At 60.8% G+C, this 222123-nt stretch carries 187 protein-coding genes and 2 pseudogenes; 88 read left to right on the top strand and 101 right to left on the bottom strand.

Translation table 11 applies throughout. From position 1 onward, the window contains the following. Positions 1-487 precede the first annotated feature (487 nt). On the top strand, positions 488-1984 hold the full coding sequence (locus tag MF6394_RS06025; protein WP_069557949.1) for a YifB family Mg chelatase-like AAA ATPase: 1497 nt from the start codon (positions 488-490) through the stop codon (positions 1982-1984). A 122-nt stretch (positions 1985-2106) separates the two neighbouring features. Here MF6394_RS06025 and MF6394_RS35130 read toward each other — a convergent pair whose 3' ends face one another. The 3 genes and pseudogenes from MF6394_RS35130 to MF6394_RS06015 form a co-directional block, all read right to left on the bottom strand. Further along, complete coding sequence (locus MF6394_RS35130; RefSeq protein ID WP_438942947.1) at positions 2107-2829, bottom strand: methyl-accepting chemotaxis protein; 723 nt, start codon at positions 2827-2829, stop codon at positions 2107-2109. A gap of 180 nt (positions 2830-3009) precedes the next feature. Beyond that, positions 3010-4083: pseudogene (locus MF6394_RS35125) on the bottom strand (Cache 3/Cache 2 fusion domain-containing protein); the annotation flags it as partial. A 176-nt stretch (positions 4084-4259) separates the two neighbouring features. Beyond that, positions 4260-5180 carry a LysR substrate-binding domain-containing protein gene (locus tag MF6394_RS06015; RefSeq protein ID WP_003195439.1) on the bottom strand — a complete coding sequence of 307 codons (921 nt, stop codon included), beginning with the start codon at positions 5178-5180 and terminating at the stop codon, positions 4260-4262. A gap of 152 nt (positions 5181-5332) precedes the next feature. On the opposite strand from MF6394_RS06015, the gene MF6394_RS06010 reads away from it, so the two are divergent. Further along, a complete protein-coding gene (locus MF6394_RS06010) occupies positions 5333-6736 on the top strand; it encodes a NorM family multidrug efflux MATE transporter (RefSeq protein ID WP_044269818.1) in 1404 nt (467 codons plus the stop codon). A 558-nt stretch (positions 6737-7294) separates the two neighbouring features. Here the strand turns inward: MF6394_RS06010 and MF6394_RS05995 are convergent. Then, the gene (locus tag MF6394_RS05995; RefSeq protein ID WP_078466327.1) at positions 7295-8959 is read right to left on the bottom strand and encodes a putative bifunctional diguanylate cyclase/phosphodiesterase; all 1665 of its coding nucleotides are present in this window, start codon (positions 8957-8959) and stop codon (positions 7295-7297) included. 267 nt (positions 8960-9226) lie between these two features. Between MF6394_RS05995 and rep the strand changes: the two genes are divergently transcribed. Further along, positions 9227-11236, top strand: coding sequence for a DNA helicase Rep (rep, locus tag MF6394_RS05990; RefSeq protein ID WP_003195444.1), 2010 nt, complete (start codon positions 9227-9229; stop codon positions 11234-11236). A 58-nt stretch (positions 11237-11294) separates the two neighbouring features. After that, the gene (locus MF6394_RS05985; protein WP_003195447.1) at positions 11295-11867 is read left to right on the top strand and encodes a xanthine phosphoribosyltransferase; all 573 of its coding nucleotides are present in this window, start codon (positions 11295-11297) and stop codon (positions 11865-11867) included. Between the two features lie 122 nt (positions 11868-11989). Here MF6394_RS05985 and MF6394_RS05980 read toward each other — a convergent pair whose 3' ends face one another. The 6 genes from MF6394_RS05980 to dadA all read right to left on the bottom strand — a co-directional run bounded on the left by MF6394_RS05980 (position 11990) and on the right by dadA (position 18086). Continuing rightward, positions 11990-13912, bottom strand: a complete 1923-nt coding sequence (locus MF6394_RS05980) for an acetyl-CoA hydrolase/transferase C-terminal domain-containing protein (protein ID WP_078466326.1) — start codon at positions 13910-13912, stop codon at positions 11990-11992. Positions 13913-14050: 138 nt separating this feature from the next. Next, positions 14051-14461, bottom strand: a complete 411-nt coding sequence (locus MF6394_RS05975; protein ID WP_003195451.1) for a c-type cytochrome — start codon at positions 14459-14461, stop codon at positions 14051-14053. Between the two features lie 182 nt (positions 14462-14643). Then, on the bottom strand, positions 14644-15192 hold the full coding sequence (locus MF6394_RS05970; protein WP_044269825.1) for a cupin domain-containing protein: 549 nt from the start codon (positions 15190-15192) through the stop codon (positions 14644-14646). Positions 15193-15308: 116 nt separating this feature from the next. Continuing rightward, a complete protein-coding gene (gene alr, locus MF6394_RS05965; RefSeq protein ID WP_032894547.1) occupies positions 15309-16382 on the bottom strand; it encodes an alanine racemase in 1074 nt (357 codons plus the stop codon). Positions 16383-16459: 77 nt separating this feature from the next. Continuing rightward, entirely contained in the window at positions 16460-16813 is a 354-nt protein-coding gene (locus tag MF6394_RS05960) for a RidA family protein (RefSeq protein ID WP_044269829.1), read from the bottom strand. After that, positions 16785-18086 carry a D-amino acid dehydrogenase gene (dadA, locus tag MF6394_RS05955; protein ID WP_003195458.1) on the bottom strand — a complete coding sequence of 434 codons (1302 nt, stop codon included), beginning with the start codon at positions 18084-18086 and terminating at the stop codon, positions 16785-16787. The genes MF6394_RS05960 and dadA overlap by 29 nt, the downstream gene beginning before the upstream one ends. A gap of 156 nt (positions 18087-18242) precedes the next feature. On the opposite strand from dadA, the gene MF6394_RS05950 reads away from it, so the two are divergent. Next, positions 18243-18731 (top strand): Lrp/AsnC ligand binding domain-containing protein, encoded by a 489-nt coding sequence (locus MF6394_RS05950; RefSeq protein ID WP_003176896.1) that lies wholly within the window; start codon positions 18243-18245, stop codon positions 18729-18731. 121 nt (positions 18732-18852) lie between these two features. Here MF6394_RS05950 and MF6394_RS05945 read toward each other — a convergent pair whose 3' ends face one another. Beyond that, on the bottom strand, positions 18853-19206 hold the full coding sequence (locus MF6394_RS05945) for a YkgJ family cysteine cluster protein (RefSeq protein WP_003195461.1): 354 nt from the start codon (positions 19204-19206) through the stop codon (positions 18853-18855). A gap of 115 nt (positions 19207-19321) precedes the next feature. Between MF6394_RS05945 and MF6394_RS05940 the strand changes: the two genes are divergently transcribed. Beyond that, positions 19322-20614 (top strand): NAD(P)/FAD-dependent oxidoreductase, encoded by a 1293-nt coding sequence (locus MF6394_RS05940; protein WP_078466325.1) that lies wholly within the window; start codon positions 19322-19324, stop codon positions 20612-20614. On the opposite strand, the gene MF6394_RS05935 is transcribed toward MF6394_RS05940, so the two are convergent. Beyond that, a complete protein-coding gene (locus MF6394_RS05935; RefSeq protein WP_069557953.1) occupies positions 20615-20839 on the bottom strand; it encodes a DUF1127 domain-containing protein in 225 nt (74 codons plus the stop codon). A gap of 165 nt (positions 20840-21004) precedes the next feature. Here MF6394_RS05935 and MF6394_RS05930 point away from each other — a divergent pair, with 165 nt between their 5' ends. Then, positions 21005-22423, top strand: a complete 1419-nt coding sequence (locus MF6394_RS05930; protein ID WP_044269838.1) for an aminotransferase-like domain-containing protein — start codon at positions 21005-21007, stop codon at positions 22421-22423. Positions 22424-22425: 2 nt separating this feature from the next. Here the strand turns inward: MF6394_RS05930 and MF6394_RS05925 are convergent, their stop codons facing one another. From MF6394_RS05925 to MF6394_RS05910, 4 genes are all read right to left on the bottom strand, one after another. Continuing rightward, positions 22426-22959: a hypothetical protein gene (locus tag MF6394_RS05925; RefSeq protein ID WP_153046002.1), complete on the bottom strand. Its 534-nt coding sequence runs from the start codon at positions 22957-22959 to the stop codon at positions 22426-22428. Then, complete coding sequence (locus MF6394_RS05920) at positions 22956-25403, bottom strand: fimbria/pilus outer membrane usher protein (protein WP_238597275.1); 2448 nt, start codon at positions 25401-25403, stop codon at positions 22956-22958. Before MF6394_RS05920 ends, MF6394_RS05925 begins: the two co-directional genes overlap by 4 nt. Continuing rightward, positions 25403-26110: a fimbria/pilus chaperone family protein gene (locus MF6394_RS05915; RefSeq protein WP_069557955.1), complete on the bottom strand. Its 708-nt coding sequence runs from the start codon at positions 26108-26110 to the stop codon at positions 25403-25405. Before MF6394_RS05915 ends, MF6394_RS05920 begins: the two co-directional genes overlap by 1 nt. Before the next feature lie 141 nt (positions 26111-26251). Next, positions 26252-26902: a DUF1120 domain-containing protein gene (locus MF6394_RS05910; RefSeq protein ID WP_047712273.1), complete on the bottom strand. Its 651-nt coding sequence runs from the start codon at positions 26900-26902 to the stop codon at positions 26252-26254. A gap of 316 nt (positions 26903-27218) precedes the next feature. On the opposite strand from MF6394_RS05910, the gene MF6394_RS05905 reads away from it, so the two are divergent. Next, positions 27219-28715, top strand: coding sequence for a phospholipase D family protein (locus MF6394_RS05905; RefSeq protein ID WP_228391054.1), 1497 nt, complete (start codon positions 27219-27221; stop codon positions 28713-28715). 123 nt (positions 28716-28838) lie between these two features. On the opposite strand, the gene MF6394_RS05900 is transcribed toward MF6394_RS05905, so the two are convergent. Further along, entirely contained in the window at positions 28839-29981 is a 1143-nt protein-coding gene (locus tag MF6394_RS05900; RefSeq protein WP_069557957.1) for an MFS transporter, read from the bottom strand. Positions 29982-30140: 159 nt separating this feature from the next. Next, on the bottom strand, positions 30141-31634 hold the full coding sequence (locus tag MF6394_RS05895) for an aldehyde dehydrogenase (protein WP_003195472.1): 1494 nt from the start codon (positions 31632-31634) through the stop codon (positions 30141-30143). Between the two features lie 230 nt (positions 31635-31864). Between MF6394_RS05895 and MF6394_RS05890 the strand changes: the two genes are divergently transcribed. Further along, positions 31865-32227: a cupin domain-containing protein gene (locus tag MF6394_RS05890; protein WP_014720478.1), complete on the top strand. Its 363-nt coding sequence runs from the start codon at positions 31865-31867 to the stop codon at positions 32225-32227. A 71-nt stretch (positions 32228-32298) separates the two neighbouring features. On the opposite strand, the gene rpmG is transcribed toward MF6394_RS05890, so the two are convergent. Together rpmG and rpmB are read right to left on the bottom strand one after the other, a co-directional pair. Next, a complete protein-coding gene (rpmG, locus tag MF6394_RS05885; protein WP_003176906.1) occupies positions 32299-32454 on the bottom strand; it encodes a 50S ribosomal protein L33 in 156 nt (51 codons plus the stop codon). Positions 32455-32465: 11 nt separating this feature from the next. Then, on the bottom strand, positions 32466-32699 hold the full coding sequence (gene rpmB / locus MF6394_RS05880; RefSeq protein ID WP_003176907.1) for a 50S ribosomal protein L28: 234 nt from the start codon (positions 32697-32699) through the stop codon (positions 32466-32468). A 457-nt stretch (positions 32700-33156) separates the two neighbouring features. Between rpmB and MF6394_RS05875 the strand changes: the two genes are divergently transcribed. Beyond that, positions 33157-34749 carry an ABC transporter substrate-binding protein gene (locus tag MF6394_RS05875; RefSeq protein ID WP_044269851.1) on the top strand — a complete coding sequence of 531 codons (1593 nt, stop codon included), beginning with the start codon at positions 33157-33159 and terminating at the stop codon, positions 34747-34749. A 127-nt stretch (positions 34750-34876) separates the two neighbouring features. On the opposite strand, the gene radC is transcribed toward MF6394_RS05875, so the two are convergent. Continuing rightward, on the bottom strand, positions 34877-35551 hold the full coding sequence (gene radC / locus MF6394_RS05870; protein ID WP_047712074.1) for a RadC family protein: 675 nt from the start codon (positions 35549-35551) through the stop codon (positions 34877-34879). Positions 35552-35693: 142 nt separating this feature from the next. Here radC and coaBC point away from each other — a divergent pair, with 142 nt between their 5' ends. The 4 genes and pseudogenes from coaBC (at position 35694) to argB (ending at position 39949) form a co-directional block, all read left to right on the top strand. Further along, a complete protein-coding gene (gene coaBC / locus MF6394_RS05865) occupies positions 35694-36902 on the top strand; it encodes a bifunctional phosphopantothenoylcysteine decarboxylase/phosphopantothenate--cysteine ligase CoaBC (protein ID WP_003195481.1) in 1209 nt (402 codons plus the stop codon). A gap of 5 nt (positions 36903-36907) precedes the next feature. Then, entirely contained in the window at positions 36908-37363 is a 456-nt protein-coding gene (gene dut, locus MF6394_RS05860; RefSeq protein WP_003195482.1) for a dUTP diphosphatase, read from the top strand. A 254-nt stretch (positions 37364-37617) separates the two neighbouring features. Then, a pseudogene (locus MF6394_RS05850) lies at positions 37618-39024 on the top strand (phosphomannomutase/phosphoglucomutase); the annotation flags it as partial. A gap of 19 nt (positions 39025-39043) precedes the next feature. After that, complete coding sequence (gene argB, locus MF6394_RS05845; protein ID WP_032894535.1) at positions 39044-39949, top strand: acetylglutamate kinase; 906 nt, start codon at positions 39044-39046, stop codon at positions 39947-39949. Between the two features lie 197 nt (positions 39950-40146). Here argB and pyrE read toward each other — a convergent pair whose 3' ends face one another. Continuing rightward, positions 40147-40791, bottom strand: coding sequence for an orotate phosphoribosyltransferase (gene pyrE, locus MF6394_RS05840; RefSeq protein ID WP_003195489.1), 645 nt, complete (start codon positions 40789-40791; stop codon positions 40147-40149). Positions 40792-40873: 82 nt separating this feature from the next. Here pyrE and MF6394_RS05835 point away from each other — a divergent pair, with 82 nt between their 5' ends. Beyond that, positions 40874-41653, top strand: coding sequence for an exodeoxyribonuclease III (locus tag MF6394_RS05835; protein WP_003195493.1), 780 nt, complete (start codon positions 40874-40876; stop codon positions 41651-41653). Positions 41654-41712: 59 nt separating this feature from the next. Here the strand turns inward: MF6394_RS05835 and MF6394_RS05830 are convergent, their stop codons facing one another. After that, positions 41713-42081: a DUF4870 domain-containing protein gene (locus tag MF6394_RS05830; RefSeq protein ID WP_044269858.1), complete on the bottom strand. Its 369-nt coding sequence runs from the start codon at positions 42079-42081 to the stop codon at positions 41713-41715. A gap of 22 nt (positions 42082-42103) precedes the next feature. Continuing rightward, a complete protein-coding gene (rph, locus tag MF6394_RS05825) occupies positions 42104-42826 on the bottom strand; it encodes a ribonuclease PH (protein WP_078466322.1) in 723 nt (240 codons plus the stop codon). A 287-nt stretch (positions 42827-43113) separates the two neighbouring features. On the opposite strand from rph, the gene MF6394_RS05820 reads away from it, so the two are divergent. The 6 genes from MF6394_RS05820 (at position 43114) to MF6394_RS05795 (ending at position 48407) form a co-directional block, all read left to right on the top strand. Continuing rightward, positions 43114-43977, top strand: coding sequence for a YicC/YloC family endoribonuclease (locus MF6394_RS05820; protein ID WP_003195504.1), 864 nt, complete (start codon positions 43114-43116; stop codon positions 43975-43977). Positions 43978-43987: 10 nt separating this feature from the next. Beyond that, a complete protein-coding gene (gene gmk / locus MF6394_RS05815; protein ID WP_003195506.1) occupies positions 43988-44608 on the top strand; it encodes a guanylate kinase in 621 nt (206 codons plus the stop codon). Between the two features lie 167 nt (positions 44609-44775). Beyond that, on the top strand, positions 44776-45039 hold the full coding sequence (rpoZ, locus tag MF6394_RS05810) for a DNA-directed RNA polymerase subunit omega (protein WP_003195508.1): 264 nt from the start codon (positions 44776-44778) through the stop codon (positions 45037-45039). A 60-nt stretch (positions 45040-45099) separates the two neighbouring features. Then, on the top strand, positions 45100-47205 hold the full coding sequence (spoT, locus tag MF6394_RS05805; protein ID WP_003195510.1) for a bifunctional GTP diphosphokinase/guanosine-3',5'-bis pyrophosphate 3'-pyrophosphohydrolase: 2106 nt from the start codon (positions 45100-45102) through the stop codon (positions 47203-47205). Positions 47206-47229: 24 nt separating this feature from the next. Then, entirely contained in the window at positions 47230-47610 is a 381-nt protein-coding gene (locus MF6394_RS05800; RefSeq protein ID WP_003176922.1) for a RidA family protein, read from the top strand. A 56-nt stretch (positions 47611-47666) separates the two neighbouring features. Continuing rightward, positions 47667-48407, top strand: coding sequence for a hypothetical protein (locus MF6394_RS05795; protein WP_047712077.1), 741 nt, complete (start codon positions 47667-47669; stop codon positions 48405-48407). A gap of 483 nt (positions 48408-48890) precedes the next feature. Here the strand turns inward: MF6394_RS05795 and MF6394_RS05785 are convergent, their stop codons facing one another. Beyond that, positions 48891-49742, bottom strand: a complete 852-nt coding sequence (locus tag MF6394_RS05785; protein WP_078466320.1) for an SDR family oxidoreductase — start codon at positions 49740-49742, stop codon at positions 48891-48893. Positions 49743-49929: 187 nt separating this feature from the next. Here MF6394_RS05785 and exbB point away from each other — a divergent pair, with 187 nt between their 5' ends. From exbB to MF6394_RS05755, 6 genes are all read left to right on the top strand, one after another. Continuing rightward, entirely contained in the window at positions 49930-50913 is a 984-nt protein-coding gene (exbB, locus tag MF6394_RS05780; protein WP_078466319.1) for a tonB-system energizer ExbB, read from the top strand. 6 nt (positions 50914-50919) lie between these two features. After that, positions 50920-51345 (top strand): TonB system transport protein ExbD, encoded by a 426-nt coding sequence (exbD, locus tag MF6394_RS05775; protein WP_003195519.1) that lies wholly within the window; start codon positions 50920-50922, stop codon positions 51343-51345. Beyond that, positions 51342-52088, top strand: a complete 747-nt coding sequence (locus MF6394_RS05770; RefSeq protein WP_003195521.1) for an energy transducer TonB family protein — start codon at positions 51342-51344, stop codon at positions 52086-52088. Before exbD ends, MF6394_RS05770 begins: the two co-directional genes overlap by 4 nt. Before the next feature lie 156 nt (positions 52089-52244). Next, entirely contained in the window at positions 52245-53165 is a 921-nt protein-coding gene (locus MF6394_RS05765) for a hydrogen peroxide-inducible genes activator (RefSeq protein ID WP_003195523.1), read from the top strand. 8 nt (positions 53166-53173) lie between these two features. Then, complete coding sequence (gene recG / locus MF6394_RS05760) at positions 53174-55249, top strand: ATP-dependent DNA helicase RecG (protein WP_003195525.1); 2076 nt, start codon at positions 53174-53176, stop codon at positions 55247-55249. Between the two features lie 213 nt (positions 55250-55462). Next, positions 55463-56863 carry an aminoacyl-tRNA deacylase and HDOD domain-containing protein gene (locus MF6394_RS05755; protein WP_044269895.1) on the top strand — a complete coding sequence of 467 codons (1401 nt, stop codon included), beginning with the start codon at positions 55463-55465 and terminating at the stop codon, positions 56861-56863. A gap of 240 nt (positions 56864-57103) precedes the next feature. Here the strand turns inward: MF6394_RS05755 and MF6394_RS05745 are convergent, their stop codons facing one another. From MF6394_RS05745 to tagH, 13 genes are all read right to left on the bottom strand, one after another. Beyond that, the gene (locus tag MF6394_RS05745; RefSeq protein WP_078466317.1) at positions 57104-57478 is read right to left on the bottom strand and encodes a helicase; all 375 of its coding nucleotides are present in this window, start codon (positions 57476-57478) and stop codon (positions 57104-57106) included. A 124-nt stretch (positions 57479-57602) separates the two neighbouring features. Then, the gene (tagQ, locus tag MF6394_RS05740; protein ID WP_044269897.1) at positions 57603-58526 is read right to left on the bottom strand and encodes a type VI secretion system-associated lipoprotein TagQ; all 924 of its coding nucleotides are present in this window, start codon (positions 58524-58526) and stop codon (positions 57603-57605) included. Between the two features lie 84 nt (positions 58527-58610). Continuing rightward, positions 58611-60323: a formylglycine-generating enzyme family protein gene (locus tag MF6394_RS05735; RefSeq protein ID WP_078466316.1), complete on the bottom strand. Its 1713-nt coding sequence runs from the start codon at positions 60321-60323 to the stop codon at positions 58611-58613. Next, positions 60316-61500, bottom strand: coding sequence for an FtsX-like permease family protein (locus MF6394_RS05730; protein WP_078466315.1), 1185 nt, complete (start codon positions 61498-61500; stop codon positions 60316-60318). Before MF6394_RS05730 ends, MF6394_RS05735 begins: the two co-directional genes overlap by 8 nt. Further along, positions 61500-62204, bottom strand: a complete 705-nt coding sequence (locus MF6394_RS05725) for an ABC transporter ATP-binding protein (RefSeq protein WP_078466314.1) — start codon at positions 62202-62204, stop codon at positions 61500-61502. Before MF6394_RS05725 ends, MF6394_RS05730 begins: the two co-directional genes overlap by 1 nt. Beyond that, positions 62204-65182 carry a serine/threonine-protein kinase gene (locus tag MF6394_RS05720; RefSeq protein WP_044269905.1) on the bottom strand — a complete coding sequence of 993 codons (2979 nt, stop codon included), beginning with the start codon at positions 65180-65182 and terminating at the stop codon, positions 62204-62206. The genes MF6394_RS05725 and MF6394_RS05720 overlap by 1 nt, the downstream gene beginning before the upstream one ends. Beyond that, positions 65179-65898: a PP2C family protein-serine/threonine phosphatase gene (locus MF6394_RS05715; RefSeq protein ID WP_078466313.1), complete on the bottom strand. Its 720-nt coding sequence runs from the start codon at positions 65896-65898 to the stop codon at positions 65179-65181. Before MF6394_RS05715 ends, MF6394_RS05720 begins: the two co-directional genes overlap by 4 nt. Then, entirely contained in the window at positions 65899-66552 is a 654-nt protein-coding gene (gene tagF, locus MF6394_RS05710; protein WP_047712083.1) for a type VI secretion system-associated protein TagF, read from the bottom strand. It lies immediately after the preceding gene. Next, a complete protein-coding gene (gene tssM / locus MF6394_RS05705) occupies positions 66549-70049 on the bottom strand; it encodes a type VI secretion system membrane subunit TssM (protein ID WP_078466312.1) in 3501 nt (1166 codons plus the stop codon). Before tssM ends, tagF begins: the two co-directional genes overlap by 4 nt. Continuing rightward, complete coding sequence (locus tag MF6394_RS05700; protein ID WP_078466311.1) at positions 70046-71335, bottom strand: DotU family type VI secretion system protein; 1290 nt, start codon at positions 71333-71335, stop codon at positions 70046-70048. The genes tssM and MF6394_RS05700 overlap by 4 nt, the downstream gene beginning before the upstream one ends. A gap of 6 nt (positions 71336-71341) precedes the next feature. Continuing rightward, a complete protein-coding gene (gene tssK / locus MF6394_RS05695) occupies positions 71342-72676 on the bottom strand; it encodes a type VI secretion system baseplate subunit TssK (protein WP_078466310.1) in 1335 nt (444 codons plus the stop codon). 18 nt (positions 72677-72694) lie between these two features. Then, a complete protein-coding gene (gene tssJ / locus MF6394_RS05690) occupies positions 72695-73204 on the bottom strand; it encodes a type VI secretion system lipoprotein TssJ (protein WP_003195552.1) in 510 nt (169 codons plus the stop codon). Positions 73205-73261: 57 nt separating this feature from the next. Continuing rightward, positions 73262-74590: a type VI secretion system-associated FHA domain protein TagH gene (gene tagH / locus MF6394_RS05685; protein WP_078466309.1), complete on the bottom strand. Its 1329-nt coding sequence runs from the start codon at positions 74588-74590 to the stop codon at positions 73262-73264. A gap of 393 nt (positions 74591-74983) precedes the next feature. Here tagH and tssA point away from each other — a divergent pair, with 393 nt between their 5' ends. The 12 genes from tssA to MF6394_RS05625 all read left to right on the top strand — a co-directional run bounded on the left by tssA (position 74984) and on the right by MF6394_RS05625 (position 92138). Then, positions 74984-76003, top strand: coding sequence for a type VI secretion system protein TssA (tssA, locus tag MF6394_RS05680; RefSeq protein ID WP_078466308.1), 1020 nt, complete (start codon positions 74984-74986; stop codon positions 76001-76003). Positions 76004-76057: 54 nt separating this feature from the next. After that, positions 76058-76564, top strand: coding sequence for a type VI secretion system contractile sheath small subunit (gene tssB / locus MF6394_RS05675; protein ID WP_003195557.1), 507 nt, complete (start codon positions 76058-76060; stop codon positions 76562-76564). Between the two features lie 2 nt (positions 76565-76566). Continuing rightward, positions 76567-78063 carry a type VI secretion system contractile sheath large subunit gene (gene tssC / locus MF6394_RS05670; protein WP_003195559.1) on the top strand — a complete coding sequence of 499 codons (1497 nt, stop codon included), beginning with the start codon at positions 76567-76569 and terminating at the stop codon, positions 78061-78063. A 173-nt stretch (positions 78064-78236) separates the two neighbouring features. Beyond that, on the top strand, positions 78237-78725 hold the full coding sequence (locus MF6394_RS05665) for an Hcp family type VI secretion system effector (protein ID WP_003195562.1): 489 nt from the start codon (positions 78237-78239) through the stop codon (positions 78723-78725). Positions 78726-78797: 72 nt separating this feature from the next. Further along, the gene (tssE, locus tag MF6394_RS05660; protein WP_003195563.1) at positions 78798-79313 is read left to right on the top strand and encodes a type VI secretion system baseplate subunit TssE; all 516 of its coding nucleotides are present in this window, start codon (positions 78798-78800) and stop codon (positions 79311-79313) included. Next, positions 79310-81169, top strand: coding sequence for a type VI secretion system baseplate subunit TssF (gene tssF, locus MF6394_RS05655; protein ID WP_032894507.1), 1860 nt, complete (start codon positions 79310-79312; stop codon positions 81167-81169). Before tssE ends, tssF begins: the two co-directional genes overlap by 4 nt. Beyond that, positions 81133-82176 carry a type VI secretion system baseplate subunit TssG gene (gene tssG, locus MF6394_RS05650; RefSeq protein ID WP_078466307.1) on the top strand — a complete coding sequence of 348 codons (1044 nt, stop codon included), beginning with the start codon at positions 81133-81135 and terminating at the stop codon, positions 82174-82176. Before tssF ends, tssG begins: the two co-directional genes overlap by 37 nt. Further along, a complete protein-coding gene (tssH, locus tag MF6394_RS05645) occupies positions 82169-84829 on the top strand; it encodes a type VI secretion system ATPase TssH (RefSeq protein WP_078466306.1) in 2661 nt (886 codons plus the stop codon). Before tssG ends, tssH begins: the two co-directional genes overlap by 8 nt. A gap of 142 nt (positions 84830-84971) precedes the next feature. Next, positions 84972-86918, top strand: coding sequence for a type VI secretion system Vgr family protein (locus MF6394_RS05640; RefSeq protein WP_078466305.1), 1947 nt, complete (start codon positions 84972-84974; stop codon positions 86916-86918). 15 nt (positions 86919-86933) lie between these two features. After that, entirely contained in the window at positions 86934-87368 is a 435-nt protein-coding gene (locus MF6394_RS05635; RefSeq protein ID WP_003195571.1) for a DcrB-related protein, read from the top strand. Positions 87369-87382: 14 nt separating this feature from the next. Then, on the top strand, positions 87383-91753 hold the full coding sequence (locus tag MF6394_RS05630; RefSeq protein ID WP_078466304.1) for an RHS repeat-associated core domain-containing protein: 4371 nt from the start codon (positions 87383-87385) through the stop codon (positions 91751-91753). A gap of 10 nt (positions 91754-91763) precedes the next feature. Then, positions 91764-92138 (top strand): DUF4259 domain-containing protein, encoded by a 375-nt coding sequence (locus tag MF6394_RS05625; protein ID WP_078466303.1) that lies wholly within the window; start codon positions 91764-91766, stop codon positions 92136-92138. Positions 92139-92241: 103 nt separating this feature from the next. On the opposite strand, the gene MF6394_RS05620 is transcribed toward MF6394_RS05625, so the two are convergent. The 3 genes from MF6394_RS05620 to MF6394_RS05610 form a co-directional block, all read right to left on the bottom strand. Continuing rightward, entirely contained in the window at positions 92242-92517 is a 276-nt protein-coding gene (locus MF6394_RS05620; RefSeq protein WP_003213368.1) for an HU family DNA-binding protein, read from the bottom strand. Positions 92518-92707: 190 nt separating this feature from the next. Continuing rightward, positions 92708-93856 carry an NAD(P)/FAD-dependent oxidoreductase gene (locus MF6394_RS05615; RefSeq protein ID WP_003195591.1) on the bottom strand — a complete coding sequence of 383 codons (1149 nt, stop codon included), beginning with the start codon at positions 93854-93856 and terminating at the stop codon, positions 92708-92710. A 36-nt stretch (positions 93857-93892) separates the two neighbouring features. Beyond that, positions 93893-94060, bottom strand: coding sequence for a rubredoxin (locus MF6394_RS05610; RefSeq protein WP_002555879.1), 168 nt, complete (start codon positions 94058-94060; stop codon positions 93893-93895). 195 nt (positions 94061-94255) lie between these two features. Here MF6394_RS05610 and MF6394_RS05605 point away from each other — a divergent pair, with 195 nt between their 5' ends. Both MF6394_RS05605 and ubiA read left to right on the top strand, forming a co-directional pair. Next, positions 94256-94819 carry a chorismate--pyruvate lyase family protein gene (locus tag MF6394_RS05605; protein WP_078466302.1) on the top strand — a complete coding sequence of 188 codons (564 nt, stop codon included), beginning with the start codon at positions 94256-94258 and terminating at the stop codon, positions 94817-94819. After that, the gene (gene ubiA, locus MF6394_RS05600) at positions 94819-95709 is read left to right on the top strand and encodes a 4-hydroxybenzoate octaprenyltransferase (protein WP_044269935.1); all 891 of its coding nucleotides are present in this window, start codon (positions 94819-94821) and stop codon (positions 95707-95709) included. The genes MF6394_RS05605 and ubiA overlap by 1 nt, the downstream gene beginning before the upstream one ends. A 111-nt stretch (positions 95710-95820) precedes the next feature. On the opposite strand, the gene MF6394_RS05595 is transcribed toward ubiA, so the two are convergent. Beyond that, positions 95821-96198: a COG4315 family predicted lipoprotein gene (locus MF6394_RS05595; protein WP_047712092.1), complete on the bottom strand. Its 378-nt coding sequence runs from the start codon at positions 96196-96198 to the stop codon at positions 95821-95823. A gap of 154 nt (positions 96199-96352) precedes the next feature. Between MF6394_RS05595 and phoB the strand changes: the two genes are divergently transcribed. The 3 genes from phoB to MF6394_RS05580 all read left to right on the top strand — a co-directional run bounded on the left by phoB (position 96353) and on the right by MF6394_RS05580 (position 100034). Continuing rightward, the gene (gene phoB / locus MF6394_RS05590) at positions 96353-97042 is read left to right on the top strand and encodes a phosphate regulon transcriptional regulator PhoB (RefSeq protein ID WP_003195617.1); all 690 of its coding nucleotides are present in this window, start codon (positions 96353-96355) and stop codon (positions 97040-97042) included. A 95-nt stretch (positions 97043-97137) separates the two neighbouring features. Beyond that, positions 97138-98424 (top strand): phosphate regulon sensor histidine kinase PhoR, encoded by a 1287-nt coding sequence (phoR, locus tag MF6394_RS05585; protein ID WP_238597276.1) that lies wholly within the window; start codon positions 97138-97140, stop codon positions 98422-98424. A 269-nt stretch (positions 98425-98693) separates the two neighbouring features. Then, positions 98694-100034: a hemolysin family protein gene (locus tag MF6394_RS05580; protein WP_003195620.1), complete on the top strand. Its 1341-nt coding sequence runs from the start codon at positions 98694-98696 to the stop codon at positions 100032-100034. A gap of 140 nt (positions 100035-100174) precedes the next feature. Here the strand turns inward: MF6394_RS05580 and MF6394_RS05575 are convergent, their stop codons facing one another. The 7 genes from MF6394_RS05575 to MF6394_RS05545 all read right to left on the bottom strand — a co-directional run bounded on the left by MF6394_RS05575 (position 100175) and on the right by MF6394_RS05545 (position 109634). Continuing rightward, entirely contained in the window at positions 100175-101074 is a 900-nt protein-coding gene (locus MF6394_RS05575) for a response regulator (protein WP_014720514.1), read from the bottom strand. A 163-nt stretch (positions 101075-101237) separates the two neighbouring features. After that, a complete protein-coding gene (phoU, locus tag MF6394_RS05570) occupies positions 101238-101999 on the bottom strand; it encodes a phosphate signaling complex protein PhoU (protein ID WP_003195624.1) in 762 nt (253 codons plus the stop codon). Positions 102000-102069: 70 nt separating this feature from the next. Further along, complete coding sequence (gene pstB / locus MF6394_RS05565) at positions 102070-102903, bottom strand: phosphate ABC transporter ATP-binding protein PstB (protein ID WP_003195626.1); 834 nt, start codon at positions 102901-102903, stop codon at positions 102070-102072. Between the two features lie 140 nt (positions 102904-103043). After that, the gene (pstA, locus tag MF6394_RS05560) at positions 103044-104714 is read right to left on the bottom strand and encodes a phosphate ABC transporter permease PstA (RefSeq protein WP_078466300.1); all 1671 of its coding nucleotides are present in this window, start codon (positions 104712-104714) and stop codon (positions 103044-103046) included. 15 nt (positions 104715-104729) lie between these two features. Then, positions 104730-106763: an ABC transporter permease subunit gene (locus MF6394_RS05555; RefSeq protein ID WP_177345128.1), complete on the bottom strand. Its 2034-nt coding sequence runs from the start codon at positions 106761-106763 to the stop codon at positions 104730-104732. A 484-nt stretch (positions 106764-107247) separates the two neighbouring features. Beyond that, on the bottom strand, positions 107248-108234 hold the full coding sequence (locus MF6394_RS05550; RefSeq protein ID WP_003195633.1) for a phosphate ABC transporter substrate-binding protein PstS: 987 nt from the start codon (positions 108232-108234) through the stop codon (positions 107248-107250). Between the two features lie 119 nt (positions 108235-108353). After that, complete coding sequence (locus tag MF6394_RS05545; RefSeq protein WP_177345127.1) at positions 108354-109634, bottom strand: MFS transporter; 1281 nt, start codon at positions 109632-109634, stop codon at positions 108354-108356. 561 nt (positions 109635-110195) lie between these two features. On the opposite strand from MF6394_RS05545, the gene MF6394_RS05535 reads away from it, so the two are divergent. Continuing rightward, a complete protein-coding gene (locus tag MF6394_RS05535) occupies positions 110196-110600 on the top strand; it encodes an acyl-CoA thioesterase (protein WP_003176975.1) in 405 nt (134 codons plus the stop codon). 58 nt (positions 110601-110658) lie between these two features. Then, positions 110659-111558 (top strand): D-hexose-6-phosphate mutarotase, encoded by a 900-nt coding sequence (locus MF6394_RS05530; RefSeq protein WP_044269945.1) that lies wholly within the window; start codon positions 110659-110661, stop codon positions 111556-111558. 143 nt (positions 111559-111701) lie between these two features. Here the strand turns inward: MF6394_RS05530 and MF6394_RS05525 are convergent, their stop codons facing one another. From MF6394_RS05525 to MF6394_RS05505, 5 genes are all read right to left on the bottom strand, one after another. Next, positions 111702-112238 carry a DUF3299 domain-containing protein gene (locus MF6394_RS05525; RefSeq protein WP_003195640.1) on the bottom strand — a complete coding sequence of 179 codons (537 nt, stop codon included), beginning with the start codon at positions 112236-112238 and terminating at the stop codon, positions 111702-111704. Between the two features lie 75 nt (positions 112239-112313). Beyond that, the gene (locus MF6394_RS05520) at positions 112314-112559 is read right to left on the bottom strand and encodes a GlsB/YeaQ/YmgE family stress response membrane protein (RefSeq protein ID WP_003195642.1); all 246 of its coding nucleotides are present in this window, start codon (positions 112557-112559) and stop codon (positions 112314-112316) included. A 105-nt stretch (positions 112560-112664) separates the two neighbouring features. Then, positions 112665-113750 carry a 5-(carboxyamino)imidazole ribonucleotide synthase gene (locus MF6394_RS05515; protein ID WP_044269947.1) on the bottom strand — a complete coding sequence of 362 codons (1086 nt, stop codon included), beginning with the start codon at positions 113748-113750 and terminating at the stop codon, positions 112665-112667. Positions 113751-113761: 11 nt separating this feature from the next. Further along, on the bottom strand, positions 113762-114253 hold the full coding sequence (purE, locus tag MF6394_RS05510; RefSeq protein ID WP_003195648.1) for a 5-(carboxyamino)imidazole ribonucleotide mutase: 492 nt from the start codon (positions 114251-114253) through the stop codon (positions 113762-113764). 331 nt (positions 114254-114584) lie between these two features. After that, positions 114585-115493, bottom strand: a complete 909-nt coding sequence (locus MF6394_RS05505; protein ID WP_014720521.1) for a LysR substrate-binding domain-containing protein — start codon at positions 115491-115493, stop codon at positions 114585-114587. 181 nt (positions 115494-115674) lie between these two features. On the opposite strand from MF6394_RS05505, the gene aspA reads away from it, so the two are divergent. The 8 genes from aspA (at position 115675) to MF6394_RS05465 (ending at position 132837) form a co-directional block, all read left to right on the top strand. After that, entirely contained in the window at positions 115675-117099 is a 1425-nt protein-coding gene (gene aspA, locus MF6394_RS05500) for an aspartate ammonia-lyase (RefSeq protein WP_003195657.1), read from the top strand. A gap of 392 nt (positions 117100-117491) precedes the next feature. Next, positions 117492-118937, top strand: a complete 1446-nt coding sequence (locus tag MF6394_RS05495; RefSeq protein WP_034129133.1) for an alanine/glycine:cation symporter family protein — start codon at positions 117492-117494, stop codon at positions 118935-118937. Between the two features lie 76 nt (positions 118938-119013). Further along, entirely contained in the window at positions 119014-119991 is a 978-nt protein-coding gene (locus tag MF6394_RS05490; protein ID WP_078466297.1) for an asparaginase, read from the top strand. A gap of 114 nt (positions 119992-120105) precedes the next feature. Beyond that, on the top strand, positions 120106-124743 hold the full coding sequence (locus MF6394_RS05485; RefSeq protein WP_078466296.1) for a hypothetical protein: 4638 nt from the start codon (positions 120106-120108) through the stop codon (positions 124741-124743). 63 nt (positions 124744-124806) lie between these two features. Further along, positions 124807-125799 carry an AraC family transcriptional regulator gene (locus MF6394_RS05480; protein WP_078466295.1) on the top strand — a complete coding sequence of 331 codons (993 nt, stop codon included), beginning with the start codon at positions 124807-124809 and terminating at the stop codon, positions 125797-125799. A 127-nt stretch (positions 125800-125926) separates the two neighbouring features. After that, positions 125927-126961 (top strand): histone deacetylase family protein, encoded by a 1035-nt coding sequence (locus MF6394_RS05475; protein ID WP_044269965.1) that lies wholly within the window; start codon positions 125927-125929, stop codon positions 126959-126961. Further along, positions 126958-128049, top strand: coding sequence for a polyamine ABC transporter substrate-binding protein (locus MF6394_RS05470; RefSeq protein ID WP_078466294.1), 1092 nt, complete (start codon positions 126958-126960; stop codon positions 128047-128049). The genes MF6394_RS05475 and MF6394_RS05470 overlap by 4 nt, the downstream gene beginning before the upstream one ends. Positions 128050-128226: 177 nt before the next feature. Then, positions 128227-132837 (top strand): dermonecrotic toxin domain-containing protein, encoded by a 4611-nt coding sequence (locus MF6394_RS05465; RefSeq protein WP_078466293.1) that lies wholly within the window; start codon positions 128227-128229, stop codon positions 132835-132837. A 6-nt stretch (positions 132838-132843) separates the two neighbouring features. Here the strand turns inward: MF6394_RS05465 and pdxR are convergent, their stop codons facing one another. Beyond that, positions 132844-134382, bottom strand: coding sequence for a MocR-like pyridoxine biosynthesis transcription factor PdxR (pdxR, locus tag MF6394_RS05460; RefSeq protein WP_078466292.1), 1539 nt, complete (start codon positions 134380-134382; stop codon positions 132844-132846). Between the two features lie 87 nt (positions 134383-134469). On the opposite strand from pdxR, the gene MF6394_RS05455 reads away from it, so the two are divergent. Genes MF6394_RS05455 through MF6394_RS05445 form a run of 3 tightly spaced genes read left to right on the top strand, consistent with a single transcriptional unit; the run spans position 134470 to position 136233 of the window. Further along, the gene (locus tag MF6394_RS05455; RefSeq protein WP_044269972.1) at positions 134470-135108 is read left to right on the top strand and encodes an FMN-binding negative transcriptional regulator; all 639 of its coding nucleotides are present in this window, start codon (positions 134470-134472) and stop codon (positions 135106-135108) included. Next, entirely contained in the window at positions 135105-135551 is a 447-nt protein-coding gene (locus MF6394_RS05450) for a GNAT family N-acetyltransferase (RefSeq protein ID WP_078466291.1), read from the top strand. The genes MF6394_RS05455 and MF6394_RS05450 overlap by 4 nt, the downstream gene beginning before the upstream one ends. 10 nt (positions 135552-135561) lie before the next feature. After that, on the top strand, positions 135562-136233 hold the full coding sequence (locus MF6394_RS05445; protein ID WP_047712113.1) for a GNAT family N-acetyltransferase: 672 nt from the start codon (positions 135562-135564) through the stop codon (positions 136231-136233). A gap of 124 nt (positions 136234-136357) precedes the next feature. On the opposite strand, the gene MF6394_RS05440 is transcribed toward MF6394_RS05445, so the two are convergent. Continuing rightward, the gene (locus tag MF6394_RS05440; RefSeq protein WP_078466290.1) at positions 136358-137260 is read right to left on the bottom strand and encodes a homocysteine S-methyltransferase family protein; all 903 of its coding nucleotides are present in this window, start codon (positions 137258-137260) and stop codon (positions 136358-136360) included. A 114-nt stretch (positions 137261-137374) separates the two neighbouring features. Here MF6394_RS05440 and MF6394_RS05435 point away from each other — a divergent pair, with 114 nt between their 5' ends. Beyond that, a complete protein-coding gene (locus MF6394_RS05435; RefSeq protein WP_034134100.1) occupies positions 137375-138196 on the top strand; it encodes an ABC transporter substrate-binding protein in 822 nt (273 codons plus the stop codon). Next, complete coding sequence (locus MF6394_RS05430) at positions 138193-138963, top strand: amino acid ABC transporter permease (protein ID WP_014720547.1); 771 nt, start codon at positions 138193-138195, stop codon at positions 138961-138963. The genes MF6394_RS05435 and MF6394_RS05430 overlap by 4 nt, the downstream gene beginning before the upstream one ends. Before the next feature lie 3 nt (positions 138964-138966). Here the strand turns inward: MF6394_RS05430 and MF6394_RS05425 are convergent, their stop codons facing one another. Both MF6394_RS05425 and MF6394_RS05420 read right to left on the bottom strand, forming a co-directional pair. Further along, positions 138967-139245 carry a helix-turn-helix domain-containing protein gene (locus tag MF6394_RS05425; protein ID WP_044269982.1) on the bottom strand — a complete coding sequence of 93 codons (279 nt, stop codon included), beginning with the start codon at positions 139243-139245 and terminating at the stop codon, positions 138967-138969. Further along, the gene (locus MF6394_RS05420; RefSeq protein ID WP_078466289.1) at positions 139242-140582 is read right to left on the bottom strand and encodes a type II toxin-antitoxin system HipA family toxin; all 1341 of its coding nucleotides are present in this window, start codon (positions 140580-140582) and stop codon (positions 139242-139244) included. Before MF6394_RS05420 ends, MF6394_RS05425 begins: the two co-directional genes overlap by 4 nt. A gap of 223 nt (positions 140583-140805) precedes the next feature. Here MF6394_RS05420 and MF6394_RS05415 point away from each other — a divergent pair, with 223 nt between their 5' ends. Together MF6394_RS05415 and MF6394_RS05410 are read left to right on the top strand one after the other, a co-directional pair. Beyond that, complete coding sequence (locus tag MF6394_RS05415; RefSeq protein WP_078466288.1) at positions 140806-143772, top strand: autotransporter outer membrane beta-barrel domain-containing protein; 2967 nt, start codon at positions 140806-140808, stop codon at positions 143770-143772. Between the two features lie 109 nt (positions 143773-143881). Beyond that, positions 143882-145183, top strand: a complete 1302-nt coding sequence (locus MF6394_RS05410) for an autotransporter outer membrane beta-barrel domain-containing protein (RefSeq protein ID WP_078466287.1) — start codon at positions 143882-143884, stop codon at positions 145181-145183. 84 nt (positions 145184-145267) lie between these two features. On the opposite strand, the gene oadA is transcribed toward MF6394_RS05410, so the two are convergent. Then, on the bottom strand, positions 145268-147076 hold the full coding sequence (oadA, locus tag MF6394_RS05405; protein ID WP_003195730.1) for a sodium-extruding oxaloacetate decarboxylase subunit alpha: 1809 nt from the start codon (positions 147074-147076) through the stop codon (positions 145268-145270). A gap of 11 nt (positions 147077-147087) precedes the next feature. After that, a complete protein-coding gene (locus MF6394_RS05400) occupies positions 147088-148503 on the bottom strand; it encodes an acetyl-CoA carboxylase biotin carboxylase subunit (protein ID WP_003195732.1) in 1416 nt (471 codons plus the stop codon). Positions 148504-148697: 194 nt separating this feature from the next. On the opposite strand from MF6394_RS05400, the gene MF6394_RS05395 reads away from it, so the two are divergent. Next, positions 148698-149672 (top strand): LysR family transcriptional regulator, encoded by a 975-nt coding sequence (locus tag MF6394_RS05395; protein WP_032894431.1) that lies wholly within the window; start codon positions 148698-148700, stop codon positions 149670-149672. Here the strand turns inward: MF6394_RS05395 and MF6394_RS05390 are convergent. The 3 genes from MF6394_RS05390 to MF6394_RS05370 all read right to left on the bottom strand — a co-directional run bounded on the left by MF6394_RS05390 (position 149602) and on the right by MF6394_RS05370 (position 154472). Then, positions 149602-149799 (bottom strand): PA3496 family putative envelope integrity protein, encoded by a 198-nt coding sequence (locus MF6394_RS05390; protein ID WP_073526287.1) that lies wholly within the window; start codon positions 149797-149799, stop codon positions 149602-149604. The two genes, MF6394_RS05395 and MF6394_RS05390, sit on opposite strands and share 71 nt — an antisense overlap. Before the next feature lie 770 nt (positions 149800-150569). After that, complete coding sequence (gene hexR, locus MF6394_RS05375; RefSeq protein WP_003177007.1) at positions 150570-151436, bottom strand: transcriptional regulator HexR; 867 nt, start codon at positions 151434-151436, stop codon at positions 150570-150572. Between the two features lie 162 nt (positions 151437-151598). Further along, on the bottom strand, positions 151599-154472 hold the full coding sequence (locus MF6394_RS05370) for an EAL domain-containing protein (protein ID WP_078466285.1): 2874 nt from the start codon (positions 154470-154472) through the stop codon (positions 151599-151601). Positions 154473-154751: 279 nt separating this feature from the next. Between MF6394_RS05370 and uvrD the strand changes: the two genes are divergently transcribed. From uvrD to MF6394_RS05355, 3 genes are all read left to right on the top strand, one after another. Then, on the top strand, positions 154752-156935 hold the full coding sequence (gene uvrD / locus MF6394_RS05365) for a DNA helicase II (RefSeq protein ID WP_044270067.1): 2184 nt from the start codon (positions 154752-154754) through the stop codon (positions 156933-156935). Between the two features lie 284 nt (positions 156936-157219). Next, positions 157220-158092 (top strand): Tim44 domain-containing protein, encoded by an 873-nt coding sequence (locus MF6394_RS05360; RefSeq protein ID WP_078466284.1) that lies wholly within the window; start codon positions 157220-157222, stop codon positions 158090-158092. Positions 158093-158227: 135 nt separating this feature from the next. Next, entirely contained in the window at positions 158228-158635 is a 408-nt protein-coding gene (locus tag MF6394_RS05355; protein ID WP_044270070.1) for an SMI1/KNR4 family protein, read from the top strand. 102 nt (positions 158636-158737) lie between these two features. Here MF6394_RS05355 and MF6394_RS05350 read toward each other — a convergent pair whose 3' ends face one another. Next, on the bottom strand, positions 158738-160495 hold the full coding sequence (locus MF6394_RS05350) for a cation:proton antiporter (protein WP_047712760.1): 1758 nt from the start codon (positions 160493-160495) through the stop codon (positions 158738-158740). Positions 160496-160778: 283 nt separating this feature from the next. Here MF6394_RS05350 and MF6394_RS05345 point away from each other — a divergent pair, with 283 nt between their 5' ends. Beyond that, positions 160779-161264 carry an acyl-CoA thioesterase gene (locus tag MF6394_RS05345; protein WP_003195747.1) on the top strand — a complete coding sequence of 162 codons (486 nt, stop codon included), beginning with the start codon at positions 160779-160781 and terminating at the stop codon, positions 161262-161264. 33 nt (positions 161265-161297) lie between these two features. Here MF6394_RS05345 and pdxY read toward each other — a convergent pair whose 3' ends face one another. Continuing rightward, a complete protein-coding gene (pdxY, locus tag MF6394_RS05340) occupies positions 161298-162170 on the bottom strand; it encodes a pyridoxal kinase PdxY (protein ID WP_003195749.1) in 873 nt (290 codons plus the stop codon). Between the two features lie 117 nt (positions 162171-162287). Here pdxY and MF6394_RS05335 point away from each other — a divergent pair, with 117 nt between their 5' ends. Next, positions 162288-162683, top strand: a complete 396-nt coding sequence (locus MF6394_RS05335) for a DUF3301 domain-containing protein (protein WP_044270074.1) — start codon at positions 162288-162290, stop codon at positions 162681-162683. Here MF6394_RS05335 and MF6394_RS05330 read toward each other — a convergent pair. From MF6394_RS05330 to dksA, 4 genes are read right to left on the bottom strand one after another with little or no spacing between them, the layout of a single operon-like run. After that, entirely contained in the window at positions 162677-163639 is a 963-nt protein-coding gene (locus MF6394_RS05330; RefSeq protein ID WP_078466283.1) for a CobW family GTP-binding protein, read from the bottom strand. The genes MF6394_RS05335 and MF6394_RS05330 overlap by 7 nt on opposite strands. A 44-nt stretch (positions 163640-163683) precedes the next feature. Then, the gene (locus tag MF6394_RS05325) at positions 163684-164328 is read right to left on the bottom strand and encodes a DUF1826 domain-containing protein (protein ID WP_078466282.1); all 645 of its coding nucleotides are present in this window, start codon (positions 164326-164328) and stop codon (positions 163684-163686) included. Then, the gene (zigA, locus tag MF6394_RS05320; RefSeq protein ID WP_044270079.1) at positions 164328-165533 is read right to left on the bottom strand and encodes a zinc metallochaperone GTPase ZigA; all 1206 of its coding nucleotides are present in this window, start codon (positions 165531-165533) and stop codon (positions 164328-164330) included. Before zigA ends, MF6394_RS05325 begins: the two co-directional genes overlap by 1 nt. Before the next feature lie 27 nt (positions 165534-165560). Continuing rightward, complete coding sequence (gene dksA / locus MF6394_RS05315) at positions 165561-165965, bottom strand: RNA polymerase-binding protein DksA (RefSeq protein ID WP_078466281.1); 405 nt, start codon at positions 165963-165965, stop codon at positions 165561-165563. Between the two features lie 126 nt (positions 165966-166091). Between dksA and MF6394_RS05310 the strand changes: the two genes are divergently transcribed. Further along, the gene (locus tag MF6394_RS05310; protein ID WP_047712764.1) at positions 166092-166460 is read left to right on the top strand and encodes a hypothetical protein; all 369 of its coding nucleotides are present in this window, start codon (positions 166092-166094) and stop codon (positions 166458-166460) included. On the opposite strand, the gene MF6394_RS05305 is transcribed toward MF6394_RS05310, so the two are convergent. Next, a complete protein-coding gene (locus MF6394_RS05305; RefSeq protein ID WP_047712765.1) occupies positions 166457-167668 on the bottom strand; it encodes an N-acetylmuramoyl-L-alanine amidase in 1212 nt (403 codons plus the stop codon). The two genes, MF6394_RS05310 and MF6394_RS05305, sit on opposite strands and share 4 nt — an antisense overlap. A 128-nt stretch (positions 167669-167796) precedes the next feature. Between MF6394_RS05305 and folE2 the strand changes: the two genes are divergently transcribed. Genes folE2 through MF6394_RS05275 form a run of 6 tightly spaced genes read left to right on the top strand, consistent with a single transcriptional unit; the run spans position 167797 to position 173007 of the window. After that, on the top strand, positions 167797-168687 hold the full coding sequence (gene folE2, locus MF6394_RS05300) for a GTP cyclohydrolase FolE2 (RefSeq protein ID WP_078466280.1): 891 nt from the start codon (positions 167797-167799) through the stop codon (positions 168685-168687). Then, positions 168684-169352, top strand: coding sequence for a metal ABC transporter ATP-binding protein (locus MF6394_RS05295; protein ID WP_078466279.1), 669 nt, complete (start codon positions 168684-168686; stop codon positions 169350-169352). Before folE2 ends, MF6394_RS05295 begins: the two co-directional genes overlap by 4 nt. Beyond that, positions 169353-170219 carry a metal ABC transporter permease gene (locus tag MF6394_RS05290; protein ID WP_003195772.1) on the top strand — a complete coding sequence of 289 codons (867 nt, stop codon included), beginning with the start codon at positions 169353-169355 and terminating at the stop codon, positions 170217-170219. An 11-nt stretch (positions 170220-170230) separates the two neighbouring features. Beyond that, positions 170231-171109, top strand: coding sequence for a metal ABC transporter substrate-binding protein (locus MF6394_RS05285; RefSeq protein WP_034134111.1), 879 nt, complete (start codon positions 170231-170233; stop codon positions 171107-171109). Then, a complete protein-coding gene (locus tag MF6394_RS05280; RefSeq protein ID WP_005792581.1) occupies positions 171106-171666 on the top strand; it encodes a gamma carbonic anhydrase family protein in 561 nt (186 codons plus the stop codon). The genes MF6394_RS05285 and MF6394_RS05280 overlap by 4 nt, the downstream gene beginning before the upstream one ends. Before the next feature lie 3 nt (positions 171667-171669). Continuing rightward, on the top strand, positions 171670-173007 hold the full coding sequence (locus MF6394_RS05275; protein ID WP_047712768.1) for a dihydroorotase: 1338 nt from the start codon (positions 171670-171672) through the stop codon (positions 173005-173007). Here MF6394_RS05275 and MF6394_RS05270 read toward each other — a convergent pair. Next, a complete protein-coding gene (locus MF6394_RS05270; protein ID WP_078466278.1) occupies positions 173004-173525 on the bottom strand; it encodes a DUF3617 domain-containing protein in 522 nt (173 codons plus the stop codon). The genes MF6394_RS05275 and MF6394_RS05270 overlap by 4 nt on opposite strands. Before the next feature lie 130 nt (positions 173526-173655). Between MF6394_RS05270 and cls the strand changes: the two genes are divergently transcribed. After that, the gene (cls, locus tag MF6394_RS05265; protein WP_078466277.1) at positions 173656-175095 is read left to right on the top strand and encodes a cardiolipin synthase; all 1440 of its coding nucleotides are present in this window, start codon (positions 173656-173658) and stop codon (positions 175093-175095) included. 131 nt (positions 175096-175226) lie between these two features. Here the strand turns inward: cls and cfaB are convergent, their stop codons facing one another. From cfaB to hflK (MF6394_RS05225), 8 genes are all read right to left on the bottom strand, one after another. Further along, a complete protein-coding gene (cfaB, locus tag MF6394_RS05260) occupies positions 175227-176411 on the bottom strand; it encodes a C17 cyclopropane fatty acid synthase CfaB (RefSeq protein ID WP_044270096.1) in 1185 nt (394 codons plus the stop codon). An 87-nt stretch (positions 176412-176498) separates the two neighbouring features. Then, the gene (locus MF6394_RS05255; protein ID WP_047712770.1) at positions 176499-177287 is read right to left on the bottom strand and encodes an HvfC/BufC N-terminal domain-containing protein; all 789 of its coding nucleotides are present in this window, start codon (positions 177285-177287) and stop codon (positions 176499-176501) included. After that, a complete protein-coding gene (bufB, locus tag MF6394_RS05250; RefSeq protein WP_034134115.1) occupies positions 177278-178123 on the bottom strand; it encodes an MNIO family bufferin maturase in 846 nt (281 codons plus the stop codon). Before bufB ends, MF6394_RS05255 begins: the two co-directional genes overlap by 10 nt. Before the next feature lie 67 nt (positions 178124-178190). After that, on the bottom strand, positions 178191-178442 hold the full coding sequence (bufA2, locus tag MF6394_RS05245) for a BufA2 family periplasmic bufferin-type metallophore (protein ID WP_003195792.1): 252 nt from the start codon (positions 178440-178442) through the stop codon (positions 178191-178193). Positions 178443-178558: 116 nt separating this feature from the next. Then, positions 178559-180445 (bottom strand): cation-translocating P-type ATPase, encoded by a 1887-nt coding sequence (locus MF6394_RS05240; protein ID WP_078466276.1) that lies wholly within the window; start codon positions 180443-180445, stop codon positions 178559-178561. Next, positions 180442-181476, bottom strand: a complete 1035-nt coding sequence (hflK, locus tag MF6394_RS05235) for a protease modulator HflK (protein ID WP_014720575.1) — start codon at positions 181474-181476, stop codon at positions 180442-180444. The genes MF6394_RS05240 and hflK (MF6394_RS05235) overlap by 4 nt, the downstream gene beginning before the upstream one ends. Continuing rightward, positions 181473-182471, bottom strand: a complete 999-nt coding sequence (gene hflC / locus MF6394_RS05230; protein WP_078466275.1) for a protease modulator HflC — start codon at positions 182469-182471, stop codon at positions 181473-181475. Before hflC ends, hflK (MF6394_RS05235) begins: the two co-directional genes overlap by 4 nt. 12 nt (positions 182472-182483) lie before the next feature. Beyond that, positions 182484-184409: a protease modulator HflK gene (hflK, locus tag MF6394_RS05225; RefSeq protein WP_078466329.1), complete on the bottom strand. Its 1926-nt coding sequence runs from the start codon at positions 184407-184409 to the stop codon at positions 182484-182486. A gap of 300 nt (positions 184410-184709) precedes the next feature. On the opposite strand from hflK (MF6394_RS05225), the gene MF6394_RS05220 reads away from it, so the two are divergent. From MF6394_RS05220 to MF6394_RS05195, 6 genes are read left to right on the top strand one after another with little or no spacing between them, the layout of a single operon-like run. Continuing rightward, a complete protein-coding gene (locus MF6394_RS05220; protein ID WP_078466274.1) occupies positions 184710-185330 on the top strand; it encodes a CDP-alcohol phosphatidyltransferase family protein in 621 nt (206 codons plus the stop codon). 10 nt (positions 185331-185340) lie between these two features. Further along, positions 185341-187089 (top strand): bifunctional alpha/beta hydrolase/class I SAM-dependent methyltransferase, encoded by a 1749-nt coding sequence (locus MF6394_RS05215; protein WP_078466273.1) that lies wholly within the window; start codon positions 185341-185343, stop codon positions 187087-187089. Between the two features lie 2 nt (positions 187090-187091). Further along, positions 187092-188390, top strand: coding sequence for a phosphatase PAP2/dual specificity phosphatase family protein (locus MF6394_RS05210; protein WP_044270108.1), 1299 nt, complete (start codon positions 187092-187094; stop codon positions 188388-188390). Then, on the top strand, positions 188380-188823 hold the full coding sequence (locus tag MF6394_RS05205) for a hypothetical protein (RefSeq protein WP_044270111.1): 444 nt from the start codon (positions 188380-188382) through the stop codon (positions 188821-188823). The genes MF6394_RS05210 and MF6394_RS05205 overlap by 11 nt, the downstream gene beginning before the upstream one ends. Positions 188824-188832: 9 nt before the next feature. Beyond that, complete coding sequence (locus tag MF6394_RS05200; protein WP_003195812.1) at positions 188833-189453, top strand: lysophospholipid acyltransferase family protein; 621 nt, start codon at positions 188833-188835, stop codon at positions 189451-189453. A gap of 1 nt (position 189454) precedes the next feature. Next, on the top strand, positions 189455-190387 hold the full coding sequence (locus tag MF6394_RS05195) for a phosphatidate cytidylyltransferase (RefSeq protein WP_014720583.1): 933 nt from the start codon (positions 189455-189457) through the stop codon (positions 190385-190387). 158 nt (positions 190388-190545) lie between these two features. Here MF6394_RS05195 and MF6394_RS05190 read toward each other — a convergent pair whose 3' ends face one another. The 17 genes from MF6394_RS05190 to mnmG all read right to left on the bottom strand — a co-directional run bounded on the left by MF6394_RS05190 (position 190546) and on the right by mnmG (position 206813). Next, a complete protein-coding gene (locus MF6394_RS05190; protein ID WP_044270113.1) occupies positions 190546-190920 on the bottom strand; it encodes a hypothetical protein in 375 nt (124 codons plus the stop codon). An 83-nt stretch (positions 190921-191003) separates the two neighbouring features. Then, entirely contained in the window at positions 191004-192836 is a 1833-nt protein-coding gene (glmS, locus tag MF6394_RS05185; protein WP_032894388.1) for a glutamine--fructose-6-phosphate transaminase (isomerizing), read from the bottom strand. Positions 192837-192846: 10 nt separating this feature from the next. Further along, positions 192847-193614, bottom strand: a complete 768-nt coding sequence (locus MF6394_RS05180) for a DeoR/GlpR family DNA-binding transcription regulator (protein WP_032894387.1) — start codon at positions 193612-193614, stop codon at positions 192847-192849. Positions 193615-193839: 225 nt separating this feature from the next. Further along, positions 193840-195207 (bottom strand): bifunctional UDP-N-acetylglucosamine diphosphorylase/glucosamine-1-phosphate N-acetyltransferase GlmU, encoded by a 1368-nt coding sequence (gene glmU, locus MF6394_RS05175; protein ID WP_078466272.1) that lies wholly within the window; start codon positions 195205-195207, stop codon positions 193840-193842. 123 nt (positions 195208-195330) lie between these two features. Next, complete coding sequence (locus MF6394_RS05170; RefSeq protein ID WP_003177061.1) at positions 195331-195747, bottom strand: F0F1 ATP synthase subunit epsilon; 417 nt, start codon at positions 195745-195747, stop codon at positions 195331-195333. A gap of 44 nt (positions 195748-195791) precedes the next feature. Further along, entirely contained in the window at positions 195792-197168 is a 1377-nt protein-coding gene (gene atpD, locus MF6394_RS05165) for a F0F1 ATP synthase subunit beta (protein ID WP_003195827.1), read from the bottom strand. 27 nt (positions 197169-197195) lie between these two features. Then, positions 197196-198056 carry a F0F1 ATP synthase subunit gamma gene (atpG, locus tag MF6394_RS05160; RefSeq protein ID WP_003233565.1) on the bottom strand — a complete coding sequence of 287 codons (861 nt, stop codon included), beginning with the start codon at positions 198054-198056 and terminating at the stop codon, positions 197196-197198. Positions 198057-198106: 50 nt separating this feature from the next. Further along, the gene (gene atpA, locus MF6394_RS05155; protein ID WP_003195831.1) at positions 198107-199651 is read right to left on the bottom strand and encodes a F0F1 ATP synthase subunit alpha; all 1545 of its coding nucleotides are present in this window, start codon (positions 199649-199651) and stop codon (positions 198107-198109) included. 21 nt (positions 199652-199672) lie between these two features. After that, complete coding sequence (locus MF6394_RS05150) at positions 199673-200209, bottom strand: F0F1 ATP synthase subunit delta (RefSeq protein ID WP_003195833.1); 537 nt, start codon at positions 200207-200209, stop codon at positions 199673-199675. Between the two features lie 12 nt (positions 200210-200221). Further along, positions 200222-200692: a F0F1 ATP synthase subunit B gene (locus MF6394_RS05145; protein WP_003195835.1), complete on the bottom strand. Its 471-nt coding sequence runs from the start codon at positions 200690-200692 to the stop codon at positions 200222-200224. 56 nt (positions 200693-200748) lie between these two features. Continuing rightward, the gene (atpE, locus tag MF6394_RS05140) at positions 200749-201006 is read right to left on the bottom strand and encodes a F0F1 ATP synthase subunit C (RefSeq protein ID WP_002555987.1); all 258 of its coding nucleotides are present in this window, start codon (positions 201004-201006) and stop codon (positions 200749-200751) included. A 133-nt stretch (positions 201007-201139) separates the two neighbouring features. Next, on the bottom strand, positions 201140-202009 hold the full coding sequence (gene atpB, locus MF6394_RS05135; protein ID WP_003195886.1) for a F0F1 ATP synthase subunit A: 870 nt from the start codon (positions 202007-202009) through the stop codon (positions 201140-201142). Positions 202010-202025: 16 nt separating this feature from the next. Then, a complete protein-coding gene (locus MF6394_RS05130; RefSeq protein ID WP_010565865.1) occupies positions 202026-202433 on the bottom strand; it encodes a F0F1 ATP synthase subunit I in 408 nt (135 codons plus the stop codon). Positions 202434-202581: 148 nt separating this feature from the next. Then, positions 202582-203454, bottom strand: a complete 873-nt coding sequence (locus MF6394_RS05125; RefSeq protein ID WP_003195890.1) for a ParB/RepB/Spo0J family partition protein — start codon at positions 203452-203454, stop codon at positions 202582-202584. Positions 203455-203463: 9 nt separating this feature from the next. Further along, the gene (locus MF6394_RS05120) at positions 203464-204261 is read right to left on the bottom strand and encodes a ParA family protein (protein ID WP_003195891.1); all 798 of its coding nucleotides are present in this window, start codon (positions 204259-204261) and stop codon (positions 203464-203466) included. 18 nt (positions 204262-204279) lie between these two features. Next, complete coding sequence (rsmG, locus tag MF6394_RS05115; RefSeq protein ID WP_044270133.1) at positions 204280-204924, bottom strand: 16S rRNA (guanine(527)-N(7))-methyltransferase RsmG; 645 nt, start codon at positions 204922-204924, stop codon at positions 204280-204282. Further along, positions 204921-206813 (bottom strand): tRNA uridine-5-carboxymethylaminomethyl(34) synthesis enzyme MnmG, encoded by a 1893-nt coding sequence (mnmG, locus tag MF6394_RS05110; RefSeq protein ID WP_025854394.1) that lies wholly within the window; start codon positions 206811-206813, stop codon positions 204921-204923. Before mnmG ends, rsmG begins: the two co-directional genes overlap by 4 nt. 541 nt (positions 206814-207354) lie before the next feature. Between mnmG and MF6394_RS05105 the strand changes: the two genes are divergently transcribed. The 3 genes from MF6394_RS05105 to MF6394_RS05095 all read left to right on the top strand — a co-directional run bounded on the left by MF6394_RS05105 (position 207355) and on the right by MF6394_RS05095 (position 211329). Further along, positions 207355-207861 carry a sigma-70 family RNA polymerase sigma factor gene (locus MF6394_RS05105; RefSeq protein WP_044270135.1) on the top strand — a complete coding sequence of 169 codons (507 nt, stop codon included), beginning with the start codon at positions 207355-207357 and terminating at the stop codon, positions 207859-207861. Beyond that, complete coding sequence (locus tag MF6394_RS05100; protein WP_069556945.1) at positions 207861-208802, top strand: FecR domain-containing protein; 942 nt, start codon at positions 207861-207863, stop codon at positions 208800-208802. Before MF6394_RS05105 ends, MF6394_RS05100 begins: the two co-directional genes overlap by 1 nt. Positions 208803-208938: 136 nt before the next feature. Continuing rightward, a complete protein-coding gene (locus tag MF6394_RS05095) occupies positions 208939-211329 on the top strand; it encodes a TonB-dependent siderophore receptor (RefSeq protein WP_171905455.1) in 2391 nt (796 codons plus the stop codon). Positions 211330-211347: 18 nt separating this feature from the next. Here the strand turns inward: MF6394_RS05095 and mnmE are convergent, their stop codons facing one another. The 5 genes from mnmE to rpmH form a co-directional block, all read right to left on the bottom strand. Continuing rightward, positions 211348-212718 (bottom strand): tRNA uridine-5-carboxymethylaminomethyl(34) synthesis GTPase MnmE, encoded by a 1371-nt coding sequence (mnmE, locus tag MF6394_RS05090; RefSeq protein WP_047712780.1) that lies wholly within the window; start codon positions 212716-212718, stop codon positions 211348-211350. Positions 212719-212797: 79 nt separating this feature from the next. Then, on the bottom strand, positions 212798-214480 hold the full coding sequence (yidC, locus tag MF6394_RS05085; protein ID WP_003195904.1) for a membrane protein insertase YidC: 1683 nt from the start codon (positions 214478-214480) through the stop codon (positions 212798-212800). Between the two features lie 2 nt (positions 214481-214482). Continuing rightward, entirely contained in the window at positions 214483-214728 is a 246-nt protein-coding gene (gene yidD / locus MF6394_RS05080) for a membrane protein insertion efficiency factor YidD (RefSeq protein WP_019816912.1), read from the bottom strand. Next, entirely contained in the window at positions 214721-215128 is a 408-nt protein-coding gene (gene rnpA, locus MF6394_RS05075) for a ribonuclease P protein component (RefSeq protein ID WP_020302575.1), read from the bottom strand. Before rnpA ends, yidD begins: the two co-directional genes overlap by 8 nt. Before the next feature lie 13 nt (positions 215129-215141). Further along, on the bottom strand, positions 215142-215276 hold the full coding sequence (rpmH, locus tag MF6394_RS05070) for a 50S ribosomal protein L34 (RefSeq protein WP_003213577.1): 135 nt from the start codon (positions 215274-215276) through the stop codon (positions 215142-215144). Positions 215277-215861: 585 nt separating this feature from the next. Between rpmH and dnaA the strand changes: the two genes are divergently transcribed. Genes dnaA through gyrB form a run of 4 tightly spaced genes read left to right on the top strand, consistent with a single transcriptional unit; the run spans position 215862 to position 222067 of the window. Then, entirely contained in the window at positions 215862-217379 is a 1518-nt protein-coding gene (dnaA, locus tag MF6394_RS05065) for a chromosomal replication initiator protein DnaA (protein WP_044270145.1), read from the top strand. 38 nt (positions 217380-217417) lie between these two features. Then, positions 217418-218521 (top strand): DNA polymerase III subunit beta, encoded by a 1104-nt coding sequence (dnaN, locus tag MF6394_RS05060; protein ID WP_003187250.1) that lies wholly within the window; start codon positions 217418-217420, stop codon positions 218519-218521. 20 nt (positions 218522-218541) lie between these two features. Beyond that, the gene (gene recF / locus MF6394_RS05055; protein WP_003187251.1) at positions 218542-219645 is read left to right on the top strand and encodes a DNA replication/repair protein RecF; all 1104 of its coding nucleotides are present in this window, start codon (positions 218542-218544) and stop codon (positions 219643-219645) included. Positions 219646-219649: 4 nt separating this feature from the next. Continuing rightward, a complete protein-coding gene (gyrB, locus tag MF6394_RS05050; RefSeq protein WP_003187253.1) occupies positions 219650-222067 on the top strand; it encodes a DNA topoisomerase (ATP-hydrolyzing) subunit B in 2418 nt (805 codons plus the stop codon). The last annotated feature ends 56 nt before the right edge of the window (positions 222068-222123 follow it).

Here is a 222123-nt window from a genome sequence, read left to right as displayed (position 1 = left end):
GCGGCTCACTTTTGAACAGCGCAAAAGTAAGCAAAACGCTCTTGCCCCACCACTCGGCACCTCGCTTAGGCTCGGTGTGCCCGTAATCCGCCAGTGATTTGGGGGGCCGCCGCCACGCGCCATCCATGGCGCGGGGCGGCTAAACCGGCATCCCTGCCGGTTTACCCCCCAAATCCCTGTCGAATTCCGGCCAGCGTGGTTTAACGGGGCGCCTAAGATCAAAAGCAGATCAAGAGCGACTCGCTTCGCATCGTGGTTACCTTGCTGCGACAGCCTACAAAGTTGTGTAGATACCTAAGCTGCGATGGCGGTGCATCAGCGGATGATTCTTTGCTGACACACCGCCATCGCAGGCAAGCCCGCTCCCACATTTTTTTTGCATTGCCGCCCGGATACGTTCTGTAAAACCTCCCCCGCCCCGCTCCATCTCCCCTCGTCTACCCTTGAAAAAACCGCAGGAAGCGGCCCTCCCATTCAAGGAACGAGCATGTCCCTCGCCATCGTCCACAGCCGCGCCCAGGTCGGTGTAGAAGCCCCCGCCGTCACCGTCGAAGTGCATATGGCCAATGGCCTGCCGTCTCTCACCCTGGTGGGCTTGCCCGAAACCGCAGTGAAGGAAAGCAAAGACCGCGTGCGCAGTGCCATCCTCAATTCGGCGCTGCAATATCCGGCCCGCCGCATCACACTCAACCTCGCGCCCGCCGACCTGCCCAAGGACGGCGGGCGTTTTGATCTGGCGATTGCCCTGGGCATCCTAGCGGCCAGTGTGCAGGTGCCGGCCTTGACGCTCGATGACGTGGAGTGTCTTGGGGAACTGGCGTTGTCCGGCGAGGTGCGCGCGGTGAAAGGGGTATTGCCGGCCGCGCTGGCAGCGCGCAAGGCCGGGCGCACCGTGATAGTGCCGCGTGCCAATGCCGAGGAGGCGTGCCTGGCGTCGGGGTTGAAGGTGATTGCGGTGGATCACTTGCTGCAAGTGGTGGCGCACTTGAATGGGCATGTGCCGATTGAGCCCTATAGGTCCGACGGCTTGCTGTACTTGAACAAGCCTTACCCGGACCTGAGTGAAGTACAGGGCCAACTCGCGGCCAAGCGCGCATTGCTGATCGCGGCGGCGGGCGCGCATAACCTGCTGTTCAGCGGGCCACCGGGTACCGGCAAGACCTTATTGGCCAGCCGGCTACCGGGCTTGCTGCCGCCATTGAGCGAGCAGGAAGCGCTGGAAGTGGCCGCAATCCAATCCGTGGTCAGCCTGGCCCCTCTGAGCCATTGGCCCAACCGCCCGTTCCGTCAGCCACACCACTCGGCATCCGGGCCGGCGCTGGTGGGTGGCGGCTCGAAGCCACAACCGGGGGAAATCACCCTGGCCCATCACGGAGTGTTGTTCCTGGATGAGCTGCCAGAGTTCGATCGCAAGGTGCTGGAGGTGCTGCGTGAGCCCTTGGAATCGGGGCATATCGTGATCTCCCGGGCCCGAGACCGCGTGAGCTTCCCGGCGCGCTTTCAACTGGTCGCGGCGATGAACCCCTGCCCTTGCGGCTACATGGGCGAGCCCAGCGGGCGTTGTCGGTGTACACCGGAGCAGATCCAGCGCTATCGCAACAAGCTCTCCGGGCCGTTGCTGGACCGGATTGATTTGCACCTGACCGTCGCGCGGGAGGCCACTGCCCTGAGCCCCACACAACAGGCGGGCGATACCACGGCCGATGCCTCGGTGCGGGTAGCGCAAGCACGCGAGCGTCAGCAGCGACGCCAGGGGTGTGCCAATGCTTTTCTGGACCTGCCGGGGCTGCGCCAGCACTGCAAGCTGCCAAAGGTCGACGAGGGTTGGCTGGAGACCGCCTGCGAGCGACTGACACTGTCACTGCGGGCGGCCCATCGACTGCTGAAGGTGGCGCGCACCCTGGCGGACCTGGACCAGATGGACGCCATCACCCGTGACCATTTGAAGGAAGCCCTGCAGTACCGCCCCACATCCGTGACTTGAGCCTTACGCAATATCAATGTGGGAGCGGGCTTGCTCGCGAATGCGGAGTGTCAGTCACCCATTTGCTACTGATTTACCGCATTCGCGAGCAAGCCCGCTCCCACAATTTGTTTGGCGGTGCGTCAGCGAAACCGATCCACCTCATGGCGCAAGCCTGCTGCCAAGGTCTCCAGTTCCTTGGCGGTAACCGCCAGGTTCGACACCACTTCGCGCTGCTCGCTGTTGGCCAGCGCAATGCTCTGAAGGTTGGCGCTGAGCAAGGTCGCGGTGCTGCTCTGCTCCTGGGTGGCGGTGGTGATAGCAGCAAATTGCTGGCCGGCCGAGCGGCTTTGCTCGTCGATACGCGCCAGGGCCGAGGCCACGTCGGCGTTGCGCGACAGGCCTTCCTGCATCAGCGCATTACCATGCTCCATGGTGCTGATGGCGTTGCCGGTTTCCTGCTGGATGCTCTGGATCATGCCGGAAATTTCATCGGTGGCCTGGCGGGTGCGCGAAGCCAGGTTGCGCACTTCGTCGGCGACCACGGCAAAACCACGGCCTTGCTCACCGGCACGGGCGGCTTCGATGGCGGCGTTGAGCGCCAGCAGATTGGTCTGTTCAGCGATGGCGGTAATTACGCCGACGATCCCGCCGATTTCCTGGGAACGCTGGCCCAGGGTGTTGATCACGGCAGCGGTGCTGTTCAGCGCGGTGGCGATATGCTCCAGGGACGATGAAGCCTCTTGCATCGAGGTACGGCCGATACGGGTTTGCTGGGCATTCTCTTGAGCCAGGCGCTCGGTGTTGCCCATGTTGTCGGCAATGTTCAGCGAGGTAGCACTGAACTCTTCCACCGCACCGGCCATGCTGGTGATCTCGCCGGACTGTTGCTCCATGCCTTCGTAGGCACCGCCGGACAAGCCCGACAGCGCCTGGGCGCGGCTGTTGACCTGTTCGGCGGCGGTACGGATATGCGACACCATGGTCGACAGCGCCTCACCCATCTGGTTGAAACTACGCGCCAACTGGCCGATTTCGTCATGGCTGGACACATTGAGCCGCGCACTCAAATCCCCCGCACCCAGGGCCTGAGCCTGGCGTACCAGCTCGCTCAATGGCGCCAGCTTGCTGCGCAACAGCCACACCGTGGCGCCCACTGCCAGCAACATCGCCAACACGCTGCCGATCACCAGGCGGATGCCGACTTCCCAGGTCACGGCGCGAATCTCAGCCTTGGGCATGCTCGCTACCACCGCCCAAGGGCCGCCTTCGAACGGCACCGAGACGCTATAGAAATCTTCGTTCTTGTCGCTCCAGAAACGCCCTGCACCCGGCTTTTTCGCCAGGTCGAGCATCACGGCAACCGCCTGATCCGGCGCTTGCACGCCAGCCGGCGGCACCAGCCAGTGCTTTTGCTCATCGAGCAGCGCGAGGGAGCCGGTCTGGCCAATGCGGAAGCGCTTGAGGTTTTCAAACTGGGCGTTCTGGGCATCGGTGTAATCGAAACCGATGAACAGCACGGCAATGACCTGGCCACTGCTGTCACGCACGGGGCTGTATTGGGTCATGTAGGAACGGTCGAACAACACGGCACGGCCGATGTAGGTCTGGCCGCTCACAACGCGCTGGTAGGCCGCGCCCTGACGGTCAAGCACGGTGCCAATGGCGCGATTGCCATCCTGCTTGGTCAGGGAGGTGCTGACGCGGACAAAGTCGTCGCCGCTGCGCACGAACACCGTGGCCACGCCACCGGACATCTGCTTGAACTCATCCACTTCTTCGAAGTTGTTGTTCAGCACCTCGTTGCCCAGGTAGAGGCTCGGCGTCTGCACGCCGGCCACGGCCACGGGCTGGTCCGCACGCACACTCAAGCCGGCACCGAAGCGCTTTTCAAACAGCCCGCTCAAACGCTGGGTGCTTTCGCGCAAGGTGCTGTGGAAGGTGTTGAGTTGGTCGGCGAGCAAGCGCGCCTCGCTGGCCAGGTGTTCCTCGCGGGTGGCGAGGTTGGCGGAGTCGAGGGTACGCAAGGCAAAGACCGTACTGCCGCTGATGACGACAGCGAGAATCACGGCGAGTGCGAGGCCTAACTGGGAGGCAATCCGGGCACGGGGTTGAGACATGACAGCTCCTGGCCGAGGCCAGGATCATCCTGATCTCATAGCGCTGCTCGGCAAATTATCTAGTGGGAAACGTTGATGCACGATGGTTCCAACCCCCTTCTTCGGCGGCATCTGGCAATACTTGAGCGAATCACAGGGGTATCCCGCAAACGATTGCACTAACAACTCGCCGCCACTCAATCGAGGCGTTCGACCTGGGGCAATTCCATCGCCTTGACTTCCCCCTGAAGAAATTCCGCCAGCCGTCGCAAGCGCTCCCCACCCGGACGAGTTTTCGGCCATACCAGGTAGTAGCTTTCTCCGCTGGCGACCGCCGTCGGCCAAGGCAGGCTCAAGCGCCCCTGTGCTACATCTTCGGCCACCATCAGCAAATCACCCATGGACACGCCATAGCCTCGGGCGGCGGCGATCATGCCCAGCTCAAGCGTGTCGAACACCTGCCCACCCTTGAGTGAAACCTGAGACGACAGCCCCATGCGCTGCAGCCAGTAACGCCAGTCTCGGCGGTCCGGGGTCGGGTGCAGCAGTTCGGCGGTTGCCAACCGCGTCACGTCCCAGGGACCGTCGTCCAGCAGATTGGGCGCTCCCACCGGGATGAGCATTTCCGCAAACAGATAACTGGCCTCCCAGTCCGCCGGAAAGTGCCCGTTGCTGAGCAACACCGCGCAGTCGAACGGTTCTTGGTTGAAGTCCACTTCATCGATGCTCATCCACGCACTGGTGAGCTGCACCTCATTGCCTGGCTGCAAGGCGCGGAAGCGACTCAGCCGCGCCAGCAGCCAGCGCATGGTCAAGGTGGACGGCGCCTTCATGCGCAGGATGTCATCTTCGGCATTCAAGGTATGGCAAGCACGCTCGAGGGCAGCGAAGCCTTCCCGTACGCCAGGCAGCAACAAACGCGCCGCTTCCGTGAGCTGCAACGTGCGACCGCTGCGCTGGAACAACCGGCAGGCGAAATAATCTTCGAGCGTGCGGATATGCCGGCTGATAGCACTTTGGGTAATCGACAATTCTTCAGCCGCACGGGTAAACGAGTGGTGGCGGGAGGCGGCCTCAAATGCCCGCAAGGCGTAAAGAGGAGGAAGACGACGGGACATGCTGAAAGCTCCGACTGCGCAATCTGGAAACCCTACCAGAATCGCTCAAGTATGAGTTTTAATCATGCCAACGATCGTTTTTATCCTTTTGTGCAATGCGCTGAATGCGCCGAGAATCAACCCTTCCCCACTGTCCTGACTATTCGAGTGTGATGATCATGCAACATCCGGCACGTACCGAACTCTGGGCCATTCTGCGGCTATCGGGGCCGTTGATTGCCTCACAGTTGGCGCACATGCTGATGGTGCTGACCGACACCCTGATGATGGCGCGCCTGAGCCCCGAGGCCCTGGCCGGCGGAGGCCTGGGCGCGGCGAGCTATTCGTTCGTGGCGATCTTCTGCATCGGCGTGATTGCAGCCGTGGGCACCCTCGTCGCCATTCGCCATGGCGCCGGCGATATCGACGGCGCCACTCGCCTGACCCAGGCCGGGCTGTGGCTGGCGTGGTTGATGGCCCTGGCGGCGGCGCTGCTGCTATGGAACTTGAAGCCGGTGCTGTTGATGTTCGGCCAGACTGAAACCAACGTGCAGGCAGCCGGGCAGTTCCTGACGATCCTGCCCTTTGCCCTGCCCGGCTACCTGAGCTTCATGGCCCTGCGCGGCTTTACCAGCGCCATCGGCAAGGCCACCCCGGTGATGGTGATCAGCCTGTGCGGCACCGTGGTCAACTACCTGCTCAACCATGCGCTGATCGAAGGCATGTTCGGCCTGCCGAAACTGGGCCTGATGGGCATTGGCCTGGTGACCGCCATCGTCGCCAATGGCATGGCGCTGGCATTGATGTGGTACATCCGCAGCAACCGCGCCTACGCCGCTTACCCGCTGGGCACCGGCCTGCTGCGTCTGAATACCCACTACCTGCGCGAACTGTGGCGCCTGGGCCTGCCGATTGGCGGCACCTATGCGGTAGAGGTCGGGTTATTTGCCTTTGCGGCGTTGTGCATGGGCACCATGGGCAGCACGCAGTTGGCGTCGCACCAGATCGCCCTGCAGATTGTGTCGGTGGCCTTCATGGTACCGGCGGGGATGTCGTACGCGGTGACCATGCGCATCGGTCAGCACTACGGCGCCGGGCAGTTGCTGCAAGCACGCTTGGCCGGGCGGGTCGGCATAGGGTTCGGCGCCATGGTGATGTTGGGATTTGCCGCGGTGCTGTGGCTGTTTTCCGACCCGCTGATCGGACTGTTCCTCGACCATGACGACCCGGCATTCCATGACGTCATCGTCCTGGCGGTAAGCCTGCTGGCCGTCGCCGCCTGGTTTGAATTGTTCGACGGTGTGCAGACCATCGCCATGGGTTGTATCCGTGGCTTGAAGGACGCCAAGACCACCTTCCTGGTGGGGTTGGGTTGCTATTGGCTGATTGGTGCACCGTCGGCCTGGTTGATGGCGTTCACCCTGGGCTGGGGACCAACCGGCGTCTGGTGGGGCCTGGCACTGGGCCTGGCGTGTGCGGCGGTGAGCCTGACCTGGGCGTTTGAGGCGAAGATGAAACGGATGATTCGGCAGGAGCCGGATGCTCCTGTTGGATTCCAAGCGGCACTGCCTGACTAGCGAATGCACGCGGTCCATGTGGGAGCTGGCTTGCCTGCGATAGCGGTAGTGAATCCAACACCGCCATCGCAGCATAGGATCTATACAACTTTGTGGGTTGTAACAGCAGACGGTAACCACGATGCGAAGCGAGTCGCTCTTGATCTGCTTTTGATCTCAGGCGCCCCGTTAAACCACGCTGGCCGAACGCAGGCTTGAATTCGTGGGTAACCCGGCAGGACGCCGGGTTAGCCGCCCCGCGCCATGGATGGCGCGTGGCGGCGGCCCACGAATTCAAGCCTGTGTTCGGGCACACCGAGCCTAAGCGAGGTGCCGAGTGGTGGGGCAAGAGCGTTTTGCTTACTTTTGCGCTGTTCAAAAGTGAGCCGCCGTCAGGGCGGAACCCTAAGTAGCCGTTACCGCAGCAATGGATATGTACACAATCCAACTGTGCTGACTGCCAGGCCGCCTTCGCGAGCAAGCCCGCAGTTTGATTGTGGGGTGTCAGGTGGATGGGCGTCGGCTGCCAGGCCGCTATCGCAGGCAAGCCCGCTCCCACATTTGAACCACTTTAAAGGCTTAACCCAACAGCGCCTGCTGGCTTTGCCCGAACAGCAGGTATTCCACCAGTTCTGGCAAGGGCAACGGCTTGCTGATCAGGTAACCCTGGACCTGGTCGCACCCAAACAAACGCAAAAGCTCAAGCTGCTCGGGGGTTTCCACGCCTTCGGCCACCACTTCCAGGTTGAGGTTGTGGGCCAGGTTGATCATGGCGTGCACCAGCTTGCGGTTTTCTTCGCGTTCTTCCATGCCGCCGACAAAACTCTTGTCGATCTTCAACAAGGCAATCGGCAGGCTGTTGAGGTGCACAAACGATGAAAAACCGGTGCCGAAGTCATCCAGGGAAAACCGCACACCCAACCGGCCAAGGGCATCCATGGTCTGTTTGACCAGGTCGCTGCGGCGCATCACGGCGGTTTCGGTCAGTTCGAACTCCAGCCATTGCGCTTCCACGCCGCGCTCGGCAATCAGGCGGCTGAGGGTGGACAGCAACTGGCTGTCCTGAAACTGGCGAAACGACAGGTTGACCGCCATGTGCAGTGGCGGCAGGCCGCGTTCACGCAGGTCTTGCATGTCGCGCAGGGCGCGGGAGATCACCCAGTAACCCAATGGGACGATCAGGCCACTCTGTTCGGCCAGCGGTACGAATTCGCTGGGCGGCAACAAGCCACGCTCGCCGTGGCGCCAGCGCACCAGGGCTTCGAGGCCAACGATATGGCCGTCGTCCAGGTCCAGGCGCGGCTGGTAATGCAGCTCCAACTCATCACGACGCAAGGCCCGGCGCAGTTCGCTTTCCAGGTCGGCAAGGCTGCGGGCGTTGCGGTTGATGCGTTCATTGAAGATATGAAAGGTACAGCCCTGGGTGCTTTTGGCCTGCTGCATGGCGATATGGGCGTGCCACATCAACGGGTCGGCGCCAGCACGGGCGCGCGCATGGGCCATGCCCAGGCTGCAACCGATCAACAGGCTTTCGCCATCTACCCAATAGGGTTCGGCCATCACTTCAGTGATGCGCTCGGCCATCCATTCGGCGCGCTGGGGCGCCCGGCGGGTATCAATCAACAAGGCAAACTCATCGCTGCCCAGGCGCGCCAGTTGGTCCCCGGCTTCGAGCTGGCTCTTGAGCCGCGACACCACTTGCAGGATCAACCGGTCGCCCGCCTGATGGCCGAGGGCATCGTTGGCGTGACGAAAATTGTCCAGGTCCAGATGACCGAGGGCCAGGCCGCGGCCGTCGTTGTCCGCCAAGCGCGCGGCCAGCAAGGTCTGGAAGCCCTGGCGGTTGGCAATACCGGTGAGCGGGTCCTGCTCGGCCAGGCGCTGCAAGGTGTTCTCCAGCACGCCGCGCTCGCGCACATGCCGCAGACAGCGGCGCAATGTGTCGGCGTCCAATGCCTCCAGCACCAACCAATCGCTGACACCCAGCGGCGACACCAGTGGCTCCTGCTCCAGCAGCAATACACACGGCAGGCTGCACCGGCCGGGGGCGGGCTGCAGGCTGGGCGTGGTCAATAACACAGCACCCTGGTCGTCATCGAACAGGCGGCTCACCGAGTCCCAGTTGGGCGCACTGATCAGCACAGCCCCTTCGCCCATCGGCGCCAGGCACTCGCGCAACAACGCCGCCCACTCGGGCTCATCGGCCAGCAGCAGCAAACGCAAGGGTTCGACAGGCGTAGACACGCTAACTCCCTAGACTCTGCAAAATTTCATTAGCGGTGCCATTATGACGTGCGGCCTGACAATGACAAAGGATGACAAATGATAGGTGTTATCAAACACGTAGACTGTAAATATTAGTCTCGAATAATCCTTAACATCCTGCGGCAAAGTAGCAAAACCGGCAAATTTAGATCGAGTGGTACGTCACACCGTCGTTCTATGGCAGCAGAATCTTTCCAGCCTGTTAAAATGCCCGCCCTTTTGAACAACGACCCCTAAAAATTCCGTATGTCCCGACTCAATCCCCGGCAGCAAGAAGCCGTGAACTACGTCGGCGGCCCTCTATTGGTGCTCGCCGGTGCAGGCTCCGGCAAGACCAGCGTGATCACCCGCAAGATCGCGCACTTGATCCAGAACTGCGGCATCCGCGCCCAGTACATCGTCGCCATGACCTTCACCAACAAGGCGGCGCGGGAAATGAAAGAGCGCGTCGGCACCCTGCTCAAGGGTGGCGAAGGCCGTGGCCTCACCGTGTGTACCTTCCACAACCTGGGCCTGAACATCATCCGCAAGGAGCATGTGCGGCTGGGCTATAAGCCGGGCTTCTCGATCTTCGACGAGACCGACGTCAAGGCCTTGATGACCGACATCATGCAGAAGGAATACGCAGGCGACGACGGCGTTGACGAGATCAAGAACATGATCGGCGCCTGGAAAAACGACCTGATCCTGCCCGCCGAAGCCCTGGAAGCCGCACGCAACCCCAAGGAACAGACCGCCGCCATCGTCTACACCCACTACCAGCGCACGCTCAAGGCGTTCAACGCGGTGGACTTCGACGACCTGATCCTGCTACCGGTCAAGCTGTTCCAGGAGCACAAGGACATCCTGGAAAAGTGGCAAAACAAGGTGCGCTACCTGCTGGTGGACGAGTACCAGGACACCAACGCCAGCCAATACCTGCTGGTGAAGTTGCTGATCGGCACGCGCAACCAGTTCACCGTGGTAGGCGACGACGACCAGTCGATCTACGCCTGGCGCGGCGCCCGCCCGGAAAACCTGATGCTGCTCAAGGAAGACTACCCCTCCTTGAAAGTGGTGATGCTGGAGCAGAACTACCGCTCCACCAGCCGCATCCTGCGCTGCGCCAACGTGCTGATCTCCAACAACCCCCACGAGTTTGAAAAACAACTGTGGAGCGAGATGGGCCATGGCGACGAGATCCGTGTGATCCGCTGCCGCAACGAAGACGCCGAAGCCGAGCGCGTGGCCGTGGAAATCCTCAGCCTGCACTTGCGCACCGACAGGCCCTACAGCGACTTTGCGATCCTGTATCGCGGCAACTACCAGGCCAAGCTGATCGAGCTGAAATTGCAGCACCACCAGGTGCCGTATCGCCTTTCAGGCGGCAACAGCTTTTTCGGACGCCAGGAAGTCAAAGACCTGATGGCCTACTTCCGGTTGATCGTGAACCCGGACGACGACAACGCCTTCCTGCGCGTGATCAACGTGCCGCGCCGGGAAATCGGCTCCACCACCCTGGAAAAGCTCGGTAACTACGCCACCGAACGCAAGATCTCGATGTACGCCGCCACCGACGAAATCGGCCTGGGCGAACACCTGGACACGCGCTTCACCGATCGCCTGTCACGCTTCAAGCGCTTCATGGACAAGGTGCGCGAACAGTGCGCCGGCGAAGACCCGATCAGCGCCCTGCGCAGCATGGTCATGGACATCGACTATGAAAACTGGCTGCGCACCAACAGTTCCAGCGACAAGGCCGCCGATTACCGCATGGGCAACGTCTGGTTCCTGATCGAGGCGTTGAAGAACACCCTGGAAAAAGACGAAGACGGCGAGATGACCGTCGAGGACGCCATCGGCAAACTGGTGTTGCGCGACATGCTCGAGCGCCAGCAAGAAGAGGAAGACGGCGCCGAAGGCGTGCAGATGATGACCTTGCATGCGTCCAAGGGCCTGGAATTCCCCTACGTGTTCATCATGGGCATGGAAGAGGAAATCCTTCCGCACCGCTCCAGTATCGAAGCCGACACTATCGAAGAAGAACGCCGCCTGGCCTACGTGGGCATTACCCGCGCACGTCAGACCCTGGCCTTCACCTTTGCCGCCAAGCGCAAGCAATACGGTGAAATCATCGATTGTGCCCCCAGCCGGTTCCTGGATGAACTGCCGCCGGACGACCTGGCCTGGGAAGGCAATGACGACACGCCCACCGAGGTGAAGGCCGTTCGCGGCAACACTGCCTTGGCGGATATACGCGCGATGCTAAAGCGCTAGAATCGACTAATTTTTAATCTACTTTCGGCGCACAACGCGCCATTAGAGGAAGCTTTCCGTGGAAGCACTGCACAAGAAAATTCGCGAAGAAGGCATCGTGCTTTCCGATCAGGTCCTCAAGGTTGACGCCTTTTTGAACCACCAGATCGACCCGGCGCTGATGAAACTGATCGGCGACGAATTCGCCGCGCTGTTCAAGGATTCGGGCATCACCAAGATCGTCACCATCGAAGCCTCGGGCATTGCACCGGCGATCATGACCGGGCTGAACCTGGGCGTGCCGGTGATCTTCGCCCGCAAGCAGCAATCCTTGACCCTCACGGAAAACCTGCTGTCGGCCACGGTGTATTCCTTCACCAAGAAAACCGAAAGCACCGTGGCGATCTCCCCGCGCCACCTGACCAGCAGCGACCGCGTGCTGGTGATCGATGACTTTTTGGCCAACGGCAAGGCGTCCCAGGCACTGATCTCGATCATCAAGCAGGCCGGCGCGACCGTAGCCGGCCTGGGCATTGTGATCGAGAAGTCGTTCCAGGGTGGGCGTGCGGAACTGGATGCTCAGGGTTATCGGGTTGAGTCGCTGGCGCGGGTGAAGTCGCTGGCCGGTGGTGTCGTGACCTTTATCGAGTAGTCACTAACTAAATGTGGGAGCTGGCTTGCCTGCGATAGCGGTGTATCAGGCGACAGAGGTGTCGACTGAAAGCCCCTCATCGCAGGCAAGCCAGCTCCCACATTGGGTTTTGCGTTGGCCTATCAGTGGGCGGTGGCCTGCAGGCCAGCCAGCAGCAAGCGTTGGTACAGGTCTTCCTTGATGCCCTCCGGCTTAGCCAAGCGCATGCGCTGCAAATGCTTGGGAAAGGCCTCCGGCTCCGGCGCGTCGAGTGCCGCCTTGCCCAACTCCAGAATCTCGGTGAGCTTGAATTTGCTCTTGAGCCAGTTCAGCGCCCGCAACAAATCCCGCTCCTCATCCGTGAAGTCGCTGCCCAAGGGGTATTCCGGGAACAGGCGACGATGCCTGGCCTGAATCGCCTGAAGCCGCTCTGGCGTGTTGTCGGCAAAACGCGGATCCAGTTGGAAATCCTTGGGCAATTTGCCGGCCTTTTGCGCCTGTTCAATCAAGTCGCGCTGGAACCTGGAGTCGGTGATGTTCAGCAGCGCTTCGATCACCTTGGCATCCGTCTGGCCGCGCAAGTCGGCAATGCCGTATTCGGTAATGACAATATCCCGCAGGTGCCGGGGAATGGTGCAGTGCCCGTACTCCCAGACAATATTGGAACTGACCTCTCCCGCCGACTCACGCCAGCTGCGCAAAATCAGGATTGAGCGTGCGCCTTCCAGCGCATGCCCCTGGGCTACGAAATTGTATTGCCCGCCGACGCCACTGAGCACTCGACCGTCTTCCAACTGATCGGCCACGCCAGCGCCGAGCAAGGTGACCATGATCGCGCTGTTGATAAACCGCGCATCCAGGCGCTGCAGGCGCTTGAGTTCTTCCTGACCGTACAGCTCGTTGATGTAGCTGATGCGGGTCATGTTGAATGCCTGGCGCTTGGCGTGGGGCATCTCCTGCAAGCGCTGGTAAAAACTGCGCGGCCCCAGGAAGAAACCGCCATGGATCGCCACGCCGTCGGGTTGCGCGGCGTCGTCCAGGGTGCCCGCGTTGGCCTGCGTCTGGGTCGCCACATCCGGGTAGACCTTGCGCCGCACAATACCGGCATCGGCCAATACCAGCAGGCCGTTGACGAACATCTCGCTGCAACCGTAAAGGCCACGGGCAAACGGCTCGACACCGCCTTCGCGGCTGATCAACGGCGCCCACTGGTACACATCCAGGTCGGTGAGCAACAGGCGATAGGCCTCGTTGTCGGCCTGGCGCGCCAGCAAGGCAGCGGTCAGCGCATCGCCCATGGAGCCGATACCAATCTGCAACGTACCGCCATCACGCACCAGGGTACTGGCATGCAGGCCGATAAAATGGTCCTGAAAGCCCACCGGCATATTCGGCGTGGAGAACAACGTGGTGCTGTCTTTTTCATCCAGCAGGTAGTCGAACTCATCCATGCCCAGCTCGGCATCACCGGGCATGTAGGGCAAGTCGCTATGGACCTGGCCAACGACCAGGATGGTCTCCCCGGCCGCGCGGCGCTTGGCGATCATGGGCATCAGGTCGAGGGTGATATCCGGGTTGCAGCTCAGGCTCAGGCGGTCGGGATGCTCGCTGCTACTGGCAACCAGTTGCGCCACCAGGTTCAGGCCGGCGGCATTGATGTCGCGCGCCGCATGGCTGTAGTTGCTGCTGACGTAATCCTGCTGCGCCGCGGCGCTGTGGAGCAGGCTGCCAGGCTGCATGAAGAATTGCTGCACACGGATGTTCTTCGGCAGGCTGCCCTTGTGCAGGTCGGCGAGAAAGTCTAGTTCGGGGTAGTCGCCAAACACCCGTTCGATAAAGGGTTCGAGAAAGCGTTTCTGCAAGCCATCCCCCATGGTCGGGCGACCCAGGCTCAACGCGGTGTAGATAGTCAGCGCCCGCTCCGGCAACTTGGCGATGCGCCGGTACAGCGCGTTTACGAACAAATTGGGCTTGCCCAGGCCCAAGGGCATGCCCATGTGGATATGCGCCGGCAGGCGCTCCAGTACGTCGTCAACTGCTTGCTCGATTGAACACAACTGCACCATCCGACTGCTCCCGAACATTCCATGAATTGGAGTTGGACCGAGCTTGCCGGGTCTTTGCTGCAATGAACAGCCTCAATACATAAATCGCAGGCACAAAAAAGCCGCTCGTAAGCGGCATTTTTGGCGAAGATCGGCCGATTACAGCCCGGACATCTTCTTGATCGCACCCTTGAGGTCGTCATCCGAGCAATCAGCGCAGGTGCCTTTAGGCGGCATGGCGTTGATACCGGTGATGGCCTTGGCCAGGATGCCATCAAGGCCACCTTGATGGTCGGCGCGTTCTTTCCATGCGGCGGTGTCGCCAATTTTCGGCGCACCCAACAAGCCCGTGCTGTGGCAGGCATTACAGTGCTTGGCGATGATCTCGTCCGGGGTTTTCGCGCCACCGCCGCCCGCTGCCACGGCGACTTCCATGCCCTTGCATTCCTGGCCCTGGACGCAAACCTGGCCCACAGGCTCCAGGCGCTTGGCAATGTCGTCGTTGGTCGCAGCTTGAGCGCTGACAGCCCATAGGGCCAGTACGGTTGCTGGTGCAGCCAGCATTTTCATAATTAGGTTCACGCGTTCACCCTCAATGGTGGCTATTCACGCCTGCGGCCACGGTTTCGCAGGCGGCGAAAGTATAACGGTTAGCCCGCTTGGCCGAAACAACCCTATTAAATAAAGGGAGATTCGGCCTCACGGTGTACAACTGCGGGAACCTCTGCAACGCTGGCAGGGCGCCTCTATTCTTAAAAGTTCGCGGGGGTGGCTGCGCTGATTAGTCGCGCCGGCACGTCGAACGGATTGCGAAAACGATGGGGCTTGGTACTTTCAAAGTAGTAGCTATCGCCCGCCTCGAGCACAAAAGTTTCAAGACCGACCACCAATTCCAGGCGACCTTCCACCAGAATCCCGGTTTCTTCGCCTTCATGGGTGAGCATTTCTTCGCCCGTGTCGGCACCTGGCGGGTAGATCTCGGTGAGAAACGCGATGGCCCGGCTCGGGCGCGCCCGGCCCACCAGTTTCATGGTGACGGCACCGTCAGAGATGTCGATCAGCTCATTGGCTTTATAGACGATCTGCGTCGGTATTTCCTGGAGGACTTCCTCGGAGAAGAACTCGACCATGGACATGGGGATACCGCCCAGCACCTTGCGCAGGGAGCTGATCGAGGGGCTGACGCTGTTTTTCTCGATCATCGAAATGGTGCTGTTGGTGACACCCGCACGCTTGGCGAGCTCACGCTGGGAAAGACCTTTGAGTTTACGGATGGATTGCAGTCGTTCGCCGACGTCCAATGCAGGAGCCTCCTAGGATTCAGGCTTTGTTGTAATTGAGCGTTATCATGGCGACAGCGTTCAGTATTTACAACACTTGGGCCTAAATCCCGGCCTGCTCGGTTCGTTGCCGGCGGCTAAGCGCCGCAATAGAGCCTTGGCACTCGGCGCAGGTTGCAAAAAATCTGATAGGGGATGGTCTCGGCGGCGACGGCAACGTCACTGGCGAGGATGTGCTTGCCCCACAGTTCCACAGTGGAACCGAGGCCCGCTTGGGGCAAGTCGGTGAGGTCGACACACAGCATGTCCATGGACACGCGCCCCAGCAACCGGCTGCGCTGGCCAGCCACCAGCACCGGTGTGCCGGTCGGCGCATGGCGCGGGTAACCATCGGCATAGCCCATGGCAACCACACCGACGCGCATCGGCTTGGGCGTGACGAACCTGGCGCCGTAGCCCACCGGCTCACCGGCTGGCAATTCGCGCACGCAGATCACTTTGGACTCCAGGGTCATCACCGGCTGCAAGCGCGCGGCGAGGGCCTGGTCTTCGCCAAAGGGCGTTGCGCCGTACAGCATGATGCCGGGGCGCACCCAGTCACTGGACACGCTCGGCCAGCCCAATACAGAGGGTGAGTTGCGCAGGCTGACTTCAGCCGCCAGCCCCTGACGCGCCGCCTCGAAGACCGTTACTTGTTCGTTGCTGCTGACGCAATCGAGCTCATCGGCGCGGGCAAAATGGCTCATCAACACAATTTTCGCCACTTTGCCGCTGGCCAGCAGGCGCTGATAGGCCTCCTGGTAATCCTTGGGGTGCAGGCCCACACGGTGCATGCCCGAATCCAGCTTCAGCCACACTGTGAGCGGTTTGCTCAGGCGCGCCTGTTCGATGGCCTCCAACTGCCACAACGAATGCACCACGCACCACAAATCCTGCTCGATGATCAGCGGCAACTCGTCGGCTTCGAAAAAACCTTCCAGCAGCAACACCGGCGCACGAATGCCGGCGGCTCGCAGTTCCAGCGCTTCCTCGATGCACGCCACGGCAAACCCGTCAGCTTCGGCTTCCAGCGCCTGGGCCACGGGCACCGCACCATGGCCGTAGGCATCGGCCTTGATCACGGCAAGGGCCTTGGCCCCGGTGACTTCTCGGGCCAGTTGGTAGTTATGGCGCAGGGCTTGGAGGTCGATCAGGGCACGGGCTGGACGCATGGCGGCAGGCTTCTAGGCAGCAAAGTAAAAAAAACCGGTGCCGACCAACAACCTCGGCACCGGGAGAGGGATCGTTGTTAAGGCAGCGCAGCCACGACAGACAGCTCTACCAGAATCTCGGGTTCGCACAGCTTGGCTTGCACGGTGGCGCGGGCCGGGGCGACGCCTTTGGGCAGCCATTTGTCCCATACCGCGTTCATCAGGGCGAAGTCGGCGTCAATATCCTTCAGATAGATCGTCACCGACAGCAACTTGGTCTTGTCGGTACCGGCAAGGTCCAGCAAGCGCTCGATATTGGCCAGGGTTTCACCGGTCTGTTGTTCAATCCCGGCGCTCATATCGTCGCCGACTTGCCCTGCCAGATACACGGTACCGCTGTGGACAACGATCTGGCTCATGCGCTCATTGGTGAGCTGGCGCTGGATTGACATGTTGTGCGGACTCCTGGTGGTTGCCATAACGGGAAATATCGAGGCCTGCGGCGCTGATCTGCGGCGTTTTTTTCGCCATCAGGTCGGCCAGCAAGCGACCGGAACCACAAGCCATGGTCCAACCGAGGGTACCGTGGCCTGTGTTCAAGAACAGGTTCTTGAACGGCGTGGCACCCACAATCGGTGTGCCGTCCGGGGTGGTCGGGCGCAGGCCGGTCCAGAAACTGGCTTGGGCCAGATCGCCGCCCTGAGGATAAAGGTCGTTGACGATCATCTCCAGGGTTTCGCGTCGCCGCGGGTTCAGCGACAGGTCAAAACCGGCTATTTCAGCCATGCCACCGACGCGAATGCGGTTGTCGAAACGGGTGATCGCGACTTTGTAGGTCTCATCGAGAATGGTCGAGGTCGGCGCCATTGCCGGGTTGGTGATCGGCACAGTCAGCGAATAACCCTTGAGCGGGTACACCGGCGCCTTGATCCCGAGTGGCTTGAGCAGCTTGGGCGAGTAACTGCCGAGGGCCAGGACATAGCGGTCGGCGGTTTCCAGCTTGCCGTCGATCAGCACACCGTTGATGCGGTCGCCTGCGTAGTCCAGGCGCTGGATGTCTTGTTCGAAGCGGAATTCCACGCCCAATTGTTTGCACATGTCGACCAGGCGCGTGGTGAACATCTGGCAATCGCCCGTCTGATCGTTGGGCAGGCGCAGGGCCCCGGCGAGGATATCGGTGACGCTGGCCAGCGCCGGTTCAACCCGCGCAATGCCGGCACGGTCGAGCAATTCGAACGGCACACCGGACTCTTTCAGCACGGCGATGTCCTTGGCGGCGCCATCGAGCTGGGCCTGGGTGCGGAACAATTGTGTGGTCCCGAGGCTGCGGCCTTCGTAGGCAATGCCGGTCTCGGCGCGCAGTTCGTCGAGGCAGTCGCGGCTGTACTCGGACAGGCGCACCATTCGCTCCTTGTTCACCGCATAGCGGCTGGCCGTGCAGTTGCGCAGCATCTGCGCCATCCACAAGTATTGATCGATATCGGCAGTGGCCTTGATCGCCAGCGGCGCGTGGCGCTGAAGCAGCCATTTGATGGCCTTGAGCGGCACACCCGGCGCGGCCCATGGCGAGGCGTAGCCAGGGGACACCTGGCCGGCGTTGGCGAAACTGGTTTCCATGGCAGCGGCAGGCTGACGATCAACCACCACAACGTCGAAGCCGGCCCGCGCCAAATAGTAGGCACTGGTCACCCCAATGACGCCGCTACCCAAGACCAGAACGCGCATTTTTATATCCTCATCGCGGGCTTGGCCGCTGACGTGTGTTATTCGAGCAATGATGGGCGCAGTGTAAAAAACAATCGGCAGTGCATTTCACTATATAAATGCCTATATTTGGCGACAATTCTTGGCAAAAACCCTTTTGACAGAGGCGTATCCCCTATGCGTACCAACACCCAGACCAAGCGGGAGCTGGACAAGATCGACCGCAATATCCTGCGCATCCTGCAAACCGACGGGCGTATCTCGTTCACGGAGCTGGGGGAAAAGGTCGGGCTGTCCACCACGCCCTGCACCGAGCGCGTGCGGCGCCTGGAGCGCGAAGGGATCATCATGGGCTACAACGCACGGCTCAATCCCCAGCATTTGAAGGGAAGTTTGCTGGTATTTGTCGAGATCAGCCTGGATTACAAGTCGGGTGACACCTTTGAAGAATTTCGTCGCGCGGTGCTGAAACTACCCCATGTGCTTGAGTGCCACCTGGTGTCGGGGGATTTCGACTACCTGGTGAAAGCGCGTATTTCCGAGATGGCGTCGTACCGCAAATTGCTGGGCGATATCCTGCTCAAGCTCCCTCATGTGCGCGAATCCAAGAGCTATATCGTGATGGAAGAGGTGAAAGAGAGCCTGAACCTGCCGATTCCGGACTGAATTCAACCCCTGTAGGAGCGAGCTTGCTCGCGAAAAACCCGAGGGCGCCACGTTAAACCAGAGGCGCTGCGTTACCGTTGACGGCCTTCGCGAGCAAGCTCGCTCCTACAAGATGATCGCGTCAGACCAGCACCTGCCGGGTACTCGCCATGTACTCGTGAATCTGCTTCTCCACCCGCGGATGAATCAGCTCCACCGGCCGGCGGCCATTAGGGCACGGCAAGGTCTTGGTGGTGCCGAACAGGCGACAGATCAGCGGCCGCTCGTCATACACCGTGCAGCCCTTGGGCCCCAGGTGCACGCAGTTCAGCTCGTCCATCGCCGCCTCTTGCTCCGCGGCGGTCTTGCGCGGCAGGCGCGACATTTCCTCGGGCGAGGTGGTCACCGGCCCACAGCAGTCGTGGCAACCCGGGACGCACTCAAACGAAGGAATCTGGCGACGCAGCGCGCTGATTTTCTGACTGTTGCAACTCATCGAAACCCATACCGAACGGCGAATAGACGTGGATTCTGACGCAAAACGCCCCGCGCAGACAGCGTCGTGCGACCACTGTATCCTGCGTCAAATTTTCCAGACAGGGAGGTTCCCCATGACCGCCAGCGCCCGGCACACCGCTTCCTACTACGCTGCCAGCAGCGTGCCGCAACCGGATTACCCGACGCTGACGGGTGAGGTGAACGCCGATGTCTGTGTGATCGGCGGAGGGTTCTCCGGGCTCAACACCGCCCTGGAATTGGCCGAGCGCGGCTTTCGCGTGGTGTTGCTGGAGGCGCGCAAGATCGGCTGGGGCGCCAGCGGGCGCAATGGCGGCCAGTTGATTCGCGGTGTCGGCCACGGGCTGGATCAGTTCACCCGGGTGAGCGGCAGCGACGGCGTGCGCCAGATGAAGCTGATGGGCCTGGAAGCCGTGGAGATCGTGCGCGAGCGTGTCGAGCGCTTCCAGATCCCCTGCGACCTGACCTGGGGCTACTGCGACCTGGCCAACAAACCCCGCGACCTGCAGGGCTTGGCCGAGGATGCCGAAGAGCTTCGCAGCCTGGGTTACCGCCACGACGTGCGCCTGTTGCAAGCCAGCGAGATGGGCACGGTAATCGGCTCTGATCGCTATGTAGGCGGCATGATCGACATGGGTTCCGGCCACCTGCACCCGCTGAACCTGGCACTGGGTGAGGCTGCCGTCGCCCAGCAGTTGGGCGTGGCGCTGTACGAGCAATCCCAAGTGACCCGCATCGACTATGGCCCTGAGGTCAAGGTGCATACCGCCCAAGGCACTGTGCGCGCCAAAACCCTGGTACTGGCCTGCAACGCCTACCTGAACGGGCTCAACCCGCAACTGAGCGGCAAGGTGCTGCCCGCCGGCAGTTACATCATTGCCACCGAGCCCTTGAGCCAAGCGCAGGCCACCAGCCTGTTACCGCAGAACATGGCCGTGTGTGACCAGCGCGTGACGGTGGATTACTTCCGCCTGTCCGCCGACCGTCGTCTGTTGTTCGGCGGCGCCTGCCACTACTCCGGTCGAGACCCCAAGGATATCGGCGCCTACATGCGGCCGAAGATGCTGCAGGTATTCCCCCAATTGGCTGACGTGAAAATCGACTACCAATGGGGCGGCATGATCGGCATCGGCGCCAACCGCCTGCCGCAAATTGGCCGCCTGGCCGATCAACCCAACGTGTATTACGCCCAGGCCTATGCCGGCCATGGCCTCAACGCCACGCACCTGGCGGGCAAGCTGTTGGCCGAGGCCATCAGCGGCGAGCAACAGGGGCGCTTCGATCTGTTCGCCCAAGTGCCTCACATCACCTTTCCCGGCGGCAAACACCTGCGTTCGCCGCTGCTGGCCCTGGGGATGCTCTGGCACCGTCTCAAAGAACTGCTCTGATCAATCGCGCCAGAAGGGTTTCAAACCCTCACGGCGCGCCTGCTCGGCGGTCAGCCCGATGTCGCGTAACTGCTCGCGGCTCAGGTCCAGCAGGGCCTTGCGCGTATGACGACGGCGCCAGAACAGACTCCAGCGGCCAGGCGCAGGGGCAGTGATCACCTGTTCCTGCGCCATTTCCAGTTCCTGACTGCGTAACGCCAGCCGTACATCGCTCATGCCGCTCATTTGACTGCCCCTCATTGGCCTGTTGCCTTGAGTGACCAGCATGCGCGGGCGGCCAGAACCATGACAGATTCAGCAAACTTTTATTAAACCCATACAGATACTCCCTCTGCGCGGCTGAATCCTGTATTTTGCCTCTATCTGTACTGGTCCTCGGGAGTGAGCACCATGACCCTTTACGTCAACCTCGCCGAATTGCTCGGCACCCGCATCGAACAGGGCTTCTATCGGCCGGGCGATCGGCTGCCTTCAGTGCGGGCTTTGAGCGTGGAGCATGGGGTGAGCCTGAGCACCGTGCAGCAGGCGTATCGGTTGCTCGAAGACAACGGTTTGGCGACGCCCAAGCCCAAGTCGGGCTATTTTGTGCCGGTGGGCCGTGAACTGCCGGCGCTGCCCGAAATAGGCCGCCCGGCCCAACGGCCAGTGGAGATCTCCCAGTGGGACCTGGTGCTGGAACTGATTCGTGCGGTGCCGCGCAAAGACGTCATACAGATGGGTCGGGGCATGCCGGATGTACTGTCGCCTACCTTGAAGCCGCTGCTGCGTAGCCTCGCCCGTGTCAGCCGCCGCCAAGACCTGCCGGGGCTGTATTACGACAACATCCTCGGCTGTATGGAACTGCGTGAGCAAATTGCCCGGCTGTCATTAGATTCTGGCTGCCAACTGAGCGCCGAAGACATCGTGATCACCACCGGTTGCCACGAAGCCCTCTCCGCCAGCATTCACGCGATTTGTGAGCCCGGCGATATCGTTGCGGTGGATTCGCCCAGCTTCCACGGCGCCATGCAGACCCTCAAGGGCCTGGGCATGAAAGCCCTGGAAATCCCCACCGACCCGCTCACCGGCATCAGCCTCGAAGCCCTGGAACTGGCGCTGGAACAGTGGCCGATCAAAGTCATCCAGCTCACCCCAAACTGCAACAACCCCTTGGGCTACATCATGCCGGAAGCGCGCAAACGCGCCTTGCTGACCCTGGCACAGCGCTTTGACGTGGCGATTATTGAAGACGATGTGTATGGCGAACTGGCCTACAGCTACCCGCGCCCGCGCACCATCAAATCCTTCGATGAAGACGGCCGTGTGCTGCTGTGCAGCTCCTTCTCCAAAACCCTGGCGCCCGGCCTGCGCATTGGTTGGGTCGCACCGGGACGCTACCTGGAACGGGTGCTGCACATGAAATACATCAGCACCGGTTCTACGGCCACACAGCCGCAGATCGCCATTGCCGAATTCCTCAAAGGCGGGCATTTCGAGCCGCATTTACGCAGGATGCGCGCCCAATACCAGCGTAATCGCGACTTGATGCTTGATTGGGTCAGCCGTTATTTCCCCGCTGGCACGCGCGCCAGCCGGCCCCAGGGCAGCTTCATGCTGTGGATCGAACTGCCTGAAGGGTTCGACACCTTGAAGCTCAACCGCGTGCTGTTGGAACAAGGCGTACAGGTGGCGGTGGGCAGTATCTTCTCCGCCTCCGGCAAGTACCGTAACTGCTTGCGCATGAACTACGCTGCCAAGCCAACGGCGCAGATTGAAGAGGCCGTGCGCAAGGTGGGTGCAGCCGCTGCGGCATTGCTTGCAGAAGCTTGAGCCTATTCAAGCCGGAAGCTGCCCAGGGCCTGGAACTGGCTCAAATCAGTAATACTCACGGCCTGCCGTTTGACGATAGGCTCAACGATCATCTCAACCTGCCATTGCTGACCCTGGGTCAACGCTGCGTTTAGCCCTGGCCGAAGACGGTCGCCCGGCCGCAACAGTGAAGCGTTACGCACGCCGCCAGGCTCCCGTGACCATTCGATCATTCTCCCATCGAGCCGAGCAGAGACCACTCGCAACTGCAACTCACCCGGACCAAACCGATAAGTATCCCGACTTGCCGCCGGCGCATCGAAGCGCACTTCGAGCGCCTGCATGCGCGGGCAGTCCACACTCAATCTCACGCGCCGCTCGCCGAAACTCAACGCTGCGCCATGCCCGGAAACTTGCAGCATATTGAGCGTGCGTGCCTCATAACTCACTGAGGAGGGACTGAGCGCCAGCGTGCAATCGCCGTTCGCGTTCGCAGCGCTGGCACACACCAGCGTGGTCAGTAAAAAAATTCTTTTCATGGCTATCCTGTCGGTCAAAGGTCAATCACCCGACAACTGGCATCAGCCGTCTGGTAGGGCGCATTGGTTTGCGCAGGCTGGCGCGTGTCCAATTCGACAATACAGCGGCGCTCACCAGGTAATGGCAGGTGCAATACGACAATGGGCTCAGGCGCATCGTCCAGGTACACCACACCGGTATCAACCACCGTGGTCAAGTAGCGACCATTGCGGTCGTACACCCCCCCTCCCTTGGGTACCCACTCTCCGGTGTCGGTACGCACATTCAACATCAGCGGTCGGTGATTGCTGACGGCAAAATCGAGCCTTGGCACTGCGCCACGTCCTGCTTCAACTTGCTGAAAACCGTTGAGGACCTGCGTTTTGCTCCCTAGGCTGGCATGGTCAACTTCCAGCCGGCTCAGTTGGTAGGCCGGCAGGCTAGGTGCAACAGCGCGTCCGGCACGGTCTGTCCAGACCGGCCCTTGAGGCGTACGGACCTTGACGCCAGCGGCATCTCCGACCTTGATCAGACCAAAAGTGTCCTGCAGCGCATAAGGCGATGCAGTCACACCCTGGTCATGAATAGCCAAACCGCCTTCCACGGTCAGATCATAACTACGGTTGCCTCTACTGCTACGGGAATGCCCGACATCGACACTGGCGTAGCGCGGCACCAGGCCGAGCCGCGCATTGAAGTCCGCCTGGCCAGTCTCGGTGCGGTCGGTGGCAAGGCTGTACCGCGCGGTGTCGCTGAGTTGCTCACTGTAGCGAGCCCCCGTGCGAGCTCCGCGATGGTCATCGCGGCGAGCGTAGACACTCAAGTTGCGACTCTGCCCCAACGGCACGCTCAACGTCGCGTAAACCCCAAGGCCCCGCGCATTGGCGCCGCTGTCGCGGTCCATGCTCAATGACAGATTTACCCCCTGGAACGAGCGCGACCAACCCGCCCCCACTCTCGATATACCGCCTGCGCTGCCGCCGTCGTAACGCGAAAACGAACTGCTCAGTGCGCCCCAATAAGGGTCTGCGTAGCTCAACGAGGCACTCCACTGGCGTTCTGTCCGGGCGAAGGGGTTATCGATCGGGACGTCGGCGTCGGTGTCGTCCAAGGTTCTGAATTGCTTGCTGCGGCGAATCGCCGTGAGGTTGGCGGAAAGCTTAGGCCCGACAGAAACATTCAAACCAACCTGAGTGCTTTGACCTATTCCAGTCGACGCAGCGGAAGAACTCAATTGTTGAACATTACCCCTCAAATAGCGCGTCAACGCATGCTCCAACCCTAGGCCCAGCACGTGATAATCGGTGGCCGCCATCGCTCCGGCAGTGAACAATGTCGCCGTGTCCCACTGCCACTCCTTAGTCCCGGCAACGAAATTCGGACGATCACGCTTATCGTTGGAAAACCTGCGCACTTGCCCCCCCGCCAAAGCGAATCCTGGTGTGTTCACTACACCCGCCGGACGCAAATTGGCCGCAGGCACCCAGAATTTACGCGGCTCGGCGCCTTCCTCGATGATCGTCACTTCAAGGTCCAGCTGCAGGCTCAAAAGTGGCAAATCACGCAAGGTAAAGGGGCCGCTGGGCACCAACGTGGTGTAAATCAACGCACCATTCTGTCGCAGCTCAATACGCGACGGCCCATACGCCACCCCTTCCACAGCGGATCCCGAGCCAAGCAACCCGCCGTTCCTGGACGTAAGCCCGGTATCAGGCAGCACTTGAACCCCGCTGAAGGCACCGCCCCCAAATAACGAAGAACGCAAAGTGAGCTGCCCCAATTGCACATTGGCCTGATAACGCTCCCACGTCCTCGATGCCTGGGTGTAGACGTTTTCAAACCGGGAGTGGTTATCCGACTGGGTGTAATTCTGTCGACTGCGCAATACCCAATCGCCAGCGTTCAAACCGACTTCCGTATTGATGTGGCGATACTGGTTTGACGTTGAAGGGCCAGATACCGCAACCGCTAATGCGCTGTAATTCAAGACCCCGGCTACACCACCACGGGACCAGGTGCGCTGTAATGGCGAGGACTTGGTCAGCCAATCTACAGGCACCAGCAATGAGACCTGCTGCGTGCCAGGATCTGGACGCACCAACACATCAGTAAAATGCTGGGCCAAACGCGGACACCGAGCCTTGCCCAATGCCCCAGGCACTGCCGATACCGGAGCCTCGATGCCGGCTTGTTGAAGCAACTGCGCATCGAGACATAGATGCCCCTCGTCATCAAAAAGGGCCAATACCTGCCCGACGGAAGCACCATTGACTATCAACTCCACCTGATTTGGCCCGGCGTCGAACCGTGGTGCTGCCCGAAAGTACTCGGCCACTTGTGGACTTAGCCCCCGCGCTTCAAGCACTGCCGAATCAAAATTGATCCATTCCTGACCCCAAGCGTTTCCAGCGACAGTCATCTGTGCGGTCACGCCCACGCGTAAAGCGCAGCGAATAATGAGCTGACTCACCCCCTTGAGCATTAATGACGGCTCAGTGGGGCGTCGTAACTGCCGACGGCAAATCCGTAGGCACTTGCGGGGGAAAGCCTTACATGCGTCCCCAGCAACGAGCTTGCTTCAAGCACCAAGCGCTCATCGGGCAAGATATAGGTGCGGCCCAGGTCCAGGACAGCGCCGCCGGGGAGCAAGGTCACGGACTTGGCCAGACGGACCACATACGGGCTGGGGTTACTGACCTCCACCTTGTCGCCCACGACGCTCCAGACCAACCGCCTCCAAGGTGTGCGATCAACCGCCAGATTGGCTGGACGCACAATGAGCGGAATATTCTGTCTGACCCCAAGGCTGATACGCGCGCCCGTGCCGTCCTGGCTCGGCTTGATGCCCTCGAACACCACACGCTTGAGCCGCTCTGTTTTGAGTGGCGCAGTAGCGCGCATGATAAATCTGACCTGCTGGCTCTTGCCCGGCTCGACCCTTGCAACAGGAGGAGCCAGCAGCACCAACGGTTCGCTATCCTCGGCAATATGTTCGAGGGTGCTATAAAGCAAGGCGGGTTGATCGTCGCTGTTTTTCACATTCAACGTGGCTTCTCCCAAGCCCTCGTCGACAATCACAATGGGTGTTTCCGGCACCATGCCAACAGCGCACGCGCTAGAGCTGGTAACAAAAGCCAGGCACGACAACGTCATGGCGACGAGTGCGCGTAAAGAAATAAGACAGTGCATGCCACTCTCCGAGAGGGCCTCGTCCGCCGTGTGCAAACTCACGCCGGACGACGCCCAGTGATGCGTTGATCACGAGCCGAGAACCTCCGTGCGAGGCATCCCGGTCAAATCAGAATCTAAAGCTCCACGCAGTACGTGGGCTCACAGATACTTCATTTCGAAGGTGACCGAACCGTCGAGCTTGTACTCGTCAGTAACGGCTGGTAGCTGGGAGGTGGGACGGATAACTGCCGCCACTCTCATTTCCAGTGCGTGCTGGGTTACTGCGACGGGGCCTTGTGTAGCGTTCACACCCCACGAATAGGAGAGTGGAGCCCCCAGCACCAAACCATTGCTTGCAACCCCCCACACGGGATTAAGCGAGCTACGCACGAGGAGTTCATGCGGGTAGCCACCGGCATAAGCCCTGTTGGCCAGTAGGGCAAAACCACCAATGCCCACGCCTTGAACGTTACCCAACCCATAATAATTGGCATCAGACGTCTGATTATTGAAGATCAGCCCTGGTGCTTTGGTGGCAAAGCGGTTATCCACCACCGACACTTCAACCGCAGCCGGGGCGTCACACTGGATCCTCAGCGTGACGTTACGTGTCGGCAGATTATTTTGTGCAGTCGGGCTCAAAGCCGCGGAATGAATACGCCCCAGGTCAACGGTCGAACCACCGTTGAATGACGGAACGCAGGAAGTCGGAATAACCGTGCCGGTCACGAGCAGATCAACGCTTGCCGCCTGTGCTGCAAAGGGTGTCATGGCAGCGAGCAGCGTGACGCTCAGGAGTTGCTTTTTCATAGAAATACCAAAGTGAAAGTGGTTGAAATACACAAGATCAAAAGCGTCTCCCTACGGATCCAGTGCACACCGATCATTTCGAATCTTGAAAGAGCAACACACAGGAATAATCCAACCGAAGCGTAGGAAGCGTCACCCTTCCTAGTAATCGGCTCCACAAATCGCATGTGGGATCTTTCGAGCTTGCTGTGGTCCGATTCCGTACCATGCAGCAACGTCCCCCCACCCGAGGCACCGCACTTTGAGACTTAGCCTGCCCCTTCTACTGGCTTTGGTACTTGCGCTGCCTCTGGTCGGCTGCGCCAACGTTGAATCCATGCGCCAACCAAGCCAGGCTCTGCCGGCCGCGCAATCGTCGTTCGGTCGCTCGATCCAGGCCCAGGCCGCCCCCTACCAAGGGCGCTCGGGCTTTCGCTTGCTGCCCAACAGCAGTGAGGCCTTCATGGCGCGCGCCGAGTTGATCCGCAACGCCCAGACCAGCCTCGACTTGCAGTACTACATCGTGCACGACGGCATCAGCACACGCATGCTCGTGGACGAACTGCTCAAAGCCGCCGACCGCGGCGTGCGCGTGCGCATTCTGTTGGACGACACCACCAGCGATGGCCTCGACCAGATCATTGCCACCCTCGCCGCCCACCCCAAGGTGCAGATACGCCTGTTCAACCCGCTGCACCTAGGGCGCAGCACCGGCGTTACACGCGCCATGGGCCGGGTATTCAACCTGTCACTGCAACACCGGCGCATGCATAACAAACTGTGGCTGGCCGATAACAGCGTGGCCATCGTGGGCGGGCGCAACCTGGGCGACGAGTATTTCGACGCCGAACCCAATCTGAATTTCACCGACATCGACATGCTCAGCGTCGGGCCGGTGGCCGAGCAATTGGGTCACAGCTTCGACCAGTACTGGAACAGCGCCCTGAGCAAGCCGATCGATGACTTTGTCTCGAACAAACCCTCCAAGGTCGACCTCGCCGTCGCCCGCGGGCGCCTTGAGGCCTCCCTCGCCCAATCCCGTCAGCAGAACCACGCGCTGTATAACCGCCTGCGCACGTACCAGACCCAACCCCGCATGGACATCTGGCGCCGCGAGTTGATCTGGGCCTGGAACCAGGCGCTGTGGGACGCACCGAGCAAGGTACTGGCCAAGGCCGACCCCGACCCACGACTGCTGCTGACCACTCAGCTGGCGCCAGAGCTTGCGGGGGTCAGCCATGAACTGATCATGATTTCGGCTTACTTCGTGCCGGGCCAACCTGGGCTGGTCTACCTTACAGGGCGCGCCGATGCGGGTGTTTCGGTGCGCCTGCTGACCAACGCCCTCGAAGCCACCGACGTGCCGGCCGTGCATGGTGGTTACGCACCGTATCGCAAGGCGTTGCTGGAGCACGGGGTGAAGCTCTATGAACTGCGCAGGCAACCCGGCGACCCCAGCGCAAGCAGCGGCCCGCGCCTGTTTCGGCATGGCAGCTGGCGCGGCTCGGACTCCAGCCTGCACAGCAAGGCGATGATTTTTGATCGAGAAAAGTCGTTTATCGGCTCATTCAATTTCGACCCGCGCTCAGTGCTGTGGAACACCGAAGTCGGCGTACTGGTGGACAGCCCCGAGCTGGCCGAACACGTACGCAACCTCGCGCTGCAAGGTATGGCGCCAGCGTTGAGCTATGAGGCCAAACTGCAGGACGGCCAGTTGGTGTGGGTGACAGAAGACAACGGCCAGATGCACACCCTGACCCGCGAACCGGGCAGTTGGTGGCGGCGGTTCAACGCCTGGTTCGCCACCAGTGTTGGCCTGGAACGCATGCTCTAAAAACCCTGTAGGAGCGAGCTTGCTCGCGAAAACGCCAACGATAACGCAGCGCATCTGGTTTAACGCGGCGCCCTCCGGTTTTTCGCGAGCAAGCTCGCTCCTACAATGGGTTGCATTTCGAGGTCAGGCCGGCTGCGCGGCACCGAATGCACCTTGGCGCAGCAACAGCACCACCAACCCCAACGCCCCAGCCGCCATCAGCAGCGGCAGCGCATGCCCGCTGATCCACTGGCTGCCCGCTCCCGCCACTAGCGGCCCGATCAGGCAGCCAATGCCCCACAGCTGCGCCACGTGAGCGTTAGCACGCACCAACGCATCGTCGCGGTAGCGCTCGCCAATCAAAATCAGCGACAAGGTAAACAACCCACCGGCACTCGCACCGAACACCACCCACACCGGCCAGATCAGCAACGTGTGCATCAATACCGGCACCGCCAGGCTCGACGCCAGCAACAGCAGCGCACAGGCCAGGAACAGGGTCCGTCGCGGCAGGTAGTCGGCCAGTGCGCCAATGGGCAATTGCAGCAACGCATCGCCCACCACCACCGTACTGACCATCGCCAAGGCGATCTCGGCGGTAAAACCCTGTTGCAGGCAGTACACCGGCAACAACGTCAGAATCATCGCTTCGAAGGCAGCGAACAACGCCACGGCCCAGGCAATCGCTGGCAGGCCCAGGCAAAAGCGCCACAGGTCGCCAAACGTCACGCTGAACGAATCCGCCGTCGGCGCCCCGGTGCGTCCCAGCAACAGCAGCGGCGCCACCACCAAAAGGCCCGCGCCGACCCAGAAGCCGTAGTCATGGTCGGTGCCAATCAGGCCCAGCAGCAACGGTCCCGACAGCTGGCTCAAGGCATAACTGCAGCCATACAGCGCCACCAGCCGGCCACGCCACTGTTCGACCACCAGTTGGTTGATCCAGCTTTCGCCAAGGATGAATACGATGGTCAGGATCACCCCGATCATCAGCCTGAGCACCAGCCACACCGGGTAGCTGGGCAGGATCGCCAGCAAGCCGATGGACACCGCACCAGCCCACAGGCACAGGCGCATCAGGTTGGCAGTGCCGAGCCAGGACGCCATGCGGCTGGAGATCTTGGCCCCCAGCAGCACGCCGAACGCCGGCATCGCCGCCATCACGCCAATGGCGAAACTGCCATAACCCCAGCCTTCCAGGCGCAGGGATACCAACGGCATACTGACCCCCAGGGCCAGGCCAACGCTGAGTACCGAGGCCAGCACGGCGAAATAAGTCGCCCAACGCATTGCCACGCTCCTGTGGATAATTCTGGTTTGCAAAACGAACTGTAGGAGCGAGCTTGCTCGCGAAAAACGTTAACGATGACGCGTTCATGCTGGATAAACGCGGCGCCTTCAGGTTCTTCGCGAGCAAGCTCGCTCCTACAGGGGGATCAGCGGTGTTGCTTAGAGCTTGATCCAGGTCGCTTTCAGTTCGGTGTACTTGTCGAACGCATGCAGCGACTTGTCGCGGCCATTACCCGACTGCTTGAAACCACCGAACGGTGCGGTCATGTCGCCGCCGTCGTACTGGTTAACCCACACGCTACCGGCACGCAGAGCCTTGGCCGTCAGGTGTGCCTTGGAGATATCCGCCGTCCACACCGCTGCGGCCAGGCCGTATTGGGTGTCGTTGGCGATGGCGATGGCCTCTTCGGCGCTGTCGAAAGTGATCACCGACAGGACTGGGCCAAAGATCTCTTCCTGGGCGATCTTCATGGCATTGGTCACGCCGTCGAAAATCGTCGGCTCGACGTAGGTGCCGCCGGACTCTTCCAGGGTGCGCTTGCCACCTGCGACCAGCTTGGCGCCGTCGGCGTGGCCGGCTTCAATGTACGACAGCACGGTGTTCATCTGCTGCGTATCCACCAAGGCACCGACCGTGGTGGCTGGGTCGAGCGGGTTGCCAGGCTTCCAGCCCTTGAGGGCCTCGATCACCAGCGGCAGGAAGGTGTCCTTGATCGAACGCTCGACCAGCAGGCGCGAGCCAGCGGTGCAGACTTCGCCCTGGTTGAAGGCAATGGCGCTGGCGGCGGATTCGGCGGCCGCTTGCAGGTTCGGCGCATCGGCAAACACGATGTTCGGGCTCTTGCCACCGGCTTCCAGCCAGACACGCTTCATGTTCGACTCGCCGGAGCGGATCAACAGTTGCTTGGCGATCTTGGTGGAGCCCGTGAACACCAGGGTGTCGACGTCCATATGCACCGCCAGGGCGTTACCCACGGTGTGGCCATAGCCAGGCAGCACGTTGAACACGCCTTTTGGAATACCAGCCTCAACGGCCAACGCGGCAATGCGGATGGCAGTCAGCGGGGATTTTTCGGACGGCTTCAGGATGACAGAGTTACCGGTGGACAGCGCCGGGCCGAGCTTCCAGCAGGCCATCATCAACGGGAAGTTCCACGGCACGATGGCGCCAACGACGCCGACGGGCTCGCGGGTCACCAGGCCCAGTTGATCGTGAGGCGTGGCGGCGACTTCGTCGTAGATCTTGTCGATCGCCTCGCCGCTCCAGCTCAGGGCTTGCGCCGCGCCGGGGACGTCGATGTTCAGGGAGTCGCTGATGGGCTTGCCCATGTCCAGGGTTTCGAGCAGCGCCAGCTCTTCGGCGTTGGCCTTGAGCAGCGCGGCGAAACGGATCATGACGGACTTGCGCTTGGCCGGCGCCAGGCGCGACCACACGCCGGAATTGAAAGTGGCACGCGCATTTTCTACGGCGCGCTGGGCGTCGCTGGCATCACAGCTGGCGACAGTGGCCAGCAAGCGTCCATCCACCGGGCTGATGCATTCGAAGGTGTCGCCGGAAACGGCGGCGGTGTATTCGCCATTGATATAGGCGCGGCCTTCGATCTTCAGAGCCTTGGCGCGTTGTTCCCAGTCGGCACGGGTCAGGGTGGTCATGCGAGTGTCCTCCTCTTATTGAATACAAGGGCCTGGGAGGTTTATCCCGGCGCCATCACGAATGCTTGCCCGACCAGCCTGCGGTTCGGCTCAAGGCAGCTGCCACCCTAAACCAGCGGCTGGGGATGTTTCAATATATTTGACATAACGGTGGCAAACGCCCTTGCGATGTTCATTTTAATAAACATAGACTTTGGGCTCTCCAACCGCAGGCCAGACGGGAAATGCACATGAGCATCCAGGACATCGTCGATTTCAGCCAAGCCAACACCGCCCCCGAACGTTACCGCCCTGCCGCCGAGAAAATCCTCAAGGGCGATCCCGAGCAGACACTCTACAACCACTACAACAGCCCATGCGGCCAGATGAACGCCGGCGTCTGGGAAGGTGAAGTGGGCCAGTGGAAAGTCAACTACACCGAGCATGAGTACTGCGAGATCGTGCAAGGCGTGTCGGTGTTGCGCGATGCCGAGGGGAATGCCAAGACCCTGCGGGCCGGCGACCGCTTTGTGATCCCTGCCGGTTTCAGCGGTACCTGGGAAGTGCTGGAAGCGTGCCGCAAGATCTACGTGGTGTTCGAAGAGAAAGCCTGATCACCAAACTCCAGGCAAAAAAAAGCCCGCATCGTGAGATACGGGCTTTTTTTCACAAGGAAGAAAATCAATTACTTGATTTTGCCTTCTTTGTAGATCACGTGCTTGCGAACGCGCGGGTCGAACATTTTCTTTTCGAGCTTGTCCGGGGTAGTACGCTTGTTCTTGTCGGTAGTGTAGAAGTGACCAGTACCGGCGCTAGAGATCATTCGAATCAATTCACGCATGATAGAGCTCCTTAGATCTTGCCAGCGGCACGGATTTCGGCCAGCACGACAGTGATGCCACGCTTGTCGATAATACGCATGCCTTTAGCAGATACACGCAGGCGAACAAAACGTTTCTCTTCTTCAACCCAGAAGCGGTGATGCTGCAGGTTCGGCAGGAAACGACGACGGGTTTTGTTATTTGCGTGGGAAATGTTATTCCCAGTCACCGGACCCTTACCGGTAACTTGACAGACTCTCGACATGCCTCAGCCCTCTAAAACCACATGCCCAACCCGGCATGGGTTGGCCGCTTAATCTCTCAGTCATTTGGCGCCAGGCGCCGCGTTTCTTTAGGGTCTTACCGGCTACACCTACAGTGAAGGAACCGGGCCCCTAGAAAAGAGCGCTGCTTTATACCAGAAAGACCCCAGTGCAACAACAACCTGTGTACTTTTAGCAGCGTAAATCGTGACCACAAGCGCCTGAACCGCTGCCAGGATGGGCCGCTGTAACAGCCGACCGCTCGTCGCACAGAATGATTTACAACGCCTGCGGTCACAGGGAAGTGCACGGCGCAACACGCGCAGGCGCCATCAAAACAGCATTTTGGCCAAAAGCACAGGCAAAAATGGGCTAGTCATTTATCAATCAGACCTCTACGGTAGGCTTTTTCCAGACTGCACTCGCAGATGGGCCTTCGATCTGCACAGGAAACCGAATATGCGCCTCGCTGCCCTACCGCTATTGCTTGCCCCTCTCTTTATTGCGCCAGTGGCCGTTGCCGCCACCAATTTGAGCGTTTGCACCGAGGCCAGCCCCGAAGGGTTCGATGTGGTGCAGTACAATTCGCTGACCACCACCAACGCCTCGGCCGATGTGCTGATGAACCGCCTGGTGGAATTCGACGCGGCCAGTGGCAAGTTGGTACCCAGCCTTGCAGACAGCTGGGAAGTGTCGCCCGATGGGCTCACGTACACCTTCAAGCTGCACCCCGATGTGAAATTTCATCGCACCAGCTATTTCAGCCCTAGCCGCACCTTGACCGCCGAAGACGTGCGTTTCAGCTTCGAGCGCATGCTCGACCCGGCCAACCCGTGGCACAAGATCGCCCAGAGCGGTTTTCCTCACGCCCAATCCCTGCAATTGCCCACACTGGTCAAGAAAATCGACGCCCTTGACCCGCTGACCGTGCGCTTCACCCTCGACCACGCCGACTCCACCTTCCTGCCGGCACTGAGCATGGGCTTTGCCTCGATCTACCCGGCCGAATATGCCGACAAATTGCTCAAGGCCGGCACACCCGAGAAGCTCAACAGCCAGCCCATCGGTACCGGCCCGTTTGTGTTCGTGCGTTTCCAGAAAGACGCCGTGGTGCGTTACAAGGCCAACCCGGACTACTTCGCCGGCAAACCGGCGGTGGATAACCTGATTTTCGCCATCACCCCGGACGCCAACGTACGCCTGCAGAAGCTGCACCGCGATGAGTGCCAGATCGCCCTGTCGCCCAAGCCCCTGGATGTGGGCGAAGCGGAAAAGGACCCGGCACTGAAAGTCGAGAAAACCGCTGCGTTCATGACCGCATTCGTCGCCATCAACAGCCAGCACCCGCCGCTGGACAAGCCCGAAGTACGCCAGGCAATCAACCTGGCCTTTGATAAGGGCAGCTACCTCAAGGCCGTGTTCGAAGGCACCGCCGAAGCGGCCAACGGTGTCTACCCGCCGAACACCTGGAGCTATGCCAAAGAGTTGCCAGGCTACCCGCAGGACCTCACCAAAGCCAAGGCGCTGCTGGGCCGCGCCGGGCTCAAGGACGGCTTCAAGACTACGATATGGACACGCCCTACCGGCAGCCTGCTCAACCCCAACCCGAACCTCGGCGCCCAACTGTTGCAGGCCGACCTGGCCAAGGTTGGCATCCAGGCCGAGATTCGCGTGATCGAATGGGGCGAGTTGATCCGCCGCGCCAAGGCCGGCGAGCACGACTTGCTGTTCATGGGCTGGGCCGGCGACAACGGCGACCCGGATAACTTCCTGACGCCGCAGTTCTCCTGCGCTGCGGTGAAGTCCGGTACCAACTTCGCCCGCTATTGCGACCCCACCCTGGATAAGTTGATCAGTGCCGGCAAAACCACCAGCGAGCAAGGTGTGCGCAGCAAGCTGTATCAACAGGCCCAGGCGCAGATCCAGCAACAAGCGCTGTGGTTACCGCTGGCGCACCCAACGGCGTTTGCCTTGACCCGCAAGAACATCGATGGGTACCAGGTAAGCCCGTTCGGCCGCCAGGACTACTCGAAGGTCAGCCTCAAGCCCTAAGCCCCACCACCTGTAGGAGCGAGCTTGCTCGCGAAAATCGACAACGATGACGCGGCAAGCCTGACGCCCCGCGGGGTTCTCAAGTTTTTCGCGAGCAAGCTCGCTCCTACAGACAGAGGCGGGGTTATTACAGCCAACCGTATTCAGCCATCGACAACGGATCACCATCGCCCACGATGATGTGGTCCAGCACACGCACATCCACCACATCCAGCGCCTTTTGCAGCAATTTGGTCAATTTTCGATCAGCCGCGCTGGGCTCCGCGCTCCCCGACGGGTGGTTGTGACACAGGATCAACGCCGCCGCGTTGTACGCCAAGGCGCGCTTGACCACTTGTCGCGGATAGACAATCGCAGCGTCGATGGTGCCCTGGGACATGACCTCGAACCCCAGCACCCGATGCTTTGAGTCCAGGAACAGGCAGCCGAAGATCTCATGGGGCTCATGGCGCAGCAGCGCCTTGAGGTACTCGCGCACGGCCAACGGGCTCTCCAGCACCGAGTCAGCCCGCAAGCGCTCGGCCAGGTGGCGCCGGGACATTTCCAGCACCGCCTGCAGTTGAGCGAACTTCGCCGGCCCCAGCCCCAGATGCTGGCTGAACAGCGTCTGGCTGGCCTCCAATAACGGGCGCAGGCCACCGAATTGCGCCAACAGATGGCGCGCCAAGTCGACTGCACTTCGGCCGGCAACTCCCGTACGCAGGAAGATCGCCAACAGCTCGGCATCGGACAGGCTCGCCGCGCCACCGTCCAATAACTTCTCCCGCGGACGCTCCGCCACGGGCCAATCACGAATACTCATCCCACCTCCCTGTATCTGCTCCGCTGTTGCCCGGCGGGCGCTGTGTTATCGTAGGGCCCTCTTTTTTGCCGGCGATTTCACCTGGGGAGGGGTCATCGCAGGCGTCACTGAACTGGCATCACTGAACTGGAAAGGCAAACCAATGCAGCGTCTGTATCGGAAACGCATCGTTCTCGGCGTCGGCGGCGGCATTGCCGCCTACAAGAGCGCAGAGTTGGTTCGCAGGCTCCTGGACCAGGGCGCCGAAGTGCGCGTGGTCATGACCCGTGGTGGTAGCGAGTTCATCACCCCGCTGACCATGCAGGCCCTGTCCGGCCACCCGGTTCACCTCGACCTGCTGGACCCGGCAGCAGAAGCCGCCATGGGCCATATCGAACTGGCCAAATGGGCCGACCTGGTGCTGATCGCCCCGGCCACCGCCGACCTGATCGCCCGTCTGGCCCAGGGCATTGCCGATGACCTGCTCACCACCCTGGTATTGGCCACCGACGCCACCGTCGCTATCGCACCGGCCATGAACCAGGCCATGTGGCGCGACCCGGCCACCCAGGCCAATACCCAACTCCTGCAAACCCGCGGCCTCAAGGTGTTCGGCCCGGCGTCCGGCAGCCAGGCCTGCGGCGACGTCGGCCTGGGCCGCATGCTCGAAGCCACCGACCTCGCGCAATGCGCCGCCGAGTGCTTCCAGCACCTGGCCCTGACCGGCAAGCACGTGCTGATCACCGCCGGCCCAACCCAGGAAAACATCGACCCGGTGCGCTACATCACCAACCATAGCTCAGGAAAAATGGGCTTTGCGTTGGCAGAAGCCGCGGTCGAGGCAGGCGCACGGGTCACGCTGATCACAGGCCCCGTGCATTTGCCAACCCCTGATCGCGTCACGCGAATCGACGTAGTCAGCGCCCGGGACATGTTGGCGGCCTGCGAAGCTGCCATTCCCTGCGACCTGTTTATCGCCTCGGCAGCGGTTGCGGATTACCGCCCGGAAGTCGTCGCCCCGCAGAAGCTCAAGAAAGACCCTACGAGCGGCGACGGCCTGCTCCTGCAAATGGTGCGTAATCCAGACATCCTGGCCACCATCGCTACCCGTCCAGACCGTCCGTTCAGCGTCGGCTTCGCTGCCGAGACCGAGCACCTGCTGGACTACGCCGCACGCAAACTGAAAGACAAAAACCTCGACCTGATCGTTGCCAATGATGTCGCCAACCCGAGCATCGGCTTCAACAGCGAGGAAAATGCGTGCAGCGTGATCGACCGCGAACTGCACGCCACCCTTTTCGCCCAGACCAGCAAGGGCAAGATTGCCCGCCAACTGATCTCTTTTATCGCCCAACGGCTGAACCAGGTTTAATCTCCATGCACGCTTTGCAAGCCAAGATCCTCGATCCACGCCTCGGCAACGAATTCCCCCTGCCGGCCTACGCAACACCCGGCTCCGCCGGCCTGGACCTGCGCGCCATGCTCAAGGAGGACACCGTCCTTGAGCCGGGCCAGACCATCTTGATTCCTACTGGCCTGTCGATCTATGTCGGCGATCCAGGCTTGGCGGCGTTGATCCTGCCGCGCTCCGGCCTGGGCCACAAACATGGCATCGTGCTCGGCAACCTGGTCGGCCTGATCGATTCGGACTACCAGGGCGAGTTGATGGTGTCGTGCTGGAACCGTGGCCAGACTGCTTTCAACATCGCCATCGGCGAGCGCATCGCCCAACTGGTTCTGGTGCCGGTGGTGCAGGCGCATTTTGAATTGGTGCAGGAATTTGACGAAACCCAACGCGGCGCAGGCGGTTTTGGGCATTCCGGCAGTCACTGACTAAGCTGAACGTGGCCGGACGCCATCGTCCGGCCACGCGCCACCGCCCGGCTTTTCAGGATGAAGAATGCGCGGAAATAATCATCGAGATTTCTCTAATGAAATCAAAGGACTACGTAAAAATAATGCTAAAGCCAGAGCGCCGATGGCATTTTTACACCACGAACTCTCTGCCGAAAACGCCGTCATACCCTTCAGTTTGAGCCTGCCGGCCAGCCACATCAGGCCAGCCTTGCCCCCTTTCAGATGGAGTTTCCCCCGCGATGAGTACCGCAGCCCGCGTAGCCCCGACCTTTCCCGACAGCATTTTTCGCGCCTATGACATCCGTGGCGTGGTCCCCAAGACCTTGACCGCCGAAACCGCCTACTGGATCGGCCGCGCCATCGGCTCCCAGAGCCTGGCCCAGGGCGAACCCAACGTTTCGGTAGGCCGTGACGGCCGCTTGTCCGGCCCGGAGTTGGTCGAGCAACTGATCCAGGGCCTGGCTGACAGCGGCTGCCACGTCAGCGACGTCGGCCTGGTCCCAACCCCCGCGCTGTACTACGCCGCCAACGTACTGGCGGGCAAATCCGGGGTCATGCTCACCGGCAGCCACAACCCGTCGGACTACAACGGCTTCAAGATCGTCATCGCTGGCGACACCCTGGCCAATGAACAGATCCAGGCCCTGCACACCCGCCTGAAGACCAACGACCTGACCAGTGGCACCGGCAGCATCACTAAGGTCGATATCCTCCAGCGCTACTCCGATGAAATCACCCGTGACGTCAAGCTCGCGCGCCGCCTGAAAGTCGTGGTGGACTGCGGCAACGGCGCAGCCGGCGTGATTGCCCCGCAACTGCTCGAAGCCCTGAACTGCGAAGTGATCCCACTGTTCGGCGAAGTGGACGGCAACTTCCCCAATCATCACCCAGACCCAGGCAAGCCGGAAAACCTGGTGGACCTGATCGCCAAGGTCAAGGAAGTGGGCGCCGACGTCGGCCTGGCCTTCGATGGCGACGGCGACCGTGTAGGCGTGGTGACCGAAACCGGCGAGATCGTGTTCCCGGACCGCCTGCTGATGCTGTTCGCCCGTGACGTAGTGGCGCGCAACCCCAACGCCGAGATCATCTTCGACGTGAAATGCACGCGTCGCCTCACGCCATTGATCAAGGAATACGGCGGTCGCCCGCTAATGTGGAAGACCGGTCACTCGTTGATCAAAAAGAAAATGAAGGAAACCGGCGCGCTGTTGGCCGGTGAAATGAGCGGCCACGTCTTCTTCAAGGAGCGCTGGTTCGGGTTTGACGACGGTATTTACAGCGCCGCTCGTCTGCTGGAGATCCTCAGCAAGGAGAAATCCACGGCGCAAGAGCTGTTTCAGACCTTCCCGAATGATATTTCTACGCCTGAGATCAATATCCATGTGACCGAGGAGAGCAAATTCAGCATCATTGACGCATTGCACGATGCGCAATGGGGTGAAGGCGCCAACCTGACCACCATTGATGGTGTGCGAGTCGATTACGCCAAAGGCTGGGGCCTGGTTCGCGCGTCCAACACCACACCGGTGCTGGTCCTGCGTTTCGAGGCGGATACCGAAGCGGAGTTGCAGCGCATCAAGGACGTGTTCCACGCCCAGTTGAAACGTGTTGCCCCTGATCTCCAATTACCGTTCTGATTTTTGCCCGGAGCCCTGAATGACCCTCGAACGCGAAGCCGCTGCCAACACCGCCAAGGTCCTGTCCGAAGCGTTGCCTTATATTCGACGCTACGTCGGCAAGACGCTGGTGATCAAGTACGGCGGCAATGCCATGGAAAGCGATGAGCTGAAAACCGGCTTTGCCCGCGACATCGTGCTGATGAAGGCCGTGGGGATCAACCCCGTGGTCGTCCACGGCGGCGGCCCGCAAATCGGCGACCTGCTCAAGCGTTTGTCGATCGAGAGTCACTTCATCGATGGCATGCGCGTCACTGACGCGCAAACCATGGACGTGGTGGAAATGGTCCTCGGTGGCCAGGTCAACAAAGACATCGTCAACCTGATCAACCGCCACGGCGGCAGCGCCATCGGCCTGACCGGCAAGGATGCGGAGCTGATCCGTGCGAAAAAGCTCACCGTTACCCGCAAGACACCTGAAATGACCCAGCCGGAAATCATCGATATCGGCCAGGTGGGTGAAGTGGTGGGCGTGAACACCGACCTGCTCAACCTGCTGGTCAAGGGTGACTTCATCCCGGTGATCGCGCCGATCGGCGTGGGCGCCAATGGCGAGTCGTACAACATCAACGCCGACCTGGTGGCGGGCAAAGTGGCGGAAGCGTTGAAAGCTGAAAAGCTGATGCTGCTGACCAACATCGCCGGCCTGATGGACAAGGAAGGCAAGGTACTGACCGGCTTGACCACCCAACAGGTGGACGACCTGATCGCCGACGGCACCATCTACGGCGGCATGCTGCCCAAGATCCGCTGCGCGCTGGAAGCGGTGCAGGGCGGCGTCGGCAGCTCGCTGATCATCGATGGCCGCGTGCCGAATGCGGTACTGCTGGAAATCTTCACGGATACCGGTATGGGCACGCTGATCAGTAACCGCAAGCGGCCTTAATCGCTGCAAACAAAAAAGCCCCGCTCAATTGAATTGAGCGGGGCTTTTTTGCATAGAGCGTGAGGACAATGGAGATCCACTGTGGGAGCGGGCTTGCTCGCGAATGCGCAGTGTCAGTCACTGATTAGGTTGCTGACCCACCGTATTCGCGAGCAAGCCCGCTCCCACACAAGCTCGCTCCTACAGGGAGAGCGGCGTCAGACGCCGAACTGCTCGCGGTATGCACGCACAGCTGGCAAATGCTGCTTGAGCTGCGGGTCATCTTCCAGGAACTGCAACACCTGGTTCAACGACACGATGCTCACCACCGGAATGCCGAAATCGCGCTCCACTTCCTGGATGGCCGACAACTCACCGTTGCCGCGCTCCTGGCGGTTCAGGGCGATCAGCACGCCGGCAGCCTTGGCGCCGTCTTGGGAAGCGATAATCTGCATCACTTCACGGATCGCGGTGCCGGCGGTGATCACGTCATCGATGATCAGCACATCGCCGGTCAATGGCGCGCCGACCAGGCTGCCGCCTTCACCATGGGCCTTGGCTTCCTTACGGTTGAAACACCACGGCAGGTCCTGCCCGTGATGCTCCGCCAGAGCGACCGCCGTCGCCGCAGCCAGGGGAATACCCTTGTAGGCCGGGCCAAAGAGTACGTCGAAGGAAATACCGCTCTCAACGATGGCTGCCGCATAGAAACGGCCCAGCTGAGCCAGGGCCGAACCTGAATTGAACAGGCCCGCATTGAAGAAGTACGGGCTGGTGCGCCCGGACTTGAGGGTGAACTCACCGAAGCGTAAAACGCCGCGATCGATGGCAAAACGAATGAAATCGCGCTGATACGCCTGCATGAAAAAAGCCTCAGATACCACGGATTTAGCTAATTGGGTGGACGGCGTGTATCATACACGCACGCGATTTTTGGGGCCATTTATGCGGATCATCAGTGTGAACGTTAATGGTATTCAGGCTGCAGTCGAGCGTGGTTTGCTCAGTTGGCTGCAAGCACAGAATGCCGACGTCATCTGCCTGCAGGACACCCGTGCCTCCGCCTTTGAACTGGACGACCCAGCCTTCCAACTGGATGGCTACTTCCTTTATGCCTGCGATGCCGAAGTGCCCACCCAAGGTGGCGTGGCTTTGTACTCGCGGTTGCAACCCAAGGCGGTCATCAGCGGCCTCGGCTTCGAGACAGCCGACCGCTACGGGCGTTACCTGCAAGCCGATTTCGACAAGGTCAGCATCGCGACCTTGCTGCTTCCTTCCGGGCAGAACGGCGATGAAGACTTGAACCAGAAATTCAAGCTAATGGACGATTTCGCCCGTTACTTGGATAAACAGCGACGCAAACGTCGCGAGTACATTTATTGTGGCTCGCTGTACGTGGCGCAACAGAAGCTGGATATCAAGAACTGGCGCGACAGCCAGCAATCCCCAGGCTTCCTGGCGCCGGAACGCGCCTGGATGGACGAGATTGTCGGCAACATGGGCTATGTCGATGCCCTGCGCGAAGTCAGCCGCGAAGGCGACCAGTACAGCTGGTGGCCGGATAACGAACAGGCCGAGATGCTCAACCTTGGCTGGCGTTTCGACTACCAGCTACTGACCCCTGGCCTGCGCCGGTTCGTACGTAGCGCACGCCTGCCGCGCCAGCCGCGCTTCTCGCAGCACGCGCCGCTGATCGTGGACTACGATTGGACATTGACCATCTGAGGTCATTCTCCAGGCACAAAAAAACCGACAGTGATGTCGGTTTTTTTGTGGCCGCTCGGTTACTTGACCAGGCGCCAGGTCCACGGATAGCGATAGGCAATGCCTTTGTTGGCCTTGATACCGGCGATGATCGTCAGAATCAACGCACCCATCACCAGCACGGTCATCAGCAAGAAGCCGACCACCACAAAGCCCAACAACAGGCACACCAGCCAGGCGATCGCCACGGTGATCTGGAAATTCAGCGCTTCCTTGCCCTGGTCATCGACGAGCGGGTCCATGTCCTTCTTGAACTGCCACAGGATCAACGGCCCCAGCAGGCTGCCGAAGGGAAATACCAACCCCAGGAATGCCGCGAAATGACACAACATTGCCCACTGGCGTACTTCCTTGGACGGTGCCGGAACTGGCAACTGGCTGTCATTCATGGTGCTTCTCCTTGGGGCCGGCTCAGTCAGCCAGCGCGGCGTTCTGCAATTCAAAGATTTCGGTCATGCCCTTCTGGGCCAAGGCCAGCATGGCGTTCAGCTCAGCCGGCTGGAATGGCGCGCCTTCGGCAGTGCCCTGCACTTCGATGAAACCACCGGTGCTGGTCATGACCACATTGAGATCGGTCTCGGCAGCCGAGTCTTCCAGGTAGTCCAGGTCCAGCACAGGCTCGCCCTGGTACATACCGACCGATACAGCGGCGATCATCTGCTTGAGCGGGTCACCCGCTTTCAGGCCACCGCGTTTTTTGATCACTTTCAGCGCGTCGACCAGGGCCACCATGGCGCCGGTGATGGACGCCGTGCGGGTGCCGCCATCTGCCTGGATCACGTCGCAATCGACGCAGAGGGTGACGTCACCCAGCTTGGACATATCCAGAGCGGCACGTAGGGAACGGCCGATCAGGCGCTGGATTTCCAGGGTGCGCCCGCCTTGCTTGCCACGGCTGGCTTCACGCTGGTTACGCTCACCAGTGGCGCGCGGCAGCATGCCGTATTCAGCGGTCAACCAACCCTGGCCCTGGCCCTTGAGGAAGCGCGGCACGCCGTTTTCGACGCTGACCGTGCAGATGACCTTGGTATCGCCAAACTCGACCAGTACAGATCCCTCGGCGTGTTTGGTGTAGTTGCGGGTGATGCGGATCGAGCGGAGCTGATCGGCAGCGCGACCACTTGGACGTTTCATAGGGGATACCTGTACTGAGGACGAAAAACTGCCGAGCATTATAGAGCCGCGAACCGGTTCGGGGCACTTCTAAAAAATCCGGTTACCAATGCCCGGGTTTGGGCGACCCCCTCCCACTGCGCTACAATCCTGCGCCTCCAGACGGTAGGAGCGAGCCTGCTCGCGAAAAACGTCAACGATTACGGGGCCTTCCTGATTCAACGCGGTGCCCTTGCGTTCTTCGCCAGCCAGCTCGCTCCTACAGGTCGGCCTGGTCACTTTCTATTTATCCAACGCGAGGTACCTCCATGGTGCACAGCATGACCGCCTTCGCCCGTGTCGAAAAAGCCGGGGCCCAAGGCACCCTCAGCTGGGAACTGCGCTCGGTCAACAGCCGTTACCTGGAGCCGCACCTGCGCCTGCCAGAGTCGTTCCGCGACCTCGAAGGAGCGGTGCGTGAAGCGCTGCGCCAGGGCATCTCCCGTGGCAAGCTGGAATGCACCTTGCGCTTTACCGAAGAAACCACCGGCAAGCCGCTGCAGGTTGACCGCGACCGCGCCGCCCAACTGGTGGCCGCGGCCGAAACCATCGCTGGCCTGATCAAGCAGCCGGCCGCATTGAACCCTCTGGAAGTATTGGCCTGGCCCGGCGTGCTGGTGGCCGACGCGGCCGACCCGCAGGCCCTGAATGCCGAAGCCCTCGCCCTGTTCAACCAGGGCCTTAAGGAACTCAAGGCCGGCCGCGAGCGCGAAGGCGCCGAGCTGGCGCGCCTGATCAACGAGCGGCTGACGTCGATCGAAGCCGACGTGGTGACCCTGCGCGAACTGGTACCGCAGATGCTCGCCACCCAGCGCCAGAAGGTCCTCGACCGCTTTACCGACATGAAAGCCGACCTCGACCCGACGCGCCTGGAACAGGAAATGGTCCTGCTCGCGCAGAAGAGCGACGTGGCCGAAGAACTCGACCGCCTGAGCACCCATATCCTTGAAGTGCGCCGCGTACTCAAGTCGGGCGGTGCCGCCGGTCGGCGCCTGGACTTCCTGATGCAGGAACTCAACCGCGAAGCCAATACACTGGGCTCCAAGGCGTTCGACCCGCGCAGCACCACGGCGGCGGTCAACCTCAAAGTGTTGATCGAGCAAATGCGCGAACAAGTACAGAACATTGAGTAAGGCACCCTCCATGACCCACAGCACCGGCACCCTTTACATCATTTCCGCCCCTTCGGGCGCGGGCAAAAGCAGCCTGGTCAAGGCTTTGACCGACGCCGACGAGCAGATCCGCATTTCGGTCTCCCACACCACCCGCGCCATGCGCCCGGGCGAAGTGGACGGCGTGCACTATCACTTCGTAGAGCGTACCGAGTTCGTCAAGATGATCGAGCATGGTGACTTCCTGGAGCGCGCCGAAGTGTTCGGCAACCTCTATGGCACCTCGCAAAGCCACCTGCAACAGACCCTGGACGAAGGCCACGACCTGATCCTGGAAATCGACTGGCAGGGCGCCGAGCAAGTGCGCCAGCTGATGCCCAAGGCGCGCTCCATCTTCATCCTGCCGCCCTCGCTCCAAGCCCTGCACCAGCGCCTGACCAACCGCGGCCAGGACAGCGATGAGATCATCGAGGGCCGCATGCGTGAGGCCGTCAGCGAAATGAGCCACTACGTCGACTACGACTACCTGATCATCAATGACGACTTTGCCCACGCACTGGACGATTTGAAGGCGATTTTCCGCGCCAACCAACTGCAGCAAAAGCGCCAACAGCAACGTTTCGGCAAATTACTCGCCGAATTGCTCGGCTGATTGGCTCTTCCCAAAACGGCTGCAAGGGCCTTACATTGGCACTTGTAGCGGTTTTGCGAAGGCCTGCGAAAAATCAGCGCTTCCCTAAACGCTGGTGATTTTTTAAACTGCTCAGTCCGCTCGCCCAACCGGGCAGCGCGCATCTTGCATTCGCTCCGAGGAATACCATGGCCCGCGTAACCGTTGAAGACTGCCTAGAACACGTGGATAACCGCTTTGAGCTGGTCATGCTCTCTACCAAGCGTGCCCGTCAACTGGCCACTGGCGGCAAAGAGCCCCTGGTCCAGTGGGAAAACGACAAGCCTACCGTTGTAGCCCTGCGTGAAATCGCTGAAGGCCTGATGAGCTACGAGTTCATCGCCAACGCCGAAATCGTTGAAGACGAACCGCTGTTTGCAGCGTTCGAAGGCGAGTCCAACGAGGACGTCTAAGCCTATGCCTGGTCGACGTAGCACGGCGCGGGGTCACAGCCATCGGCAGGAGTTCACACTTTGCCGAGCATAGACGCCCTCGCCGATCGCTTATCGGCCTACCTCGGCGCCGACCAGGTCAACCTGGTTCGCCGAGCGTATTTCTACGCCGAACAAGCCCACGACGGCCAACGCCGCCGTAGCGGTGAGGCGTATGTCACCCATCCTCTTGCGGTGGCCAATATTCTTGCCGACATGCACATGGACCATCAGAGCCTGATGGCCGCGATGCTGCATGACGTGATCGAAGACACCGGCATTGCCAAGGAAGCGCTCAGTGCGCAATTTGGCGAAACCGTGGCCGAACTGGTCGATGGGGTCAGCAAGCTGACCCAGATGAACTTCGAGACCAAGGCCGAAGCCCAGGCGGAAAACTTCCAGAAGATGGCCATGGCCATGGCCCGAGACATTCGGGTGATCCTGGTCAAGCTGGCCGACCGGCTGCACAACATGCGCACGCTGGAAGTGCTGTCCGGCGAAAAACGCCGGCGCATCGCCAAGGAAACCCTGGAAATCTATGCGCCCATCGCCAACCGGCTGGGCATGCACGCCATTCGTATCGAATTCGAAGACCTTGGCTTTAAAGCCATGCACCCCATGCGCTCGGCGCGCATCTACCAGGCGGTCAAGCGCGCACGGGGCAACCGCAAGGAAATCGTCAACAAGATCGAAGAGTCCCTGAGCCATTGCCTGGCGATCGACGAGATCGAGGGCGAGGTCAGCGGACGGCAGAAGCACATCTACGGCATCTACAAGAAGATGCGCGGCAAGCGTCGGGCCTTCAACGAGATCATGGACGTGTATGCGTTCCGGATCATCGTCGACAAGGTCGATACCTGCTACCGCGTGCTGGGCGCTGTACATAATTTGTACAAGCCGCTGCCGGGCCGCTTCAAGGACTACATCGCAATTCCCAAGGCCAACGGCTACCAGTCGCTGCATACCACCCTGTTTGGCATGCACGGGGTGCCGATCGAGATCCAGATCCGCACCCGCGAAATGGAAGAGATGGCCAACAACGGCATCGCCGCCCATTGGCTGTACAAGTCCAGCGGCGACGAACAGCCCAAAGGCACCCATGCCCGTGCACGCCAATGGGTCAAGGGCGTGCTGGAAATGCAGCAACGTGCCGGTAACTCCCTGGAATTTATCGAAAGCGTGAAGATCGACCTGTTCCCGGACGAGGTCTACGTGTTCACGCCCAAAGGCCGGATCATGGAGCTGCCCAAAGGCTCCACGGCGGTCGACTTTGCCTACGCGGTGCACACCGATGTCGGTAACAGTTGCATCGCCTGTCGCATCAACCGGCGCCTGGCCCCGCTGTCCGAACCGCTGCAAAGCGGCTCCACGGTGGAGATCGTCAGCGCACCGGGCGCTCGCCCGAACCCGGCCTGGCTCAACTTCGTGGTCACCGGCAAGGCGCGTACGCATATTCGCCACGCCCTCAAATTGCAGCGCCGCTCCGAGTCCATCAGCCTGGGCGAACGCCTGCTGAACAAGGTACTCAACGGCTTCGACAGCGCCCTGGACAAGATCCCGCAAGAGCGCGTGCAAGCGATGCTCCACGAGTACCGCCAGGAAACCATCGAAGACCTGCTGGAAGATATCGGCCTGGGCAACCGCATGGCCTACGTGGTTGCGCGCCGCCTGCTGGGCGAAGGCGAACAGCTGCCGAGCCCTGAAGGCCCGCTGGCGATTCGCGGCACCGAGGGCCTGGTACTCAGCTACGCCAAATGTTGCACGCCGATCCCGGGCGACCCGATTGTCGGCCACTTGTCTGCAGGCAAAGGCATGGTGGTGCACCTGGACAACTGCCGCAACATCACCGAAATCCGCCACAACCCGGAAAAATGCATCCAGCTCTCGTGGGCCAAGGATGTCACCGGCGAATTCAATGTCGAGCTGCGGGTGGAGTTGGAACACCAGCGCGGCCTGATCGCCCTGCTGGCCAGCAGCGTCAACGCCGCCGACGGCAATATCGAGAAAATCAGCATGGACGAACGCGATGGTCGCATCAGCGTGGTCCAACTGGTGGTCAGCGTGCACGACCGCGTGCACCTGGCCCGCGTGATCAAAAAACTGCGCGCCTTGACCGGTGTGATCCGCATCACCCGCATGCGTGCATAACCGATCCATTACAAGGAGTCATTCATGACCAAGACAGTTATCACCAGCGATAAAGCTCCAGCTGCCATCGGCACTTATTCCCAGGCGATCAAGGCGGGCAACACCGTCTACATGTCCGGCCAGATCCCGCTGGACCCAAAGACCATGGAACTGGTTGAAGGCTTCGAAGCCCAGACCGTACAGGTCTTTGAAAACCTCAAGTCCGTGGCTGAAGCTGCCGGTGGTTCGTTCAAGGACATCGTCAAGCTGAACATCTTCCTCACCGACCTCAGCCACTTCGCCAAGGTCAACGAGATCATGGGCAAGTACTTCGAACAACCTTACCCAGCCCGCGCCGCCATCGGCGTTGCCGCCTTGCCAAAGGGCGCACAGGTTGAGATGGACGCCATTCTGGTCATCGAGTAAAACACCCGGCGCAGCTCCAACAGGCTGCGCCGACTTCGTTTCAGAAGGATTTCGTAATGCGCAAAGCGCTTGTAGCCTCCTCGTTGCTCGCCCTGCTGCTCGGCGGCTGTGCCAGCAACCCCGCCGACCTGGATGTGAGCGGCACCTGGATCAACCAGGCCGCCATCGACGCGGCAGCCAAAGGCGGCCCTTTGCGTGAAGCCCTGCAGTCCTATGGCCCCAACCTTGAGTGGGAGGTCAACACCAAGGCCTTGCAGGCGCGCTACTACAACGGTTTTGAAGTAGCGGAAGGCAAGTTGTCGGGTGAAAAACCCGGCGCGTGGAACGTGGACTTCTATGGCAGCTCTGCCACCGAACTCAAGCGCAAAGGCAAGCAACTGCTGCAAGTGGCCAACGACAATGAGCCCGAGCAGCTGTTTGCCCGCGCCAAAGACCCGGCCCCAGAAGGCGCGCCACTGGGCGCCAACTTCGAACGCGCACTGTACGCGGCCTACATGGGCGGCGACTGGAAGATCAGCGACGGCACCGGCAGCGGCGCCACGGTGCAGTTCCAGGCAGACGGCAAGGTCGCCGGCCTGCCGGGAGTTGATCGCTATTCACTCTGCCTGGCAGGCGACTGCGCCTCCATGAGCGGCGGCTATGACAGCATCTGGCTGCAACTGAACGGCCAGGGCAACCCTTGGATCTTCGCGCGCAAGGGTGAGCAACTGGAGATCTTCCAGGCGATCAATACTGCGCAGGCCGATGAAGTGCCCCAGTTCACGCCTGGCCCTCGCCAATGGTTGCTTGAAAAGTAAGAAAAGCCTCACTTGATCAAAATGTGGGAGCTGGCTTGCCTGCGAAGACGGCCTGACAGCCGACCAGGATGTTGGATTCGACCGCGTACATATCCGTTATTTAGGTAACAGCCACTTAGGGTTCCGCCCTGACGGCGGCTCACTTTTGAAAAGCGCAAAAGTAAGCAAAACGCTCTTGCCCCACCACTCGGCACCTCGCTTAGGCTCGGGTGTGCCCGTAATCCGCCAGTGATTTGGGGGGCCGCCGCCACGCGCCATCCATGGCGCGGGGCGGCTAAACCGGCATCCCTGCCGGTTTACCCCCCAAATCCCTGTCGAATTACGGCCAGCGTGGTTTAACGGGGCGCCTAAGATCAAAAGCAGATCAAGAGCAAGAGCGACTCGCTTCGCATCGTGGTTACCGGTGGCTGCAGCGAACTGCACAGTTGTATAGATACCTATGGCCATCGCAGGCAAGCCAGCTCCCACAGTTTTGAACGTGTTTCAGCCTTTCAGGATCGCCGCATAGCCTTCCCGGTAGGTCGGGTATGTCGGCACCCAGCCCAACGCCTTGATACGCGCATTACTGCATTGTTTGCTGCCAGCACGGCGCACACTGGCGTCCTCGGCCCACTCAGTCACACCCAGGTACTCGCGCAACCAGGCCACCACCTCGGCCAGCGGTGCCGGCGCATCGTCAACGCCGATATAGACCTTGTCCAGCGAGCCGCCCTTTTCCACATGCCGCAGCAAAAAGGCGAGCAGGCCCGCGGCGTCATCGGCGTGGATACGGTTGCCATACAACGGCGGATCAACCGCTACGCGGTAGCCTTGACGCACCTGGGTCAGCAGCCATTCACGGCCAGGGCCGTAGATGCCGGTCAAGCGCACGATGGTGGATGGAATACCGCTATTGAGCGCCACTTGCTCAGCTTCCAGCATCACCTGCCCGGAATAGCCCTTCGCTTGCGTCTCGGACGTTTCGTCGACCCACTCGCCGGTCTGCTGCCCATACACACTGCTGCTGGAAACAAACAGCAAATGCTTGGGCGTCTGGCCGTAGTCTTCCAGCCACTCCAACACATGCAGCAACCCTTGCACGTAGGCGGCGCGATAGCCGGCTTCGTCGTGGTCAGTGGCAGCGGCGCAGTACACCAGATAATCCACCCCGCCGATGGGCCAGGTATCAGGGCAGTCCTTTTTGAACAGGTCGCCGGCGATGCCGATCACCCCGTCGGGCAGGCGTGAAATATCGCGGCGCAGGCCGTGGACCTCCCATTCCGAGGCCAGCAATTGGCTAGCCAGCCGACTACCCACATCACCGCAACCGGCAATCACAACAGAAGGCGCAGACATTACAAAACTCCATTCTTAAAGGCGCAGATTAGCCGCCAGAGATGACCAACGGCCAGAAAAAGCACAAATAAAGTTACTGTATTACTTCTGTTAACAAGAATTACTTGCAATAATGACCGCCCATTTGTCCTCGACCCTTTGGGTCTGGAAGGACGATCACCCATTTTTTTTCTCAGGTCCGGCCAGCATGACACGTCATACAACCCCCGCTTCGCCAACCAAGCTTCACAGTCCCTCCCGCGCCTGGCGTGCGATTGCTGCGATGCTGTTCAGCGTACTGCTGGCACCGACCGCCGCATTCGCTGACGCCACCGCTCCCGCCGCTCCAGCAGCCGCCGAGCAAAATGCCGCGACCCCGGCAGCGCCTGCCGTCGCGCCAGTGGCCACCGACCCGGCCCAGGCCGCCGGCGCTGCCGCACCTGCCGACGAAACCGGCGTGGTGCTGGAAGAAGACAACACCCTGGGCATGGCCCACGACTTGTCGCCATGGGGCATGTACCAGAATGCTGACGTGGTGGTGAAAGCCGTCATGATCGGCCTGGCCATTGCCTCGATCATTACCTGGGCCATCTGGATTGCCAAAGGCTTCGAGCTGTTGGGCGCCAAGCGTCGTCTGCGTGCTGAAATCGTCCACCTGAAAAAAGCCACCACCCTCAAGGAAGCGAGCGAAACCGCGACCAAGAAGGGCACCCTGGCCAACCTGCTGGTGCACGACGCGCTGGAAGAAATGCGCCTGTCGGCCAACACCCGCGAAAAAGAAGGCATCAAGGAACGCGTCAGCTTCCGCCTGGAGCGCCTGGTTGCCGCCTGTGGCCGTAACATGAGCAGCGGCACCGGCGTACTCGCCACCATCGGTTCCACCGCGCCCTTCGTCGGCTTGTTCGGTACCGTGTGGGGCATCATGAACAGCTTCATCGGCATCGCCAAAACCCAGACCACCAACCTCGCCGTCGTTGCCCCCGGCATCGCCGAAGCCCTGCTGGCGACCGCCCTAGGCCTGGTTGCCGCGATTCCTGCGGTGGTCATCTACAACGTCTTCGCCCGTTCGATTGCCGGCTACAAGGCCCAGGTATCGGATGCGTCGGCAGAAGTCCTGCTGCTGGTCAGCCGTGACCTCGATCACCTGCCTACCGAGCGCAGCTCGCAACCGCACATGGTGAAAGTGGGGTAATCGGCCATGGGCCTGCATTTGAATCAAGGCGACGACGAACTCGTCGAGAACCACGAAATCAACGTCACGCCGTTTATCGACGTGATGCTGGTGCTGCTGATCATCTTCATGGTGGCCGCACCGCTGGCGACCGTGGACATCAAAGTGGACCTGCCTGCGTCCAGCGCCAAGCCGGCGCCGCGGCCAGAGAAACCGATCTTCCTCAGCGTCAAGGCGGACCAACGCCTGTTCCTGGGCGAAGAAGAAGTCAAGGCTGAGACCCTGGGGCCGGTGCTGGATGCCAAGACCCAAGGCAAGAAAGACACGACAATCTTCTTCCAGGCCGACAAAGGCGTGGACTACGGCGACCTGATGAGCGTGATGGATGCCCTGCGGGCAGCCGGCTACCTCAAGGTAGGCCTGGTCGGACTTGAGACGGCAGCCAAGAAATGATCACGACGCGCCACAAACTGACGCGTTATGGCACCAGCCTCGCCGTCGTGCTGGGCGTGCATGCCGTCGCGATCATCATCGCGCTCCAATGGTCCGCGCCGCAGGCGATCCAGCTGCCACCCGCCGCCATGGTCATCGACCTGGCGCCGCTGCCAGCGCCACCGCCGCCTCCAGCACCGCCCAAGGTCGTTGCGCCGCCGCCACCACCGGTCGAAGAGCTGCCCCTGCCAAAGCTGGCCGAGGCGCCCAAGCCAACGATCCAGGTGCCCAAGCCGGTCAAGCCCAAGCCTAAGCCACAACCGCCAAAGCCGGTGGAGAAGAAGCCCGAGCCGCCCAAGGAGAAACCTTCCGAGGAGCCACCGAGCGAAACGCCGCCGAGCAACGCACCTGCGCAGAAGTCCGCACAACCTACGCCGGGCCCATCGGCACAGCAGCTGGCCGCCCAGGCTTCCTGGCAAAGCACGTTGCTGGCGCATCTGCAGAAGTACAAGAAGTACCCGCCTGGCGCCCAACGCAGTGGCAAGGAAGGTATGAACCGCTTGCGCTTCGTGGTCGATGGCGAAGGCAATGTGCTGTCCTACGAGCTGGAAGGCCGCTCCGGCAACGCCGACCTGGACCGTGCGACCCTTGAGATGATCCGCAAGGCTCAGCCGTTGCCCAAGCCGCCGGCCGACCTGTTGAAAAACGGCAGCGTCGAACTGGTCGCACCGTTTGTTTACAACATCGACAAGCGTCGCCGCTGACAGAGCACTGTGGGAGGGACTTGCTCCCTCCCGCATGTGCTTTATTACCTCAGCAAAATTCCGACATTCCCCACTCAATCCACAGCAAAGTTCTGATAACGTGCGTCTATCGATTGCAGCCGGTATGCTTGGCCCGCAACCTCATGGACGCCCGCTATGACTCTTACAGAATTACGCTACATCGTGACCCTCGCCCAAGAACAACACTTCGGCCATGCAGCCGAACGTTGCCACGTCAGCCAGCCGACGCTGTCGGTGGGTGTGAAAAAGCTTGAAGACGAACTCGGTGTGCTGATTTTCGAGCGCAGCAAAAGCGCCGTGCGCCTCACCCCGGTGGGCGAAGGCATCGTTGCCCAGGCCCAGAAGGTCCTGGAACAAGCGCAAAGCATTCGCGAACTGGCCCAGGCCGGCAAGAACCAGCTGACCGCACCGCTCAAGGTTGGCGCGATCTACACAGTCGGCCCCTACCTGTTCCCGCACCTGATTCCGCAACTGCACCGCGTCGCGCCGCAGATGCCGCTGTATATCGAAGAAAACTTCACCCACGTGCTGCGCGATAAACTGCGCAACGGCGAGCTGGACGCGATCATCATCGCCCTGCCCTTCAACGAGGCGGACGTGCTGACCCTGCCGCTCTACGACGAGCCGTTCTACGTGCTGATGCCGGCCTCCCACCCGTGGACCAAGAAGGACACCATCGACGCCGGCCTGCTCAATGACAAGAGCCTGCTGCTGCTCGGTGAAGGCCACTGCTTCCGCGACCAGGTGCTGGAAGCCTGCCCGACCCTGACCAAGGGCAACGACGGCGCCAAGCACACCACGGTGGAATCCAGCTCGCTGGAAACCATTCGCCATATGGTCGCGTCCGGCCTGGGCATCTCGATCCTGCCGCTGTCTGCGGTAGACAGCCATCACTACGCCCAGGGCGTGATCGAAGTGCGCCCACTCACGCCGCCGGTGCCGTTCCGTACCGTGGCGATTGCCTGGCGCGCCAGCTTCCCGCGCCCCAAAGCGATTGAGATCCTCGCGGACTCGATCCGTCTGTGTTCGGTGGCCAAGCCGCCCGTTGCGAGCTAAGCCACGGTATGACTGAGCTGTCGCAGGTGTCGGTGACGGCACTCAAGGGTGTCGGGGAGGCCATGGCCGAGAAGCTGGCCAAGGTCGGCCTGGAGAACCTTCAGGACGTGCTGTTCCACCTGCCCCTGCGCTACCAGGACCGCACCCGCGTGGTGCCTATCGGCCATTTGCGCCCTGGGCAGGACGCGGTGATCGAAGGCACCGTCAGCGGCGCCGACGTGGTGATGGGCAAGCGCCGCAGCCTGGTGGTGCGTCTGCAGGATGGTACCGGTGGCTTGAGCCTGCGCTTCTACCACTTCAGCAACGCACAGAAGGAAGGCCTCAAGCGTGGCACCCGCGTGCGCTGTTACGGCGAGGCACGCCCAGGCGCCTCTGGCCTGGAAATCTACCACCCGGAATACCGCGCCATTACCGGCGATGAGCCGCCACCGGTGGACACCACGCTCACGCCGATCTACCCGCTGACCGAGGGCCTGACCCAGCAACGTCTGCGCCAGTTGTGCATGCAGACCCTGACCATGCTCGGCCCGCAAAGCCTGCCCGATTGGCTGCCCCTGGAGCTGGCCCGCGACTATCAATTGGCGCCCCTGGCCGATGCGATTCGGTATTTGCATCACCCGCCCGCCGATGCCGATGTGGACGAACTCGCCCTCGGCCATCATTGGGCCCAGCATCGACTGGCCTTTGAAGAACTGCTCACGCATCAGCTGTCCCAGCAACGCCTGCGCGAAAGCATGCGTTCCCTGCGCGCCCCGGCGATGCCCAAGGCCACGCGGCTGCCTGCGCAATACCTGGCCAACCTCGGCTTTGCACCCACCGGCGCGCAACAGCGCGTGGGCAATGAAATCGCCTACGACCTCAGCCAGCAAGAACCGATGCTGCGGTTGATCCAGGGTGACGTAGGCGCCGGCAAGACCGTGGTGGCCGCCCTCGCCGCCCTGCAAGCCCTGGAAGCTGGCTATCAGGTGGCGCTGATGGCACCCACGGAAATCCTCGCCGAACAACACTTCATCACCTTCAAGCGCTGGCTCGAACCCCTGGGTCTGGAAGTGGCGTGGCTGGCTGGCAAGCTCAAAGGCAAGAACCGCGTGGCCGCCCTGGAACAGATCGCTGCCGGCGCACCGATGGTGGTGGGCACCCATGCACTGTTCCAGGACGAAGTGCAGTTCAAGAACCTCGCGCTGGTGATCATTGACGAACAGCACCGCTTTGGCGTGCAACAACGCCTGGCCCTGCGCCAGAAAGGCGTGGGCGGGCGCATGAACCCGCACCAGTTGATCATGACCGCCACGCCGATCCCACGCACCCTGGCCATGAGCGCCTACGCCGACCTCGACACCTCGATCCTCGACGAACTGCCGCCAGGGCGAACGCCGGTCAACACCGTGCTGGTCACCGACACGCGGCGGGTCGAAGTGATCGAGCGCGTGCGCGGTGCCTGCGCCGAAGGCCGCCAGGCGTACTGGGTGTGCACACTGATCGAAGAGTCCGAAGAACTGACCTGCCAGGCCGCCGAAACTACCTATGAAGACCTCACCAGCGCCTTGGGTGAGCTCAAGGTCGGGTTGATCCATGGCCGTATGAAGCCGGCGGAAAAAGCCGCGGTGATGGCCGAGTTCAAGGCCGGCAACCTGCAATTACTGGTGGCTACCACCGTGATTGAAGTGGGCGTGGACGTCCCCAACGCCAGCCTGATGATCATCGAAAACCCCGAGCGCCTGGGCCTGGCGCAACTGCACCAGCTGCGCGGGCGGGTTGGTCGGGGCAGCGCCGCCAGCCACTGCGTGCTGCTCTATCACCCGCCGCTGTCGCAGATCGGTCGCCAGCGCCTGGGCATCATGCGCGAAACCAACGACGGTTTTGTCATCGCCGAAAAAGACCTGGAACTGCGCGGCCCAGGTGAAATGCTCGGCACGCGCCAGACCGGCCTGCTGCAATTCAAGGTTGCCGACCTGATGCGCGATGCCGACCTGCTGCCCGCCGTACGCGATGCTGCGCAAGCCTTGCTTGAGCGTTGGCCCGATCACGTCAGCCCCTTGCTCAACCGCTGGCTGCGCCACGGCCAGCAATACGGCCAAGTCTGACCCGCACCCTGTAGGAGCGAGCTTGCTCGCGAAGAACGCCAACGATAACGCGGACATTCTGGGTGATCGCGCTGTCAGGAAGCTCTTCGCGAGCAAGCTCGCTCCTACAGCGGGATCGGCGCACAGCCAACCTCGTCACAAAGAACACTTATCCGACCAACACCCGTATCAAGCTGGTTATACTCCAATGAATGTAAGAAATTGGATCAGGCCATGTCAGAAGTTGCCCTCGCCACAGCCCCACTGACCGCCCCGCCGGTCATTCGGGCGCTGCTCGCAAAGCTCGCCATCCCCTACACGGAAGTCATGGAACAGCCTGGCCTGAACCCTGCCCGAAAGGTCCAGGCGGTGTTGCTTGAGGATGCGGTTGGCGCGCTCATGGTGCTGTTCCCCCAAAGCCAGTTGCTGGACCTCAACCGCCTCGCCGAACTCACCGGTCGCCGCCTCACGGCCGTGGCCCCCGAGCGTGTCGAGCGCATGTTGGGCAAGCATGACCTGAGCCTGCTGCCAGGCTTGCCGCCCCTGACCAGTTCGCCGTGCCTGTACGAAGGCCGCTTGCTCAATGAACCCAGCCTGCTGGTGCATTCGGGCGAAGCCGGGCTGTTGCTGGAAATTCCCACCGACGCCTTCAAGAGCCTGCTCACCAAGGCCAGCGCCGCGCAGTTTGGCGAACCCTTGAGCAACATCCGCCCGAACCTCGACCGCCCCAATGATGACCGCGAGGAAATCACCCAGGCGATGCAAGCGTTCACTGCGCGCCGTATCCAGCAACGCCTGGAAGCGACCATCGAGATTCCGCCGCTGGCCGACACCGCGCAGAAGATCATCAAGCTGCGTGTCGACCCCAACGCCACCATCGACGACATCACTGGCGTGGTGGAAACCGACCCAGCCCTTGCCGCCCAGGTCGTCAGTTGGGCCGCGTCGCCCTACTACGCCTCGCCGGGCAAGATCCGCTCAGTGGAAGACGCCATCGTGCGCGTGTTGGGCTTTGATCTTGTGATCAACCTAGCGCTGGGCCTGGCCTTGGGCAAAACCCTGAGCCTGCCCAAGGACCGCCCGCACCTGTCCACGCCGTACTGGCACCAGTCGATCTACACCGCCGCCGTCATCGAGGGCCTGACCCGCGCCATGCCCCGTGCCCAGCGCCCGGAAGCTGGCCTGACCTACCTGGCAGGTTTGCTGCACAACTTCGGTTACCTGCTGCTGGCCCACGTGTTTCCGCCGCACTTCTCGCTGATCTGCCGGCACCTGGAGGTCAACCCGCACCTGTGCCACAGCTATGTCGAGCAACACTTGCTGGGCATCAGCCGCGAACAGATCGGCGCCTGGCTGATGCGCTACTGGGACATGCCGGACGAACTGTGCACCGCCCTGCGCTTCCAGCACGACCCCACGTATGACGGGCAATACGCCGAATACCCGAACCTGGTGTGCCTGGCGGTGCGCCTGTTGCGCAGCCGGGGGATTGGCTCCGGGCCGGATGAATCCATTCCGGACGCGTTGCTGGAGCGCCTGGGCCTGAGCCGCGAGAAGGCGGAAGATGTGGTGGGTAAAGTGCTGGATGCCGAAGTGCTGTTGCGCGAATTGGCTTCGCAGTTCAGCCAGGGGTAAATCTGGCGCCTGTGACACCGCTATCGCAGGCAAGCCAGCTCCCCCAATTGACCGTATTTCCAAGTTGGAACGCGGTCACTGTGGGAGCTGGCTTGCCTGCGATGAATCCAACTCGGTCTACCTGACCCCCCCTCAATGTAGGAGCGAGCTTGCTCGCGAAAAACCTGAGAACACCGCAGGGCGCCAGGCACCCCGCGTCATCGTTGACGTTTTTCGCGAGCAAGCTCGCTCCTACAGGTGTTACTTCTTTTTCTTCGGCTGCAGATACTTGGTCAGCCCCTGGAACCAGATCACCAGTGCCGGGTTGCCCTTGATCTGGATCGACTTGTCCTGAATCCCCGTCATGAACGCCAGTTGCTTGTTCTTCGCCTGCATCGTGGCGAAGCCGTAGGCGGCATCCTTGAAGGCAATCGCGAAAGCCGGCGCCGGGTGGACACCTGAGCGGCTGGTGATGCGCTGGTCTTTGACGATGAAGTGACGGGCAACCTTGCCGTCGAGGGTCTGCAGCTGGAAGGCCAGGTCTTTGTCACCCAGTTGCTGCTGGAAGGCGGGGTTGGTGCGGCTGGCTTTGCCCATCATCAGGCCAAGCACCCACAGTAGAAGACGAAATTTCATGCACACGGCCTCGGTGTATTTATTGGAGTGGCCGCAGCAGTGTAACGATTTGCAAAAAGAACGCCACCGATCTCGCGCTTTAGGCGCAGATCGGTTGGCGTTTAACGCTTATAGCAACAAGTACTTAAACGTTAGGGCAAGGCACTGGCGCCCAGTCGGCCAGGTTTGGATTGCGGCAGGTTGCTTCGATCTGGGTTTTGCCCGCAGTGGCGACCTGCTTGCTTTCAGCTTGCTTGGCCTGCACGGTCTGGATGCTGCGCTCGGTGGTTACCGCTTCTTTTGGCACTGTTGGCAGCACTGGCTTCTTGGCAGGCTTGACGGCTTTTTTACCCTTGGCCGGAGCGACCACTGGCGTGGTATCGGCGGTGGCCACGGTCACCACATCGCTGCGCTGTACGCCGACCTGTTGCAGATCTTTCTCGTACGCCTGGGTGTAGTTGTTCAGGTCTTCGCTGGCTTTGCCGTTGACCGTCACGATCAGGTCATTGGATTCCTTCAGGCCCGCGACGATTTCCGCCAGGCGCTTGCGGCCTTCGGTGTCGTTGACGGTCTTGGCCTTGCGATCAGCCACCAGCTTGGTGAATGCGCTCTGGTAGCACTGCTGCGAGGCCTTGGCATAGGCGGTGCTGCGGTCGATGTCCGAGGCGCTTTTGTTGAAGTCGGTGGAGTAAGACGCGATGCGCTGGTTGTCATCGGTGATCTGCTTCTGGCGCTCGGTGTAGTAACCCGCCGCGCCGCCAGCCAGGGCGCCGCCTGCGGCACCGATTGCGGCATTGCGGCCACGGCTGTCCTTGTCGCCGGTCAGGGCGCCCAGCAGGGCACCGCCAGCCGCGCCGAGGGCTGCACCGGTGACGACCGACTTGGTCATGTCCGAATCGGTGGCGCGCAGGTGCTGCACCGGCTCGTAGCAGTTGGGGTAGTACTCGACCTTGGTGCTCGACGCTACCTTGGACGCAGGCGACGTAGCGCAACCAGTCAACACGGTGCTGAAACCAGCTGCGATCAGCAGCAGGTGACGCTTGGAAACCGCCTTACGGGAAAAAAGCATAGATGTGATCTCTGTTAAGTTTGACTTGCCCAGCACGGCCCACCGCCGCCTGAGTCCCTTCCAAGCTCGCTAGACAGCCAACGATCAAGACCGCTGACCGCTCGCTGCGAGCAATTCCTTCAAGATCGTTGCCGGGTCGGCCCGCTGTTGCTTGCGGTAGTTGCCGACATGGCGAACGAACAGTGTCGCGCGCGTCACCAGGCTCTTGCCGAGCACTGGCTTGCGATCCAACTCTTCCTTGACCCGTTGAAACTGCGCCTGGATCACCGCATCGGTGTAGCGCGTGCCGGTGGCCAGGTTGTCGATGTAAATCGCCACCGCGCCGTCCAACGCGCTGCGTCCATTGGTGATGGCCATGTCGAACAGCTGCGTGCTGGCCTCGTCCTTGCTGTCCACCGCCTGCTGGCGACTCTTCTGCAGGTTGGCCAGGCGGATGTTGTAGTTGCTGATGGTCTCGGCCACCAACGCCGCCGACTGGATCAAATTGCCCGCCGCTTCTTCGCGTTGCTGGGCGATCAGCGACACGTTGCGCTTGAGCTCTTCGTTGACCAGGCCCAGTTCGGCTTGCAGCTTGGGATCGACACTGGCGGCGATGATGCTGTCCAGGCGTTTGGTCGGGTCCTGGGCGTCGTCGATGGCGTCGGTCAGGGAGGCCAGGCGGCCTTCCTTCTGCCATTGGGCGAACAATTCCTTGTAACGCGAGCGCGGCGCCGACAACGCGCCAATCGCCACGCGAAAACCGGTGGTCTCGTTGCTTTGCTCGGTGCCATCAGCGGCAAACAGCGGGTATTCGCGGCGCATGCCGGTGAACAACGTGCCCTCGCCTTCCAGGTAATTGCCGCCCTTGACCACAAAACCGCCGTAGGTGCCCTGGCGGCGGCCGGCGTGGACCAACTGGAAGGATTCCTGGACCATTTCCGCAGCATTGCCGATCACGTCGAACATGCCGATAGGGTTAGGCAATTTGGTGCCGATGGGCATCAACCGCGCCGCCTGGCCGGTGCCGCCGGCCACCTGGTTGAACACCGCGTAATCGGCCAGCGGGCCATCGCTTTCACTGCCCTCGGCGCGCCGTGGATACAGGCGGCCTTCGAGGTCCTGGCGGCTCACCGCCTGGCCACCGCGTGCGGCGTACTCCCACTCCACTTCGGTGGGCAGGCGCACAAAGCCCAGGCCGCCGTCTTCGGCCGACGCACCGCGCCCGCTCACAGGCAGCAGTTCGCGGTGGTATTTCATCAGCCAGGCGCTGTACACCGCCGAAAAACGCTCGGCTTCAAAGCGCGACAATTTCACCTTGGGCAAACGCCCGGCCATGCCAGTGGGTGCGTCACACGCCGGCGCCGGTTCACCGCTGGCCAAGGATTGCGCCTGGGCCATCACCTGGGCGTATTGGCGGGCGGTCACTTCGTACTTGCCGATGAAGTACAGCATCGGCTTGAGCGGAGTTTTTGCGTCGGTCTTCGGCATCTGCGGCGCGATGACCTTGCTCCAGTCTTTGGGCAAGTCCTTGAGCGTGAACTGGCCGTTGATGAAGTCGCGGCGGTAGCCGGAAATAAACGACTGCTGATAACCCGCCTCGCCTTCGGCAAAGGGGTAGCCCAGGTTGATTTCACGGTCATCCAGGGTGCCCTGGGCCAGGATGTAGGCGTAGCGGAACACCATGTTGCCTTCGCAGGGCAGCGGCAGGCTTACGTCGTCCGGCAACGGCTTGGGGTTGTCGAGCTTGTCACTTGCCTCATCGGCCCAGGCCAGCGAGGCCAGGCTCAGCGCCACGCAGGCGCCCAGTAATTTATACATCTCTGATTCCTTCAGAAGCCTGGATACGTGCCACCCGCCAACCACCACAGGCGGCCGCCACGGCACTGACGCCGAGCACCGCCACCAGGGCCAGGCCGTAATGGCGCGCCAACAGGTGGCTGGCGTACTCGCCCGGCACCTGCACAAAAAGCTTGTTCAACGCGGCCTCGGCCAGGCCATACAGCCCAACGCTGAGCACAGCGGCAAAACCCGCGCTGTAGAGCGCTTGCAGCAGCACAAACAGCAACAACGCGGCGGTGGAAAACCCCAGCAGGCGCAACACCGAGAGTTCCCGATGCTTGCGCGCCACCGCCGCCAGGGTGCCCGCGAAGATCGCCGCAAACGCCCCGGCCAACGCCAGCCCGGCGATGATCCAGAACACAATCGACAGGTTGCGGCTCAACGATTGCACTTGAGCGATGGTGTGCGCCTGGGTTGAAACCAACAGGTTCTGCCCGGCGAAATACACCCGCAACGGTTCCACATCACTGAGGCTGCGCGCATACAGGCGAAACGCCGGGTAGATACGCTGTTCGCTCACGCTCGCCGCGTCACCGGCCCAACTCAATGCCGGCACGGCACGGCCATCGCGGTAATCTTCTGCCGCTTCCAGCAGCGCCAGATCGGCAAACAGGCCCTCGCGAGCGAAGGCTTCCAGCGGCAACACCGCCAGCACCTGCAACCGCGTGCGCTGGGTCTCGACGCGCCCCGCCACCTGCCGCGCAAAGCGGGTTTCCAGCCAGTCCCCGGGCCTTGCCGCGAGCTTTTCGGCGGCGGTATGGCTGAGCACGATCTGGTCCAGGCCGTGGGGCAGCGGCAAGCCTGCCAACAACGGGTCGCCTGCGGCAGTCGGCAGCATTTCCAGGGTCAAGGTGCCCACCTGCGCCGTGGCCGCAATCTGCCGTGTGCGCGGCACAGCAAAGGCCACATCGCTGCGCTCACCCAGTTGCGCGATAAACGCCGCGCTGAATCGACCACCGCCCAACGGGATGATTTCACGGCTGGCGGGGTCGGTCTCCAAGCGTTCGGTCAAACTGCTAACCAGTCCAAATTTCAGCCCGAATAACACCAGCAATGGCGCGATAACCGCTACCAGTGCCAACACCGAGCAGGCCGACAGCCACCCATCGTTGCGGTAGTCCTGCCAGGCGAGCGAGGCAACCAGGCCGATGCGCATCAGCACGCCTCCCCGAGGGTTGCGGTGACGCCGCCGTCTGGGTCGCGCTGGCAACGGATACGCCGCACCTGCAAGCCACTGGCGCGAGCCAGCGGTTCATCATGGGTGGCGATCACACAGGCCGCACGGTGTTCGCGGGCCTGGGCCAGCAACGCCTGCATCACGCGCTCGGCGTTGAGCGGGTCCAGGGACGCCGTCGGCTCATCAGCCAGCACCAGTTGCGGCCCATGGGCCAGGGCCCGCGCGCAGCTGACCCGCTGGCGTTGGCCCACCGACAACGCCGCCGGGCGCTTGGCCAACTGATCGCTGATCTGCAACTGCTCAGCCAGGCGCGCCACGTGGCCGTCGTCCTGCAAGCCCAGCAGTTGGCGCGACAGCGCGATATTGCCGCGCACATCCAGAAACCCCAGCAAGCCTCCGGTCTGCGGCACATAGCCCAGGTGCTGACTGCGCAACGCGGCGAGCGCCGATTGCCGGTCAGCACACCACAGCGCGCCGATGTCCTGTTGGTTGAACGCAAACTGCCCCACCTGATCCGGCGCCAACACCAGCGCCAGCACGTCCAGCAAAGTGCTCTTGCCGCAACCACTGGGGCCGACAATCGCCAGTTGTTCACCCGCACCCAGCTGCAATGCCGGGATCACCAGGCTGTAGCGCTGGCTACCGACGCCCCGGCTCTTGTGCACCGCGCTCAGGTTCAGCATTACGGCAGCGTCGACAGTGGCACGCGGTACAACGCATCGCCCGGTTCGGCATCACCGAACCGGACCCAGTTGGCCACGTCGTTATGGAAGGTTTCATACAGGCGGATTTTCGAATCCAGCTCGTCGATAAAGTCTTCCTGCTCGGCCACGCTCAACGACAACCACAGGTCCTGGGTCATGTTCAGCGACTTGCTGCGGTACGGCAGGCCCTCCAGGTATTCACCGAGCAGGCCGCCGTCAGCCAGGTTGCCGCCCTTGCGCAGGGCCTGCGGGTCACGGCTCATATAGGCCGAGGCACTGGCGATTTCCTGGAAGAAATCCTTGGGCGAGCTTTGGGTTTTGCGCGCCGCATCCACGATCAACTTCAGCGATTGCTGCAGATCGTTGAGTTGCAGCTTGGTCAGCATCACGCACACCTGGAACGCTGGCAGCGCCGGGTTGGTCAGGTCACGATCAGCGGTCCAGGCGCTGACCAGTTGCGGCGCCTGGCTCGCGGTTTTGCGCCCGAGAAAGTCCATGTGCATGGCATAGCCGACGGCGGCTGACTTGTCCGCCAGACTCGGCGCGGCACTGAGCAACGGCACGGGCTGCGGCGTGTTGCTGCGCACCTGATGCACCAGGTTGGCGAACACCGTGCCGATCTCATCGACACGCTCACCCAGCTTGCGCACATCGCCGCCTGGCACTGGCGTGTACAGGTCGCCGATCTGCGGGTTGGCGTCGGCGGTGAGGACGCGATACTGGCTCTCGGCGCCGGCATGGGTTTTCTTGCCGGCGTCGGTGCGCAGGTGCAGCGCGTAGATTTTGATCTGCTTGCCCAGCGCCGCCTGGCGCACTTCGGCTTCGTTCATCTGGGTGGCGGCGAACGGGTCGTTCTTGCGCAGCGCGCCGGCATCGGAGACCAGCAGGATGATGCGCCCGCCGTAGCCGGACCAATCCATGCCGTCCACCGCCTGCATCACCCCGGCAAACGCATCTTCGTTGAACGAGTGGCTGGACACCGTCGACGCTTTGACCTGGCGCGCCATATCCAGAAAGCGTTGCGGATCGCGGCCTTGGTCGAGACTGATCAGGGTCTTGGCGACATACTCAAGGCCCGGGGTTTTCTGGATGCTGCTGCGAAAGCCGACCATGCCGAAGCTGACGCTGTCCAGTTCGCCACGCTCGGCAATGCGGGTTTGCAGCTCGTGCACCACGTCGCGAATCTGGTCAATGTAGGGCTGCATCGACACAGTGGTGTCCACCACCAGCACCACCGCCGTGCGGAACGCATCGGCATGGGCGCTGAGCGTCGGGCTGGCAGGTTTGGCAGCGGCGCTGCTGCCTGGGTCGATGGAGGCCACGTTGAGCAACTGCACCGGCTGGCCGTTGTCGTCGAAGCTTTCTTTGGAGTCGAAAATCGGCAACAGGTAGAACTGGTTTTGCGGCACCGCGCTGGCGGTGGGTTCCAGGGCCAGGACTTGCTGGTTGTTCTCACGGTTGCTCTGCGCCTTGGCCAACACGCTTTTCGCAGCGGCAGGGTCGGCCAGCAGTTTTTCCACCTCTGCGGGCTGGCGCAGGAACATTACGGGCGCCCGCCCCGAGCGCTCGGTGAACTTGAGCACCAGGCTTTGTTTCCAGTCGCTGACCTGGGAGGCTGGCAGCCAACCGTCGCTGCGACCATCGGTGGCGGCGCCGACGCGTACCCACGGGCTGCCGTCGACGTCTTTGCGCTGGTACACGTAGAGCACGGAAAACGCCGGCAGCGCTTTACCCGGCGAGCTCCCTGCGTCCGCTGAAAGCTGGGCGCCGGGTTTGCTGAGTACGCGCTGGAACAAGGTTTTCTTGCCTGCCATCAGCAACGGGCGTTGACCGCCATCCACTTCAGCGACAGCCACCGGTGGCGTCACCTTGGGCACCACGGCGGCTGGCGGCTGGGCCGGTTCATCGCCGTCGCTCAACCACCAGTAGCTGGCGCCACCAATGGCCAACGCGACGGCGACCGCCACGGCGGCCAAGGCCAATACCGGCCCACGGCGCTGCTCGGACGGGGCATTGTGCTGCGTCGGCGTGACCACCGGTTGACGCACTATTGGCTGCGGCTGCGGTTTATCCGTCGGAATGTCGATGGTGACAGGGGTCATGCCCGCCAGATCAAAACTCAATGGAATCGGCAGCGGCCGCACCAGCGTGGCATCCGAATCATCAGCCGGCAGTTGATCCAGCGCCAACAACAACGCTGCCGCATCCGGATAACGGTCCGCTGGGTCCTTGGCCAGCAACTTGCGCAGCACGCCCTGATAGCGCCCATGGTGCACCGGCAATTCCGGCAAGGGTTCGGTCAGGTGCGCCAGCGCCGTGGAAAGCGCATCGGTGCCGTTATAAGGCAGCTTGCCGACGAGGATTTCATACAGCACCACGCCCAGCGCGTAGAGGTCGGCGCGGCCATCGATCTCCTGGCCCCGCGCCTGCTCCGGGCTCATGTAGCTCGGCGTGCCCACGGCAAACCCGGCCTGGGTGAATTGGGTGCGATCGTCCAGCGACTTGGCAATCCCGAAGTCCGACAGCACGGCCGTGCCATCGGCACGAAACAGAATGTTCGCCGGCTTGACGTCGCGGTGCACCAGCCCTTGGGCATGGGCATAGCCCAGGGCCGAGGCAATCTGGCGGATCAGCGTCACGCCCTGCTCCGGGGTCAGCCCGGCGGCAATGCGCTCCTTGAGCGTGCCGTTGGGCAGGTATTCCATGGCCATGTAATACAGCTCACCGACGTTGCCGATGTCATGGATGGTCACCGTGTGCGGGTGCGACAAGCGCGCCAGGGTCTTGCCCTCGCGCAGGAAGCGTTCGCAGAAACTCGGGTCGGCTGCCAGCGCCGCCGCCATCACCTTCAGCGCCACCTTGCGCTCCAACGAGCGCTGGGTCGCCAGGTACACGCTGGCCATGGCGCCTTCGCCAATCTCGCCTTCGATGTCATAACCCGGGATGACGATGTTCATGACGAGACCTTCACGACGAGGGTGGTGATGTTGTCGGGTGCGCCGCGATTGAGCCCCAGGTGCACCAGGCTGCGCACGATTTCATCCGGCGCGTTATGGCTGAGCACGTCGCGGATTTCGTGGTCTTCGACGGTTTTGTTGAGGCCATCGCTGCACAGCAAATAGCTGTCGCCGGGCGCGATCAACAGGTCCACTGAAGCGACATCCAACTGGGCCTCCACGCCGATGGCACGGGTGACGATATTGGAGCGCGGGTGGGTGCGGGCGTCGGCTTCGCTGAGCAGGCCGCTGTCTTGCAGGTCTTGCACGTAGCTGTGGTCGCGGGAAATGCTCTCCAGCACGCCGTCGCGCAGGCGGTACAGGCGGCTGTCGCCGGCCCACAGGCACACCCCGCGCAAACCGCGCGCGGCAAATACCACCACGGTGCTGCCCATCATGGTCACGCCACGGTTGGCGGTTTCTTCGCGCACAGCCGCGTTGATGCGCAGCAGGTCGTTGCGCAGCGCCGCCGAGTATTCGTCCAGGGAACGGCCCAGCGGCACATGGCGCAGGCTGTCGACGATCAAGCTGCTGACATAGTCCCCCGCCGCGTGCCCGCCCATGCCATCGGCCACCACCCACAGGCGGTTTTCCGGCAGGTCCAGAAAGGCATCTTCGTTGACTTGGCGAACCATGCCCACATGGCTTTTGCTCGCGGATTCGTACGTCACGCCCATCTACACCACACCTTCTTGTCCGAGCAAAAACTGCGCAAAATCGCTGGCGGCAGGCAAGCCCTGGCACCGTAATAAACCGGGAGAGATACGCTGCGAACCTCGCCCCCACCACAGGCTTGCGCCCTCGCACGCCTGTTCGGCCAGCGCGGTCATACGCTGGTGCGGCACGGTGGCTGCCACCCTTTGCAGGCCGGCGAAACGGCTGTCCACCGCTCGCGGTTCGCTGGCCGGCACACCCAGCTCGTCGAGCCCGGCATTGAAGCCTTCGAAGGTCGCGCCACTGTCCAGGGTGCTAAGCAACAAGGTTTCAGCCTGCTCGAACCAGGCGTCCGAACCGCCCACCAGCGACGCCGGGTTGGTGTCGTGATCCAGCAAAGTCACCACCGCCAGCGGAAAGTACCGCCCGACCCGGTCAATGCTCGGCATCACCACGCCTGCCGCCGCATCCGGCCCGCACACGCCCGGCGCCAGCACAAAGCGCCACAACGGGCTGACCAGGTACGCATTCAGCCAGTCAGCGCCGAGGCTGTTCTGGCTGGCGAGCAAACCCGCCGCCAGCCAGCTGTCCCACGGGCCAATAAAACTCTGGGGCAAGGCGCGGCTGACAAAGTCGCCGCGGCTGGCCAACTTGCCGTAAAAACCCAGAGTCGTCATAGCCGCTCCGGCAGGCTGAAGCCGCTGAGCACGCGGCTCTTGAACGGGTTGAAGGCACTGTTGGCGCGCAACTCGTAGGCGATGCTCGCGCCATCGACCCGCAGGCGCAGGTTGAAACGGTCCGGCGAGTTGCCTGCGGTGAGGTCCGACTGCTCCAGCAGGCGGAACCAGGCCCACGGGCCGTCCAGGGTGATGCCGGAGCGACCACTGGCCGCCGGCGGCATGATGGAGATACGCACCACGCCAATGCTGCCGGGGTTCGGCCATTGCATCGCCACCGGGCGGCTCGGGCCGTGGTCGTAGCTCAATTGCTGGCCGTCCAGGTCGAGCAGGAATTGGGTGATGGTGGGGTCCATCGACACCGGCTTGAGCTCGAAACGCACGATGGGCTGGGTGCCACCGGAGCGGAAGAACGCGTCCCGAATCGTCGCCGCACGCTGGAAGGTTTGCAGCACGCCAGGGGCAATCCCCAGCTTCTGCGCCGCCCCCGGTTGCCAGCGCCAGGTCTGTGCCGACGTGTCCACATAGGGTTGCAGGTATTTGCGGAAGTAGTTGTCCATCACCCCGCCCACGCCGAAGAACTGGCCGAAGTCATCCAGGGTGGCGTCCCGCGCACTGCCCGGCGACATCGGGTAACGCCCGGCCAATGACTGGCGATACACGTTGACCACTTCACTGACCCAGGCGGCGTTCAGCTGATTACGTACCCCGCCCATCATGCTGTTGGTGGTGGAATTGACCACCGACTTGACCATGCCCTGCACCAGCGGCGGCTGGCGCTCGGCGTTCAGGCTGACCCGCGTGGCCGCAGCCGCCGCCTGGTTCTTGGCCTCGCCGAGCAAGGCATCGCCGCTGGCACCGACCATGGCGCTGACCTGCACATACAGTGCATTCATGTCCGACAGCAGGCCGTCGATGGCTGCCGGTTCGCCTTCGTTTTTACTCACGATGCTGTTGAGTTCGGCAAAGTGCGCAGTCACTGGATCATCCGCCGGCGCCGGGGCATTCGCCGTCGGTTGCGCCTCGCCCAGCAAGCTGCCGAGGCGCTCCTTGAGCTTGTCCACGCCGCCTTCCACCGGCACGCCTTTGGCGGCCAATTGGCGCTCTTCGGCTTGCAGGTCGGTTTCCCTGGCGACCGCCACCAGTAGTTTTTTCAGCGGCGAAGTCGGCCCGGAAATCACCCGCAGCACATCGGCGGCCTGGGCCACGCTGGTGATCGGCACAAAGTCGATGTCAGCGAGCAACGCGTCCCACTGGCGCTGGTAATCCTGGAAGTACAAGCGGCGCACGTCAGCGGCCAGGCTCACCACGTTCTGCTGGTCGGCCTGTTCATGGCCCAGCACCCATTGCTCTTCGGCCAGGGTGCCGGTCTGGTTCAGGCTGCTGAGCAAGAACGCCTGGCGATAGCCCTTGGCGGTGAAGAAGCCACTCAACGGTTCGCCCAACGGCTTGCCGCTCTTGCGGCTGAACACCAGCGCGGCATCGCGACCGGCGGCGTCGTTGAGGCGAAAGTCCGGAATACCTTCGGGCAGTTTCTGGCGCTTGACCCGGTCGTACACGCGCTGGGCCACCGGCAGTTGCTGCAACTGCCGACGCAGGTCGTCGATCAGGCGCGGGTCCAGGCGTGCGCTCGGCGGGTGGCGTTCGAACAGCGCCTGCAAGTGCCCGGCCAGGGCCTGGCGCTGGTCGGCCGGCAGGTCGCGGGGCAGGTTGCGGTCCCAGTCCAGGGCGATCCAGGCCTTGATGAAGTCCGGGTCGTAATGCTCGGTGTCGGCGAGCATCAGGTAAGCCTTGAGGCCCTCGTAGAGAAAGTCCGAGTTGCCGCCGCCGTGCAGTTGCTCTTCGATGCGCGTCACCAGGCGTGGCGCGAACACGGCGATCAACAGTTTGCGGTACACGCTGGCGGACTCGGCTTCGAGCATATCGCCCTGGTACAGCCCCAGCCCTTCGGACCAGCTCGGCGAATCCCCCGCCAGGTTCTTCACGGCGTTGAGCAACGGCAGCACGGCGAGCACTTCCCGCTGTGCCGGGCTCAGGTTCTGGACGGTCTGGCCCAGGGGCGCGACCTTCTGATCGACCTGGGCGATATACGCCTGGTTGGCGCGATAGCTCACCCACCACAGGCTGCTGACCACCACCACCAGCGCGACGGTGGCCGCCAAAACGCCACGGGCGATCCACTTGCGGCGCCGCTCGACTTTCGGGTTCACCCCCACCAGGCCGCGCTCTGCAAAGGCCACGGCGGTGAAGAGTTTTTCGATGAAGTAACTGCGCCCGGTGCCGCTCTGGCGCGCCAGGTGCTGGCGGTCCAGGTTCATGCTCTGGGCCATGGCACCGATCAGGCGGTCAATCGGGCTGCCTTCCTGGGTGCCGCTGGTGAAGTACACGCCACGCAGCAACACGCGTTCTTCAAAGGCATTGGGTTTGAACACGCCTTCCAGGAAGCTTTGCAGGCAATCTTTCAACGCGCCGAACTGCTGCGGGAAGCCGTAGATCAGGTCGCGCCGTGCCGGGTCGCGTTCCTGTTGCAAGCGCTCGACCAGGCGTTCGTTGAGGCGCTGCTCCAGGCCGGCGAATTCGCTTTGCAGGTGCGCCAGCGGGCTGTCGCTGTTTTTGCCGTCGTCCAGGGCAAAGGTCATGCCCCACACCTGGGCGCGCTCTTCCTTGCTCAGGTTGTCGAAGAACTCCATGAAGCCTGGCACCAGGTCGAGCTTGGTGAGCATCAGGTAGATGGGGAAACGCACGCCCAGCTGCGTATACAGCTCCTGGATGCGCAAGCGAATCGCGGCGGCATGGGCAGCGCGCTCGGCGTCGGTGCCCAGCAGCAGATCCGAGAGGCTGATGGCGATAAACGCACCGTCGATAGGCCGGCGCGCACGCTGCTTTTTCAGCAGGTCGAGAAAGCCCAGCCAGGCGGCTTTATCCACCGTGGAGTTGCTGTCCTGTGTGGTATAGCGGCCCGCGGTGTCGAGCAATACGGCCTGGTCGGTAAACCACCAGTCGCAGTTGCGCGTGCCCCCCACACCCCGCACCGCACCGGCGCCCAATTGCGCCGCCAGCGGGAAATGCAGCCCGGAATTGACCAGCGCGGTGGTCTTGCCCGAACCCGGTGGGCCGATGATCACGTACCACGGCAACTCATAGAGGTTGCGGCGCTCGTCGCCGCCCAGCTTGGCTTTTTTCAGCAGTGCCAAGGCTTCGTCCATGCGCTGGCGCAGGGTGGACAGCTCTTCGGCGGTCGCGACGCTGTTGGGGTCGACCGGGGTTTCTGCGGCCAGGCTGCGCATCACTTCGGCGGCCTGGCGACGGGCCTGGATGATGCGGAACACGCGGTAGGCCACCCACAGCGCAAACACCAGCACGATCAGCGCCCAACGGCGCCCTTCGGGCACCAGCACGTCCAGCAGCGGGCCAACAAACCAGATGATCAGGCTCAGGGCAATCAGGCCCAGCACGGGGATCACCCAGCGAATCATGAAACTGAAAAACGCCTTCACTCGACGCCCTCCGCCAATACGGTGATTTCAACCCGACCATTGCGGGCACGGCCTTCGGCAGTACTGTTGGTGGCCAGCGGCTCGGTGTCGCTGCGGCCTTCGGCACTGAAGCGCTCGGCCTGGCCGGTCTTGGCCGCCAGAATTTCCAGCACCGACTTGGCCCGGGCTTCGGACAACGCCCAGTTGGACGGGAAGCGCAACGTGGCAATCGGGCGATTGTCGCTGTGCCCGGTGACACGCACCTGGCCCTTGACCTTGCGGATGGCATCAGCGATGCGCAGCATCAGCGGCTGGTAGTCATCGACGATGCTGGAGCTGGCCGAGGCGAACAGCTCATCGCCACGGATGGTCACGACAGAGCGGTCAACCTTGTCTTCCACCGCCACGCGGCCGGCCTTGATGTCGTCGGCCAGGAACCCAGCCAGGCGCGGGCGGTCGATCACTTTGGGCTGAACCACCGGACGGTCGATGGCCTGCACCGGGATCTCGCCCAGGGCATGGATGTTCTTGAACACCGGCTCGGCGTCCGAGGCCAGCTTCAGGCGCAGACCGAACAGCAACGCCAACAGCAGCGCCAAGCCAATCGCCACGGCGATCCACGGCGGCATGAATTGCGCCAGGCGATCACGGGCCACGGTCACACCGCGCCAGTGCGGTGACAGCTCACGCTCGTGTTCGCCACGGGCGCTGCGAATCGCCGCGGCGGTGCGCTCGCGCAAGGTTTCCAACTGGCTGCGCCCGTCAGTCATCACGCGGTAACGCCCTTCAAAACCCAGGCACATGCACAGGTACAACAGCTCCAGCAGGTACAGACGCTCCCGTGGGCTTTGCAGGCAGTGGTCAAGCAACTGGAAAACCTTTTCGCCACCCCAGGCTTCGTTGTGCACGGTGATCAGCAGGCTCTGTTTACCCCAATCGCTGGTGCTGCCCCACGGCGTGCTCAGCACCGCTTCATCCAAGGCGGTGCACAGCGCGTAACGGGCCAACAGCACTTCATTGCGTGCCACACCGGCGGCTTCGGCGCGTTCTTCGAACTGGCGCAGGTACGCCAGCAACTGCGCACGCAGGCTGGCCGGCGCGGGGTGGGCGATGGTGTTGCGCAGCCGCGTCAACAACGCCAGCAACGGGCCGGCGGCGCTTTCCAGCGGGTTGAGGCCCTGGCTCTTGCCGGTGAGGATCGGCGCAGCCGGCATCGACAGCGGCGCAGGTTCGGCACGCGAGGGTGCAGGCTCTCGGCCACCCGGGCGCGGCATGAACTGGGTGCGGTCATCATCATTGGGATGCATCGCCAATTATCCTCGGATCGCCCAGAAGGCCAGGTTCAAGCCCGGGAACTGCCCGGCGATATGGAAGGCGAAACCGCCGGAATTATTCAGCTGCTGCCAGTACTCGCTGCCACGGTCCAGCTCGTAGTAGGTGCTGCCGGCGTGGTAAGGCAATTGGCGTGGCGCCACCGGCAATGGCAGCAGGCCGATGCCCGGCAGTTGCAGGTTGACCATGTCGCGGATGTGCTCCACCGAGCCAACCTTGCTCTGCTGGCCGAAACGCGCACGCAGGGTTTCGCCGGGCACATCGGCGCGCACCACGAGGATGAAACTGGCGTTGTCGAGCAGGGTCTTGTCGGCCAGCATCGCCACATGGATGCCGTAGGCTTTCTCCACGATCGGGATCGGCGTGGCCTTGCTGTCGATCAGCATCGACAGCGCTTCACGCAGAGCCGCCATCACCGGCATAAAGCTCAGGGCCAGGTCGTCGTGCTGGTACTGCGGGTATTCGTGGGGACGGCGGCCGGAGGTTGAGAAGGTGGAAAATTCACCGGCCAGACTGACCAGTTCGCTAAAAAAGCGCTCCGGGTGCAACGGGCTCAACTGGCTGAAGTGCTGGATCAGCGGCTGGGCGCGGTTGACCAGTTGCAGCAGCATGAAGTCGGCGATCTCCGAGGCACCACCGGCACCCGAAGCCACCACGCGACCGGCCAGCGCTTCGCCACGCTGGTGCAACAGGCCCAGCAGTTCGCTGCGAAAGGCCGTCAGCGGTTTGCTCGCAGCCACGTCCAGCACCGGCGGGATGTAGGTGTCATCGAGCACCAATGCGCGGTCGGCGCGTTTTTCCTTGATGCGTACCAGGCCGATGGCGGCGTAGTCGCTGATGCCATCCTGCGCTGTCAGCAGGCGCAATGCCCGCGACCCCACTGCCACCGGTGCACGGTTTTCGAACAGGGCGTTGTCGTCGCGCACTTCGCGCACCTGGCTCACGTAGCGCGCCGCTTCCAGGGCTTCACCCTCGTCCACCGTGTCACGGGCACCGGCGCGCTTGAGCGGCAGGGCCAGGTACACCAGGCCGTCGCGCAGGTTGTCGTCGATGTTCAACGGGCTCGGCGCCAGGTCGTCCTGGGGAATATTGAACGGCGTGCCATCGGGCAACAGGCCGCGGGCCGACACAATCGCCAGCTTGCCCTGGGCCAGCAGGCCTTGGTCGATCAACAGCTCGGAGAAACCCCAGGCACCCGCCGATAACGGGCGGCTGCGGGCGTCGATCAGGTTTTCCAGGTAACGGTCATGCTGCTGGAAGTGCTGCGTTCCGATGAACATGCCTTCCGACCAGACCACGCGATTGTTCCAGGACATGGGGGCTCCGATTGCTTGTTATTGGGCTGGGCTGGATGGGGAAGCCACGACGTCGGCGCGCACGGCATGCACGTCGAGGCTGATCTGGTATTCGCTGTATTGGCGCGGCGGCACGTTGATGACCGTGCGCCATTGCGCACGGTCCAACTCGCGGTAGCCCACCAGCAGGCCGATCTGGCGCGTGGACGGGTCGAGGTCGCGCTGCACGCTCAGTTGTTGGCCGGGCTGCACCATCACTTCGTCCTGGTCCAGCAGGTCCAGGCCCAGGGTGGATTGCGCCCGGTCCGCCAGGGCGAAGTAATCGGAGCGTGAAAAGGTAGCGGCGTTTTTCAATTCGAAAATGCGCACCCGCACCGGCGCGGCCTGGCCGTTGGCACCGGGGTTAAGCCCGGCAATCGCGTGAAAGTGCAATTCGACGGCGGCCGTGTCGGCTTCGGCCTCGGCAGCCGCCTGGGGTTTGACCGCGTCGTTGGCACACGCCGTCAGCAGCAGCGCGGTAGCGGCGGCGAGTAAAAACCTGGGAATCATCCTGCGTCCTCAATGACGTATTTAGCTATCCGTTTTATCCATTAGTGCGAGGCGTTTTCAGCCTCGCTGTCGTGCACTGTGTTCTTCGTAGGCCCGGCTGAATTCGCGACCGAACAGGTCCTGGAAATCGTCCTGGGCCTCGCGGGAAATGTTGCTGTAGAGCTCGGTAAACTGCTGCCAGTACTGGGCCTGACGCGAACCGTTGAACAGACTGGAGAGGCCGCCGGGCTTGCCCATGCGCTCCTCCAATTGCGCCGGTTCAAAGCGCGTGAGCAGGTGTTTGATCGCCGCTTCCACGCCAGCCATCACGGCCAACTGGTGGGCGCGAAGGTCGTCGAAACTGTCACGTACGGCGAGGTCCGGCGCCATGAACGCCTGGTTGCCATGACGCAGCAACAGCAGTAACGCTTCATCGGCATTCGGGGCGAATTTCAACGGGTTGTTTTCGGCGGGGCGGATCATCGTCTGCTGCATGCGGAACTCGCCCTTGAGGCTGGCACGGGCACGCAATACGTCGATCAAGCCCTCGACCATCAACCGGTAGCTGCGGCCGATGCTTTCCATCTGCGCGCAGGCGTCGGCTTTGTCCAGGCGCAACTGGTCCAGGCCCGCACCCCGTAGGAAGGCTTGCAGGAGGTCCGGTTGTGGCTCGGCATTGGCCACGGGGAGCGCAACAGGCTCGACCACAGGTGGCGGCGGGATGATCGGGTCTGGGGCGGGCGCAGCATTGACCACGGGCGCGGGCGCGTCGCCGAACAGGTCCCAGTCTTCGGGAATCACCGAGCCTTGCACCGCCGGCCTTTCGGGTGCCGGTACGGCCACCGGAGCCGGGGGGCGAAAATCGTGTTGCTCGGACGGCACATGGTCCGCCACGGTGGGCGGCGGCACGGCGGTGGGGCTGAGGAAGTCGAACAGGTCGGGCAGGGTTTCCATGGCCGAGGCGCCCTGGAATTGCGGGGCGATCATCGGCGTGGGCGCAGGCTGGCTCACCACGGCGCCCATCAGCGCTTCAAAGCTGTTGGGTGAGTCACCGGCAAATGGCTGGCTGTCGATGGCCTGCACGTTGAAATCGATACGCGCCTGGATTTCGTAATCACCGATGCGGATCAACTCACCGTCTTGCAACGGCTCGCTGTTACCGCGACGCATACGAATACCCGCCTTGACCAATTCCACACCATTGGTGCTGTTATCGGTTAAGTAGTAACGGCCATCTTTGTATTGAATAACGCAATGTTGCGAAGAGACGAGACGCTCGGGGTCGGGCAATACCCAGTCATTCTCAGAACTGCGGCCAATAGCCATCACGCCCTGATCCATGGACTTTTCGGGGCATTGCCCAGGGGTGATCTTGTGATAACTAGTGATAGTCAAACACAGCGACATCTTGCCTCCTTGCTGATACATCGCGCGCAGTCTACCCAGGAGGCAGTGCCACCCTGGAGAGTCCCGTCCTGTCGTACAAACGACCGCCAAAATCTGCTTTTACCAGCATGATCGCTGATCTTAACTGGCTTCCATGACAAAAATCCGCTCTGGGCGCGCCTTTCGACCCGCCAGTCGCGCAGGTTGTTAAACACCGCACATCTGTCACAGAGGGCGAATAGCTTACCTTGACAAGCCATAACTACTACACCAAAAATGCACAACTTCTTGAACATCAGTGATGGCGCAGTAGTGGCACGCTGAGTATATGACCAAGAAAACATGCAAAGTTCATTACGCAACTAGTGCATGCATTGCCCGCCGTCCAGCGGGCCGATAAGGAGATCGAATTCAGTGGATGTGCCGTTGCTGCTCACCGCCGTTTCCGCGACGTCGCCCTGTGGCGAGGACATGGAATATGACGCGCAATTTCTGCAGTTGGAACGTGATGCCAAGGGCCAACCCGAACGCAGCATGGGCGACTCGATCCTGCCCGCTGAGCCGCCCGAGTGGCGCAGCATCCAGCAGCAAAGCCTCGACCTGTTGCAGCGCAGCAAAGACCTGCGCATCACCCACTTTCTGCTGCAAAGCACCCTCGCCCTCCAAGGTGTGGCCGGGCTGGCCGAAGTCCTCACGCTGATCGACGCCTTGTTGCGCCAATACTGGGCCGAGCTGCACCCGCGCCTGGATGCCGACGATGACAACGACCCCACCGTGCGCATCAACGCCCTTACCGGCCTGACCTGCGAGACCAATATCCGTCTGCTGCGCGAAAGCATCCTCACACGCTCGCGCACCTTCGGGCCCGTGACCCTGCGCGCAGCGCTCAACGCCAGCGGCCTGCAAAGTTTTGCCGATGAGCAGTTGGGCAACCAGCAACTCAATGCCGCGTTCCTGGACAGCGACCCCGAACAACTGCAAGCCACCCGTGACGCCTTGAGCGCGGCGCGTGCGGCGTGCGAGGCCATTGAGCAACAGGTCAATGACCAAGTCGGTTCCGCCCAGGGCGTGGACCTCAGCGCCTTGAAGCAGCCGCTCAAACAGGCCCTGCAACTGCTCAACCAAGCGGTGCCAGGCACCGACAGCAGCAGCGATCCCGAGGCCGTCAGTGAAGACAATGCCCCCTCGGTCGATAACGCCGCCGCGCCCGCAGCCCCTCGCCCTTCTGGCGACATCGCCACCCGCGACGATGTGCTGCGCAGCCTCGACAAAATCCTCGCGTACTACACCCGCCACGAGCCTTCGAGCCCGCTGCCGGTGTTGTTGAACCGAGCCAAGAATCTGGTGCATGCCGACTTTGCGGCCATCGTGCGCAATCTGATTCCCGATGGCATGTCCCAATTTGAAAACCTGCGCGGCCCCGACAGCGAGTAAGCCGCCGGACCGTGCAGTAACAACACCGTCGCTCAAGCGACCAGGAGCAGCAACGTGGCGAAGCAAAGTTCTCAGAAATTCATCGCGCGCAACCGTGCGCCTCGAGTGCAGATCGAGTACGACGTCGAGCTTTACGGCGCCGAGAAAAAGGTCCAGCTGCCCTTCGTAATGGGCGTGATGGCCGACCTCGCCGGCAAGCCTGCCGAGCCGCTGGCACCCGTGGCCGACCGCAAGTTCCTTGAGGTGGACGTCGACAACTTCGACTCGCGCCTCAAGGCCATGCAGCCACGCGTCGCGTTCCACGTACCCAATGAGCTGACCGGCGAAGGCAACCTGAGCCTGGACATCACCTTCGAAAGCATGGACGACTTCAGCCCGGCCGCTGTGGCGCGCAAGGTCGATTCCCTGAACCAGCTGCTCGAAGCCCGCACCCAATTGGCCAACCTGCTGACCTACATGGACGGCAAGACTGGCGCTGAAGAAATCATCATGAAGGCGATCAAGGACCCGGCATTGCTTCAGGCACTTGCCAGTGCGCCCAAGCCTGCAGGGGAGCAGTAATCATGACGGACAATACCGCCCGCGAAGGCAGCCAGATCCTGGGTACCACCGAAGAAGCCAGCGAGTTCGCGAACCTGCTGCTGCAAGAATTCAAACCCAAGACCGAGCGTGCCCGCGAAGCCGTTGAAACCGCGGTGCGCACCCTGGCTGAACAGGCCCTGGCGCAAACCGACCTGGTGTCCAACGACGCGATCAAGTCGATCGAATCAATCATCGCCGCCATCGACGCCAAGCTCACCGCCCAGGTCAACCAGATCATCCACCACCAGGATTTCCAACAACTGGAAAGCGCCTGGCGTGGCCTGCATTACCTGGTCAATAACACCGAGAGCGATGAGCAACTGAAGATTCGCGTGCTCAACATCTCCAAGCCAGACCTGCACAAGACCCTGAAGAAATTCAAGGGCACTGCATGGGACCAGAGCCCGATCTTCAAGAAGATGTACGAAGAAGAATACGGCCAGTTCGGTGGCGAGCCTTACGGCTGCCTGGTGGGTGACTACTACTTCGACCAGTCGCCGCCCGATGTGGAACTGCTGGGCGAGCTGTCGAAAGTCTGCGCCGCCATGCACTCGCCGTTCATCGCTGCGGCCTCGCCGACTGTGATGGGCATGGGCTCGTGGCAGGAACTGTCGAACCCACGCGACCTGACCAAGATCTTCACCACCCCGGAATACGCCGGCTGGCGCTCGCTGCGTGAATCGGAAGACTCGCGCTACATCGGCCTGACCATGCCGCGCTTCCTGGCACGCCTGCCGTACGGCGCCAAGACCGATCCGGTGGAAGCCTTCGCTTTCGAAGAAAACACCGACGGCGCCGACAGCTCCAAGTACACCTGGGCCAACGCCGCCTACGCCATGGCGGTGAACATTAACCGTTCGTTCAAGCACTACGGCTGGTGCTCGCGTATCCGTGGCATCGAGTCTGGCGGTGAAGTGGAAAACCTGCCGGCCCACACGTTCCCTACCGATGACGGTGGCGTGGACATGAAGTGCCCGACCGAAATCGCCATCAGCGACCGCCGTGAAGCGGAACTGGCGAAGAACGGTTTCATGCCGCTGCTGCACAAGAAAAACACCGACTTCGCCGCGTTCATTGGCGCCCAGTCGCTGCAGAAACCTGCCGAATACGACGACCCGGACGCCACCGCCAACGCCAACCTGGCCGCGCGCCTGCCGTACCTGTTCGCCACGTGCCGTTTCGCTCACTACTTGAAGTGCATCGTGCGCGACAAGGTCGGCTCCTTCAAAGAGAAGGACGAAATGCAGCGCTGGTTGCAGGACTGGATCCTCAACTACGTCGACGGCGACCCGGCACACTCCACCGAAACCACCAAGGCCCAGCACCCGTTGGCAGCCGCCGAAGTGATCGTGGAAGAAGTCGAAGGCAACCCGGGGTATTACAACTCCAAGTTCTACCTGCGCCCGCACTATCAGCTTGAAGGGCTGACGGTGTCGTTGCGTTTGGTATCGAAGCTGCCTTCGGCAAAAAGCGCCTAATTAACCGGACCGGCTCGCTTCCTGTAGGAGCGAGCTTGCTCGCGAAAAACTTAAAGACGCCGCGCTCATTCAGGATGCCAGCGTCATCGTTAACGACCTTCGCGAGCAAGCTCGCTCCTACAGGGGTCGGGGACGTCAACACATTCGTGGCCTGAGCCACACAGGGAGAAAACATGGCTGTTGATATTTTCATCAAGATCGGCGACATCAAGGGCGAGTCCATGGACAAGGCCCACAAGGACGAAATCGATGTGTTGAACTGGAGCTGGGGCATGTCCCAGTCCGGCAACATGCACGTCGGCGGTGGCGGTGGTGCGGGCAAGGTGAATATCCAGGACCTGTCGCTGACCAAATACGTCGACAAGGCTTCGCCCAACCTGATGATGCACTGCGCCAGCGGCAAGCACATCGACAAGGTCAAGCTGACCGTGCGCAAGGCCGGTGGCGAGAGCCAGGTCGAGTACATGGTGATCAACCTGGAAGAAGTGCTGGTCACCTCCTTGAGCACCGGCGGTTCGGGCAGCGATGATCGCCTGACCGAAAACGTCACCCTGAACTTCGCCCAAGTGATGGTCGACTACCAGCCGCAGAAAGCCGACGGCACCAAAGACGGCGGCGCGATCAAGTTCGGCTGGAACATCCGTTCCAACACCAAACGCTGATAGCCCTTGTGGCCGTGGCCCGGTGCCACGGCCATTGTGTCCCTCTCGCAACTTGTCCGTGGAGCTGCTTTGGTGGTAACTGAAATCGCTTCCCGCGACCGTCTGCAACCGTCCCTGTTGGACCGGTTGACCGACGACGACCCGACCAACCCCAAGGAAAGCGCCGACAAACGCGTGCTGTCCCTGACCCAATTGAAGGCCTCGGTGCTGCGTGACCTGGCGTGGTTGCTTAACACCACCTCGTTACTCGATACCGATGCCACGCTGCACACCCCGGCCGGTACGTCGGTGGTCAATTACGGCCTGCCGGCACTGGCGGGCAACAGCGCTTCGAGCGTTGATATCAAAGCCCTGGAAGCCTTGATTTACCAGGCCATCGCCACTTTCGAGCCGCGTATTTTGCGCCACACATTGCGGGTCAAGGCGCGCATGGGCCATGGCGAGATGAACCACAACGCCCTGAGTTTCGAGATTGAAGGCGACCTGTGGGCACAGCCGGTGCCGTTGCGTTTGCTGTTGCAGACCGACGTGGACCTGGAGTCCGGCCATGTGCGCGTGCTCAATGCCGACCAGCGGAGACGCCCATGAACCCGCGCCTGCTGGAGCTGTACAACCAGGAACTGCACCACGTGCGCGAAAGCGCCGCCGAGTTCGCCAAGGAATACCCGAAGATCGCCAGTCGGCTGACCCTGTCCGGTATGGACTGCGCCGACCCGTACGTCGAACGCTTGCTTGAAGGCTTCGCCTATCTCACCGCCCGCGTGCAGCTCAAGCTCGACGCCGAGTACCCGACCTTCACCCATAACCTGTTGGAAATCGCCTACCCGCACTACCTGGCGCCGACGCCGTCGATGACCGTGGTGCAATTGCAGACCGACCCCGATGAAGGCTCCTTGGCCGGCGGTTTCCCGTTGCCCCGTGACACGGTGCTGCGGGCCGCCCTGGGCCGTGAAACCCAGACCTGCTGCGAGTACCGCACCGCGCACCCGGTGACGCTGTGGCCGTTGCAGGTCAGCAACGCCGAATATTTCGGCAACCCCGCCGCCGTGCTCGGCCGCCTGGCCGCCAGCGAGCCAAAAGCCAAGGCCGGTCTGCGCCTGACCCTGCGCACCGGTGCCGAGCTGCCGTTCAACAGCCTCGACCTGGACACCTTGCCGCTGTACCTGAGCGGCGCCGATGAACAACCGTTTCGCCTCTACGAACAACTGCTGGGCAATGCCTGCGCGGTGTTTGCGCGCCAGCCCGGTGGCGATTGGGTCGAGCGCCTGCCCCAGGGCGCGTTGCGCTCGCGGGGCTTCGACGATGCCGATGCCGCCATGCCGGTGGTGGCGCGGGCGTTCCAGGGCTATCGCCTGTTGCAGGAGTACTTTGCCCTGCCCCATCGCTTCCTGTTCGTTGAATTTGCCGAGTTGAGCCGTGCGGTCAAACGCTGTGACGCCCAGGAGCTGGAACTGATCGTGCTGTTTGACCGCCACGAGCCGAGCCTGGAAGGCAGTGTCGGCGCGGCGCAGTTCTTGCCGTTCTGCACGCCCGCCATCAACCTGTTCCCCAAGCGCGTGGACCGTATCCACTTGTCCGACCGGGTCAATGAACACCACGTGATCGCCGACCGTACCCGGCCAATGGATTTCGAGATTCATTCCTTGAGCGGCATCACTGGCCATGGCACCGGGCCGGAGCAGCCGTTCTTGCCGTTCTATGCCGTGCGCGATCCGTCGCGCTATGGCCGCGACCAGGCCTATTACAGCGTGCGCCGCGAGCCGCGGGTGCTGTCCAGCGACCAACGCCGCAATGGCCCGCGCTCCACGTATGTGGGCAGTGAAACCTTCGTCAGCCTGGTGGACAGCCGCCAGGCACCGTATCGCCATGACCTGCGCCAACTGGGCGTGACGGCGCTGTGCACCAACCGCGACCTGCCGCTGTTCATGAGCGTGGGCAACGGCAAGACCGACTTCACCCTGGCCGACAGTGCGCCGGTACTGGCCGTGCGGTGCGTCGCCGGGCCAAGTCGCCCGCGTGCCAGCCATGCGCATGACGCCAAGGCCTGGCGCCTGATCAGCCAGTTGTCGCTCAACTACCTGTCCTTGAGCGAACAGGGCCAGGGCGCCGGCGCCTTGCGCGAACTGCTGCGCCTGTACGGCGACAGCAATGACGCCGCCCTGCAATTGCAGATCGAAGGCCTGCGCGAAGTCAGCAGCAAGGCGGTGACTCGACGCCTGCCGATGCCGGGCCCGATTGTGTTTGGCCGCGGCCTGGAAATCACCCTGGAGTTCGATGAAAACGCGTTTCGCGGCACCGGCGTGTTCCTGCTCGGTGCGGTGCTGGAGCGCTTCCTGGCACGCTACGTGTCGATCAACAGCTTTACCGAGACGGTGATCCGTACCACCGAACGCGGTGAGATCATGCGATGGAAAGCCAAGCCCGGACGGCGTCCGACCCTGTGAGAACCCTGGACGCGATGCACCAGGAGCCCTGGGAATATGACTTCTTCCAGGCATTGCGGCTCATCGAGTGCGAAACGCCCGAGCTGCCACGCCTGGGCCATTCCCTGCGCCTGGCCGATGATCCGCTGCGCCTGGGGCAGCAGGCCGATTGCACCTTCGCACCCGCCACCCTTGCCTCGGTCGAGCCAGGAGGCGATGGCAAGCCGGCGCGGTTGGAGCAGTTCTTCTTCGGCCTCGGCGGCCCCAACGGCCCGCTGCCGCTGCACATCACCGAGTACGTGCGCGAGCGCCAGCGCAACAACGCCGACAGCACCAGCAAGCAGTTCCTGGATGTGTTCCACCATCGCCTGCTGACTCTGTTCTATCGGGCCTGGGCCGAGGCGCGGCCTACCGTCAGCCATGACCGCCCGGACGATGACTACTGGTCCGCCCGCCTCGCCGCCCTGAGTGGCCGCGGAATGCCGAGCCTGCTCAATCAAGGGCTGATCCCCGATACCGCAAAGCTGCATTACAGCGGCCATCTGTCGGCGCAAACCCGCTACCCGGATGGCTTGAAAGCGATCCTGGGCGAGTACTTCGGCCTGCCGGTAGAGATTGAAGAGTATGTCGGCCAATGGCTTGAACTGCCCGAACGCAGCCGGGTGGGGGTCAGCGCCAACCAATTGGGCGTGGACTTCTGCCTGGGCAGCCACGTGTGGGACCGCCAGCACAAATTCCGCATCCGCCTGGGCCCGCTCACGCTGGATGACTACATGGGCATGCTGCCCGGCCAACAGCCGTTCAACGAGCTGGTGGCGTGGGTGGCCGAGTACCTGGGCCATGAATTGGACTGGGACTTGAACCTGGTTTTGCAACAACCCGAAGTACCGGCGCTGCAACTCAACGGCCAGTTCCGCCTGGGCTTCAACACCTGGCTCGGCCAACCTGCGCATGACGCCAACGACCTAATCCTGGCCCGGCATTACGCCGACCACGCCACCACCTCAAGGAATCCAGAGCATGGGTGAAATCAGTCGCGCCGCACTGTTCGGCAAACTCAACAGCGTGGCCTACAAGGCCATCGAAGCCGCCACCGTGTTCTGCAAATTGCGGGGCAATCCGTATGTGGAACTGGCCCACTGGTTTCACCAGTTGTTGCAACTGCAGGACTCGGACCTGCACCGCATCATCCGCCAGTTCAATGTGGAACCAGCACGCCTGGCCCGCGACCTCACCGAAGCCCTGGATCGCCTGCCGCGCGGTTCCACGTCGATCACCGACCTGTCCTCCCATGTGGAAGAGGCCGTAGAACGCGGCTGGGTGTATGGCAGCCTGATGTTTGGCGAAAGCCAGGTGCGCACCGGTTATCTGGTGCTGGGCATCTTGAAGACGCCGAGCCTGCGCCATGCGCTGCTGGGCTTGTCCGGCGAGTTCGACAAAATCAAGGCCGAAGCCTTGAGCGAACGTTTTGATGAATACGTCGGTGACTCGCCGGAAAATGCCTTGAGCGCCAGCGATGGCTTCAATGCCGGTGTCCCTGGCGAGGCCAGCGGGGCCATGGCGCCCAGCGCGATGGGCAAGCAGGAAGCGCTCAAGCGTTTCACTGTAGACCTGACCGAACAGGCCCGCAGCGGCAAGCTCGACCCCATCGTGGGCCGTGACGAGGAGATTCGCCAACTGGTGGATATCCTCATGCGTCGGCGCCAGAACAACCCGATCCTCACCGGTGAGGCCGGGGTGGGCAAGACCGCCGTGGTCGAAGGTTTCGCCCTGCGCATCGTTGCCGGTGACGTACCGCCTGCGCTCAAGGACGTGGAGCTGCGCAGCCTCGACGTGGGCCTGTTGCAAGCCGGCGCCAGCATGAAAGGCGAGTTCGAACAGCGCCTGCGCCAGGTCATCGAAGACGTGCAGGCCTCGCCCAAGCCGATCATCCTGTTTATCGACGAAGCCCATACCCTGGTGGGTGCCGGTGGCGCTGCCGGCACCGGTGACGCGGCCAACCTGCTCAAGCCTGCCCTGGCCCGTGGCACCTTGCGTACCGTAGCTGCCACTACCTGGGCCGAATACAAAAAGCACATCGAGAAAGACCCGGCCCTGACCCGCCGCTTCCAGGTGGTGCAGGTTGCCGAACCGTCGGAAGACAAGGCATTGCTGATGATGCGCGGCGTGGCTTCCACCATGGAAAAACACCACCAGGTGCAGATCCTCGACGAAGCCCTGGAAGCCTCGGTGAAGCTCTCCCACCGCTACATTCCGGCGCGTCAGTTGCCGGACAAATCCGTGAGCCTGCTGGACACCGCCTGTGCCCGCGTCGCTATCAGCCTGCACGCGGTGCCAGCGGAAGTGGACGACAGCCGTCGCCGTATCGAGGCCCTGGAAACCGAGCTGCAAATCATCGCCCGTGAGCATGCGATCGGCATCGCCACGGGTACGCGCCAGAGCAACAGCGAAGCCTTGTTGAGCGCCGAGCGCGAGCGCCTGGCGACCCTGGAAAGCCGTTGGGCTGAAGAAAAAGCCTTGGTGGATGAACTGCTCGCCACCCGTGCCACCTTGCGCGAAAAAGCCGGCGTGGTGGACAGCGGCAACGATGCATTGCGTGCGCAATTGGTCGACCTGCAACAACGCCTCACCATCCTGCAAGGCGAAACCCCGTTGATCCTGCCGACCGTGGATTACCAGGCCGTGGCCTCAGTGGTCGCCGACTGGACTGGCATCCCGGTGGGCCGCATGGCGCGCAATGAACTGGAGACTGTGCTCAACCTCGACCAGCACTTGAAGAAACGCATCATAGGCCAGGACCATGCCCTGCAGATGATCGCCAAGCGCATCCAGACCTCCCGCGCCGGCCTCGACAACCCGAGCAAGCCGATTGGCGTGTTCATGCTGGCCGGCACCTCGGGTGTGGGCAAGACCGAAACCGCCCTGGCTCTGGCCGAAGCCATGTACGGCGGCGAGCAGAACGTCATCACCATCAACATGAGCGAGTTCCAGGAAGCCCACACCGTGTCCACGCTCAAGGGCGCACCTCCGGGCTATATCGGCTACGGCGAAGGCGGTGTGCTGACCGAAGCGGTACGGCGCAAACCCTACAGCGTGGTGCTGCTGGATGAGGTGGAGAAAGCCCACCCGGACGTGCACGAGATTTTCTTCCAGGTGTTCGACAAGGGCGTGATGGAAGACGGCGAAGGCCGGGTGATCGACTTCAAGAACACCCTGATCCTGCTGACCACCAATGCCGGTACCGAGCTGATCTCACACGTCTGCAAGGATCCTGCGAACATCCCCGAGCCCGAGGAAATCGCCAAGGCCCTGCGCCAGCCGCTGCTGGAGATTTTCCCACCGGCCTTGCTCGGCCGCCTGGTGACCATCCCGTACTACCCGCTGAGCGACGAGATGCTCAAGGCGATCACGCGCCTGCAACTGAACCGCATCAAGAAGCGTGTGGAGAACACCCATAAAGTCGCGTTCGAGTATGACGACGCCGTGGTCGACCTGATCGTCTCGCGCTGCACCGAGACTGAAAGCGGCGGACGCATGATCGATACCATCCTCACCAACAGCCTGCTGCCGGACATGAGCCGCGAGTTCCTCACGCGCATGTTGGAAGGCAAGGCATTGGCGGGAGTGCGGATCAGCAGTCGGGATAATGAATTGCACTACGACTTCAGCGACGCGGCATAAACGCCGCAATGCCTGACACCTGTAGGAGCGAGCTCGCTCGCGAAGAACCCGAGGTCGCCGCGTTCACTCTGAATGCCCGCGTCATCGTTGACGACCTTCGCGAGCAAGCTCGCTCCTACCGTTGAAACTGACGGATGAAATGATGCTATTCAACCAAGCCTCACGCCTGGCCAAGATCACCAGCCCCCTCGGGCCGGATGTGCTGCTGCTCAATGAAATGGGCGGCGGTGAAGAGCTGGGCCGGCTGTTCAACTATGAGCTGCAACTGACGTCCCTGGACGCCAACATCGACCTCAACCAGTTGCTGGGCAAACCGATGAGCGTCGGCCTGCAACTGGCCGACGGTGGCGAACGGTACTTTCATGGCATCGTCGCGCGCTGCAGCCAGAACATCGACCAAGGCCAGTTCGCCAGTTATCAGGCCACCCTGCGCCCATGGCTGTGGTTGCTCAGCCGAACCTCCGACTGCCGCATCTTCCAGAACCTGAGCATCCCGCAGATCATCAAGCAGGTGTTCCGTGACCTGGGTTTTTCCGACTTCGAAGACGCCCTCAGCCGGCCGTATCGCGAGTGGGAATACTGCGTGCAGTACCGCGAGACCAGCTTCGATTTCGTCAGCCGGCTGATGGAACAGGAAGGCATCTACTACTTCTTCCGCCATGAACAGGACCGCCATGTGCTGGTGCTGGCCGACGCCTATGGCGCCCACACCAGCGTGCCCGGCTATGCGTCGATCCCTTACTACCCCAAGGACGAGCAACAGCGTGAACGCGACCATATGCACAACTGGCACCTGGCGCAGGAGGTGCAGCCGGGCTCGCTGGAGCTGAACGACTACGACTTCCAGCGCCCCAGCGCGAGCATCGATGTGCGCTCGGCCATGCCGCGCCCGCACACCGCCGGTGACTATCCGCTGTACGACTACCCCGGCACGTACGTGCAAAGCGCCGACGGCGAACACTATGCGCGCACCCGCATCGAAGCCCTGCAAACCCTGCATGAACAGATCGAGTTCAGCGGCAACGCGCGCGGCCTGGGCTCGGGCCATCTGTTCAGCCTCACCGGCTTCAGCCGCCAGGACCAGAACCGCGAATACCTGATCGTCGGTTGCCGCTACTTCATCGTGCAGGAAAGCCTGGAAAGCGGTGGCGGTTCAGGCTCGGCGCAGTTTGAAAGCAGCCTGACCTGCATCGACGCCCAACAGAGTTTCCGCCCACTGGCCAACACCCACCGCCCCATCGTCAAAGGCCCGCAGACCGCGGTGGTGGTGGGCCCCAAGGGCGAGGAAATCTGGACCGACCAGTATGGCCGCGTGAAGGTGCACTTCTACTGGGACCGCCACGACCAATCCAACGAGAACAGCTCGTGCTGGATTCGTGTGTCGCAATCCTGGGCCGGCAAGAACTGGGGTTCGATGCAGATTCCACGCATCGGCCAGGAAGTGATCGTCAGCTTCCTCGAAGGCGACCCCGACCGGCCGATCATCACCGGCCGCGTCTACAACGCAGAGCAGACGGTGCCCTACGATTTGCCAGAGAACGCCACCCAGAGCGGCATGAAAAGCCGCTCCAGCAAAGGCGGCTCGCCGGCCAACTTCAATGAAATCCGCATGGAGGACAAGAAGGGGTTGGAGCAGTTGTATATCCATGCCGAGCGTAACCAGGACATCGTGGTGGAGGTGGATGAGAGCCACTCGGTGGGGCATGACCGCAATAAAAGCATTGGCCATAACGAGACGGTGACCATTGGCAGTAACCGTCTGCGAGTCGTGCGCAACAACGACACGGTGATCGTGGGCGGTGCCAAGTCCGACAGCGCCGCCACGAGTTACACCATCGAGGCCGGCGAGAGTATTCGCCTGGTGTGCGGTGACAGCGTGATCGAGCTCAAAGCAGGCGGCGACATCAACATGACCTGTGGCTCGTTCAACCTGTTTTCCAGCGGCAGCAGCAAGATCCAGACGAAGGGCAAATTGGACATCAACCTGGGCAGTGATAAGGGCACATCGCCCGGTGCCCAAGGCGTGCAAAGCACGATCAAGTCCGCCGTCGAATCAAAATTTCCCGGTAAGCCCGGTGCTGGTCAATAACGAGATTTCGCCACCATGAACTACCTGATCAACGAAGCCCAATTCACCCTGCCCGATGTCGAGGTACAGGACACTTCGATCAATATCCTAAAGTTCGCCAAGCTGGGCACCACCTTGGTGGTGAGCCGCAGCCCCTTGGCCGATGGCGAGAGCCTGCAAAGCAATTTCGAAGGCCAGCTGAAAAAGCTTGAACAGCAGGTCCAGGACCTTCGCTATTCCCCGGCGCAAGCGGTCAAGGTCGGCCCGGCGCAGGACATCGACGCGTTTGAAGTGCAGAACCACTTCAGCAAAGGCAGCGACAACATTTACCAATATCAGCTGGCCATGCAGATACCGGGCACGCGTCGCTTGATCGCCCTCAGTTACGTCAAGGCCCAGCCCCTGGGCCCGGCCGAGGCGGCGCACTGGGCAACGCTGAAAAGCACACTCAACTTTCTCGCCACGCCTTGAGTCGAGCCTGAGCAATGAGTGAGGATCTTTGGGCCGCCCGCGAAGGCGACGCACTGCTGCACACCTCGGTCATGGCCGACATTCTCGGTGGTGTGCTGGAAGTGGCCGCCTATGCGGCGCTCACCACCGTGGGCTGCCTGGCCGTTGCCGGGGCGGTGTTCCTCGCGACTGGTGCAACCATCGCCACCGGTGGCGTTGCCCTGGTGTTGGTGGTGGGCGCGGTCGTCGGTATTACCGCTGGCCTCACGGGGGCGGACTTGAAGATATCCAGTTGGTGCGAGTCCGCCGCCAACTGGGTGTTCCCGCCGGTGATCGATGCATTCATCACCAGCGGCTCGCACAACGTGTTTATCAATGGCAAAAAAGCTGCCCGTGCAGCCGGCAAGATGACCGCCGTGCCGGTCGCGCCCAGCGAGCCGCCGGCACCCAGCTTCCTGGACATGGCCGGGGAGTTTTTCTCGCAGATGTGGCGCCCAACCGTCGCCTCGCCCGCCCCCGGCACCGAGCCGTGCCCGCTGGACACCGTAGCATGCAACAAGCATCCGCCTATGCCGCTGCAGTTCATTGCCGAGGGTTCCAGTTCGGTGTTCATCAACGGGCAGCCTGCGGCACGCAGCGGGGATCGCAGTACCTGTGACGCCAAGATCGGGACCGCCAAGGGCCTGATTTCGCCGGATGTGCGCATTGGTGGCGAGACCATTGTGGTGCAGGAGATTCGTAGCGGGAAAACGCCGGGGGTGGGGCTGGCGATTGCCGTGGTGATGGCGTTGCGCGGCAACCTGAAATGTTTCTGGACCAAGCTGCCGTGCCTGGTCGGTGGTTTGCTGGTGGGGGGCGCCGTCTCTTACGCAACCAGCAAGGTCACCTCCGCGCTCAAGAGCGCCATGAATGGCTCGCCCAATCCAGTGCACAGCGCGACGGGAGCCAAGATCCTGGGCGGGGATGAGGAACTGGACTTCACGTTACAGGGATTGCTCCCGATAGATTGGCAGCGCTTTTACAGCAGCCTCGACACACGCCGGGACGGCCTATTTGGCGCTGGCTGGAGCGTCGCGTATGAGGTGTCGATCGAGATAGAAGCGGACGAAAACCTGGTCTACATCGACGAGCAAGGACGCCGCCTGGAGATCGGTTACATCCCGTTGTCCGGCGGAGCGTTCGATCCGGGCCAAGGCCTTGCAGTCAGGCGCAGTGGCGACGGCGCGGTATTGATCGAGAGCATCGACGGCCTGTATCGCCTGTTCGAGCCCGACCCGCTGAATAACTCGCGGATGCGCTTGCATCTGCTGGGTGATCGCAATGAGGGGCGGATCTTCCTCGACTACGACAGTCAGGGCCGACTGTATCGCCTGCGCGACACCCACGACTTGATGCATGTAGAACTGAACTACTCGGCTGAACACCCTAGGCGTGTGAGCTACATCGAGCGGCGTTACCTGCGCCAGGACCATTTCGATGCGCGCAGCGATGTGCTCGTCAGTTATCGCTACGACAGCATGGGCGATCTGGCTGAAGTGCTGGACGAGCAAGGTACAACCCTTCGACGCTTTGCCTACGACAATGACCGGCGAATGGTCGAACACCAATTGCCGAGTGGCCTGCGCTGCTTCTACCAATGGGCTGAAGTACCTGGGCCAGGCGGCCCGGAATGGCGCGTCAGCCGCCACTGGACAGATGCGCGTGATGAATACAGCTTCCATTACGACCTGGACGCCGGCATTACCCGCGTGACCGACGGCCTGATGCGGGTCAGCATCCGGCATTGGAACCCGCAGTTCCAGATCACTCGCTACGTCGATAACCTGGGTCATACGTGGCAGTTTGAGTGGAACGATGATCGCCAGTTGCTCGGTGCGATTGATCCGCAAAAAGGCCTGTGGCGTTTCAACTATGACGCGTCCGGCAACCTGAGCGCCGTCATCGATCCGCTGTCCAGAACCAGTAGCACGCAATGGCTGGCGCACTGGGCATTGCCCCAAGTGGAAACCGATCCGGCAGGCAACAGTTGGCATTATCGGTACGACCAGCGTGGCAATTGCGTCGAGGAAATCAACCCACTGGGAAACCGTACGCGCTATGTGTATGACGGGTTCGGTCAGCCGGTGCAAATCATCGACGCCACTGAAAAAACCAAGACACTGCATTGGAACGAATGGAACCAGTTGGTCGAGGCGGTAGATTGCTCGGGTTACCCCACCCGTTATCAATACGATGCGTTCGGCAATCTGGTGGTGCAGACCAATGCGGAAGGCGAGTCGGTGCGCTACCGGTACGGACCTCGAGGGCTATTGCTGGAGTGCCAGCTTCCGGATGGTCGCGTGGAACAGTTCCAGCGCAGCGCCACTGGTTATCTGCTTGCTCACATCGATCCCGGCGGCGCCGTCACACGCTATGCCTATAATAGTCGCGGCTTGGTCAACCAACGGTGGGATGCGCATAACCGCAGCGTGATGTTCGACCATGACGACTATGGGCGACTGCGCAAACTGACCAATGAGAACGGAGAGAGCTATCACTTTGAATGGGACGCAGCGGACCGCATGGTACAGCAGCAGGACCTTGACCAGAGCCGGCGCCGCTACACCTATGATCCGCTGGCTGATGTCGTCGCCGTGGATTACCTGCCGGGGACGGAAGGCCAACCCGTGGCTCCATTGTCGCACCAGTTTCAGCGAGATCCGGTTGGACGCCTGGTCAGCAAAATAACTGCGGACGGTACTACCAGCTACGTCCACGACCTGAGCGACCAACTGATCGGTGTCACTTTCACAGCGCCTGATGGGAGTGAGCAATCACTCGGTTTCAGCTATGACGCCATGGGGCTGCTCCTAGAGGAACAAAGCTCGGCCGGTTCTGTGCAGCATCGTTACGACGAACTGGGAAACCTGATTCAAACCGGCTTGCCCGATGGTCGGTGGCTCAATCGCTTGTACTATGGCAGTGGCCACCTGCATCAGTTGAATCTCGATGGTAAGGTCATTAGCGACTTCGAGCGGGATCGTTTGCACCGCGAAGTGCAACGCACTCAGGGCCAACTCAAAACGAGTACCGCCTATGATCGAAGTGGACGGGTTCGCTCGCGACAGCGTCGTAGTATTGACCAACCGTGGCAATTGCCACCGTTGGTTGAGACTGAATACTGCTACGACCCAAGCGATAACCTGATCGGGCGTCGTCGTACTGACCGTCAAGAGCTTCTGGGCTACGACAGTACGGGACGTATCCTCGTCAACCACCAAGCAGGACGCAGCGAAACCTACGCCTATGATGCTGCCGCCAATTTGCTCGACGGCCCGACCCAAGGCGGCCTGGTAAGGCATAACCGCCTGCTCATCTATCAAGACAAACGTTACAAGTACGACACCCTTGGACGGATGATCGAGAAAAGCAGCACGGCGCGCGGGTTGCAACGGTTTACTTACGATGCCGAGCATCGCCTGATCAAAGTGCATAGCCAGAAAGGCGCGCTGAACACGATTGTGAGGATGGTGTACGACCCTCTGGGGCGGCGTGTTGGCAAAACCGAACACGATGCCAATGGGCTCTGCCTGGGAGAAACACGCTTCGACTGGGATGGCTTGCGTCTTTTACAGGAACATCGGCATAGCCAGACCAGCCTCTATCTATATGACAATTACAGCTATGACCCGCTAGCTCGAGTGGACGGTACGGGGAAACACCAGTGTGTACGGTATTACCACAATGACCTGAACGGACTGCCAGAGTACCTCACTGAGACTGATGGGCTCATAGTTTGGCAAGCGCGCTACGAAGCATGGGGCGCGCCCCTTGAAGAAGTGCGAGAAGCGTACTTCATCGAGGAGCAAAACCTGCGATTCCAGGGTCAGTATCTTGATCGAGAAACCGGTTTGCATTTCAATACCTTGCGGTATTACGACCCCGACGTTGGCCGTTTTACGACACCTGACCCTATAGGTCTGGCAGGTGGTTTGAATCTTTACGCTTATGCCTCGAACCCGCTGACTTGGATCGATCCTCTTGGACTGAACCCAGCGCTCCTGGAGGCGCTTGGCTCGGATGCAAAATCAGTCGGTGTTTATCGATTTACTGACAAAAATGGCAAGCTCTACGTAGGTTCCACTACTGATCAAACCTTCGGCTCAAGACTGAGTCAGCATGTCGCCTCTGGAAAACTGCCGGCTGACAAAATCAGCTCGGTACAGTTACACAGTATGAACGGGGCCACCGCCCAGGAAATCTACAAGGTCGAAGCCAGTGAAATTGTGCGAAATGGCGGCAGGAGCGTAGACGGCGGGAAAACCTCCAACCTTCGAGCGCCTGCCGGTACACGTGAGCTATTCAAAAACCCCAACTGGGTCGCAACAGAAAAATCTAAACCATCACGTTTCGGAAAATGTGGCTAAGGAGTCAAAAATGGGCGCCTGGAATTACAACCCTTGGGAAAACGATGAAGCCGCGGACTGGTTTCAGGAGTTCTGGAAACAACAAAATTTTGCGGTCTTGATCAACGAAATCAGCCAGTTTGATCCCGCTGAAGAACGTTATGACGCCTTTAGGGCTGCCTGTTATCTATTACAAACCCTAGGCAACCCCTATATATGGCCAACTGAATATCTGGCACAACTCAAACCCCTGATCGAGCAGGCTATTTCAATACTGACCCAACTGATTGATCCGCCCAATGACGAATGGGGGTTTCTTGATATGTGGGGCGACAGCGCCGATGTTATCAACGCAGTGGAGGAACAAATCGACGCTCTGAAAATGCGATTAGGCGAGCTGGCTTAATCTGGCATACGCATCAGCACCCAACAAAAAATGGGCACCCGACCCCGTCGGCGTGCCCATCTTTTTTACCGCCCCGCCTCCCTTCGAGACGGTACCGCTTAACTTACGGGTTGACGCTGTCTTTGAGCGACTTGCCCGGCTTGAACGCTACGGTGTTGCTCGCCTTGATTTTCACTGGCTCACCGGTTTGCGGGTTTTTGCCGGTGCGGGCGCCACGGTGGCGTTGCAGGAAAGTGCCGAAGCCGACCAGGGTGACGCTGTCTTTGCGGTGCAGGGCGCCGGTGATTTCTTCGAGGACGGCGTTGAGGACGCGGTTGGCCTGTTCTTTGGTGAGATCGGCTTTTTCAGCGATGGCGGCTGCGAGTTCTGGTTTACGCATATGTGAAGCCTCTTTGACGGTTTTTTGTTGTTATGTCCGTGCTGCTCTCTGGTGGAGCAGCGCCAAGGCGCCGCAGGCTCTACTCTGCGGCAGACGGGAGTGAGGATGGCATGCCCTCGGGCGCCGCGCCAGTCTCGCGGGGGCCTTTCTCCGGGTAAGAACGTGATGTTTGCGACAGAACGGGTGGTATTTACGCCAGCAGCGGCGGAAGTTCTTTGTTCAGCGCCAGTTTTTCCATGACGGCGCTGCCGGTCAACGCATAACCCAGCAGGCGGCCGCTGGCATCGCGGCACAGGGCCTTGATGTCGGCACCCTGCCCTTCGACGCTCCACACGCCTTCCGTGCCCCGTGGCGCAGGTGATACCACGAGCGGGCACACCGGGGTTTTCACGGTGATGGGCATCGGCCCATAGCTCACCGCCGTGGCATTGCCGGCCAGGGTTTGCGCCAGGGCGCGGGCGCAGCTCATCAGTGGCATTACGTACAACAGGTTCAGGCCATCGACCTCGGCGCAGTCGCCCAGGGCATAGATATTGGCGTGGGAGGTCTTGAGGTGGCGGTCCACCATGATCCCGCGGTTGATTTGCAGGCCGGCCGCTGCGGCCAGGTCTACGCGAGGGCGCAGGCCAATGGCGGACACCACCAGGTCACAGTGGATCACTTCGCCGTCCGACAGGTGCGCTTCAAGGCCATCAGCCGTGCGTTGCAGGCGATTGAGCACCGGGCCCAGGTGGAAGCGCGCGCCGATGCCTTCCAGCCCGGCTTGCACCGCTGCGGCTGCCGCCGGGTGCAGAAGGGTCGGCATGACTTGCTCACAGGGCGCGACCAGGTCGATTTCATAGCCGCCCAGGATCAGATCATTGGCAAACTCACAGCCGATCAGGCCGGCGCCGAGCAGCAGCACGCGCCGTTTGCCGGCAGCGGCAGCGCGAAAGCGCGCGTAGTCTTCCAGGTCGTTGATCGGGAAAATCAGCTCAGCCGCATCGCCTTCGACCGGTACGCGCACGGTTTCTGCGCCCCAGGCCAGAACCAGGTCGCGGTAGGTCACTGCTTCCTCGCCGATCCACAGACGCTTGTGGCCTGGGTCGATGCCGCTGATGCGCGTATGGGTGCGCACTTGGGCCTTGAGTTGCTCGGCCATCGCGCCAGGCTCGGCCATGCTCAGGCCATCGGCTTCCTTGTTCTTGCCAAAGCCGGTGGAGAGCATGGGCTTGGAGTAGGAGCGTCCGTCATCGGCAGTGATCAGCAGCAACGGGGTCTCGCTGTCGAGCTTGCGAAACTCCCGGGCGACGTTGTAACCGGCCAATCCTGTGCCGATGATCACGACAGGTGCGTTCATTCCCTTCTCCTTGCAGTACGTTTCTTAATTCGTTGATTAGCCGATTTCGATCATTTCGAAATCCATTTTGCCCACACCGCAGTCCGGGCACAGCCAGTCTTCCGGGACGTCCTGCCACAGAGTGCCTGGTGCAATACCGTCATCCGGCCAGCCGTCCGCTTCGTTGTAAATAAGGCCACAGACGATACATTGCCACTTCTTCATTACGTGCTTCCTCAGGTTCAGGCGTGTTGGCCGGCGGTCGATGGATCCAGCGTTGCCGCGCGGCTCAGGGCGTTTTGTACTGATCGGAGCCTGCAGATGCAAGCATGTTCGGCGCAAACGAGGGGTTTGGCACGGCAAAAGCCCAGGGTGCCATGATAAGCTCGCCGCCTCTTTTGCTGCCAATACTGACTCACCGTGCCGCACTCAATCGCCCTTCCCGACGCTTGCCGATGGCTGACCCAGAGCCTTCTGAGCCCCTTGCCCACGCCCTTGACCCTCAATTGGCTGTTTGACGAAGGCTCGCTGACGCGACGACTGACGTGGCTGTCCAACGAGGGTTTCAGCGTGACGCCGCTGTTCGAAGGCTGGCAACCGTTGCGCGACGACGAATGTGCCGCGCTGGACCTGCCGCCGGCCAGTATCGGTTGGGTACGCGAGGTGTATTTGCGCGGGCACGGCCAGCCTTGGGTGTTCGCCCGCAGCGTGGCGGCCCGCAGTGCCTTGCAGGGCGATGGGCTGCACATGGACGCGCTGGGCAGCCGCTCGCTGGGCGAGTTGCTGTTCTGCGACCGCGCCTTTACCCGCCAGGCCATTGAAGTGTGTCACTACCCTCGTGCCTGGCTGCCGACAGCGGACCAGGCCGATAATCTGTGGGCGCGCCGCTCGCGCTTCGACCGCGGGACGCTGAGCGTGCTGGTGGCGGAAGTCTTCCTGCCGAGTTTCTGGCACGCGTTGCACGACCATCCGGAGAACTGCTGATGTACCAACGTCTGCTCAAGTCCCTGAACCGCCTGAACCCCAGGGCCTGGGATTTCATTCAGTTGACGCGCATGGACAAGCCCATCGGCATCTACCTGCTGCTGTGGCCGACACTGTGGGCCCTGTGGATTGCCGGCAAGGGTTCGCCGTCGCTGATCAATATCGTGATTTTCGTGCTGGGCGTGATACTCACCCGGGCCGGCGGCTGCGTGATCAATGACTGGGCCGACCGCAAGGTCGATGGCCATGTGAAACGCACCGAGCAACGCCCGCTGGTGAGCGGCAAGATCAGCTCGAAAGAAGCGCTGGTGTTTTTTGCCGTGCTGATGGGCATCAGTTTCCTGCTGGTGCTGCTGACCAACGCCAGCACCATCCTGCTGTCCCTGGGCGGCCTGGCACTGGCGGCGAGCTACCCGTTCATGAAGCGCTACACCTATTACCCCCAAGTGGTGCTGGGCGCGGCGTTTTCCTGGGGCATGCCGATGGCGTTTACCGCCGAGACCGGCCATTTGCCTGCCACGGCGTGGCTGCTGTACATCGCCAACCTGTTGTGGACGGTGGGCTACGACACCTATTACGCCATGACCGACCGCGATGACGACTTGAAGATCGGGGTGAAATCCACCGCGATTCTATTTGGCGATGCCGACCGCGTGATCATCCTCACCCTGCAAGGCCTGGCGCTGGCGTGCCTGTTGCTGGCCGGCGCACGGTTCGAGCTGGGCGGGTGGTTCCACCTGGGGTTGCTGGCGGCAGCGGGCTGTTTTGTCTGGGAGTTCTGGTACACGCGGGACAGGGACCGCATGAAGTGCTTCAAGGCGTTCTTGCATAATCACTGGGCGGGGTTGGCGATTTTTGTCGGGATCGTGGTGGATTACGCGGTTCGCTGAGGATTCTGTGGTGATGCCTTCGCGAGCAAGCCCGCTCCCACTTTTTGATTTGCGAATACAGTCAAAAGTGGGAGCAGGCTTGCTCGCGAAGGCCTCAAAGCCGCCGCTTAGTCAGGGTTTGATGATGTGCCAAACGCTACCCTTGCCATCACCAGCCTTGTCACCGGCTTTCTTGTCGTCCTTGTAGGTGTAGACAGGCTTGCCTTTGTACGCCCACTGGCTGGTCTGGTCGTCGCGGGTGATCACCGTCCAATCGCCGGTCTTGGTGTCGGTAGACTCTGCCTTCAGCGGTGGCCAGTTGGTCGCGCACTGGTCCTTGCACACTGATTTGCCATCAGCGTCCTTGTCGAAGGTGTAGAGCGTCATCCCTTTGTGATCCACCAACATCCCGTCTTTAGTCATCGCCGGCTCTGCCGCAAACGCCAGGCCTGGCAGCGTCAACACCGCAGATACCAGCAGGGCTTTCCAGGAAACAGTGCTGTAAGTCATCGGAACCTTCCTTTTGTGGTTGTCAGGATTCGGACCCAAAGGGTAGTCCAGAGTGCCGTTAATTGCCCAAGCGACTAAATTACTGTCACACGACTGCAATAATTCCGTTATCTAATGCGGCGCAAGACAGTTAAATGACAAGAGGATTTTGAGCATGGTTGGCAGGAGCATTCTGATTGTTGACGACGAAGCGCCCATTCGCGAGATGATCGCCGTTGCGTTGGAAATGGCCGGCTATGACTGCCTGGAGGCGGAAAACTCCCAACAGGCCCACGCCATTATCGTCGACCGCAAGCCGGACCTGATCTTGCTCGACTGGATGCTGCCCGGCACCTCGGGTATCGAATTGGCCCGCCGTCTCAAGCGTGACGAGCTGACCGGGGATATTCCGATCATCATGCTCACCGCCAAGGGCGAAGAGGACAACAAGATCCAGGGCCTGGAAGTCGGCGCCGATGACTACATCACCAAGCCGTTTTCCCCCAGGGAGCTGGTGGCGCGCCTCAAAGCCGTGCTGCGCCGCGCCGGCCCGACCGATGGCGAAGCGCCTATTGAAGTCGACGGCTTGATTCTGGACCCGATCAGCCACCGCGTGACCATCGACGGCAAGCCTGCTGAGATGGGACCGACCGAATATCGCCTGCTGCAATTCTTCATGACCCACCAGGAGCGCGCCTACACCCGTGGCCAACTGCTCGACCAGGTGTGGGGCGGCAACGTCTATGTGGAAGAGCGCACGGTGGATGTGCATATCCGCCGCCTGCGCAAAGCCTTGGGCGATGCGTACGAGAATCTGGTACAAACCGTGCGCGGCACCGGCTATCGGTTTTCTACCAAAGGCTAAGCCAGCTGCTTCGTGACTTAATCGCCTGACTTAAACAGCTGACAAGGACGCATGTTCAAGTGAACCAAAACTGGCATGGCACCCTGATCCGCCACATGCTCTTGCTGGTCACCGGCTGCCTGTTGGTGGGGCTGGTCAGCGGCTACTACGGCTGGAGCCTGGCTGCGGGCATTGCCTTGTACCTGGGCTGGACCCTCAAGCAGTTGCTGCGCTTGCATGAATGGCTGCGCCAGCATAAACCCGATGAAGCACCGCCCGATGGCTACGGCCTGTGGGGCGAAGTGTTCGACAGCATCTACCACCTGCAACGCCGCGACCAACGGGTACGCGGGCGCCTGCAAGCGGTGATCGACCGGGTGCAGGAGTCCACCGCCGCGCTCAAGGACGCGGTGATCATGCTCGACAGCGACGGCAACCTGGAATGGTGGAACCGTGCCGCCGAGACCCTGCTGGGCCTCAAGACGCCCCAGGACAGCGGCCAGCCGGTGACCAACCTGGTGCGTCACCCGCGCTTCAAAGAGTACTTCGAGCAGGACAACTACGAAGAAGCCCTGGAAATCCCTTCCCCCACCAACGACCGCGTGCGCATCCAGCTGTACCTGACCCGCTACGGCAACAACGAGCACTTGATGCTGGTGCGTGACGTGACCCGTATCCACCAGCTGGAACAGATGCGCAAAGACTTCGTCGCCAACGTCTCCCACGAGCTGCGCACGCCATTGACGGTGATCTGCGGCTACCTGGAGACGTTGCTCGACAACGTCGACGAGATCAACCCGCGCTGGAGCCGCGCCCTGCAACAGATGCAGCAGCAAGGCTCACGCATGCAGACCCTGCTCAACGACCTGCTGTTGCTGGCCAAGCTTGAGGCCACGGACTACCCCTCGGACAACCACCCCGTGGCGGTACACAGCCTGTTGCAGACGATCAAGAACGATGCCCAGGCCCTCTCGGGCGAACGCGGCCAGCAGATCACGCTGGAGGCCGACCCAAGCGTATTGCTCAAGGGCAGCGAGGGCGAACTGCGCAGCGCATTCTCCAACCTGGTGTTCAACGCGGTGAAGTACACCCAGGACAAGGGCAATATCCGCATTCGCTGGTGGGCCGACGAGCACGGTGCGCACCTGAGTGTGCAGGACTCGGGTATCGGTATCGACGCCAAGCACCTGCCGCGTCTGACCGAACGCTTCTACCGGGTCGACTCCAGCCGCAACTCCAACACCGGCGGCACCGGGCTGGGCCTGGCCATCGTCAAGCATGTGCTGCTGCGCCATCGGGCCCGCCTGGAAATCAGCAGCGTGCTGGGGCATGGCAGTACCTTTACCTGCCATTTTCCGCCGGCGCAGGTAACGCGTTCGCAGGCACTCGAAGAAGATAAATAATCTCGAAACACATCAGGGCTAAATGTGGGAGCGGGCTTGGTCGCGAATGCGGTGTATCAGTGGATGAATAAACTGACGGACCCGCCGCATTCGCGAGCAAGCCCGCTCCCACACTGGATTTGTGTTGTTTCAAAGCAAGCATTGCAGCCCCGCCCGGCAGCGGGCACTAGGCAAGCGCCCCGTCAGCCGCTACATTGGCCGACTTGTGCCTGCCTTTCAGGCCCACCTGTCACCCCTTATTGAACACACGGAACCTGCAAAACCCCATCATGGACCCTTCCCCTGGCATTACCCTCGCTACACTCTTCGCCGATTTCGGCATGATTCTTTTTGCACTGATCCTGGTACTGCTCAACGGTTTCTTCGTTGCGGCGGAATTTGCCATGGTCAAATTGCGCGCTACCCGCGTCGAGGCCATTGCCCATAAGAACGGCTGGCGCGGGCAGATCCTGCGTACCGTGCACAGCCAGCTCGACGCCTACCTGTCGGCTTGCCAGTTGGGTATCACCCTGGCGTCCCTGGGCTTGGGCTGGGTCGGTGAACCGGCCTTTGCGCACATCCTCGAGCCGATGCTGGGCGCGGTCGGTGTGCAGTCGCCGGAAGTGATCAAGGGCGTGTCGTTCTTTGCCGCCTTCTTCGTGATTTCCTACCTGCACATCGTGGTCGGTGAGTTGGCCCCCAAATCCTGGGCGATCCGCAAACCCGAACTGCTGTCGCTGTGGACGGCCGTGCCGCTGTACCTGTTCTACTGGGCGATGTACCCGGCCATCTACCTGCTCAACGCCAGTGCCAACGCCATTCTGCGCATCGCTGGCCAAGGCGAGCCTGGCCCGCACCATGAGCACCATTACAGCCGCGAAGAACTCAAGCTGATCCTGCACTCCAGCCGTGGCCAGGACCCCAGCGACCAAGGCATGCGCGTACTGGCCTCCGCTGTGGAAATGGGCGAGTTGGAAGTGGTGGACTGGGCCAACTCCCGGGAAGACCTGGTGACCCTGGACTTCAACGCCCCGCTCAAGGAAATCCTCGCGCTGTTCCGTCGTCACAAATTCAGCCGTTACCCGGTGTATGACGCGGTGCGCAACGAGTTTGTCGGCTTGCTGCACATCAAGGATTTGCTGCTGGAGCTGGCGGCCCTGGACCATATCCCCGAATCGTTCAACCTGGCCGAATTGACCCGCCCGCTGGAACGCGTATCGCGGCATATGCCGTTGTCGCAACTGCTGGAGCAGTTCCGCAAAGGCGGCGCGCACTTCGCCCTGGTGGAAGAGGCCGATGGCAAGATCATCGGCTACCTGACCATGGAAGACGTGCTGGAAGTACTGGTGGGCGATATCCAGGACGAACACCGCAAGGCCGAGCGCGGCATCCTCGCCTACCAGCCCGGCAAACTGCTGGTACGTGGCGACACGCCGTTGTTCAAGGTGGAACGCCTGTTGGGCGTCGACCTGGACCACATCGAAGCCGAAACCCTGGCCGGCCTGATCTACGACACGCTCAAGCGCGTGCCGGAAGAGGAAGAAGTGCTGGAAGTTGAAGGCTTGCGGATCATCATCAAGAAGATGAAAGGGCCGAAGATCGTATTGGCCAAGGTGCTGCTGCTGGACTGACTGTAGACCAGTCGCCCTCTGTAGGAGCGAGCTTGCTCGCGAAAAACTCACAGGCGCCGCGTTTATTCAGGAAGCACGCGTTATCGTTGGCGTTTTTCGCGAGCAAGCTCGCTCCTACAGGGGATAGGCGTCGCGGTGCTTCATGCACCCGGCACGAAATGCTTCTGCGCCGTGCCACGGGCGATCAGGCGGGAAATGTAGTCCAGCTTCTGCGCATCCTGGTCGATAAAGCGGAAGGTCAGTTGCAACCAGTCGCTGTCGGGCTTGGGCTCGTAGGCGACGATGGCGTGCAGGTAGCCGTTGAGCCGCGCGACTTCGGCGTTGTCGCCCTGCTCAAGGTCGAGCACGGCGCTTTCCAGCACCTGAGGCAGGACCTCGCCACGCTTCACCACCAGCAACGCTTCCTTGATGCTCAGGGCCTTGATCACGCATTGCTGGGTGCCGCTTGCGAGGCGCAACTGGCCCTGACCGCGACTGCCAGCCGGGGCCGCTGCTGCGGGGGCCTTCACGGGTGGGGTGTTGAGCAGGCCTTTGCTGGGCGCCGCCACCGGGGCCGGCTTGACCGCTTCGGGCTTGCCGCCGGTCAGGGCGCTCAGGGAGTCGTTGCCGAAGGCTGAGTTCATCTTGGTCGGCGCGCTGGCAATCAGCGCATCGAGGCGACCGATCTTGTGCAGGGCCTGCTTGACCTTGTTCAGCAACTGTTCGTTGGTGAACGGCTTGCTCACATAGCCGGAAACGCCGGCCTGAATCGCCTGCACCACGTTTTCCTTGTCGCCACGGCTGGTCACCATCACGAACGGCATGGCCTTCAGGTGCGCTTGCTCGCGGCACCAGGTCAACAGCTCAATACCGGACATTTCCGGCATTTCCCAGTCACACAGCACCAGGTCGAAGGTTTCGCGCATGAGGATGGATTGCGCCTTTTTGCCGTTCACCGCATCTTCGATCTTGATTCCGGGGAAGTAATTGCGCAGGCACTTCTTCACCAGGTCGCGAATAAACGAGGCGTCATCCACCACCAACACACTGACTTTACTCATCGACCCTTCATCCTATAAAAACGTCTGCAAAACGCCTGACTGATGGCATTTTGCCAAAACTCGCGGGTCACAGAAGGACTTTATGGCGCCTGCTGTGCAAAAATTCAGATGCCACAAACGAAAACGCCCGGCCAGAGGCCGGGCGTTAATTTCTCGGGCAACCTTACTTATCGTCAGATTCGCCCGAAACATTAGGGATTAGATCAGCAGTGCCTTCAACTTCGGCCTTCATGCGCTTGAGGCCCATGTGCCGCACGTCGGTGCCGCGCACCAGATAAATCACCAATTCCGAGATATTGCGCGCGTGGTCGCCGATGCGCTCCAGGGAACGCAGCACCCAGATAATGTTCAAGACCCGCGAGATCGAGCGCGGGTCTTCCATCATGTAAGTGGCCAGCTCGCGCAGCGCGGTCTTGTATTCGCGGTCAATGATCTTGTCGTACTGGGCCACCGACAACGCCAGTTCGGCGTCAAAGCGGGCGAAGGCGTCGAGGGCATCACGCACCATGTTGCGCACCTGATCACCGATATGGCGCACTTCCACGTAGCCACGGGGCGCCTCACCCTCTTCGCACAGCTGGATGGCGCGGCGGGCAATCTTGGTGGCTTCGTCACCGATGCGCTCCAGGTCGATCACCGACTTGGAAATACTGATGATCAAACGCAGGTCCGAGGCCGCCGGCTGGCGGCGGGCAAGAATGCGCAGGCACTCTTCGTCGATATTGCGTTCCATCTGGTTGATCTGCTCGTCAATCTCACGCACCTGCTGGGCCAGGCCCGAGTCGGCCTCGATCAGCGCGGTGACCGCATCGTTGACTTGCTTCTCCACCAGCCCGCCCATCGCCAGGAGGTGGCTGCGCACTTCCTCAAGCTCGGCATTGAACTGCGCGGAGATGTGGTGGGTAAGGCCTTCTTTGCTAATCATGTTGGCGTCCTTGGAGCGTCCGGTAAGGTGCGGAGAACCGCAGCGTCAGTACAATCAGAACCACAGCTTCCTAGCCGTAGCGACCGGTGATGTAGTCTTCGGTCTGCTTCTTCGCCGGATTGGTGAACAGGGTGTCGGTATCGCCGAACTCCACCAGCTTGCCCATGTACATGAACGCGGTGTAGTCGGAAACCCGCGCCGCCTGTTGCATGTTGTGGGTCACGATGACGATGGTGAATTTGGACTTGAGCTCGTAGATCAGCTCTTCGACTTTCAACGTGGAGATCGGGTCGAGGGCCGAGCACGGTTCGTCGAGCAGCAACACTTCCGGCTCTACGGCGATGGTACGGGCGATCACCAGACGCTGCTGCTGGCCGCCGGACAAGCCGAGTGCCGATTCGTGCAGGCGGTCCTTGACCTCGTCCCACAATGCCGCACCCTTGAGCGCCCACTCAACCGCTTCGTCGAGGATGCGTTTCTTGTTGATGCCCTGGATACGCAGGCCGTAGACCACGTTTTCGTAGATAGTCTTGGGGAACGGGTTTGGCTTTTGGAACACCATGCCCACGCGGCGACGCAGCTCGGCCACGTCTTCGCCCTTGCGGTAAATATTGGTGCCGTAGAGGTTGATCGCACCTTCCACGCGGCAACCGTCCACCAGGTCATTCATGCGGTTGAAGGTACGCAGCAACGTGGACTTACCGCAGCCCGACGGGCCGATGAAGGCGGTCACGCGTTGCTTGGGGATGTTCATGCTGACGTCGAACAGCGCTTGTTTATCGCCGTAGTAGAGGCTCAGGCCCGGTACTTCGATGGCCACGGTTTCCTGGGCCAGGCTCAGGCTCTGCTTGTCGCGACCCAGGGCAGACATGTTGATGCCGTGGGATTGGGTTTCGTGTTGCATGGGATGCTCCCTGTGCTACCAATTCATTGTGTGGGAGCGGGCTTGCTCGCGAAGGCGTCGTATCAGTCGCCAGGTGTGCTGAATGACACACCGCTTTCGCGAGCAAGCCCGCTCCCACATTTAATTCGCGTTCACTTCAATTAACTGTCCAACGCCTTGTACTTCTCGCGCAGGTGGTTACGAATCCATACCGCCGACAGGTTGAGCGTGGCGATCACCAGTACCAGCAGCAAGGCAGTGGCGTACACCAACGGCCGTGCGGCTTCGACGTTGGGGCTCTGGAAGCCGACGTCATAAATATGGAAACCCAGGTGCATAATCTTCTGGTCCAGGTGCAGGTACGGATAGTTACCGTCCAGCGGCAGCGACGGCGCCAGCTTTACTACACCCACCAACATCAGTGGTGCCACCTCACCGGCGGCACGCGCCACGGCGAGGATCATGCCGGTCATCATTGCCGGGCTGGCCATCGGCAGCACGATCTTCCACAGCGTTTCCGCCTTGGTCGCGCCGAGTGCCAGGGAGCCTTCACGCACGGTGCGGGGAATGCGCGCCAAGCCTTCTTCGGTGGCCACGATCACCACCGGCACCGCCAGCAGGGCCAGGGTCAGCGAGGCCCAGAGCAGCCCCGGCGTACCGAAGGTCGGCGCCGGCAGGGCTTCAGCGAAGAACAGACGGTCGACCGAGCCCCCCAATACATACACGAAGAAGCCCAGGCCGAAAACGCCGTAGACGATAGCCGGTACACCGGCCAGGTTGTTCACGGCGATGCGGATGATGCGGGTCAAGGTGTTCTGCTTGGCGTACTCACGCAGGTACACCGCGGCCAGTACGCCAAACGGGGTCACGATCATTGCCATGATCAGGGTCATCATCACGGTGCCGAAGATGGCCGGGAAGATCCCGCCTTCGGTGTTGGCTTCCCGTGGGTCATCGCTGAGGAATTCCCAGACCTTGCTGAAGTAGAAGCCGATTTTGGTCATGGTGCCCATGGCGTTCGGCTGGTAGGCGTGCACCACTTTGCCGATGCCGATTTCCACTTCCTTACCGTTGCCGTCACGTGCGGTGAGGGCGTCGCGGTTGAACTGTGCGTGCAGGTCGGCCAGGCGCGCTTCGATGTCCTGGTAGCGGGCGTTCAGCTCGGCGCGGTCGGCATCCATGTCGGCCTGGGCGGCTGCGTCGAGCTTGCCTTCCAGCTCCAGTTTGCGACCGTGCAAGCGGATGCGCTCCAGTCCTGCGTTGATCGCGCCGATATCGGATTTTTCCAAGGTCTTGAGCTGAGCGGCGAGCTTGTTCACGCGGTCCACGCGGGCTTGCAGCTCCGGCCACGCGGCCTCGCCTTCGGCAATCACCTTGCCGTCCTGCTTGACGTTGACCAGGGTGCCGTAGAAGTTGCCCCACTCACGACGCTCGATGGCCATCAGGTTCGCAGGCTTGGTCTGGTCCTTCAGCCACTCGCCGACGATCCAGGTGAAGTCGTTTCCATTCAGGTCGCGGTTGCCGACCTTGATCAGCTCACGGGTCATGAATTCCGGGCCTTGGTCCGGCACCGGCAGGCCCGCGCTTTTCAGGCGTTCACGCGGCACTTCTTCTTTCTGCACCACTTCGCCGATCACGATGTGGTTGGCCTGGCCTGGCACGTTGTAGTTGGCTTGGATCAGGTCGGCCGGCCAGAAATGGCCCAGGCCCCGCACCGCAATCACCGCCAGCAAACCAATGGTCATGATGACCGCGATGGACACCGCGCCACCGCTGATCCAGACGCCGGGGGCGCCGCTCTTGAACCATCCATTCAGGGAGTTCTGTTTCACAGACTTCTACCTTTCTTAAAGCGACGAGTATTTCTTGCGCAGACGCTGACGAATCAGCTCGGCGAGGGTGTTCATGATGAAGGTGAACAACAGCAGCACCAGCGCCGAGAGGAACAGCACGCGGTAATGGCTGCCGCCCACTTCCGACTCGGGCATCTCCACCGCAACGTTGGCCGCCAGGGTGCGCAGGCCCTCGAACAGGTTCATCTCCATCACCGGAGTGTTGCCGGTGGCCATCAGCACGATCATGGTCTCGCCCACGGCGCGGCCCATACCGATCATCAGCGCCGAGAAGATGCCCGGGCTGGCAGTGAGGATGACCACGCGGGTCATGGTCTGCCACGGCGTGGCGCCCAGGGCCAGGGAGCCCAGGGTCAGGCCGCGTGGCACGCTGAACACGGCGTCTTCGGCGATGGAGTAGATGTTCGGGATCACCGCAAAACCCATGGCCAGGCCGACCACCAACGCGTTGCGCTGGTCGTAGGTAATGCCCAGATCGTGGGAGATCCACATGCGCATGTCACCGCCGAAGAACCAGGTTTCCAGGTACGGGCTCATGTACAGCGAGAGCCAGCCCACGAACAGGATCACCGGGATCAGGATCGCGCTTTCCCACCCATCGGGAACGCGCAGGCGGATCGACTCAGGCAAGCGGCTGAAGACAAACCCTGCGACCAGGATGCCAATCGGCAACAGCATCAACAGGCTGAAAATGCCCGGCAGGTGCCCTTCCACATACGGCGCCAGGAACAGGCCGGCGAAGAAGCCGAGGATCACCGTCGGCATGGCTTCCATCAGCTCGATCACCGGCTTGACCTTGCGGCGCAGGCTCGGTGCCATGAAGTAAGCGGTGTAGATCGCTGCGGCAACCGCCAGTGGCGCCGCCAGCAGCATGGCGTAGAACGCAGCCTTCAAGGTACCGAAGGTCAGCGGGGCCAGGCTCATCTTGGGTTCGAAGTCGGTGTTGGCAGCTGTGGATTGCCAGACGTATTTAGGTTCGTCGTAGTTTTCGTACCAGACCTTGCTCCACAACGCACTCCACGACACTTCCGGGTGCGGATTATCGAGCAACAGCGGTTGCAGCTTGCCACCCGCCTCGACGATCACACGGTTGGCCCGTGGCGACATGCCGAACAAGCCCTGGCCGTCGACCACCGGGTCCACCAGCAAGGTGCGGTGGGCGGTGCTGTGGAACACGCCGAACTGGCCAGCAGCATCCAGGGCGGTGAAGCCTTTGCGGCGCTCTTCAGCGCTGATTTCGACGATGGGCGCAGTGCCCATCTGGAAGGTGCGGATCTGTTTCAGGCGCTGTTCGCCATCCGGGTCACGGGCCATGAACCACTGGGCCAGGCCGCCTTTGGAGTTACCCAGGATCAGCGAGATGCCGCCAACCAACTGGGTGCTGGCGGTGATTTCCGTGTCGGCGTCTTCCAGCAGTTTGTAGCGACCGTTGAGGCTCTTGTCGCGCAGGCTGAACACGTCGGCCAGGGCACGGCCGTTGATCACGTACAGCCACTGCTGGCGTGGGTCGATGAAGATCGCTTTCACCGGCTCGGTCATCTGCGGCAGTTCGACACGCTTCTGCTCGCTGGTGACTTCACCGGTCATCATGTTTTCTTCGCGGCTCAGGGTCAGCACGTTCAAGTGCGAACCAGCGGAACCTGCCACCACCAGCGAGGTGTCGGTGGCGTTGAGCGCGACGTGTTCCAGCGCGCGACCGGCGTCATCCAGCACGATGGGCGTTTCGCCGTAGGGGTATTCGATTGCCGGGGTGATGGTTTTCTTGCCGTCCGGGTACGACACCTTATAGGTGTGGCGGAACACCAGGGACTGGCCATTGGACAAGCCGAGGATCACCAGCGGGCTGCCCGGCTGGTCTTCACCAATGGAAGCAACGCTGGTACCGGCGGGAATCGGCAGGTCGACACGCTTGAGCTCGGCACCGGTGTCCACGGCAAAGAACAACGCCTGGCCCTTGTCGGAGACCCGCATGGCGACTTGGTTCTGTTCTTCGAGGGAGATCATCAACGGCTTGCCGGCGTCCTGCATCCAGGCGGGCGTCAACGCGTCTTCCTTGGTCAACGAGGCGCCCTGGAACAGCGGCGCAACCACGTAGGCGAGGAAGAAGAAGATCAGGGTAATGGCAGCCAGCACGGCGAGGCCGCCGACCAGCACATACCAACGGGTGAAGCGATCCTTGAGCGCGCGGATGCGGCGCTTGCGTTGCAGCTCAGGCGTATTGAAATCAATGCGCTTGGGAGGGGAAGTCGTCGTCATGGTGGAATTGGCCAGATCATTCATGCGCACACCCTAGCGATCCTGTATGACAGAAAGATGACAGTGCAGTGACGCAACAAATCCGCCGCGAAGCAGGGCTGGCAGCGGATAAAAAATTCGGGATGCAGACTGCTTATGTGGGAGCGGGCTTGCCCGCGATGGCATCAACACGATTTCAACGCTAAACCGCGTCGCCAGCATCGCGGGCAAGCCCGCTCCCACAGAAAAGCATGCGTCTACATCAGGTATCGCAGGCTTAGTTGCCTTCTTTCAAACCCAGGTCAGCCAGGGCCTTGGCGGCGACTTTGGCTGGCAGTGGGATGTAGCCGTCTTTGACCACGACTTCCTGGCCCTGCTTGGACAGCACCAGTTTCACGAACTCAGCTTCCAGCGGCGCCAGTGGCTTGTTCGGGGCTTTGTTGACGTACACGTAGAGGAAACGCGACAGCGGATACTTGCCGTTCAGGGCGTTTTCTTCGGAGTCTTCGATGTAGTCAGTGCTGCCTTTCTTGGCCAGTGGCACGGTCTTCACGCTGGCGGTCTTGTAGCCGATGCCCGAGTAACCGATGCCGTTCAGCGAGGAGCTGATCGACTGCACAACCGAAGCCGAGCCCGGTTGTTCGTTCACGTTTGGCTTGTAGTCGCCTTTGCACAGGGCTTCTTCCTTGAAGTAGCCGTAGGTGCCGGATACCGAGTTACGCCCGAACAGTTGCACTGGCTTGTTGGCCAGGTCGCCGGTCACGCCCAGGTCGCCCCAGGTTTTCACATCGGCCTTGGCGCCGCACAGACGCGTCGAGGAGAAGATCGCATCGACCTGTTCCATGGTCAGGTGCTGGATCGGGTTGTCCTTGTGCACAAATACCGCCAGGGCATCCACCGCAACCGGGATTGCCGTTGGCTTGTAGCCGTACTTCTGCTCGAAGGCCGCCAGTTCGGTGTCCTTCATCTTGCGGCTCATCGGGCCCAGGTTGGAGGTGCCTTCAGTCAACGCAGGTGGCGCAGTGGCAGAGCCGGCAGCTTGAATCTGGATGTTGACGTTCGGGTATTCCTTTTTGTAACCCTCGGCCCACAGGGTCATCAGGTTAGCCAGGGTATCGGAGCCGACGCTGGACAGGTTGCCCGACACACCAGTGGTCTTGACGTAAGCCGGGATTGCCGGATCAACACCAGCGGCCACCGCGTTGGCGGTCGCAACGCCAGCAGCGACAAAAGTCATTGCCGCCATCAAACGTTTCAGTTTCATGCCTTGCTCCTAGCAGATAGGGATAATTGGATCGGGGCCAAGTATCGGCAGGCCGTGTGAACACTCTATGTCTGAAATATGACAATTAGATGAAAGGCCACTATCTGAATGTGCAGGCTTCAGCGACCGCGTTTCCATAAATACCCGCCTACCAGCATCCCCATCACGCATAGCACGGCTACGTAATAAGCCGGGCCCATGGGGCTCTCCTTCATCAGCAGCGACACCGCCAAGGGCGTCAACCCGCCGAACACGGCATAAGCAACGTTGTAGGAGAACGATAGACCGCTGAAGCGCACCACCGGCGGGAAAGCTTTGACCATCACGTAGGGCACCACACCGATGGTGCCGACAAACAGGCCAGTCAAGGCATACAACGGGAACAGCCAGTCCGGGTGGGCCATCAGGCTGTGATACAGCGTCCAGGAAGTCGCCAGCAGCAGTGCGCAACCGGTTACCAGCACGCGGCCGGCGCCAAAACGGTCGGCCAGGGCACCCGAGGCGATGCAGCCCAGGCTCAGGGTCACGATGGCCAGGCTGTTGGCTTGCAGCGCAACCGTAGGGCTGAAGTGGTAGATAGTTTGCAGCACGGTCGGGGTCATCAGGATGACTACCACCACGCCGGCCGACAGCAGCCAGGTCAGCAGCATCGACAACACAATGGCGCCACGGTGATCGCGCAACACGGCGCGCAACGGCAGTTCAGCGGCCAGGCTTTTGCGTTGCTGCATCTCGGCGAAGATCGGGGTTTCATGCAGCCAGCGACGCAGGTACACCGACAGCAGGCCGAATACGCCGCCGAGCAGAAAAGGAATCCGCCAGGCGTAATCAGAGACCTGTTCCGGTGTATAGGCGCTATTGATGGCGGTAGCCACCAACGAGCCCAGCAGAATACCGGCGGTGAGGCCGCTGGTCAGGGTGCCGCAGGCATAGCCGATGTAGCGGGGCGGGACGTGTTCGGAGACGAACACCCAGGCACCCGGCACCTCGCCGCCAATCGCTGCGCCCTGGATCACGCGCATCAACAGCAGCAGCAGCGGTGCCCACAGGCCGATCTGTGCGTAGGTCGGCAGCAGGCCCATGATCAGGGTCGGCACGGCCATCATGAAGATGCTCAGGGTGAACATCTTCTTGCGGCCCAGCAGGTCACCGAAGTGCGCCATGATGATGCCGCCCAGGGGACGCGCCAGGTAGCCGGCCGCGAAGATGCCGAAGGTCTGCATCATGCGCAGCCATTCGGGCATGTCGACAGGGAAGAACAGTTTTCCGACCACGGTCGCGAAAAACACGAAGATGATGAAGTCGTAGAACTCCAGCGCCCCACCCAGGGCAGACAGCGACAGGGTTTTGTAGTCGTTGCGGTTAAGCGGTCGTGCGGGCGGCGCAATGCTTGAAGGCACTGTGGTCATGGCAAGGCTTCTCTTATTAGTCAGATCAGGAATCCGCAACAGCGTGGGTTTGCGCCTGGCAGGTCCGGCACGATAGCAAATTGCCCGGAAAAGCACAGTCCAAACCCTTGCGCCGCATCAGCGCCACCTCGCAAGCATCCCCACTTGCGAAGCGACTTATTCCCTTCCCGAATTATTATGGGGGGCCGAAAACGCCATCAAATACTGACGGCCAGCGCTAAAAAGAAACAATGGTCAAACCCCTCAACTTGAATGACCGTTTTGGCCAATTTTTTGACGCCTGGAAACTCGTCTATATAGATGCACAAAATCAGGAGCAGATGGTCGTCGCGCAGGCTATCGACCGATATACTCCCAGCCCTGCACCTGTCTATTGCGTGGAAGTTGCGCGAAACCGTCGTTGGCACCGGCCAGCCGATTTCGCAGAGTTTCCCTCAAGGCGCCTTTCGAAAAACGTGACGAACGTAGTATGTTCGGGGCTGAATCGTTTTTCCAAGACGGCTATTCACCGATTACATAGTCCAAGAGTCACGGGTCAGAGGCACCCCCGGCATGATCGAACTCGAACAAGAAGATCCTATCCCGCAAGGCGATCTCGCCCTGCAAATCACCGCGCTTCCGCGTGAAACCAACGGCTTTGGCGATATCTTCGGCGGCTGGTTGGTCGCGCAGATGGACCTGGCGGGCACGGCAATGGCCAGCAAGGTCGCCGGTGGGCGCGTGGCCACCGTGGCCATTGATCGCATGGCGTTCCTGGTGCCGGTGGCCGTGGGTGCGCAGCTTTCCTTCTATACCCAGGCCCTGGAAATCGGCCGCAGCTCGATCCAGATGATGGTCGAAGTGTGGAGCGACGATCCGTTGTCCAGCGAATGGCGCAAGGTGACCGAAGCCGTATTTGTGTTCGTCGCCATCGATGGCAGCGGCCGCACGCGCTCGGTACCGTCACGGGCGCGTTAAACCTCGCCGGGTTTTAACGGTCAATTGCCCCATTGCCTGCCATTAAGAGAGCTTTGTCATGCCTACGCCCCACGTTGAGACGGTAAAAATCGACGAGCTGGACTGCTGGCGCATCCGCCACAACGGTGCCGAGCTGATGGTGGCCCAACAGGGTGCGCATATCTTCAGTTACCAGCGCGAGGGCGAACAGCCGCTGATCTGGCCGAACCCTGAGGCCGTGTTCAAGCAGGGCAAAGGCATTCGTACCGGCGTACCGGTGTGCTGGCCGTGGTTTGGGGTGTTCGACCGCAACCCGCAAAGCGTCAAAGCCATGCGCCAGAGCGATCAGCCTGCCGGCGCCCACGGTTTTGTGCGCACCGCGCGTTGGGAGCTGGCCACCACCGAACTCGACGGCCAGACGCTGCGAGTGGACCTGGTATTGCCGGTGCCGGCGGGCGGCTTTCCAGGCTGGCCCCATCAGGTAGACCTGACGCTGAGCCTGCTGCTGGACGATCACCTGCATATCCGCCTGACCAGTCACAACCGTGGCACCGACACCGTGACCCTCAGCCAGGCATTGCACACCTACTTCGCCGTGAGCGATGTGCGCAAGGTGCAGGTCGAGGGCCTGGATGGCGTGGATTACATCGATACCGCCGATGGGTGGGCCGAGAAGCAGCAAGCCGGGCTGCTGCACTTTCGCGCCGAGACAGACCGCATTTACCTGAATACGCCTGCACAGTTGAATATCGTTGATAGCGACTGGCAGCGCCGTATCCAGCTCACCAGCGAAGGCTCCAAATCCACCGTGGTCTGGAACCCCTGGACCGAACGCGCCAAGGCTTTCGACGATATGGCCGATGACGGCTGGCAGGGTATGTTGTGCATCGAGACAGCGAATGTGCTGGATGATGTGGTGAACCTGGCGCCCGGCGAAAGCCACACTCTGGGCGTAAGCATCACCGCGATCACCCTGTAGTAAATTGTAGGAGCGAGCTTGCTCGCGAAAAACCCACAGACGCCGCGTTTATTCAGGAAACACGCGTTATCGTTGACGTTTTTCGCGAGCAAGCTCGCTCCTACAGAGTTCAGGACCCTCCCACATTGGTTATGTATTGGGCTTTAGAGATCAGATTCCTTTACTACCCGCACCTTCCCCGCCTCCAGCGCATACGCGGCATCCGCCAAGTCATTATTGACCTTCTCCACCTTCAACGTGCCCGTGACCCACAGCGGCGTGTAGATATCATCGAGCTTCAGCCCCTTGGGATAGCGCACCAGCACCAGTTGGTTAGGCGGCGGTGGCGGCACATGGATGCAGGCGCCCGGATACGGGACCAGAAAGAACAACGTGCTGCGGCCTTTTGCGTCGGTTTCCAACGGCACCGGATACCCACCAATGCGGATATTCTTGCCGTTCATGGCCGCCACGGTCTTGGTGGAATACATCACCGCAGGCAGGCCCTTGCTCTGCTTCAAGCCACCCTTTTCGGTGAACGTGCCTTGGGCTTCGGGGGAGTTGTGGTCGATCTCGGGCATGGCCTCGAGGGCTTTCTGATCCGACAGCGGCATCAGGTCGAGCCAGTCGGTTTCCGGCAGTTCGCCAGCGTGCGCCAGGCCAGAGCCCAGCAGAAGAAGCGTTAACAGAAGACGGCGCATGGAGAGGCTCGGCAAATAAGTGCCGAGCATTCTAGCCCTCTGCGCCTGCGCAGCGCAGAGGACTTTGTCGGCTGATTACTTCTTTTTGACCAGGCCGTAGATCACCAGCAACACGATGGCACCTACCAGCGCGCCGATGAAGCCTGCGCCCTGGCCTGCCTGGTAGATCCCCAGGGCCTGACCGCCGTAGGTCGCGGCCAGGGAACCGGCGATACCCAGCAGGATGGTCATGATCCAGCCCATGCTGTCGTCGCCAGGCTTGAGGAAGCGCGCCAGGAGGCCGACGATCAAGCCGATAAAGATGGTTCCGATGATACCCATGGCATTTCCCTCTGATTGGTATGAGTCATGCCAAAGCCTAGTCAGGCTTTGGCATCCTGCAATCAGAGAGACACAGAACCCCAATGGTTCCCGCCAGGGCCAGGCTTATTGTTCGGCGATCAGCGCTTCAACCTTGAGGATCTGCGCCTGCAACGTCGCACGGTCCTTGCAACGCAGGTTGGCGTGGCCGACCTTGCGCCCGGCCTTGAAGGCCTTGCCGTAGTGATGCACGTGGCAATCGTCGATCGCCATCACGCGCTCTACCGGCGGCACAGAACCGATGAAGTTGAGCATGGCGCTCTCGCCGATCTTGGCCGTGGAGCCCAACGGCAAGCCCGCCACCGCCCGCAGGTGGTTTTCGAACTGGCTGCACTCGGCGCCTTCGGTGGTCCAGTGCCCGGAGTTGTGCACACGCGGGGCGATTTCGTTGGCCTTCAGGCCACCGTCGACTTCAAAGAACTCGAACGCCATCACGCCGACATAATCCAGTTGCTTGAGGACGCGGCTGGAATAATCTTCGGCCAGGGCCTGCAGCGGGTGGTCGGTGCTGGCCACGGAAAGCTTGAGAATGCCGCTGTCGTGGGTGTTGTGCACCAACGGGTAGAAGCGGGTTTCACCATCACGGGCCCGCACGGCGATCAGCGACACTTCGCCGGTGAACGGCACAAAGCCTTCCAGCAGGCAGGCGACGCTGCCCAGCTCGGCAAAGGTACCGACCACATCGGCGGCGGTGCGCAGGACTTTCTGGCCCTTGCCGTCGTAACCCAGGGTGCGGGTTTTCAACACCGCCGGCAGGCCGATGCTGGCGACTGCGGCGTCCAGGTCGGCCTGGGACTGGATATCGGCGAAGGCGGGTGTCGGAATGCCAAGGTCCTTGAACATGCTCTTTTCGAACCAGCGGTCGCGAGCGATGCGCAAGGCTTCGGCGCTCGGGTACACCGGCACGAACTGCGACAGGAAGGCCACGGTTTCAGCCGGGACGCTTTCGAATTCGAAGGTCACAAGGTCGACTTCATCGGCCAGTTGGCGCAGGTGGTCCGGGTCGCTGTAGTCAGCGCGCAGGTGTTCACCCAGGGCCGCAGCGCAGGCGTCCGGCGCCGGGTCCAGGAAAGCGAAGTTCATCCCCAGCGGCGTACCCGCCAAAGCCAGCATGCGGCCCAGTTGGCCGCCACCGATTACACCGATCTTCATCAATAACAACCTCAGGCGATGCGTGGGTCTGGATTGTCCAGCACGCTGTCTGTCTGCTCAGCACGGAATTTTTTCAGCACCGCATGAAACTGCGGGTGCTTGGCGCCCAGGATACTGGCCGACAGCAAGGCTGCGTTGATCGCGCCGGCCTTGCCGATCGCCAGGGTTGCCACCGGGATGCCGGCCGGCATCTGCACGATGGACAACAGCGAATCCACGCCCGAGAGCATCGACGACTGCACCGGCACGCCAAGTACGGGCAGGTGAGTCTTGGCCGCACACATGCCAGGCAAGTGCGCAGCGCCGCCAGCACCGGCGATGATCACCTCGATGCCACGGGATTCTGCTTCATCGGCATACTGGAACAGCAAGTCCGGGGTGCGGTGGGCGGAGACCACCTTCACTTCGTACGGAATGCCGAGTTTTTCCAGCATATCGGCGGTGTGGCTAAGGGTGGACCAATCGGACTTGGAGCCCATGATCACGCCAACCAATGCACTCATCGTCGTGCCTCTTCTCTCTGGGCGCCCGCAGGCGCGTCAAAAAACAACAAGCCACGCAGGAAATCCGGCGTGGCTTGGTGTACGAATTAAGGCCGGTTGGACCGGCCGAAGGCCGCGCAGTATACCGTAATAATCCAGATAAACAGCCCCTGGGATGACCATCTGTCTAGCGGCGCAAAGTGGCGGTTTTATTGACTCAAGAGTCAGCGAAAACACCACGAAATCCTGTGGGAGCTGGCTTGCCGCGATAGCAGTGGATCAGTGCCAAATAGGTTGGCTGACACACCGCTATCGCAGGCAAGCCAGCTCCCACATGTGTTCTGCGCTGGGCTCAAGCGCTTTGCGCGGCCCCACCTTCCAGCTTGCGCCACAACAACCGCACATTCGCCTTGCGCACCAACGCGCAGCGATACAAGCGAATCTCCAGCGGCACATGCCATTGCGGCCCGCCGCACACCACCAGTTCGCCGCGTGCCAACTCCGCACGTACGCTCAACTGCGGCACCCAGGCGATACCCAAGCCTTCCAGCGCCATACTCTTGAGGCTGTCGGCCATGGCGGTTTCGTAAATGGTCGTAAAGCGCAGGGCACGCTGGCGCAGCAGCAAATTCACCGAGCGGCCCAGGAACGCGCCGGCGCTGTAGGCCAGCAGCGGCACACTGCCCTCGCCTTCCAGGTCGAACAGCGGCTTGCCATCGGCATCGGCGGCACACACCGGGAGCATTTCGGTGTTACCCAGGTGCAGCGACGGGAAAATCTCGGCGTCCATTTGCATCGCCGCGTCCGGGTCATAGAACGCCAGCATCAGGTCGCAACCGCCTTCGCGCAGGGCGTGCACGGCGTCGCCGACGTTGGTGGCCACCAGCCGCGTGGCAATGTTCAGCCCTTCGTTGCGCAACTGCGCGATCCACCGCGGGAAGAACCCCAAGGCCAGGGAGTGGGCGGCCGCCACTTGCATGACTTCGCCCTGCCCGCCTTCCAGGTGATGCAAATGGCGCAGCACTTCGCCCAGCTGTTCGACCACCGTGCGCGCCGTCACCAGAAACAACTGCCCGGCCGCTGTCAGCTCCACCGGCGTGCGTGAACGGTTGACCAGCGTCAGCCCCAACGCGGCTTCCAGGCTGCGGATACGCCGACTGAACGCCGGCTGGGTGACAAAGCGCCGCTCAGCCGCCTGGGAAAAACTACGCGTCGCCGCCAGGGCGCTGAAGTCTTCCAACCACTTGCTCTCAAGGTTCATCACTGCCTCCCACGGAATGCACCATTTTGGCACACACGCCCGCCAAGATAACCGGGTCACATCCACATTATGCCGTTTGTGCATAGGCCAGTGTTTAACAGCATTGGCCCAAAAAGTTCTACAAGCCTAGCATTCGCAGCGTTCCGGCCAGTCCCGGGTCCATATTGAGATGATTTCCGTCATGTCCTCTGCTGCATCTTTCCGTACCGAAAAAGACCTGCTTGGCGTACTCGAAGTACCGGCTCAAGCGTATTACGGCATCCAGACCCTGCGAGCGGTGAATAACTTCCGTCTCTCGGGCGTTCCGATTTCGCATTACCCGAAATTGGTGGTCGGTCTGGCAATGGTCAAGCAAGCAGCGGCTGACGCCAACCGCGAGTTGGGCCAGCTCAGCGAAGCCAAGCACGCTGCCATCAGCGAAGCCTGTGCTCGTCTGATCCGCGGCGATTTCCACGAAGAGTTCGTGGTGGACATGATTCAAGGCGGCGCTGGCACTTCAACCAACATGAATGCCAACGAAGTCATCGCCAACATCGCGCTGGAGGCCATGGGTCACCAGAAGGGTGAGTACCAGTACCTGCACCCCAACAACGACGTGAACATGGCGCAGTCGACCAACGACGCCTACCCGACCGCGATCCGCCTGGGTCTGCTGCTGGGCCATGACGCGCTGCTGGCCAGCCTCGACAGCCTGATCCAGGCGTTCGCCGCCAAAGGCGCCGAGTTCAGCCATGTGCTGAAAATGGGCCGCACCCAATTGCAAGACGCCGTGCCGATGACCCTCGGCCAGGAATTCCGCGCGTTCGCCACCACCCTGGGTGAAGACCTGGCCCGCCTGAAAACCTTGGCGCCAGAGTTGCTGACCGAAGTGAACCTGGGCGGCACCGCGATCGGTACCGGCATCAACGCCGACCCGCGCTACCAGGCCCTCGCCGTACAACGCCTGGCCACCATCAGCGGTCAGCCGCTGGTACCGGCGGCCGACCTGATCGAAGCCACCTCCGACATGGGCGCTTTCGTACTGTTCTCCGGCATGCTCAAGCGTACTGCCGTGAAGCTGTCGAAGATCTGCAACGACCTGCGCCTGCTGTCCAGCGGTCCACGCACCGGCATCAACGAGATCAACCTGCCGGCTCGCCAGCCAGGCAGCTCGATCATGCCCGGCAAGGTCAACCCGGTGATCCCGGAAGCGGTCAACCAGGTAGCGTTCCAGGTCATCGGTAACGACCTGGCCCTGACCATGGCAGCCGAAGGCGGCCAACTGCAGTTGAACGTGATGGAGCCGCTGATCGCCTTCAAGATCTTCGACTCGATCCGCCTGCTGCAACGCGCCATGGACATGCTGCGCGAGCACTGCATCGTCGGCATCACCGCCAACGAAGCCCGCTGCCGCGAACTGGTGGAACACTCCATCGGCCTGGTCACCGCGCTGAACCCGTACATCGGCTATGAAAACGCCACCCGCATTGCGCGTATCGCGCTTGAAAGCGGGCGCGGCGTGCTGGAACTGGTGCGTGAAGAAGGCTTGCTCGACGACGCCATGCTCGACGACATCCTGCGCCCGGAAAACATGATTGCCCCACGCTTGGTCCCGCTGAAGGCCTAAGCGTTTGTTGCACCGCTCACCAGGTTGAGGGACTAGACACCTCTCACCTTTTGAGGGCTTGAAGGCTCGTTCTTCAGGCCCTTTTTTTTGCCTTGAGGTTGCTCCATGACGCCCATAAAAAATCTAATATCGCACCGCAAACCTTCCTCCCCTTCCGCGACCGCGCTGAAACCTTTAATCGCCCCGTGCAGACGGATCACGCTCGCCTAGGTATAGTGCCGCCCCTCTTCGCGTCTGCGGCCGTCGGTAACGAGGCCCGGGTACACCGCGAAAGCGCATGAATAACAACACCCGCAAAAGGATGGGGATCGAGCGTCGTGCACTGCCTGGTGCCGAGCGATGCGTCGGACCGTCCTGCGTTTGCCATTAGAAAAATCAGCGAGGAACACTCCATGCTCGAAGTCATCAACGACTTCCTCTCAGGGAAAGTACTGATCGTGCTCATAGTCGGGCTCGGCGGTTATTTCACGATCCGCTCGCGTTTCGTGCAATTGCGTCACTTTTTCCACATGTTCTCGGTGTTTAAAGACAGCCTCAAGAGCAGCGCCGGCCAACTCAGTTCGTTCCAGGCGCTGATGCTCAGCCTGGCGGGCCGCGTGGGTGCCGGTAATATCGCCGGTGTCGGCATTGCCGTGACTCTGGGTGGCCCGGGTGCCGTGTTCTGGATGTGGGTCACCGCGCTGGTGGGCATGTCTTCGAGCTTTATCGAGTGCTCCCTCGGCCAGTTGTACAAACGCACCGACGCTGAAGGCACCTACCGTGGTGGCCCGGCGTATTACATCCAGCACGGCCTGCACAAGCGCTGGCTGGGGATGGTCATGGCGTTCCTGCTGCTGGTGACCTTCGGCTTTGCCTTCAACGGCCTGCAAGCCCACGCTGTGACCCACTCGCTGAACAACGCCTTTGGCCTCGACACCACCTACACCGGCCTTGCGCTGGCGGTGTTGCTGGGCCTGGTGTTCATCGGCGGGATCAAGCGTATCGCCTCGATCGCCGACCTGCTGGTGCCGGTCAAGACCCTGGTCTACATCGCCGTGACTCTGTACGTGATCGTGCTGCAATTCGACCACGTACCGGCCATGCTCGCGACCATCGTCAAGAGCGCCTTCGGTCTCGACCAAGCCTTCGGTGGCCTGGTGGGCAGTGCGATCATCATGGGTGTGAAGCGCGGCGTGTTCGCCAACGAAGCAGGCCTGGGCAGTGCGCCTAACGTGGCGGCAGTGGCGTCGGTAGAACACCCGATCGCCCAAGGCGTGGTGCAAGCGTTCAGCGTGTTCCTCGATACGTTCGTGATCTGCACCTGCACGGCGTTGCTGATCCTGCTGTCCGGCTTCTACACCCCGGGCTTTGAAGGCGACGGCATTGCCCTGACCCAGAACTCCCTGGCGGCGGTAGTAGGTGACTGGGGCCGCATGTTCATCTCCGTGGCCCTGGCGTTGTTCGTGTTCACCTCGATCATGTACAACTACTACCTGGGCGAGAGCAACCTGCGTTTTCTGGTCGGTAACAACCGCAAGGTGCTGATGGGTTATCGCGCTTTGGTGCTGGTGCTGATTTTCTGGGGTTCCATCGAGAACCTGAGCACGGTGTTCGCCTTCGCCGACATCACCATGACCATGCTCGCGTTCGTCAACCTGTTCGCCCTGGCGTTCTTGTTCAAGATTGCCATGCGCATCCTCAACGACTACGACAACCAGCGCGCGGCGGGTATCAAGACCCCGGTGTTCGATTCCAGCCAGTTCCCTGACCTGGACCTGGACCGCAAGGCCTGGCCGGCCAACCCGGTGAAAACCGAGGCGGCCCCGGCAGCGGAACTGAGCGCTCAAGCGCAACGTTAATCGCAGCCAGATGACACGCCGCTCGGCCTTGGGCATGCTCTGGGCCCGGCGGCGTTTTTCGTTCAGGAGATTTTCGATGCAATCAGCTAATAACGTGATGGTGCTCTATACCGGCGGCACCATTGGCATGCAGGCCAGCGCCAACGGCCTGGCGCCCGCGTCTGGTTTTGAAGTGCGCATGCGTGAACAGTTTGCGGGCGCAGACCTGCCCGCGTGGCGCTTCCAGGAAATGTCACCACTGATCGACAGCGCCAACATGAACCCTGCCTACTGGCAACGCCTGCGCAGCGCCGTGGTCGAGGCGGTAGATGCCGGTTGCGACGCCGTGCTGATCCTGCACGGCACCGACACCCTGGCCTACAGCGCGGCGGCCATGAGCTTCCAACTGCTGGGCCTGCCGGTGCCGGTGGTGTTCACCGGCTCGATGCTGCCAGCCGGTGTGCCCGACAGCGATGCCTGGGAAAACGTCAGCGGTGCGTTGACGGCCTTGGGCGAAGGGTTGAAGCCGGGGGTGCACCTGTACTTCCACGGCGCGTTGATGGCGCCGACCCGCTGCGCGAAGATTCGCAGTTTTGGGCGCAACCCGTTCGCAGCCTTGCAACGCCAGGACGACTTCGCCCGTGCCGACTCCCTGCCGGCAGCGCTGGATTACCGCCAGCCCAAAGCCTTGGCGAACGTCGGCGTACTGCCGCTGATACCCGGTTTCGAGGCTGCACAGCTGGACGCAATCATCGGCAGCGGCATTCAGGGCTTGGTGCTGGAGTGCTTCGGCAGCGGCACCGGGCCGAGCGATAACCCGCAATTCCTCGCCAGCTTGCAGCGTGCGCAGGATCAAGGGGTGGTGGTGGTCGCCATCACTCAGTGCCATGAAGGCGGTGTGGACCTGGATGTCTACGAGGCCGGCAGCCGCTTGCGGGGCGCCGGCGTGTTGTCCGGCGGTGGGATGACCCGCGAAGCCGCGTTCGGCAAGTTGCACGCCTTGCTCGGTGCCGGCCTTACCGTGGAGCAAGTGCGGCGCCTGGTAGAGCTGGACTTGCATACCCAGCCAGCTTGAACGCTTAAGACAGCCCTACATAAGCACTGCAATTCCCTGCTTGCCGATACCTAACATGGAATACCCGAGCCTGCGCTCGGCTTTTCCATTGATCGGCAAGACAGGGATGCCCGCATGACGACCTCCAGTTCCACACCCTCGCAGCAAACGCCTCCAGACACTGAAACACACAAACTGGCCACTCAACTGTCCGTCGGACCTTCGTTCCGGGAAGCGGCTCGCGAACTGCTGCGCCAGTCTTTGCTGGAGAAATACCCCGACCTGGACATCGACCCGGCCATGACACTGATGGGCACTTCCACCTGGGAGCTCATCGATGACCAGATCGTGCCGGGGCCAACACATTATGAAACCCTGAGCAGCATCCTGGCCCGGCAGGCCATCCTCAAAGTGCCGACGCTGTGCGTCGAGGGCAATCACTTCCTGACCCTGAAGCCGGTAACCGACCCCCCGCTTCATTTGCCCGTGCGTATTGTCGAAGTCGCCAACCTGATCAACACCCTGGCGCCGGTGGTCTACCGGGCCTTTCAGGAACAGCTGATAACGTTCTGGAACCAAAGCAACGGCAACGGTCCTCGCTGGCAAACACTCGCCCAGAGCCTGCGCGGAGCCTGGAATGTGCAACACGTCGATGCCTGGACCGACGAAGACTGCACGATGGCCCGCACGCTGTTCCATGCACCCACCCGCGCCGCTCGCCAAGACAAAAATCGTTATAGCAGCCGCGCTTACCTGATTGATGCCGACCTGGTCAAAGGTTCCAAGACGCAGCACACCGACCAAGTGTTCATGACCGTGCTGGAGGGCAAACTCGAAGACAAAACGCTGATCCTCTGTTACTCACCCTTCAAGGGATACGAGAAATACGACACCTACCAACAGCTAGGCGATTCGTTGAAGGATCACCTGGAGCAACCCGAGGCCTTTGATCGCCTGGAGTGGCGCCTTTATGAACCCGACGGCGATTTTTTCGAACACGCAGCCTGCAAGCTGATCGCCCTGCAGCTTGAGACCGTGGAAGGTCTCAAAACCAGTGATGGCAAACAGCCCAGCACCCAACAGTCACCCCTGCTCACACTCCCGACGCCTGCCGAAAAATCGGTTGCCAAGGGCCCGGGGCCGGGCTGGTATCAAACCCTGCTGCCAGACTGGCTGACCGATGCCTCTGCCAGCGATCAATCACTCTATGCACGCCACCTCAAGGACTTGGCCGCGCTCAATAGCCTGAATGCCGGCAAGACCTATGAGGACGGTATTCCCAGCATTCATCAATTCGCCTTGGACCAGTTGAAAACCGAGCTGCTCAAGGACCACCCGACCCTGCAACACCTGAAGCTCGACAAGCTGAAAATCCAGGTCAAGAGCCTGGTGGTGTGGGGCCTTTTCACCGTGCCAGGGCAGTACGAAACCACCACGTTCAGCCTTGCCGAACTGGCCCTGCAAAACCTGATTGCACTGCCCACCGGTAATAAAACGTTGCTGAGCGACGTCGGCCACTCCATACCGAATCAGATCACCGTGGCTTACCTTGAAACACTGATCAGCCGCTGTAATATCGGTGCCACCTACCCAAAACTGATCCGCAGCAAACTGCTGGATGACTCGGCTGAGGCCTCACGTCGCAAAAAACTGTACCGCGATCACCTGCGAGTCCAGCTGCCGATGTTGGCCTTGCAGCACAAGATCCGCCGCATTGGCGGGATTGACGAGCGCGGCTACCGCTACGTCGTAGCTGTGATGCAGGACGAAAGCGGCGACCAATACGTCGACGGCAAAGCCATCGTGATGCGACGCCTGAGCTTCAACCCCAAGCGCCGGCTCATCAACAGCAACGATGATGTCACCAACATGTACATCATCGGCCCAGAAAATGCGCAAGACGGCCCTTGCGTGCTGTACCGCCCGTTGTTTGAACCCGCGTTGCTGCAATATCCATCACCGGCGAACTTACTGTATGCCATCAGCCAGTCGCGCACTTTGCGAGACTCGGTGGTTACCTGGCTACCGGACTCGGTGCGTCACCACTACACCAATTATGTCTTTACCAGTCATTGGCCTTCGCCATGGCTTGTCGCCGAGTTTCTGGTCAACCCCAGCGATCTATGGACCTATAGCGGCCCCGTGAATCTTGGTGAGGAGGTGCTCAATGGGGATAGGTTCAAGACACTGTTCGATAGCAATGCCAATGCGCTGGTTGAACTGGCGGACCGCCAGTCGGTATCGAATGCCGAACGCCGCTGGGACACGTTGAAGCAAGCCGGTTGGGTGCTCTTCAACGCGGCCCTGCCCTTTATGGGGCGCGTGGCAAGCACTAGCGCATGGATCTGGCAAATCGTCGAACAACTGGATACCTTTGCCCAGGCGCATGAGGAAGGCGATAAACCCGCACAATGGTCGGCGCTGACCGACGTGCTGCTTAACCTGGGCATGGCGATCACCTTGCACAGCGCCCAGCGCAGCAGACCTAAGTTCGAACCGGCCAGGATCGAGCCCACCAAGGTCAAGACGACCGAGCTTGCGCCTGAAACGCCAGGCCCCTCCAGCACGATAAGCTTCACCGTCGAGCAACTGCCTGAGCGCACCTCTCTGGCCCCGCCTCCCGATCACGAGATCGCGCTGAACACGAGCGGCGCAATCAACCGCACGCCAGCGCTGGAAACCTCGATGCTTGAAGGCTTTAAAATAGAAAAACCCGATGACCTCGGCACCGTGATAGACCAGCCGGCTGCTGACCAATACCTGTATCAGTTGGGTGAGCAGCACTACGCTCCCGTCGGCAAAAACTGGTTCATGGTGAAAGTGGACGATGATAAAAACATCGTTGTCATTGACCCCAACCAGCCCCACCGCATCGGGCCCATGCTGGTTCACAACGCCCAGGGTCAATGGTCCGTCGATCACCGGATACGCCTGCGTAAATCCAGTACCGATCGGTTGAAAAATACCGCCAAGGACCTGGCAATCAGCGAAGCCGACGCATCGCGCAGGAAATTGAAAGCGTTTGAAACCGCAAAAAAAAACCAGCAGAACCTACTGCAAGAAACCCGCAAAGCAATGGACGAGGCCCCCAGTACCAGTGCCCAAGCCAAACGCCAGGCCTACCTGGACACGCTCAATCGCCAATCAGAAGACTACGAAAAAGCACGCCAACACTTGCTGACCATGGCCGTCTTCACCTCGGAGCCTGAATTCCAGATAAAAGCCATTGGTTACCTACAGGCTCAACTGGAACTCAATGAAGCGGGGGTAAACGAAGAGCTCATCACCTTTGCGCCAAAACTCTCGCCCGTCCTGGACCAGCTCCCAACCCATGCACCGTCACCTCATACCAGCGATATCGCCGACCACCAACAGGTCGTCGAGATGAGCGACAGCATGATCAAGCGCCTGGATTACGCTCAATCACGCTTCACCGAGCTGCGCAAATTCGGCCCGGCCGGATTCGACGTGATCAGAGAGCGCCAGCGCAAACTGCCCAGCTATACGAGCGACGATCTCAGGGCCCTGCAGGTGACGTTGGCCCGTCACTTGTGCCTGGCCCCTGAATCCCTCACCACCGAACCCCAGGCCTGGGAGTTGCTCAACGACACGCTCGACAGCGCCGACGTTGCAGTACAGACCCTGCGTGACACCCTGGATGAGCGAAGCGAATATCGCCTGGACGAGCGTATTGACGCCTTGAGCAACCTGGTGGAGCAATTCAAGTTCATCGATGAGCGCTTGCAGGACCTTTCTCAAGAGTTCTCCGAGCAGATCCAGGCCCAACCCTTGAAACGCCTGAGCCAATCGCTGCAAGGGTTCGCCAATCGCGCCAAGGCGGCACTTGTCCCGCTGCACGAGGAACAGAACCTGAAGCGCATCAAGCCCACCCCTCCTCCTACGCCGCCCAGGCCGCTGAAGAGGTTTATCCAGACACGCTACAACGGCGTGCTGATTGGCGAACCCCGCTTGGACCCGATAGGGACCGTATCAAAGTTCGTTGATATCAAGTCCCCGATAACCGGCCAGGTCCTGGCTACCTTTCATGAGAAGACCCCGGGCATGTGGGTCGAGCACATCGAAACGTCCCCGGCACAGGCCACATCTACAGCGCTCACGCTCCACGACGCCACCACCGCGGGCGAAAAATTACTCGCCCAATTGCCGAAGTTTCAAGAACGCGCCAGCCAACAAGCCGACGATCCCTCGCGCACAGCCATTGGCATCGAGCACATGTTTCACCAGCACGCCTGGTTGCTCGAACGCAGCAAGCAAGATATCGACGAGGCATTGATCAAAGCCAAAGTCACGGCGCAAACCAAGCAGTCCAGCGCAGACCTGCGCAGAAGACTCAAAGCCGCCACAAAAGCACTTTACGAACGGGCCACTGAAACCGTGGCCAAGCTCATCAAGCGACAGCCTCCGACCATTGCCCATGTCGATTGGCTCATTAACCACCGCGAAATTGCGATCAAAAAGATCATGACCCGCCAGCCCCTCAAGGGCGCCACTTGGAGCTATCAAGATGAGTATGCGGTCATTGATCTGTCTACCAGCAAACCTCTCTGGTATGCGCATTTCCAATACTCGAGCGCCCACGCTTCACTCAATAGATTTCTTCACGCACGACTCAAAACCCCAGCAGAACAACAGCTCAAAGAGGTAGCTGACACGCTCACCGGCTTAACCGCAGAGCAACAGCTCGACTACTACCGCAGTTCCATCAACCTGACCCAAGCCCAGCGCTTGTTTTTCCCGCCAGAGGTCTATTGACGGCGCGCTCGCACAACGGCACATAACTTGCTCCAGCCTGACAAACCCAGGCTGGACTCGATCATGCTGCATTCACACCTGACCACCCTCAATGCGGTCTCGCTGATCCTGGAGACGTTCAAGCCCGACGGCATCTGCAGCCAGACCCTGCTGGCTGGCAGTGGCATCGCCAGTGCCGACCTGAGCCGCGCCGACACGCGTATTACCACTCATCAGGAAATGCGTGTATGCGCCAATGCCGTGGCGTTGCGCCGGGACATCGGCCTGGAACTGGGCCGGCGCATGCATGTGTCGTCCTACGGCATGCTCGGTTATGCACTGCTCACCAGTGCCACCTTCGGTGACGCTTTGCGCCTGGCCCTGCGCTACCCGGCGCTGTTGGGAACACTTTTTGAACTGAGCCTGGAAGAGGATGGCCAGCGCGTCTGGTTCAGCGCCACTGACTACCGCGAAGACCCAGCCCTGGGCGCCTTCAATGTCGAGTTCTGCCTGCTCTCGCTGAAAGTCATCTGCGACGACCTGCTCGGCCAGCCGTTGCCATTGCTCGGTGCACGCTTTGAATACCCAGCGCCCGACTATCGAGCACGCTACGCCGAACGCTTCGACTGCCCGCTGCAATTTGGCGCCGCCACTAACGCCTTTGCCTTCGACCGTGACTGGCTCGACCAGCCCCTGCCGCTGGCCGATGCCGTCACCCACTGCGCCATGGTGGAACGCTGCCGTCGGCAGAACGCCGAGTTCACCGGTCGCCAGGCCTGGCTGGGGCGCGTGCGCCTGTTACTGGCCGCGCAATTAAATGCCGCTCCGGGCCTGGATGGACTGGCAGGGCAAATGAACTGTTCGGCACGCACCCTGCGCCGGCATTTGCATGATCTGGGGTGCAGCTATCAAGAGTTGCTCGACGAGCTACGCTTCGAACGCGCCAAGCAGTTACTGGGGGAGGATGACCTGCCGATCTACCGCATCGCCGAACAACTGGGCTTTAGCGAGACCGCCAGCTTCAGGCATGCGTTCGTGCGCTGGAGCGGTGTGGCGCCGAGTCAGTTCAGACCCTAGCAAGGGGCGAATAGCGGACAAACACATTGGCCATATCGATCCCCTTTTGGCCGCTCCTGCCGTTCTCCAAACCCCGGCGTCTGGCAACACTGCATGGCATACCCCTGAGCCTTTGGAGAACAACAACATGCTGACGATCTACTCGGACGATCATCATTTGCACCATGGCCGTTGTGAGCTGATGGACGGGCAACTGATGCCCTGCTTCGAAATGCCCTCGCGCGCCGACCATGTACTGCAACGCGTCAAAGAGCGGGAGCTGGGGCCGGTGCAGGCGCCGCAGGATTTCGGCCTGGCGCCGCTGCAACGTATCCACAGCCGCGACTACCTCGACTTCTTCAAAGACGCCTGGCAGCGCTGGACCGAATACGGCCAGGACGGCGACCTGCTGCCCTACACCTGGCCGGCGCGCACGTTGCGCCGCGTGTTGCCCACCAGCCTGCACGGCCAGTTGGGCTATTACAGTTTCGACGGTGGCGCGCCAATCACCGCAGGCACTTGGCAAGCGGCTTACAGTGCGGCGCAAGTGGCCCTTACGGCGCAGGCCGCCATCGCGCAAGGCGCCCACAGTGCCTTCGCCCTGTGCCGCCCACCGGGGCATCACGCCGCCAGCGACTTGATGGGCGGTTATTGCTACCTCAACAACGCGGCCATCGCAGCCCAGGCATTCCTTGATCAGGGCTGTAAAAAGGTCGCGATCCTCGACGTGGACTACCACCACGGCAACGGCACGCAGTCGATTTTTTACGCGCGCAGCGACGTGCTGTTCACCTCGATTCACGGCCATCCGGAGGCGGAGTTTCCGTTCTTTCTCGGCTATGCCGATGAGCACGGCGAGGGCGCAGGCGTTGGTTTCAACTTCAACTATCCGTTGCCAGCAGGCTCCGGCTGGCAGGCCTGGAGCGCCGCGCTGGAACAGGCCTGCGCCGAGATCGAGCGCTACGCCGCCGACATCATCGTGGTGTCCCTGGGCGTGGACACTTTCAAGGACGACCCTATCTCGCAGTTCAAGCTCGACAGCCCGGACTACCTGGCCATGGGCGCACGTATTGCCCGCCTGGGCAAACCCACGCTGTTCGTGATGGAAGGCGGCTACGCGGTGGAAGAAATCGGCATCAATGCCGTCAACGTGCTGGAAGGTTTCGAGGAAGCAGCCCAATGAACACGCTCAAGTCGCTCGCCCTGTGCGCCGTGGTTGTCAGCGGCGCAGCCCAGGCCGAAGAAAAAACCCTGAAGGTCTACAACTGGTTCGACTACATCACGCCCAAGGCGCTGGAAGACTTCAAGGCCCAGCACCCGTCGATCAAGCTGGTGTACGACATCTTCGACACCAACGAAGCGCTGGAAGCCAAGTTGCTCACCGGCAACTCCGGCTATGACGTGGTGGTGCCGTCCAATGTGTTCCTGGCCAAGCAGATCGAGGCCGGCGTGTTCCAGCCCCTGGACCGCAGCCAACTGCCCAACTGGAACCACCTTGATCCCAAGCTGATGAAGCTGATCGAGGCCAACGACCCCGGCAACCAGTACGCCGTGCCCTACATGTACGGCACCATCCTGATCGGCTTCAACCCCGCCAAAGTCAAGGCCGCCCTGGGCGACAACGCGCCCGTGGACAGCTGGGACCTGGTCTTCAAGGAAGAGAACATCAGCAAGCTCAAGCAATGCGGCGTCGCCCTGCTGGACTCGCCCTCGGAGATCCTGCCCCTGGCCTTGCAGCACCTGGGCCTGGACCCCAACAGCAGCAACCCCAAGGACTACGACAAGGCCGAAGCGCTGTTGATGAAGATCCGCCCGTACGTCACCTACTTTCATTCCTCCAAATACATGGCCGACATCGCCAACGGCGATATCTGCGTGGCGGTGGGCTACTCCGGCAGTTTTTCCCAGGCCGCCAACCGCGCCAAGGAAGCCAAGAATGGCGTGACCGTGGACATGCGCCTGCCCAAGGAAGGTGCGCCGATCTGGTTCGACATGCTCGCCATTCCCAAAGGCGCTAAAAACCCGGGCGATGCCTACACCTTTATCAACTACCTGCTGCAACCCAACGTGATCGCGCCGATCAGCGACTTTGTCGGTTACCCCAACCCCAACAAGGACGCCAGCGGGTTGGTCGACCCGGCCATTCGCAACAACCCCAACCTGTACCCGACCGACGCGGCCATGGCCACGCTCTACACCCTCAAGCCCCTGGACAGCAAAGCCGAACGCGCCAGGACGCGGGCCTGGACCAAGATCAAGTCCGGGAAGTAACGCACCGGTTCTCTGGTTGGTCGTTTTTCTTTAAAACGAGGGCCGCTTGCGCCCTCGCCACCCTTGCAGCACTGAGCAGTTGCGCCTCGACGTATCTACCGCCTTCACCGCCATGGCGCTCGCTACCTTGCCCATTCCTGAAGCCCGTCCGGGCCATCGAATGCAGAGGAGCTGCGCATGCCCAATGACATCGCCAATAACCACCGCCCACCGACGACCTATGAACTGCTCACCCAACTGACCACTGGCCCCACCACCCGTGAAGTGGCCGCCACCACACTGCGCTCGGCGCTCAAAGAGCTGTATCCCACGCTGAATATCGACCCCGACCTGGCTGTGGTGGTCAGCCCTCAATGGGAGGTGATCGGCGAGGCGGTCGAACGCGCCCCGGCGCTTGTCGAATCGCTCACGTCGGTGCTCGCGCGTCAGGCGCTGTCCAGCGACAGAGTCACCTACATTGACGGCCAACACTTCCTGACGTTGCAGCCCAATGCTGCGGCACCTGTCCACCTGGCCGTGAAGATCGACGCCATCGCACGCCTGATCAACGAGCTGTCCGGCCTGCTGTTCACCGCGTTCCAAGAACAGCAACTGGACTTCTGGAACGCATCCAACGGCGCCGCCGGCCCGCGATGGCAGTCCTTCTCCAACGCCCTGCGCAAAGTATGGAACCTCACCCAAGAGCAAGGCTTGGATGAACACGAGTGCGCCATGGCGCGCACGGTGTTTCAGGAACCCGACCGGGCCAAGCGTTCACGCAAAGACCCTTACAACAGTCATGCCTACCTGGTTGATGTGGATATCCTGGCAGAGGGTCAATCCACCCACGTGAACTTTATGGACATCACCGTGTTAGTGGGCCAGTACCAGAAGCGCCAGATGGTCCTCACTTACTCATTGGTCAGTGGGTATGAAACGTTCGAATCATTGGCCGCGTTCGGTGCCTCGTTGCCCGCCCGGCTGAGTGCTCCAGAACGAGACACCACCTTGCAATGGCGCCTGTATGAACCCGACGGCAACTTCTTCGATGCCCTGGCCTGCATCCTGATTTCGCTGCAAATACAGGTGATTGCCAGTTTCGGCGAGACGGATGTGCGGGAACAACCCCGTGCCCCCGGCGTGGTGAGCATCGTGCCCAGCATTGAAGAGATGAGCGATCATCAACTGTCGAGTATCCGCGACATTCACCAACAACTTCCCAACTGGCTGGCGTCGGCATCAGACTCCGATACCGCCGCCTACAGCCGCTACCTGATCGACCTGGCCCACCTGCACACCCACTACCATGGCGAGACCTTCCAGGACGGCATTCCAGCCATTCGTGACTATGCGCGAACCCAGTTGCAAAGCCGCATCCGCGCCCCGAAAAAGAACGCGCACTTGAACCTGGACAAGATCGAGATCGTCATCGAGAGCCCGGTCCTGTGGGGCACCTTTATCATCCCCGGTGCCGTGGACATTACCCGTCGCAGCCTGATCGACCTGGCCCTGGATAACCTCACCGGCCTACCCACCGGCAATACCACGGTGCACTACAACGGCAAGGACAACGGCGTACCCGACTGGCTGACCTACGGCTACCTGAAAGACGTAATCGAAGACATCGATATTGGCCAGTACTACCCTGCCCTGGTCAAACAGAAACTCCTCGAGGACCCGCAGCAATCCAGCCGACGACAGCTGCTCTACACCAGCCACTTGCAGGTGCAACTGCCGCTGCTGGCCCTGCAGATGAAGATTCGCCAACAGGGCGGTATCGATGAACGCGGTTACCGCTATGTCGCCGCGGTGATGCGTACCGAGGAACATGAGCGCCAGGTGGACGGGCAGCCTATCGTCATCCGCAACCTGGCGTTCGTGCCCACCCTGCGCCCTGGGCATGAACAAGATGGGGTCGCCAATATGTTCGTGATCGGCCCACGACAGTCCGACGCTGGCCCCTGCGTGCTCTATCGGCCCCTGCTTGAACCGGCGCTGCTGCAATTTGCGTCGCGGCAAAACCTGCTGTACGCCATCAAACATGAACGATCGTTGCGCGAATCGGTTTTGGCCTGGCTGCCCGAGGCACAACGGTTCAATTACGCCCAATACGTGTTTCCCGACACCGTGCCGTCGCCTTGGACGGTGGTGCGTGCGCTGGTCGAGCCTCTGACCGTGCTGTACATGAGCGGCCCGATCACGCTGACCGATGAAGAAGTGGGCAATGACACACTGGCCACGCTGTTCAAGGCCAATGCCAATGCCCTGGTCGAATTGGCAACCCGCCAATCGGTGTCCAACGTGCAAAAGCGCTGGGCGACCTTTCGGCATGCCGGCTGGCAGATATTCAATGCCGCATTGCCGTTCATGGGCCGCACCCTTGGCGTCGCCGCCTGGATCTGGCAAATCATGGACGACCTGCAAGCCGCCGAGGAAGCGGTGAACAAGGACGACTCGCCCGCGTCCTGGACAGCGCTGGTGGACGTATTCCTCAACCTGGGCATGGCGCTGACCCTGCACATCGCTCTGCGCCACCCTAGCGCACTGGAGCATTTCGAGGCGCCCAAGGTCGAGACCGAATCCGAATCAACCGCCCTCCAAACGATAGATAAGCCTGCGGTGCCCGAGGCAACATTCAGCGCAGATCAACAAGCCAATATTCCCGACAGCCAAGTACCCGCCAAGCATCAAGGCCCGGTGCACATCAGCGGGGCCCTGAGTCATAGTCACCTGGGCCTGGCCAGCACACTCGACAGCTTCAGCGTGACCAAACCTGAGGCACTGGGCGAACAGAACAAAACCCCCGGTCGCCACCTGAATCTCTATGCGCTTGCAGACAAGTGGTATGCCCCGGTGGGCAAGCGTTGGTTCGAGGTGATGGTCGACGACAATGACAGCGTCATCGTCATCGACCCGAACACCCCATCGCGCACCGGCCCACCGCTGATCGGCAACCTGGCGGGCCAGTGGTTTGTGGATGTTCGGCTGCGACTGCGCGGCGGGGGCCTTCGAAACCGTCGACGGGCAGTCAAGGTCGATCAGCCTGCGCGCATTTCGGCGCTCAAGACTTCGCTCAACGCTTTCGATGCGGTCGCCGCCAGCAAACAACTGGACGTGCTTGAATCCAAGCCCGCGCTGGACGCCGCTGCCGGCCCTTCCACCGACCAGCAGCGCAGTGCGTTCCTCGGTAAAGTCGATGGCCGGCTGGTCGAATACGACGAAGCGATCAACCAGTTGAAGTCCTTGAGCATCATCGACACGGTGCCCACCTACCAGAGCAACATGAGCGGCTACCTGAAGCAACAAGTGCAATTGACTCAGATTGCCTTGGAACAGCAACTGGTGAGCTACAAGGAGGCGCTGCTGTCGTCGTCGCCCGTCCTTGAAGCCGAGGCAGATATTAACTATCAGGACCAGGCACAAAGCGCACAAAACCTGTCCACTCTGAACAGGGGGATCATCGAGCGCCTGGCGTTCATCAACGAGCGTTTCGGCGATCTCAAAGCCCTGGGAGATGAAGGCGCAGCCGTCATTCGTAAAACCATGGAATCATTGCCCTCGTTCACGCTTATCGAACTCAAGGCGCTGGATATCAGCTTGGGCCGCTACCTGTGTATCGACGAAGCGCAAAGCCAGATCCCAGCCACACTGCGCGAGCGAATGGGCCAGGTCGTCGATACCGCCGAACTCAACGTCGAAAGTTTCGTTGAGATCGTGGAACGCGGTAACGGTACGTCGCTGGATGAACGTATTGACGTCCTGGACAGCCTGGTTGAGCAATTTTCCAGCGCCGATCAGCGCCTGCTGGACCTGCACGCCGATTACCCGCGGTTCCTGCTCAAGCCTCGCTTGGAAAGCTTTCGCCAGCAGATTGGCGAATTCAGCCAGCGGGCCGTGCGCGACCTGGCTTACCTTCTGCGCGAGAAAAAAGCGCTGGAACCCAAGCCCGGCACCTCAAAGGCAGAGCCCCCGCCACGGCGCAAAGTCATCAAGACACGCCATCACGGCCTGGTGATGGGCGAACCGCGTGAAGCCGACAGCAGCCTGGTGGACATCAAGGCCGGCGTCACCGGCAAAGTGATCGCCACGTTCCATGAAAAGGCGCCCGGCGTGTGGGTCAAACGGCAGAAAACCTCGTCACAGCCACCTGCGCCGGCCTCCGTTGACCTGGACACCAGCATCAACGCCGGGCAAACGCTACTGGATGGAGAACAGACTGAAATCCGCAAAAACCAGGGGTTCTCCAGGAAGCCCTGGCACGCACCGCAGGACATTCAAGACATGTTCAATGCCTATGCCAGGAGGCTTGAAAGCGCATCCAACAACATTGAAGAGGCCCTGACTCGCCGCAACCTTACCGAGAGCGATCACACTTCCGCCGCCTCGACCAACCGTAAGCTCAACGAGGCGGCACAACGGTTTTATCGGCTCGGCAAAAAAACCTACCTGGAGATGGTCAAACATCAAGCACCCACTGCCGAGCGCGTGGAGTGGCTGCATAGCCAAGGCTTGATCCGCATCGTCAAGGTCGTGAGCCGCCGCGCACTCAAAGGGCCCAACAAGGGCTATCTGGACGAGTACGAGATTCGCGATAAAGAGAGCGGCAGGGTGTTGTGGTACGCGCACTTTCACTATGGGACGAAGGATGCCGCCCTTGAGGATTTCACCGCAGACCACCTCAAGACTCGCGAACAACAAGGGCTCGGGGGGTCTCATCAACGCACTGGCCCCAATGACTGGGACATCATCGAGATTCACCGCCGCAAGATCGGCAAGCCACTGGCCAAGTCGCTGTTCTTCAACACCTGAACGTCTTTACGGCAACCACGCCTGATGCAAACGTGCCAGCGCTTGTGCGATGTCGGCTTCGGGCACGGCGGCAAACCCCATCACCAGGCCGGCACGCTGGTCCGCAGGTGGGCTGGCGCCTGCCAACCAATAGCTGCTCAGGCCGTTGATTTCGACACCTGCAGCATGGGCCTGGGCGAGCAGTACCTGTTCACGTGCCAGGCTTTCCACCCGCACCGTCATGTGCAGCCCGGCCGCAACGCTGGGCAAGGGCCCGACGCCGGGCAAGCCATCGGGCCAACCGGCCAGCAAAGCATTGCGTCGGCTCAATGCGGCGCGGCGCATGCGGCGAATGTGGCGCTGGAAATGCCCCGCCGCCATAAACTCGGCCATCACCGCCTGGGTGCTGACTTCGGAGTGGCGCACGTCCACGGCACGGCGCCGGGTGAAGGCTTGCACCAGGCCCGGGGGCAACACCAGGTAACCCAGGCGCAACGCCGGGAACGCTACCTTGCCGAAGGTGCCGACGTACAGCACGCGGCCATTGCGATCCAGCGCAGCCAACGGTGACAGCGGCGCGCCGCTGTAGCGGTACTCACCGTCGTAATCGTCCTCCACGATCCAACCGCCTGAACGTTCGGCCCAGGCCAGCAATTCCAGGCGCCGTGCCAGGCTCATCACCACCCCCAGCGGGTACTGATGGGAAGGCGTGACATACGCCACACGGCAGTCATTGAGAGTACCGAGCACTTGGCAATCCATGCCCTCGCCGTCGACCGGCACGCCATGCAGTCGCCCGCCGGCCAACGCGAATGCATGGCCGGCCGCGCGGTAACCGGGGTTTTCCACCGCCACGCCGTCCCCAGGCTCTACCAGCAACTGTGCACAAAGGCTGATGGCCTGCTGTGCGCCACTGGTGATCACAATTTGTTCAGCCGTGCACTGCATGCCGCGCGAGCTGCGCAGGTATGCAGCGATCAAACCGCGCAGACGGCCGTCACCTGCGGGGTCGCCATAGCACAGCTGTTCCAGGTCGGGTTTGCGCCAGAACGCCCCATTAAGCTTGGCCCAAACCTCAAACGGGAACAGATCAAAGGCCGGTACACCCACGCGAAAGGCCCGAGGCGGCCCCAAAGGCGGCTGGGGCAAGTGATGGTCTTTTACCCGTGCCAACCCGGCACTGTGGATAACTTCATCGTCCAAATCTTCGGGTAAATTCGCCCATTTTGTGGATAACCCTGGGGATAAGCCTGTTGACAACCCTGTGGATACTTTTGTGGATAGTTTTTTGGCCATCGGCAGTTGGGCAACGTAGGTGCCATCACCTACCCGGCTCTCGATAAACCCTTCGGCATACAGCTGATCGTAGGCGCGCACCACGCTGTTGCGGGAAATCGACAAGGCCGCCGCCAGATCTCGGGTTGCGGGCAACCGCGTGCCACTGACCAGTCGCCCATCGAGCACCCGCTGGCGCAGGGCCTCATAGAGTTGGCGCGTGAGGCCCTGGCGGCGGTCCAACTCGATACCGGCGGGGTTGAAGGACAACGGCGGCGAAATGGGCGGCATATTGGACCTATGAAAATAGCGCTAGATGGCTCTTACAACGAACCAATAGCCTGCCTAGGATGCAGGCATTCGCCAAGGAAAATCTCCATGTACACACCCCGCGCCTTTGCTCTCGATGACTTGCCCGAAATCCAGCAACTGATCCAGCACACCCGTCTGGCGCAGTTGGTAACCGTGGGTGAAAACGGCCTGCAAGCCAGCCACTTGCCCTTGCTGCTCAACCCCGATGAAGGGCCCAACGGCACGCTGTACGGTCACTTGGCCAGGGCCAACCCACAATGGCGCGAGCTGCAAAATGGCAGTGAGGCGCTGGTGATCTTCGCCGGTGCCGACGCCTATATCAGCCCGGCGTTTTACCCCGCCAAGGCCGAGCACGGCAAAGTGGTGCCTACCTGGAACTACATCGCCGTGCACGCCTATGGCACGCCTGAGGTGTTCAGTGACGCCGAGCGCTTGCTCAAGGTGGTCACCGCCCTCACCGACCGCCATGAAAGCGGCCGCGCCCAACCCTGGCGTGTCAGCGACGCACCGGCGGACTACATTGACGGCATGCTCAAAGCCATCGTCGGCTTCGCCCTGCCGATCGAGCGCCTAGTGGGCAAACGCAAACTCAGCCAGAACCGCAGCGCGGCCGACATGGCCGGTGTGCGTGACGGCCTGGCCGCCAGTGCCGATGTACGCGACCAGACCCTGGCCCGCTTTATTCCCCAAGGAGTTTCAGAATGAGCTTGATCGACATTCGCCAGGTTACAGCGGCTGACCACGCCGCCTGGTTACCGCTGTGGCAGGCGTACTTGAAGTTCTATAACACCGAACTGCCGGACGCCGTCAGCCAGAGCACCTGGCAACGCCTGATCGACCCCAGCGAGCCGACCCATTCGGCACTGGCCTGGCAGGACGGCAAGGCGGTGGGCATGGTCAACTTCATCTACCATCGCTCCAACTGGAGCATCGAGAACTCCTGCTACCTGCAGGACTTGCTGGTAGACCCGGCTCAACGTGGCACCGGCGTGGGTCGCCAGTTGATTGAATTCGTCTACGCCACCGCCAAGGCCGATGGCTGCTGCAAGGTGCACTGGTTGACCCATGAGACCAACGCCACCGCGATCCAGCTCTACGAGCGCATCGCCGACCGCCCAGGCTTCATTCAATTTCGCAAAGGTCTCTAAGGAGCGCAGCATGACTACTTCCCTCACCGACTGGAAAGGCGCCCCGGCGCCCACCGCGCACCTGCTTGAAGGGCGTTTTATCCACCTGGAAAAGCTCGACCCGGCGCGCCATGCCGACCAACTGTGGCAAGCCCTTGAAGGCCCAGGGGCCGACCCGAAGCTGTGGGATTATTTGCCCTACGGCCCGTTCACCGAGCGCAGTGCCTTCGACGCCTGGTTGAACAACCACGCCGCCCACAACGACCCGTACTTTTTCAGCGTGATCGACCGTGCGACGGGCCAGGTCCAGGGCATCCTCAGCCTGATGTCCATCGTCCCGGCGCAAGGGCGTATCGAAATCGGCCACGTCACCTTCGGCGCACCGATGCAGCGCTCGCCAAAAAGCACCGAAGCGGTGTACCTGCTGGCCAAGTATGCGTTCGAACAGGGCTACCGTCGGCTGGAGTGGAAGTGCAACAACGGCAACGCGCGGTCCAAGTACGCAGCCGAGCGCTTGGGGTTCAGTTTTGAAGGGGTATTCCGCCAGCACATGGTGGTCAAAGGCCAGAACCGCGATACGGCGTGGTATTCGATCCTGGATTCGGAATGGCCGAAGGTCGGTGCCGGGTTTGAGGCGTGGTTGTCGGAGGCGAACCAGAGTGGTTCGGGCCAACTGAAGACACTCACAGAGTGCCGAGGCTGAACCTCACCATAAAACAATGTGGGAGCGGGCTTGCTCGCGAATACGGAGTGCCAGGCAACACTGCTGTGACTGAACCATCGTTTTCGCGAGCAAGCCCGCTCCCACAGTTTTGACCAGCGATGAATCAGTGGGCCAGGCGCTGGGCCAGCACCGCAATATGCTCCGGTCCGATGCCGCAGCATCCACCCAAATGGCTAGCGCCGCGCGCTTGCCAATCGGCCGCCCAGTGCAGGTAACCCGGCGGGTCGAGGTCGTCGCGCAACGGGTCCAGACCATCGTTTGCCGTGGCTTCCTTGGGTTGCGGTGGGAAGGCGTTGGCGTAGGCGCCGATCTGAATCGCTACACCCAATCGTTCGAAGGTTGCCCGCGCCGCATCAATGGCCGCGCCGATCACTTCCGGCTGGCTGCAGTTGAACAGCAATACCTGCACACCTAGCTGCGCCGCCGCCTCGGCTGCGTCCACCACCGGTTCGCCGGAGCGCAGGCGCGGCACCTCGTCGGTGTCTTCATCTTTCAAGGTAAACGACAGCCAGAACGGCTTGCCATCCTTAGGCAGCCCGGCCTGGATCGCCCGTGCTTCAGCGATCGAGCTCTGAGTTTCCGCCAGCCACAGATCGACATGTGGGGCCAGGCCATTCACCAACGGGGTCAGCAACTCACTGACGCGCTCGGCCTGGAACAGATCAGGGCGATAAGAGCCAAACAGCGGCGGCAGTGAGCCGGCGACCTGCACGGCTTTACCGGAGGCTCGCACCGCCCGTCGCGCCAACTCACCGGCCAACGCAGCCAGCGCCTGGCCTTCTTCGGCAAACCGCGCTTCGCCAATGTGGAACGGCACCACCGCGTAACTGTTGCTGGTGATCACATTGGCGCCACTGTCGATGTAGGCCGCATGCACCGCCTCCACCGCTTGCGGCGCTTCGCTCAAGGCCAGTGCCGACCATTCCGGCTGGCGGAACGGCGCGCCACGGCGTTGCAGTTCACGGCCCATGCCGCCATCGAGAATTACTGTGCTTACTGCGCCCATATGCTTTTTACTCATATGCTTATGAAAATAACTCACTATGAGAGTCGTTCTTATAACTATTTAATGCGTACCGTTCGGTTAATAACAACCTCTTTTTTATTCGGGTGTTCGATTTTGAAATTCAGACCGCTGTTGGCCCTGGGCCTGACGATGTTGGCTGCTTCAACCCAAGCCTTTGGCGGTGCCACGCTGGATCGTGTCGAGCAAAAGAAAGAACTGGTCGGCGTGCTGATGGAAAGCTATCCGCCGTTTTCATTTCTCAATGACCAGAACCAGCTCGACGGTTTCGACGTGGACGTGGCCAAGGCCGTGGCACAAAAACTGGGCGTAAAGTTGCGCCTGGAAACCCCGTCCTGGGACGTGATCGCCGCCGGCCGCTGGAGCGGGCGCTACGACATTTGCATCTGCTCCATGACCCCTAGCAAAGCACGCGCCGAGGTGTTCGACTTCCCGGTGGAGTACTACGCTTCGCCGGCCGTGATCGTGGTCAATGCCAAGGACGATCGCATCCACGAAGCCCGGGACCTGAGCGGCAAGAAAGTCGGCCTCACCAGCGCCTCCAGCTACGAAAGCTACTTGAACAAGAACCTGGTGATCGAAGGCGCTGAAGACACGCAATTGCAGTACCCATTCGAGGAGGTGCAGATCGCCCCGTACGACACCGACAACGTGGCGTTCCAGGATCTGGGCTTGGGCGCTGGCGTGCGCCTGGACGCGATCCTCACCAACCTGGTCACCGCGCAGCCGCGCCTGAGCCAGGACAAGCGCTTCAAGCTCGCCGGTGCGCCGCTGTACTCGGAGCCCAACTCGGTGGCCATCGAGAAAGGCGACCCGCAGTGGGACAGCAAAGTGCGTGAGGTCTTCGCCCAGCTCAAGCAGGACGGCACCTTGAGCGCGCTGTCGCAAAAATGGATCGGCGCCGATATCAGCCGATGAGTTTTCGCCTACGGCTTTACCTGACCTGGGCGGCACTGTTCGCCCTGTTTGCGAGTTTCTTCCTGAGCTTTGACCTGAAGTTCTCGATCATCCTCGACAAGCTGCCCAACCTGGTCGGCCTGCACCTTGCGCCCAACGGCTTCCTGCAAGGTGCGGCGCTGACACTGTTCTTGTGCCTGTGCGCCATTGTCGCCTCATCGGTGCTGGGCTTTATCACCGCGCTGGGGCGCCTGTCCAAAAGTGCGGTGGCGTTCGGCATCGCCAGTTTCTACGCCTCGTTCTTTCGCGGCACGCCGCTGCTGATCCAGATCCTGTTGATCTACCTGGGCCTGCCGCAACTGGGGCTGGTGCCGGGCGCCATCGTCGCCGGGATCATCGCGCTGTCGCTGAACTACGGCGCCTACCTGAGCGAGATTTTCCGCGCCGGCATCCTCGGCGTGCCCCATGGCCAACGCGAGGCCGCGCTGGCCCTGGGCATGCGCGACAGGGCGATCTTCTGGCACGTGACCCTGCCCCAGGCCATGCGCACCATCATCCCGCCGGCCACCAACCAGTTCATCTCGATGCTCAAGGACTCCTCCCTGATTTCGGTGATGGGCGTGTGGGAAGTGATGTTCCTGGCGCAGTCCTATGGCCGTTCAAGCTACCGCTATATCGAGATGCTCACGACGGCGGCGATCATTTATTGGGTGATGTCCCTGGGGCTGGAATTGATCCAGGCGCGCATGGAGCGGCATTTCGGCAAGGGCTACGTGCGGCGCGGTTGAAGGTCAGGGCCCGTTGCGCCGCACCTTGACCACGCCCATCTGCAAACCGAAGGGCCGAAACACGGCATTCAGCGATTTCAGGGTTGGGTTGCCCTCGCCATGTTCGATATGCACCAGGGTGCGCACCGAGATCTTGCACATTCTGGCGAACTGGCTTTGGTGCAGGCCGGTCACTTCGGTGCGCAGGCGGCGCACGGCGGCGCCCAGCTCGAGCGAGCCATCGGCCAAGCCTTGTTCGACGCTGTCGATCAACAACGCACGGGCGTCCATGCTGGTAGTCATCTCAACCCCCACTGCTTGAGGCGCAGGTCCAGTTTGCCCAATGGGATGCTGGGGTGATTCAAGGTCACAGCGGGCACGCCACTGGTCACCAGAAGATCCGGTAATGCACGCAGGTGCTCGGCTGTTTGTCGCAGGCGTTCAAAGCTTTGCTCGGGGTCGACGAGGTCGGCCAGAGCCTCGCATACCGCTCGCCAATTGATATCCCCGGCGATTTCCAAGGGTTTGGGCCATTTGGTGGTTCGAGTGACGGCTTCAGCGTCCATTACCATGGGTGCCAAATCATAAATGGGGGCAAGGCGCAGCGCCTTGGGCTCGCGGATGATCGATGTATTGCGGCCGTGGTTATCCGAATTACCCAGCACTTTATTCAGCAAATCCCGGCGCAGGTACTCTGCGACCAGATCTGCGATGTGGTCCCCTTGCCCCACTGCTCGCCATTGATCGACCAACAGCCTCACCACCTCCAGATGATCCATGTAGCTGCCAGGGGTGGTCACACAGGCCAAGGAATAGATCGACTCGACGGCCAGCCGTTCAACACCGCCCTCACCCAGCCTGCGATCAAAACGATGCATCCACAGGCTGGGTTTTGTCGCCTCTTCCAGCGCCAGCCCTTGGGTGGCGACCGTTTCGATGCCAAGAGACTCAAGCGCCCGGTAATAGTGGTACTCACTTCGCAGGATATCTTGATCAGTCTGCGTAGCCTGGTTGCGCGCGAACTTGATGAACCAGTGCTGAGCGACGTCAGCGTCATTCAGGATCGCGTCTGGATAGAGCAAGCCATCTACGCCTTGGGTCATCAACAATTTCGGTGCCTCGCCCCCTGCTCCGGTAGCACCGCCGATGGCAGCACCTTGTTCATAGGCATATTCCAGGAAGCGGCTATCGCGACTGACGACCTCATGTCGTGCAAATCCCATCGGTGTTTCACCGCTCAGGGCTTGGATGGACTCCTTGATCCGCATGTTGCCAATCGGCGCCGGCGTACTGCGCCCCAGCAAGAACAAGTCGTCATCGATGGCCTGGGGTTTCTCACGACCAAGACGCTGCATCAAAAAGCGCTTGGCTGCGCCGGCTGGCGCAATATCGTGCAAAAAAGCGGGGGCTGACTTGAGCACCGTAACGTCCCAATCCAGCGGGAACCGGGCACTGGCCGCGTAGCAAAAAGGCTGCTGGATCTCTTCGAGGTGATCGGCCAGATAATCCTGGCGGTAATGAAACCTGCAGGGCCCGACAAAACCCCGTTGCGGTTCAGGAAATTCAAGCCGCATAGCATCATGCCAGTGCCCGGCGGTGAAAATCTGCAGCGTCAAAGAGTAAGCGGTGTCTTTCTGCAATTTAGTGCACCTGCTAAGCAGTGATGAGAGCGACACATGCAATATAGTGCATTTCTCACTCATAGAGCGTCTTTATATATGCATTAAAATGCAGATATGGAGGGGAAAGACCGGGAGATATGCAATTTAATGCATACGACTTGACCGTCATCTCTGCGACACATTCCTGCAACGACCTTGCGCTATACCAGTCGACTCGCTTGCCATAACAAGGTCGTCCAGCATGCCCCCGTCTCCTCAACGCCTCGCGCTCGCCATCACCCTGTTGGCCAGCGGCGGTTTCATTGAAGCCGCCGCAGCCAAAACCCTACAGATCGACACACCTACCACCCAGGGGCAAACCCTGGGTGGCAGTGATACGTTGACCACGTCGGCGCCTGGCAGCATTACAACCTCCGGGGTAGCAGTGACGCTCAAGGACGGCACCCGCAGTGCGGGGGTGGTGGTGACTAACGCGGGTAAGCTGGTCTCCAGTGGCGGCCGGGGTATCGACAGTTCGGGCAGTGTCAGCGGGGAGCGCAGGTACAGCATTTACAACCTTGCCGGTGGGGTGATCCAAGGCGCCAATGATGCGTTGCGCATCAACAGTAACGTTGCCAGCGGCAGCGTGCTGATCGACAACAGCGGCACCCTTCGTTCGGCCACCGGCCAAGGGCTGGACCTGGATGCGCTGCGCAGCAACAACGTCACCACCACGATCATCAACCGTGCCGGTGGCTTGATTCGCGGGGAGGCCAGCGACGGCATGAAGACCGGCGCCAACGCTTCTATCACTAACTACGGCGAGATCTCCACTGGCGACACCTTCTCCCGCGATGACAAGTTCGATGGCGTGGACATCGACTCCGCCAGCGGCGTGACGGTCACCAATTACGGCCTGATTTCCGGTGGCCGCCATGGCATCACCACGGACGAGGGCGCCACGCTGACCAACTACGGCACGGTGATCGGCCGCAACGGCTCGGGCTTTGGTTCCGATGGCGACGGCACTGTGGTCAACCACGGCACCATCATCGGCGCGTTCTCCGGGTTGCAACCGGATGGCGACGGTGACGGTGTGGACATCGACAAGATCGCCCATATCGAAAACTACGGTGTTATCCAGGGCGTCGGCGCCGGGGGTGTCGACAAGAACGGCTTCGCCAACGGCAGCGAAGGGATCGCCCTGGGCGGTGGCTCTCTCTACAACGCCAAAGGCGCGCTGATCAGTGGTGCCAACAATGCCATCCTGGTGGACGACGGCAGCGACGGGCCGGGGCTCGCGGCCACCACCCTGGAGAACCACGGCACGATTGAAGGCCTGGATGGCTTTGGCGTGAAGTTCGTCGGCAACTTTGCCGACACGGTCATCAACAGCGGCACCATAAGCGGCAGTAATGGCCTGGCCCTGGATTTGGGCGGCGGCGATGACCAGCTGATCTTGCGCAACGGCAGCCGCTTTATCGGCAGGGTGGACGGCGGCAGCGGTTACGACCGACTGACCCTGGACGACGTCGCCGGTGGCAGTTTTGGCGACAGCCGCAACCTCGAACGGTTGGAGGTCAAGCAAGGCACCTGGACGTTGACCGGCCAGGGTGACTTCAGCGACGGCGGCGAGATTTCCAGCGGTGCCACGCTGGTCAACCAAGGCGGCATTGCCGGTAACGTGACGGTCGACGCAGGCGGTGTGTATGCCGGCGGCGGCTCGGTGGGCAGCCTGCTGGTCAACGGCACTCTGCAGACCAACACCGTATTGGGCACCGCCATCATCAGCCGTGACTTGCGCATGGGCAGCGGCTCGACCCTCGCCTATGGCGTCAACGCCGACGGCAGTAGCGCACCGATCAAGGTCGGCGGCACCGCTTACCTTAATGGGGCGACCCTGGCGGTCAACCCCGGCGAAGGCACCTACCCCTGGCAAAGCCATTACAGCGTGCTGCAAGCCGGTAGCATCAACGGCACGTTTGGCAAGGTCACCAGCGACTACGCCTTCCTGACCCCAACCCTGGATTACAGCGCCACTCAGGTCGGCCTTACGTACACCCGTAACGACATCGCCTTCAACCAGTTCGCCAGCACCGCCAACGGTGCCAGCGCCGCCAGCAGCCTGGCGGGCCTGGGCACGAACAATCCGCTGTACAACGCCCTGCTCAATACCACCACCGGCACAGCCGGTGCCGCTATCGAGCAACTGGCGGGCAGCAGCACCGCCAACCTCACCAGCGCCACCCTCAATGCCAGTGCGCAAGTGGGCAACAGCATGCTCGCCGCCATGCACCAGGTGGGCGGCGGTGCGGGACTGCTGGTGGGGCTCAATGACAAAGATACACCGGTACTGGCCGCCACCGGCGTGCCCGCCGAGGTGCGCAACCTCAATGACCCGAACGCCCGTGGCCGACTGTGGCTGCAAGGCATCGGCAGCTACGGCAAGCTTGATGGCGAGCACGGCAGCAACGGCTTGACCCAACGCACCAAAGGCACAGTGCTCGGCGCCGATTGGGCGCTGGACAGCGACTGGCGCCTGGGTGTGCTGGGCGGTTACTCCAAGACCGACCTGGACACCACCGGTGTGGACGGCAGCGTCGACAGCTGGCACGCCGGCGTCTATGCCCTGCGCCAGAGTGGCCCATTGGCGTTGCGCCTGGGTGCGGCCTACAGCGGGCACCAGGGCGACAGTAAACGCACGGTGGCCTTCAACGGTTTCAACGACCGCCCCAAAGGCGACTATGACGCCAACAGCCAGCAGGCTTTTGCGGAACTGGGCTACGCCCTGGGCAGCGGTCGCTTGAGCGCAGAACCGTTCGCCAACCTCGGCTACCAGCGCTACCAGCGCGACGGCTATAACGAAAAAGGCGGCGCCGCTGCACTGCATGTCGAGGGCCAGACCCAGGACAACTTCAGCAGCACCTTCGGCCTGCGCTTGGCGCACCTGAGCCAGCTGGACAACGGCGTCAGCCTCACACCCCGCGCCAGCCTTGGCTGGAAGCACACCTATGGCGATGTCGACAGCACCACACGCCAGGCTTTCCTGGCCGGTGGCACCGCCTTCAATGTGCAAGGCAGCGCCCTGGACCGCGACAGCCTGTTGCTCGAAGCGGGCCTGGACGTAGGCTTATCCGCCCGCCATCGCCTGGGCCTGGGCTATACCGGCGAAGTGGGCAGCAACAGCCGCAACCATGCGCTGACCGGCCAATGGCAGATGAGTTTTTAATCGCACCGTACTAGAGACAACTCCCGCACATCAGCGGTCGATAGGCTGACAGTTATCCCCCCGCGCCTCGCCTAAATTCCCGGCCTCATTCATCAGAGGTTGGGAATTCATGCCCTTTACACTTCAAAGAATCGCAATCGTCATCAGCTTGGCAGTGGCCGCAAGTTTTCAGCCAGCCCATGCGCGAGGCGATATTGAATACAAGCCTTACGGCAGCTATCCCTATGACGCCGCCGACTATAGCGGAGTATTTATACCCCAGTTCGAAGCGCCGCCCATTCCACCGCCCTTCGACGGGTTCCTCACTCAGCAGGCCACTTCGCACAACGGCCTGCAAGTCGCCCAGGTGCTGGAGCCGGCAGTGATTCAACTGGTGGCCTCCGGCGAGTTGGACGCGGAAGACCTCAAGGACCTGCAAAAATCGCTCGAACAATTGAGCAAACAACCCGGAGGGATCGGTGCAGCCCTTGAGCAACTGGCCGCCAGCCAAAACGCCAACCTGGCCACCGCAACCCAGGCCACCACCCAGCACCTGAGCCGCCAATTGCTGGCCACTCTGCGCACACTGCCTACTGACGACGACGGCCACTTCTGGGTGCAAGGCCTGGGCAACGGCGGCAGCCTAGACGCACAACACGGTAGCGCCGGCTTGAAACACGATACCCAAGGCCTGTTGCTGGGCGCCGACTGGGCGGTCGACCATGCCTGGCGGGTGGGTGTCATGGGCGCCAAGACCTCTAGCCGCTTCGATGCCCCGCGTTATGCCGCCGACCTGGACAGCTGGCACTTGGGCGGCTACGCCGTGCGCCAGGACGGCCCCTTCGCCCTGCGCCTGGGGGCGATCTACAGCAACCATGCCGGGCAGAACAAACGCAGCGTCAGCCTGCTCAATTACCACGACTCGCTCAAAAGCAAATACAACGCCAGCAGCCAGACCCTGTTCTCCGAACTGGGCTATCAATTGGGCAGCGGTGATTCCACTGTCGAACCCTTCGTCGGCCTCGGCTACCAACGCTATCAGCGCGACCGTTTCAAAGAGAGCGGCGGCGTGACCGCATTGAACGTCGGCCCACAAACCCAGCGAAACCTGAACAGCACCTTTGGCCTGCGCCTGGCAACGCTGTATCGCTTCGACAACAACATGAGCCTCACGCCCCACCTCAGCACGAGCTGGAAACACCTCTACGGCGACGTCAACAGCCAGGTCCGCCAAACCTCGCGCTATGCGCCGGGTCTGATCGACGGTTACACCATCACCGGCACCGCCCTGGACCGCGATAGCTTTGACTTGCAAGCGGGCCTGGACCTTGCCTTGTCCACCCAACACAGCGTCGGCCTGACCTATACCAGCCAAGCCGGCAACCATGGCCACGACCAAGGCCTGATGGGCCAGTGGAAAATGAGCTTCTAAGCCCGTGAACGCCTGAATTGCAGGCGAAAAAAAAGGGGAGCACCTGCCCCCCCGAGGATTAAACGTTAGTTTCGAAGGCTGTGATCAGCCTTCGATCTCAATCAGGATTTCGCCAGGGTTCACCCGGTCGCCCTTGGCCACATGCACAGCGCTCACCTTGCCGGCAATCGCTGCCTGCACTTCGGTTTCCATCTTCATGGCTTCGGTAATCAGCACGGCCTGGCCGGCCTTGACCACATCGCCGACCTTGACCAGCACATCAACGATATTGCCCGGCATCGCCGTGCTGACATGGCCCGGTTCGGTCGCGTGCTTGCGCTTGCTGCCGCCGCTGCTGACAAACTCGTTGAGCGGTTCGAACACCACTTCTTCCGGCATGCCGTCGATGGACAGGTAGAAGTGGCGCTTGCCTTCGGCCTTCACGCCGACACCGGTGATATCCACGCGGTAGCTTTCGCCGTGCACATCGATAACGAATTCGGTCGGTACGCCTTCGCCGCCAGCACGGGCCACGCCGCCCGCTTCGGGGATCGGCAACAGCACTTCAGGAGCCAAGGTGCCTGCGTCGCGCTCTTCGAGGAACTTGCGCCCGATGTCCGGGAACATGGCGTAGGTCAGCACGTCTTCTTCGGACTTGGCCAGTGCGCCGATTTCGCCGCGCAGCTTGGTCATTTCCGGCTTGAGCAAATCCGCCGGGCGCACGTCGATCACGTCTTCGCTGCCGATGGCCTGGCGGCGCAGTTTTTCGTTCACCGTGCCTGGTGCCTTGCCGTAACCGCCTTGCAGGTAAAGCTTCACTTCGTTGGTGATGGTCTTGTAGCGCTCGCCAGCCAGCACGTTGAAGAACGCCTGGGTGCCAACGATCTGCGAGGTCGGCGTTACCAGTGGCGGGAAGCCGAGGTCTTCACGGACCCGCGGGATCTCGGCCAGCACTTCACTCATGCGGTTCAGAGCGCCTTGCTCTTTGAGCTGGTTGGCCAGGTTGGAGATCATCCCGCCCGGCACCTGGTTGACTTGCACACGGGTGTCGACGGCGGTGAATTCACTTTCGAACTGGTGGTACTTCTTGCGCACGGCGTAGAAGTACAGGCCGATCTCTTGCAGCAGTTCCAGGTCGAGGCCGGTGTCGAACTCGCTGCCTTTAAGGGCCGCGACCATCGACTCGGTGCCCGGATGGCTGGTGCCCCAGGCAAAGCTGGAGATGGCCGTGTCGATATGGTCGGCACCGTTTTCGATGGCCTTGAGTTGGCACATCGCGGCCAGGCCGGCGGTGTCGTGGGAGTGGATAAAGATCGGCAGGTTCTGCTCGGCTTTGAGTGCCTTGACCAGCTCGCCAGTGGCGTAGGGCGTGAGCAGGCCAGCCATGTCCTTGATCGCGATGGAGTCGCAGCCCATGGCTTCCAATTGCTTGGCCTGGGCCACGAACGCTTCCACGGTATGCACCGGGCTGGTGGTGTAGGCGATGGTGCCCTGGGCATGCTTGCCAGCGGCCTTGACCGCTTCAATGGCCACGCGCAGGTTACGCACGTCGTTCATTGCATCGAAAATGCGGAACACGTCGATACCGTTGACCGCCGCCTTGGCCACGAAGGCTTTGACCACGTCGTCGCTGTAATGGCGGTAGCCCAGCAGGTTCTGGCCGCGCAGCAGCATTTGCAGGCGTGTGTTAGGCAGCGCGGCGCGCAGTTGGCGCAGGCGCTCCCACGGGTCTTCCTTGAGAAAGCGCACACAGGCGTCGAAGGTCGCGCCGCCCCAGACTTCCAGGGACCAGTAGCCAACTTTGTCGAGCTTGTCGCAGATCGGCAGCATGTCGTCGGTGCGCATGCGGGTGGCCAGCAACGATTGGTGGGCGTCGCGCAGGATGGTGTCGGTTACGAAGATCTTCTTGCTCATTGTTATATTCCTCACAGGCCTGCGTGGGCGGCGATGGCGGCGGCGATGGCCAGGGCCAGCTCTTCGGGTTTGCGCTTGATCGAGTAGTTGGTCAGCTCAGGGTGGCTTTCCACAAAGCTTGTATTGAACTGGCCGCTACGGAATTCCGGGTTGCGCAGGATTTCCTGGTAGTAGGCGGCGGTGGTCTTCACGCCTTGCAGGCGCATGTCGTCCAGGGCACGCAGGCCGCGGTCCATGGCTTCTTCCCAGGTCAACGCCCACACCACCAGTTTCAGGCACATGGAGTCGTAGAACGGCGGGATGGTGTAACCGGTGTAGATCGCCGTGTCGGTACGCACGCCGGGGCCGCCGGGGGCGTAGTAACGGGTGATCTTGCCGAAGCTTGGCAGGAAGTTGTTCTTCGGGTCTTCGGCGTTGATACGAAACTGCAACGCGAAACCCCGGTGCTGGATGTCTTCCTGCTTGACCGACAACGGCAGGCCGGAGGCGATGCGGATTTGCTCACGAACGATATCGATGCCGGTGATTTCTTCGGTGATGGTGTGTTCCACCTGCACCCGCGTGTTCATCTCCATGAAGTACACCTCGCCCTCGGCGAGCAGGAACTCCACGGTGCCGGCGTTCTCGTAGCCCACAGCCTTGGCCGCGCGCACCGACAGGTCGCCGATGTAGGCGCGCTGTTCCGGGGTGAGTTGCGGGCTAGGGGCGATTTCGATCAGCTTCTGGTTGCGACGCTGGATCGAGCAATCACGCTCGAACAGGTGCACCACGTTGCCAAAGCTGTCACCAAGGATCTGCGCCTCGATGTGCTTGGGATTGACGATGCATTTTTCCAGGAACACTTCCGCCGAACCGAAGGCCTTGGTGGCTTCGGAAATCACGCGGGGGAAGGCTTGTTCGAGTTCTTCGCGGCTGTTGCAACGACGAATGCCACGCCCGCCGCCACCGGAGGTGGCCTTGAGCATCACCGGGTAACCGATGCGGTCGCCTTCGGTGAGGGCTTCATGGATGTCGGCGACGTTGCCTTCGGTGCCCGGCGTAACCGGCACACCGGCCTTGATCATGCTGCGGCGCGCTTCGGTCTTGTCGCCCATGCGGCGAATCACTTCTGCCGAGGGGCCGATAAACTTGATGCCGCGCTCGGCACAGATGTCTGCCAACTCGGCGTTTTCCGACAGGAAGCCGTAGCCGGGGTGCAGCGCATCGCAACCGGTTTCCACCGCCAGGTTCACCAGCTTGCGCGGGTTCAGGTAACCGGCCAGTGGCTCGGCACCGATGCTGTGGGCTTCGTCGGCACGCTTGACGTGCAACGCGTGGCGGTCGGCGTCCGAATAAACCGCGACCGAGCGAATGCCCATCTCGGCGCAGGCACGCACGATTCGTACGGCAATTTCACCACGGTTGGCGATCAGGATCTTTTTTATCACTTGGAAATTCCCTTGAGCCGATTTGCGTGCTTCGACCCGTTGCAGCCGGGCCGGTGCGTGACCAAATGTTTCATGACAGTCGCGAGACACACACTATGCGCACAGGAGAATTAACAAAAATCAATAATTATTGGGTTGTGTATAAGTAAAGACTTATAGTTGGCCGGACGACCGGGGAGCTAAGGGCTTATAAAATGCGTAAGTCATTGATGCGTATGACATTGCGTCAATTGCAGATCTTCAATGAAGTGTGTGATTTGCGTTCCTACAGCCGTGCCGCCGAGGAAATGTCCCTCACCCAACCGGCGGTCAGCCTGCAAATTCGTCAGTTGGAAGAGCTGATCGGTCAGCCGCTGTTCGACTATGTTGGCAAAAAGCTCTACATGACCGAGGCTGCCGAAGCCCTGCAACGGGCCAGCCGCGATATTTTCGGGCGCCTGGAAAACCTCGATATGCAGCTGTCGGACATGCAGGGTTCACTGCAAGGCCAACTGAAACTGGCGGTGGAATCCAGCGCCAAGTATTTCGTGCCGCATCTGTTCGCCGCCTTCAAGCGCCAGCATCCGGAAGTGCAATTGCAGCTCACGGTGGTCAACCGTGCCCAGGTGATCCGTAGGCTCTCGGACAACCGCGACGACTTGGTGATCATGTCCATGGTACCTCAGGACATGGGCCTGGAGTTCTTGCCGTTTCTCAACAACCCGATTGTGGCCGTGGCATTGCCGGATCATCCCCTGAGCCTGCAAGGGCCGCTGCGCCTGCAGGACCTGGAGCCTTACACCCTGCTCATCCGCGAACCGGGCTCTGGCACGCGGCTGGCCTGCGAAGAGTACTTCAAGGAAAAACGCGTGCACTTCACCCAGACGGTGGAAGTGGCCTCGGCGGAGGCACAGCGTGAGTGCGTGGCGGCAGGGTTGGGCGTGGCCCTGCTGACGCGCCACGCCTTGAACCTGGAGCTGGCCACCGGCGGGCTCAAGGAGCTGCCGGTAGAAGAACTGCCGCTGTACCGCAGTTGGTGCCTGGTGCAGGCCAAGGCTAAACGCCTGTCACCGGTGGCCCATGCGTTCCTGGGCTTTATTCGCAGCGAACGGGTGCAGATCAGCGCGCTGGCTGAGCGTTTCGCTGGGCAGCCACGGGTGCCTGCCAATGCAGTTCCGGGTAGTCGCTGATGCTCTGGAGCAACTGGCGCTCCTCGCAACGGTCTTCGATGGCGCGACGGAACGCCATGCGGCGCTGGTCTTCCTGCTGACGACGGGTCTTGACGGTGCTGTTGCTGTCTTCGTAGGGCCGGGTCATTTGGAGTCTCCCAATGCGAGTACGGGGAGTACAGGATGGGCGTGGGGGATGACGGTTTGGCGGCGCGGGGGTTACAGGATGATGAATCTTGCGAAGCTGGCGCAAAACCATGTGGGAGCTGGCTTGCCTGCGATAGCCATAGGTATCTACACAACTTGTGGGTTGTAACAGCAGACGGTAACCACGATGCGAAGCGAGTCGCTCTTGATCTGCTCTTGATCTGCTCTTGATCTGCTTTTGATTTTGATCTCAGGCGCCCCGTTAAACCACGCTGGCCGAACGCAGGCTTGAATTCGTGGGTAACCCGGCAGGACGCCGGGTTAGCCGCCCCGCGCCATGGATGGCGCGTGGCGGCGGCCCACGGATTCAAGTCTGCGTTCGGGCACACCGAGCCCAAGCGAGGTGCCGAGTGGTGGGGCAAGAGCGTTTTGCTTACTTTGCCGCTTTTGCAAAGTGAGCCACCGTCAGGGCGGAACCCTAAGTGGCCGTTACCGCAGAAATGGATATGTACTCGGTACACCAGCGTCGGCTGTCAGACCGTCTTCGCAGGCAAGCCAGCTCCCACATTTGGATCGTGGCGTGTCAGTTAGATCAGCGTCGGCTGTCAGTCCGTCACGGGAGCAAGCTCCCTCGCCACAGGTCCAGCGTCACACCAAAGATGTGTAGATACCTATGCTGCGATAGCAGCCTGCCAGTCGCCACCTTATCAACTGACCCACCGCTATCGCAGGCAAGCCAGCTCCCACATTTTGACCAAGTATGGCCTGGGCTTAGTCGTCGAGGGCTTTGACGGATTTTGGCGAGAGGCGAAGGCTACGCAAGCTGCGCTTCACGCTCTTGAGGTGGTTGACCAGGCTCGGGCCACGGGCCATGGCCACGCCCATCGCCAGCACGTCGATCACCACCAGGTGGGCAATGCGTGAGGTCAGCGGCGTGTAGATTTCGGTGTCTTCATGCACGTCGATCGCCAGGTTCACCGTGGACAACTCCGCCAATGGCGTCTGGCTCGGGCACAGGGTGATCAGCGAAGCGCCGCTCTCACGCACCAGGTTGGCGGTGATCAGCAGGTCTTTGGAGCGACCCGATTGGGAAATGCAGATGGCCACGTCAGTGGGCTTCAAGGTCACCGCCGACATGGCCTGCATGTGCGGGTCGCTGTAGGCCGCGGCGGTCAGCAGCAGGCGGAAGAACTTGTGCTGAGCATCAGCCGCTACCGCGCCGGACGCGCCAAAGCCGTAGAACTCCACGCGCTGGGCCTGGGACATTGCGGTCACGGCCTTTTGCAGCTCCACCGGGTCGAGCTTCTCACGCACTTCCATCAGGGTGTGCAAGGTGGTGTCGAAGATTTTCAGGCTGTAGTCGGCGACGGAGTCGTCTTCATGGATCGCAAACTGGCCGAAGCTGGCACCGGCAGCCAGGCTTTGCGCCAGCTTGAGTTTCAGATCCTGAAACCCGGAGCAACCAATGGCGCGGCAGAAGCGCACGATGGTCGGCTCACTGATGCCCACGCTGTGGGCCAGGTCGGCCATGGAACTGTGCATCACGGCCGCAGGGTCAAGCAGCACATGATCGGCAACCTTGAGTTCCGATTTGCGTAACAGGTGGCGCGACTGGGCGATATGTTGCAACAGGTTCAAAGGGCAGGACTCTTGTTATTGGCAGACGCCAGGGATGTAGCAAGCTTGTAGTTATACTACAAGAATTGTCGTTTTGCCCGTCCGATGCATCACTAAATCGCCCCGCTCCCCCCTGATTCAGCGGGCAGGCGCTATGTAGCCATAAAGGCGGCCTACGCTGCGTTAAGAAAAATCTGCATTTTTACGTAACAAATCCGCCAGCCCTTCAGCCCGCATGGGCGGGCTGATCAGGTAACCCTGTACCTCGTCACACTGCTCGCCGCGCAGGAAATCCAGCTGCTGCTGATCCTCCACGCCTTCGGCCACTACCTTGAGCGCCAACCCGTGCGCCATGGCGATGATCGCACGGGTGATGGCCGCATCCTCGCGTCCCTGACCAAGCCCGCGAATAAAGGCCTGGTCGATCTTTACGTAGTCCACCGGGATGCGCTTGAGGTAGCTGAGGGATGAGTAACCGGTACCAAAGTCGTCGATGGCCAGCTTCACCCCCAGGTCGCGCAATTGCTGGAAGGTGGCGATGATGTGTTCAACGCTGTCGAGCAACTGGCTTTCGGTCAGTTCCAGCTCCAGGTACTGCGGGTCCAGTGCGGTTTCTTCCAGCACTTGGCGCACCAGGCTGACCAGCTTGCCCTGGCGCACCTGATGCACCGACAGGTTGACCGACACGCGAATCGGCGCCAGCCCCTGGCGTTGCCATTCGCAGGCCTGCCAGCAGGCCTGGCGCAGCACAAATTCGCCCAACGGCACAATCAAGCCGGTTTCTTCCGCCAAACCGATAAAGTCACCCGGCGGCACCATGCCCCACTGCGGATGCTCCCAGCGGACCAACGCCTCGGCAGCCTTCAGCTTGCCAGTGGCCAGGCACAGCTTGGGTTGGTAGAACACCGTGAGCTGACGCTCGTCGATGGCTTTGCGCAGGTGGTTTTCCAGCTGCAAACGCTCCAGGGTGCTGGCTTGCAGGCTGTCGGTGAAGAACTGGAAATTATTCCCGCCCAAGTGCTTGGCATGCTGCATCGCCATATTCGCTTGGCTGACCAGCGCAGAAATTTCCCGCGCGTTATCCGGCAACAGGCTGACGCCCATCGAGGCGCTGACCACCAGTTCATGCCCCTCCACATTCACCGGCACGCGCAATTTCGCCAGCAGCCGGGTCGCCACCCGCGCCAGGCTCGATAGGTTGCCATAGGCGTCGAACAGCACGGCGAACTCATCCCCGGACAGGCGCGCGATGGTGTCGGCCTCCGGCAGCGCGTTGATCAAGCGCCGTGCCATTTTCTGCAGCAGTTGGTCAGCCACTTCATGGCCCAGGCTGTCATTGAGCAATTTGAAGCGGTCGAGGTTGATATGCAGCAGCGCGAGGCTGCGACCGCCTTGGCGCACGCGCTGGTGAGCTTCGCGCAGCCGTTCGCGAAACAGCGAACGGTTGGCCAGGCCGGTTAACTCGTCGTAGTGAGTGAGGTAGCGCATACGCTCTTCAGACTCGCGCCGCGCCGACAGATCGGCGAAGAACCCTACGATATGACTGACGTTCCCCCGCACATCGCGCACCACGTTCAGCTGTAGCCACTGCGGGTACAGTTCGCCGTTCTTGCGCGTCTCCACCAATTCGCCCTGCCACGTGCCGTGGCTGAGCAATGCCTGGCGGATCAGCGGGAAGTGCCGCCGCGCATCGCGACTGCTGGGCAGTTCCACGACGTTGCGGCCAAGCATGTCGTCGATGTCAAAACCGGTGACGCGGCTGAACGCCTGGTTCACGGCGATCAGCGCGTAGTTCGGGTCGAGGATCACAATGCCTTCGCTGGCCGCCTCGAACACCGTCGCGGCCAGGCGCTGCTGCTCTTCCACCGCCTTGGCGGCACTGATGTCACGGCGCGTGCCGAGCATACGGATGACTCGGCCACTGGGCGTGCGCTCCACGGCGCGCCCGCGGTCTTGGATCCACACCCAATGCCCGTCGCCATGACGTATCCGGTATTCCACCTGATAGTCCTCGCTGCGGCCTTTGAGATGCTCGACCAGCGCGTGCTTGAGCAAGGGCAGATCGTCGGGGTGCAGGCGCGGTTTGAGGTGGCTGAGCATCGCCGTGACGTATTCGGGCTCCAGGCCAAACAACTCTTTGAGTTGTGTGTGGTGGACCTCGTCGGTTTGCAGGTTCCAGTCCCACAGGCCCAGTTCACTGGCTTGCAGGGCCATGGCCAGACGCGCTTCGCTTTTACTCAAGGCGAGGCTGGCAGCATCCAATTGCTGGCTGCGTTGCGCCACACGGTCTTGCAGGCCGACCTGGGCTTCACGCAAGTCCTGCTCCACCTCGCGGCGCTGCTCGACTTCGCGCACCAGCTCCAGATTCAACTGCTCACTGCGTTGCTGCGCCTGCTGTAGATGCTCGATCAGGGCCTGGTTCTGGAAACGGCGCAACAGCCCGCGCTGGATCAGGCGGTTGACCTGCCACGCGACCAGGCTCAGGGACGCCAGCAGGATCAGGCCGAGTACGCCCCAGCCTTGTTGCTGCGGGGTGCCATCCCAGAACAGGTAGACGATGGCCGGCACCAGGCACGGCAAGGCAAACGACAGGTAGGCCCACAGGCTCACGGCATAGGCCACGCTGGCCGACAAGGTGGCGGCGCCAATCAGGCCAAACACCCAGGCCTGATGCATGAAGCTGTCCGTGGGCACCCAGGCAATGGCCGCAACGGAGAGGGTCAGGCCACTGACCGCCGAGCCGAGCATGAACATACGCCGCCACACGGGCTGGGCCTGCCGGCTGGGCATGGCCGAGTCAAAGGCCGCCACTTGGATCACGCGCATAGCCACCAGGGCGAGCAGCCAGAGCAGCCAGACGCTGTCCAGCAGGTACTGATCGGGGTTCCACAGCAACCAGGCGCAGACCAGGCCATTGACCAGCATCAGCAGCGTGGGCAGCAACGAGCCTTGATAGAGCAGGCGCGTGCGCTCAACCGCGATTTCGGTTGCATAGTGTTTACGGATGACCTGTGCGGGGGCCGGCGAAGGGCCAAACAGGTCGGTGCTAAGGGTCATAGGCGGTGTTCTTATAATGGTGAGCCCGAAACGTCGACGGAGCATACACAAGCAAGCGCCCGGGCCAAACTGCTACAAGTCATAAAAAACCTGTTGCGATTGGCCGCAAACCTTTGGCCCAGACCGCTTGGGCAAGACACGGCACGGGCTGCGGCCGATGACCAACCGGTCATCACCCCCGCCAGAATGTTCGCCTCCGGCGCTAACGTGCAGGCGTTTTGCATCGACCATCCGGCATTGGGATTTGCCCAGGCCCCCCAAGGCCCATAGAATGCGTCGATGCGCGATGATCTCTCTCTTTTGCTGAACTCCCTCAACGATGCCCAACGCCAGGCCGTAGCGGCCCCCGTTGGCCGTCAGTTGGTCCTGGCCGGTGCTGGCTCCGGTAAAACCCGAGTGCTGGTGCACCGTATCGCCTGGTTGATCCAGGTCGAGAACGCGTCCCCGCATTCCATCCTGTCGGTGACCTTCACCAACAAGGCCGCTGCCGAGATGCGTCATCGCATCGAGCAGTTGATGGGCATCAGCCCGGCCGGCATGTGGGTGGGCACGTTCCACGGCCTGGCGCACCGCCTGTTGCGGGCGCATTGGCAGGAAGCGGGGCTGAGCCAGACCTTCCAGATTCTCGACAGCGACGACCAGCAACGCCTGGTCAAGCGCGTGATCCGCGAGCTGGGCCTGGACGAACAACGCTGGCCGGCGCGCCAGGCGCAGTGGTTTATCAACGGCCAGAAAGACGAAGGCCTGCGCCCGCAACATATCCAGGCCAGCGGTGACCTGTTCCTGGCCACCATGCGCAGCATTTATGAAGCCTATGAAGCGGCCTGCGTGCGCGCCGGCGTCATCGACTTCTCCGAACTGCTGTTGCGTGCCCTCGACCTGTGGCGCGACAACCCCGGTTTGCTGGCCCATTACCAGAAACGCTTCCGCCACATTCTGGTGGACGAGTTCCAGGACACCAACGCCGTGCAGTACGCCTGGTTGCGCCTGCTGGCCAAGGGCGGCGACAGCCTGATGGTGGTGGGCGATGACGACCAGTCGATCTACGGCTGGCGTGGCGCGAAAATCGAGAACATCTACCAGTATTCCGAAGACTTCCCGGACGCGGTGACCATCCGTCTGGAGCAGAATTACCGCTCCACCGCCGGGATCCTCAAGGCGGCCAACGCCTTGATCGCCAACAACACCGGGCGCCTGGGCAAAGAGCTGTGGACCGACGGCGGCGAAGGCGAAGCGATCAACCTGTACGCAGCGTTCAATGAGCACGATGAAGCGCGCTACGTGGTGGAAACCATCGAAAGCGCACTGAAAACCGGCCTGGCCCGTAGCGATATCGCGATCCTGTACCGTTCCAACGCCCAATCGCGGGTGCTGGAGGAAGCCTTGCTGCGCGAGCGCATTCCGTACCGCATCTACGGCGGCCAGCGCTTCTTTGAACGTGCCGAAATCAAGAACGCCATGGCCTACCTGCGCTTGCTTGAAGGCCGGGGTAACGATGCGGCGCTGGAGCGGGTGATCAATATCCCGGCGCGTGGCATTGGCGAGAAAACCGTCGAAGCGATCCGCGACCATGCGCGCCATGCCGATGTGTCGATGTGGGAAGCCATGCGCTTGCTGATCGCCAACAAAGGCCTGACTGGCCGTGCTGCCGGGGCGTTGGGCGTGTTCGTCGAGCTGATCGAGAACCTGGCGGCCAAGTGCGCAGAGATGCCGCTGCACCTGATGACTCAGACTGTTATCGAGCAGTCCGGGCTGATCGCCTATCACGAAGCGGAAAAAGGCGAGAAAGGCCAGGCTCGGGTAGAAAACCTTGAGGAGCTGGTCAGCGCCGCCCGTGCGTTCGAAAACACCGATGACGACGAAGAGCTGACGCCGCTCGCCGCCTTCCTGGGTCACGCCTCGCTGGAAGCCGGCGATACCCAGGCCGATGAGCATGAAGACAGCATCCAGCTGATGACCTTGCACAGCGCCAAGGGCCTGGAATTCCCTTACGTGTTCCTGGTGGGCATGGAAGAAGGCCTGTTCCCTCACAAGATGAGCCTGGAAGAACCTGGCCGTCTTGAAGAAGAACGCCGCCTGGCCTACGTGGGCATTACCCGGGCGATGCAGAACCTGGTGATGACCTACGCCGAGACCCGACGCCTGTACGGCAGCGAAACCTACAACAAGGTGTCGCGCTTCGTACGTGAGGTGCCTAAGGGCCTGATCCAGGAAGTTCGCCTGTCCAACAGCGTCAGCCGCCCGTTCGGCGGTGGCCAGCAACAGAACTCCAGCAGCATGTTTGCCGGCTCCGAAATACCGGAAACCCCGTTCAGCCTGGGCCAGCAGGTCAAACATGCGATCTTCGGCGAAGGCGTGATCCTCAACTTCGAAGGCGCCGGCGCCCAGGCCCGGGTGCAGGTGAACTTCGCCGAGGGCAGCAAGTGGCTGATGATGGGTTACGCCAAGCTCGAAGCGGTCTGAACCCCATTCCTGTAGGAGCGAGCTTGCTCGCGAAGAACGCCCAGACAATGCGTGCATCCAGAATGCCCACGTAATCGTTGACGATTTTCGCGAGCAAGCTCGCTCCTACGGGAAGATACGGCCGCGCCCTTGTATTTCACGAGTGCGGGCCAATATCTGTAATTAGTCCTACAGACCCTTCGGATTTGGTCTTACGCAAAAGCCCGAAACATTATGCCGCTAGCCACTGCCACGACACCTGTGCAACATGGCGCGCGTGCAATCCACAAATGGGAATTCCCTATATGAAACGTTTTCTTAGCATCGCCATGGCGTTGTGCATCGGCCTGACGATGAGCCTCGACGCCAACGCCAAACGCTTCGGTGGCGGCAAAAGCTCGGGCGCGGCACCGACTCACCAGACCAGCCAAATGGCTCCATCCGCCGGTGCGGGCGGTGCTGCGGCGACTGCAGGCGCAGCCGGTGCCGGTGCCGCTGGCGCTGCTGCCAAGGCCGGCGGTGCTTCGCGCTGGCTGGGCCCACTGGCCGGCATCGCCGCCGGTGGCCTGCTGGCGTCCATGTTCATGGGCGACGGCTTCCAGGGCATGCAGATCTTCGACATCCTGATCATGGGCGTCATCGCCTTTTTGGTCTTCCGCTTTATCGCCGCCCGTCGCCGCAAGCAGCAGGAGCACCTGGCTCCAGCCGGCGCGCCGATGCAGCGTGAAGCGTTCGAGCAAAAGCCTGCCATGGGTTCGATCTTCGGTGGTTCGCCAGCCCCTGCCGCCCGTCCGGTGATCAACGCACCGGCCTGGTTCAACGAAGAGCGTTTCGTCGAAGCGGCCCGCAGCCACTTCCAGTCCCTGCAACAGCACTGGGACGCCAACGAAATGGACAAGATCTCCGAGTTCGTGACCCCGCAGCTGCTGGAGTTCCTCAAGCGCGAACGTGCCGAGATCGGTGACGCCTTCCAGTCGACCTACATCGACGACCTGCGCGTACAGCTCGACGGCGTGGATGATCGCGCCGACAAGACCATCGCCACCCTGACCTTCAGCGGTGTGTCGAAGTCCTCGCGTTTCGACCAGGGCGAAGTGTTCAGCGAAAGCTGGAACATGGAACGCGCCCAGGGCGACGACCAGCCATGGCTGGTCGCCGGTATCCGCCAGAACGGCTAATACCTGCGCGGTTGAGCAAGCGGTAACAAAAACCCCGGACATGTCCGGGGTTTTCTATTTCACGGTTGCACTTATAGCGAGCTACTGTATAAAACGCCCCTATAAACCGCGCCATCTAGCAAGAGGATCCCGGCCGTGGAAGAAATCATCGAACAACTGCGTGAAGCCAACGAACCGGTCCCGGTTCCTTTGGAGCTACCTGACGAAGACCAACTGGTGGAAGTTGAAGAACAGCTGTTCATCAATATTCCGTTCGTCTTCAAGGAATTCCTGCTGACCGTCAGTGATGTGGTGTACGGCAGCTTGGAGCCAGTGACCATTACCGACCCAGGCTCCCATACCTACCTGCCTGAAGTGGCTGCAAACGCCTGGGACTTTGGTGTACCCCGTGAGCTGATCCCAATCTGCCAAGACGGTGACGACTACTACTGCGTCGAAGAAGACGGCACCGTGGTGCTGTGGTCTGGCGAAGAAGAAATCGTCACCGAAGAATCCTGGGAATCGGTGTGGCACTGGGCACGGGACGTCTGGCTGGAAAGCTGAGTCCCTTGTAGGAGCCGAGCTTGCTCGCGAGAAACCTGAGGGCGCCGCTGGGTGTCAGGTTTGCCGCGTTATCGTTAACGTTCTTCGCGAGCAAGCTCGCTCCTACTGTGTATCTTTGTGGTTATCCAGCGTCTCCAGCAACGCAACCTGCATCCGCGTATGCACACGGATAAACCAGCGCCAGAGCACTGCCGCCACCGCCGCCGTGACCACGGCAATCAGCACCAGCAACTTGTTGGTCGGCAGAATACTGGCCGACAAGGCTGCCAATAGCAGGAAGATCACCAGCAGCGACAAGATGGGGATCAGCTCGGCAATCACCCGGCGCACACGCTGGGTATGCCGCCCGGCCATTTCCGGCTTCACGCTCATCTCCGCCAGCAGCATCGACAACGCCTTGAGCTTGCGATACGCCGCAATCAGAAACGGCAACGACACCAGCAGCGCCCCGCCCCAGATCAACGCTTTCTGCCAACTTTGATCGCTGATCCAGCCCTCCAGGTACCCACCGATGCGCCCCGCGAAAAAACTGCCGGCAAAGAAGATCGCGATCACCAACGCCAGGTTTACCCCGACCTGCAGGATGATCTTGCGGATCATCGCGGCCAACATCGCCCCCTCGCCCTGAGGCTGAATGCTGCGCAGCCATTCGCCATACATGCCGAACACTCGGCTCATACGCTTGGGCATCACCGCCGCGATCTTCAACGACAGTGGGTCCGCGCCACGAATCAGGTAGGGCGTGAGCAGCGTGGTGATCGCCGAAACGGCCACCGCTACGGGGTACAGAAAGTCGCTGGTGACCTGCAGGGTCATCCCCAGCGCTGCGATGATGAAAGAAAACTCGCCAATTTGTGACAGCCCCATACCCACCCGCAGCGAGGTGCGGCCATCGTTGCCGGCGATAAACGCGCCCAGCCCGCAAGACAGCATCTTGCCCAGCACCACGGCGACGGTGATCACCGCAATGGGCCAGGCGTATTGCAGCAGGATCTGAGGGTCGATCATCAAGCCAATCGCTACGAAGAAAATCGCGCTGAACATGTCGCGAACGGGTTCGATCAGGCGTTCAATCTTAATCAACTGGCGGGATTCAGCCATGATTGCGCCGATCAGAAAGGCCCCGAGCACCATGCTGTATTCCAACTTCACCACCAGCAGGCAGAAACCAAAGCACAGCCCCAATACCGTGATCAGCAGCATCTCGTTGCTTTCAAACTTGGCCACATAAGCCAGCAGGCGCGGCACCAGCAAAATACCAATCACCAGCGCGACGATCATGAACAGCGAGAGCTTGCCGACCGTGGAGAACACCTCACCGGAGCTGACCGTGCCACTCACCGCGATGCTCGACAGCAAGGCAATGATGCCGATACCCAGGATGTCCTCGACAATCAGCACACCGAAAATCAGCTGGGCGAACCGCTGGTCTTTCATCTTCAGGTCGTTGAGGGCCTTGACGATAATGGTGGTCGAGGAGATCGCCAGGATCGCACCGAGGAACAGCGAGTCCATGGTGCTCCAGTCGAACCAGCGACCGATCTCGTAGCCGATCCAGATCATCAGCACGATTTCCAGGAACGCCGCGATAAACGCCGTGGCCCCGACTTTGAATAGCTTGCGCAGGCTGAATTCCAGGCCCAGGCAGAACATCAGGAAGATGACCCCCAGCTCCGCCAGGGTCTTGATCGTGTCTTCATCGTGGATCAGGCCAAAGGGCGGGGTGTGGGGGCCGATAATGAAGCCGGCGACGATGTAGCCCAACACCACCGGCTGCTTGAAGCGGTGAAACAGGATGGTGACCACCCCTGCCACCAGCATGATCACGGCCAAGTCCTGGATAAAGCTGATGGCGTGCATGGCGAGGGGCTCCTTGAGGGTGCCGGCGCTTTTCCCACTTCCGGCCGCGCCTTTGTAGGGTCGGAAAAGTCTGCCTTGATCGTAAGAAAAGCCCTGAGAAGGGCTTTTGAAGGGTAACACCGCGACTTCTGCTGGAAAGCCGGTGCAATATATGGAAACAGATCGCTGCGCGCGTGACGGCAAGCCGCCTGACGGCGTCCCGTTAGGGATGGCGCTGCAAAGACCTTGAGTACCCGCAGAGGTGCCTTCCCCCCAACCAATGCCTACAACCCGTGAGTGTGCTATGGAACCCGGAAACGCCCAGCTGTCGATGACGGTACTGATGACCCCTGACATGGCCAACTTCTCTGGCAATGTGCACGGCGGTACGCTGCTCAAGTACCTCGACGAAGTGGCCTATGCCTGCGCCAGCCGTTATGCCGGTCGTTATGTGGTCACGCTGTCAGTAGACCAGGTGATCTTTCGCGAGCCGATCCATGTCGGTGAACTGGTGACCTTCCTGGCGTCAGTCAACTACACCGGCAATACGTCGATGGAAGTGGGCATCAAGGTGGTGACCGAGAACATCCGTGAACGCTCGGTGCGCCATACCAACAGCTGCTTCTTCACCATGGTGGCCGTGGACGACCAGCGCAAACCTGCCGCTGTACCGCCGTTGCAGCCGCAGAACAGCGAAGACAAGCGCCGCTTTGTGCAGGCTCAGCAGCGTCGGCAGATTCGCCAGGAATTGGAAAAGCGCTACCGGGAAATCAAAGCCGACGCGCCGTAATTTGTAAACCCAATCAAAATGGGTTTTGTGTGCTTACAAACTGATCGGTGTGGCTTCGAAGCGCACACGCGGATGGGCAATACGGTCCTGGGCCCGCACCAGTTCCAGTTCATAGCTGGCGCAGGCCTGGGTTTCCAGCAGCACTTCATGCACGGCCGCGGCGGTGAATTCAAAGGCAGCCACCAGGCTATCACCCAACAGTACCCGCGCCAGGAACAGCCCCGACGTCAGGTCGCCCACGCCCACTGGCTGACGCGGAAACGCCAGCAGTGGCCGACGTAAGTGCCAACTGCCATCAGCCGTCACCAACAGCATTTCAAAGCCTTCTGGCAGTTTGCCTGGGTAATCCAAGTGCTTGACCAACACCGCCTTGGGCCCGCGCGCCAGCAAGGCCTTGGCCATCGCCAGGCAATCGAACAGCGATTGCGGCTTGCGCCCGGCAAAACTGTCCAGCTCCAGTTGGTTGGGGCACAGGAAGTCCGCCATGGCGGCGGCTTCATCCAAGAGGAAATCGCTGACCTCCTGCGGCACGATGCAACCCTTTTCCGGGTGGCCCATCACCGGGTCGCACAGGTACAGCGCCTTGGGGTTGATCGCCTTGATGCGCGCCACACCGCTGAGGATGGCGCGGCCCTGGTCTGCACTGCCCAGGTATCCGGACAGCACCGCATCACAGTTGCCCAGCTCGCCGATCGCGGCAATGCCCTCCACCAATGCAGGAATTTGCTGCGGCGCCAACACTTCGCCCGCCCACTGTCCATACTGTGTGTGGTTGGAGAACTGCACCGTGTTGAGCGGCCAGACGTTCACCCCGACCCGCTGCATGGGGAACACGGCGGCGCTGTTTCCGGCGTGGCCGAAGACCACATGAGACTGGATCGCAAGCAGGTGAGGTGTACGTTTCATGCGGGAGATTTCCGTAAAACCGTTGAATTTCTGGCCGAGCAGTATGCGACTAAACGCAGCCTGTACGACAGACCGGCGACACAGTTAAGCTGCGCTCACTTTGTTGGAGTTCATGGAATGCTGACCCTGGGAAACATCTTCGTCTTGATGCTGCTGGCGACCGGCGCCGCCTGGGTTTGGCACAACCACGGCCTGCGTGAACGGGCGCTGGCGCGGGTCAAGCAGCATTGCGCCAAGCTCGATATCGAGCTGCTCGACGGTGCCGTGGCACTTAAACGCATCGGTTTCGTCAAGGATGCCAATGGCCGCCGACGCTTGGCGCGTATCTATAATTTCGAGTTCACCGTGACCGGCGAAACCCGGCATGCCGGGGTCATCACCCAATTTGGCGCCCACAGTGCGCAGATCGAACTGGCGCCCTACCCGTTCCAAACCAAGGAGCCGCTGCCCAGTGCCGAGATCATCGAGTTGAGCCAGTGGCGCCAGGATCACGCCAGCAAGAAACATCAGTAACGGCAGGCTGCCAGGGAACTCTGCAAGGCGGCCACGTCCTGTGGTTCACTGAAGATCAATTCAACACGCGAATCGCGCCGCCATGCGCTGGGTTGCCAGTCCAGTGGAGTGTTATCCACAGCGTTGGCGGACACCCAACCCTCGACACTGTGGATAACCAGTTTGGCACGGCGCCAGTGAAGACTTGAGAGCCACTGATGCAGACGGCTGACATCGAATCGCTGGCTTGGGTGCCAGCGCCAGCCGATGCTCCAGCCGCCCTCCTGGCTCTGGCTCAGACAAATCGGCAGCCCAGGGTCGCTCCAGATCGCCGGCATTTGCCCCACTGCTTCAGACACCGCGAAGTTATCCACAGCGCCATGGGCCTGTGCTTTCAAACCGGGCAACCGGTCGAGTGGCAATTGCGCCTGGCGTGTCCAATGGAGCGGGCAATCGGGTAATTGCGCTTCAATCGTCTGACGTTGCGTGGCAGTCAGCGTCTCATCCTTGTTCAGCACCAGCAGACCGGCACTGGCCAACGCCTCCTGCTGTGCCTTCGGCAACGGCCTGCCCGCCGCCAACGCTTGGGCATCGAGTACCAGCACACAAGGCTGCACCGCCAGCACGTCTTGCCATGGCGCCTGCCGCAGTTGCTTGAGCAGTTGCGCCGGATGGCCCAGGCCTGAGGGCTCGATAAACAACCGATCCGGCTTGGCCTTACGCAACAAACGGCCCAGCCCTACCTGGAAGGGTGCGCCGTTCACACAGCACAAGCAGCCGCCCGCCACCTCGCCCAAGGCGATACCGTCATCGTCTTGGGTAAGTAGGGCAGCATCCAGGCCGATCTGGCCGAACTCGTTGATCAGCACCGCCCAGCGCTCGTTGGCCGGGCGTTGGGCAAGCAGGTGCTTGATCAGGCTGGTCTTGCCGGCGCCCAAGGGCCCGGCAATCACATGGGTAGGAATGTTCTGCAGCATAAGAGGCATGGTTCAGGCCGTTTAGAGCGTTTGATCCTACGCGGTTATGCCAGCCAATCCAGCGTCAGAATCAACCGTCGTTCATCGGCCTTGAGCGCCGGCGAACGATGGATCAGGCCGTGCCCTTCATTGCCGTGCCATTTGGTGCCCTTGAGCAGCGCCACTTCACCGCAGTGGATCTGCTCGATACGCTCAGTGGGCTCGGCATCCGCCTGGCTCAATGTGCGCCGGTCCATGACACCTTCGCGCAACCATTGGCTACCGATACCGGCGTACGTGGTGATCAGCCGAACCGGCACGTGATCGACGTGAAAGCGCGGGCACATGGCCTTGTCCAACAGCCGCAAACGCACGCCGATGCGCTTGGCACCGAGCAGGCAGGCGAAGGCACTGACCAGCCACGACACATCGGCGATAAACCCGTCGTAACCTTCAAGATCACGACAACTGGACGCCAAACCCCGCAAGTTCGGCACCGCGTCTTCGTTGCTCAACTCGATCACCAAGGATTCGGCCAGTGGCTCATTGAGCGCCACCAGCAAAGCGCCAAACTCGGCGATATGCAGGGGCAGTTGGCGCTGCCAGATCGCCAGGTTGACGCCATCATTGAGGATGTCGGACAGCGCCAGCGGCGTTTCTCCGAAGCTTTGGCGGATGACTGGGCGCAGGGGAATCACCGGGGCCAGCATCAGGCTACCTGCTCATACCAAGGGCCAAAGGGGTCGGGCATCTGGCGCCAACCTTCGACACCCAGGGCCATTTCTTCATCGTTGAGCAAGCAGGCGTCCAGCTCGGCACGCATCTGGGCAAAGTCGATGTTTTGCCCGATAAACACCAGTTCCTGACGGCAGTCGCCGGTGCTCAACTGCCAGTTAGCCATGATTGCCGCCACGCTTTCTTCGTCCTGCGGCCACTGGCTTTTCGGCACAAAGCGCCACCAACGCCCGGCAAACCCATGACGCATCAAGCCACCCGCCTGGGACCAACTGCCCGCATCCTGATGTTTGCTCGCCAACCAGAAGAAACCCTTGGAGCGCAACAGCTTGCCGTTGACCCAGGGGCGGTCGATAAAGTCGAAAAAGCGCTGTGGATGGAAGGGCCGGCGCGCACGGTAAGCGGTGGACGCTATGCCGTATTCTTCGGTTTCCGGCACATGTTCACCGCGCAGCTCCTGCAACCAGCCCGGGGCCTGGGCGGCGCGTTCGAAGTCGAAACGGCCAGTGTTGAGGATCTTGTTCAGCGGCACTTCGCCCATGACCATCGGGATGATTTCCGCCTGGGCGTTGAGGCGCTCGAGGATGGCCATCAGTTCTTCGCGCTCGCGGCTGCTGATCAGGTCGATCTTGCTGATGAGGATGACGTCGGCGAATTCGATCTGTTCGATCAACAGGTCGGTGATGGAGCGCTCATCGTCTTCACCGAGAGTTTCGCCCCGTGAAGCCAGGCTTTCGGCAGCCTGGTAGTCGAGCAGGAAATTCATGCCGTCGACCACAGTGACCATGGTGTCCAGGCGTGCGATGTCGGCCAGGCTCTGCTCGTTTTCATCGCGAAAAGTGAAGGTTTCGGCCACGGGCAAAGGTTCGGAAATACCGGTGGATTCGATCAGCAGGTAATCGAAACGACCTTCCTTGGCGAGTTTTCCCACTTCTTCAAGCAAGTCTTCACGCAAGGTGCAGCAGATGCAGCCGTTGCTCATTTCCACCAGTTTTTCTTCCGAACGATTGAGCGTGACATCACGCTGCACTTCGCTGCCGTCGATGTTGATTTCGCTCATGTCGTTGACGATCACCGCCACCCGCAGGTTGTCGCGGTTGCGCAGGACATAGTTGAGCAGCGTACTTTTACCGGCGCCGAGAAAGCCGGACAACACGGTCACGGGGAGACGATTGGGCATCAGGTATTCCTCATCAAGGTTGGCCGGTCAAACTGCCCGTTTATGGCGTTCGCGCAGCTCTTCACGTTCTTTGGCTTCGATACACAAGGTGGCGGTTGGGCGCAGCAGCAAGCGTTGCAGGCCGATGGGTTCGCCGGTTTCACGGCACCAGCCGTATTCGCCACGGGCCAGCAGCTCCAGGGCGTCGTCGATCTTGTCCAGCAGCTTCTTTTCGCGCTCCAGCAGGCGCAATTGCCACTGGCGTTGTTCTTCGGCACTGCCGATATCCGCCAGGTCGCTGTTGGTTTCCTGCTCGCGCAGCGCCTGGAACTGCGCGCCGATACGGGCTTGCAGGTCATCGCGCTGAGCCAGCAACAGCTCGCGGAAGAAGCGCTGTTGGGCCTCATTCATGTAGTCGGCCGTTGGTTGGGCCAACAAATCTTGTTCGGTCATGGGAAACGGTTCGCGGGTCGGGCTGTGCTTTTATGTTATAGTATAACAATACAAATAAGCCAATCCCTCTTGCTCGCCGCGACGAAGGGCGCAATGCTGAGTCACCTTCTTGTGCTGAGAAACCCGATGAGATATCTGCTGTGCGCCCTGCTATTGGCAGCGGCCGGGCCTGCCTGCGCCCAGGCACCCAGCCTGTTGGCCAAGTGCACACGCAGCGCCACCCTGCTGGCCTGTGTGGACCCGCTGGGCAATGCCTATAGCGTGGCGACCGTCGGCAGCATCACCTACCTGCGCGGTTTCGAAGTGATCGGCAAACGCTATTGGGCGCAGACCAACAGCCGGTATGGGCAACTGACGTTCTTTACTGGGTTGGCATCGGATGGCGAGGCGTGGGTCGGCTACACACGGCGCGTGGGCTGGACCACTATCAACCGGTTTTCCAGCTCAGGAGGCGCCAGCGCCAAGTTCACCTGCAGCCGAATGACCGGCTGTTAGGCCTGGCTGTTTTTCTGCGCCTGCACCCAGGCCATGTAGCTGTTCATGGGTGGGTTCTTCTGGAAGTAACGTTTGAGGCCTTCGAAAAGGCCATCCGCCACCGCCTGTTGATGGCGCGCCGTCACCAGCCGCTGGGCGTCGCGAGCGTTGGAGATGAAGCCCGTCTCCACCAAAATCGAGGGTACGTCCGGTGACTTGAGCACGGCGAACCCGGCCTGCTCCACACGTTTCTGATGCAAGCTGGTGATGCTTTGCAGGCTGCCCAATACCGAGCTGCCCAGTTGCAAGCTGGAGGCGATGGTCGCGTTCATCGACATGTCGAGAATCACCCCGGCCAACATCGGGTCCTTGTCCTTCAGATTGAGCAAGGTGGTGGCGCCCAGCAAGTCGGCGCCATTTTCGCGCTGGGCCATGAAACGCGCCGTGGCCGAGGTGGCGCCGCCTTCAGACAACGCATACACCGAGGCGCCCGACGCGGTCAGCCGAGGTGCGGCGTCGGCATGCACCGAGATAAACATATCGGCCTTGTGCTGACGGGCGATGTCGACGCGCTTGCGCAGCGGCACGAAGAAGTCGTCGTTGCGCACCAGTTTTACGTCAAAACCCTTTTCGCGTTTCAAGCGTTTAGCCAGCAACTGGGCAATCGACAGCACCACATCTTTTTCGCGCTGGCCCTTGGAGCCGATGGCACCTGGGTCTTTGCCGCCATGGCCGGGGTCGACCACCACGATGATGTCGCGCTTGGGATGCGCCTTGTCTACCGGCGCCACCAAGGGTGCCGGCTCAGCGGCGATTTGCCGGGGCGCACGGGTCGCGTTGGTCAAATCCAGCACCAGGCGATGGCCTTGTCCCTCCTGGGGCGGCAGCACGAAACTGTTGAGCTGCATGGGCTCGACCAGGTCCAGCACGATGCGCGTATCGCTCTTGCCGAAATGCCCGGAACGGATCGAGGTGATCCCACTGTTCTTCAACGCCAATTGGGAAAAGTCGCCGCTGAGCCCGGCGCCACTCAAGTCGATGATCAATCGGTCTGGTGAAGTCAGGGAAAAGGTCTTGTATTGCACCGGGCCGCTGAGGTCGAACACCAGGCGCAGCTTATCGTCCGAGCGCCACAGGCGTGCATTGCGAATCTGCGTGGCGTAAGCCCCCAAAGGCAAGGTGAACAGGGGGCTGACCAGCAGCAGGTTGAGGAGCTGACGTCTGTGCATGACATATTCCGCAGATAAAGGAGCGTCCCTACTCGATATGACTGAACAAAGGCTGGAGCAGAAAATTCATCGTAGCTCGCATTGTTATACTATAACATGTCGAATTATTTCCAACGATGGACCTGCTTATGAATGCGCTGACTCTGCCGGATATCGCCGCGCAGGCTTCACGCCAAGCCTTGCCACTCGACTGGGTGGGGATGTGCGGCATCGCCTTGCCGATCCTGATTGACGGTCAACACCTGGCCGCCACCGCTGACGCGGGTGTAAGCCTGGACGACGGCACGGCCCGTGGCATTCATATGTCACGCCTGTACCTGGCCCTGGAAATGCTTGATCAACAGCCGCTGACATCGGCACTGCTGCGTAATGTACTGCAGCGTTTTCTCGACACACATGAAGGTTTATCTAAGAACGCTCACCTGCGCATCCATACCCAGTTACTGCTTAAACGTCCTGCACTGGTCAGCCCATTAGCCGGCTGGAAGACCTACCCGGTGAGCATCGAAGCACGTCTAGAAAACCAGATGTTCCACGTGGAACTAAAAATTGACGTTACTTACTCTTCAACCTGCCCTTGCTCCGCCGCCCTCGCCAGGCAGTTGATTCAGCAGCAATTTGTCGATGATTTCGCCAACACGCCGTTACAGCATGAAGCGGTGCTGGCCTGGCTCGGCAGCGCCAACGGCATCGTCGCCACACCCCACAGCCAACGCAGCAGCGCGCAGTTGCACGTTCATCTGCAAGGTACTGACCTGCCGATAGTCGACTTGATCAACGCTGCCGAAGCCGCGCTCGGCACCGCCGTACAAACCGCGGTGAAACGCGCAGACGAACAAGCCTTCGCCCTGGCCAACGGGCAGAACCTGATGTTCTGCGAGGACGCCGCTCGCCGCCTGAACCTCGCCTTGAAGCGCTCGGATGCCATCAACGCCTTCCACCTCAAAGTGATCCACGCCGAAAGCCTGCACGCGCACGATGCCGTGGCTGAAAGCCGCTGGACGAGAGCTTCTGCATGATCACCTGCAACGCGTTGTGCTGGGGTGCCCCCGGGCAACCGCTCACCCCGGCACTGGATTTGACCCTGCAAAAAGGCAGCCTCACCGGCATCATCGGCGCCAACGGCACGGGCAAGAGCAGCCTGCTCAAAGTCATCGCCGGCCTGCAAAAGCCTTTGGCGGGAAAAGTCATCGTGGATGTTCCACGCCGTGGCGGCCTGGCCTTCTTGCCCCAGCAGCAACACTTGGACCGCCAGTTTCCTATCAGCCTGCAAGAACTGGTGGCTGCAGGTTTTTGGGGCACCCAACACACCGCTCAACAACGCAGCCAACGCCTGCAAGCGGTGCTGGAAGACTGGTGTCTGATTGGCCTGGAACACCGCCCCTTGATGGCACTGTCCGGCGGCGAATTGCAGCGCGCCCTGCTGGCACGCATGAGCCTGGCCGAGGCGCCGGTTCTGCTACTCGACGAACCTCACGCAGCCCTCGACGAGGATGGCCAGGCGCTGTGCTGGCAACACATCCATGCCTGGCACAACGAAGGCCGCACCCTGGTGATCGTCTGCCATGACCTGGCCTCCGTGCGTCACCACACCCAGCACGTACTGCAGATCAAAAACACCGGCTGCCTATTTGGCCCCAGCAAAGAGCTGATCCGCCCGCAACCGCAGATGCAGGTGGCCTGAATGCACTTCACTGCCCACTTGTGGCTGCCGTTTCATGAGTTCGTTTTTATGCGCCGCGCACTCATCGGCGGTTTGGTGCTCGCTTGCAGCACCGCGCCGCTGGGGGTGTTTCTGATCCTGCGGCGCATGAGCCTGATCGGTGACGCGGTGGCCCACGGCATCCTGCCCGGCGCCGCCCTGGGTTTCTGGTTCGCCGGGCTGAGCTTGCCCGCGCTGACCCTCGGCGGCCTGGGCGCGGGCCTGAGCATGGCCGGCCTGGCCGCGTGGATCACCCGCCGCACCGGTCTGCGCGAAGACGCCAGCCTCGCGGCCATCTACCCCATCTCTCTTGCCGCCGGCGTACTGATCCTGGGCCTTGCCGGCAAGCGTCTGGACCTGCTGCACCTGCTGTTCGGCTCCGCCCTGGCCGTGGATCAAACCACCCTGACCGGCATGCTCTGGGTCTCGGGTTTCAGCCTGATCGCCATGGCGCTGATCTACAAACCGCTGCTGTTGGACACCCTCGACCCGCTGTTCCTGCAAACGGTCAGCCGCCTCGGCCCCCTCGCCCATGGCGTGTTCCTGACCCTGGTGGTGCTGAACCTGGTGATTGGTTTCCAGGCCATCGGCGCGCTGATGGTGGTCGGCTTGATGATGTTGCCGGCCATCGCCTCACGCTTCTGGAGCCGACGCTTGCCGGTGTTGATCGCAGTATCGGCGCTGCTGGGCTGCCTGTCGGTGTGGTTGGGTCTGCTGCTGTCGTTCTACTACTCACTGCCCAGCGGCCCGGCGATCGTGCTGGTGGCGGGCGCTGGGTATTTGTTGTCCGTGGTGTTCGGTCCGGTGCACGGTTTGTTGCGCCGCCCGCCTTTGCTCACATCCCAATGAGGTGTTTCCCCATGCGCGCTCTACTCGTGCTGTTCAGTCTGCTGCTACCGCTGTCGATGGCTCACGCGGCAGACAAGCTCCAAGTGGTCACCAGCTTCAGTATTCTCGATGACATCACCCACCAGATCGGTGGCGAGCATATCCAGATCAGCAACATGGTCGGCCCGGACGCCGATGCCCATACCTATGAACCCACGCCGGATGACGCCAAGGCACTGCTCAAGGCCAAGGTGATCATCAAGAACGGCCTGGGTTTCGAGCCGTGGCTGGACCGCCTGGTTACCAGCACCGAAACCAAGGCAACGGTGGTCACCGCCAGCAAAGGCGTGATTTCCCACACCATGGACGAGGATGGGGAAACCATTCCCGACCCGCACGCCTGGCACAACCTGGCCAACGCCGAAATCTATGTGAGCAACATCACCAAGGCCCTGGTGGCCGCCGACCCTGCCAACAAGACCGCCTACCTGCGTAACAGCCAGGCCTACCTCAAGCAAATCCATAGCCTGCTGGACGAGGCCAAGGCCAAGTTCGGCGCCCTGCCACCGGGTAATCGCCGCATCGTCACCTCCCATGACGCTTTCGGTTACCTGGGCCAGGCCTATGGCATCCAGTTCCTCGCGCCCCAGGGTTTGTCCACCGAACGTGACCCTTCGGCCGCTGAAGTCGCCGCGCTGATCACCCAGATTCGCAAGGACAAGGTCAAAGCCGTGTTCATGGAAAACATCAAAGACTCGCGCCTGCTCAAGCAGATCGCTGACGAAAGCGGCGCACAGATCGGCGGCACGCTGTACTCCGACGCCCTCGCAGCAGAAGGCCCGGCCAGCACCTTTATCGGGCTGTTCGAATACAACCTCAACACCCTGTGCGCCGCACTGAGCCAGCCATGATCCGCAAAAATCCTTCCGGCGACCTGCCGGTGATTGCAGAGTCGGCCTACGTCGACAAGACCGCGATCATCTGCGGCAAAGTCATCATCGGCGAGAACGTGTTCGTCGGCCCCTACGCCGTGATCCGCGCCGACGAAGTCGATGCCAGCGGCGCCATGGACCCGATCACCATCGGCGCCAACTCCAACATCCAGGATGGCGTGGTCATCCACTCCAAATCCGGCGCAGCGGTGACCATCGGCGAATTCACCTCCATCGCGCACCGCTCCATCGTCCACGGCCCCTGCACGGTGGGCGACCGTGTGTTTATTGGCTTCAACAGCGTGCTGTTCAATTGCGCCGTGGGCGATGGATGCGTGGTGCGCCACAACTCGGTGGTCGACGGCCGCGATTTGCCCGCTGCTTTCTACGTGCCCTCTACGACGCGTATCGGCCCCAACACCGACTTGTCGCAGTTCCCGCCGGTGAGTGTCAGCGCCTCGGAGTTTTCCGAAGACGTGGCACGCACCAACGTCGACCTGGTACGCGGCTACAAAGCCCTGCAAAACGAGTTCTGAACCATGAGCCGCCTGCTGATCCGCAACGCCCGCCTGGTCAACGAAGGCCAGGTATTCGACGCCGACGTACTGATCGCCAATGGCCGTATCGAGAAGATTGCCACCAGCATTCAAGGCGATAACGAACCGGTGGAAATCGATGCCAACGGCCAGTGGCTACTGCCAGGGATGATCGACGACCAAGTGCATTTTCGCGAACCCGGCGCGCCGGAAAAAGGCAGCTTCTACAGCGAATCCCGCGCGGCGGTGGCCGGTGGCATCACCAGCTTCATGGACATGCCCAACACTCACCCGGCCACTCTGAGCCTGGAAGCCCTGGCCGATAAAAAGCGCCGTGCCGCACTGCACTCAGTGGCCAACTACGGCTTTCACTTTGGCGTGAGCAACGACAACCTCGACACCGTCGCGGCCCTTGCCCCCCGTGAAGTGGCTGGGGTCAAAGTGTTCATGGGTGCCTCCACCGGCAATATGCTGGTGGACGATCCACGCATTCTGGAGCGCCTGTTTGCCGAGGTGCCGACCATCCTGCTCGCTCACTGCGAACACACGCCCAGCATCCTGGCCAACGAGCAGCGCCTGCGCGAACGCTTCGGCGAGCATATTCCCGCCGTGGCTCATCCGCTAATCCGCGATGCCGAGGCCTGTTATCGCTCGTCATCGTTCGCCGTGGAATTGGCCAAACGTCATGGCACGCGTCTGCATGTGTTGCACCTGACCAGCGCGCGCGAACTCGCGCTGTTCGAAGACAAGCCCCTGGCCGACAAGCACATCACTGCCGAAGTCTGCGTGCACCACCTGCTGTTCGATGACCGCGATTACCACCGCCTTGGCCATCAGATCAAATGCAACCCGGCGATCAAGACCCGCGCCGACCGCGACGCGCTGCGTCTGGCATTGTTGAGTGACCGTCTGGATGTGATTGGCACCGACCATGCGCCACATACCTGGGCGCAAAAACAGTTGGCCTATCGGCAAGCACCCTCAGGCTTGCCCCTGGTGCAGCATGCCCTGCCGGCGTTACTGGAGTTGGTGGCCGACGGGCATTTGCCCCTCACCACATTGGTCGCCAAGACCAGCCACCGCGTGGCCGACCTGTTCGCCATTGCTGATCGCGGCTACGTGCGTGAAGGCTATTGGGCCGACCTGGTACTGATCAAACCGGAGCCTGCCGGCAAGCCGGTCAGCAGCCAACCCATCCTCGCCCGCTGCGGCTGGACCCCCTTTGCAGAGCGCAGCTTTCGCCACAGCGTGAGTACAACGTTGGTCAGCGGCCACCTGGCCTGGCACAACGGCCAGGTGGTCAACAGTTGCCAGGGCTTGCCCCTGCAGTTTGGGCGTTAAGCGCGGGGTTTAACGGTACCGCAATCGTTACCCAGCCACTGGGCGTGGCTGTCCAGGCTACCCTTCTGCTGGATACCGGTGGCATTGAAGGTACCGTTGACGCTGGTGGTGAATTCTTTCTGGCTCTGGAACGTTGCCACGCCAGTGCCTTGGGCTTTCGGGCAACTGAAGCGGAATTTGCACTGGTTGCCGCTCTTGTCGGTGACTTCCTGTTTGCAGCCCGATTGAGGGTCGGTCAGCGGGATCGAATCGGAGGCCACCTGAGCCGGGGTCAGGCACACCTGCACGCCCTTACCGGCCATGTTTATGCCTTGCTTTTCGAGCATGGCGCGCTGTTCAGGGGTCATCTGTTGCTTGAGTTGACCGAGGATCAGCGACAAGTCCGGCAGGTCCTGGTTATCGACTTTCATATTGCTGGTGGTCAATTCCCACAAGCCCGGCGCCAGCATCTGCGCCTGCGCCGCCACAGGCAGCGACAAACCAACAACCATGGCCAAACCAAGCAGACGAGCATTCATCGGGTAACTCCTGGGTAATTGTGGGCGTTAGACGCCGCAAAGCAGCCAGTGTTGCATGGCAAATAAAATAGCGACATTCACAGCCGTTCATGGTCTGTTACGCACTGGACTGCCTGGAGTTACATCGTTCATGGATTTCTTTGGCCCGCACCTGCTCGCCTACGTCATTGCCACGCTGCACTTTCTGGGAACGCTCGCCGCGATCCACGCGGTACTGACTGTGCGCACCGCACAAGGCTCGATCGCCTGGGCGCTGTCACTGATGTTCATGCCCTACCTGACGTTGATCCCCTACCTGATTTTTGGCCGCAGCACCTTCGACGCGTACATCCAGGCCCGTCGCCAGGCCAACCAGGAAATGCACACGGCCATCACCGAGTTGAACTGGCGCCCATGGGTGGAGGAAGCGCTCGCAGCGCGCAACTCCAGCGCCTATGCCTCCTTGCGCGCCATGCCCAAGCTGGGCCGTATGCCGTGCCTGGCCAACAATGAAGTGCGCCTGTTGATCAATGGCGATGCCACCTTCGGCGCGATCTTCGAGGCTATCCGTCACGCAAAGACCGCGGTGCTGTTCCAGTTTTTCATCATTCACGATGACGAACTGGGCCGCCAGTTACAGGCCCTGTTGAAGGAAAAAGCCGCTCAGGGTGTAGCCATTTACGTGCTGTACGACCGCATCGGCAGTCACGCCCTGCCCCATCGTTATGTGCAAGCGCTGCGTGACGCTGGCGTGCAGGTCAAGGCGTTCGCTACCCGCAGTGGCTGGCTCAATCGCTTCCAGGTCAACTTCCGTAACCATCGCAAGATCGTAGTGGTAGACGGCATCACCGGGTTTGTCGGTGGGCATAACGTAGGCGATGAATACCTGGGTAAAAAACCGCCGCTGGCGCCATGGCGCGATACCCATGTGCAAGTCACCGGCCCAGTGGTGGCGTGCCTGCAGGAGTCGTTCGCCGAGGACTGGTTCTGGGCCGCACGGGAACTGCCGCCGCTGATCCTGCCGGACGCCTACCCGGAAGACGGCGTGCTTTGCCAGTTGCTCGCCAGCGGACCGGCGGACCCTTATGAAACCTGCTCGCTGTTTTTCGTCGAGGCCATCCATGCCGCGACCGAGCGCGTATGGATCACCAGCCCCTACTTCATTCCCGACGAGGCGGTGTTTTCCGCCCTGCGCCTGGCGGTGTTGCGCGGGGTCGATGTGCGCCTGCTGCTGCCGTCACGGCCGGACCATCGCATCGTGTATGCCGCATCCAGCCTGTATGCCAACGAAGCGGTGCGAGCGGGCGTGCGGGTGTTTCGCTACACGCCGGGCTTTTTGCATCAGAAGGTGGTGTTGGTGGACAGCGAAATCAGCGCCATTGGCAGTGCCAACATGGACAACCGTTCGTTCCGGCTGAATTTTGAAGTGATGCTGCTGACGGTGGATGAAGCCTTCGCCAGCCAGGTTGAACAGATGTTGCTGGATGACTTTGCCCTGGCCCATGAAGTCAGCCAGGAAGAAAGCCGTGAGACCCGTCGCCTGCAACAACTGGGCATGCGCGTGGCGCGCTTGATCTCACCCATCCTCTAACCGCCAATACAAAACCAATGTAGGAGCGAGCTTGCTCGCGAAAAACTCACCGGCGCCGCGTTCATTCAGCTAGTACGCGTTATCGTTGACGTTTTTCGCGAGCAAGCTCGCTCCTACGGTTTTGAACGTGCTCAGCGGTAGAGATCTTCCCGCGTCCACGGCAGTTCATGCCCGCCATCGGCATGGGGTTTGACTGCCAGAATCTGGTGCAGGTTGATCCAGCCACGGGCAAACGCGTAAGCGCAACCAGCCAGGTACAGCCGCCAGATGCGTAGCGCCTGCTCCGGTACCATCTTCGCTGCCGCTTCCAGGTTGTCTTCCAGGCGTTCGCTCCAATGGTCCAATGTGCGGGCGTAATGCATACGCAGGCTTTCGACATCGACCACTTCCAGCCCCACTTCACTGATTTCGGCCGTCATCATCGCCAGGTGCGGCAGTTCACCGTTGGGGAACACGTAGCGCTCTATAAACTCGCCGGCGCCGCGGCCCACGGGGCGACCGTCGGTGTGCTTGGCGGTGATGCCATGGTTCATCACCAGGCCACCTTCACGCACCGCGCCGAACAGGGTACGGCAGTACTGCGCCAGGTTGGCGTGGCCGACGTGTTCGAACATACCCACGCTTACCACTTTGTCGAAACGGCCATCCTGGGGCAGGTCGCGGTAGTCGAGCAACTGCAGGTCGACCTGGTCTTCCAGGCCTTCGGCTTTCACCCGCTCCTTGGCCAGCGCCAGTTGTTCCTTGCTCAAGGTGATGCCGAACACCTTGACCCCGAACTCCCGCGCGGCATAGCGCGCCAGCCCGCCCCAGCCGCAGCCCACATCCAGCAGATACTCACCCGGTTGCAGCCGCAACTTGCGGCACAGGTGGCGGAATTTGTCTTGTTGGGCCTGGTCGAGCGACTCGCTGCCGGTTTCGAAATAACCGCAGGAGTACGCCATGTCCTGGTCCAGCCATAGCTGGTAGAACTCGTTGGACAGGTCGTAATGGTAGGAAATAGAAGCGGCGTCCGTGGCCTTGTCGTGAATCGAGCGCACCGGACGACTCTCCTCGTCGTCATCGACCAAAGCGTGACTCAACTCGTCACATACCCTGATCACTTCGGTGATGGAGCCTTCCAGCTCCAGTTTTCCCTCAACGAAGGCTTCGCCCAGCGAGTCGAGCGTTGGATGGGTGAGCCTGGATACAACCGTGGGGTCCTTGACCACGATGGTGACGCTGGGCTCAGGGCCCAAGTTGAATTCATGGCCGTCCCAGAGTCGAAGACGCAGCGGTAGCTGAAGATTCTGTAAGGCCGGTGGAAGTTGCGCGAGCATGAGTAGTCCCCCCTTGTTTCAGACGTCTGCTGTGAGGGTAGACCATGCCAAACAAAGTAGGAAGCTATCGAATCAACAGCCCCCCTTCTATGGCGCTCGGCGCTCGAGCAAACCTTCTTGGACCCACTGTTTCAGCCAAGTGGCCGCTTGCAGCGACGCCCCCTCTGAATAAGTGACCGCCAGCTCAGTACACAGTTCTGAAAAATTCCAACCCGTGGTCACCATGCCCGCCAGCGCACAGGCTTCAGCGGCTTCCAGGCTGCGGTAGTGGCAGCGGTTCTCGTGGCGCCACACCAGGCAGATTTGTGCCGGGTCCAGCGCCTGGCTGCCTGGGAAGTCTGATTCATCCTTGCTGGCTCGCCAGATTGCCACTGTGTTGAAACGGCAAAGCAGCTGCTGTACCGAAGGCGCCAGCGCAACCTGCAAGGTGGGCCAATCTTCAGGCGCCAGGTGCGCCATGTCATTCAATGTCAGCGGCTCCCCTTCGGGTGCGTCAAACGCCAAGGTGAACGCCCACTCCAAGCGCGCCAACTCAGCCAAAGGCGCACTTTGCTCAGCCATCAAATGCTCAACGATAAACAACGCAAAGCGCTCGCCCAACCAGCGCACGCTGTAATGGGCCGACGGATAACGGCGGATGTAGGCCTCGGTCAGTGAGCAAAACGCCTCATCTCCCAGCCAATACCAGATGGCACCGAAGTCATGGCGCAGCACCTCCTGCAGGCGTGACAGGTAGGCGTTGTGGTAAATCGCCAGGCCGGTCTCCACATCCAACGTCGGCCCTCCCAGCAAGGTGGCGGCAAAGCCGCTGTTGGCCGCGGGGGCTTCGGATAATAGATGCTGCTCAAACGCCAACTGCCAGTCGATCAGGCGCATAACGCTCTCCGGGCCAAGGCGCTGGCACCCAATTCACGGGCTTTGTTCAACTCGGTGAGCAACTCTTCGAAGGGCGGAAAATGGTCATCGCGTTCCAGCAACGTCGACACCGGGCCCAAATGCTCCAGAGTTTGCTGATACAGCGCCCACACCGGGTCGCACACGGGATGGTCATGGGTATCGACCACATAGTCGCCATAGTCCATATGCCCCGCCAAATGCAGCTGGCGAATGCTTTCGGGTGGCAGGTTGCGAATGAAGGTCCAGGCATCAAAACCATGGTTACGTGCGCTGACGTAGACGTTGTTGACGTCCAGCAGCAACTGGCAGCCGCTCAGGTGGGCCAAGGCGTTGAGGAACTCCCACTCGGTGAACTCATCCGCCTTGGAACGCACATAGCTGGAGACATTTTCCAGCACCAGCGGACGCTGCAACACGTCCTGCACCTGACGTACGCGGCCGGCCACGTGGTAGAGGCTTTCTTCGGTGTAAGGCAGGGGCAGCAAATCGTGTAGCTGATGCGCACTACCGCGGCTCCAGCACAGGTGATCGGAAATCCACGCCGGCTGAATGCGCTCTGCGAGCTGTTTGATGTGGTTCAGGTAATCGGTATCGAGGGCATGCGGCCCGCCGATGGACAACGACACACCGTGCATCACCAAGGGGTAACGCTCGGCTATCGCATCCAGGTAGTACAAGGCCTTGCCGCCCTGTACCAAGTAATTTTCGGAGATCACTTCGAACCAATCCACGGCCGGCGACTGTTCAAGGATCTGGTGGTAGTACTCACTGCGTAAACCCAGGCCGTAACCCAGACTTGGAAGGGACGCGGACATGACTCACTCCTGGGCAAAGTGTCCGCAGCGGTGGCAGGCAGCCGCCGCGGTTGCACTCGTGTGCCGGTTACTCGCCGACTTTACCGCCAGCGGCGTCACAGGCCGACTTGGTCATGGCCTTGAAACCCATCCCTTTGCACTCGCCCTGGCCCTTGCACGCGTGGTCCTTGGTTTTGCAATCGTTCATGCCTTTGCAGGAGGTCACGCCGTAGCAGTGCACGGTGGCGTCTGCGGCTTGGACTTGGGTAGCGACACCAGCAAACAGAGAAGCAGCGGCCATTGCGAGGGCGGCACCAGCAGCAGCGGATTTAATGCTCATTGTTGTATTCCTCATGATCAGTAGTGGAGCCGGTCTGAACGGATTGTTCAGTCTCGACACAGCACTAGAGTGAGGTCCCCTATCGGCGTTACAGCCGTAAGCAAATATTTTTGAAATTATTCATCGAGCTTCAACAGCGGCTCCTGGAAGCGCAGCAAACGCCCGGCATTACCCAATACCAGCAAGGTACTGAGGTTGTGCAGCACCGCCGCGATCATCGCGCCCGCCGCCCCCAACCAGCCAAATGCGGCGAACACCACAATGGCCAGCGTCCAGCCCAAGCCAATGATCACGTTGACCTGCAACGTCTGCCGACACTGGCGACTCAAGCGCACGCAGGTGCCCAGGCGGCGCAAGTCGCTGCCGATCAACACCACGTCCGCCGAGGCCAGGGCGATGTCTGCACCGCCCGCGCCCATGGCCACGCCAACCACGCCGGCCTTGAGCGCCAGGGAGTCGTTGATGCCATCGCCCACCACCATTGGCCTGAAGCCACTGCTGATTTCGCCCAGCACGCGATTGAGCTTGTCTTCCGGCAGCGCTTGGGCTTCGACATCACTGATGCCCACGTCCAGCGCCAGGCTGTCGGCCACGCTTTGGCGGTCGCCGGTCAGCAGCAGTTGGCGGCCCAGGCCCAAGTCACGCAGCTCTTGCAGGGCCTGGCGCGCTTCGGGTTTGACGCTGTCGGCCAACAGCAGCCAGGCGAGGAACTCGCCGTTCAACGCCAACCCGGCAATCGGGCCATCGTGGATGGGCACGGCGGTGGTGACGATGCCCAACTGTTCAAATAACTCCGGCCGTCCCAGCGCTGCTTCGCCCTGCTCGGTCTGGGCGACCACGCCCAGGCCCTGACGCTCGCGGATGTCGCTAAGCACCAGCATCTGCTCCTGGCTCGCCAACCCCGCCAACGCTCGGCTGACCGGGTGACTGCTCGCCGAACCGAGGCTGGCCGCCAGGTTCAGCAGCTTTTGGCGATCCGGCGCGCGGGTCTCGATGGACTGCAAGCGCAGGGTGCCAAAGGTCAGGGTGCCGGTCTTGTCGACCACCAGTGATGTCAGGTCGGCCAGCTCTTCCAGGAACGCCGAGCTGCGAATCAGAATGCCATGGCGCGCCGCCACGGCGATCCCGGCAATCGCCGTGGCCGGTGCCGACAGCACCAAGGCACAGGGGCACGCCGCTACCAGCACCGCGAGCATCGCCTGGGCGTCATTGGTGACAAACCAGGTGACGGCCGCCAGCAGCAACACCAGCACCATGTAGCTGCCGGCATAGCGCTCCAGCAGCCGGGTGATCGGCGGCTTGGACCGCTCGGCGTTCTGCATCAGCGCAATGACTTTGCCCAACGTCGATTCGTTACCGGTGCGCGTGACCTCAAGGCGCAGCAGGCCATCGAGGTTGATCGCTCCACCAAACACCTGCACCCCCACGCTGGCTTCCAACGGCACCGACTCGCCGGTGATCGGCGCCGTGTCCAGGCTCGCCTGGCCGGACAACACCACGCCATCGGCCGGCACGCGGTCACCGGCCCGCACTTCGACGATATCGCCGGTGTTCAAGGTGCCGTTATCCACTTCGGTGATGGTCCCGTCTGTCTGCACCAGGCGTGCGTGGCTGCGGGTGAGTTTGCCCAAGGCATGGATCGCTTCCTGGGAGCCAATCACGCTGCGTTCTTCCAGCACATGGCCGAAGATCATGATGATCGGTAGCAACGCGGCGGTGAGCAGATCGCCCGTGGCCCAAGCGCCGAGCATGGCCAGGGCGATCAATTGGTCGGTGATGCCGTGCAGGCTCGGAAAGCGCAGGCTGTACCAGGCTGAACGCATCACCGGCACCGCCACCAACAGCGAAGCCACGCCAAGCAGCAGCTGGCTGACGCCGCTCTGGTCGGGCGCGAGCCAGCGCCACACCAGGCCCAGCACGAGCAAGCCCAGGGCGAGCATCGCCAAGGTCAATTGCCGGGCAGCGCTGCGCTGTTCGGCAGAGGTCAGCATGGGTGCGCTCATTGTTCGGCTCCCTGGATGATCAAGCGGGAGTCGTCTTTGGGATCGACGGTGGTTACCGAACCGGCCTGGCCGAGAATCTTCGGCAGGCGTTCGCGGTACAGGCGCAACAGCAAACCGGGGTCTTTGACCTGGGCCAGGCTGGCAACGGTAGCGGTTTGCGCCTGGGCATTGGCCAAGCGCTCGCTGGCCTGGGCGTGGGCGACTTGCACTTGGCGGTCAGCCTCCTGGTTGGCGGTCTGGGTGAGCTTTTCCGCTTCAGTACGTGCGTTGGCCACGGCTTTATCAGCCTGCTGGCTGGCGGTCAGTACGGCGTTGAACGCATTCACCGCAGGCCCAGGCAGGCTCGATTGCACATCGACGCGGGTGGCTTCGATACCCAGCCCCAAGCCGCTGGCCGCCAACTCCGCCAGGCGTTTATTAATGCCTTGCACCAGGTCGCCGCGCAGCCGCTCACGGCGTTCGGCGGCGCCATTGTCGCTGCCGATCAGTTCCGGGCGCGCTACCAGGATGGTGTCCAGATCCCGCGCAGCGGTAAGAGCCACTGCGCTGCGTGTCACCAGCCGATCCAGGGCCGGCAGCACGTGGTCGCCCTGCAACACAAAGGCGTAGGGCTCGGTCACCTTGTAGAACACCCGCACGTCCAGTTGCACCACCCCGGCATCACCGGTCAGCAGGTAGCCGGAACCGGCCAGGGCATCGCTTAACGGCGTGGCGAAACTGGCCACGCGATCCGCCTGCAACGCCGCGTCGGAACGCAGCAGGTTTTCCACCCGGCGTTCGATCACCCGGTCGGCCGCTGGCAGCAGGATGACTTGCTCAAAAGGTTGCGGCCAGGCCAGCAACAACCCGGCGTTCTGAATGCGATCGAGGGCGCCAAAGTGCAAGACCACGGCGCGATTCTGCGGGTCGATCTGGCGCACATTGGAAAAGGCCCAGGCCAACGCCGCTAATACGGTGACCGCGTAGAGTGCCAGGAACGTCAGGCGCCCGGCCTGGATCCACGGGCTGTCCGGGCTTTCAGGCTCGCTCATGGCTGCAGGTCCTTGGGCCCGTCCACCAAGGCGCGAAAAGGCGCGGCGTCGGTGCGCAGGATGATCTTGGTCCCCGGCGTGACCACCGTGCCCAAGGTATCCAGCGAGCGCAGCAGGTTATATAGCTGCGGATTGCCCGCGTAGGCGCGACCATAAATCTGCGCAGCTTCAACCCGTGACTGCGCTTCGATATCAGCGGCTTTCACAGTGGCTTCGGCCTGCATGATGCGCGCATCACGTTCGGCAGCGGAGCGGATCTGCGCGGCTTCGCGCTTGCCCACGGCGGTGCGTTCGGTGGCGATGGTTTCACGCTCGGCGCGCATGCGGTCAACCGTGGCGGTGAGGGTCACCGATGGCAACGTCAAACGCTCAATGCCGACCTGCGCCACGCGCACGCCGTAGGTGGCGAGCAATTGTTGGTCAATTTGCTGGCGCAACTGCGCTTCGAAATCGGCGATGCGCACTTGGCTGGCGTCGGTGTTGATCAAGCTGGACAGGTCAAAACTGGCCGCCGTGGTTTCCAGCGCCGAGCCGACAAAGGTGCGAATCTGCCGCGCCGCCTCATCCGGCTGGTTCTGCACCGCACGCATAAAGCGCTGCACGTTGTCGGCATCGCCCTGCACCTGCCACGCCACATAGGCCTGCACAATAATCCGCAAGCCATCGCGGGTGCCCACATCCTGCAGGCCGCTGGAGGTGGTGCGCAGACGCAGGTCCACCGGGATCGCCGCTTCGAACGGTGCCGGCCAGCGCCAGCCCAGGCCCGGCTCCAGCAGCACGCGCGCGGGGTTGCCGAAGCGGGTAATCACCGTGGCCTCGCCGGAACGCACTTGCACCAGGCTCGCCGCTGCCACGGCAAACAGCACCAGCAACACCGCCCACGCCATGCGACGCCAGGGAAAAGGCCCGGCCGCCTGCTCATCGCCGTGATGGTGATGGTGGTGGCCGTGATGGTGGTGATGACCGTGATCATGATCGTGGGAATGAACGCTCAACAGACGAACTCCTTATTGAACGGCTTTGCGCGGCGCCGACGGGTCGGCGGGCAAGGTAAAAGAACGCAGATCGATCGTCGGCGCACTGTCGGCACCCAAACGATGATCCAGAATAAGCAGCTTGGCCTGGGCCAGGCCCTGGCTCAGTTGGCCCAGGTACTGTTCCAGCACGAAGGCTTGGCCCGCAGCGGCGTAGGCTTTTTGTTCGGCGGCAAAGCGCAGGTTCGCTGCTTGGGCGCCGGCATTCACTTCGCGGGCGCTGGCCTGGGCCTGATCGCGGGCGGTGCTGGCTTGAAGCAGCGCCTGGTTGGTCTGCTCGCTGGCGGCACCGCGTTCACGGGCGATCAGCGCCTGGGCGCCGATCTGCGCGGCTTGCACACCGTGGTAAGCGTTAGCGGCACCGGCCGGCGGATGGATCGCCTCGACCACCGTGGCAAGGATTTCCACACCGCTGTCGAGGGTTTGCAGGTCGGCTTGCACGCTGCGGCCAATCTCGTCGGCGAGGCTGGTGCGCTCTTCCCCGAGCAATTCATCCAGGGTGCGCGAGGCAAAATCGTGCACCAGAATGCGGCTGGCGGTGCTGCGGATCAGGGTCGGGATATCCGCACTGTTGTAGGTGGCAGCAAGCGCAGCCTGATCGGTGAGGCCGATGCGGTAGACAAAGCGCACGTCCATATTGACGATCTGGAAGCCCTGCTTGTCGCCGCTACTGCTGGCAATCACCTGGGATTTGTCATTCACATGGCTGGCGTCCCACAGGCGGTTGGCGATCAACGGCGCCGGGCCTTCCGCGCCAGCCAACTGCGGTGTGGCGGCGTCACTGACGCTGGTCGCCAGCTCATGCACCACGCCGTTTTCCACGTTGAGTACGCGGCCCAACGGCCAGGGCAAACCCGCATGCAGCCCGGGGCCGAACACCTCGACCGGTTTACCAAAGCGCTCATAAATCCCACGGCCTTGCAGGGGCACTTCATGCACACCGGTCAGCGCCCAACCTACCGCCAGCACCACCAGCAGCACCGGGAAAAACGCCCGGCGCATGTAGGTAAAGGCCCAGATCTGACGCAGGTCGATGCCAAAGCGGTTGTGCAGTTCATGCTGCAACGCCAGCAAGGGTTGCGGCGGCCAACGCAGCAGGCCGGCGATGAAACTCTGCGCCATCAAGCGCGGTTCGAGGCGCGGCTGGCGCGGGCTGAACAGCGAGAGCACGCCCCTGAGCAGGAACTCCAACGCCACCAACGCTGGCAACAGCCCGATGAGAGTGGCCAGGCGCAACGGCCAGACCGACTCTGCACTGGCAAACAGCAGGCAGATCGCGCTGATCACCAGGCAGATAATTGCCATCCGGCTCAACTGCGCCAGCTGTGAGGCTTCCGGCCATTGGGCGGCAGTTTCCTGGGCCAAACGGCGTTCGAATACCAGCAGGCCAAACGCCAGGGCCAATGCGAGCGCTGCGCCAATACTTGCCGACTGCCCGATGGCGGCAGCGGGCAATCCCAAGTTCCAGAACTGCAGGATGCTGACCAGCGCCAACAGCGACCAGCCGCCCAACCACAGCACCGGCGCGCCAATCTGCGCCAACAGGCCGTTGCCGAACCGGTTGATCAGGCCTTTATGCCAGGGTGTGGGCTCGATGGATTGTTCGACCGCTTCACCGCTCGGCGCTTCCAGCGCCTGGGCACGCCAATCGGCCACCCACCAGGCCGACTGCAACCCGGCCACCAGCAGCAGCAAGGCCGCTGCGCAGTTGATCAATACCACTGGCCAGATCGACAGGGGTGCAAACAACGCTACGAACAGCGCCAATATCCAACCACTGAGGGCCAGGGTCGTCAGGCCGATACCGGCTTGGCGCAATCGACGGGCGTGGAACAGCCCCTGCTGAAAACGCGCGAGGCCTTCAACCGAAGCCCCGTCAGCCTCTAGATCCACTTGCATCTGCTCAACGCCCACTTGTACACAATTCGTTACGATATAACACGAAGCGTGAAATTTTTGTTCGAAACACCCAATCCCTTGTGGGAGCGGGCTTGCTCGCGAATGCGGTGTGTCAGTAAAAGATATTCTGTCTGGCACACCGCATTCGCGAGCAAGCCCGCTCCCACATTCGACCTGCGCCGTGCTTAATACAATGACTAAACCCCTATAAACGCAAGCCATCACTAGTGTCGGCAACAATAAGTCGGCACACTTCAAAACAGTTTTTCGCGGGTTCACGGACAAGGAAGCGCCACCCCCATGATTTCCATCTACCAACTCAAACCGCGTTTTCAAAACCTGCTGCGCCCTCTCGTGCAGCGCCTCTATGACAACGGCACCACCGCCAACCAGATCACCGTGCTGGCCGGGGTTGTTTCCCTGCTGGTGGGACTGTTGATCGCGGGCTTTGCCCAACACCTCTGGCTGTTTGCACTGATCCCGCTGTGGATGATTGTGCGCATGGCCCTCAATGCCATTGACGGCATGCTCGCCCGGGAATTCGGCCAACAGTCGCGCCTCGGTGCTTACCTGAACGAACTGTGCGATGTGATCGCCGACAGCGCGCTGATCCTGCCCTTTGCCTTGATCCCCACTGTGAGCCTGGCACCGGTGCTGCTGGTGACGCTGCTGGCGGTATTCAGCGAATACGCCGGGGTGCTGGGGCCGATGGTGGGCGCGTCGCGCCGTTATGACGGGCCCATGGGCAAGAGTGATCGGGCGTTCGTGCTCGGGGTGCTGGCCACTGGCGTGGCGCTGGGCTGGCTCGGCGCCGGTTGGGTGGAGGTGGTGATGTGGCTGGTGGCCGCCCTGCTCGCCTACACCTTGGTCAACCGGGTGCGTCAGGGCCTCAAAGAACAACAATCTCTCCCTTCTGCATAAGGATTTTGCGATGCGCGAACAGCAACAGCACACCTTCAGTACCCATGATGGCGTCGAGCTTTTCTACCGGCACTGGCCGGCCACGGCAGGTGCCGGGCCGCGCAAGGCGATCCTGTTGTTCCATCGCGGCCATGAGCACTCAGGGCGCATTGCCCACCTGGTGGATGAACTGGGCCTGCCTGAATTCGACTTCTTCGCCTGGGACGCCCGTGGCCACGGCCAATCCCCCGGCGAGCGCGGCGACAGCCCCAGCTTTGCCACCAGCGCCCGCGACGTGCAGACGTTCTGTGACCACATCAATGCCACCTACGGCATCGAAGAGGAAGACCTCGCCGTCATCGCCCAAAGCGTCGGCGCGGTGATCGCGGCCACCTGGGTTCATGACTACGCACCGAAAATCCGCGCCCTGGTGCTCGCCTCCCCAGCCTTCAAGGTCAAGCTGTACGTGCCCTTCGCCCGCCCCGGCTTGGCACTGATGCGCAAGTTTCGCGGCAACTTTTTCGTCAACAGCTACGTCAAGGCCAAGTTCCTCAGCCATGACCCGGAACGCGTGGCGTCCTACGACAACGATCCACTGATCACCAAGGCCATTTCGGTGAATGTGCTGCTGGGTCTGTACGAAGCAGCCGACCGGGTTGTCGCCGACGCCCAGGCGATCCAGGTGCCGACCCAACTGCTTATTTCGGGCTCCGACTTTGTGGTGCACCGTAAACCCCAGCAGCAGTTTTTCGACCGCCTCGGCAGCCTGAAAAAAGAGCTGCATATCCTCCCCGGTTTTTTCCACGACACCCTCGGCGAACGTGACCGTGCCGTGGCTGTGAGCAGCGCCAAACGCTTTATCCTGCAGAACTTCGCCCACCCGCTGGACCGCGCTTCTTTACTGGATGCAGACAAACTTGGCGCGACGTGCGCCGAATCCGAATCCCTCGCCGCACCGCTGCCGCGCAATTCCCTGCGCGACCTGTACTGGCGCATGACCCGCGCCAGCATGGGCCTGGGTAAAAACCTGTCGGACGGGGTGAAGCTGGGCTTCGATACCGGCTTCGACTCCGGCAGCACGCTGGACTACGTGTATCGCAATAAGCCTACCGGCAAGGGCGGGCTGGGGCGGATGATCGACACCCATTACCTCAACTCCATCGGCTGGCGCGGTATTCGCCAGCGCAAGCTGAACGTCGAGGAGCTGCTGCGCCTGGCGATGGCCAAGCTGCGTGACGACCAACGCGAAGTACGCATTGTCGACATCGCCGCCGGCCACGGCCGCTACATCCTGGAAGCCTTGCAAGGCGTATCGCCGCTGCCGGAATCGATCCTGCTGCGCGACTACAGCGACATCAACGTGCGCGACGGTGGCGCGCTGATTCGCGAGAAAGGTTTGGGGGACATCGCCCAGTTCGTCAAAGGCGATGCGTTCGACCGCGCTGACCTGGCTGCCCTGGCCCCTAAGCCGACGCTGGCCGTGGTATCCGGCCTGTACGAATTGTTCGCCGATAACGCCATGGTCGGCGGCTCGCTGGCGGGCCTGGCCGAAGCCGTGGAGCCAGGTGGTTACTTGGTCTACACCGGCCAACCGTGGCACCCACAACTGGAGCTGATTGCCCGCGCGCTCACCAGCCACCGCCAGGGCCAGGCCTGGGTGATGCGCCGACGCAGCCAGGCAGAAATGGACCAACTCGTCGAAGCGGCGGGCTTTCGCAAGATCACCCAGCGCGTGGATGAGTGGGGCATTTTCACCGTGTCCCTGGCACAGAAGATCTGAACATGCGCGAACCCGGTTTATTGAAACCTGCGGTGCTTTGGCTGCTGCTGTTGGCGCCGCTGTTTTTCAGCACCTATGGCTTTGCCACCTGGGTCACCAGCCAGCGCAGTGACGTCGGCACGCTGGTGTTCGGCTGGGAAAGCCACATGCCGTTCTGGGCCTGGACCATCGTGCCCTATTGGTCCATCGACCTGCTTTACGGCTTCTCCCTGCTGCTGCCCAATACACGCCATGAGCTCAAACAGCATGCGCTGCGCCTGCTGAGTGCGCAGGTGATTGCCGTGAGTTGCTTTCTGATCTGGCCACTGCGCTTCACATTTGAGCGGCCGGAACTGGACGGTGTATTCGGTTGGTTGTTTGCGGTGCTGGCCGGTTTTGACAAGCCCTTCAACCAGGCACCTTCGCTGCATATCGCTCTGCTGGTGATCCTGTGGGTGATGTACCAGCGGCACACTCAAGGATTCTGGCGTTGGGTGGTGCATGGCTGGTTCACGCTGATCGGCGTTTCGGTGCTGACCACTTATCAACATCACTTTATCGACTTACCCACAGGTGCCCTCGCGGGATGGCTGTGCGTGTGGTTATGGCCTGTAGCGCATCCCAGCCCATTACTGAGCGCGCGATTGACGCGCGATTCCCAGCGCTGGCGGCTGGGGATGCGCTATGGGTTAGGTGCCTTGGTCCTGACGGCGCTGGCCTGGGTACTCGGTGGCGGGTGGCTATGGCTGCTATGGCCAGCGGTTTCCTTGGGGTTGATTACGGCCAATTACCTTGCACTCGGTGCGCCGGGCTTTCAAAAACGCGACGATGGCCGCCTGACGCCTGCCGCCCGTTGGTTGTATGCGCCTTATCTGGCGGGCGCGTGGATCAATTCGCGGCTGTGGACACGCAAACATCCACAGCCGGACCTGATTGTGGATAACGTCTGGCTTGGGCGCATTCCTACAACCGGTGAACAGCGTTCATTCGCGAGCATCGTCGACTTATGCGCCGAACTGCCGATGAATCCACAAGGCCGTGCATATGCCTGCGTGCCCGTGCTGGACCTGATCGCCCCAACCCCCAATGAATGCCTGAAAGCCGCCCACGCCATTGAACGCCTGCGAGCGAGCGGCCCGCTGTTGGTGTGTTGTGCCCTCGGTTACTCACGCAGCGCCACCGCCGTCGCCGCCTGGCTGCTGAATACGGGGCGCGCCGCCACGGTTGAGCAAGCGCTGACTATTATTCGTACAGCGCGGGCCGATGTGGTCCTGCACCCCGCACACCGTCAAGCGTTGGAGGGTTTGCCAAATGCCTGCTGATATGGAACTTCAGGTCGTCGCCAGCCTGTTGCGCCGTGGCCGATCATTGGATCAGTTATCCACAGGGCTGACGCTGCTCGGTGTGCTGTTCGGCCTCGCCCAGTTGTTGCTGGCCAGTATTTCCACCATTTGCTTGCTGTTGGCCCTGTGGATGATTGTGCTGGGCCTGTTGCAAAAATATTGGGCGCTGCGGGTGGCCTTTGACGCCGACCTGTTCGCCCTGCTTGCTCGCGACACCACCCGCACGCCAGACCTCGACCAGGCCCTGCAGACCCTTGGCCTGCAACCGCCCAAACGAGCCGGTCGCCCCTGGACTGAACGCCGTCGTGGCGCCCTCAAACTGTTGCGTAAACAAGCCTGGCTGCTGGGCGCGCAAGCGCTGCTGACCCTGGGCGTCATCCTCGCCAGCCCTTGGCTACCTTTCGCCGGATAAGGAATTCCCATGTTCGAACCCGTGGTCGCCACGCTGATTACTTCCATGGCCCGCACCGTTACCGGCGCCCGCAGCCTGTGGCTGGGGTGCGCGCCGGTACCGGTGCAGCGTATCTACTTTGCCAACCACAGCAGCCACGGCGACTTCGTGCTGGTATGGGCATCGCTGCCGCAGAACTTGCGCAAGTTCACACGCCCGGTGGCCGGCAGTGATTACTGGAACAAGAGTGCGCTGCGCCGCTACATCATCAATCGAGTGTTTAATGGCGTGCTGATCGACCGTGAGCGCAAAGACCCTGTGGATAACCCTCTGCAGCCCATGCTTGCGGCGTTGGAGGGCGGCGACTCGCTGATCATTTTCCCCGAAGGCACGCGCAATCTGGAGGATGGCTTGCTGCCGTTCAAAAGCGGCTTGTATCACTTGGCAAAGAGTTACCCACAAGCCGAGCTGGTCCCCGTGTGGATAGCCAACCTGAACCGGGTCATGCCCAAGGGTCGCGTGTTGCCACTGCCCTTGTTATGCACCACCAGCTTCGGTGCCCCCCTGCAACTGGAAGAAGGCGAAGACAAAGCCGCCTTCCTTGCCCGCAGCCGCGACGCCCTGCTCGCCCTTGCCCCGGAGCATTCTTGAGATGGATAGCCAAACCCTGATGTTATTTGGCGGCATCGGCGCGATCCTGGTGATCGCCTCGCTGATCGGCCTGATCCTCAAGCTGCGCACCCGTGGCAGCCCCAACGCAGTTATCGACAACCTCAACGCCCGCATCAACGCCTGGTGGGTGATGGTGGTGGTCATCGGCATCGCCTTCTGGCTCGGCACCGGCGCGGTGATCCTGCTGTTCTACGCGGTGTCGTTCTACGCTCTGCGCGAATTTCTCACCCTCACACCCACCCGGCGCAGCGACTACCCGGCCCTGGTGGCCGCGTTTTACCTGGCCCTGCCGCTGCAATACCTGCTGATCTACGCCGACTGGTATGGGCTGTTCTCGATCTTCATCCCGGTGTACGTGTTCCTGCTGCTACCGATCCTCGCCTCCTTAGGCGGCGACAGTACGCACTTCCTGGAGCGTGCGTCGAAAGTGCAATGGGGGCTGATGATCGCCGTGTTCTGCGTGTCCTTCGTCCCAGCGCTGCTGACCTTGGACATACCGGGTTACGAAGGCCGTAACCTACTGCTGATCGCCTACCTGGTGATCGTGGTGCAACTGTCGGACGTGCTGCAGTACGTGTGCGGCAAGCTGTTCGGCAAACACAAAATCGCGCCTAACCTGTCACCGTCGAAAACCGTGGAAGGTTTTGTCGGCGGGATCCTGTTGTCGTCGCTGATCGGCGCAGCGCTGTGGTGGACCACACCGTTCAATCCCTGGCAGTCGTTCCTGATCGCGCTGCTGATCAACTTGCTGGGGTTTGCCGGCGGGATCGTGATGTCGGCGATCAAGCGTGACCGTGGCGTGAAGGATTGGGGGCACATGATCGAAGGGCACGGCGGGATGCTGGATCGGCTGGATTCGGTGTGCTTCGCGGCGCCGATCTTCTTTCATCTCGTGCGCTACTGGTGGACCTGAGCCCCCCCTTTCACAAACCCATGGAGATCCAAATGTGGGAGCTGGCTTGCCTGCGAAAGCGGTGGTGCAGTAACAGATGCAGCGACTGACACGCCGCCTTCGCGGGCAAGCCCGCTCCCACAGGGAATATGCGCTTACCTGTAGGTTTTGTGGTGCTTTCAATAGCTCAAGCCAGTGATCTCGACATAGCTAGACTCTCCGCCTCCTGTCGCACCCGATAGCCAGCCCCAAACGAAACTCAGGGTAGTACGCCCGGCGTGATCAACACCTACCGTGCCTCGTGACCACCCTGCAAGCAGCTCCCCATCCAGGGTGACGCACTGATAAAGCAGCTCGATAGCATCTGGGCCGGTCACCCGCCCGACCTGCGTTCCCAGGCAAATTCGGCCACCCTGATAAGTGCTCGAAATCACCCCGTCTTCGACTTTGTAATGAAACACGGTGCCGGTACCGGACAACCCTTGGGCGTTATTCGCGACCACGAACCGACGATCGTGCAAACGTGCCTGGACAGTCGCAGAAGAGCTTTGCATCAGTACGCATCCTTGAATTAAGCGAATCCAAAACGAAAAAAGGGGCTGTTAAACACAGCCCCTTTTGGGTACATCGGTAAGGCTTACTCCACCGTCACCGACTTCGCCAGGTTGCGCGGCTGGTCAACGTCAGTGCCCTTAAGTACGGCGACATAGTACGACAGCAATTGCAGCGGGATGGTGTAGAGGATCGGCGACAGGGTGTCGTGGATGTGCGGCATGTTGATGACGTGGGTGCCTTCACCGTTGGTCATGCCGGCCTTTTCATCAGCGAAGACGATCAGTTGGCCGCCACGGGCGCGTACTTCCTGCAGGTTGGATTTAAGCTTCTCCAGCAGTTCGTTGTTCGGCGCCACGGTGACCACTGGCATGTCGTCGTCCACCAGGGCCAGCGGGCCGTGCTTCAGCTCACCGGCCGGGTAGGCTTCGGCGTGGATGTACGAGATTTCCTTGAGTTTCAGTGAGCCTTCCATCGCCACCGGGTATTGCGCACCACGGCCGAGGAACAGGGTGTGGTTCTTGTCGGCGAACAGTTCGGCGACTTTTTCCACAGTGCTGTCCATGGCCAAGGCTTCGCCCAGGCGGGTCGGCAGGCGGCGCAGTTCTTCCACCAGGGTGGCTTCGACACCTTCAGCGAGGGTGCCGCGCACTTGGCCCAGGGACAGGGTCAGCAGCAACAGGCCCACCAGTTGGGTAGTGAAGGCTTTGGTGGAAGCTACGCCGATTTCGCGACCGGCCTGGGTCAGCAGAGTCAGGTCGGATTCACGCACCAGGGAGCTGATGCTGACGTTGCAGATGGCCAGGCTGCCGAGGAAGCCCAGTTCCTTGGCATTGCGCAGGGCGGCCAGGGTGTCGGCGGTCTCACCAGACTGGGAAATGGTCACGAACAGGGTGTCGGGTTGCACCACCACTTTGCGGTAGCGGAACTCGCTGGCGACTTCGACCTGGCACGGGATGCCGGCCAGTTCTTCCAACCAGTAACGCGCCACCATACCGGCGTGGTAGCTGGTGCCACAGGCGACGATCTGCACGTTGCGCACTTTGGCGAACAGTTCGGCGGCTTGCGGGCCGAACGCGTTCACCAGTACTTGGTTCTGGCTCAGGCGACCTTCCAGGGTGCGCTGTACCACGGACGGCTGCTCGTGGATTTCCTTGAGCATGAAGTGGCGGAACTCGCCTTTGTCAGCGGCTTCGGCGCCATCGCGGTATTGCACGGCTTCGCGCTCGACGGACTGACCGTTCACGTCCCAGATCTGCACGCTTTCACGGCGGATGTCGGCAATGTCGCCTTCTTCCAGGTACATGAAGCGGTCGGTCACCTGGCGCAGGGCCAGTTGATCGGAGGCGAGGAAGTTCTCACCCAGGCCCAGGCCGATCACCAGCGGGCTGCCGCTGCGGGCTGCCACAACGCGGTCAGGCTGGCTGGCGCTGATCACGGCCAAACCGTAGGCACCGTGCAGCTCTTTGACCGTGGCCTTGAGGGCGGTGGTCAGGTCGCTGTGGTCCTTGAGCTTGTGGTTGAGCAGGTGGGCGATCACTTCGGTGTCGGTGTCCGAGGTGAAGACGTAGCCCAGGCCCTTGAGTTGTTCACGCAGCACTTCGTGGTTTTCAATGATGCCGTTGTGCACCACCGCCAGGTCGCCGGAGAAGTGCGGGTGAGCGTTACGCTCGCACGGCGCACCGTGAGTAGCCCAACGGGTGTGGGCGATCCCTAAGCGCCCTACCAGCGGCTCACCGGCCAGGGCCTGGTCCAACTCGCTGACCTTGCCCGGGCGGCGCATGCGCTCCAGCTTGCCGGCGTTGGTGAAGACGGCCACACCGGCGCTGTCATAGCCGCGGTATTCGAGGCGCTTGAGGCCTTCGATCAGGATGGCAGTAACGTTACGTTCGGCGACTGCGCCAACAATTCCACACATGGTGCTTCTCCTAGATGATTGCCGCGCATATCAGCGTAATGCCGCGGGCTTGGATCTGGTCGCGGGCCTCGAGCGGCAGGCGATCATCGGTAATAAGGGTATGGACGCTGCTCCAGGGCAGTTCCAGGTTGGGAATCTTGCGGCCGATCTTGTCGGATTCGACCATCACCACCACTTCACGGGCGACCTCGGCCATCACACGGCTCAAGCCCAGCAGCTCGTTGAAGGTGGTAGTGCCGCGCTGCAGATCAATGCCATCGGCACCGATGAACAGCTGATCAAAGTCGTAGGAACGCAGCACCTGCTCGGCGACCTGGCCCTGGAACGAATCCGAATGCGGGTCCCAGGTACCACCGGTCATCAACAGCACCGGTTCATGTTCCAGTTCGCTCAAGGCGCGGGCTACGTTCAGGGAGTTGGTCATCACCACCAGGCCCGGTTGATGGCCCAGTTCGGGAATCATCGCGGCGGTGGTGCTGCCGCTGTCGATGATGATGCGCGCATGCTCACGCAAACGCTGCACGGCCGCACGGGCGATGGCGCGCTTGTAAGCCGAGATCGGCTGGGCAGCATCGCCCACCAGCTCTTGGGGCATGGTGATTGCGCCGCCATAGCGACGCAGGAGCAGGCCGTTACTTTCGAGGGCGGCAAGGTCCTTGCGGATGGTCACTTCCGAAGTTTCGAAATGTTTGGCCAGTTCGTCCACGCTGACTTCGCCCTGTTCGTTGAGCAAGGTCAGGATGTTGTGGCGTCGTTGGGGGGTGTTTCGTTTCGACATGGTAGTGATAAGTTTCGTTTCGAAAGATAACGAAGGCAATCAAAACCTATTGGCGAAAGATCGTCAAGCACTGGAAGCGAATTTTAAGTCACCACCTATCAAATGTGGGAGCGGGCTTGCTCGCGAAGGCGGTGTATCAGGCACACCTTCAGTGACTGACATTGCGCATTCGCGAGCAAGCCCGCTCCCACTTGGGTACCGAGTATTTCAAATATTGTGGATAACTCAGTTCTTTTTGATTTTGACCGGGCGTTTCCAGCCGTCGATGTTGCGTTGGCGAGCACGAGCAACAGCCAGTTGGGACTTATCCACATCCTGGTTAATAGTCGAGCCCGCGGCGGTGTTGGAACCATCGCCAATGGTCACTGGAGCAACCAGCGAGTTATTGGAGCCGATGAACACGTCTTCACCAATGGTGGTCTGGTACTTGTTGGCACCGTCGTAGTTGCAGGTGATGGTGCCGGCACCGATGTTGGTGCGGGCGCCGATGACGGCATCGCCCAGGTAAGTCAGGTGGCCGACTTTGGCGCCTTCGCCCAGTTGAGCGTTTTTCAGTTCGACAAAGTTACCCACATGGGCCTTGGCCCCCAGCTCGCTACCCGGACGCAAGCGCGCAAACGGCCCGGCATCGCTGCCCTCGCCCATCACGGCACCGTCGATGTGGCTGTTGGCCTTGACCACCACGCCTTTGCGCAAGGTGCTGTCCTTGATCACGCAGTTCGGGCCGATGACTACGCCGTCTTCAATGATCACGCGGCCTTCGAGGATCACGTTGATATCGATCAGGATGTCGCGGCCCACCGTGACTTCACCACGTACATCGAAACGCGCGGGGTCTCGCAGGGTCACACCCTGGGCCATCAGGCGCAGGCCTTCGCGCAGTTGATAATGGCGCTCCAGCTCTGCCAGTTGTTTGCGGTCGTTGGCGCCCTGCACTTCCATCGGGTGATGGGGCTGCTCGGTGGCGACAACCAGGCCATCGCTGACGGCCATCTCGATGACGTCGGTGAGGTAGTACTCGCCCTGGGCATTGTTGTTGGACAGACGGCTCATCCAGTCGGCGAGCTTGTTGGCAGGCACGGCGAGAATGCCGGTGTTGCCTTCAGTAATCGCGCGCTGGGCTTCGCTGGCATCTTTGTGCTCGACGATCGCGGCGACCTTGCCATCGGCGTTGCGCACAATGCGGCCGTAACCCGTAGGGTCATCCAGCTCGACGGTGAGCAGGCCCATCTGGCCAGACACCACGTGCTTGAGCAGGCGTTGCAGGGTTTCTACTTCAATCAGCGGGACATCGCCGTAGAGGATCAACACGGTGTCTGCGGTGATGAAAGGCACAGCCTGCGCAGTCGCGTGTCCGGTGCCCAGTTGCTTGTCTTGCAATACGAAATTCAGATCGTCCGCGGCCAGACGCTCGCGAACCAGGTCTGCACCGTGGCCGATCACCACATGAATACGCTGTGGGTCCAACTGCCGGGCGCTGTGGATAACATGACCCAGCATGGAGTTGCCCGCGACCGGGTGCAGCACCTTGGGCAGGGCAGAACGCATGCGGGTGCCCTGGCCTGCGGCGAGAATGACGATTTCAAGAGACATGAATGGCTACCAATCCTGGGCGGTCCGGGTTCAGACCAAAGAAGTGTTTTGCAAAAAAAGAAAAAGGGTAGCCGAGGCTACCCTTTTTAATCAATCACGCATCAAGCAAAACGGCGTGGCCGCTTACTTCTTGCGGATCTGCTGGAGAGTACGCAGCTGGGCTGCGGCCTCGGCCAGACGGACTGCAGCAGCGCTGTAGTCGAAGTCTGCGCCTTTTTCGTTCAGCGCCTTCTCGGCAGCCTTGACGGCTTCCTGAGCGGAGGCTTCATCCAGGTCGCCAGCACGTTGCACGGTGTCGGCAAGTACCTTGACCATGTTCGGCTGAACCTCGAGGAAACCACCGGAGATGTAAAACACCTCCTTTTCCCCGCCTTGCTTGGTCAGAGTGATCGGACCTGGCTTCAAGCTGGTGATCAACGGCGCGTGGCCCATGGCAATACCCAGGTCACCGAGTTCGCCGTGTGCAATCACCATTTCTACCAGACCGGAGAAAATTTCCCCTTCCGCGCTGACGATATCGCAATGGACTGTCATAGCCATCTGATTGCCTCAACCTGATGAGCGCCCGTTTCCGGGCGCCAGGATTACAGTTTCTTGGCTTTCTCGATCGCTTCTTCGATGCCGCCGACCATGTAGAACGCTTGTTCTGGCAGGTGGTCGTAGTCACCGTTGAGGATGCCTTTGAAGCCAGCAATGGTGTCTTTCAGGGAAACGTATTTACCCGAGGCACCGGTGAAGACTTCAGCCACGAAGAACGGCTGCGACAAGAAACGCTGGATCTTACGAGCACGGTTTACCAACTGCTTGTCGGCTTCCGACAGCTCGTCCATACCCAGGATCGCAATGATGTCCTTCAGTTCTTTGTAACGCTGCAGCACGTACTGAACGCCGCGAGCGGTGTCGTAGTGCTCCTGGCCGATCACGTTCGGGTCCAGCTGGCGCGAAGTCGAGTCCAGTGGATCGACCGCTGGGTAGATACCCAGGGAAGCGATGTCACGGGACAGAACGACGGTGGCGTCCAAGTGGGCGAAGGTGGTGGCTGGCGACGGGTCGGTCAAGTCATCCGCAGGTACGTATACCGCTTGGATCGAGGTGATCGAACCTTCCTTGGTCGAAGTGATACGTTCTTGCAGAACGCCCATCTCTTCAGCCAGGGTCGGCTGGTAACCTACTGCCGAAGGCATACGGCCCAGCAGTGCGGATACTTCAGTACCGGCCAGGGTGTAACGGTAGATGTTGTCGACGAACAGCAGAACGTCGTTACCTTCGTCACGGAACTTCTCGGCCATGGTCAGGCCAGTCAGGGCTACGCGCAGACGGTTTCCCGGCGGCTCGTTCATCTGACCGTAAACCAATGCCACTTTGTCCAGAACGTTGGAGTCCTTCATCTCGTGGTAGAAGTCGTTACCCTCACGAGTACGCTCACCCACACCTGCGAACACGGAATAACCGCTGTGCTCGATGGCGATGTTACGGATCAGTTCCATCATGTTTACGGTCTTGCCTACACCGGCACCACCGAACAGACCGACTTTACCGCCTTTGGCGAACGGGCAAACCAGGTCGATAACCTTGATGCCGGTTTCCAGCAGGTCGTTGCCGCCCGCTTGTTCTGCGAACGAAGGTGCTGCGCGGTGAATGCCCCAGCGCTCTTCGGTGGCGATCGGGCCAGCTTCGTCGATCGGGTTGCCCAGTACGTCCATGATCCGGCCCAGGGTCGCTTTACCGACCGGTACGGAGATGGCAGCGCCAGTGTCGACAACGTCCAGACCGCGCTTCAAGCCTTCGGTGGAACCCATCGCAATGGTACGAACTACGCCGTCGCCCAGCTGCTGCTGAACTTCCAGGGTAGTTTCCGCGCCTTGTACTTTCAGCGCGTTGTAGATGCTCGGTACGCTGTCGCGTGGAAATTCCACGTCGATAACGGCGCCGATGATTTGAACGATACGTCCGCTACTCATAGCTGGATCCTCTGAATATTTGAACCGTTAAACCGCGGCAGCGCCGCCGACGATTTCCGAGATCTCTTGGGTGATCGCAGCCTGACGCGCCTTGTTGTAGATCAGCTGCAAATCGCTGATCAGATCACCGGCGTTATCGGTAGCGTTTTTCATCGCGATCATCCGCGCCGCTTGTTCAGCTGCGTTGTTCTCGACCACCGCCTGGTACACCTGCGACTCCACGTAGCGCACCATCAAGCCGTCAAGCAGCTCTTTGGCGTCTGGTTCGTAGAGGTAGTCCCAGTGGTGCTTGAGTTCCTGATCCGGGGTCGCCACCAGTGGAATCAATTGCTCCACGGTTGGCTGCTGGGTCATGGTGTTGATGAACTTGTTGGATACCACGGACAGGCGGTCAATCCGGCCTTCCAGGTACGCATCCAGCATCACCTTCACACTGCCGATCAAATCATTGATCGACGGCTCTTCACCCAGGTGGCTGATAGCTGCAACGACGTTACCGCCGAAGTTGCGGAAAAAGGCCGCACCCTTGCTACCAACAACACACAGATCAATCTCGACGCCGTTTTCGCGGTTTACCGCCATGTCCTTGACCAGGGCCTTGAACAGGTTGGTATTCAGACCACCGCACAAACCACGGTCACTGCTCACTACCACATAACCCACACGCTTTACTGCGCGGTCGATCATGAACGGGTGGCGGTATTCCGGGTTGGCGTTGGCCAGATGCCCAATTACCTGGCGGATACGCTCCGCATAAGGACGGCTAGCAGCCATGCGCATTTGTGCCTTGCGCATTTTGCTGACCGCCACTTTTTCCATGGCGCTGGTAATTTTTTGCGTGCTTTTGATGCTCGCAATCTTACTGCGAATCTCTTTTGCGCCTGCCATGTAACACCTATCAGGTTAGCAAGCGGGAGCCTTGCGGCTCCCGCTGCGGCTTACCAGGTTTGGGTGGCCTTGAACTTCTCGATACCGGCTTTCATGCCAGCGTCGATATCGTCATTGAAGTCACCCTTCACGTTGATCTTCGCCATCAATTCGGCGTGATCGCGGTTGAAGTAAGCAATCAGCGCTTGTTCAAAGCTGCCGACCTTGGCGATTTCAACGTCGGTCAGGAACCCACGCTCAGCGGCATACAGCGACAACGCCATGTCAGCGATCGACATTGGGGCGTATTGCTTCTGCTTCATCAGCTCGGTAACGCGCTGACCATGCTCAAGTTGCTTACGGGTCGCTTCGTCCAGGTCAGAAGCGAACTGGGCGAATGCCGCCAGTTCACGGTACTGAGCCAGAGCGGTACGGATACCACCGGAGAGCTTCTTGATGATCTTGGTCTGAGCGGCACCACCCACACGGGATACCGAAACACCGGCGTTCACTGCAGGGCGGATGCCCGAGTTGAACATGGCCGATTCCAGGAAGATCTGACCGTCGGTGATGGAAATCACGTTGGTCGGAACGAACGCGGAAACGTCGCCAGCCTGGGTTTCGATGATCGGCAGTGCGGTCAGGGAACCGGTTTTGCCGGTCACTGCGCCGTTGGTGAACTTCTCTACGTACTCTTCCGAAACGCGGGATGCGCGCTCCAGCAGACGGGAGTGGAGATAGAACACGTCGCCTGGGTAAGCTTCACGGCCTGGTGGACGGCGCAGCAGCAGGGAAATCTGGCGGTAAGCCACTGCTTGCTTGGAAAGATCGTCATAAACGATCAGCGCGTCTTCACCGCGGTCGCGGAAGAATTCACCCATGGTGCAACCGGAGTACGGTGCCAGGAATTGCAGCGCAGGAGATTCCGAAGCACTGGCAGCCACGATGATCGTGTTGGCCAGGGCGCCGTTTTCTTCCAGCTTGCGAACCACGTTGGCGATGGTCGATTGCTTCTGACCGATGGCTACGTAGACGCAGAAAATGCCGCTGTCTTTCTGGTTGATGATCGCGTCGATCGCCAGAGCGGTCTTACCGATCTGACGGTCACCGATGATCAGCTCACGCTGGCCACGGCCGACTGGGATCATGGCATCGACAGCCTTGTAGCCAGTCTGTACAGGCTGGTCTACCGACTTACGCCAGATCACGCCTGGAGCAACTTTCTCGACCGCGTCGGTCTCGGTGTTGCCCAGTGGACCTTTACCGTCAACAGGGTTACCCAGTGCGTCGACAACGCGACCCAGCAGTTCCTTACCAACCGGAACTTCCAGGATGCGGCCTGTGCACTTGGCGCTCATGCCTTCAGCCAGACTGGTGTACGCGCCCAATACAACGGCACCTACGGAGTCTTGCTCCAGGTTGAGGGCCATACCGTAGACGCCGCCCGGAAACTCGATCATCTCGCCGTACATAACGTCGGCCAGACCGTGAATCCGCACGATGCCGTCAGATACGCTGACGACAGTGCCTTCGTTACGGGCTTGGGAGGTCACATCGAGCTTGTCGATGCGGCCCTTGATAATTTCACTTATTTCGGAAGGATTGAGTTGCTGCATTGCTCTGCTGCCCCTTCAAACTCAAGATTTCAATGCTTCGGCAAGTTTCGCGATTTTGCCGCGAATCGAGCCATCGATAACCAGGTCGCCGGCACGGATAACAACACCACCAATAAGCGATGCGTCCTCCGAAGCTTGCAGGCGCACTTCCCGATTGAGTCGTGCACTGAGAACCTTGGCGAGTTTGTCTTGCTGTTCTTGGTTCAATGCGAAAGCACTGGTCACTTCAACGTCTACCGATTTCTCTGCTTCGGCCTTGTACAGGTCGAACAGAGCGGCGATCTCCGGCAATAGCGGGAGACGGTCGTTTTCGGCAATGACGTGGATGAAGTTCTGCACCTTCACATCAAACTTGTCGCCGCACACTTCAATAAAAGTGGCGGCCTTGTCTGCGCTCGTCAGGCGCGGGGCCTTGAGCACGCGCTGCATGGTGTCGTCTTGCGACACTGCTGCAGCCAGGCCGAGCATGGCTGACCAAGAGGCCAGTTGCTGGTGGGCCTGGGCGTGCTCGAAGGCTGCCTTAGCGTAAGGTCGGGCCAACGTGGTCAGTTCTGCCATGATCGCCCTCGCTTAAATTTCAGCAGCCAGTTTGTTAACCAGCTCCGCGTGCGCGTTTTGATCGATTGTGGCACCGAGGATCTTCTCAGCACCGCCAACGGCCAGAGCACCCAGTTGGGCACGCAGCGCGTCTTTGACACCGTTCAGTTCCTGTTCGATCTCGGCATGAGCCGAAGCCTTCACACGGTCAGCTTCGACGCGGGCTTTTTCAACAGCCTCTTCGACGATCTGGTTACCGCGTTTCTTGGCTTGCTCAATGATCTCGGCTGCCTGTGCTTTAGCTTCGCGCAGTTGCTGACCCACTTTCTCGTGGGCCAACTCCAGGTCGCGAGCTGCACGGCTGGCAGCGTCCAAACCATCCGCGATCTTCTTCTGACGTTCGTGCAAAGCCGCGATGACCGGAGGCCACACGAACTTCATGCAAAACACTACAAAAATGAAGAACGCAACGGATTGGCCAATCAGGGTTGCATTAATGTTCACGCCAACACCTCGCTCATTCGTTGTCCATCACCCCAATCACTCGAAAAGTCGAGTGATTAGCCAGCGAGTTGACCAACGAAGGGGTTCGCGAAGGTGAAGAACAGTGCGATACCAACGCCGATCATGGTCACGGCGTCGAGCAGGCCGGCGACGATGAACATTTTAACTTGCAGCATTGGGACCATTTCTGGCTGACGCGCTGCGCCTTCCAGGAATTTGCCGCCCAGCAGGCCGAAACCAATGGCAGTACCCAGGGCGCCCAGGCCGATCAACAGTGCAACAGCGATAGCGGTTAGACCAACTACAGTTTCCATCTTTCCTCCCGACTTTTACGTCGTATGGTTTAGGTTTTTTAGATTTTAAAGCGGTAAAACAAATCGTTTCATAGCCCTGTTGGGCCACCTTCCCGTTTGACCGGGAAGGACATCAGACTAGTCGAGACTGGTCTTAATGGTTCTCTTCGTGCGCCATCGACAGGTAGACGATGGTCAGCATCATGAAGATGAAGGCCTGCAGGGTAATGATCAGGATGTGGAACACAGCCCACGCCCACTGCAGTACTACGCCCAGGCCGCTAAGCCAGAGCAGGCCGCTGCCAAACATCACAGCGATCAGAATGAACACCAGCTCGCCGGCATACATGTTGCCGAACAGTCGCAGAGCCAGGGAAATCGGCTTGGCGATCAGGGTGACGAATTCCAGCAGGAAGTTCACCGGGATCAGCAGGGCTTGAACGAAGATGTTCTTGCTGCCGAACGGGTGCAGGGTCAGTTCGCCGATGAAGCCGCCGATGCCCTTGACCTTGATGCTGTAGAAAATGATCAGCGCGAATACCGACAGAGCCATGCCCAGTGTGGCGTTCGGGTCAGTGGTGGATACGGCGCGGAATGGAATGTGCGGGTCGCCGGAGATCGCCATGGCCAACTGAGGAATCCAGTCCACCGGGATCAGGTCGACGGCGTTCATCAGGAACACCCACACGAAGATGGTCAGTGCCAGCGGTGCAATCACCGGGCTACGGCCATGGAAGCTGTCTTTCACGCTGCCATCGACGAATTCGACCAATACTTCAACGAAGTTCTGCAAAGCACCTGGCTGACCGGAAGTCGCCTTCTTCGCCGCCATGCGGAAAATCAGGACGAAGATCAGACCCAATGCGACCGACCAACCCAGAGTATCCAGGTGGAAAGCCCAGAAACCCATTTCTTTGGCTTCTGCTGCGGTGTGGGCAAAGCCCCAGCCGCCATTAGGAAGCTGACCGAAGGTCAGGTTCTGCAAGTGGTGCTGGATATAGCCCGAAGCGGTTGTTTCTGCCATGGTTGCCTCAAACGCCCTAAGGTTTCGAAAGTCTTGTTTTCATTAGCAGGGGAGCGAACCAGCTGACCAGTTGGGTCAACACGAAGACGCCGAATACAGCCAGCGGCGCCAATGGCTTCACACCTGCAAAGGTCAGTGCAAACAGCACTGCCGTCAAAATCAGTTTCCCCGCCTCGCCAGCATAAAAAGACCGGACGATAGCCTGGGCTGCTCGGGCGCCGGAAAACCGAAAGGCCCTGTGAGCAAAATACATATTGGGCAGCAAGGCTATCAGGCCTCCGCAGAGTCCTGAATACCCGGCTACGACTCCATGCCAATACCAAAGCGCCAATGCGGCGATCAGCAAAATGACAAATTGAGCCAGTAGAACCGGAAAAACAGCCAAGCGATGGAACGGCAACGTGTTTGGCGTGCGGGTTTCCATCACTCTTGCTCCTCAATGGTCGGCTGCCGGAAATCAATAACTTGGCATAATTTGTGCCGACAAAATGCGCGCAGAGTATAGGGGCGGTTCAGCCCCTATTCAACTGTCGGGTAGTGATTTCCGATCACGCGCTACATAAGCAAATGTTTCAGCGGATGTGGGCAAGGACGCCTTGAAGCTCGTCAAGGGAGTTATATCCGATGACCAATTGCCCTTTGCCCTTCTTGCCGTGACGAATTTGCACCGCAGAGCCCAGGCGCTCGGCCAGGCGCTGCTCGAGTCGGGCGATATCCGGATCAGGTTTGGCGGTTTCGACCGGTGCAGGTTTGCCGCTGAGCCATTGGCGCACCAGCGCTTCAGTCTGACGTACGGTCAGGCCTCGTGCGACAACGTGTCGCGCCCCTTCAACCTGTTGATTTTCGGGCAAACCGAGCAACGCACGGGCATGGCCCATTTCCAGGTCGCCGTGGGACAACATGGTCTTGATCACTTCCGGCAGCGCGATCAAACGCAACAAGTTGGACACGGTGACGCGGGACTTGCCCACCGCCTCGGCCACTTGCTGCTGGGTGAGCTGGAATTCCTGCTGCAAACGCTGCAACGCAATCGCTTCTTCGATCGGGTTGAGGTCTTCACGCTGGATATTCTCGATCAACGCCATGGCGATCGCGGTTTCATCCGGTACATCGCGCACCATCGCCGGGATAGTTTCCTTGCCGGCCTGCTGGCTGGCACGCCAGCGGCGCTCACCGGCGATGATCTCAAAGCGGCCACCGCCAATGGGGCGAACCACGATGGGCTGCATCACGCCCTGGGCCTTGATCGAGTTGGACAGTTCTTCCAGGGCCTGGGGGTCCATGTCCCGACGTGGCTGGTATTTGCCGCGCTGGATCAAGTCCAGCGGCAAGTGCTGCAGCTCGCGCTCGTCGGCCTGCACCGCTTGTTCTTCAAGCGATGTGACGGTCGGACCACTCAACAGTGCATCCAGTCCACGTCCGAGACCTCGTTTCTTGACGGCCATGGGGGTTCCTTAAGTTGGCTGGGCTGCAGCGGTGCGTGAATTACGGCGTTGGCGGCGAACCATCTCGCCAGCCAATGCCAGGTAGGCAATGGCACCACGCGAGGATTTGTCGTACGCCAGCGCGGGCATGCCATAGCTTGGCGCTTCGGCCAGGCGGATGTTGCGTGGAATCACGGTGTCGTACAGCTGGTCACCGAAGTGTTCCTTGAGCTGCGCCGACACATCGTTCATCAGGCTCAGGCGCGGGTCGAACATCGTCCGCAACAAGCCTTCGATCTGCAGTTTCGGGTTGAGCAACTCGGCAATGCGCTTGATGTTATCCACAAGGTCGCTCAGGCCTTCCAACGCGTAGTACTCGCACTGCATGGGGATAATCACCCCATCGGCGGCTACCAGGGCGTTAAGCGTGAGCATCGACAGCGACGGTGGGCAGTCGATTAAAATGTAATCGTAGTTGTCGCGAATGGGCGCCAGGGCGCTGCGCAGACGGCTTTCTTTCATCTGCATTTCCAACAGCACCACTTCCGCCGCGGTCAGATCGCGGTTGGCCGGCAGCAGTTGGTAACCGCCGTGCTCGGAATAGTGCATGGCCTGGGCCAGGTCGCATTCGCCAATCAGCAAATCGTAGACCGAGTTTTCCAGGCCGTGTTTATCCACACCGCTACCCATGGTGGCGTTGCCCTGTGGATCGAGATCGATCAGCAGCACCCGACGCTTGGTCGCGACCAGGGATGCTGCGAGGTTGATACAGGTGGTGGTTTTACCCACGCCACCTTTCTGGTTCGCTATCGCGAATACCTTAGCCATTCTTGCTTGTGTTCCCAATCATGCCGTGCGGCGCAGTATCAGCAGATGGCGTTGGCCTTGGCAACCAGGTACGGCCAAGGCGTGTTCGCTATCGAGGTGGAAGTCTGCCGGCAATGCTAACAGCTCGTCGCTTGGATGAACGCCCTTCATTGCCAACCAGCGGGTATCACGGTCGCCCAGGTGGCGTGTCCAGTTGCTGAAGTTCTCCATGCTGCTGAACGCCCGGGACACGATCCCGTTGAAAGGCAGTTCAGGCGTGAATGCTTCGACACGACTGTGGATAACTTGCAGGTTATCCAGCTTGAGTTCGAGTTTGACCTGGGTCAGGAAGCGGGTTTTCTTGCCGTTGCTGTCCAGGCAGGTCACGTGGGACTCGGGAAACAGGATCGCCAACGGGATGCCAGGCATGCCGCCGCCGCTGCCCACATCGAGCCAACGGCCATTTTCGATAAACGGCATCACGCTGAGGCTGTCGAGCAAATGCCGCGACACCATCTCGTCCGGATCACGTACCGCGGTCAGGTTGTAAGCCTTGTTCCATTTGATCAACAGGGCCAGATAGCCCAGCAGTAACTCATGCTGGGCTTCGGTCAGGGCCACGCCCAACTGGCGCGCTCCTGTGGATAACTCTTCGGCGTGTTGCAAGGTGACCAACGAACTCAAGCGCTTTGCTCCAACTGACGGCCCGCGCCGCGTTTTTTCAAATGAATCATCAACAGTGAGATCGCTGCCGGCGTGACGCCAGGGATACGTGAAGCCTGGCCGAGGGTTTCCGGCCGAGTTATCCCCAGCTTGCTTTGGATTTCTTTCGACAAACCGGAAATCCCGGTGTAGTCGATATCCACAGGCAGCTTGGTGTCTTCACTGGCGCGCAGCCGGGCGATCTCGTCCTGCTGGCGATCAATGTAGCCTGCGTATTTGGTCTTGATTTCAACCTGTTCGGCAACCTGGGGGTCTTCTGCGCCCTGGCCAGTCACTTCGACCAGACCAGCGTAGTCGATTTCCGGACGGGAAAGCAGGTTGAGCAAGTTGTACTCATGGGTCAACGGCGTGCCGAATTTTTCTGCAATGGCGTCGCCCTGCTCCGTGCCCGGGCGAACCCAGGTACTTTTCAGACGCTGTTCTTCGAGCGCAATGCTTTCGCGTTTTTTGCAGAAGGCCGCCCAGCGGGCGTCATCGACCAGGCCCAGCTCGCGACCTTTTTCGGTCAAGCGCAGGTCGGCGTTGTCTTCGCGCAGGATCAGACGGTATTCCGCCCGAGATGTGAACATCCGGTACGGTTCCTGGGTACCCAGGGTAATCAGGTCGTCGACCAATACGCCGATGTAGGCCTCATCGCGACGCGGGCACCAGCTGTCTTTGCCCTGTGCACGCAATGCTGCGTTGGTCCCGGCCAGCAAACCTTGGGCCCCGGCTTCTTCATAACCGGTGGTGCCGTTGATTTGGCCGGCGAAGAACAGCCCGCCAATCACTTTGGTTTCCAGGCTGTATTTCAGGTCGCGCGGGTCGAAGTAGTCGTACTCGATGGCGTAGCCCGGACGCACAATGTGCGCGTTTTCCATACCGCGAATCGATTGCACGATCTGGATTTGCACGTCGAACGGCAACGAAGTCGAAATTCCGTTCGGATACAGCTCGTGGGTGGTCAACCCTTCCGGCTCGATAAAGACCTGGTGGCTTTCCTTGTCGGCAAAGCGGTGGATCTTGTCTTCGATCGACGGGCAATAACGCGGGCCAATGCCTTCGATCACCCCGGAATACATCGGCGAACGATCAAGGTTCGCGGCAATGATTTCGTGGGTACGCGCATTGGTGTGGGTGATCCAGCAACTGACCTGTTTCGGATGCTGTTCCTTGGAACCCATGAACGACATGACCGGAATCGGCGTATCGCCGGCTTGTTCGGTCATCACCGAAAAATCCACGGAACGCCCGTCAATACGTGGCGGAGTCCCGGTTTTCAGGCGACCGACACGCAACGGCAATTCCCGCAGGCGTTTTGCCAGAGCAATCGACGGCGGATCGCCAGCGCGACCACCGGAATAATTCTGCATACCGATGTGGATAAGCCCACCGAGGAAAGTGCCGGTGGTCAGTACGACGGATTCTGCGAAGAAACGCAGGCCCATTTGAGTGACGACACCACGTACCTGGTCCTGTTCGACGATCAGGTCATCGGCTGCCTGCTGAAATATCCACAGGTTCGGCTGGTTTTCCAGGGTTTCACGTACCGCTGCCTTGTACAGGATACGGTCGGCCTGGGCACGGGTTGCACGCACGGCCGGGCCTTTGCGGCTGTTGAGCACACGAAACTGAATGCCACCTTTGTCGGTGGCCATGGCCATCACGCCGCCAAGGGCATCGATTTCCTTGACCAGATGGCTTTTGCCAATCCCGCCAATCGCGGGGTTGCAACTCATGGCTCCGAGGGTTTCCACGTTGTGCGTCAGCAACAGGGTTTTTACGCCCATGCGTGCTGACGCCAGTGCTGCCTCGGTACCGGCATGACCGCCGCCGATGACGATCACTTCAAAACGGGAAGGGAAATCCACCACGCACCTCGTGCCTGCTTATGTAGGTAATCAGGAATTGTTTGTTGAAAGGGTTTTAGAGCTTTGCGGGCAAGTATAGGGACTTAGCCCTTCCTAAAGAACCCTTTGCACAAAATTTAACCAGCTGTGGATGAATCACAGACAATAGAAATTAAAAGAGAGAAATTTATTAAATCTTTGTTTTTATGTTTATTTATACTGAGCGACCTTTCTGTGGATAGATCTCTACAGCCCTTTATTTTCAATGTGTACAGCGATTCAAAACACTGTGATCATCTGCCAATGAGGCCCTTGGATAAGTACTTTAAGCCTGTGGATTAAACGGGTTGTTATCCACAGACGGGTTTTTACTCAGGTTTCAGGCCTTGTTATCAACTGGGCTCAGGAGCGGTTATTCACAGGGCTTAATCCACAGAAACGCCACATTTCGTCCACGACAAAGCTAGGAATTAATCCTGGGTAGGACAAAAAGAGATCTATTGTGGGAAAACACTGGGCTAGTTAATAATAGCGATTATCATTAACCTACCTTGTCGCGCCTATGCCTCCCTCTTCCCATACCGCAGCGGTCCAGCACATCTATGAGCAACATCATTCGTGGCTTCGCGGGTGGCTCAAGGGGAAATTGCATAACGCCAGCGATGCAGCCGATGTGGCCCACGATACGTTCGTGCGCATGCTCGGTGGACGTCACGCAGCGCAGATTCTTGAACCACGGGACTATCTGGCGACCATCGCCAGAGGCCTGGTGATCGACCGCTATCGCCGGCATGCCGTCGAACAGGCCTACAGGCAGGTCTTGGCAGAGCGTCCTGAAGCCACTGCTATCAGTGAGGAAGACAAGGCAATCATCATCGAAACCCTGGTGGCTGTGGATAAAGCGCTGTCTGGGCTGGGTGAGCGGGCACGGCGAATTTTCATGCTGGCACAGATTGAAGGGCTGACTTATCAACAGATCGCCGATCAACTGCAGGTATCACTGACCACGGTGAAGAAACACATGATCCGTGCCCTTACCGAGTGCTCCCTGATCATGGCCAGCCGGTAATGATCAACCCCGACCGCAAGACGTTCGAGGCCGCTGCCAGTTGGTATGTGCAATTCCAGTCGCAACCACCGACACCCGCACAACATCAAGCCTGGCAGCAGTGGCTTAATCGTGACCCGTCCCACCAGGCGGCCTGGAACCAGATGGAGCAGTTGCAACGCAGCCTCGGTGCCCTGCCCCCTGAACTCACGCGCCGCGCGTTATCCACCACGCAACAGCGGCGCCAAGTACTCAAGTGGATGCTGGTGCTCGGCGGCAGTGGCTATCTGGGCTGGAACGTTCAGCAACATACGTCGCTGGGTAACGTATGGGCTGATTACCGGACGTCGGTGGGCCAGAGGCGACGCATCGAACTGGCGGACGGCACGCAGATCAATCTCAATACTCATACCGCTATCGATGTGGCGTTTGACGGGCGCCAACGTTTGATCCGTTTGCGCGAGGGTGAAGTACTTATCCACACCGGGAAACGGGGTGGGCACTTACCGTTTTATGTAGAGACTCGCCAAGGCCGGGTCCAGGCGCTGGGCACTCGTTTTACTGTGCGCCAACTGCCGGACGCCACGCGGGTTGGCGTCTTGGAAGAGCGGGTTGAAGTGTCCCCAGGCGACCAACCCGAACGTCACCGAATCCTGGGTGCGGGTGAGAGCGCAGAGTTTGATCGGCACGATGTGCGCCCTACCGGGTATGGCGGTGTACAAGCAGCCTGGGTCGATGGGCAACTGAACGTGCTCGATGCTCGGCTGGGAGACGTTATCGATGAGTTGGCGCGCTATCGGCCGGGTGTGTTGCACTGTGACCAAGCATCTGCGGGCCTACGTGTTTCCGGTACCTTCCGCCTGGACTCAAGCGATGCCGTCCTCGCTAACCTGCAAGCGAGCCTGCCGATTCAAGTTAAATACTTTACGCGCTATTGGGTGTCGGTCACCCGAATCGGCTGACCGAAAAAATAATCCACAGAGGGGTTATCTTTTTTTGACCTGGCGCGGCCCTACAGGTAATCACGACGCTACCTTCAGGGCTTACTCACCTATGCGCCTTCCCGCCCCGCTCCGCAAACGACTTTCCTGCCATGGCATGACCTACGGTCTGCAGCTCATTACCGCGACGACCGGTGTGTTGTTATCCACAGCCGTCATGGCCGCCAGCGCAACGCAACACTTTGCAATTGCCGCTGGCCCGCTGGACAAGGCCTTAAGCCTGTTTGCCGCCAGGGCCAATGTGATTCTGTCCTTCTCCCCCCAGCAAACCGCGCGTTTGAATACGCCAGGGCTGCAAGGTGACTATTCAGTGGACCAGGGCTTTGCGCTGCTGCTGCAGAACTCGGACCTGCAGGCGGTCGCACAGGCTCCCGGCAGCTATGTATTACAGCCGGCACCTGCTGGCCAAATGACCTTGGCCCCTACCACCGTGAGCGCTTATCAACAGGGCGGCTTCAATCAAGAGATCGGCGGGGATGTAGGCTACAAGGCGCAGAACAGCCGCATCGGCACCAAGACCAGCACACCGCTGTCCGAGACTCCGCGTTCGGTGTCCGTTGTCACTGGCCAGCGTATCAAGGATCAAAAATCCCAGACCCTGACAGAAGTGTTGGGCTACGTACCGGGGATCTTCGCCCCACCGTTCGCGGCCGGCGACGGCTTGGCAGGCGATCTGTTTTTCATTCGCGGTTTCAATGCCACGGATTACGGCTACGGCCTGCTGCGAGATGGCCTGCGAGTTCAGGGCAATCGATACGACACCACCAGCGAACCCTACGGCCTGGAGCGGGTCGAGATTTTCCGCGGCCCTTCTTCCTTGCTCTATGGTGAAAACGCACCCGGCGGCCTGGTTAATCTGGTGAGTAAACACCCGACTGCAACCCCACAAGGCGAGGTACAGGTGAGTTATGGTTCGAACAATCGACGCCAGTTGGGTGTGGATATCTCGGGCCCGCTCAACGACAGTGACAATATCCTGGGCCGAGTGGTGATGCTGGGGCGTAAATCCGACACGCAGACCGATCACGTCCCGGACGATCGTCTGTATATCGCGCCGTCCCTGACCCTGAACTTCGACGACTACAACACCTTGACGTTGCTGGCCAACTACCAGAAAGACCATACCAACCTGGAACTCGGCCTACCCGCCGCCGGAACGCTGCTTACCAATCCCAACGGCAAGCTGTCCAAACACACCCTGCTGGGCAACCCGGACTGGAACACCTTTGAACGCGAAGCGTGGAGTACCGGCTATGAGTTCAGCCACAGCTTCAATGATGATTGGCAGTTCCGTCAGAACTCGCGCTATATGCAGTCGCGTATCAACCGGCATGAAACCTGGCCAGGCACACTTAATAACGGCGGCTTCGGCACTCGGCTGAACATGAACGCCTACGACCGCTACAACAAGTCGATGGTCTATTCCCTGGATAACCAGCTCGAAGGCAAGTTCCAGGTGGGCGGCGTCGAAAACACGGTGCTGTTGGGCGCCAGCTATGACCGAACCTCGTTCAATCAAGACTGGGATGCGGGTTTCGCCGGCACCATCGATGTGTATAACCCGGTGTACTTGCGCGACCCGCTCACTCCACTGGCGGTGCAAAACACCTTGCTTGAACAGCAGATGAAAGGGGTTTATGCACAGGTCCAGAGCAAATACGACCATTGGCTCTTTCTGCTCGGCGGCCGCCAGGACTGGGTCGACAGCGACTACCGCGACAAGGTCCAGCCATCGAGCAATATCAACTCACAGGATCGTAAATTCACTTACCAGGGCGGGGTGATGTACCAGTTCGACAACGGCTTGACGCCGTATGTCAGCTATTCCACTGCATTTGTCCCCGTGCAGCAGATCTCCAACGCCGGCTCACCGTTGAAACCGATTACCAGCAGCCAATACGAGGTGGGCGTTAAGTACGAACCGATCGGCTGGGATACGGCGATGACCTTGTCGGTGTATGACCTGCGCAAGCAGGACGATACCTACCTCGATGCCACCACCAACAGCTATCGCCAAGTCGGTGAAAGTCGCGCCAAGGGCGTGGAAGTCGAGGTCAACAGCGACATCAGCGCCAACTTCAACGTGACGGCAGCCTATACCTACACCGACGCCCGCATAACCAAGGATTCGGCCACCTCGCTAGTGGAAGGCCGTCAGATGACGGGCGTGCCGCGTAACCAGGCTTCGGTGTGGGGTAAATATCGCTTCCTGGATGGCCAACTCAAGGGTTTTTCCCTGGGCGGCGGTGTGCGTTATTTCGACAGTACCTTTTCCTACACGGCGCCGACGCTCTACGGCAAGCTGGATGCAGGAAGCGTCACCTTGGTGGATGCGGCACTGGGTTATCAGATCAACCCACACTGGTCGGTGGACCTGAACGCCAAGAACCTGTTCGACAAGGAATATGTATCTGGTTGCAACGATGCGGGGCGTTGTTATTGGGGCGACAGCCGTACCTTGCTCGGTACGGTGTCCTATAACTGGTAGTCGTTGTGGATAACTCGACTATTTGCCGATGCAGAAGCTGGAGAAAATCCGCCCGAGCAGATCATCCGAACTGAAAGCCCCGGTGATTTCACCCAACAGCTGCTGCGCCTGGCGCAGATCTTCAGCCAGCAGCTCCCCAGCCCCCGCCAAGGTCAGCTGGGAGCGCCCGTGCTCCAAGGCCGCGCTGGCATGACGCAGCGCTTCCAGGTGCCTGCGGCGCGCACTGAAGCTGCTTTCCGAGGTCTGTTCGTAGCCCATGCAGGCTTTAAGGTGCTCGCGCAGCAACTCCAGACCGTCACCGGCCGATTTCGCGCTCAAGCTGATAGTGACGTGGCCATCTTCACTGGTTTCCAGGGCGATGGCTTCCCCCGTAAGGTCGGCCTTGTTACGAATCAAGGTGACTTTGGCTGGGTCTGGCCGTTGTTCAAGGAATTCGGGCCATAAGGCAAAAGGATCCACAGCTTCCGGCGCAGTGGCATCCACCACCAGCAACACACGATCGGCTTCGCTGATCGCCTTGAGCGCACGTTCCACGCCGATCTTTTCCACCTGGTCGTCGGTATCGCGTAAACCAGCGGTGTCCACCACGTGCAGCGGCATACCGTCGATGTGGATATGTTCACGCAAGATATCCCGGGTAGTACCGGCGATCTCGGTGACGATGGCCGCCTCGCGCCCTGCCAGCGCATTGAGCAGGCTGGATTTGCCGGCATTGGGCCGGCCGGCAATCACCACCGTCATACCATCGCGCAGCAAGGCGCCCTGCCCGGCTTCGCGCAGCACTGTGGATAACTCGTCGCGGACTCTATCCAACATCGCCAATACGTGGCCATCCGCCAGGAAGTCGATTTCTTCCTCTGGAAAATCAATCGCGGCTTCGACGTAGATGCGCAGACTGATCAACTGCTCGGTCAAGTTATGCACACGCAGGGAAAAAGCCCCCTGCAATGAACGCAATGCGTTACGTGCAGCCTGTGCAGAACTGGCTTCGATCAAATCTGCGATGGCTTCGGCCTGGGCCAGGTCGAGCTTATCGTTCAAGAACGCGCGTTCGCTGAATTCCCCTGGTCTGGCCAGGCGGCAACCCAATTGCAAGCAGCGCTGCAGCAACATGTCCAACACCACAGGACCACCGTGCCCTTGTAACTCAAGGACATCTTCACCGGTGAACGAGTTTGGCCCTGGAAAATAGATGGCCAGACCCTCGTCCAATACGCTTTGGTCGGCATCCAGGAACTGGCCGTAATGGGCATAACGGGGTTTCAGCTCCCGGCCGCTGATAGCCTTGGCTGCCACGCCCGCCAATGGCCCGGAAATTCGAACGATACCGACGCCGCCTCGACCTTGAGCGGTAGCGACAGCAGCGATGGTTTCACGAGGAGCGCTCATCAGCAGGTTCCAGAACAAAAGTGACGGAAAGCAAAACGCCCCACTAGGGGGCGTCTTGAGTGGTTATCCACAGAGTAAATTACGCCTCGGCTTTTTGGGTAGCCGCTTCGATTTTACGTGTGATGTACCACTGTTGAGAGATCGACAATACGTTGTTGACCACCCAGTACAGTACCAAGCCAGCAGGGAACCACAGGAAGAAGAAGGTGAAGATGATGGGCATCATTTTCATTACCTTGGCCTGCATCGGATCCGGCGGGGTTGGGTTCAGACGCTGCTGGATGAACATGGTCGCGCCCATGATGATCGGCAGGATAAAGAACGGGTCTTTGATCGACAGGTCAGTTATCCACAGCATGAACGGCGCCTGGCGCATTTCCACGCTTTCCAGGAGTACCCAGTACAGCGACAGGAACACCGGCATCTGTACCAGAATCGGCAAGCATCCACCCAGCGGGTTGATCTTCTCTTTCTTGTACAGCTCCATCATGGCCTGCGACATTTTCTGCCGGTCATCACCATGTTGTTCTTTCAGCGCGGCCAGTTTCGGGGCCACGGCGCGCATACGCGCCATCGACTTGTAGCTGGCTGCCGACAGAGGGAAGAAAAGCCCTTTGATCAGCATGGTCAGGAAGATGATCGACCAGCCCCAGTTACCGACGATGCTGTGGATATGTTGCAACAGCCAGAAGATCGGCTGGGCAATGAACCACAGGAAGCCGTAATCCACAGTCAGTTCCAGACCTGGGGACAACTCTTTCAGTACGGCCTGGCTTTTAGGGCCGGCGTACAGGGTAGCGCTGGTTTCAGCCTTGGCACCTGGAGCGACGGTCAACGCCGGGCCAGTGAAGCCAATGATGTAGTTGCCCTGGCTGTCCTTGCGGGTTTGAACCAGGTTCGCGTCACCCTTGTTCGGGATCCAGGCGGTCACGAAATAGTGCTGCAGCCATGCTACCCAGCCACCTTGGACGGTTTCTTTCAGCGTGCCCTTGTCGATATCTTTCATCGACACTTTTTTGTACGGCTCGTTACTTGTCCACAGGGCGGCGCCCAGGTAAGTCGCGGTGCCGGTGGCGGTGCTGGAAGACGGATCGGAGCTGGCGTCACGCTTGAGCTGGGCAAACAGGTTGCCGCTCCAGGCTTTGTCGCTGGTGTTGTCGATCAGGTAAGTGACCTTCAAATCGTACAAACCGCGGGTAAAGCTGAAACGCTTGATGTAGTTGACGCCGTCGAGGCTGAATTTCAGGTCGACGTTCAACTGGTTCTGGCCGTCTGCCAGTTGATAAGTCTTCTGTTCGGTCGAATAAACCGGACGACCGGTAGCACGTGCATCCGGACCATTGGTGCCGGTCAGGCCGCTTTGCGCCAGATAAGTACGTTCACCGCCGTTATCGAACAGTTGGAACGGCACATCCGGATGGTCTTGGCGACGTGGATAAAGCGGCAGCTTCAGCTGTGCGATATCACCACCCTGTGGGTCGATAGCCAGGTCGAGCACATCCGTTTTTACGTGGATGAGGTCTTTGTTGGTGACCACTGGCGTTTCTAACGGGGCACTTGTCTCGCCATTCGCGCTGGGAACATCGGCACTCGCGGACGCATTGTTACCCAGCGGGGTGTCCGGAATAGCCGGCGCAGCCTGATTGGTAGCAACATTCTGAGTCGGCAGGGCAGCCTGACCGTAGTCCTGGTTCCATTTAAGGACCATGACATAGGACACGATTGCCAGGGCGACGATCAGGATTGTGCGTTTAATATCCATGATTACTCGGCCATCGAAGAAGAACGGGAGGTAGGGATAGGTGGAACCGGGTCATAACCACCGGGATTCCACGGATGACAGCGACCTAAACGACGAAAGGTCAGCCAGCCACCGCGCAGAAGACCATGATTTTCTATGGCCTCTAACGCGTAGCAGGAACAACTGGGGTAGAAACGACAGTGGCTGGCCATCAGAGGACTAATGGCATAGCGATAAAACTGGATCGGAACGATTGCCAGTTTACGCATCAAGGCTGTCTACCCCTACAGTTTCGGTGCTGACTGCTGGTGCTGGCTTGTGGGTACGCGCCAAACGTTTCCAGAGCTTGCCGAAATGCTGAATCAATTCGGGGTTTTCTACATCACCCAAGCCTTTGCGCGCGACGATAACAATATCCCAACCAACCAGAGTGTCCTGGTGGAGGCGAAACGATTCGCGCATCAGACGCTTGAGGCGATTGCGCTCAACGGAGAGCTTTACGCTCTTCTTGCCGATCACCAACCCGAGACGGGGATGATCAAGATCGTTGTTACGCGCAAGGAGCAGGAGATTTTTCCCCGGAACCTTGCCGGTGGGGGAGTCAAAGACTGCCTTGAAATGCCGGGGGGTTAGCAGACGCTTTTCCCGACTGAAGTCCTGACTCACCACCAGTACCGGATTATCAAACTGCCAGACGCGCACGACCTTTGGCGCGGCGACGCGACAGGACAGCACGGCCGTTCTTGGTAGCCATGCGAGCACGGAAGCCGTGAGTACGGGCGCGTTTGATGGTGCTTGGTTGGAAAGTACGTTTCATGGCGTTGTTACCTGGTTCGTCCACAACGGGCCGGAATGGCCCCCGTTTTAAGAGACCGGCGATTCTAGAGAAAGCAAGCCTCTAGGTCAATTTCCAACCAGCTTTTCCTTTAATTAGATGTTCACGGGGTCCTGACGCCCTTCTCCCCGTTTGGCTTCCATCCGACATGCCATAGATATAAAAATAAAGAAGGAAGTTATTTAAAGCTTTTCTGTAAAGCTTATAAAAGCTAGAGGCGTGATCATCTGTGGATAACTGCCTTTAGCCCTTGTTCTATGTGTTGTACAGAGAATGACAACACGGGGGAGAAGCAGTGCTCTGCCTGTGCTGCGCTATCGGATAAGCTGTGTGTGGAACCGGTAGTTATCCACAGGCTGGTTACCCACAGACTTTCGACCCCACTTGTACAACGAGCTTAGGTGGGTTTATCCACAGAGCTTATGCACAGACCGCTGGTCGCATTTTTTGCGGTTAAGGCATTGATTTTGGGTGGCCTGTGAGCAACCTACGTGTGGATAAGTGGACGGCTGGCCGCTACAATGGCGGCTGTTTTTGCCTCACCGGCTTTCAACTTAGGGGATATCCGTGTCAGTGGAACTTTGGCAGCAGTGCGTGGAGCTTTTGCGCGATGAGCTGCCTGCCCAGCAATTCAACACCTGGATCCGTCCGCTACAGGTCGAAGCCGAAGGCGACGAGTTGCGTGTCTATGCGCCCAATCGTTTTGTCCTCGACTGGGTCAACGAGAAGTACCTGGGCCGCGTTCTCGAATTGCTCGACGAACATGGCAACGGTCTGGCGCCTGCTCTTTCCTTATTAATAGGCAGCAAGCGCAGCTCAGCTCCCCGCGCCGCGCCGAATGCGCCATTGGCGGCCGCCGCATCGCAAGCCCAAGCTGCAGTGACGCCTGTCGCCGCAGCACCTGCACCGACAGCTGCGCCGTCCAAACCGTCGTCGCGCAAAAATGCGCCGGAGAATGAGGAGCCGTCCCGCGACAGCTTCGACCCGATGGCAGGTGCCAGTTCCCAGCAGGCGCCTGTGCGCTCCGAGCAACGCACTGTGCAGGTAGAAGGCGCGCTCAAGCACACCAGTTACTTGAACCGCACGTTTACCTTCGAAAACTTTGTCGAAGGTAAATCCAACCAGCTGGCCCGAGCGGCCGCCTGGCAGGTCGCCGATAACCCCAAGCATGGTTACAACCCGCTCTTCCTTTATGGCGGCGTGGGCTTGGGTAAGACGCACTTGATGCACGCCGTCGGTAACCACCTATTAAAGAAGAACCCGAATGCCAAGGTGGTTTACCTGCATTCGGAGCGCTTCGTGGCCGACATGGTCAAGGCCTTGCAGCTCAACGCCATCAACGAGTTCAAGCGTTTCTATCGCTCCGTTGATGCATTGTTGATCGATGACATTCAGTTCTTCGCCCGCAAGGAACGTTCCCAGGAAGAGTTCTTCCACACCTTCAACGCCCTGCTCGAAGGTGGCCAGCAGGTCATCTTGACCAGTGACCGTTACCCGAAGGAAATTGAAGGCCTGGAAGAACGTCTGAAGTCGCGTTTCGGCTGGGGCCTGACCGTTGCAGTCGAGCCACCGGAGCTGGAAACCCGCGTTGCGATCCTGATGAAGAAGGCCGACCAGGCTAAAGTCGATCTGCCGCACGATGCTGCGTTCTTCATCGCCCAACGCATCCGTTCCAACGTGCGTGAGCTGGAAGGCGCGCTCAAGCGGGTCATCGCTCACTCGCACTTCATGGGTCGCGATATCACCATCGAGCTGATTCGCGAGTCCTTGAAAGATTTGTTGGCCTTGCAGGACAAGCTGGTGAGTGTGGATAACATCCAGCGCACCGTGGCCGAATACTACAAGATCAAGATTTCCGACCTGCTGTCCAAGCGCCGTTCGCGCTCGGTCGCACGTCCACGTCAGGTTGCCATGGCCCTCTCCAAGGAGTTGACCAACCACAGCCTGCCGGAAATCGGTGATGTGTTTGGCGGGCGCGACCACACCACGGTCTTGCACGCATGCCGCAAGATCAATGAACTTAAGGAATCCGACGCGGATATTCGCGAGGACTACAAGAACCTGCTGCGTACACTGACTACGTGATGACACCAGCGCAGCTTATTAAGGCAAGGGACTAGACCATGCATTTCACCATTCAACGCGAAGCCCTGTTGAAACCCCTGCAACTGGTCGCAGGCGTCGTCGAGCGCCGACAGACCTTGCCGGTGCTTTCCAACGTATTACTGGTGGTCGAGGGGCAACAGTTGTCCTTGACCGGTACCGACCTGGAAGTCGAACTGGTGGGTCGCGTCCAGCTCGAAGAGCCCGCCGAACCTGGCGAGATCACCGTGCCGGCGCGCAAGCTGATGGATATCTGCAAAAGCCTGCCTAACGATGCGCTGATCGACATCAAGGTGGATGAGCAAAAGCTGGTGGTCAAGGCTGGCCGCAGCCGTTTCACCCTGTCGACCTTGCCGGCCAATGACTTCCCAACCGTGGAAGAAGGCCCGGGCTCGCTGACGTGCAGCCTGGAGCAAAGCAAGCTGCGTCGCCTGATCGAGCGCACCAGTTTCGCCATGGCCCAGCAGGACGTGCGTTACTACCTCAACGGTATGCTGCTGGAAGTCTCGGAAGGTATCATCCGCGCCGTGGCCACCGACGGTCACCGTCTGGCGATGTGCTCGATGCGTGCCGATATCGGTCAGCCGGATCGTCACCAGGTGATCGTTCCACGCAAAGGTATCCTTGAACTGGCGCGCTTGCTCACGGAGCCGGACGGTAACGTCAGCATCGTATTGGGCCAGCACCACATTCGCGCCACCACCGGCGAGTTCACCTTCACCTCCAAGTTGGTAGACGGTAAGTTCCCGGACTACGAGCGTGTGTTGCCTAAAGGTGGCGACAAGTTGGTGGTCGGTGATCGTCAGGCTCTGCGTGAAGCCTTCAGCCGTACGGCGATTCTGTCCAACGAAAAGTACCGTGGTATTCGCCTGCAGCTGGCCAACGGCCAACTGAAAATCCAGGCCAACAACCCGGAACAGGAAGAGGCGGAAGAAGAAGTGGGTGTCGACTACAACGGCGCTTCGCTTGAAATCGGCTTTAACGTGAGCTACCTGTTGGACGTGCTGGGGGTGATGACCACCGAACAGGTTCGTCTGATCCTGTCGGACTCCAACAGCAGCGCCCTGGTACAAGAATCCGACAACGACGACTCGGCTTACGTTGTCATGCCGATGCGCCTGTAATCATGCTCAGCAGAAGCTAGATGTCCCTTAGTCGCGTCTCGGTCACCGCGGTGCGCAATCTGCACCCGGTGACCTTCTCCCCTTCCCCCCGCATCAACATCCTCCATGGCGCCAACGGCAGTGGCAAAACCAGCGTGCTGGAAGCCATCCACCTGCTGGGGCTTGCGCGTTCTTTCCGCAGTGCGCGCCTGTTACCCGTGATCCAGTACGAACAATTGGCCTGCACCGTATTTGGCCAAGTGGAACTGGCTGAGGGCGGTCATAGCAGCCTGGGGATATCGCGTGATCGCGGTGGGGAATTTCAGATCAGAATCGACGGGCAAAATGCGCGCAGTGCAGCGCAACTGGCAGAGATCCTGCCGCTGCAGTTGATCAACCCCGACAGCTTTCGATTGCTGGAAGGTGCTCCGAAAATCCGTCGGCAATTCCTCGACTGGGGCGTGTTCCACGTGGAACCACGGTTCATGGCCACTTGGCAGCGCCTGCAGAAGGCCCTGCGGCAGCGGAACTCATGGCTGCGGCATGGTACACTTGACGCCGCTTCGCAAGCAGCCTGGGACCGTGAACTGTGCCTGGCCAGCGACGAAATAGATGAATACCGCCGTGCCTATATCAAAGCCTTGAAACCAGTCTTTGAGCAGACCTTGAGCGAGTTGTTGGATCTCGAGGGGCTGACGCTGAGTTATTACCGGGGTTGGGACAAAGAACGTGAGCTGAGTGCAGTGCTCGCAACGTCTTTGCAACGGGATCAGCAAATCGGCCACACCCAGGCCGGACCCCAACGCGCTGATTTGCGCCTTAGATTAGGTGCACACAATGCTGCGGACATCTTGTCCCGCGGCCAGCAAAAGTTGGTGGTCTGTGCGTTGCGTATCGCGCAGGGCCATTTGGTTAGCCAGGCTCGACGCGGTCAGTGTATTTATTTGGTGGATGACTTGCCGTCGGAGCTCGACGAGCAACACCGCCGCTCGCTATGCCGCTTGTTGGAAGACTTACGCTGCCAGGTGTTTATCACCTGTGTAGACCACGAATTATTGAGGGAAGGCTGGCAGACGGAAACGCCAGTCGCTTTGTTCCACGTGGAACAAGGCCGTATCACCCAGACCCACGACCATCGGGAGTGAAGGCATGAGCGAAGAAAACACGTACGACTCGACCAGCATTAAAGTGCTGAAAGGTTTGGATGCCGTACGCAAACGTCCCGGTATGTACATTGGCGACACCGATGATGGTAGCGGTCTGCACCACATGGTGTTCGAGGTGGTCGATAACTCCATCGACGAAGCTCTGGCCGGTCACTGCGACGACATCAGCATTATCATCCACCCGGATGAATCCATCACCGTTCGTGACAACGGTCGTGGCATCCCGGTAGACGTGCACAAAGAAGAAGGCGTTTCGGCGGCAGAGGTCATCATGACCGTGCTCCACGCTGGCGGTAAATTCGACGACAACTCCTATAAAGTATCCGGTGGTTTGCACGGTGTAGGTGTGTCGGTAGTAAACGCCCTGTCCGAAGAGCTGATCCTCACTGTCCGCCGTAGCGGCAAGATTTGGGAGCAGACCTACGTCCACGGCGTACCACAGGAACCGATGAAAATCGTCGGCGACAGTGAGACCACCGGTACCCAGATCCACTTCAAACCCTCGGAAGAAACCTTCAAGAACATCCACTTTAGCTGGGACATCCTGGCCAAGCGGATTCGTGAACTGTCTTTCCTTAACTCCGGTGTCGGCATCGTCCTCAAGGATGAGCGCAGCGGCAAGGAAGAGCTGTTCAAGTACGAAGGTGGCCTGCGTGCGTTCGTTGAATACCTGAACACCAACAAGACTGCGGTCAACCAGGTGTTCCACTTCAACATCCAGCGTGAAGACGGCATCGGCGTGGAAATCGCCCTGCAGTGGAACGACAGCTTCAACGAGAACCTGTTGTGCTTCACCAACAATATTCCACAACGCGATGGCGGTACCCACCTGGTAGGTTTCCGTTCCGCGCTGACGCGTAACCTGAACACCTACATCGAAGCGGAAGGCTTGGCGAAGAAGCATAAAGTCGCCACCACCGGTGACGATGCCCGTGAAGGCCTGACGGCGATCATCTCGGTCAAGGTACCGGATCCGAAGTTCAGCTCCCAGACCAAAGACAAGCTGGTGTCTTCCGAAGTGAAGACTGCGGTTGAACAGGAAATGGGTAAGTACTTCTCCGACTTCCTGTTGGAAAACCCGAACGAAGCCAAGCTGGTCGTCGGCAAGATGATCGATGCTGCCCGCGCCCGTGAAGCCGCGCGTAAGGCCCGTGAGATGACCCGCCGTAAAGGCGCGCTGGATATCGCCGGCCTGCCAGGCAAACTCGCTGACTGCCAAGAGAAGGACCCTGCCCTCTCCGAACTGTACCTGGTGGAAGGTGACTCTGCTGGCGGTTCCGCCAAGCAGGGTCGTAACCGTCGCACCCAGGCCATCCTGCCGTTGAAGGGCAAGATCCTTAACGTTGAGAAGGCCCGCTTCGACAAGATGATTTCCTCCCAGGAAGTCGGCACCTTGATCACGGCATTGGGCTGCGGTATTGGCCGCGACGAGTACAACATCGACAAGTTGCGCTACCACAACATCATCATCATGACCGATGCTGACGTCGACGGTTCGCACATCCGTACCCTGCTGCTGACCTTCTTCTTCCGTCAGTTGCCGGAGCTGATCGAGCGTGGCTATATCTACATCGCTCAGCCGCCGTTGTACAAAGTTAAAAAGGGCAAGCAAGAGCAATACATCAAAGACGACGACGCCATGGAAGAGTACATGACGCAGTCGGCCCTGGAAGATGCGAGCCTGCACTTGAATGACGAAGCGCCGGGCATCTCCGGTGAGTCGCTGGAGCGCCTGGTCAACGACTTCCGCATGGTTATGAAGACGCTCAAGCGTTTGTCGCGCCTGTACCCACAGGAGCTGACCGAGCACTTCATCTACCTGCCGGCCGTTAGCCTGGAGCAGTTGGGCGACCACGCCGCCATGCAGGATTGGCTGGCCCAATACGAAGTGCGCCTGCGTACTGTGGAGAAGTCTGGCCTGGTGTACAAAGCTAGCCTGCGTGAAGACCGCGAACGTAACGTATGGCTGCCAGAGGTCGAACTGATCTCCCATGGCCTGTCGAACTACGTCACCTTCAACCGCGACTTCTTCGGCAGCAACGACTACAAGACCGTAGTCACCCTCGGCGCGCAACTGAGCACCCTGCTGGACGACGGTGCTTACATCCAGCGTGGCGAACGCAAGAAGCAGGTCAAGGAGTTCAAAGAAGCCTTGGACTGGTTGATGGCGGAAAGCACCAAGCGTCATACCATCCAGCGCTATAAAGGTCTGGGCGAGATGAACCCGGATCAGCTGTGGGAAACTACCATGGACCCTGCTCAGCGCCGCATGCTGCGCGTGACCATCGAAGACGCCATTGGCGCAGACCAGATCTTCAACACCCTGATGGGTGATGCGGTCGAGCCTCGTCGTGACTTCATCGAGAGCAATGCTTTGGCGGTGTCTAACCTGGACTTCTGATCAGGTACATCTGCTAAAAACAAAAGGCCAACGCTTAGCGTTGGCCTTTTTTGTTG

The sequence above is a fragment of the Pseudomonas sp. MF6394 genome (genome assembly GCF_002018845.1).
Taxonomy (GTDB): domain Bacteria; phylum Pseudomonadota; class Gammaproteobacteria; order Pseudomonadales; family Pseudomonadaceae; genus Aquipseudomonas; species Aquipseudomonas lactis.
This window is presented reverse-complemented; position numbering and strand designations above follow the sequence as displayed.

Bases quoted from the DNA above. Each gene is read 5' to 3' on its own strand.
- MF6394_RS06025 (WP_069557949.1), top strand. From the start codon at position 488: ATGTCCCTCGCCATCGTCCACAGCCGCGCCCAGGTCGGTGTAGAAGCC.
- MF6394_RS35130 (WP_438942947.1), bottom strand. From the start codon at position 2,829: ATGGCCGGTGCGGTGGAAGAGTTCAGTGCTACCTCGCTGAACATTGCC.
- MF6394_RS06015 (WP_003195439.1), bottom strand. From the start codon at position 5,180: ATGTCCCGTCGTCTTCCTCCTCTTTACGCCTTGCGGGCATTTGAGGCC.
- MF6394_RS06010 (WP_044269818.1), top strand. From the start codon at position 5,333: ATGATCATGCAACATCCGGCACGTACCGAACTCTGGGCCATTCTGCGG.
- rep (WP_003195444.1), top strand. From the start codon at position 9,227: ATGTCCCGACTCAATCCCCGGCAGCAAGAAGCCGTGAACTACGTCGGC.
- MF6394_RS05980 (WP_078466326.1), bottom strand. From the start codon at position 13,912: ATGGTGCAGTTGTGTTCAATCGAGCAAGCAGTTGACGACGTACTGGAG.
- MF6394_RS05975 (WP_003195451.1), bottom strand. From the start codon at position 14,461: ATGAAAATGCTGGCTGCACCAGCAACCGTACTGGCCCTATGGGCTGTC.
- alr (WP_032894547.1), bottom strand. From the start codon at position 16,382: ATGCGTCCAGCCCGTGCCCTGATCGACCTCCAAGCCCTGCGCCATAAC.
- MF6394_RS05960 (WP_044269829.1), bottom strand. From the start codon at position 16,813: ATGTCAATCCAGCGCCAGCTCACCAATGAGCGCATGAGCCAGATCGTT.
- dadA (WP_003195458.1), bottom strand. From the start codon at position 18,086: ATGCGCGTTCTGGTCTTGGGTAGCGGCGTCATTGGGGTGACCAGTGCC.
- MF6394_RS05950 (WP_003176896.1), top strand. From the start codon at position 18,243: ATGCGTACCAACACCCAGACCAAGCGGGAGCTGGACAAGATCGACCGC.
- MF6394_RS05945 (WP_003195461.1), bottom strand. From the start codon at position 19,206: ATGAGTTGCAACAGTCAGAAAATCAGCGCGCTGCGTCGCCAGATTCCT.
- MF6394_RS05940 (WP_078466325.1), top strand. From the start codon at position 19,322: ATGACCGCCAGCGCCCGGCACACCGCTTCCTACTACGCTGCCAGCAGC.
- MF6394_RS05935 (WP_069557953.1), bottom strand. From the start codon at position 20,839: ATGAGCGGCATGAGCGATGTACGGCTGGCGTTACGCAGTCAGGAACTG.
- MF6394_RS05930 (WP_044269838.1), top strand. From the start codon at position 21,005: ATGACCCTTTACGTCAACCTCGCCGAATTGCTCGGCACCCGCATCGAA.
- MF6394_RS05920 (WP_238597275.1), bottom strand. From the start codon at position 25,403: ATGCTCAAGGGGGTGAGTCAGCTCATTATTCGCTGCGCTTTACGCGTG.
- MF6394_RS05915 (WP_069557955.1), bottom strand. From the start codon at position 26,110: ATGCACTGTCTTATTTCTTTACGCGCACTCGTCGCCATGACGTTGTCG.
- MF6394_RS05910 (WP_047712273.1), bottom strand. From the start codon at position 26,902: ATGAAAAAGCAACTCCTGAGCGTCACGCTGCTCGCTGCCATGACACCC.
- MF6394_RS05905 (WP_228391054.1), top strand. From the start codon at position 27,219: ATGCGCCAACCAAGCCAGGCTCTGCCGGCCGCGCAATCGTCGTTCGGT.
- MF6394_RS05900 (WP_069557957.1), bottom strand. From the start codon at position 29,981: ATGCGTTGGGCGACTTATTTCGCCGTGCTGGCCTCGGTACTCAGCGTT.
- MF6394_RS05895 (WP_003195472.1), bottom strand. From the start codon at position 31,634: ATGACCACCCTGACCCGTGCCGACTGGGAACAACGCGCCAAGGCTCTG.
- MF6394_RS05890 (WP_014720478.1), top strand. From the start codon at position 31,865: ATGAGCATCCAGGACATCGTCGATTTCAGCCAAGCCAACACCGCCCCC.
- rpmG (WP_003176906.1), bottom strand. From the start codon at position 32,454: ATGCGTGAATTGATTCGAATGATCTCTAGCGCCGGTACTGGTCACTTC.
- rpmB (WP_003176907.1), bottom strand. From the start codon at position 32,699: ATGTCGAGAGTCTGTCAAGTTACCGGTAAGGGTCCGGTGACTGGGAAT.
- MF6394_RS05875 (WP_044269851.1), top strand. From the start codon at position 33,157: ATGCGCCTCGCTGCCCTACCGCTATTGCTTGCCCCTCTCTTTATTGCG.
- radC (WP_047712074.1), bottom strand. From the start codon at position 35,551: ATGAGTATTCGTGATTGGCCCGTGGCGGAGCGTCCGCGGGAGAAGTTA.
- coaBC (WP_003195481.1), top strand. From the start codon at position 35,694: ATGCAGCGTCTGTATCGGAAACGCATCGTTCTCGGCGTCGGCGGCGGC.
- dut (WP_003195482.1), top strand. From the start codon at position 36,908: ATGCACGCTTTGCAAGCCAAGATCCTCGATCCACGCCTCGGCAACGAA.
- argB (WP_032894535.1), top strand. From the start codon at position 39,044: ATGACCCTCGAACGCGAAGCCGCTGCCAACACCGCCAAGGTCCTGTCC.
- pyrE (WP_003195489.1), bottom strand. From the start codon at position 40,791: ATGCAGGCGTATCAGCGCGATTTCATTCGTTTTGCCATCGATCGCGGC.
- MF6394_RS05835 (WP_003195493.1), top strand. From the start codon at position 40,874: ATGCGGATCATCAGTGTGAACGTTAATGGTATTCAGGCTGCAGTCGAG.
- MF6394_RS05830 (WP_044269858.1), bottom strand. From the start codon at position 42,081: ATGAATGACAGCCAGTTGCCAGTTCCGGCACCGTCCAAGGAAGTACGC.
- rph (WP_078466322.1), bottom strand. From the start codon at position 42,826: ATGAAACGTCCAAGTGGTCGCGCTGCCGATCAGCTCCGCTCGATCCGC.
- MF6394_RS05820 (WP_003195504.1), top strand. From the start codon at position 43,114: ATGGTGCACAGCATGACCGCCTTCGCCCGTGTCGAAAAAGCCGGGGCC.
- gmk (WP_003195506.1), top strand. From the start codon at position 43,988: ATGACCCACAGCACCGGCACCCTTTACATCATTTCCGCCCCTTCGGGC.
- rpoZ (WP_003195508.1), top strand. From the start codon at position 44,776: ATGGCCCGCGTAACCGTTGAAGACTGCCTAGAACACGTGGATAACCGC.
- MF6394_RS05800 (WP_003176922.1), top strand. From the start codon at position 47,230: ATGACCAAGACAGTTATCACCAGCGATAAAGCTCCAGCTGCCATCGGC.
- MF6394_RS05795 (WP_047712077.1), top strand. From the start codon at position 47,667: ATGCGCAAAGCGCTTGTAGCCTCCTCGTTGCTCGCCCTGCTGCTCGGC.
- MF6394_RS05785 (WP_078466320.1), bottom strand. From the start codon at position 49,742: ATGTCTGCGCCTTCTGTTGTGATTGCCGGTTGCGGTGATGTGGGTAGT.
- exbB (WP_078466319.1), top strand. From the start codon at position 49,930: ATGACACGTCATACAACCCCCGCTTCGCCAACCAAGCTTCACAGTCCC.
- exbD (WP_003195519.1), top strand. From the start codon at position 50,920: ATGGGCCTGCATTTGAATCAAGGCGACGACGAACTCGTCGAGAACCAC.
- MF6394_RS05770 (WP_003195521.1), top strand. From the start codon at position 51,342: ATGATCACGACGCGCCACAAACTGACGCGTTATGGCACCAGCCTCGCC.
- MF6394_RS05765 (WP_003195523.1), top strand. From the start codon at position 52,245: ATGACTCTTACAGAATTACGCTACATCGTGACCCTCGCCCAAGAACAA.
- recG (WP_003195525.1), top strand. From the start codon at position 53,174: ATGACTGAGCTGTCGCAGGTGTCGGTGACGGCACTCAAGGGTGTCGGG.
- MF6394_RS05755 (WP_044269895.1), top strand. From the start codon at position 55,463: ATGTCAGAAGTTGCCCTCGCCACAGCCCCACTGACCGCCCCGCCGGTC.
- MF6394_RS05745 (WP_078466317.1), bottom strand. From the start codon at position 57,478: ATGAAATTTCGTCTTCTACTGTGGGTGCTTGGCCTGATGATGGGCAAA.
- tagQ (WP_044269897.1), bottom strand. From the start codon at position 58,526: ATGCTTTTTTCCCGTAAGGCGGTTTCCAAGCGTCACCTGCTGCTGATC.
- MF6394_RS05735 (WP_078466316.1), bottom strand. From the start codon at position 60,323: ATGTATAAATTACTGGGCGCCTGCGTGGCGCTGAGCCTGGCCTCGCTG.
- MF6394_RS05730 (WP_078466315.1), bottom strand. From the start codon at position 61,500: ATGCGCATCGGCCTGGTTGCCTCGCTCGCCTGGCAGGACTACCGCAAC.
- MF6394_RS05725 (WP_078466314.1), bottom strand. From the start codon at position 62,204: ATGCTGAACCTGAGCGCGGTGCACAAGAGCCGGGGCGTCGGTAGCCAG.
- MF6394_RS05720 (WP_044269905.1), bottom strand. From the start codon at position 65,182: ATGAACATCGTCATCCCGGGTTATGACATCGAAGGCGAGATTGGCGAA.
- MF6394_RS05715 (WP_078466313.1), bottom strand. From the start codon at position 65,898: ATGGGCGTGACGTACGAATCCGCGAGCAAAAGCCATGTGGGCATGGTT.
- tagF (WP_047712083.1), bottom strand. From the start codon at position 66,552: ATGACGACTCTGGGTTTTTACGGCAAGTTGGCCAGCCGCGGCGACTTT.
- MF6394_RS05700 (WP_078466311.1), bottom strand. From the start codon at position 71,335: ATGCATCCCAATGATGATGACCGCACCCAGTTCATGCCGCGCCCGGGT.
- tssK (WP_078466310.1), bottom strand. From the start codon at position 72,676: ATGTCCTGGAACAATCGCGTGGTCTGGTCGGAAGGCATGTTCATCGGA.
- tssJ (WP_003195552.1), bottom strand. From the start codon at position 73,204: ATGATTCCCAGGTTTTTACTCGCCGCCGCTACCGCGCTGCTGCTGACG.
- tagH (WP_078466309.1), bottom strand. From the start codon at position 74,590: ATGTCGCTGTGTTTGACTATCACTAGTTATCACAAGATCACCCCTGGG.
- tssC (WP_003195559.1), top strand. From the start codon at position 76,567: ATGACGGACAATACCGCCCGCGAAGGCAGCCAGATCCTGGGTACCACC.
- MF6394_RS05665 (WP_003195562.1), top strand. From the start codon at position 78,237: ATGGCTGTTGATATTTTCATCAAGATCGGCGACATCAAGGGCGAGTCC.
- tssF (WP_032894507.1), top strand. From the start codon at position 79,310: ATGAACCCGCGCCTGCTGGAGCTGTACAACCAGGAACTGCACCACGTG.
- tssG (WP_078466307.1), top strand. From the start codon at position 81,133: ATGGAAAGCCAAGCCCGGACGGCGTCCGACCCTGTGAGAACCCTGGAC.
- tssH (WP_078466306.1), top strand. From the start codon at position 82,169: ATGGGTGAAATCAGTCGCGCCGCACTGTTCGGCAAACTCAACAGCGTG.
- MF6394_RS05640 (WP_078466305.1), top strand. From the start codon at position 84,972: ATGCTATTCAACCAAGCCTCACGCCTGGCCAAGATCACCAGCCCCCTC.
- MF6394_RS05635 (WP_003195571.1), top strand. From the start codon at position 86,934: ATGAACTACCTGATCAACGAAGCCCAATTCACCCTGCCCGATGTCGAG.
- MF6394_RS05630 (WP_078466304.1), top strand. From the start codon at position 87,383: ATGAGTGAGGATCTTTGGGCCGCCCGCGAAGGCGACGCACTGCTGCAC.
- MF6394_RS05625 (WP_078466303.1), top strand. From the start codon at position 91,764: ATGGGCGCCTGGAATTACAACCCTTGGGAAAACGATGAAGCCGCGGAC.
- MF6394_RS05620 (WP_003213368.1), bottom strand. From the start codon at position 92,517: ATGCGTAAACCAGAACTCGCAGCCGCCATCGCTGAAAAAGCCGATCTC.
- MF6394_RS05615 (WP_003195591.1), bottom strand. From the start codon at position 93,856: ATGAACGCACCTGTCGTGATCATCGGCACAGGATTGGCCGGTTACAAC.
- MF6394_RS05610 (WP_002555879.1), bottom strand. From the start codon at position 94,060: ATGAAGAAGTGGCAATGTATCGTCTGTGGCCTTATTTACAACGAAGCG.
- ubiA (WP_044269935.1), top strand. From the start codon at position 94,819: ATGTACCAACGTCTGCTCAAGTCCCTGAACCGCCTGAACCCCAGGGCC.
- MF6394_RS05595 (WP_047712092.1), bottom strand. From the start codon at position 96,198: ATGACTTACAGCACTGTTTCCTGGAAAGCCCTGCTGGTATCTGCGGTG.
- phoB (WP_003195617.1), top strand. From the start codon at position 96,353: ATGGTTGGCAGGAGCATTCTGATTGTTGACGACGAAGCGCCCATTCGC.
- phoR (WP_238597276.1), top strand. From the start codon at position 97,138: ATGCTCTTGCTGGTCACCGGCTGCCTGTTGGTGGGGCTGGTCAGCGGC.
- MF6394_RS05580 (WP_003195620.1), top strand. From the start codon at position 98,694: ATGGACCCTTCCCCTGGCATTACCCTCGCTACACTCTTCGCCGATTTC.
- MF6394_RS05575 (WP_014720514.1), bottom strand. From the start codon at position 101,074: ATGAGTAAAGTCAGTGTGTTGGTGGTGGATGACGCCTCGTTTATTCGC.
- phoU (WP_003195624.1), bottom strand. From the start codon at position 101,999: ATGATTAGCAAAGAAGGCCTTACCCACCACATCTCCGCGCAGTTCAAT.
- pstB (WP_003195626.1), bottom strand. From the start codon at position 102,903: ATGCAACACGAAACCCAATCCCACGGCATCAACATGTCTGCCCTGGGT.
- MF6394_RS05555 (WP_177345128.1), bottom strand. From the start codon at position 106,763: ATGCAGGACGCCGGCAAGCCGTTGATGATCTCCCTCGAAGAACAGAAC.
- MF6394_RS05550 (WP_003195633.1), bottom strand. From the start codon at position 108,234: ATGAAACTGAAACGTTTGATGGCGGCAATGACTTTTGTCGCTGCTGGC.
- MF6394_RS05535 (WP_003176975.1), top strand. From the start codon at position 110,196: ATGATCGAACTCGAACAAGAAGATCCTATCCCGCAAGGCGATCTCGCC.
- MF6394_RS05530 (WP_044269945.1), top strand. From the start codon at position 110,659: ATGCCTACGCCCCACGTTGAGACGGTAAAAATCGACGAGCTGGACTGC.
- MF6394_RS05525 (WP_003195640.1), bottom strand. From the start codon at position 112,238: ATGCGCCGTCTTCTGTTAACGCTTCTTCTGCTGGGCTCTGGCCTGGCG.
- MF6394_RS05520 (WP_003195642.1), bottom strand. From the start codon at position 112,559: ATGGGTATCATCGGAACCATCTTTATCGGCTTGATCGTCGGCCTCCTG.
- MF6394_RS05515 (WP_044269947.1), bottom strand. From the start codon at position 113,750: ATGAAGATCGGTGTAATCGGTGGCGGCCAACTGGGCCGCATGCTGGCT.
- purE (WP_003195648.1), bottom strand. From the start codon at position 114,253: ATGAGTGCATTGGTTGGCGTGATCATGGGCTCCAAGTCCGATTGGTCC.
- MF6394_RS05505 (WP_014720521.1), bottom strand. From the start codon at position 115,493: ATGAACCTTGAGAGCAAGTGGTTGGAAGACTTCAGCGCCCTGGCGGCG.
- aspA (WP_003195657.1), top strand. From the start codon at position 115,675: ATGTCCTCTGCTGCATCTTTCCGTACCGAAAAAGACCTGCTTGGCGTA.
- MF6394_RS05495 (WP_034129133.1), top strand. From the start codon at position 117,492: ATGCTCGAAGTCATCAACGACTTCCTCTCAGGGAAAGTACTGATCGTG.
- MF6394_RS05490 (WP_078466297.1), top strand. From the start codon at position 119,014: ATGCAATCAGCTAATAACGTGATGGTGCTCTATACCGGCGGCACCATT.
- MF6394_RS05485 (WP_078466296.1), top strand. From the start codon at position 120,106: ATGACGACCTCCAGTTCCACACCCTCGCAGCAAACGCCTCCAGACACT.
- MF6394_RS05480 (WP_078466295.1), top strand. From the start codon at position 124,807: ATGCTGCATTCACACCTGACCACCCTCAATGCGGTCTCGCTGATCCTG.
- MF6394_RS05475 (WP_044269965.1), top strand. From the start codon at position 125,927: ATGCTGACGATCTACTCGGACGATCATCATTTGCACCATGGCCGTTGT.
- MF6394_RS05470 (WP_078466294.1), top strand. From the start codon at position 126,958: ATGAACACGCTCAAGTCGCTCGCCCTGTGCGCCGTGGTTGTCAGCGGC.
- MF6394_RS05465 (WP_078466293.1), top strand. From the start codon at position 128,227: ATGCCCAATGACATCGCCAATAACCACCGCCCACCGACGACCTATGAA.
- pdxR (WP_078466292.1), bottom strand. From the start codon at position 134,382: ATGCCGCCCATTTCGCCGCCGTTGTCCTTCAACCCCGCCGGTATCGAG.
- MF6394_RS05455 (WP_044269972.1), top strand. From the start codon at position 134,470: ATGTACACACCCCGCGCCTTTGCTCTCGATGACTTGCCCGAAATCCAG.
- MF6394_RS05450 (WP_078466291.1), top strand. From the start codon at position 135,105: ATGAGCTTGATCGACATTCGCCAGGTTACAGCGGCTGACCACGCCGCC.
- MF6394_RS05445 (WP_047712113.1), top strand. From the start codon at position 135,562: ATGACTACTTCCCTCACCGACTGGAAAGGCGCCCCGGCGCCCACCGCG.
- MF6394_RS05440 (WP_078466290.1), bottom strand. From the start codon at position 137,260: ATGGGCGCAGTAAGCACAGTAATTCTCGATGGCGGCATGGGCCGTGAA.
- MF6394_RS05430 (WP_014720547.1), top strand. From the start codon at position 138,193: ATGAGTTTTCGCCTACGGCTTTACCTGACCTGGGCGGCACTGTTCGCC.
- MF6394_RS05425 (WP_044269982.1), bottom strand. From the start codon at position 139,245: ATGACTACCAGCATGGACGCCCGTGCGTTGTTGATCGACAGCGTCGAA.
- MF6394_RS05415 (WP_078466288.1), top strand. From the start codon at position 140,806: ATGCCCCCGTCTCCTCAACGCCTCGCGCTCGCCATCACCCTGTTGGCC.
- MF6394_RS05410 (WP_078466287.1), top strand. From the start codon at position 143,882: ATGCCCTTTACACTTCAAAGAATCGCAATCGTCATCAGCTTGGCAGTG.
- oadA (WP_003195730.1), bottom strand. From the start codon at position 147,076: ATGAGCAAGAAGATCTTCGTAACCGACACCATCCTGCGCGACGCCCAC.
- MF6394_RS05395 (WP_032894431.1), top strand. From the start codon at position 148,698: ATGCGTAAGTCATTGATGCGTATGACATTGCGTCAATTGCAGATCTTC.
- MF6394_RS05390 (WP_073526287.1), bottom strand. From the start codon at position 149,799: ATGACCCGGCCCTACGAAGACAGCAACAGCACCGTCAAGACCCGTCGT.
- MF6394_RS05370 (WP_078466285.1), bottom strand. From the start codon at position 154,472: ATGACCCTTAGCACCGACCTGTTTGGCCCTTCGCCGGCCCCCGCACAG.
- uvrD (WP_044270067.1), top strand. From the start codon at position 154,752: ATGCGCGATGATCTCTCTCTTTTGCTGAACTCCCTCAACGATGCCCAA.
- MF6394_RS05360 (WP_078466284.1), top strand. From the start codon at position 157,220: ATGAAACGTTTTCTTAGCATCGCCATGGCGTTGTGCATCGGCCTGACG.
- MF6394_RS05350 (WP_047712760.1), bottom strand. From the start codon at position 160,495: ATGCACGCCATCAGCTTTATCCAGGACTTGGCCGTGATCATGCTGGTG.
- MF6394_RS05345 (WP_003195747.1), top strand. From the start codon at position 160,779: ATGGAACCCGGAAACGCCCAGCTGTCGATGACGGTACTGATGACCCCT.
- pdxY (WP_003195749.1), bottom strand. From the start codon at position 162,170: ATGAAACGTACACCTCACCTGCTTGCGATCCAGTCTCATGTGGTCTTC.
- MF6394_RS05335 (WP_044270074.1), top strand. From the start codon at position 162,288: ATGCTGACCCTGGGAAACATCTTCGTCTTGATGCTGCTGGCGACCGGC.
- MF6394_RS05330 (WP_078466283.1), bottom strand. From the start codon at position 163,639: ATGCTGCAGAACATTCCTACCCATGTGATTGCCGGGCCCTTGGGCGCC.
- MF6394_RS05325 (WP_078466282.1), bottom strand. From the start codon at position 164,328: ATGCTGGCCCCGGTGATTCCCCTGCGCCCAGTCATCCGCCAAAGCTTC.
- zigA (WP_044270079.1), bottom strand. From the start codon at position 165,533: ATGCCCAATCGTCTCCCCGTGACCGTGTTGTCCGGCTTTCTCGGCGCC.
- dksA (WP_078466281.1), bottom strand. From the start codon at position 165,965: ATGACCGAACAAGATTTGTTGGCCCAACCAACGGCCGACTACATGAAT.
- MF6394_RS05310 (WP_047712764.1), top strand. From the start codon at position 166,092: ATGAGATATCTGCTGTGCGCCCTGCTATTGGCAGCGGCCGGGCCTGCC.
- MF6394_RS05305 (WP_047712765.1), bottom strand. From the start codon at position 167,668: ATGCACAGACGTCAGCTCCTCAACCTGCTGCTGGTCAGCCCCCTGTTC.
- folE2 (WP_078466280.1), top strand. From the start codon at position 167,797: ATGAATGCGCTGACTCTGCCGGATATCGCCGCGCAGGCTTCACGCCAA.
- MF6394_RS05295 (WP_078466279.1), top strand. From the start codon at position 168,684: ATGATCACCTGCAACGCGTTGTGCTGGGGTGCCCCCGGGCAACCGCTC.
- MF6394_RS05290 (WP_003195772.1), top strand. From the start codon at position 169,353: ATGCACTTCACTGCCCACTTGTGGCTGCCGTTTCATGAGTTCGTTTTT.
- MF6394_RS05285 (WP_034134111.1), top strand. From the start codon at position 170,231: ATGCGCGCTCTACTCGTGCTGTTCAGTCTGCTGCTACCGCTGTCGATG.
- MF6394_RS05280 (WP_005792581.1), top strand. From the start codon at position 171,106: ATGATCCGCAAAAATCCTTCCGGCGACCTGCCGGTGATTGCAGAGTCG.
- MF6394_RS05275 (WP_047712768.1), top strand. From the start codon at position 171,670: ATGAGCCGCCTGCTGATCCGCAACGCCCGCCTGGTCAACGAAGGCCAG.
- MF6394_RS05270 (WP_078466278.1), bottom strand. From the start codon at position 173,525: ATGAATGCTCGTCTGCTTGGTTTGGCCATGGTTGTTGGTTTGTCGCTG.
- cls (WP_078466277.1), top strand. From the start codon at position 173,656: ATGGATTTCTTTGGCCCGCACCTGCTCGCCTACGTCATTGCCACGCTG.
- cfaB (WP_044270096.1), bottom strand. From the start codon at position 176,411: ATGCTCGCGCAACTTCCACCGGCCTTACAGAATCTTCAGCTACCGCTG.
- MF6394_RS05255 (WP_047712770.1), bottom strand. From the start codon at position 177,287: ATGCGCCTGATCGACTGGCAGTTGGCGTTTGAGCAGCATCTATTATCC.
- bufB (WP_034134115.1), bottom strand. From the start codon at position 178,123: ATGTCCGCGTCCCTTCCAAGTCTGGGTTACGGCCTGGGTTTACGCAGT.
- bufA2 (WP_003195792.1), bottom strand. From the start codon at position 178,442: ATGAGCATTAAATCCGCTGCTGCTGGTGCCGCCCTCGCAATGGCCGCT.
- MF6394_RS05240 (WP_078466276.1), bottom strand. From the start codon at position 180,445: ATGAGCGCACCCATGCTGACCTCTGCCGAACAGCGCAGCGCTGCCCGG.
- hflK (WP_014720575.1), bottom strand. From the start codon at position 181,476: ATGAGCGAGCCTGAAAGCCCGGACAGCCCGTGGATCCAGGCCGGGCGC.
- hflK (WP_078466329.1), bottom strand. From the start codon at position 184,409: ATGCAAGTGGATCTAGAGGCTGACGGGGCTTCGGTTGAAGGCCTCGCG.
- MF6394_RS05220 (WP_078466274.1), top strand. From the start codon at position 184,710: ATGATTTCCATCTACCAACTCAAACCGCGTTTTCAAAACCTGCTGCGC.
- MF6394_RS05215 (WP_078466273.1), top strand. From the start codon at position 185,341: ATGCGCGAACAGCAACAGCACACCTTCAGTACCCATGATGGCGTCGAG.
- MF6394_RS05210 (WP_044270108.1), top strand. From the start codon at position 187,092: ATGCGCGAACCCGGTTTATTGAAACCTGCGGTGCTTTGGCTGCTGCTG.
- MF6394_RS05205 (WP_044270111.1), top strand. From the start codon at position 188,380: ATGCCTGCTGATATGGAACTTCAGGTCGTCGCCAGCCTGTTGCGCCGT.
- MF6394_RS05200 (WP_003195812.1), top strand. From the start codon at position 188,833: ATGTTCGAACCCGTGGTCGCCACGCTGATTACTTCCATGGCCCGCACC.
- MF6394_RS05195 (WP_014720583.1), top strand. From the start codon at position 189,455: ATGGATAGCCAAACCCTGATGTTATTTGGCGGCATCGGCGCGATCCTG.
- MF6394_RS05190 (WP_044270113.1), bottom strand. From the start codon at position 190,920: ATGCAAAGCTCTTCTGCGACTGTCCAGGCACGTTTGCACGATCGTCGG.
- glmS (WP_032894388.1), bottom strand. From the start codon at position 192,836: ATGTGTGGAATTGTTGGCGCAGTCGCCGAACGTAACGTTACTGCCATC.
- MF6394_RS05180 (WP_032894387.1), bottom strand. From the start codon at position 193,614: ATGTCGAAACGAAACACCCCCCAACGACGCCACAACATCCTGACCTTG.
- glmU (WP_078466272.1), bottom strand. From the start codon at position 195,207: ATGTCTCTTGAAATCGTCATTCTCGCCGCAGGCCAGGGCACCCGCATG.
- MF6394_RS05170 (WP_003177061.1), bottom strand. From the start codon at position 195,747: ATGGCTATGACAGTCCATTGCGATATCGTCAGCGCGGAAGGGGAAATT.
- atpD (WP_003195827.1), bottom strand. From the start codon at position 197,168: ATGAGTAGCGGACGTATCGTTCAAATCATCGGCGCCGTTATCGACGTG.
- atpG (WP_003233565.1), bottom strand. From the start codon at position 198,056: ATGGCAGGCGCAAAAGAGATTCGCAGTAAGATTGCGAGCATCAAAAGC.
- atpA (WP_003195831.1), bottom strand. From the start codon at position 199,651: ATGCAGCAACTCAATCCTTCCGAAATAAGTGAAATTATCAAGGGCCGC.
- MF6394_RS05150 (WP_003195833.1), bottom strand. From the start codon at position 200,209: ATGGCAGAACTGACCACGTTGGCCCGACCTTACGCTAAGGCAGCCTTC.
- atpE (WP_002555987.1), bottom strand. From the start codon at position 201,006: ATGGAAACTGTAGTTGGTCTAACCGCTATCGCTGTTGCACTGTTGATC.
- atpB (WP_003195886.1), bottom strand. From the start codon at position 202,009: ATGGCAGAAACAACCGCTTCGGGCTATATCCAGCACCACTTGCAGAAC.
- MF6394_RS05130 (WP_010565865.1), bottom strand. From the start codon at position 202,433: ATGGAAACCCGCACGCCAAACACGTTGCCGTTCCATCGCTTGGCTGTT.
- MF6394_RS05125 (WP_003195890.1), bottom strand. From the start codon at position 203,454: ATGGCCGTCAAGAAACGAGGTCTCGGACGTGGACTGGATGCACTGTTG.
- MF6394_RS05120 (WP_003195891.1), bottom strand. From the start codon at position 204,261: ATGGCTAAGGTATTCGCGATAGCGAACCAGAAAGGTGGCGTGGGTAAA.
- MF6394_RS05105 (WP_044270135.1), top strand. From the start codon at position 207,355: ATGCCTCCCTCTTCCCATACCGCAGCGGTCCAGCACATCTATGAGCAA.
- MF6394_RS05100 (WP_069556945.1), top strand. From the start codon at position 207,861: ATGATCAACCCCGACCGCAAGACGTTCGAGGCCGCTGCCAGTTGGTAT.
- MF6394_RS05095 (WP_171905455.1), top strand. From the start codon at position 208,939: ATGACCTACGGTCTGCAGCTCATTACCGCGACGACCGGTGTGTTGTTA.
- mnmE (WP_047712780.1), bottom strand. From the start codon at position 212,718: ATGAGCGCTCCTCGTGAAACCATCGCTGCTGTCGCTACCGCTCAAGGT.
- yidC (WP_003195904.1), bottom strand. From the start codon at position 214,480: ATGGATATTAAACGCACAATCCTGATCGTCGCCCTGGCAATCGTGTCC.
- yidD (WP_019816912.1), bottom strand. From the start codon at position 214,728: ATGCGTAAACTGGCAATCGTTCCGATCCAGTTTTATCGCTATGCCATT.
- rpmH (WP_003213577.1), bottom strand. From the start codon at position 215,276: ATGAAACGTACTTTCCAACCAAGCACCATCAAACGCGCCCGTACTCAC.
- dnaN (WP_003187250.1), top strand. From the start codon at position 217,418: ATGCATTTCACCATTCAACGCGAAGCCCTGTTGAAACCCCTGCAACTG.
- recF (WP_003187251.1), top strand. From the start codon at position 218,542: ATGTCCCTTAGTCGCGTCTCGGTCACCGCGGTGCGCAATCTGCACCCG.
- gyrB (WP_003187253.1), top strand. From the start codon at position 219,650: ATGAGCGAAGAAAACACGTACGACTCGACCAGCATTAAAGTGCTGAAA.